Origin of the sequence: Streptomyces sp. NPDC050564, assembly GCF_044457265.1 — a bacterium.
Taxonomy (GTDB): Bacteria; Actinomycetota; Actinomycetes; order Streptomycetales; family Streptomycetaceae; genus Streptomyces.
On sequence record NZ_JBITGS010000007.1, the window covers coordinates 56169 to 283332 of the forward strand.

A 227164-nucleotide genomic window follows, 5' to 3' on the forward strand; every position below is an offset into this window, starting at 1 on the left:
CCCGCTTCGCCTCTAGTTGTGCTCGGCCATGGCGATGACCCTCGCCCGGTGGGGGGGCCCCCCCCCCCCCCGCGGGGGGGGGGGGCGGCCCGCCTCATCCGTTGGTCAGGACTGGTGGCGCTTCTTGCGGAGGGCCGCGAGATTGTCATAACCGATCTTCGCGTGCTTCAGCGACTGCCCCAGGTCGGTGGCGCTCGGAGCGTTGTCCTGCTCGACCATCGGGTTGTGGTAGTTCCGCGCGCCGACGCGTGAGAAGAACGTGGTGTAGTCGATGACACCGGTGCCGAACGGCACCATGTCGTACCCCATGCCGTTCGTGGTGTTGACGGTGCCGTCCTTGGCGTGGAAGAGCGGGTAGCGCTTGTTGTGGCGGACGACGAGCCCCGCGGGATCGAAGACGTTCTCCTGCGTGGAGCCGTCGTGGGCCGTGTACGTATGGAACTTGTACTGGGCCACGTGCGCCCAGAAGATGTCCATCTCCAGCCAGACCACCTTCGGGTCGGTGATCGTGAGGAAGTACTCCAGCTTGCGGATGCCGGAGCTGCGGGTGGGATGGCCCTGCGCGTCCAGCGGACCGCCGTCGAGCAGGAAGCCGTACGCCGCGTCGTGGTTGTGGGTGTACAGCTTGATGCCCTCACGGCGGGCGATCTCGCCGAGTGCGTTCCACTTGTCCGCGGCCACGTCCCAGTCGGCGCGGTAGGCGCTGCCGGTGGGGTCGCCACCGGTGCCCATGTGCGCCATGCCGAGGATGTTGGCGATCTCCAGGTGCTTCTTGAAGGTGTCCAGGTCGGCCGTCGTGAAGGGCCAGGACGGCGGTATGAAGCCGTGGTTGCCCTGGGCCCGCAGCCCGTACTCGTCGAGCCAGGAGCGCAGCAGCTTGGCACCCTCCACGGACTCCAGGTTCGCTCCGCCCGGGGCGTTGGCGTGCTGCCCGTATCCGGCGAACTCCACCTGGCGGTAGCCGAATCGCGAGAGCTGCTGGAAGACCTCGCGGAAACCGGAGGGCAGATCGGTGGCGAGCGGGTCGCGGCCCGTCGCGTCCCGGACGGTGTAGAGGATGATGCCGCGCTTGTCCGCGGGGACGAGAACGTCGCCGCCGTAGTCGTAGCCTCTGCCCTGGTCCTGGGCCAGGGCCGGTGAGGCGCCGAGGACGGGGGCGGCGATCGCGGCGGTCGCGGCGGCGGTGCAGGTGCTGAGGAAGCGGCGACGGCTGACGCCGAGAGTGCGACGCAGGGCGTCGCCGGTTACGGATTCGTCGTTGAACGCGGTCACGGTTTCTCTCTTTCGGATCGGTGTTCAGCGGTGGCGGGTGCCGGGAGGTCTGCTGCTCGTGCCCGGGTCGGAGGCCTGCCGAGCGCTCGCCGGACGCGTTGTCAGTGGCGTGTGTTTCACTTTCTGTAGTCGCTCGTCACGGCTTGTCAGACCTCGTCAGGTGAGGCCGGCCAGGTCGAGCAGCAGGGATTTCACTTCGGTGGCCGCGACGCGGCCGGTGACTGCGCGGGGGGTGGAGCAGATGATGAGCGGACCTTCGTCGTCGCTCAGGGGGAGGCGGCCGTGGCTGCCGCGAATAGGTGAGGGGTCCAGGGGCACGACCGCCATGCGGTAGCGCATGCCGAGCTTCTTGCGGGCCAGAGCCGTGGCCGCCTTCACCTTGACGTAGGGGTCGAGGGGATCCATGAAGAGTTCGACCGGGTCGTAGCCGGGTTTGCGGTGGATCTCGACGAGCTGCGCGAAGTCGGGCGCGTGGGCGTCGTCGAGCCAGTAGTAGTACGTGAACCAGGCGTCCGGCTCCGCGACGGCGACGAGTTCGCCGGAGCGCGGATGGTCGAGGTGATGGATCTTCTTGCCCTCGTCGTCGAGGAGTTGCTCGATGCCGGGCAGGTCGGCGAGCGCCGCCTTCGTGGTCTCCAGGTCCTCGGGCCGTCGCACATAGACATGGGCGATCTGGTGGTCGGCGACCGCGAAGGCACGGGAGGCCATCGGATCGAGGTACTCCATGCCGTCCTGCGTGTGCACTTCGAGGAGTCCGGCGCGGCGCAGGGCGCGGTTGATGTCGACGGGGCGGTCCGCGCGCGTGATGCCGTACTCGGACAGCGCGACGACGGTACGGCCTTCGGCCCTGGCGTCGTCGAGGAGCGGAGCCATGGCCGTGTCGAGGTCCGCGGCCGCCTGGAGGGAGCGCGGGTCGTCGGGGCCGAAGCGCTGCAGGTCGTAGTCGAGGTGAGGGAGGTAGCAGAGGGTCAGGTCCGGCCGGCGGGTGCGGTTGATGTGGCGGGTCGCGTCGATGATCCAGCGGCTGGAGACGAGGTCGGCACCGGGACCCCAGAAGTGGAAGAGGGGGAACGTGCCCAATTCCTCGGTGAGTTCGTCGTGCAGGGCCGGGGGCCGGGTGTAGCAGTCGGGTTCCTTGCGGCCGTCGGCGTAGTAGACGGGACGGGGAGTGACGGTGATGTCGGTGTCGGCGCCCATGGCGTACCACCAGCAGATATTGGCGACCGTGTAGCCGGGGTGCGCGCGCCGCGCGGCGTCCCACAGCTTGTCTCCGGACACCAGGCCGTTGTGCTGACGCCACAGGAGTACGTCGCCGAGCTCGCGGAAGTACCAGCCGTTGCCGACGATGCCGTGCTCGGCGGGGTGGGTGCCGGTGAGGAAGGTGGACTGGGCCGCGCAGGTGACGGCGGGCAGGACGGTGCCGAGCGGCGCACGGGAGCCGGACTGGCCGAGGGCCTTGAGGTGCGGCATGTGGTCGAGGAGACGGGGGGTGAGGCCTACGACGTCCAGGACGAGGAGAGGGGTGGGACGGGGTTGCTCGGCGGCGTGCTCGGGCTGGGCTGTCGGGGCCGATGGCTGGTTCACGGCAGCTCCTTGAGGCCGAGGTCGGTCAACAGGTCCCGGGCGAGCGTGAGTTCGGCGGCGATGCCGTCGGCGAGCTGGGCGCGGGCGCGGGGGCGCAGCTCTGGCGGGAGGGCCTGCCAGGTGTAGGTCTCGACCTCCAGGTGGCGGGTGAGCGGGTGCGGGCCGCCGACGAGGTGGGCGAGCGCGGCCCGGAGTACGGGGAGTGTGGAAGTGAGGGGCGCGGCGGGGGCCGCGTGCAGCGGGACGTGGAAGTGGGCGCGCCATGGGGAGGCGTCGGGCAGGGCGTCCCCCGCCAGGGCTTCGCCGAGATCGTCGGTGCCACGCAGGCCGGCGGATGTCCGGTTGCGGGTCTGGTGCAGGAAGCGGGGTTCGTCGAAGGCGGCGAGGGCGGTGCGGACTTCGGGGAGATGGGGGTGTTCGGCGTGCAGGGCGGCTGAGAGCTGCGATTTGACGACGGGGACGCGGGCCTGCGCGAGCGCGTCCAGGGCGTGGTGCGGGTCTTCGAAGGAGGTGGCGAGGTGGCAGGTGTCGACACAGATGCCGATGCGGTCGTGGCCGATCGCGGTGAGCGGGGCGAGGGCGTCGGTGGTGGTCTCGACAATGCAGCCGGGTTCCGGCTCGATGCCGACGCGGATGGAGCGGCCGGTGAGTTCGTGCAGGGCGTCCAGGCGTTCGGCCAGCGTGCTCAGTGCGGTGTGGGCGGTCGCCGCCCGCTCGCCGTCGTACGCCGTGCGCCAGGCGAGGGGCAGTGTGGAGATGCTGCCCTCGGTGACGTCGTCGGGAAGGAGCTGGGCGAGGACGCGCGCCAGGGAGGTCGTGTGGGCGAGCCGCTCCGGGTCTGCCCAGTCCGGCTTGTAGACGCGGTACTTGACCTCTTCGGCGCCGAAGCCTTCGTACGGGAAGCCGTTGAGGGTGACCACCTCGAGGCCACGGCGGTCGAGTTCGGTGCGCAGGCCGCGCAGCGCGGACGGGTCGCCGACCAGGGTGCGAGCGGCGTCCTTGGCGAGCCACAGTCCGATGCCGAGGCGGTCTCGTCCCAGGCGTCGGCGGACGGGTTCGCAGTGGTCGCGGAGCTGGGCGAGGACGCCGTCGAGAGTCTCGGCCGGGTGGACGTTGGTGCAATAGGCGAGGTGGACGGTGGAGCCGTCGGGGTGGCGGAAACGCATGGCTCACTCCCCGCCGCGGAGGATGGTGTTGCCTTCGTGGGTCGCGTCGGTGCCGGTCACGTCGAGAGACAGCCGTCCGCTGAGCCCGTAGAAGGCCACGGGGTTGCGCCACAGCACCCGGTCGACCTCGTCGTCGGTGAACCCAGCCTTCAGCAGGGCCTCTCCCACCAGACGGGTCTTGAGAGGATCGCTTCTCCCCCAGTCCGCGGCCGAGTTGACGAGCACCTGCTCCGGCCCGTACTCCCGCAGGACCGCGACCATCCGCTCCTCGTCCATCTTGGTGTCCGGATAGACGGAGAAGCCCAGCCAGCAGCCGCTGTCCTTGGCCTCCTTGACGGTGGTCTCGTTGAGGTGGTCGACGAGGACCCGCTCCGGGGACAGTGCGGACTCACGGACGGCGTCCAGTGTGCGGCGCAGGCCGGCCAGTTTGTCGCGGTGCGGGGTGTGGACGAGCGCGGGCAGCCCGTGATCGGCGGCGAGCTGCAGCTGGGCGGCGAGCGCGATGTCCTCGGCGGGGGTCATCGAGTCGAAGCCGATCTCGCCCACGGCCACGACCTGGTCCTTGACGAGATAGCGGGGCAACTCGTCGAGGACCGGGACGCAGCGGGGGTCGTTCGCTTCCTTGGGATTCAGGGCGAGCGTGCAGTGATGGGCGATGCCGTACTGGGCGGCGCGGAAGGGTTCCCAGCCGAGAAGCGAGTCGAAGTAGTCGAGGAAGGAGGCGGGTGAGGTGCGGGGCTGGCCGAGCCAGAAGGAGGGCTCGACGACGGCGCGGACGCCCGCGGCGTGCATGGCCTCGTAGTCGTCGGTGGTCCGTGACGTCATATGGATGTGGGGGTCGAAGATGCGCATCAGGACTCCTTGCCGGAGGTGCCGGACGTGCCGGGGGCGCCGGGGCTTCGGGACGTGCCGGGGCGGCCGGACGTGCCGGGGCGGCCGGACGTGCCGGTGGGGGTGGCCGTGGCCTCGGTCAGGGCCAGGACGCGGTACAGGTCCTCGGGTACGGGACGGCCCGCGGCGGCGCGTTCGTCGGCGTAGTCGCCGAGCATGCGGGCGAGCTCGGCGTCGGCGTGGGCGCGCCCGGGCAGCTCGGCCACCTCGTCGACGGGGACGCCGGTGAAAAGGCACTTCAGGACGGCGTGGCGCCAGTTGTGGGGGTCCAGGTGCAGGGCCGCGTACGGGCCGACGGCGGCTGCGACGAGTCGGGTGTCGTTGGTGCGCAGGGCGTCCTCGACGAGAGGCAGCGCGTCGGGTCCTGGCACGAGGTGCGGCAGGGCGTGCAGGACGGCTCGCCGTTCGGCGGCGGTGCCCTGGCGGTAGACGCGGGCGAGGGCTTCCTGATCGGCGCGGGCGGCGTGCAGGAGGAGTACGCGGGCGGCGTCGGCGTACTCGGGCCCGCACCGGCGCCCGGCCTCGGCGATCCGCAACTCCCAGACGGAGATGGGGCCGTGGGTGCCCGGGTGGGCCGCCGCCTCGTCGAGGGCCTGGTCGAGCCAGGCGCGAGCCGCTCCGCCGAGATGGGTGTTCAGGCGGGCACGCAGCGCGGCGAGGCCGGGCTGGGCGCGATGGCCGGCCTGGCGTCGGGTGCCATGGACGTCGTGGCTGCCCTGGCTGTGCTGGGCTCGGTGCGGGTCGTTCACGGGGTTCTCCCTTCGGGGCCCTCGGGGATCGCCCGGGCCGCGCGGTGGAGGAACGGAAGGGACTGTGCGGCGAAGTGGGGGCCCGCATGGGAGTGGCGGGGCAGTTCGACGACGGTCAGGGCCTGGTAGCCGGTGGTGGCCAGGGCTTCGAGTACGGGCGGGAAGTCGATCTCCCCGTCCCCGAACGGGAGGTGCTCATGGATGCCGCGACGCATGTCCTCGATCTGGACGTGACGCAGCCATGGGGCGGCGGCGCGTACGCAATCGGCGGGAGGCAGGGGTTCGAGGCACTGGCAGTGGCCGATGTCGAGGGTGAGTCCGAGGGCGGCCGGGTCGCCGAGTGTTCGGCGCAGGCGGTGGAAGTCGGCGAGGGTGGCGAGGAGGTGGCCGGGTTCGGGCTCGACGGCGAGGGGGACGCCGGCGCGGGTGGCGGCGTCCAGCACGGGGCCGAGTGCCTCGGCCAGCCGCTTCCACGCGGTGTCCTCGTCCGTGCCGACCGGGGTGACTCCGCTGAAGCAGTGCACGGCGTGGGCGCCGAGGTCGGCGGCGACCTGGACGGCCCGGAGGAGCAGGCCGACGCGGCGCGCGCGGTCGTCCGGGGCGGGGTCGAGGAGCGAAGGGCCGTGTTTGCGCCGTGGGTCGAGGACATAGCGGGCACCGGTCTCGACCGTGACACCCAGACCGAGCGCCGCCAGCCTGCCGGCCACCTTCCCGGTGCGGGCTGCCAGGTCCGGGGCGAGCGGATCCAGGTGCATGTGGTCGAGGGTCAGACCTACGCCGTCGTAGCCGAGGTCGGCGAGGAGTGCGAGGGTGTCGTCGAGTCGGAGGTCGGTGAGGCCGTTGGTGCCATAGCCGAAGCGGAGGGGCCCGGGGGCTGTGGCGGGGCGCGTGTGGGCGGCTGTGCGTGGGCTCGGAATCATGTGACGCTCACCTTCCTCGCGAACGTGCGGGCGGCTGGGGCTAGCGCGGCGGTCAGCAAGGCGGTGACGGGGGCGCCCGCGCGGGCGGCGAGGGTGGCCTGGAGCGGGATCATGGCGCGGATACCGCCGCCGACGGCTCGTTGGGTGAGCGGGGGTGAGGGGTTCAGGGCGGCGTGGAAGAGCGGGTGGGCGGAGGTCGCCGCGTAAGCGAGGGTGAGGGCTGCGCGCAGCGTGTCCGACACGGGGTCCCGGAAGGGGCCGGGGGCAGGAGCGGCGCCGCGTGCTGGGCCGAGTCTCACGCCGGAGCCCACGCCCGCCTTGCCGGTACCGGTGCCCACGCCCATGCCCGTCGAGGTGTCAACACGCCCTGTTTGCATGGCTGTTGGGACGTCGGCAGCGCACCGGCCCGTGTCTGCCCGACCGTTCGCCAGCCCCCAGGCCAGCGCACCCGTCGTGGCCAGCGCGGCCAGCGGTGCCACTGGCGAACCGCCCTGCGTCTCGCCGCGGGACACCGTCGTCACCGCGAGGGTGTGGACGGCCAGGGTGAGGGCAGAGGGGAGGGCGCAGCGGGCGGGGCGAGAACCGACCATCGCGCGGCGGGTCACGTCCCGGCCCGGGGCGGCCCGTCCGGTGGCCGCCAGGCGCAGGTGCCGGTCCCGGCTGTGAGCGGTATCAGCGGTCGCCGCGGCGCCGAGGAGTACGTCCAGGCCGCGCGCAGTGGCCATCGCGACAGATCCGGCGGGGGTTCGTTTGAGCGTGAGGTCGTACGCCCAGACGGTGGCCGCAAGGGGCGCGGCGACCGCGAGGGAGGAACGGCCCGCGCGGGCCGCCAGGGCGAGGCCCGCCGCGGTCAGGGCTCCGGCCGCAGCGAGTGCCGAAGCCGGGCGTATGCGGCCGGAGGGCAGCGGACGATGCGGGCGTTCCACGGCGTCCTCGGCTCGGTCGGCCCAGTCGTTCAGTGCCATGCCCGCCTCGTACAGGCAGAGGGAGGAACCGATGGCGAGCAGCGTGCGGGAGTTCGGGCGGGCGCCTACGGCGGCGGCCCCCGCGAGAGCGTCTCCGGGGACGGTGAACAGGGCGGGCAGCCGCAGAAGCTCAGCCCAGGCCCAGGCTTTCGCCCGCGCCCTCGGGCCCAACCTGGCCGACGCGCTCACCCTGACCGACCCGGCCGACCCAGTCGCCCCGGGCACCCCGGCCGACGCGCTCGCCCCAGCCAACCTGGCCGACCCACTCGCCCCGGCCGACGCGCTCGCCCCGGCCACCCCGACCAGCGCGCTCCCCTTGGCCAACCCGGCCACCTCGCTCGCCACAGTCGACACAGCCGACGAGACCCCCGCAACCGCCCCAGTCCTCCACAACCTCACCGGCCCTCCCCAACAAGTCCCCGAAGGCGTCCCGCGAACCCCGCCAGTGCCGCGTACTGCTCGCCCAGGGCCGAGGGGCCCTCCCCCATCGGGTCCTTGAAGTAGAAGCCGAGTTCGCTCAGCGGGCCGGTGAGGCCGGTCTCGTGGGCGCGGGTCGCCAGGCGGGCGAGGTCGAGGACGAGTGGGGCCGCGAGTGCGGAGTCGCAGCCCTGCCAGGTGGTCTGGAGAATCATGCGCGTGCCGAGGAAGCCGTCGAAGGCGATGTGATCCCAGGCGGTCTTCCAGTCGCCCAGGGAAGGTACGTCGTCGATGTGGGTCTCGCCCTCGGGGGCCGCGCCCAGGGTGTCCGCGAGTACGCGCTCCTTGCCGGCGTTCTTCGCCGCGGCGGCTGCCGGGTCGGCGAGGGCGGCTCCGTCGCCGCCGCCCAGGAGATTGGTGCCGGACCAGGCACGAACCGTCAGCGCGCGCTGGGCGAACATCGGACCGAGCACCGACCGGAGCAGTGTCTGGCCGGTCTTGCCGTCGCGCCCCGCGTAGGGCAGCCCGCTGGACTCGGCCAAGGTCGCAAGGGCCGGGTGGTGCAGGCCCGTGGAGGGGGTGAAGTTCACGTACGGACAGCCCGCCCGCAGCGCCGCTGCCGCGTACAGCGAGCTGGGAGGAAGCACGGTCCCGGCGGGAGCCGGCTCCGTGGAGGCCACGTTCACCACCACCGCCCGGGTCAGGCCACAGCGGCGTACGAAGTCCCGTATGTCCGTGGCGAAGGCGTCCACGAGGTCGGCCTGGTCGCGGGTGTCGCCGGGGACGGGCCCACCCGGGCGGATCTCCCGGTCGGCTGCTTCCAGTTCGGCCGCGATCGCCGAGGGGAGGCCGTGCGGGAGCACGCCAGCGGCGACCAGGGCCTCCGCCCGCTTCGGGAGCGGACATCCCACCGTGTCGTGGCCGCCGAAGACGAGGGACGACAGCGCGGGCAGGTCGCAGTCGGCGAAGAGATCGGTCTCGGTGACCATGCCTGTGGGGACGTGCAGCCCGGCGGTGACGGCCGCGCAGCCCGCGATGACGGTGGTGGCGACGGAGCCGCGTGCTCCGATCAACCACACCCCCACCCGGGAATCGGAAAGGGACGCGGACATGGGCAGCCTCCTTGTCGTACGTCAGTCAGGAGATTCATCAGCCGGGAGTTGCACCAGCCGGGAGATTCGTCTCCCGGGAGGGGCGAGACGGCGGGCGGGGGTACGGCGCCTCCCGCCCGCCGCCGCTCAGTCGCCCGGCGAAGCCCGGTACGCCATGGGCTTCGAGGGCAGTTCCTTGATCCGCACGTCGCGGAAGGACACCTCGTCGTCGGCTCCGTGGTTCTGGATGCCGACGTGCCCGTCGCGCAGGCTCCGTGCCGGATCGGTGTTGGTGAAATCGTTGATCTTCACGCCGTTGAGCCAGACGCGGAGCCGTTCGCCCTCCACGCGGATCTCGTACGTGTTCCACTCCCCCGGCGGGTTCAGCGCCCGGTCGCGCTTGTCGATGTCGGCGGACTGGAAGCTGTACACGGCCCCCGTGGTGCGATCGGGGGTGTCGGTCGCGTCGATCTGGATCTCGTAGCCGTTGTTCACGGCCGACCAGGGGTCGTCGGAGGCCGGGAAGCCCACGAAGACACCGGAGTTGTCGTCCCCGGCCACCTTCCAGTCCAGCTTCAGCGAGTACGAGCCGAAGCCCGCGGCGGAACCGGAGTCCGCAGCGGAGCCGGAGCCCGAGCCGGCGTACCAGAGCATCCCCAGACCGCCGTTCGACGTCAGCGTGCCGTCGTCCGACAGCGAGAACGAACCCGGTCCCGCCTGTTTCCACGCAGCCAGCGACTCGGCCGTGCCGTCGAAGAGCGGCCGGTAGCCGTTCTCCGGGCGGCAGTCGGCCTGTGCGTCACCGATGGCGTACCGGATGCCGCCCAACAGGTGCTTGCGGAAGGCCGGTTCGGCGTAGGACTCCTTGGTGTGGCCGCCCCCGGTGTAGAAGGCGCGGCCGCCCCGGTACTCCTGGCACCAGGCGATCGGATGGTCGCCGCTCATCGTGCCGCCGGTGTAAGACGACTCGTCGAGCGAGGCCAGGACGTGGGCCCGGTCTCGTGGATTGGAGCGGTAGTTGTACCACTCGTCCGTGCGGTCCCAGGCCTTCGGCAGCTCCGAGGTCGCCGGGTGCGCCCGGTCCTCGACGTCGACCGTCGCGGGCTGGATCGCGGGGTGCGACTGGAAGTACGCGCCCGCGAGACCGCCGTAGAAGGCCCAGTCGTACTCGGTGTCGGCGGCCGCGTGGATGCCCACATAGCCGCCGCCCCGCTTGATGTACCGCTCGAAGGCGGTCTGTTGGGTGTCGTCGAGGACGTCACCGGTGGTGGAAAGGAACACCACGGCGTCGTAGCGGGCGAGGTTCTTCGGGGTGAAAGCGCCCGCGTCCTCGGTGGCGTCGACCGCGAAACCGCCGGTCGCCCCCAACTCACGTACGGCCGCGATCCCTTCCGGGATCGAGTCGTGCCGGAAGCCGGCGGTCTTGGAGAAGACCAGGACCCGGCTCTCGTCGGCTCCCTTGGAGGCCGCCGGTCCCGACACACAGCCGATGAGCAGAGCGGCCGCGGCGCCCACCGTCAGCATCTGCGCTGATGTGCGCATGCCCGTCACACCTCCCGTCAGCTCGTGGTGAAGGTGAAGTCGTCCACGTCGTAGAGCGCGCCTGTTCCGCTCCCCTTGAAGACGAGGTAGAGCGTGGTCGTGCCGCGCGGCGCACCGGAGAGATCCGCGCTCACGTCCTGGAAGGTGTCCCAGCCCCCGGTCACCGGCACGGTCGCGGTGCCCAGCAGCCGGCCGGTCGAGGAGCCCGCGCGGACCTCGAGGGTGCCGCCCGATCCGGCGGACGCGATGCGCGCCGTGATCTTCGTGGCATTGCTCAGGACGTACGGCTCGAACGAGATCCAGTCGCCGTTGTTGATGTCGCCGACCGTCTTGCCGCCGTGCGCGGTGGCCTTCGTCTGGACCGTGATGCCCGAGGCGTTGCCGTAGTGCTCGGCCTGGCGGTGCCTGGGCTGGGCGACGTGCTGGTCGTGGCTGGTCAGCGCGGCCTGGCCGCCGCCACCGCCGTCGGTGTACTCGGCGTCGAAGACTCCGAAGATGTTCGCGTCCTCGTCATGACCGCTGCCCGCCCCGGTGTTGATGGTGCCTGAGCAGCCGTTGGCGGAGGTCAGCAGGTGGCCGTGGCTGTCGTGGCCGAGGATGAAGTTGACCTTCACCTTGGAGCAGTCGATCGTCGGGTCCTCCGGGTCGGTCACCTTCACCTTGAAGGGCACGGTGTCCCCGAAGCTGAACAGCTGGCCGTCCCCCGGAAGTTCGAGCGTCACCTTCGGGGCGGTGTTGCCGACCACGACCTGCACGCTCGCGCTGCCGGTGCGCCCGCTCGCGTCCTTGGCCGTCACGGTCGCCGTGTACGTGCCGTTCTTCTTGTACTTGTACGTCGGGTTCGCCGCTGTCGACTTGCCGCCGTCGCCGAAGTCCCAGCTGTAGGTGAGGGCGTCACCGTCGGCGTCGGAGGAGCCGACGGAGGAGAAGCGGACCCTGAGCGGAGCCTGTCCCGAGGTGTGGTCGGCCGCGGCCTGGGCGACGGGGGAATGGCCGTCGGTGGCGTTCTCGATGCGGTAGAGGCCCGAGTTCTCGTCGCCGCCGAACCAGGCGGTGCCGTAGTCGAGGACGTACAGCGCTCCGTCCGGTCCGAACGCCATGTCCATCACCTGGGTGCCCGTCCACGGGACGGAGTTGATGGACTGGACGGTGCCGCTGCCGTCCGACACGATCCGCTTGATCCAGCGGCGGCCGAACTCTCCGGCGAAGAAGTTCCCGTCGTACGCCTGCGGGAACTTCACCGGCGAGTCGAGGGAGGCGTCGTAGTGGTAGACCGGGCCGCCCATCGGGGACTCGGAGCCGTTGCCGAACTCCGGGACGGACGCCCCGTCGTACGGGATCCAGGCGGGCTGGGCCGGCGGCAGGTCGGTGAGACCGGTGTTGTGGGGCGAGTTGTTCTTGGGCGCGTTGCAGTCGAAGCTCGCGCCGGAGGCCTTCGTGGCGAAGTCGTAGTCCACGTAGGCGTCGTTCTTGCCCGTGCAGTACGGCCAGCCGAAGTTGCCGGCGCCGGTCACGCGGGCGAACTCGACCTGGCCGCCGGGGCCGCGTGCCGGGTCGGCCGCGCCCGCGTCCGGGCCGTAGTCACCGACGTAGACGATGCCCGTGGCCTTGTCGACGCTGAAGCGGAACGGGTTGCGGAAGCCCATCGCGTAGATCTCGGGGCGGGTCTTGTCCGTGCCGGGCGGGAAGAGGTTGCCGTCGGGTATGGAGTACGAGCCGTCGGCGTTCACCTTGATGCGCAGGATCTTGCCACGCAGGTCATTGGTGTTGCCGGCCGAACGCTGGGCGTCGAAGGCCGGGTTGCGGTCGGCGCGCTCGTCGATGGGGGTGAAGCCGTCCGACTGGAAGGGGTTGGAGTCGTCCCCGGTGGAGAGGTAGAGGTTCCCCGCCGCGTCAAAGTCGATGTCGCCGCCGACGTGGCAGCAGATGCCGCGCGAGGTCTGTACGTCGAGGATCTTCTTCTCGCTGGCGTTGTCCAGCGTGCCGTCGGCCTTGAGAACGAACCGCGAGAGGCGGTTGACGCCGTCGAAGGGCGCGAAGTCGGCGGCGGTGCCGGTCTCCGGGGCGTCGCCCGCCGGGGTGTTCAGGGGCGGCGCGTAGTAGAGGTAGATGTAGCGGTTGGTGCTGAAGTCGGGGTCGATGCCTACGCCTTGCAGGCCTTCCTCGTCGTGCGAGTACACGTCGAGCTTGCCCGCGATCCTGGTGTTGCCCGCCGCATCGGTGAGGCGGAGTTCGCCGTCGCGTGAGGTGTGCAGAACCGAGCGGTCGGGAAGCACGGCGAGCGACATGGGCTCGCCGACCTCGGGCTCGCCCTTGGCGAGAGTGACTTGCTGGAAGTCCTCTGCCGCAACCGCGCTCTTCGGCTCGGCGACGGCTGCGCCGGCCTGAGGTGCGGTGAGGGTGAGGGAAGCGGCCGCGAGCAGCGCGCCGCTCAGCAGGGCGAGTGCCCCGCGCAGTCTTGGACGTCTCGAGTGGCTGGTGTTCTTCCTGTTGCTGGCGTTCGGGTGCACGAAATGCCTCCATGAAGGGGCTGGTCGTACTGGGCGGGTGCGATACGCCGGGGTGCGCCGTCACCCCGGAAGCGATGAACTCTCCGACGGGGCCTAGTCGTTGCCGCCGAATGCCGCGTCGAACGATGCCGACGGCGGCTCGAAGTCGTATGTCTTGAGGCGGGTCAGGGCCTCGGGTGCGCCCTGCAACCGGTCCATGCCGGCGTCCTCCCACTCGACCGAGATGGGGCCCGCGTAGTCGATGGACCGCAGCATGCGGAAGACGTCTTCCCAGGGGACGTCGCCGTGGCCCGCGGAGACGAAGTCCCAGCCGCGACGCGGATCGCCCCAGGGCAGGTGCGAGCCGAGGCGGCCGTTGCGTCCGTCGAGCCGCTTGCGGGCTTCCTTGCAGTCCACGTGGTAGATCCGGTCACGGAAGTCGTAGAGGAAGCCGACCGGGTCGAGGTCCTGCCACACGAAGTGCGACGGGTCGAAGTTGAGGCCGAAGGCCTGGCGGTGGCCGACTGCCGCCAGCGCCTTGTGCGTGGTCCAGTAGTCGTACGCGATCTCGCTGGGGTGGACCTCGTGCGCGAACCGCACGCCCTGCGCGTCGAAGACGTCCAGGATCGGGTTCCAGCGCGTCGCGAAGTCCTCGTAGCCGCGCTCGATCATCGACTCGGAGGCGGGCGGGAACATCGCGACCAGGTGCCAGATCGCCGAGCCGGTGAAACCGATGACGGTGTCGACGCCGAAGGCCGCCGCCGCGCGGGCGGTGTCGGCGATCTCTGCGGCGGCCCGCTGCCGTACGCCCTCGGGCTCGCCGTCTCCCCAGATCCGGGCCGGCAGGATGGCCTGGTGGCGCTCGTCGATGATGGCGTCGCAGACGGCCTGGCCGACGAGGTGGTTGGAGATCGCCCAGCACTTGAGGCCGTACTTGTCGAGGAGCGCGTGCCTGGAGTCGATGTACGCCGGGTCGGCGAGCGCCTTGTCGACCTCGAAGTGGTCGCCCCAGCAGGCGAGTTCGAGTCCGTCGTAGCCGAAGTCGCGGGCGAGGCGGCAGACCTCTTCGAGGGGCAGGTCGGCCCACTGGCCGGTGAAGAGCGTGAAGTTGCGCGGCATTCCCATGGCCTCCTCAGACCGCGATGGGTGTGTAGACGGAGTTCTTCTCGGCGCTCTCCTCCACCGCCGCCAGCACGCGCTGCACCTGCAGCCCGTCGGCGAAGGACGGCACCGGCGGGCGGGCGGCCGCGATGGCGTGCACGAGGTCGCGGGCCTGGTGCACGAACGTGTGCTCGTAGCCGAGGCCGTGGCCCGGCGGCCACCAGGCGTCCAGGTAGGGGTGGTCGGGCTCGGTGACGAGGATGCGTCGGAAACCCGCGTGCGCGCCGGGCTCGGTGTGGTCGTGGTACGAGAGCTCGTTCAGCCGTTCCAGGTCGAAGGCCAACGAGCCGCGCTCGCCGTTGAGTTCGATGCGCAGGGAGTTCTTGCGCCCGGTCGCGAAGCGGGAGGCCTCGAAGGAGGCGAGGGCGCCGGAGGCGAAGCGGGCGCTGAAGAGCGCCGCGTCGTCGACGGTGACGACGCCCGAGCCAGGGCGGGAGCCGGAAGCAGAACCGGAGTCCGAGCCGGAGCCGGCGTCCGTGCCGCCCGTCTCCGACACGGCGGACAGCCCGCTCGACGCACCACCGGGCAGCGGCCGCTCCCGTACGAACGTCTCGGTGAGCGCCGAGACCCCGACGAGCGGCTCCCCCGCCAGATACTGCGCGAGGTCGACGATGTGCGCGCCGAGGTCGCCGAGCGCGCCCGATCCCGCGAATTCCTTGCGCAGGCGCCAGGTCAGCGGGAACTGCGGGTCGACCAGCCAGTCCTGAAGGTACGTCACTCGGACGTGCCGCAGGGTGCCCAGGCGCCCCTCGGCGACCATCCGCCGGGCGAGCGACGTGGCGGGCACCCGCCTGTAGTTGAATCCGACCATGGCCAACTGGCCGCGTGCGAAGGCCTCTTCGGCCGCTGTCGCCATCGCGACGGCCTCCTCGACCGTGTTCGCGAGGGGCTTCTCGCACAGCACGTGCTTGCCCGCGGCCAGGGCGGCGACGGCGATCTGCGCGTGACTGTCGCCGGGGGTGCAGATGTCGACGAGGTCGACGTCGTCGCGGGCGATCAGGGCGCGCCAGTCGGTCTCGGCCGCCGCCCAGCCGTGCCGGTCCGCCATCGCTCGCACGGCCTGTCCGTCACGGCCGCAGACGGCGGCGAGGACCGGACGGCGCGGCAGGTCGAAGACGTGGCCCACGGTGCGCCAGCCCTGTGAGTGGGCGGCGCCCATGAAGGCGTAACCGACCATGCCCACGCCCAATGGCGGCTTCTCGGCCTCGTCGCCCTGGTGCGGCTGTCCCATGCGGATGTCCTCCTCGTCGTCGTGGCGCGGTGGGGGGTGGGGCCTGACCCCGGGTGACCTGGTCCGATGGAAGCTGGTCCGCCGGACAGGCCCCTGGGGCAGGGCGCATCACTTGAAGCCGGTGGCCATGTACTGCTGGACGTTGTCCTTGTCGACGACGGCCGAGTAGAGGGTGAGCGACGCCGGGATCTCGAACTCGGCGAGGCCGCCGATGCCCTTGCCCTGGCCGAGCGCGCGGGCGAGGTCGATCGCCGAGGCGGCCATGGTCGGCGGGTACAGGACGGTGGCCTTCAGGACGCTGTTGTCCGCGTCGATGGCCTGGAAGGCGGAGAGCGCGCCGGCGCCGCCGACCATCAGGAAGTCGTCGCGTCCGGCCTGCTTGATGGCGCGCAGGGCGCCCACGCCCTGGTCGTCGTCGTGGTTCCACAGTGCGTCGAACTTCGACTGGGCCTGCAGGAGTTGGGCCATCTTGGCCTGGCCGGACTCGACGGTGAACTCGGCGGCCTGCCGGGCGACCTTCTTGACGTTCGGATAGTTCTTCAGGGCTGCGTCGAAGCCCTGGGTGCGCTGCTTGGTGAGCTCCAGGTTGTCGAGCCCGGCGAGTTCGATGACGCGGGCGTTCTTCTTGTCCTTGAGCTTCTCGCCGATGTAGTGGCCGGCGCTGAGGCCCATGCCGTAGTTGTCCCCGCCGATCCAACAGCGGTACGCCTGCGGCGAGTTGAAGATCCGGTCCAGGTTGACCACGGGGATTCCCGCCCGCATCGCCTTGAGCCCGACCTGGGTGAGCGCCGCGCCGTCGGCGGGCAGGACGACGAGGACGTCGACCTTCTTGTTGATCAGCGTCTCGATCTGGCCGATCTGCGCGGCCGTGTCGTTGGAGCCCTCGGTGATCTCCAGGGTGACGTCCGAGTACTTCTTGGCCCGGCTCTTGGCGTTGTCGTTGATCGCGTTGAGCCAGCCGTGGTCGGCCTGTGGGCCGGCGAAGCCGATGGTGACGTGCTTGCCGGGCTTGTCGTCGGCGGCCGGCCGGCTGTTCGCGGCCGTCTTCTCGTCCTTGGTGTCATTGCTGGTGCAGCCGACGAGGAGGGCACCGGCCGAGACGGCGGCGGTCCCGAAGAGCAGTCCTCTGCGGCTCGTGAGGCTCGTGGGTTCTGGCATGGCGGTGGACCCTTCCCGTGTCAGGTCGTGCTTGCTGTGCGCCGCTGGACCAGGACCGCGGCGACGATGATCGCGCCCTTGGCGATCTGCTGGACGTCGCTCTGGAGGTTGTTCAGCGCGAAGATGTTGGTGATCGTCGTGAAGATCAGGACACCGAGCACCGAGCCGGTGATGGTGCCGCGCCCCCCGCTGAGCAGGGTGCCGCCGATGATCGCGGCCGCGATGGCGTCGAGTTCGTACAGGTTGCCGTTGGTGTTCTGACCCGAGCCGGACAGGATGATCAGCAGGAAGGCGGCGATGCCGCAGCACAGTCCGGAGAGCAGGTAGAGGTACAGCCGCTGGCGTCGTACGTCGATGCCGGCGAGCCGTGCCGCTTCCGCGTTGCCGCCGACGGCGACCGTGCGCCGCCCGAAGGTGGTGCGGTTGAGGATCAGCCAGCCGATGACCGTGACGACGGCGAAGACGAGTACCAGGGGCGGTATGCCGAGCACGTACGAGTCGCGCTCGCCGAGTTTCAGGATCCCGTCGATGGTGACGATCTGCGTCTTGCCGTCCGTGATCTGGAGGGCCAGGCCGCGGGCCGAGGCGAGCATGGCGAGCGTCGCGATGAAGGGGACCATCCCGCCGTACGCGATGAGCAGTCCGTTGACCAGGCCGCAGCCCACGCCGACGAGCACCGCGGTGAACAGGACGCCCGCGAAGCCGTACTCCTGTGTGGCGACGGTGGTCGCCCACACCGAGGAGAGCGCGACGATCGCGCCGACCGACAGATCGATGCCGCCGGAGGTGATGACGAAGGTCATGCCGACGGTGACGACGCCGATCACCGAGGCCTGGGTGAGGACGAGTTGGAGGTTGCGGGTGTCGAGGAACTCGTCGGGCTTGGTGATGCCGCCGATGACGATCAGGGCGACGAGCACGCCGAGGAGCGAGAGGGTGCGGACGTCTGCGCGGGCCGCGAGCGTCCGCCACGGGGCGTGTTCCTTGAACGGTGACACTTTCGGGGTGTCACCCCTGGGCGGAGATACGTGCTGCGTCACGACGCCGGGCTCCCTTCACTGGCCACCGGGCTTCCTTCACCGGCCGCGGCGCTTCGTTCACCGGCCACGGGGCTTCCTTCCATGACGAGGTCGAGTACGCGGTGTTCGTCGAGCTCCTGGGCGGGTGCCGTGTGGACGACGCGCCCCTCGCGGAGCACCAGGACGCGGTCGGCGAGCCCGAGCACCTCGGGCACTTCGCTGGAGACCAGCAGTACGGCGAGGCCTTCGTCGGCGAGCCGCCGGATGACCGCGTACAACTCGGCGCGGGCGCCGACGTCGACCCCGCGGGTCGGTTCGTCGAGGAGCAGGACTCGGCAGCCGCGCAGCAGCCAGCGCGCCAGGACGGCCTTCTGCTGGTTGCCGCCGGACAGCGTCCGGACGGGCACCGACGGGTTGTCGGGGCGCAGGGACAGCTCGCGGGTCGCCGCCCGCGCCGCACCGCGTTCGGCACGCCGGTCGATCCAGCCCCCGTGCGCGAAGCGGGACATGGAGGACACCGACACATTGCGGGTGACGGACTCCAGCATCAGCAGGGCCTGCGCCTTGCGCTCCTCCGGGGCGAGGCCGAGTCCGGCACGGACGGCGGCGCCTACGCTGCCGGGGCGCAACGCCCGTCCGTCGACGCTGACTCGACCCTCCGTCGGCTTCCGCGCGCCGTAGATCGTCTCCAGGATCTCGGAGCGCCCAGAACCGACGAGCCCCGCCAGGCCGACGATCTCGCCGGGGCGCAGGTCGAGGTCGAGTGGCGCGAACTCCCCCACACGGGCCAGACCCTGGACCTTGAGCACGGGCTCACCGAGTGGCCGTGACCGGGGCCGGTCCGGAAAGACGTACTCGACATTGCGCCCCGTCATCAGGGCCACGACCTCACGCGTCGGCGTGGACTTCGCGGGCAGTCCGCCCGCCACCGCGCGCCCGTCCTTGAGCACGGTGACCCGGTCGCCGATGCGGCGGATCTCCTCGAGGCGGTGCGAGATGTAGACGACGGCGACGCCGTCCGCGGTCAGATCGCCCACGATGCGGAAAAGATTGTCGACCTCGTCGGGGTCGAGGGCCGCGGACGGCTCGTCCATGACGATCAGGCGTACGTCGTGGGAGAGCGCCCGGGCCATCGAGACGATCTGCTGCTGGGCCGCGGACAGCTCCCCGACGAGCCGCGCCGGATCGATCTCCGGATGCCCAAGTCGCTTGAGCAGAACAGCAGTTGATGACCGGGCCGCCCTCCCCCGTACGACGAAACCGGCGGCCGTGGGTTCATGTCCGAGATGGACGTTCTCGGCCACCGACAGGCCCTCCACCAAGTCGAGTTCCTGGTAGATGGTGGCGATACCGAGGCGCATGGCGGCGATCGGCGACCTGAGGGTGACTTGTTCGCCACGCCAGCCGATGGTGCCCTCGTCGGGCTGGTGGGCGCCGGCCAGGACCTTGATGAGCGTGGACTTTCCGGCGCCGTTCTGGCCGAGCAGGCAGTGCACTTCGCCGGCCTGGACGTCGAGGTCGACGCCGTCGAGGGCCCGGACTCCGGGGAACGACTTGGTGATGCCGGACATGGTGAGCAGCGGTGGTTCTGGTGCCATGACGGTTCCCCTTGGCAGGCATGCGGGCCGGTTGCAGGGCAGGGCGCTTACACGAGCAAGCGTGTTCAGGGCGTGGCAGAGCAGGGCGCTGTGCCGGTGATCTACGGATGACGTGGTTACGCGGGTGAGAACAGGTGGTCGCTGATCAGCCGGGCCCCGCCGATCACGCCGGCGGTCGGGCCCAACTCCCCGAGAACGATGGGCAGGTTGCCGGTCGCCAGAGGCAGCGACTGGCGGTAGACCTGGGTGCGGATGGCGGCGAGCAGCGTGTGGCCGAGGCCGGTGACACCGCCGCCGATCACCACCAGGCCGGGGTTGAAGAACGACACGAGTCCGGCGATGACCTGACCCGTCCGGTTGCCGCCCTCGCGGATCAGATCGAGCGCGGTGGCATCGCCCGCGGCGGCCGCGGCGGCGACGTCGACGGCGCTCAGCGCGCCGTTCGTCTCCAAACGCGTGGCGAGTTCCGCCGAGCGGCCCTGCTGGGCCGCCTCCGTGGCGTCGCGCGCCAGTGCGGCGCCACTGAAGTGGGCCTCCAGGCAGCCCCTGTTGCCACAGGCGCACGGACGCCCGTCGGGCACGGCCTGGATGTGCCCGATGTCGCCCGCGCTGCCCGTCGTACCGCGGTGGACCTCACCGCCGACGACGATGCCGCAACCGATACCCGTGCCGATCTTGACGCAGAGGAAGTCGCCCACGGAGCGTGCGACGCCCGCGTGCTGCTCCCCCATGGCCATCAGGTTCACGTCGTTGTCGACCATGACCGGACAGCCGAGTTCCTGGCTGAGCGCCTCACGGACCGGGAAGCCGTCCCAGCCGGGCATGATCGGCGGGGCGACCGGGACGCCCTCGGGAAAGCGGACGGGTCCCGGTACGCCGATTCCGGCGCCGTCGAACCCTTCCGCGAGCCCCGAAGCCCTCAACTTGGCCGCCATGGCGAGGACTTGCTCGAAGACGGCGACCGGGCCCTCGCGTACGTCCATGGGCTGGTTGATGTGCCCCAGGACTTCCAGTTCCGCGTTGGTCACGGCCACGTCGATCGAGGTGGCACCGATGTCGACGCCGAGGAAGCGCAGGGCCGGTGCGAGCCGGATGTTGTGGGAGCGGCGGCCGCCACGGGATGCGGCGAGTCCGTCGGCCACCACGAGCCCGGTGTCCAGCAGCCGGTCCACCTCGACGGCCAGCTTCGACCGCGAGAGGTCGATCTGATCGCCCAACTGGGCCCGGGAGTTGGGGCCGCCGTCACGCAACAGGCGCAGCAGCCGGGCCTGGTGCGCGTTCGCGGGTCGTGCCGTCATACGTCTCACGAGCCCCTCCCCGCCTCAATCGGCCTGCGTCCGTCAAGTTCCGGCCACTTCACCGGACTTGCTTTCGAGGGGAACGTAGCAGCGGCTGCCCGGAGTGGGAAGAAGTAGCGCGCGAATTGCCGCCAACTTTCTCCACTCACAGGACAAAGGGAGGTCCGCACACCGCGGGGGAGGTCACCTGCATACGATCTGCGCAGCGATCGGTTTCGGGGGGAACTCATGAGCACGGCAGAGGACGAGGCAAGACGCACGACCGCGGAAGAGGCGGGACGCACGACCGTGGACGCAACAGGGAACCCGGCAGCGGGAGAGGCAGCACGCACGACCACGGAAGAGGCGGGACGCAGGGTCAGCACCCTGGAGCTCTTCTTCGACCTGGTCTTCGTCTTCACGCTCACCCAGCTCACCGTGTTGCTCGCCGCCGACCTGTCCTTCGCGACGGCGGCACGCGTCGCGCTGATCTTCGTGGTGCTGTTCTGGATGTACGGCGCCTACGCGTATCTCACCAACCAGGTGCCGCCCGACCGGCCTTCGCGGCGGCTCCTCCTGATGCTGGGCATGGGCGCGTTCCTGGTGTGCGCCCTCGCCATCCCGCGCGCCTTCGACGACGGCGGAGTTGTCTTCGGCCTCGGCTTCCTGGCCGTCGTGCTCGTGCACAGCGCCCTCTACACCCGTAGCCACGGCCGCGATGTGATCTGGTACGCGGTGCCGAACTCCCTGGCCGCGCTGTCGGTCACGGCGGCGGGGCTGTTCGACGGACTCGCCGCCGACGGACTGTGGCTGCTCGCGCTGGTGCTGCAGTTCGTGACGCCCTTCCTGGCGGAGCACGGTCCGCGGCGCCGGGACGGGCGTGAAGCCGCCTTTCTGCGCTCGCAGTTGGGCGGTCTCGACCCAGCGCACTTCGTGGAGCGACACGGGCTGCTGCTGATCGTCGCGTTCGGCGAGTCGGTCATCGCGATCGGTATCGGCATCGGTGATCTGCCGCTGACGGCGGACCTGTTCGGCGGGGCCTTCCTCGCGCTCGCGCTGGCGATCGCCCTGTGGTGGACGTACTTCGTGCGTGACGAGCACGGTGCGGAGACCGTGTTCGCGGCGACCCCGCCGGACCGACGCTGGCGCCTGGCGATGAACGCGTACTACTACGCCTTCCTGCCCATGCTGCTCGGCATCGCCTGTCTCGCGGCGGGCGTGAAGAAGACCCTCGGACATCTCACCGAGCAGCTGCACACCGGCCCCGCCCTCGCGCTCGCCGGCGGGGTCGCCCTCTTCCTCGCCGGTGACGTGGCGTTCCGCGCCGTGCTGCGGCTGTTCCCGGTGAGCTTCCGCGCGGCCGCGGTGCCCGTCACCCTGGCCACCGCGCTGCTCGGCATCCACCTGTCGGCGGTCGCCGAACTCCTCGCGCTGGTAGGTGTGTTGGTGGCGATGCTGGGGGCGGAGGCGCGATGGTCACCGTGCCGGGCCGGCGCGGAGGCTCCGGAGAGCCCCGATTCCCGGGCGACCCTCGCCTGATCCGCTACTTCTCCCGCTCGTGGTACATCTTCCGCGTGTGTTCCGTGTGGGCGCGCATGACCGCCGTGGCGCGCTGCTCGTCACGGTCCGCGATCGCCGCGATCAGTTCACGGTGCTCGATCCAGGACTGGTGACCGCGCTGCCGGGCGACCGGTGTGTAGTACCAGCGGACCCGTCGGTCGACCTGCGCGGCCAGCTCGGCGAGCACCGTGTTGCCCGCGAGCTCCATGACCTTGGCGTGGAGCCGGGCGTTCATCGCGACCGCGCCGTCCACGTCGTCGGCGGCCACCGCACGCTCGCCCTCCTCGCAGAGCGCCTCCAGCGCGGTGATGGCTTCGGTACCCGCGTTGGCGGCGGCGAGCCGGGCGGCCTCGGCCTCCAGGAGCGTGCGGACCGTCAGGAGCTGGTCCGCCTCCTCTTCGGTCGGCTCGTGCACGAACGCGCCCTGGGCGGGCCGCAGATCGACCCAGCCCTCGGTGCTGAGTCGCTGCAGTGCCTCGCGCACGGGCTGCCGGGACACCCCGAGGTGCCCGGCGAGTTCGCTCTCGACGAGGTGCTGGCCCGGCTGGAGGGCGCGGGTGGTGATGAGTTCGAGCAGCGCCTCGTAGACGCGGTCGCGCAGCGGACCGGGCCGTTCGAGCTTGGGCACGGCACCCTGCGGCAGTCCTGTCGTCGACAACATGGCGGTCCCTCCTGGGCAGCGCCGTCGCTGCAATATGAAAGCCAATTATGAATTGTCTTTCGCCTACAGTCTACGGCGCACAAACGCCGGCAGGCACAGGAGTTGGGCTCGTCACACCAGGGCGGGCAAAGGGGCCTGCGAGCGGGCGTCCCAGGACGCTCGCCAGGGAGCGTACGAGCAGATCACGGGCAGCGGACCACCTGTCCCGCGTACGACAGATTCCCGCCGAAGCCGAAGAGCAGGACGGGGTCGCCCGTGGAGATCTCCCCGCGCTCGACGAGCTTGGAGAGGGCCAGCGGGATGCTCGCGGCGGAGGTGTTCCCGGAGTCGGTGACGTCCCGCGCGACGACGGCGTTGACCGCGCCGATCTTCACGGCGAGGGGCTCGATGATGCGCAGGTTGGCCTGGTGCAGGACGACCGCGGCGAGGTCCTCGGGGGCGAGTCCGGCGCGCTCGCAGGCCTTGCGGGCGATGGGCGGGAGCTGGGTGGTGGCCCAGCGGTAGACGCTCTGCCCCTCCTGGGCGAACCGCGCGGGCGTGCCCTCGATCCGTACGGCGTGCCCCATCTCGGGCACCGAGCCCCACAGCACGGGCCCGATCCCCGGCTCGCCGGAGGCTTCGACCACCGCGGCCCCGGCCCCGTCGCCGACGAGCACACAGGTCGTACGGTCGCTCCAGTCCGTCACGTCGGACATCTTGTCGGCGCCGATGACCAGCGCCCGGCTCGCGGCACCGGCCCGCACGGCGTGGTCGGCGGTGGCCAGGGCGTGCGTGAAGCCCGCGCAGACGACGTTGACGTCCATGGCGGCCGGCGACGGGATCCCGAGGCGGGCGGCGACCCGCGCGGCCATGTTCGGGGAGCGGTCGACGGCCGTGGACGTGGCGACCAGCACGAGGTCGATGTCGCCCGGGGTCAGGCCCGCCGCCGCGAGCGCCTTGGCGGCGGCGTGCGCGGCCAGCTCGTCGACCGGCTCGTCGGGCCCCGCGATGTGGCGCGTGCGGATGCCCACCCGGCTCCTGATCCACTCGTCGCTGGTGTCGACCAGGCCCGCCAGGTCCTCGTTGGTGAGTACCTTGGCGGGCTGGTAATGGCCGACGGCGGCGATCCGTGAGCCGTTCATGAGTGGTCCCCCTCGTTGCCTTGGGTAGCGGGATCCACCAGTCTGATCAGTGACTCACGGGTACGACGGCAGGTGATGCCACAGGAATGGGACGCCAGGCTTGTCGGCTTCTGTCAGACCCTCGGACGCCCGAACACCTCCAGCACACTTGCCCGGGCCTCAGCCCGTGAACAGTTGCTTGGCCTTGAGTACCAGCTCGTACAGGCCGTAGCAGAGAGGCACGCCCACCCACAGCCAGGCGAACGCGATCAGACCCCGCCTACTGGGCGGACTGCTCTCGCTGGACATCATCGACGGCCTCCCTCGGTGCGGGAATGTGGTGCCGGACATGGACGGGTCGTACCAGCTCGTTGGCGACGAAGCCGACCGCGAGCAGGCCGATCATGATCAGGAAGGAGAGGCCGTAGAGGGAGGAGCCGTGCTTGCCCGCCGACTCCTGGTGGTCGGCGATCCAGTTGACGATCAGCGGACCGAGGACGCCGGCCGTGGACCAGGCGGTGAGCAGTCGGCCGTGGATCGCTCCGACCTGGTAACTGCCGAAGAGGTCCTTCAGGTACGCGGGAATCGTCGCGAATCCGCCACCGTAGAACGAGAGGATCACCAGCGCGCAGATGATGAACAGAGGCTTCGAGGAATCGCCGAACCAGGCGATGAGCGCGTACATCAGGGCGCCCACCCCGAGATAGACCCGGTAGATGTTCTTGCGCCCGATCAGGTCGGACGTCGACGACCAGCCGATCCGACCCGCCATGTTGGCCGCCGACAGCAGCGCGACGAATCCGGCGGCCGCGGAGACGGACACCGGTGTGGAGGTGTCCGCGAAGAAGTCCGTGATCATCGGCGCGGCCTTCTCCAGGATGCCGATGCCCGCGGTCACGTTCATGCAGAGCACGACCCACAGGCACCAGAACTGCGGGGTGCGCACGGCGTTCCGGGCGGAGACCTGCACACCGTCGAGCGCGCTCGGCGCGGACGCGACCGGCTTCTCGCCGCGCGGCACCCGCACCAGCAGGACGCCGAGCGACATGAAGACGGCGTACGTCAGGCCGTGCACGAGGAAGGCGAGCGCGATGCCGGAGGAGTCGGAACCGAACGACTTCAGCATCTGCGTGGACCACGGCGAGGCGATCAGCGCACCGCCGCCGAAGCCCATGATCGCGATGCCGGTGGCCATGCCGGGCCTGTCCGGGAACCACTTGATCAGAGTGGAGACGGGTGAGATGTAGCCGATGCCGAGGCCGATCCCGCCGACGAAGCCGTAGCCGAGGACGATCAGCCAGTACTGCTCGGTGGCGGCGCCGAGGGCGGCGATCAGGAAGCCGGAGGAGAAGCAGACGAGGGCGACGGTCATCGCCCAGCGCGGTCCGTTTCGCTCGACGAGCGTGCCGCCGAACGCGGCCGACAGACCGAGCATGACGATACCGAGCTGGAAGGGCAGCGCGCTCTGGGTTCCGCTGAGGCCGAGCGCGGATTCGAGCGGTGGCTTGAAGACACTCCAGGCGTAGGCCTGGCCGATGGAGAGGTGGACCGACAGAGCGGCCGGCGGGACGAGCCAGCGGCTCCAGCCGGGCGGTGCGACAGGGGGACTCATGATCCCGGACGATAGGAAGCGGTTGCCCGATGGGGAACCCGCGCGACCGAAACTGGTCGACCGTATGCGATGAGCGGTACCCCTGGCGCGACGAACGGTCGGCGGAGCCCGGCGAACGGTCTCCTGAACATCGCGCGAAAGACCCCCGAGTGCGACGCAACCCTTGCTGGAAGCTATTCCATCCTGTAGACAATATTTCGTCGACAGAGTTCGACAGTTCCTCGGTACCCTCGACCGAACGGAGCGCCACACAGTGAAAGTCGCCGTTCTCGGCGCCGGTGCGATCGGCGCCTACGTCGGCGCCGCGCTGCACCGCGCAGGCGCCGATGTGCACCTCGTCGCCCGTGGACCGCATCTGGCGGCCATGAGGCAGCACGGAGTCAGAGTCCTCAGCCCGCGCGGAGACTTCACCGCGCGCGCCCACGCCACCGACGACCCGGCCCGGATCGGTCCGGTCGACTACGTCTTCCTGGGCCTGAAGGCCAACTCGTACGCGGCGTGCGGGCCGCTGATCGAGCCACTGCTGCACGACACCACGGCGGTCATCGCCGCCCAGAACGGCATCCCCTGGTGGTACTTCCACCGGCACGGCGGCCCGCACGACGGCCACCGCATCGAGAGCGTGGATCCGGACGGCGCGGTCAGTGCGGTGCTCGCGCCCGAACGGGCCATCGGATGCGTGGTCTATGCCGCGACCGAGCTGGAAGGACCGGGCGTCGTACGCCATCTCGAAGGCACCCGGTTCTCCATCGGCGAGCCCGACCGCTCCCTGTCCGCGCGCTGTCAGGCGTTCAGCGAGGCCATGCAGGCGGGCGGGCTCAAGTGTCCGGTCGAGCAGGACCTGCGCAACGACATCTGGCTCAAACTGCTCGGCAATATCTCCTTCAACCCGATCAGCGCGCTGGCCCGCGCGACGATGCGGCAGATGTGCCTGCACGGCGGCACGCGCAAGGTCATCGAGATCATGATGACCGAGACGCTCGCGGTCGCCGAGGCCCTCGGCTGCAAGGTGGGCGTCTCCATCGAGCGGCGCCTGGCCGGCGCCGAGCGCGTCGGCGACCACCGCACCTCCACGCTCCAGGACCTGGAGCGCGGCAAACCGCTCGAACTCGACGTGCTGCTCGCGGCCGTCGTGGAGCTGGCGGAGATCACCGAGGTCCCGGTGCCGACGCTCCGAACCGTCCACGCCATCTCGGATCTGCTCGCGCTGCGGACCGCGGCATGAGCGGACACACTCCGCAGGCCTACGCCCGGCTCACACAGCCCCTGGTACGGGACTCCCGCGACGAGCCCTTCCGGCAGACCGACCGGGACGAGGCGCCGACCCGTGTCGCCCAGGGGCTGAGCCGGGCGCGCGGAGCCTTCGGAATGTTCCCCCGCGCGCATGCGACGAGTGAAATGTCCTACGTGGCAGGGAAGTTCGCGCGTGCCGCCATGGGCAAGCACCACGTGGACTTCCCCAGCCGGCTCGTGCTGAACGCCGGCACCGAGATCCCGATGGCCCACGCGATCGGCCGGGAGATCGTCCGAGCGGGCCTCGCCGACCTCGCCTCCATCGGTCGAACTGCCCGATCGTGGGGACGGCGGAGTTCCGGGCATCGGCAATCCGGATCGAGAAGTTGCCCGTCGCGGCGGTGCGGAGCTGAGGACGGACATGGACCCGCGCCCTTGCCGCGGAGTGGGCTGCGACCTCACCCCGCACGTGCAGGACAATGAGATCGTGAAGGTCACCTCGCCGCACGACGACCCGGTGACCGACGGCAACCTCCGCATCAAGGGCCGATTCGGCCACCAGCACGTACAGAACCGGGGCTGATCAGGACATGGGACGAGTCACGGAACGACGCAAGGTGATTCGCATCCGGGACGGGGCCGTGAGCACCCGCCCGGACACGCTCGTCGCCGAGGAACCACTGGAAATCCGCCTCAACGGCAAACCCCTCGCCATCACCATGCGCACACCGGGCGACGACTTCGCGCTCGCCGCGGGCTTCCTGGTCAGCGAAGGGGTACTGGGCGAGGTCGACGAGCTGCAGAACATCGTGTACTGCGCGGGCGCCACCGTGGACGGCTCCAACACGTACAACGTCGTCGACGTGCGGACGGCGCCCGGCGTAGTCATCCCCGACATCACGCTCGAACGCAACGTGTACACCTCGTCCTCCTGCGGCCTGTGCGGCAAAGCGAGCCTGGACGCGGTCCGTACGACGGCCCGCTGGACGATCGACGACACGGCGGGCGACACCACTCCCCCGGTGCGGCTCGAACCCGAGCTGCTCGCCGGCCTCCCCGACCGGCTGCGGGCGGCTCAGCGGGTCTTCGACCGGACCGGGGGCCTGCACGCGGCGGCACTGTTCACGGAGGAGGGCGAGCTCCTCGACATACGGGAGGACGTGGGCCGGCACAACGCGGTCGACAAGCTGGTCGGCCGAGCCCTGCAGAACGGCACGCTCCCCCTCTCCCGAACGGTCCTGCTCGTCTCCGGGCGGGCCTCCTTCGAGCTGGCGCAGAAGGCGGTCATGGCGGGCATTCCGATGCTCGCGGCGGTCTCGGCCCCGTCGTCCCTGGCGGTCGACCTGGCCGCGGAGACAGGCCTCACCCTGGTCGGCTTCCTGCGCGGGGCCTCCATGAACGTGTACGCGGGCGAGCACCGCATCGCCCTGCGGGCCGCGGCCACCCAGGGCTGACCGGCTCCCCGCGACACGGCGGCGGGGTCCCGAACGGCGGGGAGCGCCCCCTGCGTCGACGGGGCCCCGCCTCGGCCCCACCCCGGCCCTGCCGCGCGAGGGCCAGGCCCCCTCATCCCGCCGGTGGCTCCGTGCCGGAGATCCGCTTCAACAAGCCCATGAACTGATCCCGCTCGGCCGCCGAGAGCGGCGCCAGCAGGGTGTCGTTCGCCCGGCGGGCCGCGGTTTCGCAGCGCTCCAGCAGGCGTGCGCCCTCCTCGGTGAGGGACACCGCGTTCTTGCGGCGGTCCTTCGGATCCGGCTCGCGGACGACCAGACCCGCGGACTGAAGGTCGTTGAGAATCCCGACCAGGTCCTTGGGGTCGAGCTGGATGGAACGGCCGAGCTCGGCCTGGGCGACGGGACCGAGATCGGAGACGGCGGAGAGCACCACGTGGTGCCACATCTTCACGCCCTCGGCAGCCAGGGCCTCGGCCACGAGCGCGCGGCCACGGGCGGCGGCCCTGCCGAGCAGCCAGCTGGGCAGTGCACGGATCGCGGACAGGAGGGCGGTCATGCCGTCAGGGTAGCGAACAACCGTTGGACTTCCCAACGATTCGTCGGATATCATTGGGACTCCCAACGACTTCGATCGTCTTGGATCGTCTTCGACTGCATTCGACTGTGGAGGTGCCATGCGTCGCGTTCGCTACGAGCACACGGGTGGTCCGCTGTTCCTGGAGGACGTTCCCGTGCCCACCGCAGGGCCCGGCGAGCTGCTCGTCCGCACCGAGGCGATCGGCGTGACCCTCCCTGTCGTACGGAAAGTCACCGAGGCGGCCGAGCCGATCCCGCTCGGCGGCGAGGTCGCCGGGGAGGTCGTCGCCGTCGGTGCGGGCGTCACCCGTTTCCGGGCGGGCGACCGCGTCACCGGGCTCTGCTTCGGGCACGGGTACGCCGACTACGCGCCCCTGCTCGAAGCCATGGCCACGCCCGTTCCCGAGAGCGCGAGCGCCGTCGATGCGGTCGCCCTCGTCCGCAGCGGTCTGATCGCGCTCGGCGTCCTGGAAGCGGCGCGCCCCGCACCCGGCGAGTCCGTGCTCGTCACGGCGGCGGCCGGCGGTGTCGGGCACCTCGCCGTCCAGCTCGCCCGTCTGCGGGGCGCGTCGCGTGTCATGGGCGCCGTGTCCGCTTCCGGGAAGAAGGAGTTCGTACGGAGTCTCGGCGCCGACGCGGTGATCACGTACGACACCGCCGACTGGGGCACCCCCGTCGACTACGCCCTCGACGCGGTCGGCGGCGACCTGCTCACCCCGGCCATCGCCGCGCTCGCTGCGGGCGGGCGGCTGGTCGCGTACAGCTCGGGCGGTGGGAGCATCCAGGCGTACGACCTGCTCGTGGGCGCCAAGTCGGTGATCGGCTTCCAGATGGCGCGGATCGCGCGCGGGGAGCCGGAGTTGTACGAGCGGTGGCGACTGGAGCTGTGGCGGCTGTTCAGGGACGGCACGCTGAATCCCGTCGTGCACGGGGAGTTCGCGCTGGAGGACGCCGCGAAGGCGCACGAGGTGATCGAGTCGCGGAGCAACCTCGGCAAAGTGGTGCTGCGGACCTGACCGATGGACGGCTCGGTGGTGCCGCACCCTGACCGACGAACAGCTCGGTGGCGCGGCACCCCTGACCGACCAACAGCACGACGGCACCGCGGCTGACCGACCAACGGCACGGGTGGTACTGCGGCTGCCCGACCAACGGCACGAAAGCGCCACGGCCGACCGACCAACGGCACGGTGATACTGCGCCGATTGCCGATTGCCGATGGTCGGCAAGGTCGGGCAGCAGTCATGACACTCCGTCACCACCCGACCGGGGTACCGCACACCGTCCGCACATCCCCGCGCCCCCGGGCTCGTTACTCCTGGCGAGTTCCATCGGGCCACGTCCGCGCGGCCCATCGTCCAGGTAGGAGGCAGTTACTTGGATGCCGGCACCACCCTGCTCGATCTCCCGGATCTCCCGGAACTCCCGGCACGAAGGGCGAGCGGGGCGCGGGCGGCAAGACGGGTGCCACCGGGGAGCGCGGGCCGCGGGGCGAGCCGGGTGATCCGGGACCGTCCGGCGCGCCCGGCGCCTCGGGAGCGCCGGGTGCAGACGGCTCCCCTGGCCCGACAGGGCCACCCGGTCCCCAGGGTGAGCAGGGCTACCAGGGCCAACCGGGGTCCTCCGGCATGTCGGGCGTGAAGGGCGACAGGGGAGACCAGGGAGATCCCGGTCCGGCCGGCCCCAAGGGCGACCCCGGGTCCAGCTGCCCGGACGGCTATGCGCTCCAGACGCCCGTGAACGACCCCGACGCCCTGGTCTGCCGCAGGAGTGGAGCGGGCCCGGCGCCAACTCCCCAGCCGACGGCCGTACTTCCACTGCTGCCGGCCCCGCGGCGCCGAAGGGATCCGACATGAACACGACCGGTGCACGCTTCTTGTGGGGTGCCTGAGAGCCCAAGTAGCGTCTGCGACGCGAACGTTGGACGTGGGATGTCCAGAGTATCCGGATTGCCCAGCCGCATGAAGGGCAGGTCGCACCATGCCGTCAAGCCTCCGCGCACATCTGAGACTCACTCCTCAACGACGTCTCAGATCCACCCTCACCGCCGCTCTCACCACCGCTCTCACCATCGCCGCGCTGCTCGCGCTGCCGAGCCCGGCGGGAGCCGAACAGGCCTTAGCCAAGGGCGAGTTCGATCAGCAGGTGCTCTTCAAGGCCGCCCAGGATCCCGGCTACGCCTGCTTCCGCATTCCGGCCGTCGTGAAGACGACCGAGGGCACACTGCTGGCGTTCGCCGAGGGGCGCGTCCTCAACTGCGGGGACGCGGCCGACATCGACATCGTGGTCAAGCGCTCCACCGACGGCGGCCGTACCTGGGGCCCCCTCCAGGTCGTCAACGACGGCGGTGGCGACACGCACGGCAACCCCGCGCCCATCGTGGACCGCGAGACCGGCCGGATCCTGCTGGCCGAGACGTACAACACGGGCCGCACGGACAGCGCGAGTTGCTCCGTGCCCTGCGACCGCACCCCGCACCTGCAGTACAGCGACGACGACGGCCTCACCTGGTCGCAGCCGCGCGACCTGAGCGACGAGATCCTCCCGACCACCTGGAATTCCTGGTACGCCACCGGGCCCGTGCACGGCATCCAGCTGACCCGGGGCCGCCACGCGGGACGGCTCGTGTTCGGCGTCAACACCGAGACGTGGAACGGCAGTCGGGTCACCGCCAACAACGCCGCGCTGATCACCAGTGACGACGGCGGCGACCACTGGGACATCGGCGCGACCGACTCCTGGCCGATCGCCGACGACGGCACCTTCCGCCAGAAACCGTCCGAGATGGCGCTCACCGAACGCACCGACGGCTCCGTCCTCGTCAGCGGGCGCGAGCAGGACGGCACCGACCTCGGCCACCGCACGCAGGCCGTCAGCCGCGACGGGGGCGACAGCTTCGTGACCCCCTTCCGCGACCTCCCCGACCTCTACGCGCCGCAGGTCCAGGGCTCCACCCTGCGCCTCGGCGACCGGATCCTGCTGTCCTGCCCCGGCGACCCGGACCGCCGCCGGACGATGATGATCCGCTCCTCGTACGACGGCGGGCGCACGTGGGACAGCGTGGACCGCGGCACAGTCGTCACCACCGATTGGTCCGGGTACTCGGACATGGTCCGCGTCGACGGCGACACGGTGGGTCTGATGTACGAGGGCGGCGCGGTCGACGCGCGCGACGAGATCCGCTTCGCCCGGTTCACCGAGGACTGGCTCAAGCCACGCCGTGGCCCGGACCCGACGACGGCCGACCTCGCTCCGGGCACCAAGCGGGCAGCGGTCCTCGGCGGCGCCCAGGAGACCGACGGCGTGTTCGGCGGCGCGCTCGCCTTCGACGGCACCGACGACGCCGTGCGACTGCCGTATCAGGACCGACTGCCGCTCGGGACGAAGGACTTCACGGCCTCCCTGTGGTTCCGCTACACCGCCACCACCGGTGAGCAGCCGCTTCTGTGGATGGGCGGGATCGGGACGACGCAACCGCAGGTGTGGCTGCGCGGCGAGCCCGCCTCCAACCGGATCACCGGGCTGATCACCACGAGGAACGGCGCGTCGGCCCCGGCAACGGCGTCCGTGCGCACCACGAGCGCGTACAACGACGGCCAGTGGCACCATCTGGCGCTGCGCCGGGATGGGGGCACCTCCCGCTCGAGCGGAGCCGAGAGTGGGGGAGGACAGCTCACGCTGTTCATCGACGGTACGACGGTCAGCACCGCCGACGTGCCCGGATCGGTCAGCCGCAACTCGCCGTTCGGGGTGCACATCGGCCAACGGATGGACAGCCGGGCGTTCTTCACCGGCGCGATCGACGACGTACGGGTCTACGACCGGGCGTTGAGCGACGACGAGCTGGCGGCGGCGCCCGAGCAGACCTCGCAGAAGGTGACCCGGGACACCGTCCTGTGGCTGCCCATGGACCATGCGAGCGCAGACCACTAACGTCCCGTCCGTGCCCGACGACGCACGAGCACGACGGCAGAACGGGACCGGGCTGGGCATCCTGCTGGCCCTGGTCTGCGCGGCCGTGCTGCTCACCGCCCTCCCGGATCACGACCGGGAGGGCGGCGGCGCGTGCACGGCTCGTACGGTCAGGTCCTGGACCGCGAACGCGAAGTTCACCGGCGAGTTCGCCCGGTACGGCGACGACGCCGGCCGCACCGACGACTGGACCGGAGGCGACGGCACCCACTCGGTGCGGCTGCCGGACGGGCGGGTGCTGTGGCTGTTCTCGGACACCTATCTGGGCTTGGTGCACGGGCCGCCGAATCCGGTCGGAGAGTCGTACGCCTGGCGGGACACGAGCGCGCCCCTCGTGCGCAACTCGGCGGTCGTGATGTCGCGCGACGGCCGACTGCGGACGACACTTCCCGCCCCCGTGTTCCCGGACCCGGGGCCGCAGCAGTGGCGCTGGCCGGTGGCGGCCCGCGTCGAGCCCCGCTCCCCCGACTCCTCGGAGAACGTCGTACGCGTCCTGCTGTGGACCCGTACCACGGGCCAGGCCCCGTGGATCTACGGCGTGCCCACCTCGACCGAGGTCGCCACGCTCTCGCTGCCGGACCTGCGTCTCGAAGGCATCACCACGGTCCTGGACCAGCGTTCCGTCCCGGACGCCTCCCAACGGGTGTTGTTCGGTACTTCCACGCTGGATGCGGGCGACTGGACGTACGTCTTCGGCGGCGACGACGGGCAGGCCGCCTCGCGCCCCGCCTCGAAGGCTTACGTCGCCCGGGTGCCGCGCGGCAGGCTGGCCGAGCCGGGGGCCTGGGAGTACTGGGACGGCTCGGGGTGGACGGTGCGGGCGCGTCCGGCGCCGGTGCTCGGGGACGGGCAGCGCACGGGGGTGGGCAGCGCGTTCACGGTGGTGCGCGACGGCGGCACGTACGTGCTGTTCACGATGGCGACCGGCACCGCGGGCCTGACGACGATCACCTCGTACTGGGCGTGCTCGCCGACCGGCCCCTGGCACGGGCCCACCCGCAGCTTCAGCCCGTCCCTGCCCCGAGGTGACGTGGCGGCGTACAACCCGCAGGCGCACCCGGAGCTGAGCGACGGGGACCGGATCGTGCTCAGCTACGACGTCAACTGGCTGGACGCGACGGGCGCCGCCGCGCAGGCGAACCTCAGTCGGAACGTGTCCCTGTACCGACCGAGATTCGTGACTCTGCGGCTGAGGGAACCGGGGTCGTAGCCGTCTCGGCGGCCTCGGGGTCGCGGGCACGGCGCCGGGCGATCACCGCGCACACCATGAGCTGCATCTGGTGGAAGAGCATCAGCGGCAGCACGGCGAGCGAGGCGTGCGCGCCGAACAGCACGCTGGCCATGGGAAGTCCGGAGGCGAGGGACTTCTTCGACCCGGCGAACTGGATCGCGATCCGGTCCGCCCGGTTGAAGCGCAGGGCCTTCGCGCCGTACCAGGTGAGCGCGAGCATCAAGGAGAGCAGCGCGGCCTCGACGATCAGGAGTCCGCCCAGCCTGACGGGGCTCACCTGGTGCCAGATGCCCTGCACCATGCCCTCGCTGAACGCGGTGTAGACGACGAGCAGTATGGAGCCGCGGTCGACGTATCCGAGGACCTTCTTGTGCCGCGTGACGAATCCGCCGATCCAGCGGCGCAGCACCTGCCCGGCGACGAAGGGCACCAGCAGCTGCAGCACGATCTTGACGAGTGCGTCCGTGGAGAAGCCGCCGCCGCTGTTGCCCAGCAGGGACGCCGCGAGCAGCGGGGTGATCACGATGCCCGCGAGCGAGGAGAAGGAGCCCGCGCAGATCGCGGCGGGCACGTTGCCCCGCGCTATCGAGGTGAACGCGATCGACGACTGGATGGTCGACGGGACGAGCGTGAGGAAGAGGAGGCCGGTGTACAGGTTGTGCGTCAGGAAGACCGGCTCAAGGCCGCGAGCCGCGAGGCCCAGCAGCGGGAAGATCACAAAGGTGCAGGCCAGGACCGTGCCGTGGAGCCGCCAGTGCCTGAGCCCCTCGACCGCCTCACGGGTGGACAGGCGCGCCCCGTAGAGGAAGAACAGGAAGGCGATCGCGGCCGTGGACGCGCCCGAGGCGACGTCGGCGCCCGTACCCCGCGCCGGGAAGAGGGCAGCGAGGCCCACCGTCCCGAGCAACAGCACGATGTACGGGTCGATCGGCATCCAACTCGGCCACTGCAGGCGTTTCAACGGTGCTCCACTGCTCGGTTCTGTGTGTCGTTGTACCAGGTCGGGTCGTGCCCTCTCCATCGTCCTCCTCCGACCCGCAATCGGGAATCCGTCATACCGCACTGACTGTCATTGCGATTCGCGATAACGTGATCCCATGTACGACCCGTCCCAGCTGCGTACCTTCCTCGCGGTGGCCCAAACTCTGAGCTTCACCCAGGCCGCACGGCGCCTCGGGCTGCGGCAGTCCACGGTCAGCCAGCACGTACGCCGTCTCGAGGACACCGCCGGGCGGCAGCTGTTCGCCCGGGACACGCACTCCGTGGAACTCACGGAGGACGGCGAGGCCATGCTCGGCTTCGCGCGCCGGATCCTGGAGGTACAGGAGCAGGCGACGGCCTTCTTCACCGGGACGCGGCTGCGTGGCCGGCTGCGGTTCGGCGCGTCCGAGGACTTCGTCCTCACCCGGCTGCCGGAGATCCTGGAGGGCTTCCGGTACGACCATCCCGAGGTGGACCTGGAGCTGACGGTCGAGCTGTCCGGCACGCTCCACGAGCAGCTCGCGGCGGGCCGGCTCGACCTGGTGCTGGCGAAACGGCGGCCCGAGGATCCGCGCGGCGAGCTCGTCTGGCACGACCGCCTGGTGTGGATCGGTGCGGAACGGCTGCGCCTGGACCCCGACCGGCCGGTCCCCCTGATCGTCTACCCGTCCCCGGGCATCACCCGCGCCCTGGCCATGGAAGCCCTGGAACGCCAGGGCCGCCCGTGGCGCATCGCCTGCACCAGCGGCAGCCTCAACGGCCTCATCGCGGCCGCCCGCGCGGGCCTGGGCGTGATGGCCCACTCCCGCGGACTCCTCCCGCCGGGGCTGGTCCGCGTACCGGAGCGGGCGGGGCTGCCGGAACTCGGCGAGGTCGACTTCGTCCTGGTGCACGGACGGCGCCGGACGTCCGCGCAGGAGGCGGCGGACGCGCTGGCGGCGGCGATCCTGAGCGGCGGGGTCCGGTTGCACCCGGGACCGACGGGACCGCGAAGCTGAGGCGCTTCCCTCGGCATCGGACACCGTGCCGTCCCGCTCCGCCTCAGCACGCCCCCCACAAGGGAGGTCCTGATGCCTCGACCCCCACAACGGGGGTCCTGATGCCTCGACGCCGGGCGACGGGGCAACGCCCGGTGCGGTGAGAGGAAGAAGGAAGCAAAAGGGCAGGATGGGGTCATGAGCGAGATCCGCACCCCCCGTCTTCTCCTGCGCCGCTGGCTGGATGACGACCTCGTCCCCCTGTCCGAGATCCACGCCGACCCGGCGGTGATGCAGTGGATCGGTGACGGCAGCCCGCGCTCCCTGGAAGAGACCGCCGAGGACATCGAGGCGTGGGAGGAGGAGTGGGACGAGGAGGGCTTCGGTATCTTCGCCGTCGAGCTCCTCGGATCCGGAGAGCTGGCCGGAGCGGTGGGCCTGTACGTTCCCGGCTCCCCGCCCGAGGTCGCCGGCCAGGTGGCGATCGCCTGGCGGCTGGGGCGGGTGTTCTGGGGGCAGGGTTACGCGTCGGAAGCGGCGCAGGCCACGCTCGAGTTCGCTCTCCAGGACCGTGGTCTCGACCGGGTCGTCGCCGTATGCCGGACGAGCGACACCGCGTCCGCGAACGTCCTGGGCAAACTCGGTATGCGGGCGGAGAGCACGGCGCAGGACCCGCAGACCGGGCACGATCTGCGGGTGTACGGGATCGATCTCACGGAGTTCCAGGCCTAGGGTTCTCCCGCACGTTCCGTCGGCGCCCTGCGCGAGCGCGGCAGCGCGCCGGACGGCAGGGCCTGCGCGAGGCCGCCTAGCGAGTCGGCCTCGTGTACGTGAGCTGCTTGACCCGGCGCAGGAAGGGCGTCGTCTCGACGTGCTGCACGCCTTCGAGGCGGCCGAGTCCCTCGCTCAGGTAGGCGTAGAGGCCCGCCGTGTCGCGTGCGACGGCGGTCACGACGATGTTGGAGGATCCCGCTGTCGCGGAGGCGAAGGCGACCTCGTCGTGGGTGGCGAGGGCCTGTCCGACGGAGTGGAGCGCGGCCGGGGCGGCCGTGACCCACAGGCAACCGGCGAGCGGGTAGCCGAGGATCTCGGAGTGGTACTCGACGTCGATGTACACGGCCCCTGAGGCGATCAGCCCGGCCAGCCGGCGTTTGACGGCGGACTCGGAGCGGCCGGTGACCCGTTGGAGCTCGGGATAGGTGGCGCGTCCGTCCCGTTCGAGGGCGATGACCAGCGGCTCGTCCTCGGGGTCGATCCGGGCGGGGCCAGTGCTGTCGGGCGCCTCGGGGCGCAGCGCGGCGAGCTGATCGTCCGTCAGTACGGTGAACTTGCCGAGCCATCCTTGGGGCCCGCCGAAGAAACGGTGCAGCAGCTGGTGAGCGCGGATCTCCATGACGCTCGGGGTGCGCGGGAGCTTGCCGAGCAGCAGGTCGTCGTGTTCACCGGGGCTGCGGGGGCGCGTCATGCACAGCACCTCGGTACCGCCCGAGGCGAGCCCGATCCACGCGGTGTCGGGGCGCTTGGCCAGCCCCTCCGCGATGGCCTCGGCGCTGTCGGGCGCGCAGCGCAGCCGCAGCATCCATTGGTCCTGGCCGAGCCGCTGGGCGTCGCGGACGGCGACGACGCGCAGCCCGCCCTCGGCGCACAGCCTGCGGTAGCGCCGCGCGATCGTCTGGTCGGAGACGCCCAGCACCGCCGCGATCCGGCTGAAGGGCGCGCGGCCGTCCAGCTCCAGCGCCGCCAGCAACTGCAGATCGAGCTCGTCGAAGGTGTGGGATTTCATCTTCACGGGGCCTGCCCTTGTCGGATTCCGTCGATCAGGCGTCGGTATCCGCCGCGATCATCCGGCGCGACCTCATCGTACGGAGGCATACGCATCCGTGGCACAAGGAGTTGAGGACATGCGTACATGGGGGCCGCTCACGGCGGTGTGCCTGGGCACGTTCATGTTGTTGCTGGACGTCACGATCGGGGTCGTCGCGCTGCCGGACATGGCGCGGGCACTGCACGCGTCGCTGAGTGATCTGCAGTGGGTGATCGACGGGTACGCGCTCGCGCTCGCCGCGCTGCTGCTGGGAGTTGGGGCCGCGGCCGACATCCTCGGCCGGCGCCGGGTGCATGTGGCGGGCGTCGTGCTGTTCGCGGTGGCGTCGCTGCTGTGCGGGCTGGCGTCCGGGCCCGGGATGCTGGTCGCGGCGCGCGGACTGCAGGGCGTGGGCGCGGCGGCGATGTTCGCGACGACGCTTCCCCTGCTCGGCTCGGTCTACCAGGCGCGGCAGCGATCGGTGGCGCTCGGGGTGTGGGGCGCCGTCAGCGGCAGTGCGGCCGCGGTCGGACCGGTTCTCGGCGGGCTGCTCACCGAGGGGCCCGGCTGGCGATGGATCTTCTTCGTGAACCTGCCGGTGAGCGTGGCGTCGGTGTGGCTCACGCTGAAGGTGGTCCCCGAGTCGCGCGGTCCGCGCGGCATGCGCATCGACTGGGCGGGCACGGCGGCGTTCGCGTGCTTCGCGGGGGCGACCACGTACGGGGTGGTGCGGGCCGGGTCCGACGGCTGGACGTCGGCGGTCACGACGGGCGCGTTCGCGCTCGCGGCACTCTCGCTGGTCGGGTTCGTCCTCGTCGAGCGCCGGGTGGCCCATCCGCTGCTCGATCTGTCGCTCCTGCGCAAGCCCGCGTTCGTGGGCGTGATGGTGGGCGCGCTCGCCTTCAACGGGGCGGCGTTCGGTGTCATCCCGTATCTGTCGATCTGGATGCAGACGGTGCTGGACATGAGCCCGGTGCGCGGTGGGCTCACACTGCTGCCGATGACGGGCGCCTCGGTGGTGATCGCGATCCTGGCCGGGAAGCTGCTGCACGGGGTTCCGGCGCGGCTGACGATGGGCGGCGGGCTGCTGCTGATCGGCTCGGGAGTGTTCTGCCAGGCCGTGCTGGACGCGGCCGTGAGCTGGACGGCGCTGGTGCCGGGCCTGGTGCTGGTGGGGATCGGCACCGGGTTCGTCTCCCCCGCGATCGCGGGGGCCGCGCTCGCCGCGGTGCCGCCGGAGCGGGCGGGTATGGCGGGCGGCGCGGTCAACACGGTCCGTCAGCTCGGCTACGCGCTCGGGGTCGCCGTCTTCGGCACGGTGCTGACCTCCCGCATGCAGGACACGCTGTCGCACGACGCGGCGCACACGCTGGCGGGCGGCGGCGCCGGGGCGCTGCGGGGCACGCTGTCCGAGCACACGCTGCGGGCCGCCTTCGCCTCGGGGCTCAACACAGCGTCGGTGGTGGCGGGTGTGACGGGAGTGACCGCCGGCGCGCTGGTACTGATGCTGGCGCGGACACCGCGTCCTGCGGCGAGCGCGGCCGTGGCACCGGCCGAGACGGTGACGGCGTCTCGGCGGTGACGCCGCGAGGGTGCCGAGCCGGTCCCGGGCCGACCGGGACCGGCTCGGCACCCTTTGCGCAGGGACTCCCGGGGCGACACGGACCCCGGAATCGGATGCTCCACGTCCGGTATCCGGGGGGCCGCGCACCGTCATCGGGTCGTACAGATTCCGTGGAGATTACGGGCCGGAAACCTACGGAACCGTAAGCGATTCTGTCCGGCCCTTCCCCTTGTGCGGGCATTTCCCCGACTGACCAGTGCATACCCCGCGGCCCCCGACGGCTCGACCCCCCTCCCGCCCGACGTCCCGGTGGGGTAGCTTTCACGGCGCTGTGCGGAGCGCCACTAGGAGCGGGATTGCGCGAGTTCACCAACCCTCCGTTGGCGTCGGCGCCGCCGGTGGGCGGCCTGGCCGACGTCGTCTTCGACCATGCCCTCGAAGACCCGCTGCACATCGCTCTCGGCCGCAAGGACGAGCAGGGGCAGTGGCGCGACGTGACGTCCGCCGAGTTCCGCGACGAGGTGCTCGCCCTTGCCAAGGGCCTGCTCGCCCAGGGGATCCGCTTCGGGGACCGGGTCGCCATCATGTGCCGTACGCGCTACGAGTGGACGCTCTTCGACTTCGCCCTGTGGACGATCGGCGCCCAGGTCGTGCCCATCTACCCCACCTCCTCCGCCGAACAGGTCTTCTGGATGCTGTACGACGCCGAGGTGTCGGCCGTCATGGTGGAGCACGAGGACCACGCGATGACCATCGCCACGGTCGTCGACCGGCTGCCGCAGCTGCACCAGCTGTGGCAGCTCGACGTGGGCGCCGTGCAGGAGCTGTACGAGGCCGGCGCGCACATCGACGACGAGGTGGTCCACCGGCACCGGCGCGCCGTCACGCCCGAGTCGACCGCGACGATCATCTACACCTCCGGCACCACCGGTCGCCCCAAGGGATGCGTGATCTCCCACGCCAACTTCATGTTCGAGGCGGACACCGTCATCGAACGCTGGGAGCCCGTCTTCCACTCCAAGCGGGGCGACGAGGCGGCCACGCTGCTGTTCCTGCCGCTCGCGCATGTCTTCGGGCGGATGGTGCAGGTCGCCGCCTTCCGCGGGAAGGTCAAGTTCGGGCATCAGCCGCAGCTGAACGCGGCGGCGCTGCTGCCCGACCTCGCCGCGTTCCAGCCGACCTTCTTCCTGGCGGTGCCGTACATCTTCGAGAAGGTCTTCAACGCGGCCCGTCGCAAGGCCGAGAAGGACGGCAAGTCGGGCCCCTTCGAGAAGGCCGTCGAGGTCGCCGTGCGCTACGCGGACGCCGTCGAGTCGAAGGCCTGGGGCATCGGGCCCGGCCCTTCCGCGAGCCTGCGCATGCAGCACCAGTTCTTCGACAAGGTCGTCTACTCCAAGGTGCGCGCCGCGATGGGCGGCCGGGTCAAGCACGCGATGTCGGGCGGCTCGGCGATGGACCGGCGGCTCGGACTGTTCTTCGCGGGCGCCGGCGTCTCCATCTACGAGGGATACGGGCTCACCGAGTCCACGGCGGCCGCGACCGCCAACCCGCCCGAGCGCACCCGGTTCGGCACCGTCGGCCAGGCGATCCCCGGCACGACCGTGCACATCGCGGACGACGGCGAGATCTGGCTGCACGGCGGCAACGTCTTCCAGGGCTACCTCAACAACCAGAAGGCCACCGACGCCGCCCTGCACGACGGCTGGCTCGCCACGGGTGACCTCGGTTCCCTCGACGAGGACGGCTATCTCACCATCACCGGGCGCAAGAAGGAGATCCTGGTGACGTCCGGCGGCAAGAGCGTCTCGCCGGGGATCCTGGAGGAGCGGGTGCGCGATCATCCGCTGGTCGCCCAGTGCATCCTCGTCGGCAACGACCGGCCGTACATCGCGGCACTCGTCACCCTCGACTCCGAAGCCGTCGAACACTGGCTCCAGATGCGCGGCAAGCCGCAGCTGTCCCCCGCCCAGCTGGTGCGCGACCCCGACCTGGAGACCGAGGTACGGCGCGCGGTGGTCGCCGCGAATACGCTGGTCTCGCAGGCCGAGTCGATCCGTACGTTCCGGATACTGGCCCACCAGTTCACCGAGGAGCACGGACTGCTGACGCCTTCGCTGAAGCTGAAGCGGAAGGCGATCGAGAAGGCGTACTCGACAGAGGTCGAGGCCTTGTACCAGGCCTGAGATACCTGACGGCTCATCACTTACCGACGCGTCAGATATTGACGGGTCGTCAGATTCAACCGAGACTTTCGGTCACCCGACGGAGGGGGACCGACGTGTCGCGACCGATCCGCACCATCACCGCAGCCGTGGCCGCGCTGCTGCTCGCCACGACCGCCTGCAACTCGGCCGCCGATGGGGGGAGTTCGGACAAGGCGGGAAGCTCCGTACGCGGAGTGACCGACCATTCCATCAAGGTCGGCGGCATCGTCTCGATGACGACCGCCACGGGCTACTCCAAGAAGGACACCGACCTCGGCGCGAAGGCCCGCTTCGACCGGGCGAACGCGGAGGGCGGGGTCAACGGCCGGAAGATCGACTACCTCGGCGCCGAGGACGACGGACAGGACCCGGCCAAGAACCTCGCGGCGGCACGCAAACTCGTCCAGCAGGACAAGGTGTTCGCGATCGCGCCGATGAGTTCGACGACCTTCTCGGGAGCGGACTTCCTCCAGCAGCAGAAGGTACCGACCTTCGGCTGGGGCACCCTGCCCTCCTTCTGCGGGCCGACGTACATCTATGGCTTCGGCGGCTGCATGGTGCCGATGCCCGGCGGCACCATCTCGCAGACCTGGCCGGAGGGGCTCAAGCAGGTGACGGGCGGCTCGCAGGGCAAGTCCGTGGCGATCCTGGCCAATGACAGCGACGCCGGCACCTTCGCCATCCGCACCTACAAGCAGAGTTTCGCCTCGGCCGGCTACCAGGTGACCTTCGCCAAGTCGTCCGTACCCGCGGGCGCCGTGCCGAGCGACTGGTCGGCGTACACCAAGGAGATCCTGCGCAGCGAGGGCGGCAAGGCCCCCGACGCCGTCATCTCGGTGATGCAAACTCCGTACAACATCGGCCTGTTCACGGCGCTCAGGCGTTCCGGATACGACGGCGTGCTCACCGACCCCACCGACTACGACCCTTCGCTGCTCTCCAAGAGCGCGACGAAGAAGGCACTCGACGGGGTGCACATCCTGCTGTCGTTCCAGCCGTTCGAGCAGGACAGCGCGGCGATGCGGCAGTTCAAGGAGGACATCAGGAAGGCTGCGGGCAAGGACGCCCCACTGAACATGCACATGATGACGGGGTACATGTCGGCCGACCTCTTCCTCGCCATCGCCGAGAAAGCGGGCAAGAACCTGACGGTGGCGTCCTTCCAGAAGGCGGCGGGCGCCTTCTCCGACACGGGCACGATGGTCGGCGACCGCGCCGAGCCCAGGGGTCGCAAGGAGTCGTTCGGCTGCGGAGCTCTCGTCCAGCTCAAGGGCGGGAAGTACGTCGTCTCGGCACCCTTCAAGTGCTACTCGCCCATTCCCTTCAAGTAGCTGCTGACGAAGGGGACTTGGGATGTCGGACCTGTTGGGGTTCGTGCTGAGCGGACTGGTCTCCGGCGCGCTGTACGCCCTGCTCGCGACCGGGCTCGTGCTGTCCTACTCGGCCTCGGGACTGTTCAACTTCGCCCACGGCGCCACCGCTTATCTGTGCGCGCTCGCCTTCTACGAGCTGCACTCCGGCCTCGGCTGGCCCGCCGTGCCGACGGCCGTGCTGCTGGTGGGGGTGGTGGCGCCCGCGCTGGGCTGGGGCCTGGACCGGCTGATGTTCCGCAAGCTGGCGCGGGTCGGCGAGACGGCCCAGATCGTCGCCACCATTGGGCTGTTGGTGGCGCTACCCGCACTGGGGCTGTGGATCGTCGAGCTCCTCGAGGACGCGGGCGTGTCCGTCAAACCCGCCGAGAACCAGTTCGGGCTACCGGGGGTCGGGCCGAGCCCGGCGAAGTCGTGGCAGCTGATGGACGGTGTCGGCGTCGACTCCGACCAGTTGATCACCTGGGTGGCGACCGCCGTGGTCGCCATCGGGCTGTGGGTGCTGATGCGGCACACGCCCCTCGGGCTCAAACTCCGGGCGGCGGTGGACAACCGCTCGCTCGTGGAGCTGCGCGGAATGAGCGCGGACCGGCTGTCGTCGATCGCCTGGATGCTGTCGTCGGCGCTCGCCGGGCTCGCGGGTGTCCTCGCCACTCCTCTCCTCGGCCTGTCCGCCCACGACTTCACGCTCTTCCTCTTCGTCTCGGCGACGGCCGCGGTCCTCGGCCGCTTCGCGTCCATTCCGCTGGCCTTCGCCGGCGGCCTGGGGCTCGGGGTGCTGCAGAACCTGATCGCCGGGTATGCGACGTTCGCCGAGCGGATCACCGGTTTCCGTACGGCCGTTCCGTTCCTGATTCTCTTCGCCGGGCTGCTGGTGCTGACGCGGCGGCAGCGGACGGCCGGCACGGCGGCCGTCGACGCGCCGCCGGTCGACTACTTGGCGGGCCGGTCGTGGGTACGGCGCTGGGGCCCCTGGACGGCCGCCGGGCTGCTGCTCGCCCTCGCCTTCTACACGGTCACGACCCCCTTCTGGAGCGGCATTCTCGCCCAAGGGCTCGCCCTCTCCCTGGTGTTCGTCTCGTTCACGGTGGTGACGGGGCTCGGCGCGATGGTGTCGCTGGCACAGGCGACGTTCGTGACCGGCGCGGCCCTGGTGGCGGGGCTGCTCATGAGTCATGGCTGGCCGTTCGTGGCGGCCACGGCGGTCGGGACCTGCGCGGCCGCCGTGCTTGGCGCCCTGGTGGCGCTCCCGGCGCTGCGGCTCGGCGGGCGTTCGCTCGCCCTCGCGACCCTCGCGCTGGCCTTTCTCGCCGACCAGGTCCTGTTCCAGACGGGCCGGCTGAGGAACGGCGACACGGGCTGGGCGATCCCGCGCCCCGTCTTCGGACCGGTGGACCTGGGCGACGACCGCGCGATGGGCGTGGCGATGATCGTGCTCGTCGCGCTGGTCGTCGCGGCGCTCAGCGCGCTGCGGGACTCGCCGTCCGGGCGCGCGATGCTCGCGGTCCGCTCGGCTCCGGCGGCGGCGATGGCCTCGGGCGTGTCGGTGATCCGCACCAAGCTCATGCTGTTCACACTGTCGGCGGGACTCGCGGGCTTCGGCGGCGTGATGTACGCGTCGTACAGCACCCGCATCACCGCGACCGACTTCACCGCGATGACCGGGCTGATCTGGCTCGCGGTCGTCGTGGCGGCCGGAGTGCGCCGCCCCCAGTTCGCCGTGGCCGCGGGCCTCGTCTACGCCGTCGTACCGCATCTGCTGTCGGACTACGTCACCCGGTCCGTCCATCTGCCGGTGATCCTGTTCGGCCTGGCGGGGCTGGCACTGGCCAATGACCCGGACGGCTACGCGGCGGCGGTCTCCACCCGTCTGCACCGCAGGCGCGCGACGACCCAACCACCCGCGACGGTCGCGGCGCCCTCGGCGTCGTCCTCCGAAGCCGCCCTCGAACTCCGCGCCGTCCACGCCGGATACGACGACGCCGCCGTCCTGCGCGGCGTCGACCTCGCCGTCCGCCCCGGCGAGATCCTGGCCCTCCTCGGCCCGAACGGCGCCGGCAAGTCCACCACCTGCCGCGTCGCCGCCGGCCTCCTGGCCCCGCTCACCGGCCGGGTGTACGTCGCCGGGCGCGATGCCTCGCGCGAGCGGGCCGTCGGACGGTCACGGGCGGGGATCGTGCTGGCGCCCGAGGGACGCGGGATCTTCCCGTCCCTCACCATCGAGGAGAACCTCGCCCTGCATCTGCCCGCGAGGGACGAACGCGACGCCGTGTACGCGCGCTTCCCCGGCCTCGCGGCGCGCCGCGGCGTCCTCGCCGGCTCGCTGTCCGGCGGCGAACAGCAGATGCTCGCGCTGGCGCCGCTGCTTCAGCGCCCGCCGAAGGTGCTCATCGCGGACGAACCCTCGCTCGGCCTCGCCCCGCGCGTGGTCGACGAGGTGTTCCGGCTGCTGACCGAGCTCAAGGAGGCAGGGACCGCGCTGCTGCTCGTCGAGGAGAAGGCCGCCGAAGTCCTCGGGGTCGCGGACACGGTCGCATATCTCGCTCAAGGGCGGGTGACCTGGTGCGGTCCACGCGCCGAGGTGGAGGCGGACCGGCTGACGGAGGCGTACCTGGGGATCGCGGCCTCGCCCCGGGGGACGCCCCGGTCATCGGCCAAGGGGGTGCCCCAGTCATGAACGCACCCGTGCTCGAAGCCGTCGGCATCGGCGTCCGCTTCGGCGGCGTCCACGCTCTCGGCGGAGTGGACCTCGCGCTGCGCGCCGGCGAGGTGTGCGGACTCATCGGCCCCAACGGCGCCGGAAAGACCACCCTCTTCGATGCCCTGTCGGGCATCCGCCGCCCCGACGAGGGCCGCGTTCTCCTCGGCGGGACCGACATCACGCGCCGCTCCCCCGTCTGGCGCGCCCGCCACGGTATGCGCCGCACCTTCCAGCGGCAGCAGCTGTTCGGCCAGCTCACCGTGGCCGACAACCTGGTGGTGGCCCAGGAGTGGCGGGGCGGCGGGGGCGGCCTCGCGGCGGATCTGCTGGCGGCGCCCACTCGGCGTCCGTACGAGAGGGAGCGCAGACAACGGGCGGACGCAGTGCTCAGGAGCTGCGGCCTGGCGGAGCTCGGGGGCGGCTACGCGGGAGCCCTGCCCGTCGGCCGGGCCCGGATGGTCGAACTGGCGCGCGCGGTCGCGGACCCGCCCAGGGTGCTGTTGCTGGACGAGCCCGCGAGTGGGATGACAGATGATGAGATCCGACATCTGCTGTCTGTCATCCGTCACCTGTCCGTCGAAGAGGGTTGCGCCGTCCTGCTCGTCGAACACAACGTCGCCTTCGTCATGGAACTCTGCGCCCGCGTCGTCGTTCTCGACCTCGGCCGCGTCCTCGCCGAGGGCACGCCCGCCGAGGTGCACGTCGACCCGAAGGTCAGGGACGCGTACCTCGGCGCCGCGCACGCTGACTAGTCGATGCTCACCCGGAAGATCTTGTCCGAGCCGTCCGCCGCACCTCCGTTGTTGTCGCAGTTGGTGGTCGAGAGCCAGAGCTGGTCGGCGCCGGGAACCTTGGTGACCGTGCGCAGACGACCGTACGTACCCACGTAGTAGGCGGTCGCCGTGCCGACGTTCTCCGTGTCGCCGTTGAGCGGGATGCGCCACAGGCGCTCACCGCGCAGAGACGCCATGTAGATGACATTGCGGACGATGGCGATGCCGCTGGGTGAGGCCTCGGAGACGTTCCAGGTCTTCTTGGGGTTGGTCATCCCGGAGACGCTGCATGTGCCCTCGCAGGTCGGCCAGCCGTAGTTGGCGCCCGGCTTGATGAGGTTCAGCTCGTCCTTGGAGCTGTCCCCGAACTCGGCCTCCCACAGCCGTCCGTTGCGGTCGAAGGCCAGACCCTGCGGGTTGCGGTGACCATAGCTGTAGACGTAGTTGCCGAACGGGTTGCCAGGGGCCGCCTTGCCGTCCGTCGTCATGCGCAGGATCTTGCCGTTGAGGGAGTTCTTGTCCTGCGCGAGGGCGGGCGTCTGCGCCTCACCGGTCGAGACGTACAGATAGCCGTCGGGGCCGAAGGCGAGCCGCCCGCCGTTGTGGTAGCGGTTCTTCTTGATGCCCTGGAGCAGGATCGTGTAACCGGACAATGAGCTGCCGTTGTACGTCATACGGACGACCCTGTTGCCCTCGGACGCCGTGTGCATGAAGTAGACGTAGTGGTTGGTCTCCCACTTCGGATCGACCGCCACGCCCAGCAGGCCGCCCTCGCCGTTCGTCGTCACCGCGTTGGGCACCGTCCCGACCTGCGTCTTCGTGCCGTCCTTCGCGACCTTCCAGACGCGGAAGTCGTCCCGCTCGGTGACCAGGGCGGTCTGGCCGTCGGGCATCCAGTACGTGCCCCACGGGATCGTCCAGCCGCTGGAAACCGTCCCGATCGACGACGGGACACCGCCGTCCGTGGCGCAGGCCTTCGTCGTGAAGGTGACCGTGTTGCTCTGCGGGGAGACGTTGCCCGCCGCGTCGCGCGCCACCACGTTCAGGGTGTACGGGCTGTTGCAGGCAAGCCCGGTGAGCGTGGTCGACGTGCCGGTGACGCTCTTGTACACGGTCGTGTCACTGCGCACGTCGTACCCGACGACGGCCTTGTCGTCCGTCGAGGCGCCCCAGCTCAGGTCGACGCCGTTGGCGGTGACGTCCGACGAGGTGAGGGTGCCGGGCCTGGTCGGCGGGGTGGTGTCGGAGCTCGGCGGGGTGGTGCAGTCCACGACCGGGCTGGCCTGCGAGGCGTTGCCGGCCGCGTCCCGGGCGATGACCGTCAGGTTGTAGGTGGTGCGGGGGCTCAGCCCGGTGAGCGCCTTCGAGGTCGCGTCGCCCGGCGCCTCGGCGAGCTTGTTGCCGTGTTCGTAGATGTCGTACGCCGTCACCCCGACGTTGTCCGTCGAGGCGCCCCAGGCGAGGGTGAGGCCGTCCTCCGTGACCGCCGAGCAACTCGGCTGACCGGGGCGGCTCGGCGCCTGGGTGTCGGCCGCCGCTCCGATGCTGATCCGGTCGAGGTTGGGGCCGCCGTTGGGCGTGGTGGCGGTCGCGCGGATCTTGTTGGAGCCCGCGTTCAGCGAGACGTTGACACTCTTGCTCGCCCAGGTGTCCCAGTTGGTGGTGGCCGGGAAGGAGACGCCGGTGGCGACCACCGTCCCGTTGACGGAGATGTTCATCGGCCGGTCGGTGGCGGTGCCGTTGGCGTACCGCAGGGCCAGCGACGACGTGCCCGACGATGCCGCGCTCACCGTGAACTCCACGTATGAGCCGGTGGTGTTGGTGTAGTCGACGAAGCCCGTGCCCGTATAGCCGGTGTGGTTGGAGGCGACCGTGCCCTGCGAGATCATGGCGTCCTCGGCCTGGTAGTCGGTGGCCGCGTGGGCCGCCGAACCGGTCAGTCCGACCAGCGGCACGGCCAGGGCCAGGGAAAGGCACCAGGGAAGTGCTCTTGTGAGTTTCATGGTTGATCCCCTCAGCCCGTGTACTGGGCGAAGACCTTGAGATAGTCGTACGGCTGCTGCGAGACGCCGCTGCAGGAGTCCCCGTCGGAACCGGAACCGCAGGCCCGGTCACGGTTCACGGACCAGTACGTGAGGCGCGCGATGTGGTGCTGCTGCGCATAGGCAAGCATGGTCTTGAAGTCGGACACCCGGACACGTTCACCGGAGTCGTCGGTCTTGCCGTTCATCGACGACAGCCCGATGTGCGCGTACGTCGCCGCGTCGCTGTAGCCGTACGCCGACTTCACCCGCGCCTTGAGGCCCTCCATGGCCTGCGTGGTCAGCGTGCCCATGTTCGTGGTGCCGCCGCCGAAGTCGAACGGCATGATGCACCAGATGTCGTTCGCCAGACCTGAGTTGGCGCCCCGCTTGATCATGTCGACACCGGTGGCGTCGGGGCCGCTGGTCGTCGTACCGAAGGTGATGATGGTCTTGAGACCGGCGTTGTGGGCCTTCACCGTCTTCAGCGCGTCGATCACGCGCTGTCTGACCGTCGCGCTGTTCCACTCGGTGTTCTCGATGTCGATGTCGATGACCTTGAGGCCGTAGGCGTTGATCACCTTCTGGTACGCGCCCGCGAGCGCCGAGGCGCTGGAACACTTCTCGCCGAGTTTGGCGCCGCTCCAGCCGCCGATGGAGACGATGACGTCACCGCCGGCCGCCCTGATCGCCTTGATCTTCGCCTGGTCGTTTCCGCCGGTCAGCGGGCGCGAGCCGTCCCACTTCGGGTTGCAGGACCCATCGGAGAGGATGAAGGCGAGCGTGAACCACTTGACGCCGGTCGCCGACATCACGGTGGTGGGGTTCTGCGGGTTGCCCCAGCCGAAGTACTCGTAGGGGGCGACGGCCATCCCGGGAGCCGCAGCAGAAACGTTCACCGGATTGACCGAGTTCACAGCCATCGCGCCGTTGCCCGAATCCACAGCTTTCGTGGCGCTCACCGGCTTCACAGCTTGCGTGGCGCTCACCGGCTTCACACGGATCAGCCGTGTTTCCCCGGGTCGCAGCGTCGCGCTGTAGGAGTTCGCGATCACGCCCTTGTGGGAGCCCGACCACAGGTCCGTGACGTCGCCGGAGCCCGTGAAACCTACCTGCGACCAGTTCACACTGACCGTGGTGTTGCCGGACGTACCGGTGTTGAACAGCGCCACGACATGGTCGCCGCTGTTTTCCTCCTTGCTCCAGACCTGTTTGACACCACTGTTCACCACCCGTTTCGCGGCGACGCCGTCCTGGTCGACGCCGATGAGCCGGTCATTCGTCAGCATCGCCTTGTCGACGGAGTCGACGTGCGTGAGGTCGGTGCCGAGCAGCAGCGGCGCGGCCGCCATCGCCCACAGGGTGAAGTGGGAGCGACGTTGATCGGCGGTGAGTCCTGCCTGGTCGCCGTTGCCGATCTCCAGTGAGTCGAGGTCGTTCCAGCCGCCTGGGCCGGCGTACGGCTGCCAGTTCGCCGCCGAGGTGAAGCGGGCGGAGACGTGCGACCAGTCGGTCAGCGGATAACCGCTGCCGTTCGGGCCCGAACCGCAGTAGCACTCGACATCGCCCTGAGTGCGCCAACTGTTCGCCAGCGAGCGCCAGGTGGAGGCGTTCGCGATCGGGAGGTTGTTGGAAAGCGCGAAGTTGATCGGCCGGCCGGTGGCCCGCAGCGCCTTGTCCCAGGCCTGGACGTCGGGGACGTCGGCGCTGCCCACCCCGTCGATCTTCAGGTAGTCGACTCCCCAGGAGGCGAACTGCTTCGCCCACGAGTTCACGAACTCCTGAGCGCCCGGCTTCCCGTAGTCGATGTAGTACATGTTCTTGCAGTTGTAGTTCTTCTCGGTCTTCGACGTGTCCGCGATATCGGCCGCGTGATACGAAGTCCCCTCGATCGGTGTGTTCTTGGTGACCGCGTTCTTGGCTATACCCGGTGTCACATAGAAGCCGAACTTCAGTCCCTTGGAGTGGATGTAGTCGGCCAGTGCCTTGATTCCGGAGGGGAATTTGGCCGTGTCGACGGTCCAGCGGCCATAGGAGTCGACAACGAATCCGTTCGCGTCGCACTTCTGCCAGAAATCGTCGAGGTTGACGTACACGAAGCCGTGGTTCTCCAGTCCGCTCGCAACCAGGGCGTCGGCCTGCGCCTTGATCTTCGCCTCGGTGGGCCGGCGGCGGACGAAGCTCCAGCTGCTCCAGCCCATCGCGGGGCGGACGGACTGACCGTTGTCCGAATAGGGCCCGACCGCCGCCCGCGCCGCCGATGCGTCTGAGGAGCCGGCCGTGGCCGCCGGTGTGGCGTACGACGTCCCGATCCATGCCTCGTCGATCCGCAACCGCTTGTAGCGGGTCGAATCGGTGGACGCGGCCCAGGTGGAGTCGACTTCGAGACGTACGTAGCGGGCATTGGCCGCCGTCAGGTCGATCCCCTGGATTCCGCGACGACTTGGCAGTTGCCCGGTCTTCACGGCACTTCCCCAGCTGGAGCCGTCATTGCTGAGGAACACCTTGTACGCCTTGATCCGCGCCGACTGTTCGGTGTCGGAGCGCGCGTAGGCGACGGAGTCCTCACGTTGGTTCAGGCCGATGTACTGGACCTTCTTCGCCGAGCCGAGGTCGAAGGTGAGGTCGACCGGCAGGGTCTTGTTGTTGTCCCAATACGTGAGGTAGTTGCCGTCACCTGCCGCCGAACCCTCATGCCCGCTCACCGAGGAGCCGGCGCTGACCGTGACCCCGGAGAGGATGCCCTGCCGCCCCGCGGTCGTGACCTTGAAGACGGTGTCGTACGGGTCCCAGTTGCCGAGGCCGCTCAGCGTGAGCACTCCGCCGGACTGCGACCACGAGATCGCCGCTCCCGTTCGGAGATTGGTGACGGACGCGATCCGGTAGCCGTTGTCGCGGATACGCAGCGTGCTGGTGGACGGCGGCGTCAGCACGTGCACGTATTGGAGATCGGGGTCGCTCCTGCTGATTGTCGTGACGCCGTGGGAACCGTCGTTCCAGAAGCCGGGCTTCAGGCCGCCGTACATGTAGCCGCCGCCCTCGGTGCCGTGCAGGGACTGCCAGATGGAGTCGAGGTAGGCGTCGGCGAAGTTGTTGAAGGCGGCCTGGTTGCTCGGAAACCTGCCGTTGACCTGAGCGGTCTCGGCCATCAACGCCTTCACGGACGATCCCGTGTTGGTGATCAGCCGGCCGAGCGTGAGCATCTTGTCGACGGAGGGGTTCGAGCCGTCGTACCACCATGCTCCGCTCGACGGCAGCTTGAAGTCGGCCTCGGTCAGCCGGGGTTGGGCCGTGTAGACAGCCTGGGGGTAGTCGTACGCCGGCGTCATCCCCGTCTTCTGCTCATTGCTGATCATGTCCATGATCGGCGTATCTTCGTTGTTGTTGCTCAGCGTGTAGTTCGGGCGCTTCTGCTGGATCTGCGCATATAGGTTGTGGCTCTCCCAGTACGCGTTGTCGTTGTCGATCCAGAAGCCGCCGAGGTCGGGATAGCGGTCCATGACCTCGAAGAAGTTGTCGTACGAGAAGCGGCCGAAACCATCGCGGGTGGTGAGGTCGACATTCGTTCCCTTGTAGGCCGAGTACGCGGCCGAGTCGAGCCATTCGTGGCCGCCCTCGTTGTGCCACTGGGGGTCGTCGGTCATGTAGAGGATGACCTTGAGGCCCTTGGCCTTGGCCGCGGTGATCAGTTCGCCGAGGAAGTCGCGGTGGGTGGAGCAGCTGCCGGGGATCTTCGACGGCCAGGGGCGGGCGTAGCCGAGCCTGCTGTGGAAGGTGGCGAGGACAAGGTACTGGGTGTGCAGCTTCTGGGCCTCCTTCACCCAGTAGGCGGGGGTCCAGCCGCCGCTGGTGACGTCGTTCTCCCAGGCGGTGCAGCTGGTGTGGGCGGGGGCGGTGCGTTCACCCCAGTGCAGAAAGAGGCCGCCGACGGAGCCGCGGAGGAATGCCTGGCGGGGGTTCTCCAGGTCGAGCGGTTTCGCGGCCGCGCTCCTGGCGACCGCGCTCTTCGCAGCCGCGGGCTTCACGGCCACGCTCTCCCCATCCGCGCTCACAGCCACGGTCTTCGCGGCCGCGCTCTTCACAACCCCGGCCTTCGCGGCCGCGGTCTTGACTGCCGTACCGCAGCTCTCGCTCGACCCGGCACCGGAGACGCGCAGGGCCCCACCCGACGTGTTGTGACTGTCCGTCAGGCAGTACCCCGTGACGCTCTGGAACCCCACGTCGTGCGGCGAGTTGCTCCCGCGCTGTGCCGTGAAGTGGTTGAACCTGATTCCGTCGGCCGAGTTGGCGATGACGGCAGGACGTCCGTCGTTCGCCGCGAACTTCACCGAGCTGTTCGTGAAGGTCACGTCGTCCGCGTTGTGGAGGTACCAGCCGTACGCGGGGCGCGTGCCGATGGCCTTCGGGTTGTAGTCGTTCGGGTCGTTGCTCGGCACGGCGGTGGACATGGTCCCATTGCCGCCGGGCACGGTGATGTCGACGTCGGTGAAGGTGACTCCGTTGATCCGGTGGCCGCTCTCGCCCCACAGGGTCGGGCTGAAGGACGGACTCGACCCGGTCGCCTTGATGTTGTCGTAGGTGATGTCGCTGATGGAGCCGATGCCCGGACTGTTCCCGCAGCGCTTCCGGGTGCCGATCTTCTGCATGATCGGTGAGTGGACGTTCGTCATCGTGATGTCGCGGTAGTGGACGTCCGAGATCTTCGCGCCGTCCATCGAGACCATGCCGAGCCCGGATTTGTTGGAGCCCTCGATGCGGATCTTCGTGAACTGGTAGTCGGAGAAGTCGCCACAGGTCTCGGAGCCGAACATCAGCGCGTTGCAGCACACCGCCGACAGATAGGAATCGCTCACCCGCACATGGCCGTTGGGTAGCTTGGCGCCGAGCGCGTAGTCGCTCTTGAAGACGAGCGCGTCGTCGTTGGCCTTGATGTTGGCGTTCGTGACGGTCACATTCGTCGTGCTGATGACGTTCCAGCCGTCGCGGTCGCTCGCGGTGTCGATGGTCAGGTGGTCGGAAGTGACGTTCGTGCAGCCGTTGATGAGGGCCGCGAAGTGGCCGCCGCGGCGCAGGGTGAGACCGTCGCCGATGCGCAGGCCGTTGCAGCGGGTCAGGGACAGGATCTTGTCGGCCTCGCCGGACTTGGGGTTGCCGGTGATGAGGTTGCCGAGGCCGTCGATGACGCCCCCGCCCACGAAGCCGATGTCGGTGAGCCGGTCGCCGTAGATCATCGCGTTGTGGAAGTGGCTGTGCCCGTAGTCCTGGTAGGCGTCGTTGGGGTTGTCCTCGGGTGGGTCGTACGTGTCCGCGCTGGAGCCCTGGATCGTCGCGCCCGTGTCGACCTGGAGCGTGACCTCGCTCTTCATGTGGATGGTGTTCTTCGACTTGTACTTGCCCGCGGGGAAGCGGACCGTGCCGCCGCCCGCGGAATTGGCCGCCGTGATGGCCTTGTTGATGGCGGGGGTGTCATTGGTGGAGCCGTCGCCCTTGGCTCCGTAGTCGCGTACGTCGAAGACGCCGGCCCGGGTCGTCGGTGCGGCCGCGAGGGCCTGTGGGTGTGTCAGGCCGAGAACCACGGCGAAGGCGAAGAAGAGCGTCGTCACCCAGTGTGTGCGTGTCATGTGACGGCTCCTCACACCAGTTGGTAGCCGCGGAGGTTGGTCAGCAGCAGGTAGCAGTCCTGCAGGGACCCCGATGTGTCGCCGAGGGAGCGGTAGATGCCCCACTTGGGCCGCACCCGGTCGGCGAGGAAGGTGTCGACGCCCGTCTTCGACTTGTCGATGACCGTGGTCGAACCGTTCTTGAGGATCCAGCGGACCGAGCCCGCCGAGCCGTTGCCGACCTTGATCTGGAAGTCGACGTCGATCCATTTGTTGTGCAGCGGCTCCAGGGCCGTACGGCCGACGAGAATGTCGTCGATCGCCAACTTCAGCTCGATGGTCTGCACGCCGTTCACCCGCCGCAGGGACTGCACGACGATCGGCGAGGTGCCGTTACCGGGCTGCTTCATCTGCATGATGTGGGTGAAGGTGGTCGTCGCCTTCAGCGAGCTCGGAATGTACATCGAGTACGTGACCCGCCAGGTCTGGCCCTCGGTCCACTTCAGATAGTTGCTGCCGCTGCCGTTGCGCAGTCCGGTGACCTCCTGGCGCTGCCGGTCGGTCGACGTGTCCCGGTCGACCTTGTGCATGGTGAAGTGCCAGTTGTCGCCGGTCGCGTAGATGTGTGGCTGTCCGGCCGGGTGCGAGTCGGCGCGGTCGTCCTCGACGGTCTCGAACGCGCCGAGTCCGTTGCCGCTGGCCGAGGGGGCCCATTTCTGCTGCCAGGAGGCGGCGTGCGCCGCTGTCGCGCTCGACAGGCCGACCGCGCCGCCGAGTGCGGCGCCGAGCAACCCTCTTCTAGACGTGCTCATGACATTACTCACCTCGCAACTGTTCGTTCATGATCAGAAAGGCGCCGAGTCCGTGGAAGTCGTTCGTGGCCCGAGTGCGGGCGACGTAGTACGCGTAGTCGCCGACGTTGGTGCCGATCGAGATGTCGGTGAGACGGGTGCGACCATCGGAGCTGGTCGAGATCTTGGCCAGGACGCCTTGGTAACCGCGCTGGGCGACCATGGCGTAGTGCGCGTCGAGGTAGCCCTGTTGGACACCGCGCGAGAGGGCGTAGGTGAACATGCTGGAGCAGGAGGTCTCGGTCCAGTTGTCGCTCCTGCCGCCCTTGTCGATCACCTGGTACCAGCGCCCGGTCGCCGGGTCCTGGTACTTCTCCAGGCCGACCGCCAACTTCCTGAGGATGCTGACGAGGTGATCCCGTCGGGGATGGTTGACGGGGATCGCGTCGAGCACGTTGACGATCGCCATCGAGTACCAGCCGACCGCACGGCACCAGTGCTCGGGCGCGAGCCCCGTCTGCGGATCGGCCCAGCTCGCGGTCTTCGACTCGTCGTAGGCGTGCTTCAGCAGACCGCTCGGGACCTGGAGATGGCTGCCGTAGACATACAGCTGCTGGGCCGCCTCGTCGTTCGTGTACGTCGCGTCCCCGAACTCCTTGCCGTACTCGACGAGGAAGGGGTTCACCATGTAGACGCCGTCGGCCCAGAGTTGATGGGCACGGCTGCTGGTGTCGGCGTGCCAGAAGCCGCCGTCGGCGGTGCGCGGGTACGTGGCGAGACGGTCGCGGATCTTCCTCGCCGCCTTGCGGTAGCGGTCCTGACCCGTCTCGTGGTGCAGGATGGTCAGCAGTCGGCCTGCCTGCATGCTGTCGAGGCTGTTGAAGCTCTGGTCGATCGTCCCGTCGCTCTTCACGAAGCGGTCGACGTAGCTCTTGATGTACGAGAGATAGCGGGCGTCGTGCGTGCGCCGATAGGTGAGGTACTGGCCGTAGAGGTAGAGACCGACCGGGTACGACCAGCCGCCGATCGTGCTGGGCGAGTAGCGCGCCATGGTCGAGTCGATCAGGGCGACCGACCAGTCGGGCGCGGCGACCGGGGACCGGTCCGGGGCGGCGATCTGCTGAGGTCCGGCAATGGCGGCCTGGGGCGCGGTCGCGGATACCGTCATCAGGCCCGTGGTGGCGAGCGCGCCCGCAAGCAACGCCGCTCGCAGTCGTCGTCTCATGATCCTCCCTCTCGGTAGGCATAGGCAGAGGTCGTACGCGGGCTGTCGTCGACGAGCGTGCGTACGAGGTGGTGGTCGGGGGCGTGGCGGCAGGCCGGGTCGGTGCGCGTGGCATCACCGGTGAGCGCGTGCGCCTGGCAGCGACAGCCGCCGAAGTCGGTGGTGCGCAGGGCGCAGGTGCGGCAGGGGTCCCGCATCCAGCCCTCGCCGCGGTAGGCGTTGAAGGCCTTCGACTCGCGCCAGATCCAGTCGAGCGGGTGATCCCGCACGCTCGGCGGGTCGAGGTCGGGGAGGCTCGCCGCCGCCGGGCACGGAAGTACGGTGCCGTCCGGAGCGACGGTGAGGGAGACAGCTCCCCAGCCGCCCATGCACGGTTTCGCGGTGCCGTCGACGTAGTCGGGAGCGACCCAGATCAACTCCAGGGCGCCGACGAGTTGTTCACGGCGGCTGGTCACGGTGGAGTGGGCCCGTGCGACCTGGTCGCGGGTCGGCAACAGGGCCGCGCGGTTGCGTAACGCCCAGCCGTAGAACTGGGTATTGGCGAGCTCGATCCGCTCGGCGCCCCAGTCGAGGCCGAGACTGATCAGATCGTCGAGGGCATCGATGTTGGCGCGGTGGAGCACGACATTGAGGCCGAGCGGAAGTCCGGCCGCCCGCACCAGGCGCGCGGCTCGTTCCTTGGCGGCGAACGAGCGGGAGCCCGCGATGAGTTCGGCGGCAGCGGGGTCCGTGTGCTGCACGGAGAGCTGGACGCAGCGAAGGCCGGCGTCCCGCAGTTCCGCGAGCCGCCGCTCGTGCAGGCCCACGCCGCTGGTGACGAGCTGGGTGTAGAGCCCAGCGGTGTCGGCCGCCTCGACGACCTGGGTGAGGTCCCGTCGCAGCAGCGGTTCGCCGCCGGAGAGGTGGGTCTGGACGACGCCCAGGTCGGCGGCCTGGCGCAGTACGTCGGCCCATTGCCCGGTGCTCAGCTCTCTTGACCGACTGATCAGTTCGACGGGGTTGGAACAATACGCGCAGCGCAGCGGACAGCCGTGGGTGAGTTCGGCAAGCAGGGCCCAGGGGGGAGCCACGGTCACTGGAGCCAGCCCTCCTTTCGCAACGCCGTAAGGAATGCGGGGACGTCGTCGGCGACCGGCGCGCCCGGGAACCGTTCGCCCAGCACGGCGACGATCTCGGGCACCGCACGACTGCCGTCGCACAGTCGGACGATGCCGGCCGCGGTGCCACGCAGGACGACCACTCGCTCCGGTAGGAGCAGCAAGTCGGTTGCCCTGACACAGTCATGACGGAGCATCACGGACCGGGAGAGCGCGGGACGCCAGGTCATGACCCGCTCACGGGGTCGCGCGGCACGTCGGCTCCGCCTCCCTCCCCCACGCGGTCGCCCTGGCCCACCCGGCCGTCCCGAACCTCCCCGCCTTGGTCCACCGCGTCCAGCAAGGCCCACAGCACCTCGCACTTGAACGCCAGCGCGGCCACCGCCCGTTCCTGCTGTTCCCTGGTGCGGGCCCAGGTCTGGACGAGTGCGAGGGCCTCCTCGCTGTCCCGGCCGCCCTGGCCGATACGGGCCCGGAAGTAGGCGAGCCCGTCGGCGTCGATCCATGGATAGTGCCGCTCGAAGGCGGCGATCCGCTTGCGCATCAGCCCGGGTGCCGACAGCTCGGTGAGCGAGGCGGCGACCGCGTCCAGTGCCGGTCGTCGGCGGCAGAAGGTGACGTAGCCCTCGACCGCGAACCGCACGCCGGGCAGCACCCGGGACGCGTCCCACAGTGTCGGGCGGTCGAGGCCGGCCGCCTCGCCGAGCCGCAGCCAGCGTTCGATGCCGCCCTCGCCGTCGGGCGTTCCGTCGTGGTCCTGGATCCTGCGCAGCCAGGCACGGCGCAGCGCGGGCTCGTCGAACTTGGCAATGATCAGGGCGTCCTTGACGGGGATGTGGCGCTGGTAGTGGAAGCGGTTGGCGATCCAGCGGCGCAGCTCAACGGGCGTCAACTCGCCCTGGTGCATACGGATGTTGAAGGGGTGCCGGTCGTGGTAGCGCTCCTCGGCGACGGTGCGCAGCCGCTCGGTGAACTCGATGGTTCGCCAAGGGGCCGCGGCACCGTCGTCGCGCACGGTTGTCGCGGTCATGGTGCGACCACCGGTGCTCTAGCGCTCGCCGAGGGCGTACGCGGTGACCTCCAGGGCGGTCTCGACGACGAGATACCCGGGGGCCTCCCAAACCCTTTCCTCCGATGTTTCCCGAGTGCTCGATTCCGTGCGGGAGATCTCGGAAGCCTGCTGTTCGTTCATGTGTGCATACCCGCTTTCCTGATGGGTGGGGGGTGTGGAGCCCAGACAGGTGTGGTGGGGCCTAGACAGGCACTAGCGTTCACATGCATGCACTGAGTTCACGAGAGCGTTCAGTGACGTGTACAGAGTTGCGGGGTGACGGGACCCGGTCAATGGTCCGGACCGAGAAGGTCGGATCCATTTCCGGCCAACCTCCGTTCGGGCCAACGACGGACGCGTCCGCCCCCACCATGAATCCACGAGGAATCCACCGGTCAGGAATGCATTACGACCCGTGATCGTTGACCATGGGAGTACCACCCGACGACTGAAGGATCGAGAGCTCGTGAGCAAGGTCCCCCCGATCACCCTGAACAACGGCGTCGAGATGCCGCAGCTGGGCTTCGGTGTCTGGCAGGTGCCGGACGACGAGGCGGACCGGGCGGTCACCACCGCGCTGGAGGCCGGCTACCGCAGCATCGACACCGCTGCGATCTACGGCAACGAAGAGGGCACCGGCAAGGCCATCACCGCCTCCGGCATCGCCCGCCAGGATCTCTTCGTCACCACCAAGCTCTGGAACAGCGACCAGGGGTACGACGCGACGCTGCGCGCCTTCGACGCGTCCCTGGAGAAGCTCGGGCTGGAGTACATCGACCTGTATCTGATCCACTGGCCGCTGCCGTCACGGGGCAAGTACATCGACACCTACAAGGCCTTCGAGAAGCTCTACGCGGACGGCCGCGCCAAGGCCATCGGCGTCTCCAACTTCCTTCCGGAGCACCTGGAGAAGCTGATCGACGCGACGTCCGTCATCCCGGCCGTCAACCAGATCGAACTGCACCCGCACCTCCAGCAGGACGCGGCGCGCGCGTACCACGCGGAGCAGGGCATTGCGACCGAGGACTGGTCGCCGCTCGGCTCGGGCAGGGGCCTCCTGGAGGTCCCGGCGATCGTCGCCATCGCCCAGAAGCACGGCCGCACGCCGGCGCAGATCGTGCTGCGCTGGCACCTCCAGCTGGGGAACATCGTGATCCCCAAGTCCGTGACTCCGTCCCGGATCAAGGAGAACATCGACGTCTTCGACTTCTCGCTGGACGCCGAGGACATCGCGGCGATCACCGCGCTGAACGAGGACCGTCGCCTGGGCCCGGACCCGGCGACCTTCGAGATGGGCTGAGGCCCGCAGCCATATGACGGTCCGCCCCGCCGCGAGGTCTCTCGCGGCGGGGCGGACTGTCGTACGGGAGCCGGACCGTCGTCGGCCGGCTCCCATACGGAAGGCGATTCCCCGAACGACCCGTCGTCGGCAGGCCTGCAATGGATCACGATCCGGCGAACGACCCGTCGTCGGCAGACCTCTACACGGAACACGATCCGGCGAACGACCCGCCATCCGCCGACCCGCCATCCACGGTCCCTGCGCGGGAGGCGTCAACCGTCCCGTACGTCCGAGAAGACGATCTCGAACTCCTCCAGTCCGGTCACGGTCACGTGCGCCTTGGCCGCGCCCTCGTGCCGGGCCGCCGACTGGGGGCCGCGGGAGGCGACCAGGGAGTCCCGGTCGACGAACAGGACGCCGACCAGGCCGCGCCCTCGCTCCCGGTCGATGAGCAGTGATGTCCTGGCCAGCCCCGGGAAGCTCTCGAGCCTGGGCACCACCGTCGCCCGGAAGGTGTCGGCAAGAAGATCCGCGTCCGCGGGCTCGAACTCCAGCCTGCTGAGCCGCAGTCCACCTCCCGCCTGTGGCTGGCGAACCGAATGAAAGACCGCCGCCTCGTAGTTGTCGACCGCCAGCGTCGCCGCGAACGGCTCCAGGAGCCCCGCGCGCCGCTCACGCAGCACCGCGTCGCTGTTCTGCCTGGCCTCCTCGGACTCCCACCAGCTCAGGACGAGGAGTTTGCCGAGCTTCCGGTCCACGAAGATGCCGGATCCGCGATACCCCGGGCGATCCTCGAGGAGGTCCCGGCCTCGCGTGTTCAAGGACTTGATGGCCGTATCGATCGTCACGGGATCGCCGGTCGCGTACACAGTCCGAACGAACATGACGCCTCGCCTCCCAGAAGCCGGGCTATTACCCGGAATGTTCGATATAGCCAGTCTTCTCCCGCAAGGGGATGGTCGCAATCGACTCGGAACACCGGAGTTCACACCAGGGGCTTGACGAGGTCATGCAACGGGGTCCACGTTGTACGGCACCCAGTAAGGAAAGTTTCCTAACAGAAGGGTCCCCCACAGTGCGCACTCGAACACTGACCCTCGCCGCGGCTTCTGGCGCCGCGCTCCTCGCCACCGCAGTACTCCCGACCAGCGCCTCTGGCACCGCCAACCCCCGTTCCGCGCAGGAGGGTTCGGTCAGCGCGGCCGACCTGCTCGCCAAGGTGACGTCCTGTTCGCAGATATCGAACGGTAAGTACAAGACCGACGACGAGACGTCGGCCACCGTCCCGGTCTGCGGCAAGAACGGCGCCGTGTTCTGGAAGGCCGACATGGACGTCGACTGCGACGGCCAGGTCACCAGCAAGTGCAACGGCAACACCGACCCCTGGTTCCAGGACGACACCGCCTTCCACCAGTCCGACGGCAAGCCGCTGCGCGCCGACTCGCTGCCGTACGTCGTGGTGCCGAGCGCCAGCAGCATCTGGAAGTACACGAGCTCCGGCATCAAGGGCGGCGGCGTGGTCGCGGTCATCTACAACAACAAGGTCGAGTACGCGGTGGTCGGTGACACCGGGCCCACGAAGATCATCGGCGAGGCCTCGTACGCCACCGCGAAGTCGCTGGGCATCGACCCCGACCCGGAGACGGGTGGGACCGACTCCGGCGTGACGTACATCCTGTTCAAGAACTCTCAGGCATCGCCGATCCAGAGTCACAGTGCGGCGGTGTCGCTGGGTGACTCACTGGCGAAGAAGTTTCTGCAGAACAACTGAGCATTCGCTGAATGCCGTGGGGGAACTGCGCGCCGTCCGTGGCCGGTCGCGCAGTTCCCCGCACCTCTTACGGGACACCCGTCAGACGGGCTGGCCCATCGGGCGTACGACGACGGTGTTCACGTCGACGCCTTCCGGCTGCCCGATCGCCCAGACGATCGACTCGGCGAGCTGGTCGGCCGTGAGCAGATGGCCCGGCGGCAGACTGCCGTAGCTGTCCCAGAACGGTGTCTCCACACGTCCGGGAGAGATCAGGGTCACGCCGACCCCGAACTCGGTGACCTGACGGCGGGTGTTCTCGGCGAGGCCTGTCACGGCCCATTTCGTCGCCCCGTAGAAGTTGCCGGGGGTGTGGATGTGGCCCGCGACGCTGCCGACCAGCACGATCCGGCCGTGAGTCTCCTTCAGGGCGTCGATGGAGGCCCTGACCAGGAGGGCGGGACCCAGGACATTGGTCAGCACCATCTCGGACCAGCCCGCCGGGTCGCCCTCCGCGACCGTGTCGTGCGTGGCGAAGCCGGCGTTGGCGACGACGGTGTCGAGCCGGCCGAACGCCTTGACCGTCGCCTCGACAGCCGCCTGCACCTGGTCGTACTCGGCCGCGTTCCCGACGACCGTCAACAGCCCCTCGGGGCGGCCGAGTTCCTCGGCGAAGGCGTGCAGCCGCTTCTCACCCCGCCCGGTGACGGTGACCCGGTGCCCCGCGTCGAGAAGACGTCGCGCGACCGCTGCGCCGATACCGCTTCCGCCACCCGTGATGAGTGCGACGGGCGAGTCCGACATGGTTACCCCCATACCTTTCCGGTGAAGACTTGGAGTCCATCACTTGGAGCACTCTCGAAGTCAAGCCCGGAGAACTCGACGTGCGGGAGCCTCAACACGCGTGCCGATAGGGCACGTCGGGCAGATACCGGCTCCACTCGGCACGCGTCGCCCCGCCGTCCGCCCGTGCGCACACCTCGGCTGCCGCCCGGACCGGCGTCAACCGCACGGAACGTAGAGGCATATGAGCTGTGGCGATGCGCAACTCCCGCCCGCCCGGAGTGAATCCGACCGCGAGAATGGGCCCGCCACCGGCCGGCAGGCTCGCCCCCGGCAACCGCGGTGACGCCGTCTCCCACACCCGGACCGAACCGTCGGCCCGGCTCGCGGCCAACAGCGAGCCGTCGGCCGAGAAGGCCAGGGCAGGGCGCCCGACGGTGGAATCGGCGGTCGCCAGGACGGCGATCCGGTGCCGCCCGCCCGCGTCCCACAGGGTGAGGCGCCCCTGGACGTCGGCGGCGGCCGAGAAGCGTCCGTCCGGACTGAAGGCCGCGATGGGCAGGAGATCCTCACCCTCGAATCCCTGTCTGCGCCCGCCCGTCGCGACGTCGATCAGGACTCCTTCGACGGTCACGACCGTACGTCCGGTCGCGTCGATCGCACTGGGGGAATCGGTCCGGGTACCGACGGTTCGGGAGCCGGGGTGCGGGCCCCGTCGTACGACGCGGATCCCCTTCCGGGTGCCGACGGCCGTGTGCACCGTCCCGTCGACGGCGACGGCCCGCACCGCGTAGCGCTCCGCGGGTTCGGCCGGATTCCCGGCCGCGTCGAACGCGGCTTCGGTCTGCGCCTTCTTCCGCCACGCCGGACCGATGAGCCCGCGCAGGGAAAGCGTACGTTTACGACATGGCCCGGCGCAGCCTGCCCGACCTGTGGTCGACGCTCGCCGGTGTCGACGCCGTGCACGGCCTGTACTACCTGTTCATGTACGCCCTGTTCGAGGTCTCCGGCGGGCTGGACCCTCTCCTGGTGCTGCGGCTCCCCTCGGTCCTCGCCACGGTCGCGGCGACCGGGACGGTGGCCCTCCTCGGGCGCCGGCTGGCCGGGCCCCGCGCCGGACTCCTGGCGGGGACCGTCTTCGCGGTGCTGCCGCAGGTCCAGCGGTACGGGCAGGAGGGCCGTTCGTACGCGCTCGTCTGCGCTCTGGTCGTGTGGGCGACGTATCTGCTGGTGCGAGCCGTGGAGAGCCGGGGCGGCGCCCGGGCCTGGGCCGCGTACGGCGCGGTGCTGCTGGCGGCCTGACTGCTGCACGAGTTCGCCGTACTGGCACTGGCCGCGCACGCGCCGGCCGTGCCGCGCGGCGCTCGCCACGGCTGGGCCCGGGCGGCGGTGACGGTTCTCGTCGCGATGGCACCCCTCGGTGCGCTGAGCCTGCGTCAGTCGGACCAGGTGTCCTGGATCGGGGGCCCTGGTACGGGTGCCTACGCGGGCTTCGCCGGGCTGGCCGTGCTGGGGGCGGCCTGCGCCCGGGTACTCGGGTTCGGCACCAGCACCGCTCCCCGGCCTCGGCTCCCGGCCCTCGGGCTCGGCCTCCTCGTCCTGCCCGCCCTTCTGCTCCTGCTGGTCTCGCTGGTCAAACCCCTGTACGTGGACCGTTACGTGCTCTACGGCCAGACCGGAACGGCTCTCCTCGTCGGCGCCGCGCTGGACCGGTTCGTGCGGGCCGCCGGACGGACCCGCACCGCGGCGCTGTGCGGGGCGGGAGCCGTGCTCCTCGCGCTGCTCCCCGTCACGTTGCAGCTGTGCGCGCCCGAGAGCCGTACCGTCGATGTCACCGCCGTGGCCCGGGCCGTCGCGCAGGCCGGTGCCCGGGGCGGCGGGGTGGTCTATATGCCGGCGCGGCGCCGCGTGTGGTCACTGCCCGATCCCGGCTCGGTGCGCGGATTGCGCGACCTGGCCCTGGAGCGCGGGCCCGTCGCCTCGCACACCTTGTACGGCACGGCGGTTCCGGCGCCCGTCATCCGCGCACGTCTGCTCGCCACACCCCGCGTCGTCGCCGTGCGCGATCCCGCGGGGCAACCACTCGACCGGACACCACAGGAGATCGTCAAACGGCGGGTCCTGGCGGAGTACTTCGAGCAGTGCGACACCCGGCGGGTTCAGGGGGCGCGGGTCACCGTGTACGCGCACCCGGGCGAGTGCTGACCGGCAGCGGGCTACTCCGGCTTCACCCCGAGGTACACGGTGTGCGCCGTCAGCAGGAACACATCCGGACGGTGGTGCACGCTCGCCTTGTCGTCCGGGTCGAGGAGCCGGTCAAGGGTGGCGAGGTCGTTCGCGTCGAGGCCCTCGGCCAGGCCTTCCCGGCGGTGGGTGAGGGTGCTGACGACGAAGGCGCGGGCCTCGTCCGACAGCGGAGCGGGGAAGTCGAGAAGGAAGGTACGGGTCGCCGTGTGGCGCAGGCCCACGGCGGTCAGCAGGGCGGGCCAGTCCTCCGTCTCGGCCACCGCTCCGGGCAGCTCGGCCCGCATCCGGGTGAACCACTCGTCGTGGACCGCGTCGATACGGGACTGCAGACCGGGGCGGCCGATGCCGATGTCGCGCGGCAGGAAGCGCGTGGGCAGACCACCCTCCAGGAGGGCGAGGGTGCCGCCGGGCGCGAGACCGCGCACGAACCCGGAGAGCGCGGCGCGCTGGTCGCCGACGTGGTGCAGCGACCTGCTGGCCCACAGCAGGTCCGCCGGGTACTCCAAGTCGCCGAGGCCATCAGCGAGTTCGGCCTCCACCGTGCTGAAGCGGTCGGCGACGCCGAGCCGGTCCGCACGGGCGCGGGCCCGTTCCAGGAGGAGTTCCGCGCCGTCCACGGCGACGACCCGCGCCTGCGGGAAGGTGTTTGCGAGGAGACAGGAGATCACACCGGGTCCGCTGCCCGCGTCCACGATCAGCTCGGGCTCCGGCCGCCGCTCGCGGAGCCAGGCCGCCGCCTCGGCATACAGCGGGGTGAACAGTTCGGCTTCCTGCTCCAGCAGGGGCAGCCACTCGGTGAAGTCGATCTGTGTGTGGTCGTGGTGGTGGTGTGCCATGGTTCCGAGCCTCTCGTCCGGGATGCCGACAGCGTGCGCCGTCACTCCCGGAAACGGCCACTCCTGTTGCTCAAACAGCAAAACGGACGGGCTGAAAATGAGCGCGCGGAAAATCGGATGCGCCCAGGAGAGCGGGTCCCCGAGCATGGCCCCATGGACGACGAGATGGTGGAGCGTTTCCTCGAGGACGGTTTCGTGAGGATCGAGGGCGCCTTCCCGCCGCGCGTCGCCGAGGACTGCGCGCGGCTGCTGTGGAAGGAGACGGGGTACGACCCGCACGCCCCGGCGACCTGGGCCGAACCGGTGCGCTGGGTCTCCGGCATGGCCCAGGGCCCGTTCGCCGCGGCGGCCAACTCCGCTGTCCTGCATGAGGCGTTCGACCTGCTGCTGGGCGAGGGCCGCTGGGAGCCGCGCTACTCGCTGGGCAGCTTTCCGCTGCGCTTCCCGCACGAGGAGGAACCGGACGACGCCGGCTGGCACATCGAGGGCAGTTATCTGCCCGAGGGCGAGAGCTGGTACTTCACGAACCTCAGGTCCAAGGGGCGGGCCCTTCTGATGCTCTTCCTCTTCAGCGAGGTGGGCCCCCGGGACGCCCCCACCCGGATCCGCGTCGGCTCGCACCTGGACGTGCCGCCTCTGCTGGAGCCGTACGGTGAAGAAGGGGTTTCGGGCCTCGACATCGCCCCGAAGCTGGTCGAGGCCTCGGCGCACCGCCCGCTCGCGTACGCCACCGGCCGCCCCGGCGACGTATTTCTGTGCCACCCCTTCCTGGTGCACGCGGCGCAGCCGCACCACGGCGCCCGACCGCGTTTCATGGCGCAGCCGCCGCTGTACCCGGCGGTGCCCTTCGAGCTGGACCGGCCCGACGGCGACTACTCGGCGGTGGAGTTCGCGATCCGCCGGGGGCTGGCCCGGGAGGCCTGACCCCGACGGATCGCCTCAGGCCGCTACAGCGGCGGGTACGCGTTCGTCATGAGCTGCTGGAACTGGGCGGAGAACCAGTGCCCGGACAGCGGAGCGTTCGGCAGGGCACCCGACAGGTTGTTGCCGTTACGGGCGTTGCCCGTGTACGTCGGGTCGCACATCCGGTCGAAGCCCTTGCCCTCGTCGTTCGGAATGGCCGAGCTGGAGCCGTCGGACTCGCCCGGGGGCTTCATCCACACATAGGCGTCGATGCCGGCCGCCGGGGCCGCCTGCGGACGCTCGCCGAGACCGGCGCCGGACTGGTTGCACCAGTTGCCGATGTGGATGCGGCGGTCGTAGCGCCCGCCGTCGACGTACGTGTCCACGCTGGTCGTCGCGCCGGGACCGGTGGGCCGCGCGGTGCCGCCCCAGCCGTTCCTGGAGGTGTCGATCAGCATGCCGATGCCGGAGTTGAAGCCGACCGAGACAAGCTGGTTGCGGAAGGCCTGCGCGTAGGACAGCTCGTCGACATAGCGGTTCCAGTCGACCCACTTGGACTGGCGCACGGAGGTACCGTTCACCGTGTCGTTGATGGTGAAGTTGTTCTCCTTCAGGGCGCTGTAGTTCGCCGTGTTGGTGATGAACCCGTGCACGTCGTCGACCGTCGCGCCCTCGCTCGTCGCGGCCTGCTTGAACAGGGTGGCCGAGGGAGCGAAGTTGTCGTCCCAACCCAGCCAGCCGTGGTGACCGGCGTCGATGTAGTTGTAGACGTTGGGGATTGCGCCGAGCTTGGCCAGGGCGTAACCGACGCCCTTCACGTAGTTGCCGTTGGCGAGCATGGTGTCGCACGCGGGCGTGGCGGTGGCGCGGCTGCCGGTGTTGGTGACGAGGTTCGGCAGCGAGTCGATCTCGATGGTCGTGACGATGCGGAGCGAGGCGTACTTGCTGTCCGAGAGGATCGCCGCGATCGGGTCGATGAACTGCGTCTTGTACTTGTCGATCTCCGTCGGACCGAGCTCGCCGTTGGAGGCGAGGGCCGCGCAGTCCCGTCCGGGAAGGTCATAGACCACGAGCTGGACGACCTCCTCGCCGCTGCCCTTCTGCGCGAGCGCCGCGTCGAGATGGGCGCGCAGGCCCATGCCGCCGTTCACGCCGTTGATCGCGGCGATCCGGTCGAGCCAGACACCGGTGGGCTGGTTGGAGATCCGGCTGCCCCCGGTCTCGGCCGCGGCCTTCGCCGACCACTCGGGGTTCACATAGACCTTGGCACCGGCGTACGGGTTGTCGACCTTCCCCGACGGGTCCGGATCCGGGTCCGGATCGGTTCCTCCGCCGTCATCGACGTTGCAGGTCACCCCGTCGAGTGTGAACGTGGTCGGCAGCGCGTTGGTCCCGCTGTACGAGGCGTTGAAGCCGAAGCTGACCGAACCGTCGGTCGCCAGCGAGCCGTTGTAGGTCTCGTTGGCGGCGGTGACGGCCGTTCCGCTCTGGGTGATCTTGGCGTTCCAGCCGCTGGTCACCTTCTGGTTTCCGGCGTATGACCACTTCACCGCCCAACTGCTCTTGGCGGCACCGTTGTTGGTGACCGCGACGGCGGCGGTGAAGCCGGTGTCCCACTGGTTCTGCACCTTGTAGTCGACGGTGCAGGGGACGGCGGCCGCGACGACGTCCGCGGGGACGGCCGCGGCGGCCGTGCCCGTGCCGCCGGCGATCATCAAGAGCGTTGCGAGTAACGCTGTTCTGGTACGGCTCATGAGTGCGGGTTTCCCATCGGTTGAGGACGGTCGAGGACTTTCGGTGGGGGACTAGCCGTTGAGGGCACGCAGGTGATCGCGCAGCCCGATGCCGTACGACGTGGGAGTTCCGTCGTAATCGGAGATCAGGGAGGGGCCGGAGGAGCAGTCCCAGGTGTTCCAGGTCCAGCCGAGGTAGGAGAGCCCCCGGCCGTCGAACCACTTCATGACGGTGTCGACGAAGGAGTGGGAGCAGGTGTTCTCGCCGATCTCCCCCGCCACGAGCGGGACTTGGGCGGCCACCGGGGCGAGCGTCGAGTTCCAGCAGCTCTCACTGGCACAGGTGTTGAAGTTGTAGACGTGGTACGCGGCGACGAGATTGCCCGTCGGATCACTGGGCTTGTACGTCAGCCACTGGCTCAGGTCGTTGGAATAGGCGAGCCCGCCGGCCAGGATCAGGTTCTTGGCGCCGGTGCCGCGCACCGCGTCGACAAGGTCCTGCATTCCGGCGACCTCGTAGGAGATGCCGGGGCAGTTCCCGCCGTCCCGCCAGCAGGTCCACGCCTGGGTGGTCGTGGAGGTCGCGCGGTCCGGGTAGGGCTCGTTGAACAGGTCGAACGCGACGGCCGGGTCGTCCTTGAAGGTGCTCGCGACCGAGGCCCAGAAGGACGGGGCGTACTGGGCGTCCGGCATCGGCTTCTGACAGCTGGCGTGCACGTCGGAGCAGCCCGAGGAGTTGCCGGTGTACTGGCCGTAGGACCAGTGCAGTTCGACGAGCGGTGTCATGCCGTGCGCCTCGACCTTGGCGACCAAGTCCTTGACGGCGGCGATGTAGTGGGCGCCTGCGTACTGGGCGTCGATGTTCGACAGGCCCAGCCAGCACTCCTCGTTCAGCGGAATGCGGACCGTGTTGGCCTTCCAGTCGGCGATCGCCTTGACCGACGCGTCGTCGACCGGACCGTCGAAGATTCCACGGCCCTGGATACACATGAACTCGCCGCCGGAGCGGTTGACGCCCAGCAGTCGGCGGGCGCCGCCGCCGGCGTCCACGAGCTTGTTCCCCAAGACGTGCAGCGCCGGTGCCGTGCCGTCCGGGGGAGGCTCGGTCGGCGTCGGCGTCGGCGTCGGTTCGGAATCCACGTTGCACGTGGTCCCGTTGAGCTTGAACGCCGTCGGTACGGCGTTGCTCCCCGACCATGAGGCGAGGAAGCCGGCGCTGACACTTGCCCCCGAACCCAACGAGCCGTTCCAGCTCTCGTTGGACGCGGTGACCGTCGTCCCGGACTGGGACCACTTGGCGTTCCAGCCCTGGTTGATCTTCTGGCCGTTGGCGAAGCCGAAGCCGATGCTCCAACTGCTCACCGTGGCCGCGTTGTTGGTGATTTTCACGGCGCCCTGGAAGCCGGTGTCCCACTGACCGGTGACGGAGTACTCCACCGTGCACGCGGGTGTGGCTCCTGAAGCCGTGACGACCGGCGCGATCGCGGTGCCCACGAGGGCGACCGCGGCGCCGACCACTAAAAGACTCAAACGCGGGGGGTGTCGCATGAGCGACTCCTTGCAGCTCGGGCGCGTCGTGACGGACGCGTCGACTGATGGAATCGCTCCCACTGGTGCGGATGAAGCTAGCGCCAAGTGTCGGCAAAGGACAGAGGTGTTGCACTGTTGATCAATCGAATCATTTCGACTCTTCAAGCACCTTGACCCCTCACACCCCTCTCTCCAATATGGGAGCGCTCCCACTGGTTCAAGGCTTGTTGCTCCTCCCCCCATTCTCCGAGCCGCAAGGAGGAACCAGCACATGCACCCCAGAAGGAGACGCCGCACCGCGCGGCGGTTGTGGACTGCTGTCGTGGCGGCCCTCGCGCTCCCCCTCGCGACACTGGCGACCGGTACAACTCCCGCACAGGCGGCCACGGTTCAGTGCAGCGTGGACTACAAGACCAATGACTGGGGCTCCGGCTTCACCGCGGATCTGACGATCAGCAACCGCGGTACGGACGCCATCAACGGCTGGACACTGACGTACGACTACACGGGCAACCAGGCCCTCACCAACGGCTGGAACGGCACCTGGTCCCAGTCCGGCAAGACGGTCACCGCGAAGAACGCCTCCTGGAACGGGACGATCGCCGCTGGGGCCGCCGTCTCCACCGGGGCGCAGTTCACCTACAGCGGTACCAACGCCGCACCCGCCTCCTTCGCGATCAACGGCACGACCTGCGCGGGCGCGCACCAGCCGCCGGTCACCGTGCTGACGAGCCCGACCGCGGGCGCCGTCTACACCCAGGGCGACCCGATCCCGCTGGCTGCCACCGCCGCGGCCGCCGACAGCGCGACGATCAGCAAGGTCGAGTTCTACGACGACACGACGCTGCTGGGCACGGACACCAGCTCTCCCTACACGCTGTCGGCCTCCGAGTTGACCGTGGGCAGTCATTCACTGGTCGCCAAGGCGTACGACAGTCTCGGCGCGTCGGCGGATTCCACCCCGGTCGGCATCACCGTCGTCTCGGGTCCCGCCGTGGTGGCCTCGCCGAGCCAACTCGGCGTTCAGCAGGGCAAGTCGGGCACCTTCGACGTGAAGCTGTCGACGCAGCCGAGCGCGAACGTGACGGTGTCCACCGCTCGCACGGACGGCAACACCGGCCTGTCCGTCACCGGCGGCTCCTCGCTCACCTTCACCCCGTCCAACTGGAACACGGCCCAGACCGTGACCATCACCGCCGACGCCTCCGGCTCGGGAGCCGCGACCTTCACGGCCTCCGCGACCGGCCACACCAAGGCCAAGGTCACCGTGACGGAACTGGCCGCCTCGAAGGCGTACGACGCCCGTTTCCTGGACCTGTACGGCAAGATCACCAACCCGGCGAACGGCTACTTCTCCCCCGAAGGCATCCCCTACCACTCGGTGGAGACGCTGATCGTCGAGGCGCCGGACCAAGGTCATGAGACCACGTCGGAGGCGTACAGCTATCTGATCTGGCTGCAGGCGATGTACGGGAAGGTCACCGGCGACTGGTCCAAATTCAACGCCGCGTGGACGACCATGGAGACGTACATGATCCCCACGCACGCCGACCAGCCCACGAACTCCTTCTACAACGCCTCGAAGCCGGCGACCTACGCACCCGAGCTGGACACCCCGGGCGAGTACCCGGCCAAGCTCGACACCGGCGTCTCGGTCGGCTCGGACCCGATCGCGGGCGAGCTGAAGAGCGCGTACGGCACGGACGACGTCTACGGCATGCACTGGCTGCAGGACGTCGACAACGTCTACGGCTACGGCGACGAGCCCGGCAAGTGCGAGGCCGGACCGACCGCGACCGGCCCCTCGTACATCAACACCTTCCAGCGCGGCGTGCAGGAGTCGGTGTGGGAGACGGTGCCGCAGCCGACCTGTGACGCCTTCAAGTACGGCGGCACGAGCGGGTACTTGGACCTGTTCACCGGGGACTCCTCGTACGCCAAGCAGTGGAAGTACACCGACGCTCCCGACGCCGACGCGCGCGCGGTGCAGGCCGCGTACTGGGCCGATGTCTGGGCCAAGGCGCAGGGCAAGGGAAGCGATGTGTCCGCGACGGTCGGCAAGGCCGCGAAGATGGGCGACTATCTGCGCTACGCCATGTACGACAAGTACTTCAAGAAGATCGGCAACTGTGTCGGTCCGTCGACCTGCGCGGCCGGCACCGGCAAGGACGCCTCGCACTACCTTCTGTCCTGGTACTACGCATGGGGCGGCGCCACCGACACCAGCGCGGGCTGGGCCTGGCGCATCGGATCCAGCCATGTGCACGGCGGCTACCAGAACCCGCTGGCAGCGTACGCACTCAGCTCCTACGCGGACCTGAAGCCCAAGTCTTCGACAGGGGCGGCCGATTGGGGCACATCTCTCACCCGGCAGCTGGAGTTCTGCCGCTGGCTCCAGTCGAACGAGGGCGCCATTGCCGGCGGTGCGACCAACAGCTGGGCGGGCCGCTACGCGACGCCGCCCACCGGGACGCCGACGTTCTACGGCATGTACTACGACCAGCAGCCGGTGTACCACGACCCGCCGTCCAACCAGTGGTTCGGCTTCCAGGCCTGGTCCATGGAGCGGGTCGCCGAGTACTACCAGCAGACCGGGAACGCGAGCGCGAAGGCGATCCTCGACAAGTGGGTCTCCTGGGCGCTGTCCAAGACCACGATCAACCCGGACGGCACCTACCAGATCCCCTCCACTCTCCAGTGGTCGGGCGCGCCCGACGCCTGGAACGCGTCGAGTCCCGGCGCCAACAGCGGACTTCACGTCACCGTCGCCGACTACACCGACGACGTGGGCGTGGCGGCCGCCTACGCCAAGACCCTGTCGTACTACGCCGCGAAGTCCGGCAACACCCAGGCGAAGACGACGGCGAAGGCGCTGCTCGACGGCATGTGGAGCAATGACCAGGACAGCCTGGGCATCGCCGTCCCGGAGACCCGCGCCGACTACAACCGCTTCGACGACACCGTGTATGTGCCGAGCGGCTGGAGCGGCAAGATGCCGAGCGGCGACTCGATCAACTCCTCCTCGACCTTCACCTCGCTCCGGTCCTTCTACAAGAACGACCCGGCCTGGTCGAAGATCGAGAACTATCTGGCGGGCGGGGCCGCGCCCTCCTTCACGTACCACCGGTTCTGGGCCCAGGCGGACATAGCCCTCGCCATGGGCTCGTACGCGGAGCTCCTCGAATAAGTCCCCGCTATGGCTTCGCGTACCAGGCCCTGTCGCCTCCGTGCGGCAGGGCTCGGGCCGGGCGGTCCTCACCCGCACTGAGGGCCGTCCGGCCGTCGCGCCCCCCTCTTCAAGAGAGGACCCCCACCGTGCGAAGAACCCGCATCCTCACAGCCGTGCTCGCGCTCGCGGCCGGTTTACTGGCCGGCACCCCGCCCGCAGTGGCCGCCAAAGCCCCCACGGCGACCACGCTCACCGCGGACACGTACACCTGGAAGAACGCCCGGGTCGACGGCGGCGGCTTCGTCCCCGGGATCATCTTCAACCGCTCGAGCCGGTGATCGGGGACGAGTTGACCTTCGTACCGGCTCGGTAGACGTTGAACGACACGTCGTTCGGATCGGTGCCGAGCCAGCGCCAGCTGACGAGGTTGCCGCTGTCGGCGTGGACGCTGACGACACCCCGGTCGAGGGCTCGTTGGTGGCCTGGGCCGATCCGGTGCCGAGTGCGGTGAGCCCGGCGGCGAAGAGGGCCGCCGCGGCGGCCATCGCGGATCCGATCGCGCGTCTGCGGTGCTGCCTGTGCGGGTGCTGCACGGTGAGTACCTCCTGAGGGGACAGACTGCTTCTGTTCCCTCAGCTGCCACTGCGAGCAGGGGAGTTGCCGCTCTTGGGCAAGCGCTCTCTATCCCGCGTATGTGCGCGCCAGCGCGGTCACCGTCCGAGCGATCCGCTCCCGCAGCTCCGCCGGTTCGAGCACCTCGATGTCCGTACCGAGGCGGAGGAAGTCGTGGTGGGCGTGGTCCACGGACTCGATGGGTACGGTGGCGCGCGTCCAACCGTCCTCGCCGGTACGGCCGTTGGCCGCCACCGCCTCCGCAGCCGGGCTGCTCAGCCGGATTCCCGGGGCCAGTCGGACGACCGCCTCCGCACGGTGCAGTCGCTCATGGAAGTTCCTCTGGTACGCGGACCAGTACCCGGCGAGATCGAAGTCCCCCGGGCGGCCGAACTCCTCCTCGGACGAGGCGAGTTCGAGGATCTGGTCCACGCGGAACGTCCGCGGACCCGGCCCCGCCACGACGTACCAGCGGCCCGCCTTCAGGACGAGGCCGTACGGCTCCAGGCGGCGCTCCACATCGGTGGGCTCGCGCCAGCGGCGGTAGCGGATGTGCAGGACACGGCTGTTCCAGACGGCGTCGGCGACGGCGGGGAGGTACGGGGTCTCTTCGGCGTCCGCGTACCAGCCGGGCGCGTCCAGGTGGAAGCGGCCGCTGATCCGGTCTGCGTGCGCGCGCAGCTCGCGCGGGAGGGCGGCGCGCACCTTCAGCTGGGCCGCGGCAAGGACCGAGCCGAGGCCGAGCTCGGCGGCGGGTCCGGGGACGCCCGCGAGGAAGAGGGCCTCGGCCTCGTCGGTGGTGAGGCCGGTGAGGCGGGTGCGGTAACCGTCGAGGAGCTGGTAACCGCCCGCGTGGCCGGCGTCGCCGTACAGCGGGACGCCGGCCGCGCCCAGCGCCTCGACGTCCCGGTAGACCGTGCGCACCGAGACGTCGAGCTCCTCGGCGAGCTGGGCGGCGGTCATCCGGCCGCGGGTCTGGAGGAGCAGGAGGATCGAGACGAGCCGCGCTGATTTCACCGCTCCAGAATCCCAGACTTCACTGACAGAAGGTGTCAGTGAAGCGGGCCTAGCTTCCTCGCATGGCCTTCTCGGAAAAACTGCTGACCGCGCCGCCGCCCATCGAGGTGGCGGGACGGCGGATCAAGCGCTACCACGTCACCGCCGATCCGGCGGGCATCGCGCCCGAGGTGGAGCAGGCGGCGTACGCGATGCTCCCGAAGCTGCTTCCGGAGCCGGACGGCACGCCGCCCGCGACCTTCGTCGTCCTGCACCGGGGCGGCGACGACGGCGCGTATCTCAACGCGTACAGCTGGGTGTGGGACAACGTCCTGCACTTCCGGGGCGCGTCGGCGGGCCAGCCGGTGCTGGGCTGCCCGGACCGGGACCCCACGCACTTCATCACGCCCGACCTGCCGTGGATCGGCTGCGTCTGGGAGCTGCCGCCGATTCTGCACGAACGCGACGCCTGGGCGCGGCACATGCTGGCGCCCGACGTCCCCGACCTCGACGCCTACCTCGCGGACTCGCTTCCCGAGGGCACTACGGGAGACCGCTCATGAGCACCGCGCACGACTTCGACTTCTTCCACGGCGAGTGGGCCGTCCTCAACCGGCGCCGCACCGACTTCCTCGACACCGACAGCGACTGGGAGGAGTTCCCGGCCACCAACCGCTGCTGGAGCCTGTTCGACGGGGCCGCGAACGTCGACGAGATGGACGTGCCGAGTCAGGGCTGGAAGGGGCTCACCCTGCGGCTCTTCGACACCGCCGCGCGGGAGTGGTCCCTGAACTGGTCCTCCAGCCGCGGCGGTAAGCTGTTCCCTCCGGTGATCGGTCGATTCACCGATGGCAGGGGCGAGTTCTACGGGGACGACACGCACGACGGGAAGGACGTGCGGGTGCGGTTCCTGTGGTCGGGGATCTCGCAGACCACGGCGCGCTGGGAGCAGGCGTTCTCCGTGGACGGGGAGAGGACGTGGGTGACCAACTGGGTCATGGAGTTCACACGGCGGGGAGCTGTTTGAGCACGGACGCCCTCGGAAACCGGCGGCGTGAGGGCCCGCCCGACCGCGGGCCGGGTCAGGCCTTCCGGAACGCCCGCAGGGTGAACTCGGGGTCCGGGCGCGGTGAGTCCGGATCCGGGAGCGCCTCGATGCGCTCGGCGAGAGTGGTGCCGCCGTCCGCGTAGATCTCGCCGTTCCGGACGTAGCGGGCCAGGCGGCGCGGGATCCGTCCCTGGCCGTGGCCCCGGAACCGGGCCGTACCGTTCGGCTGCAGGCCATGTTCGGCGGCGTACGCCGTGACGAGCCAGGCCTCGTCCGTAGCGCGCTCCTCGCGGTAGGGCGCGGCAAGTGCGTCCATGTCGCTGCCAACGTGGTGGGCGGCGGCCTTGTCGACGGTGGTGACGAGAACGCCGCCGGGGCGCAGGACGCGGGCGGCCTCGGCGACGACGGGCGCCGCGTCGTCCAGCAGATGCAGCAGCCAGACGATGGATACGGCGTCGAACGAGCCGTCTCCGAAGGGGAGTTGACGGGAGTCGGCGAGGACTACGGCACCCGGGAGGCGCGCGGCCGCCAGCCGCGCCATGCCGTGCGCGGCGTCCGCGCCCGTCACCCTCAGCCCCGGCCGTCCTGCGGCGAGGCGGCGCGTCACGATCCCGGTGCCGCACGCGACGTCGAGCAGGCTGCGCGCGGCCTCCGGGACGAGGCCGAGCACGGCGTCGGCGGCCGCGGCGGCTCGGGGCTCACCGCCCCGCGTCGCGTCGTACGCGTCCGCTTCCTTGTCGTAGTCCAGCACGTGGGTCAGTTTGCCCCGTGCCCCGGGGCGAGGTCCTCCACCCTGCGGGCGAGATCGAAGTCGAGTTCGGTGACGGCGCCGCCGACGCTGTGCGTGTTCACCGCGAGGGAGACGGTGTTGTAGCCGAGCGTGAGGTCGGAGTGGTGGTTCAGCTCCTCCTGCACCTGGGCGATGTGCACGACCATCGCGGTCGCCGCGAAGTGTGAGCCGAGCCGGTAGGAACGGGCGAGCCGGTCGCCGTCCACCGACCAGCCCGGCAGCTCCGCCAGCCGCTCCTCGATCTCCTTCTGCGACAACGGTTCGACGGCCATGACCTCGCTCCTTTCGTCCGACGGGGGGTGCGGGTGAGGCTGTGCCTCAGCGTGCCACAGTCCCTTGCCGTCGGCTGGATCGGCGTGCGGTTTTCGCCCCCTCCACCCCTACCCGTCCCGTGCCTGGGGGCTGCACCCCCAGAACCCCCTAAAAGATTGCGCAGTTCCCCGCGCCCCTAAGAGGCCCCTACCAGGTGGGCCTCAGCGCCGTACGCACTCCGTCGCGAAGTCGTCCGCCAGGGCGGCGATCTGCGCGCGCCCCTCGATCCGCTCCAGCCACTCCTGAGGGAGGCTGTGGTCGCCGTACCGGGCGCCGAGGAGGTTGCCGCAGATGGACCCGGTGGAGTCGCTGTCGCCGGAATGGTTGACGGAGAGCAGGAGGGCGTCGGTGACCTTGTCGCCGACGAGGGCGCAATAGACGCCGATGGCCAGGGCCTCCTCGGCGATCCAGCCGGCGCCGAGGGACTCGACCTTCTCCGCACCGGGCGCGCCGAGCGCCGCCAGGTCGAGGGCGCGGTTCAGGGCGAGCGTCGTCTCCTCGTGCCCGGGATGGCGGGCGAGCAGCCGCAGCGTGCGCAGGACGGCACCTTCCAGGGAGTCCCCCGCGACAAGATGGCCGACGATCGCGGCCAGCGTCCCGGCGGCGTAGTAGCCCGTGGGGTGACCATGGGTGATCTGGGCGCACCGCGCGGCCAGCTCGAACGCGTGCCGGACCGGGGTGCGCACCATGAGCCCGAACGGCGCCGAGCGCATCACCGTGCCGCATCCCTTGGACTCCGCATTGACGGGCCCTGGCGGACCGAGCTCAGCCCACGGGTCGGGGATGTGCTGCTGCGCGAGCCCGGACAGACACGCGTTGCCCGGGGCGCGGCGCGCGTACAGCCAGGCCTGCGCGGCGAGCCCGCCGGTCGCCGTCGCGTCGGGTTCGGCCTTGTGCTGTGTCTCCAGCCACCGCTCGTACGCCTGCCGGACCAGTGCGGTCGACGCACCGCCGATCCCTTTGAGCCGGGTCCGCGCGTGAGCCTGCTGGAGCCCTTCCACGGTGAAGAGCGTCATCTGTGTGTCGTCGCTGACCCGGCCCACGATCCCGTCGCCGTCGGGGACGAGCCCGGTCACGCCCGCGGGCCCGTACGCGGCGCGGATCCGCTCCAGCGAGGCGAACTCGATGGCATAGCCGAGGGCGTCCCCGACCGCCCCGCCCAGCAGACAGCCCCGCACCCGCGCGCGGTAGACCGCCTCGGCCTCCCAGGACAGATTCCCCGACTCGTTCACGCGCGACTCCTCGATTACGGTCCTTGTTATGACCATTGTCCCGTCCGAAGCCGCGACGCCCCCAAGTGCCCCCACCGACAAGGGCATCGGCCCACTCCTGCGCAGCTGGCGCGAGCAGCGGCGAGTGAGTCAGCTGGAGCTGGCGCTGCGGGCCGGTTCGTCGGCACGGCACATCAGCTTCATCGAGACGGGCCGGTCCCGGCCCAGCGAGGAGATGGTGCTGCGGCTCGCCGAGCATCTCGACATTCCTGTCCGGGATCGCAACGCGCTCCTGCTCGCGGCCGGCTATGCGCCGCACTACCCGGAGACCCCGCTCGACGACCCGTCGATGGACGCCCTGCGCGAGGGCATGGAGCGGCTGATCCAGGGCTACGAGCCGTATCCGGCGCTGGTGGTCGACGCCACGTACAACGTCCTCGCCGCGAACCGGGGGATCATCATGCTTCTGGAGGGCGTACCGGAGTCCCTGCTCACGCCTCCGCTGAACGCCATGCGTCTCACCCTCCACCCGGAGGGTCTGGCGCCGCGCATCCGCAACCTGCGCGCTTGGCGCGACCATCTGCTCGCACAGATGGACCGCCAGATCGCCCTGCGCCGTTCGCAGCCGCTGCGCGCCCTGTACGAGGAAGTGGCGGCGTATCCGGTCCCGGACCCGGCGGAGGAGGACGAACCGATCGATCCCGTCCCCTACTTCGCGCTCCCGATGCAGATCGAGCACGACGGCCGGGTCCTGTCGTTCATCTCGTCCATCTCGACCTTCAACACGCCGATGGACGTGACGGTCGCAGAGCTGGCCATCGAGACGTTCCTCCCGGCGGACCCGGCGACGGCCAAGTACCTTCAGTCACAGATTTCCTGACGAGCAGTCAACTCAAGCACGGTCCAGGCCCCGGGCCGGAGTGCGCCGGCCCGGGAACCGGTACGTCCACCATGCCGCGCAGGTGGGGCAAGCGTCGATTACGTCCGGGGTAATGGCGGCTCGGCGGATCCTGTGAGCGTTCTGGGGGCACATGACACATTGCTCGGGTACTTCGGCGCGCACGACGTCCGTTTCTCGGTACCGCAGCGGCGTTTCGCCCTACGGCGTCCACGCCATGGTGGGCAACGTGTGGGACTGGCTCGCAACGTCCACCACGCCCGGTCGCCGCGAGCTTCGGGGCAGTGCCTTCACGAGCCCACCGTTCCGGCGAGTACCCGCCATCGCGAATAGCGCAGACGAGACGATGAAGGACGATGACACCGGGTTCCGTTGCGTGGCAACGCCCGAGCAGATGTCTCCACGAAAGTGGTGGCTATGCAAGACATCTACCTCGGATTTGAAACACCGTCAACACTTTCCCCGCGCCTAGTGTCTCGTGATCCTGATTGCGTTACTTCAAGTTGTTTGCGACGAGCTTCTTGATGTTGGTCTGGACGAGGCGGACCTTCGCCAGGATCTCGTCGGCGGTCGCGGTCCAAGTGAAGGGCCTGGCCTCGGAGTTCCAGGTGTCGATGTAGTTGCGGATCTGCGTGATCAGGACGTTGACGCTGGCGAAGGTGCCGTGGCGGATCGACTGCCGGGTCAGGATTCCGAACCAGGTCTCGATCTGATTGATCCAGGAAGACCCGACGGGGGTGAAGTGGAAGTGGACGTGGGAGTTCTTGGACAGCCATGCCTTCACGTCCGGTGTGGTGTGGGTGGAGAGGTTGTCCAGGACTACGTGGATCTCCTTCCCCGCATGCGGCTTCACTGCCTTCTTCAGAAAGGCCAGGAAGTTCTTTCCGTTCCGGCTCGGCTTGCACTCGCCGATGACTTCGCCGGTGCCGACGTTGAGGGCGGCGAACAGGTTCGTGGTGCCGTGCCGCACGTAGTCGTGGGTGCGCTTCTCGGTGGCCGCGAAGGCGACCGGCAGGACCGGCTGGGTTCGGTCCAGCGCCTGGATCTGTGTCTTCTCGTCGATCGAGAGCACGACCGCGCCACCGGGTGGGGCGAGGTAGAGGCCGACCACGTCGGCGACTTTCTCCGCGAACGCGGGGTCCTTGGAAATCTTGAAGGTGCCGTTACGGTGCGGCTTGAGCTCTTCCTCGCGCCAGAGCCGCGCGATGTAGTGCCAGGACACGGTGATGTTCTCGGTCCGCTTCAGGTAATTCGCCAGCTCGCGTGCCGACCAGTGCGAAAGCCCGGTGCAGGCCGGCGGCGTCATACGCGTCAGAGCAATCACCCGTGCCCGAACCCGCGCCGGTACCTGTTCCCGGGCCCCACCGGGACGATCGCCTTCCAGCCCGGCCAGCCCGCGCTGGGAATAACGGGTCTTCCAGCGGTCTACGGTCGGCAGCGACACCCCGAGCAACTCGGCAATGTCCTTGCGTCGCCGCCCCTCGCCCGACCACAGCACGATCCGGGCCCGCGTGGCCAAGTCCGCAGGCACATCCGGGCTACTCGCCAACTCCTGTAACTCGGCGGCCTGTTCCACGGAAAGCTCCATGCCAGGCACAACGAGACACTCAAGATCACGTAACGCTGACGGGATCACGAGATAGTAGCGGGTGCGTGTCGATGACGCGAACTCACCTCGAACCGGCGCAGAATACGGATGTCTCATGTTTGCCTAATCTGCAGAGGAGGCAGTAACCCCCAATGTCCGGTACTATCGTGCTCCTTCGCGAGCTACGCTGGTCATTCAGAGCTCGCGCTTTCAAGGTGAAGATTGATGGGGTCGTCATCGGTAAGATCGGCACCGGCTCCAAGGTGGAATATATTGTCACTCCCGGAATGCACGAAGTGCAATTGTTGGTTGACTGGTACCGTAGCCCGGCGTTGTCGGTCGAAGTGGGCAGCGATAATCCGTGTACGTTGATCGCCCGCCCCGGCGCCTTCCTCGACGCCTTCATCCGACCCCACAGGTACCTAAGCTTGACGGAATCAGGCTGAGCACGAGAAGAGCACTTCCGTGCGGCACTAGAGTTCAACGATTCCCTCGCCCCAGCCAGTTACGCCCGCTCCCTGGCAGCCGAAAACGCACCAGGAGCACGCATCGCCGAAGTGCTGGCGCGAGCATACGGCATTGGCACAACATCAGAGGACATCTAAGAGTTGCAACGGATCCTGGAAGCTGCGAGTTAGCGGCAGCACGTTACTGGATAGTCGTGTAACGCAATCAGGATCACGAGACACTAGGGTGTGGAGTTCGCCGCTGGGAAGGATCGCCGATCGGGTTCCGGCGGCGCCTTCTGCCACCATTCAAACGAATTGCAATGAGTTGCGACTCCGGAGTAATGCCAACCCCACTCAGGAGTCTATGGTCAGTCTCTGTCCCGTTTTTCGCAGCCCAGAACGATCCCATATCCCTGAGCTTTTTGTCGCTTTGCGTATCCAGGAGAACCCAATCTCGCCCATATCGAAATGGCGGAACGAATTCCATGAGATATTCCCATAGGGAATTGAGAAAGTAGCTCACCGTCTGCGTGCTGAAGACTGTGCACTGGAACAGGTCGTCGGGAATTTGAGTAATTGCGCTCACGTCGACGGTCAGGGTGCGCTCGGCCAGAACCCTTCTGGCATTGTCAAGTGTATCCTCCAACACGTTGGAAGAATCCGAGGGATTATCCAGCGCTGGCGGAAGGACGGTGCGCAGCATGTCGGTGACGACCGCCTGGATGATGTCGGGATCCGGGGTTGATCGGCGACGCATGCCATCCACGTAGGTGCCAATCGATACGTGTTCTGGGAAGTCTCCCGGTGCGTAGAGCACCTCGGGTCGCTGCCACAGGATGAGGAAGAACACCGTGGATACCAATACGGGGAACACGACGGCGAACAGGGCAAGCAGCCCTTGGACCCAGCCGCTTGATTGGGCAGCTGCAATGCCTACGGTGGTCTCGGAGAGTCCCAGAAAGAGCGCGATGATCCAGAGGGGGTTGAGGACTCTCGGTGGATGGCCCGGCGGAGGCACTTCGCTTCCCATGGCACCAGAGTGGCACTGAGAGAGCGTCGTTGGGAGCGAAACGGGCTCGCCCGGCGGTGGTGTGGTCACTGGTGCCGCATCAAGCAACGTTCGCCCTGGTGTGACGGGCGATGGCATAGTGCCGGCGGGTCGGCCAGGGGCCTTGCCTTGCGACGATGCTCAGTCTGGTGTTGCTTCGCTCTCAAGGCTCTCGAAGTCGCTGGCGGAGGTGAGGCCCTCGACGAAGGATCGGAAGTCCGGGGCGAGGGCCAACTCCGAATCGAAGTCGGCGTCGAACCAGGTGACCGATGGTTCTCCGTGTCGGCCGCAGGCCCGGTAGTCGAGCCCGATCCAGCAGGGTCCGTCACCCGAGACCTGCACGACCGTAGCGGGGAGCCCCCATTCTTCGGCCAGGTATGGACTGTCGAGCAGGGAGACGATTCGCTCGCGGTGGCCGATGCCCATCACACTGTCGAAGGGGACATAATCGGCGCTCCACGAGGTCGGCTGGTTGGTGGGGAAGGCATCCCAACTGTCCGCGACCTGGCCTCCGTTCTGACTGCGCAGCATGTCGAGCAGAGAGCCGGGCAGCGTGATGTCCAGCAGCCGCTCGGCCTCCAGAATCGCCTGGTCGGTCAGGGGTGGTTGCACGCCGTAGTCACTACTGGTGTCCCACAGGGAGCGCCGGAGATCGTCAAGACTTGCCATGCCCGGCATCGTAGGATCCGCGGTCCCGAAGTCCGAAGGCTCAGGACGTGGCAGTTGCGTGCCACGTCCTGCGGGGAACCACGGGGAACACTGGGGGAACCAGTCAACGGCCCACCAGACGCCAATGCCGCTCCGGCACAGGTCAGCCCGACAACGAGCCCTAAATCACCTCAGCTTCCCAAGCTAAGAGCGCAAGTTCCGTTGTGGCTGACCCGTTGGACGCTTCCCGCCGGCCCGCGTGTGGTCGGAGTGCTCATGGCGATTCAGTACCAGAAGGCCTTGACCACCGCATTGCCCGCTGAGACGGAGCGGGAGTAGAAGGCACGCAGGTCGGTGTGGTGTGTGAGGAACCAGCCCTTGACCTCGGCTTCGTCGAAGGCGGAGAAGGGGGGAAGGACCTTCGGCCGGGCAGCCTCCCAGAGGTCGTCGAAGGAGGCCGCAGCCAGGAAGTTCGCTGCCTCGCGGACCTCGGTGGGGCGGGCTATGACGAACGGCGGCTGGCTGTTGGCGGCGTGGTAGACAGGGGTGCCGCCGAAGACGGGGAGCTCCCAGTCGTGGGCGCCTTGTGGCGAATACGCTGCCGCGTAGACCTCATTGAGCGCGTGGAAGTGGTGGGGCACAACTTCGGCGATGCCGGCCCGGCGTTCGGCTTGGAAACGGTCGAGGGCGTCCCCCATGACCTCCTCCAGCCAAGTCCACTCCTCTCGGATCTCGGACTCAGACATGGCACGCAGCTGCATCTTGACGCTCATGCCGCGCATTCTGGCGGAGGCCACCCGCAGGTCGCCTGAGGAGCCGTACCGAGCAACAGTGTGGCCGGGGCTGCCAAGGCCCCGGTGACCCCGCCGATCAGACCCTCGGCGGTCGTGTGGGAGCGGACCTTGATCCTTCTCTGAGCCCATGCCTCGTTCGGCGTCGAGCTGGGCGAGTTGGTCCTACTCGTCGTGCGAGGCTGACTTCGTGTCCTAAGCCCGGGCGGCACCTCAAGCAGCCGTTGAGGTGCCGCCCGAGCCAGTAGGCCGCATGGAAGGGCTAGAGCCGATCCGGGATGTCGCCGAACTTGTGCGGGTGCTTGGCGCGGTCCACGGCCTGTGCGCACGCTTCGGCGAACGCGATGGCGACAGCTTCCTTGTCGGTGCCGCGGACTTGTGCCTCGACCTCCTGGCCAGGGCGGCGGGTGGTGTGCCGGCGCACGGGCAGGTCCGTGTAGAGGTCGGTCTCGAACTCCCAGGCCGAGACGGACCATCTTTCATCGCGGCCGACCTTGAGCCGGTCGCCGCCGGGCAGGAAGACGGCATGAGCGTGGTGTACGAGTCAGCGATCGGGCATGCGATCGCGGACCGCGCGCAGGCCGCCGGGACCCTCACGCTCCCACCTTCGCCGTTCCCACTCCTCAGCGTCGGCCTGGCGGCCGGGACGATCCGTGCGCCACTGGCGGCCGCGCCGGGAACAACCGGTCCGGCCGGCACGGTTGCATCGACCGAGGGACCGGCGCCGCACGGGCGGGGAACACGGGTACCACAAGGTCGTTCGCCCTACCAGGATTCGGGCCCCAACATCGCGGTACGCCCGCCGCGCACTCGGACCAAGACGTATTTCTGCAGGAGGACTGTTCATGACTGACCGGCCTTTGACGCTCATGGCAGTACACGCCCACCCCGACGACGAGGCCACCGGAACCGGAGGGGTGCTCGCGCGGTACGCGGCGGAAGGCATCCGCACGGTTCTCGTGACGTGTACCGACGGCGGTTGCGGTGACGGACCGGGGGGTGTCAAGCCGGGTGATCCCGGGCACGATCCGGCGGCGGTCGCCTTGATGCGCCGTCAAGAACTTGAGGCGAGCTGTGACGTCCTGAAGGTCAGCGATCTGGAGATGCTGGACTATGCCGACTCCGGGATGACGGGCTGGCCGAGCAACGACGCCCCCGGATCCTTCTGGCAGACCCCCGTGCAGGAAGGCGCGGCCCGACTCGCGGAGCTCATGCGGCACTACCGGCCTGATGTGGTCGTCACCTACGACGAGAACGGCTTCTACGGCCACCCCGACCACATCCAGGCCCACCGCATCACGATGGCGGCGCTGGAGATGACCGGGCTAGCACCGAAGGTGTACTGGACCACGGTGCCCCGCTCGGGGATGCAGCGGTTCGGCGAGATCATGCGCGAGTTCCATGAGGACATGCCGGAGCCGGACCCTGCCGAGGCCGCCACGCTGGCCGAGATCGGCCTTCCCGACGACGAGATCACCACGTGGGTGGACACCACCGCGTTCAGCGGTCAGAAGTTCGACGCGCTGGCCGCGCACGCCAGTCAGGGCGAGAACATCTTCTTCCTCAAGATGGGCAAGGAGAGGTTCGGCGAGTTGATGGGCATGGAGACCTTCGTACGTGTCCAGGACGCCACCGGCGCGGCCCTACCCGAGAACGATCTCTTCGCCGGACTGCGCTGATCCGCCCGTCCGACCGGCCGGGAAAGCGCATCGACCGCACGGCGCGCGCGTGCGGGTCACACACCCGGAGGTTTGTCCACGCGAGTTCCGCTCCGGCAGCCCGCGTCCAGGCCATCGCCGGCGGCGTCGACGCGTGCCCGCACTTCCGACCTGACACCGCGCTCGTCCCCAAACCATCTGACAACCGCACATGTAGGAGACCTGCGGGCTGCTGACTCGGAAGGTGAGCGACAGCCCAGGTCACGTGCCCGGCGGTCTGCTCCGATCAAGGCAGACCGCCGAGGAAGCGACACGAAGCTGAGACTCCGATGTCCGACCCGCCGTGAGGCAACGGAAGAAGAAGCAGGTCACGAGGGCGGTCTCCGACACCAACCGCGAGACCCTACAGACGTGGACGGCATCCACCCGCCCTGCCCCATCGACCCGGTTTCACCGCTCGGGTCGCCGCCCGAAGTCCTGGCAAGTCTCGGCAAGTTCCTGGCTTGAGGGCTCAGTCGCGTCGGCCGCCTACGGGCCGAGTTGTACGACCGCCGCTGGACCCTACTCTGTGTGCTCCTGCAACGACGCCATCCCGACGAGGACTCGACGCTGGAAGCCAATTGCCGATCAGGTACCGAGAAGCACTACCGGCACCTCCGAGCCGACGGCGCGCCGATAGCGTGCCCTTAAGGCCGGTAAACCACGGTCAACAGTGGTGTGATCATGCCCTCCCGGGCGGCAATCCAGAGCACATAAGGCCAGTTCAGAAGGTATCTGGCCCCCCAAGCGCCGTCGCTTCCCAGCTGAGCGTGGGGGGGTGTACACCTTCGGGCGCGGATATCCCTATATGTCAAAGGGTGAATGAAAACCAGCATGAGTGATCGATGAGCTAGATCGAAGGTGGTTCGTTCGGCGCCCGGTATCGGTCCAGCATAGTGGCACGTTCGTGATAGCGGACACGTACGAAGCGCGTCACCATTTTCCACATGTCGCGTTCCTCGGACAGTTGTTGCGGCAGAGCAAGTCCGAATGCAGCGGCGAGCGGTACTCTGCCGAGGTTCACGAGTGCTCGCACGGCGGAGTCCCACTCATCGGTCGCGGTCACAGCTGACCTATACCACAGAGGGATCACTGCAATGAGCACCACTGCTGTGACCGAAAGGCTTAGGCGGTGAGGCGACCCGATGAACTGCGCAGCGATGGCTGTTGCAGCGACTGCGGAATGACCCCAGAACATGGCAACAAAGAAGTCGACACTGGCTCGGGCCACATCAACCTGTCGGCGGAGCGGTTCTGGCGCGGCCGCAGTGAGTTCGCTCCAGAGAACTTGTGAGTCAAGTTGAAAGCGGTCGTGGCCGTATACTTCGAATCGTCGGATCGCGTTTCCCAGCCGCGTAGGAGCGATCTGCTCGGAATCGACTGGGTATCTATTCAGTCTCTCGATAAGCAAGCCTCTTTTGATGATGGAAGATGGGCCCACCAGGGTGGTTGTCGAGATGGCAAGCAGCCTGCGTAGATCTGCCAGTTCAAGAGGCATGAGAGGCGCGTTCTCATTTTTGTGTTGCAGTCGATAGAGGAGCACCTTGTCTTTGAGGTTGTCTCGCAGGATGATTTGTCGACGAGCCCGCCATGCTGCCAAACCCCTGGGCCATAACAAGTATCCCTCGATGATCCGGTAGAGGGGGTTCTGCAGCGCATTGAGTACCCAGCCAAAGAGCACTGCAGAAACAAGCAGCATCACGGGTCCGCGGGCCGAGATCGTGTCCGCGAAGTTAGCCAGGTATGAAATGCCTCGAAGGCTCGGAAGCACCGTCAGCGCGAAAATAGCCAGATTGACAGCTGTAGGCAGGATCCAGCCCGTCAATAGCGTCCAAAATCCGCCAAAGACGCCTTTAGCGATGTCTCCCATTCAGCCTCAAGACTCCTCGGGCCACTCGTCGTCGTCTGGATCGGAGAGCGGGCCGGGAGGCTTGTGCCCACGCGGATTAAGCTGCACAAAATCACCGTTTAGCAACGCACCGATGGCGTGGGCGAGGGCCTCTCCTCCTTGCTGCACCACGGTTCCAGAGACCAGTGCCGGCAGCGCCTGGACGATGGCACGGAGCTGCCCCGCCTCCGCGTCTGGGCCAATCAGCCCAGATTCGAGGCCCTCCACCATGATCCGCAGCAGGTCAGCGTTCGGCAGTACCGCAAAGTAACGGTCTACGTCTAACCGGAAAGAGGCAAGTAGGCTGCGCACTACCTCGACATCGACGCCGCCTTGCACTGGCACCGACTGATACACATGCGAGATGTTCTGCCCAACAGCGTTCTGGAGTGGGGTTGTGTTGGTATCACTGATACTGACCCCCGGCTCGCGCTCCGGGTCTGATTCGGGGCGACGTCGGCCCATAGCCATCACATACCTCCCTGGAACGTGCTGCCCTGAGCTATGCCGCTGCCGCGACTGCTGATGCCCGTCTTGCCGGTAAGCGGCGATTCCCCCGTAGACAACGGTCCTGTGGCATCTAACGCTTGCACATAGCTAGCGCGGCGCCCAGACCAGCGAAGTAGTCCGCATCAGGTCGGAAGATCCAGTCGTTGCTCACCTCCACCTGGTGTCAGCGGCTTCGGCGATCGCGACTTGTCGCCCAAGAGGCTGGCGACTCCTGTCCCGTCGGCCGTCTCAGTTTCCGTCTCAGTCATCCCCGTTCATGGGCGTTCAGGGGGGACGCGTGCCGCGTGCGACCTACGGGCCGACCGCCCATGAACCCAGGTGAACGCCCCTGCATGAAGCCCCGCACGTTGGCCTGGCCGTGACCGCCATGGTGGCGGCCGTCGCGCAGCCCGGATCGAGACCGAACGGCACGAGTGGGCCGACGCCTACGCGCCCACTCCCGGGGGGAGGCATAGAGGGAGCCAAGCTCAGGGTCCGGGCATGGAGACACCTGGACTGAAGTGGATACTGTCGCCCCCGCTGTCCGGCAGATCCCATCCGAGAAGCAGCGCCCCCAGACGGCGCGCAACCAGCGTGTCCTTACGTCTGGGGCAATGGCGGCTCGGCGGATCCTGTGAGGGTTCTGGGGGGACATGACACACTGCTCGGGTACTTCGGCGCGTGGGGAGGCGTGGCGTGAGTGAGCGGCGGGCTGCGCCCACCGTGGGGCAGGTGGTGCTGGGGCGGCGGCTGCAGGAGTTGCGGGAGGCCGCGGGGCTCAAGCGGGAGGAGGCGGCCCGTGTGCTGCGGGTCGCGCCGGCGACCGTGCGGCGGATGGAGATGGCGGAGGTCGCCCTCAAGATCCCTTACGTACAGGTGCTGTTGACGACGTACGGCGTGGCCGACGAAGAGCTGGACGCCTTCGTCGCGCTGGCCGAGGAGGCGAACCAGCCGGGGTGGTGGCAGCGGTTCCACGATGTGCTGCCGGACTGGTTCAGCATGCACGTCAGCCTGGAGGGCGCGGCCTGGATGATCCGCTCGTACGAGCCGCACTTCGTGCCCGGGCTGCTGCAGACCGAGGACTACGCGCGGGCCGTACTGGAGGCCGGGACGGTCGGGCAGACCGGTCCCGAGGCCATCGAGCGGCATGTGGCGCTGCGCATGAACCGGCAGCAGCTGCTGACGCGGGAGAACCCGCCGCACCTCTGGGTGATCATGGACGAGACGGCGCTGCTCCGGCCCGTGAGCATCCACGCCTCGGTCATGCGCGACCAGATCGACCGGCTCCTCCAGGCGATGGAGAGCGATCACATCACGCTCCAGGTCGCGGAGTACGCGAAGGGCCCGCACCCGGGCACGTACACCTCCTTCGCGCTGTTCCGCTTCGCGGAGCCGGAGCTGCCGGACATGGTCTACAGCGAGTACGTGACCGGTGCCCTCTACCTCGACTCGCGCGCGGAGGTGGCCACGCACCTGGAGGTCCTCGACCACATGTCCGCCCACGCGGCCTCCGCCCAGCGCACCAAGAACATCCTCCGGGCGTTCCGCGAGAACTTCTGAGATGCCACCCGGACGAGACGCCATCCGAACCCATCGCGCACCTTGAGGAGCATCGGTATGACCGGCAGTGAATCCGCGCCCACCCGTATCGACACCAGTCGGCCCCATCCCGCCCGCGTCTACGACTGGTGGCTGGGCGGCAAGGACAACTACCCGGTGGACGAGGAGCTGGCCCGCAAGATCCTCGCCGCGGACGGCACCGCGGTGCGCGGGGCGCGCGCCAACCGCCGGTTCATGCACCGGGCGACCCGCGCCGCCGCCCGGTCCGGGATACGCCAGTTCCTGGACATCGGCACGGGCATCCCCACCCAGCCCAACCTGCACCAGGTGGCCCAGCAGGTCGCGCCGGAGTCCAAGGTCGTGTACGCGGACAACGACCCGATCGTCCTGCGGCACGCGGAGGCCCTGCTGCACGGCTCCGCCGAGGGCACCACCGACTATGTGCACGCCGACGTCCGCGATCCTGAGACGATCCTGCGCCTGGCCGGCGAGTTCCTGGACCTCGCCCAGCCGGTCGCGCTGTCGCTGGTCGCGCTCACCCACTACCTGGGCGACGCGGCCGACGGCGACGACGTGTACGGCCTGCTCAAGGGGTACGTCGACGCGCTCGCCCCCGGCAGCCGGCTGGTGCTGTCCCAGGTCACCTCCGACATCAGCCCCGAGGGCGTCGAGAAGGCCGCGGAACTCTTCCGCCAGAGCGGCACGCCCTTCTTCCCGCGCTCTCACGCCGAGTTCTCGCGGTTCTTCGACGGCTTGGAGCTTCAGGAGCCCGGCGTGGTCGCGGTCTCCGAGTGGCAGCCCGAGCCGGAGGACGTGGCCGCACAGGCGGAGGGCCTCGTCCCGGTGTACGCGGGGGTCGCGATCAAGGCCTGACCGTAGGCACGGGCCCTGCCCCGTACGCGCGCGTCCTGACCCGTAGACGCAAGCCCTGCCCCGCACCCGCGCGACCTGACCCGTACGGGTGCCGTGAACAGGTGCGCTCCCGCACTCGCCCCTAGGTTCGACACAACGGGGCGAGTGAGGGAGCGCACGTGACCGACACGCAGATACCGCCCACGGAACCGGGCGCCGCTCTGCTGCGCGCAGGGAAGTTCTTCCGGTCCGGCACGGTTGCACCCGACCTGCACAGCGTTCGGCTGACCGGCGGCCGTGAAGCGGACTCCTTCTACCGGGACCGCTGGAGCCACGACAAGGTCGTGAACTCCACGCACGGCGTGAACTGCACCGGCTCCTGCCGCTGGAAGGTGTACGTCAAGGACGGCATCATCACCTGGGAGACCCAGGAGACGGACTATCCGTCGGTGGGCCCCGACCGCCCCGAGTACGAGCCGCGCGGCTGTCCCCGGGGCGCCGCCTTCTCCTGGTACACGTACTCGCCGACCCGCGTGCGCTACCCGTACATCCGTGGCGTCCTGCTGGAGATGTACCGGGAGGCGAAAGGCCGACTGCGGGACCCCGTGCTGGCCTGGGCGGACATCCAGGCCGACGCCGAGCGCCGCCGCCGCTACCAGCGGGCCCGCGGCAAGGGCGGCCTGGTGCGCGCCAGCTGGGACGAGGCGGTCGAGCTGGTCGCCGCCGCGCACGTGCACACCATCAAGACCTTCGGCCCCGACCGCATCGCCGGGTTCTCCCCCATTCCCGCGATGTCGATGGTGTCGCACGCCGCCGGCGCCCGTTTCATGAGTCTCATCGGCGCGCCGATGCTGTCCTTCTACGACTGGTACGCCGACCTCCCCGTCGCCTCCCCGCAGGTCTTCGGCGACCAGACCGACGTGCCGGAGTCGGGCGACTGGTGGGACGCCGCGTATCTGATGATGTGGGGCTCGAACGTCCCGGTGACCCGCACCCCGGACGCGCACTGGATGGCCGAGGCCCGCTATCGCGGCCAGAAGGTCGTGGTCGTCGCCCCCGACTACGCGGACAACGCCAAGTTCGCCGACGAGTGGCTGCACCCGCACCCCGGCACGGACGGCGCGCTCGCCCTCGCGATGGGGCATGTGATCCTGAAGGAGTTCTTCGTCGACCGCGAGACGCCCTTCTTCGCCGACTACGTACGGAAGTTCACCGACCTGCCGTTCCTGGTCACCCTGACAGAGAAGGACGGCGCCTACGTCCCCGCGAAGTTCCTGCGCGCCACCGATCTCGGCCAGACCGGCGAGGGCGCCGCCTGGAAGACGGTGGTCCTGGACTCCGTGAGCGGACGGGCCGTCGTGCCTAACGGTTCGCTCGGCTTCCGCTGGACCGAGTCCGGCAAGGGCAGGTGGAACCTCGAACTGGGCGCCATCGACCCGCGGTTGAGCCTGTACGGCCATGAGGCCGCCGGCGGTGTCGAGGTGCTCCTGCCACGTTTCGACACCGAGGGCGGCGAGCACGGCCAGGGGCGCGGCGAGGTCGTACACCGCGGTGTTCCGACGACTCAGCTCGGCGGGCCCGGCGGTCCGCTCGTCACCACGGTCTTCGATCTGCTGCTCGCCCAGTACGGGGTGTGGCGCGAGGGGCTGCCGGGCAGCTGGCCCTCCGCGTACGAGGACGCCGAGGCGCCGGGGACGCCCGCCTGGCAGGAGGCGCACACCTCCGTTCCGACGGCCAAGTGCGTCAAGATCGCCCGGGAGTTCGCGCGGACGGCGGAGAAGTCGCGGGGCCGCTGCATGATCCTGATGGGCGCCGGGACCAACCACTGGTTCCACTCCGAGACCATCTACCGGGCCTTCCTCGCGCTGCTCCAGCTCACCGGCTGTCAGGGGCGCAACGGCGGGGGCTGGGCGCACTACGTCGGCCAGGAGAAGTGCCGTCCGATCACCGGCTGGGCCACGCTCGCGGGCGCCGCCGACTGGAGCAGGCCGCCGCGGCAGATGATCGGCACCGCGTACTGGTTCCTGCACACCGACCAGTGGCGCTACGACACGTTCGCGGCCGATGTGCTCGCCTCACCGCTCGGCGAGGGCCGCTTCGCGGGCATGACGGGCGCGGACTGCCTCGCGCTGTCCGCGCGTTCGGGGTGGATGCCGTCGTACCCGACGTTCGACCGCAATCCGCTGGAGCTGGGTGAGGTCTTCGGCGATCCGGTGGCGAAGGTCGTGGCCGAACTCCGGGCGGGCACCTTGAAGTTCGCCTGCGAGGACCCGGACGCGCCGGAGAACTGGCCGCGGGTGCTGACCCTGTGGCGCGCGAACCTGCTCGGCTCCTCGGCCAAGGGCGCCGAGTACTTCACCAGGCATCTGTTGGGCACCCACTCGTCGCTGCGGGCCGAGGAGGCGGAGCCCGCTGTCCGGCCGAGGGATGTGACCTGGCGGGAGGAGGCCCCCGAGGGCAAGCTCGATCTGCTCCTGTCCCTGGACTTCCGGCAGACCTCGTCGACCCTCCTGTCCGACGTCGTCCTGCCCGCCGCGACCTGGTACGAGAAGCACGACCTGTCGAGCACGGACATGCATCCCTACGTCCACTCCTTCTCCCCGGCGGTGAACCCTCCGTGGCAGGCGCGCACCGACTTCGACACGTTCAAGGCGCTGGCCGAGCGGCTGAGCGAACTCGCCGTCGACCACCTCGGCGTGCGCAAGGACGTCGTCGCCACCGCGCTCCAGCACGACACTCCCGGCGAGACCGCCCAGCCCGGCGGGGTCGTACGGGACTGGAAGCGGGGTGAGTGCGATCCGGTGCCCGGGAAGACGCTGCCGAACCTGACGGTGGTGGAGCGCGACTACACGGCGATCGGGGCGAAGTTCGCGGCGCTCGGGCCGCTGGTGGAGAAACTGGGCCTGCCCGCCAAGGGAATCGCGCTCAGGCCGGACGAGGAGGTCGAGCACCTAAGGGAGCTGAACGGTGTCGTGCGCGGCGGACCCGCCGACGGGCGCCCGGCGCTCGACACCGCCGTGAAGGCCGCGAACACGATCCTCGCGCTGTCCGGGACGACCAATGGACGGCTGGCCACACAGGGCTTCCACACGCTGGAGGCCCGCACCGGCCAGGAGATGGCGCACCTGGCCGCCGAGCACGAGGGCAAGCGGGTCACCTACGCGGACACGCAGGCCGCGCCGGTCCCGGTGATCACCTCGCCGGAGTGGTCGGGCAGTGAATCGGGCGGCCGTCGCTACACGGCCTTCACCCTCAACACCGAGCACCTCAAGCCCTGGCACACCCTCACCGGACGCCAGCACTTCTTCCTCGACCACGACTGGATCCACGAACTGGGTGAGGCGCTGCCCGTCTACCGACCGCCCCTGGACATGAACCGGCTCTTCGGGGAGCCACGGCTCGGCCCGGACGGACAACGGGAAGTGACGGTCCGTTACCTCACACCGCACAACAAGTGGTCCATCCACTCCGAGTACCAGGACAACCTGTTCATGCTCTCGCTCTCCCGTGGCGGGCAGAACATCTGGATGTCGCCGCAGGACGCGGACGCGATCGGAGTGCGGGACAACGACTGGATCGAGGCCGTCAACCGCAACGGCGTGGTCGTCGCGCGGGCCGTCGTCTCGCACCGGATGCCCGAGGGCACGGTCTACATGCACCACGCCCAGGAGCGCACGGTGAACGTCCCGAAGACGGAGACCACCGGCATGCGCGGCGGCATCCACAACTCGCTGACCCGGCTGATCCTCAAGCCGACTCATCTCATCGGTGGCTACGCCCAGTTGTCGTGGGCCTTCAACTACCTGGGCCCGACGGGCAACCAGCGCGACGAGGTGACGGTCATCCGCCGCCGCACTCAGGAGGTCGAGTACTGATGCGCCCGATGGCCCAGATCGCCATGGTCATGAACCTCGACAAGTGCATTGGCTGTCACACCTGTTCGGTCACCTGCAAGCAGGCATGGACCAACCGGGACGGCATGGAGTACGTCTGGTTCAACAATGTCGAGACCCGTCCCGGGCAGGGCTATCCGCGCCGCTACGAGGACCAGGAGAAGTGGCGCGGCGGCTGGGAGCTCAACAAGCGAGGTGCGCTGAAGCTGAAGGCCGGCGGACGGTTCAGAAAGCTCGCCGGCATCTTCTCCAACCCCGAGCTCCCGGAGATCAAGGACTACTACGAGCCCTGGACGTACGACTACAAGAACCTCACCGATGCCCCGCTGGGCGACGACTTCCCGGTCGCGCGGCCCGTCTCGCAGCTCACCGGCAAGCCGATGAAGATCGAGTGGTCCTCGAACTGGGACGACAGCCTGGCGGGCGCTCCGGAACACGGCAACCAGGACCCCATGGTCCAACGGGTGCGCCAACAGGCCTCCGAGAAGGTGAAGTTCGCCTTCGAACAGACCTTCATGTTCTATCTGCCGCGCATCTGTGAGCACTGTCTGAACCCGTCGTGCGTGGCGTCGTGTCCGTCCGGCGCGATGTACAAGCGGGCCGAGGACGGCATCGTCCTGGTCGACCAGGACCGCTGCCGGGGCTGGCGGATGTGTGTGACCGGATGCCCGTACAAGAAGGTGTACTTCAACCACCGCACCGGCAAGGCCGAGAAGTGCACGCTCTGCTATCCCCGCGTCGAGGTCGGCCTCCCGACCGTCTGCTCCGAGACGTGCGTGGGACGGCTGCGCTATCTCGGGGTGATCCTGTACGACGCCGACAAGGTGACCGCGGCCGCGTCCACGCCCAGTGAACAGGACTTGTACGAAGCCCAGTTGGGCATCTTCCTCGACCCCGAGGACCCCGGGGTGCAGCGCGCCGCCGAGGAGGCCGGGATCCCGTACGACTGGATGGAGGCGGCCCGCCGCTCCCCCGTGCACGCGCTGGTCGGCAAGTACCGGGTGGCGCTGCCGCTGCATCCGGAGTACCGCACGATGCCGATGGTCTGGTACATCCCGCCGCTGTCCCCCGTGGTCGACGCGCTGACCGGGACCGGGCACGACGGCGAGGACCTGGACAACCTCTTCGGCGCGATCGACACGCTCCGCATCCCGCTCGAATATCTGGCGGAGATCTTCACCGCCGGCGACGTCGGGCCGGTCCGCGCCTCGCTCGGCAGGCTCGCCGCCATGCGCTCCCACATGCGGGCCATCAACCTCGGTGAGCAGCCCGACGCGTCGATCGCCTCGTCCGTCGGCATGGAGGGCGCGGAGATCGAGGAGATGTACCGGCTGCTGGCGATCGCCAAGTACGAGGACCGGTACGTCATTCCCACGGCCGCCGTCGGGGACGCCAGGCGTCTGGAGGAGTCGGCGCTGCCCGACGGATGCAGCCTCGACTACGAGGGCGGGCCGGGCATGGGCGGCGACGGCCCGTTCGGCCAGGACTCGGGCCGCAAACGGCTTCCGCTGGTGTCGGTGGAGAGCTTCCACGCCCTGCGCAAGCGGCAGACGGCGGACCGGGAGGACACATGAGAGACCATGCCGTGCTGTATCAGGCCGCCGCGTACTGTCTCTCGTATCCGGACGAGGAGTTCCACGAGCGGTTGCCGCTGCTGCGTCGAGCCGCCCCGGAACTCGGGGAGTTCCTCGCTCACGCGGCCGCACAGCCCCCTCGGGATCTCGCCGCCCACTATGTCCAGGTCTTCGACTTCAAGAACCGGCACAGCCTCTATCTGAGCTGGTGGCGCGACGGCGACACCCGGCGGCGCGGGATGTCGCTGGTGCGCTTCAAGGAGGTGTACCGGGAGCACGGGCTGGAGTTCTCCGGCGAGGAGTTGCCCGACTTCCTGCCCGTGGTGCTGGAGTTCGCGGCGCGAACGGGCCATCGGGGACTCCTCGACGAGTACCGCGGCGGCCTGGAGTTGCTGCGGATCGCGCTCACCGACTTCGGCACGCCGTACGCGAGCGTCCTCGAAGCGGTGTGCGCGACGCTGCCGGGCCCGTCCCCGAAGGACCGCGCCGAGGCGCTGGCGCTGGCCCGTTCCGGTCCTCCCCGCGAAGAGGTCGGGCTCGAACCCTTCGGCGCCATCGGCCTCGAACCCCTTGCCGTCATCGGAGAACGCTCATGACGACCTTCCTGTGGGGCGCCCTGCCGTACATCGCCTTCGCGCTGCTGATCGCGGGGCTCGTCTGGCGCCACCGCTACGACAAGTTCGGCTGGACCACGCGCTCGTCGCAGGTGTACGAGTCGAAGCTGCTGAACATCGCCTCGCCCGCGTTCCACTACGGCATCCTGTTCGTGCTCGTCGGCCATCTGATCGGCCTGTTCGTCCCCGAGTCCTGGACCGAGTCGCTCGGGATCGGCGAGCACACGTACCACCTGTTCTCGCTGTACGGCGGCACGGCGGCCGGAGTCCTCACCGTGCTCGGCATCCTGCTGCTGATCTACCGCAGACGGACGAACTCGCCGGTGTTCCGCGCGACGACCGTCAACGACAAGCTGATGTACGTCGTGCTGCTCGGCGCGATCGTGCTGGGCATGACCGCCAAGCTGATACACGCGTCCGGCGACGGCTACAACTACCGGCAGACGATCGCGCCCTGGGCCCGCAGCCTGTTCACGCTCCGGCCCAGGACGGAGCTGATGCACGGCGTGCCGGTGCTGTACCAGGTGCACGCGGTGATCGGGATGGCGCTGATCGCGCTCGTTCCGTATAGCCGCCTCGTCCATATGTTCAGCGCACCGGTGCAGTACCTGTTCCGCCCGTACGTCGTGTACCGCAGCCGCGACCCGAGGCAGCTCGGACCGCGGCCTGCACGGCGTGGCTGGGAGAAGACGGACGTCTGACGACCTCGTGCGCGGTTGGCCGTTCACGAGGCCGTCAGGGCTGTCGTCACCTTCCCGCCCTCCGGGCGGACGACGGGAGGCTGACGGCAGGCCCTAAGCCGCGCCGCCCTTCGACTCCCGGTCCTCGTCGACGATCTCGGCGTCGACCACGCCCTCCTCCTCGGCCGGGGCGTGCTCGGTGGCCGGCTCGTCCTGGGGTGTCTGCTGGGCCTGCGAGTACATCGCCTGGCCCATCTTCTGGCTGACGGTGGCCAGCTTCTCGATGGCGGTGCGCAAGGCGGCCGTGTCGGTGGAAGAGTCCTCGAGGAGTTGTTTCAGGTCGGCTGCCGCCGCCTCGACCTCCGTCCTGGTGTCGGGCGGGATGCGCTCGGCGTTGTCGCGGATGAACTTCTCGGTCTGGTAGACGAGCTGCTCGCCCTGGTTGCGCGTCTCCGCTGCCTCGCGGCGCTTCTGGTCCTCCTCGGCGTACTGCTCGGCCTCGCGCATCATCCGGTCGATGTCGTCCTTGGGGAGCGCGGAGCCGCCGGTGACGGTCATCTTCTGTTCGCGCCCGGTGGCGAGGTCCTTCGCCGAGACATGCATGATCCCGTTGGCGTCGATGTCGAAGGCGACCTCGATCTGCGGCACCCCGCGCGGCGCGGGCGGCAGCCCCGTGAGGTCGAAGACGCCGAGCTTCTTGTTGTACGCGGCGATCTCGCGCTCGCCCTGGTAGACCTGGATGCCGACCGACGGCTGGTTGTCCGCGGCCGTGGTGAAGATCTCCGAACGCCGGGTCGGGATCGTGGTGTTGCGCTCGATGAGCTTGGTCATGATGCCGCCCTTGGTCTCGATGCCGAGGGACAGCGGGGTGACGTCGAGCAGGAGGACGTCCTTGACGTCGCCACGGATGACACCCGCCTGGAGAGCGGCACCGACCGCCACGACCTCGTCCGGGTTGACGCCCTTGTGCGGATCCTTGCCGGTGAGTTCCTTCACGAGGTCGGTCACGGCGGGCATGCGGGTGGAGCCGCCCACCAGGATGACGTGGTCCACCACGGACAGCTTGACGCCCGCGTCCTTGACCGCCTGGTGGAAGGGGGTCTTGCAGCGGTCGAGCAGGTCGGCGGTCAGCTCCTGGAACTGGGCGCGTGTCAGCTTCTCGTCGAGGTGCAGCGGACCTTCGGAGGTGGCGGTGATGTAGGGCAGGTTGATGGTCGTCTCGGAGGAGCTGGACAGCTCGATCTTGGCCTTCTCGGCGCCCTCGCGCAGCCGTTGCAGTGCCATCTTGTCGTGGCCGAGCTCGATGCCGTACGACGCCTTGAAGCGCTGGGCGAGGTGCTCGACGATCCGCTGGTCCCAGTCGTCGCCGCCGAGCCGGGTGTCGCCGTTGGTGGCCTTGACCTCGATGACTCCGTCGCCGATCTCCAGGAGCGAGACGTCGAAGGTGCCACCGCCCAGGTCGAAGACGAGGACGGTCTGCTCCTCGCCGCGGTCGAGCCCGTAGGCGAGGGCGGCGGCCGTCGGCTCGTTGATGATCCGCAGGACTTTGAGGCCCGCGATCTCGCCGGCCTCCTTGGTGGCCTGGCGCTGGGCGTCGTCGAAGTAGGCGGGGACGGTGATCACGGCGTCCGTGACGTCCTCGCCGAGGTAGGCCTCCGCGTCCCGCTTCAGCTTCTGCAGCACACGCGCGGACAGCTCCTGCGCACGGTAGCGGGTGCCGTCGATGTCACCCTTCTCCGGGAAACGCCAGCTCGCGTCACCCATGTGGCGCTTCACGGAGCGCGCGGTGCGCTCCACGTTGGTCACCGCCTGCCGCTTGGCGACCTCGCCGACGAGCACCTCGCTGTTCTTGGCGAAGGCCACCACGGAGGGCGTGGTGCGCGCGCCCTCGGCGTTGGCGACGACGGTGGGGTCGCCGCCCTCCAGGACGGCCACCACCGAGTTCGTCGTACCGAGATCGATCCCGACCGCACGTGTCATGTCCGTCCCCTTCCGCCAGGGCTCTGCCCGATCTCCAGCACAAAACTTGAGCGCCTGGTTGTCAATGGGGCGAGTACCCCGGGCGGGCCCGAACACGACGGCGCCGCGGCCCCGGGCTGGGCCGCGGCGCCGTATTGCCCGCGGGCGTCAGGCCAGCTTGGCCGACAGCGTGATCGTCGTGCCGGTCAGCGCCTGGCTGACCGGGCAGTTCTTCTTGGCGTCCTCGGCCGCCGCAACGAAGCCGTCGTTGTCGAGGCCGGGCACCGATCCCTCGACGGTGAGGTGGATGCCGGTGATGCCCTCACCGGGCTGGAAGGTGACGTCGGCGTTGGTGACGAGCTTGGTGGGCGGGGTGCCGGCGCCCGCGAGGGCGTGCGACAGCGCCATGGAGAAGCAGCTGGAGTGGGCGGCGGCGATCAGCTCCTCCGGGCTGGTCTTGCCGTTCGCGTCCTGGGCCCGCGACGCCCACGTCACCGGCTGCTGGCCGATGCCGGAGGAGTCGAAGGTGACGACGCCGCTGCCCTCGAGCAGGTTGCCTTCCCACACGGTGTGTGCGGTGCGCGTGGTTGCCACGATGATTCCCTTCGATGAGGTCCCGTTTTCGGGTCCGTGCCCACCATCCGATCACACCCGCGCCCGGCGCACCCGGAAGACAGCTCACCGCGCCCGGAAGACACGTCGCCGCACCGGCGAGACGCGGCGCCACACCCGCGGGACGGGTCACCGCACCCGGAAGACCGGTCCACGCGCGGTGAACGGGAGCCGCGCGTTCTGCGGTATCAGGTACGCGTGCTCGCGTCGCACCCGCAGGACATCGCAGTAACCGTCCGTGATCACCAGGACGGGCGCGCCCGGCGGGAAATCGTCGGCGCGGTGCAGCAGGTCGATACCGGGCTGCAGCACCGTGCCGCCGCGCCCGTGCACCCGGACGCGGCCGGCGATCTCGGTGACCGGCAGGTAGCCCGCGTCGTGCGGGGCGGCGTCGCAGAAGACGACCCGGGCCGCCGGTACGTCGCGGGCCTCGGCGTACGAGGCGATGGCGCCCAGCGCCTTGCCGATCAGGGTGCGGTCCATGGAGCCGGAGGTGTCGAGGACGACTCCGAAGGTGCAGCGGGCGATCTCCTCGGGCGGGAAGTAGCGGCCCGCGCGCGGGATGTCGGGGGTCGCCGCCTGGCGACGCGCCGGACGCGCGTATGTCCGTACGGGCTCGGGGCGGGGCACGAACTCGTCGAACCAGCGGGCGAGTCGGGCGTCCCACGGCAGCGGCGGATGGCTGAGTGCGCGGATCTCCTCCACCAGCCCGCCCGGCAGATAGCCGCGCTCCTGCTGCTGGTGCAGGTCGAGGCCGTGGCCGAGGCCACGGCGGTAGAACTCGTCGAGGTCGACGTAGTCGCGCGGTGAACCGAGCGGGCCGCCGAGGATGTCGCCCGCGCCCTTGCCGCGCAGCGTGGCCAGTCGGCGCATCCGGCGCAGGTCGCCGGCGATCCGGTCGTACACCTCCTCTGCCGAGAGGTCCTTCAACTCCGGCTCGTACAGCAGGCCTTCGGGCATCGTGCCGATCTGCATCTCGCACAGCCAGCCGTTGATGACGTAGTCGGCGGCGACGTTGAAGAGATAGGGGTCGCGGGTGCCGCAGCGGTCGCCGTGGCGCAGGGCGGCGTGCAGCATCTCGTGGGCGAGGACGAACCGCCATTCCTCGTCGCCGAACCGGCGCAGGGGGTTGATGTAGATCTCCGCCGCCTCCGTGTCGACCGCCGCGACGGAAATGCCGTGGGCGTGGGCGAGTTCGGCGTCGGCGACGAGGGTGATGCCGGCCGCGATGCCGCCCAGGAGGGGGTAGGAGGAGATGAACCAGCTCAGCGCCTTCTCCCAGGGCTGCAGCCGGGTGGGGCCGCCGCGCATGGAGGCACGGCGGCCGCCCGCCATGTCCATCGCGGTGGCCATGGTGCGGGTCAGCGCGTGCGCGAAGGCGATCTGCCAGTCGGGCGGGGTGCCGCCGATCCAGGTGTTCCAGGGCACCAGGACCTGGTCCGGCTCGGGTCCCGCCGTACCGCAGCTGTCGTACGCGGGCGGGATGCCGTCACGGCGCCAGCGCGCGGCGAGCTGCTCCTCGTCGCCGTCGGGGTACGACGCCGGCAGGTCCTCGGGGGTCAGGCCGATGGGGAAGCCGAGCAGGAAGCGGTCGACCACCACGCAGCGGGCGGCGACGTCGAAGCGGTCGGGCTGCTCGCGCTCGCCGGCCGCGGCCGGGACGTGGCCGAAGCCCAGATGGATGATGGCGTGCGCGATGGCCCAGGCCCAGGCCGCGGGTTCGGCCCGGCGGGTGGGGTGTACGTGCAGCGTGCCGTCGGAGTCGACGCGCACGAGACCGTCCCGGGGTGCCATGACGCACTCCTCCTGACGGCACGTACTGAACCCGATGGCGGCGAGCGCGCGGTTGGCCCGCACCAGCCGCATCCCTTCCGCGAACGCCTCGGCGGCCGGGTCCGGCTTCGGGACGTCCGGCTTGCGGGGCCGGCTCACCGCCGGGCCTCGACGAGACGCGGCATGTCCCGGGCCGCCTCCACCAGGAACCACGCCGGAAGTACGGGATTGCCGTCGGCGTCGGAGGCGATGACGCTCTGGGCGACCTCGACGGAGATCTCGGCGAGCTGGACGAGCAGGGACTTGGCGCGGTAGGCGGTCTGCCGGGCGTTCGCCGAGAGGTGCTCCTTGCTTGCGGGCAGTTCCTTCATGAGGCGGCCGCGGAACGACTCGGCGAGGTAGTAGAGCAGGTCGCGGTCCTCCAGCCGGTTCGGCCAGCGGGCGTCGCCCTTGATGATGGCCTCGATGCCGAACTGGCTGCGCACGATCTTGACATAGCCGCAGAAGGCGACGGCGTGCGCCGGCGTGAGCGTGCCGTGCGCGATCACCTTGAGGGTCGGCTCGTCGAGGGTCGGTCCGAAGGAGCGCAGCGCGTCCGAGAGCATGTGCCAGGAGCGGGGCGTGGAGAACGGTTCCTCGGTCTTCGGCGGCTTGGACCACAGGTGGTCGGGCCGGTCGGTGAGGTGATCCAGCACCCACGGGTGGATGTCGTTGGCGGCGGCCCAGGCGAGCCAGTCCTTCGGGGACGCCTCGAGGTGGACGTGGGTGAGGCGGTTGACCAGCGCCGAGGCGATCGGGCGCGCAAGCGCGTTGTCGGTCGCGCGGTTGCCCGCGCCGATCACGATGGAGCCCTTCGGCAGTTCGTAGTTGCCGATACGGCGGTCGAGGATCAGCGAGTAGAAGGCCTTCTGCACATCGGGCGTCGCCGCGTTCAGCTCGTCCAGGAACAGGCAGTACGGCTCGTCGCGGGCGATCGCCTCGGGGGGACAGAAGACGGAGCGGCCTTCGCGGATCTGCGGGACGCCGATGAGGTCCTCGGGGGCGAGCTGGGTACCGAGCAGGCTCACGCATTCCAGACCCAGCGACTCGGCGAACTCCCGTACCAGAGAGGACTTTCCGATGCCGGGAGCGCCCCAGATGAAGACCGGCCGCACGGTCGCGAGACCCAGCAGCAGTTCCGGAATCCGGGCGGGAGTGACGGTGACGGCTGCCTGCACGCAGCGGCTCCTTGAGGGTGTTCGAGTGGGGCCCGCAGGTGCGCGGTGTCCGATACGAACAGTGTGGGCACCGGCGTCCGTTCGCCGCAGCCCATTTTCCGGCGCACCGGACTCCCTCCGTACCACCGGAGCGGCTGTCCACGAGCGACCGGTGGGGCGCCGTGCCATGCCCGGGGCACGGCCGCGATGGCCGGTATGCGCGCTGGGCAAACCCCCGCGCCGGTGACATTTTGAGGCCTCCTCGCCCCTCTGGGACCGAGCGCGGCGAGGTGGACCATCAGGGGGTTTGACCATGCGCATGATCTACGCGGACCGTGGTCCGTCACCACTCGATTCCGGAAAGCCCGGCGCGGCCGACCGTGACTCGACGTTCGGCTGGTGGGGTGCGTTCAGCATCCAGAAGTTCGTGAACCAGAACCCGCTCTCGCACACGCACGAGGACGCCACGGGGTGGCTCGCCTATCTCCAGCAGTTCTACGACCGGAACTTCTGGTTCGCCGACGGCGGCGTGCAGGTGTGGGCGTACGAGGAGACGTACGACAACTGGCAGGACCGCTACGGCGTGGACGCCGTGGTCGCCGTCTACCACTCCGGGCACGGCGGCATGGACGGCAACGGCGTGTTCTTCGCGCCGCTCGGCGCGGTGTGGGACAGCCGCAGTGACGCGATCTCGAACCGGATGGGGTTCGGCAACGAGAAGGCGAACTACGTCTTCTGGTCCACCTGCAACTCGCTGCGTGTCCTCGACGGGCACTCCCCCGTGCGCACCTGGGCGGGCCCCAACCTCGGCTCCCGGATGATCTTCGGCTTCGAGACGACGAGCATCGACAGCCCGGACTACGGCAAGAAGTTCTGGGAGAAGTGGCGGGCCGGACAGACGTACTGCGACGCCTGGCTGAACGCGTCCTGGGACATCTACCACGGGCAGGCGCCCTCGGTCTGCGCGACCGGGCCGACCCAGGCGGAGGCGACCAACCGCCTCAACTCCGAGCGGACGTTCTTCCGCGAGCACGTCTCCGACGCCTGGTACGCGTGGCGCTGGTACTACGCCCGCAGCAGCCTGCGTGAGGCGGCGACCGCCGTACCGGCGCAGACCGTTCAGCTGGTGCCGCGCGACCCGAGTGCGGAACTCACGAAGCTCGGGCAGGCGGCGAGCTTCCCGGCCGCCGCGCTCCAGGAGGTCCAGGTCGAGCGGCAGGGTGTGCTGAGCGCCAACTCCGGCGACCGGTACGTTGCCACGGCGCCGCTCGCCGCGCGCTGGGTCAAGCTCGCCGAGGCCAACCACCGCAACACCACCCAGCTGGACACCGGTCGAGCCGTGGAGTTGGCCCGGGCCTTCGCCGAACAGCACGCGGACGGCGTCGAGTTGATCGTCGACGGCGTGCACGACCTGTGGCAGAACTCCGGCACGAAGGACGGCTCGCAGCTTGGTGAACCCGTCTCGGTGCAGACACATGTGACCTTCCGTCAGGCCTTCGACGGCGTGCCCGTCATCACACCCGGGCGCGGCGAGATCCGCGTGGCACTCGACAACGACGGCACGGTCGTGCAGGCGCACCTGTCGACGCGGGAGGCGGCGGGTTCGACCCGGACGCCGAGTTCGATGGTCGCACCGCCGTCCGGGCAGGGGATGCGCGCCGCGACGGCACCGCTCCCGCGCGACCCGGCCGAGTCGCTGGCCGCGGCCCAGCTGAGGCTGGTCCAGCACCTCGCCGTGGTGGGCTCCGACGAGCAGCGCTCCGCCGCCGAGATCCACGAGCAGCTGGAGATCCGGGACGTGCCGGGCACCATGCAGGTCGGCTACGAGATCGAAGGCAACGAAGCGTTCCCGGCCGCCCGCAAGCTGATCGAGATCGGGCAGCAGGACAGCATGTACAAGACGCAGCGCTGGGTGGTCGCTCCATTGGCCCGCTGAGCCGGCAGGCAGCGATGCACAGGACATAGGACTGCTGAGTCGGCGGGCAGAGGTGTACAGGACTGCTGAGCCGACAGGCAGCAGTACACAGGCCCACCGAGTGGGCGGGCCGAAGCGCTCAGGCCGCCGAACCGACAGGCAGCAGTACACAGGCCCACCGAGTGGGCGGGCCGAAGCGCTCAGGGCCGCCGAGCCGGCAGGCAGCGGTGTTCAGGCTGCCGAGTCGGCAGGCGGAGGCAGTCGGGCGGCACGCTCGTTCGAGCGTGCCGCCAGTGGCACCTGGGGGCCGTCGCACTCGCGCAGCCACCGCCGCAGTATGCGGTGCACGTGCTCCGCACCGACGAGTTCGCCCTCGTCCTCGACCGGTGCGGACAGCGCCACCGGGGAGAGCAGGAAGGGCCGTGCCTGGGCCCCGCCGAGTCCGCCGTGCGAGCCGATCTGCTCCTCGAAGGCCAGGACTTCGCCCTCTCCGGGTTCGTACCAGGAGTTCACCATGATGTCGGCGACGTGCGGGAACGAATGCGTGCGCCGTATCGCGTCGGCGGCGCCGGGCCCGAAGTCGGCGAGCGGACCCGGACGTGCGTCGTCGAGCTCGTCCACCGGCACCTCCGCACCGTTCGCGCCGAGCACGAGACCGCCGTGCTCCTCGCTGCGGACCAGCACGAAGCCGACGCCGGGGTGGTTGGCGAGCGTGGACAGCAGCGCGGGATGGCGCCGGTCGATCTCCTCCCGGCTCATCCGGTGCGGCACGTCGGGGAAGGAGACCAGGCCGAGGTTGCCGGAGGCCAGCACGATGGGCTCGGAGCGGCGCCGCGAGGGACGGTGCCGCTCGCCGCCCTCCTCGACCGGCCTGCGCAGCGCGGCCCGCACGGCGGCCCGGGCCTCGGCACCGCTGTGCGTGCGCTGCGCCTTGCGCGGCACGGGCAGCCCGCAGCCCGCGCGGACCAGATTGCCGAGGGTGAGGCCGTAGCGGGTCAGGAAGGTCTCACCGGGGCTCTGGCCGTGGTCGGACAGCAGCACGATCCGGTACGGCCGCGGCGCGTGCTCGGCGACCTTCGCGATCAGCGCGAGCGAGCGGTCGAGCCGCTCCAGGACCTTCTCGGCGTCCCGGCTGTGCGGCCCGGAGTGGTGCGCCACTTCGTCGTACGCCACCAGGTCCGCGTAGATCGCGTTGCGCCCGACGAGCATGTCGCCGATCACCGCGGCGACGACGACATCCCGCTCGACGACGGTGGCGAAGGCTCGGACGAAAGGGTACAGCCCACCGCGCTTGACGCGCGGGCGCCGCTTCTTCAGCCGGGCCCCCGTGGACTGGCCCATCTCTCGAAAGACCTCGGCGACGAGGGACATGGCGGTGCGGACGGCGTTGGCGGGGTCGCTGAAGTAGGCGAAATAGCCAGCCCTGGAGCGGTTCTCCTTGCCCCTGCGCGCCGCGATGGACAGTACGAGGGCCAACTCGTCGGCACCGCCGCTGAAGAGGTTGCCCCGGCTGGCGCCGTCCACGGTGAGCAGCCCCCCGTCGCCGGTGTACCCGATCGCGCGGCGCTGGAGTTCGGCGGCGCTGCTGGGCCGATTGCAGACCATGACCTCGCCGCTGTCCTTCTCGTACCACCGGAAGGCCGGGATGTCGTGGTTGCTGCCGTGCAGGATGCCGAGTTGGCTGGCGCCGGTCTGGCTGGACCAGTCGGTGCGCCAGGGGGTGAGCCGGTGGGTGGGCCGCCTGCCGCCGAGCCACTCCGCGACGGTCGGCATGAGCCCCTTGCCGATGGCACTCTCCAGGACGTCGTGGCCCACGCCGTCGAGCTGGATGAACACGGCGCCGGGGGTCGAGGGCCCGGCCCGTCCTGCGGCGCGCCTGCGGCGCCGGTCGGCGAGCCGGTACAGCCTGCGCCGGTACGCGTCGTCGTCCCGCACGGCCAGGGCACCACCCGTGGCCGAGGCGACGGCGGACATCACCGCCGCGACGACCACGGCCGTCTCGGGGGCGACCTCACCCTGCCCGGAGGGGCTGATCCGCAGGGCGATCAGCAGCAGGGACCCGTTGAGGAAGAAGACGAGCAGTCCGAGCACGAGGGCGGGCACCAGCAGCAACGCCCTGACCAGCAGGGGCCACACGAGCGAGGACAGCAGACCGAAGACGCCCGCGCCGGCCGCCGCGGTGACGGCGATCTGCGTGGCGCTGTCCCCGCTGTCCGACTGCAACTGGAAGTCCGGCAGCGCCCCGGCCAGGACGAGCATCGTGACCGTGGACACGGCCCACACCGTGATGCTGCGCCACACTCCGCTGAGGACCCGTCGCCATCGTCCTCCACCCACGCCCAGTCCACCTCACGTCCCGGCCCGCCCGGTCGACCAAGCCTGCTCCCACCCTGTCACAACGGCCGGGTGGGGCCGGATGTCCCCGGACGGAGGGGTCAGCGGCCGTCGTACCCCGCCGTCGGCATCGACAGACGGCGGTGGACCCGCGCCTTCATCTGGGCGTCGTACGCCGGTTCCGCACAGCCGACCGTCTCGACCCGTACGCCGCGACGCCTGCACTCGGCGGTGAACTCGTCGACCGAGGCGAGGGCGCGCTCCAGCACACGCCGGCTCGGCGCGACGAACAGATCGACGAGGCCCGCCTCGACGTCCGCCCACAGAGTGCGGTGGTCGGGGCGTAGACCACGCACGAGGAGCTCCCTCGTGACCACGTAGCCGTGCTCGGCGGCCCAGCGGGCGCACATCGCGTGCTGGCTGCGGGAGTCGACGAGGAAGGGGTCCGCGTCCAGCTCCTCCAGGGGCGTCAGGCTCGCGATCGCCGTGACGCGAAGCGACGCGGAGCCGCCCCGTTCGAGCGAGCGCTCAAGGGCGTGCGTGCCGGAGGCACCGCGCGCGTCTCCCATGGCGTCCCCCTCACCTCCGGGTTTCGCCGCCGACCCTACTCCTGCCCGTAGGCTCGGGGGGAGTCGCGCGAAGGAGGCAAAGAGGTGCCGGTGGAGATCACCTGGTGGGGACACGCCACCTGCACGCTTCAGGACGCCGGAACACGCGTGCTCACCGACCCGCTCTTCGCGCGCCGACTCGCACACCTTCGGCGCAGGCGCGGGGCGCCGCCCCCGCACCGGGCAGCGGTCGCCGACGTGGCACTCGTGTCCCATCTGCACGCCGACCATCTGCACCTGCCCTCGCTGGCGAAGCTCGCGCCCGGTACGTGGCTGCTGGTGCCGAAGGGCGCGCCGCGGGCGGTGCCCGGACTGCGCAGGCTGGACCGTCTCCGGATCGTCGAGGTGGCGCCCGGCGACCGTACCCAGGTCGGTGACCTGGTCGTACGCACCGTCTCGGCACGTCACGACGGACGGCGACTGCCCGTCGGGCCGCACCGCTCCCCCGCCGTCGGGTACGTGGTCGAAGGGGAGGCGCGCACGTACTTCGCAGGCGATACCGGGCTGTTCGCGTCGATGGCCGAGGAGGTCGGGCCGGTCGACGTGGCGCTGCTGCCGGTGGGCGGATGGGGGCCGTACCTCGGGGAGGGCCACCTCGACGCGGGGCGCGCCGCGGAGGCACTCGCCCAGTTGATGCCGCTGAGCGCCGTGCCGGTGCACTACGGCACGTACTGGCCGATCGGGATGGACGCCGTGCGCCCCCATGAATTCCACGCGCCGGGCGAGGAGTTCGTACGCCTCGCCGCCGAGCGCGCGCCCCAGGTCACGGTGCACCGCCTCGAACATGGCGAGAGCGTACGTCCGGAGGTCGCGCGGTGACGTTCCTGTCGGAACCCCCCGCACACATAGCGGCACCCGGTGAGGGCACGCGGCCGGAGGTCACCCCGTGTTCTTCCTGACCGCGGCCGCCACGACCCCGGCGCCGGAGTCCACGCAGCAGGCGATCGGTTATCCCTCGCTGTTTCTGCTGGTGTTGATCGGCGCGCTGGTGCCGGTGGTGCCGACGGGTGCGCTGGTGAGTTCGGCGGCTGTGGTCGCCTTTCATCAGACGGCGCCGTTCGCGCTGCTGATGGTCTTCGCCGTGGCGGCGCTCGCGGCGTTCCTCGGCGATGTCGCGCTGTACTGGCTCGGTCAGCGCGGTATGCGGTCCAAGAACGGCTCGCGCTGGCTGGAGAACCTCCGCGATCGCGCCCCCGAGGACCGGCTCGCCCAGGCACAGGAGAAGCTGAGCTACCACGGCATCGCGGTGCTCGTCCTCTCCCGTCTGGTCCCGGCCGGCCGCATTCCGGTCATGCTCGCCTGTCTCATGGCGAAGATGCCCCTGCGCACCTTCGCGCGCGGCGACGTCCCCGCCTGCCTCGCCTGGGTGGTGACGTACCAGCTGATCGGCATCCTCGGCGGGTCCCTCTTCAGCGAGCCGTGGGAGGGGGTGGTCGCCGCGGTGGCGCTCACGCTGGCGATCAGCGTGGCCCCGAGCGTGTGGCGGAGAGTGCGGAGGCCGGCCGCGTAGCCCACGGCCGGGGATTTCGCCCCCTCCGCCCCTACCCGTCCCGTACCTGGGGGCCGCGTCCCCAGACCCCCTCAAAGATTGCGCAGTTCCCCGCGCCCCTTTTAGGGCGCGGGGAACCCTCAGGCCAGCACCCGCGACGCCCCCACCGGCAGGTCCCACAGCGCCTCGCGGGCCAGCCCAGCCTTCTCCCAGGCCGCCCGTACGCGCGTCAGCGGTTCCAGGACGGGCTCGGCGGAGAGGACGAAGCTGCCCCAGTGCATGGGCGCCATCCGCTCGGCGCCGAGGTCGAGAGTCGCCCGCACCGCCTCCTCCGGGTCGCAGTGGACGTCGCTGAGCCACCACCGGGGGTCGTACGCACCGATCGGCAACAAGGCCAGGTCGATGCCCGGGTAGCGCCGGCCGATGCGGGCGAACCAGTGTCCGTACCCCGTGTCGCCCGCGAAGTACACGCGCTGCTTGTCGGGCGCGGTGAGGACCCAGCCGCCCCACAGCGTGCGACAGGTGTCGGTCAGGCTGCGCTTGGACCAGTGGTGGGCGGGGACGAAGTCGAAGCGGACGCCGCGCAGTTCGGCCGCCTCCCACCAGTCCAGCTCGGTGACCTGGGTGAACCGGCGGCGCCTGAACCACCGGCCGAGGCCGGCCGGTGCGAACACCGGTGTGTCGCGCGGAAGCCGGCGCAGAGTCGGCGCGTCCAGGTGGTCGTAGTGGTTGTGGCTGATGACGACCGCGTCGACGCGCGGCAACGCGCTCCAGGCCACACCGACCGGCGTGATCCGGGCCGGGGTACCGAGGATCTTGCGGGACCAGACCGGGTCGGTGAGAACGGTGAGCCCACCGATCCGGATCACCCAACTCGCGTGCCCCGCCCAGGAGACGGCAACCGTACGCGCGTCGACCCGGGGTAGTGGCCCCGGGGCGAAGGGCAGCCGCGGAATGTCGGCGAGCCCCTCGGCCCCCGGCCGCAACGCTCCCTCACGGGCGAACCGGGCGAAGGCCCGCAGCCCGGGCAGCGGTGCGGTCAGCCGGTCCACGAAGGACCGCGGCCAGACACGCCGCTCGCCGAGCGGACGGGGCTCGGCGAGGGGACCGACAGGAACGAGAGGACCGACAGGGACAAGAGGGACGGCGGGAGAGACGTGCCCGGCCGCCGCCGCGGCCGAAGAGGACGCCGGATCGTCGGCGTCCTGCGTGGTCGTAGTCGTGCTCGTGGTCGACTCGGACTGCTGCGTCATCGAGGAGGCTCCCATCGCTGAGCGTCGTCGCGGAGATCGTCGAAGGCCGACCCCAACAGGGTCAACGCGCGTTGCACATGCGGCAGTTCCAACGGCGAGGGTGACGTGAGGCATTCCGCCCGCTCCTCGTCCGTGGCGCCGAGCAGCGGCCCGGTGCCCAGGCGCACCCTCAGCGACGCGAGGTCGTCGCCGAACCGGTGGCCGCCCGGCGCGGGCATGCCGAGCCGGGCGGTCAGGAAGTCCTCCAGATCCTGGGCGTCGCCCACGCCGTGCGCGCCGAGCGCGGAGCGCAGCGGGCCGAGGTCCACGTACAGGTGTCTGCCGGCCTGCGGGGGCCGCGAGACGGCGCCCGCACCGACCACCGCGTGGTGCGCGGCGGCGGCCACGCGCGCGTGCAGGTGGACGGCGGCGGTGAGCCGTTCCGTGATCGCGGCGGGCTCGTCGAGCGCATACGCGGCCGCCGCGGCGACCGGTTCGGCAACCCGTGCGCCGAGCACGGTGAGCACGTCGAGGACACGGGCGCGCAGCCCGATCCCGGACTCGGTGGCCGGGAAGCGTGCGACGGCGGCCGGCCAGCCCTCCGGCAGGAAGGCGCCCGCGAGGTCCGAGAGGACGGTGACCTCGTCGGGGAGCATCTCGGCGGGGCTGAGCAGCACCGTGTCGTGCGCCTGGTGCAGCGTGTCGCGCCAGGTCTCGTCGCTGACGATGTGCAACCCCTCGCCCAGCGCGGCCTCCACGGTCTCGTGGACGACCTCGGGCGGCGCGACGGTCGCGGTGGGGTCGTCGGCCACGGAGAGCACGAGCAGCCGCGGTTCGCCGCCCTCGGCCCGGACTCTGCGGACGGTTTCCAGGAGGGCGTACGGATCCGGAAGGCCCCCGCACTCCGCGGGCGTCGCGACATGGAACACGGATCTGCCCAACAGCCGTACCTGCGGCGCCCACCAGGCGGCGCACGGGCGGGGCACGAGGACGTCGCCGCCGAGCGCCCCGGTCAGCGCGAGGAGCAGCGCGGGGGCACCGGGTGCGGCGGCCACCCGGTCGTGTGCGGCAGGCAGTCCGCGTCGGCTCCAGTAGGCACAGGCCGCGTCGAGGAGCGCGGGTCCGCCGCCGGAGGGCTCGGCGTGGGCGCGGTCCGCGGCGGCGGCCAGCACGGAGCGGAGTTCCGGCAGCACGGGCAGGCCCTGATCGGGAAGCGGCGGACCGTAACGGACGGGGCCGTGCCCTTCCGGATGCGTCCGCCGCATACGTTCCTCCGCGCAGTCCGTGGTGCCGTGCCGTGTCGCCGGTGCAACGGCCCCCATCGCCGCTGCCGTGCCCCTCTCCGGTGCTCCTGGCTCCGTACGGTCTTGAGGTGTTCCTTGTCCCTTCGTACAGCCTCTCTTACGGTGCCGCTCGCACCCTCGGCCTCTCCGTACCCAGGGTGGGGCCACCCCATGGGCGGCGGTCCTGTTGTGCCGTCACAGCCTCAGTCGTCGGCGGGACCTGTCCTTGCGGCGCAGTCGGTGGACGGCCGCGCCCAGCGCGCCCGCGATCAGGATGCTCCCGGCGACCAGCGCCGGGACGGAGTCGGTGAAGGCGCCGCCCTCCCCGGCCTGCACCCCGCCCTCAATGGTCGGTGGGCGCTGCCCGCTACCGCTTTCGGGCGGGCGCTCCACGGCGTCGCTGTCCGGAGGGCTCTGACCGGAATCGCTGTCCGGAGGACTCTGACCGGCGTCGCTGTCCGGAGGACTCTGATCGGTGTCGCTGTCCGGGAGGCGCCCTGCGGTGTCGCCTTCGGGCAGGCGCTGCCCTGTGCCGCTGTCCGACGGGGGCTCCACGGTGCCGCTGTCCGGTGTGCGTGCCACAGTGCCGCTGTCCGGTGTGCGTGCCACAGTGCCGCTGTCCGGCGTGCGTGCCACAGTGCCGTTGTCCGGCGTGCGTGCCACGGTGCCGCTGTCCGGAAGACTCTGACCGGCAGCACTGTCCGGAAGACTCTGACCGGCAGCACTGTCCGGAAGACTCTGACCGGCGTCGCTTTCCAGTGGGCCCTCTACGGCGTTGTCTGCCGGGAGGCTCTGCGCGGTACCGCTCGCCGCGGTGTTGCCACGGGCCACGGTGTACGAGGCCTTCCACTTCTGCTGCCGGCCGCCCGTGGCCCCGGGGCACGCGCCGTCGACGCCCCACTCCAACGCCGCGCCCACCGTGCCGGGACCGCCGTCGACGTCGCCCCCCTGCGGGACACGGGCCGTGCCCCGATAGGCGGCGGCGCCCGCCGCGCTCTGCCCGGCGCTCTCCACCCGGCGCAGCTGAACCTTGCCCTCCTCGAAGCCCTCCGAGGTGGCGTCGATGAAGTCGGGCGGGGATCCCTCGATTCCGTCGCAGGTGACGGAGACGGTGACGGTGCCACCGGGTTCGACGGACCCCGGGCTGACCTCCGCGGCCGGATCCGCGGACGCGGCCGACGCGGCGGCGCCAAGGGCGGCACCGGCCAGGGCGGTGGCGGACAGGGCACGGGCGGTACGGCGCATGGGATGGGCTCCTTCGGCCGGGCGGCTTTCCCGGGGGGCACGGCCGTCGTGCCCCCCGTGGCCCATCACAGCCCGCCCGGCGGCGCGGCGCGCGCGGCCGGGCACCATTCGCGGGACACGGACGCCCGAGCGGGTGACCCCAGGGGTAAGAAGACCGCCGCCTGCCACGGACCCGAGGCAGGTCGCCCGCCCGGGCCCGTGGTCCGCCTCCCACGACCTGTCAGTCGGAGAGGGGGACGAGCTGCTTCTCCAGTCCCCGGCCGCGTTTGTCCACGACGGCCGAGGCGACGTCGGACAGTTTGCGGTTGGTGCCCTGCGAGATGCGGCGCAGTACCCCGAAGGCCGTGTCCGCGTCGCAGCCGAGCACATGCATGACGATGCCGCACGCCTGGTCGACGACCGGCCGGGTGCGCAGCGCGGTACCCAGCTGGTCGAGCTCGGTGAGCGCGGCGCGGTAGGAGCGGTCGCGGAGCAGACAGGTCGCGGCGAGGTCGCCCAGTGCGCGGGCGGGACCGCGCGGGGCGTCCTCCAGGGCGCCGGGCCGGAAGCTGTAGAGGCTGAGGGTGATGGTCAGCCCGGAGCGCCGGAAGGGGATGGTGACGCTGGAGCGCACGCCCGCGTCGAGGGCCATGGCGCGGTACTCCGGCCAGCGCTCCTCGCGCAGCAGGTCAGCCGAGTCGACGGGCTCACCGCGCTCCAGGGCGGCCGGGATCGGCCCGTCGCCGGAGCGGAGCTGCACCGAGACGAGTCCGGCGAGGTCGGGGTGGGTCACCGCGGCGGGCCGCTCGGCGCCGCCTTCGCACACCATGCTGCTGGCACCGCAGCAGTCGGTGGTGCAGCGTACGGCCTGCTCGGCGAGTTCCGAGAGCCTCCTTCCTGGAAGGGCGGACTCGGGCGATTCCGTTCCCAGATGGTCGAGTTGATCGGTGTCCGGCATGGTTCACTCCTCCTCTCGTCGTCTCCGCGACGCCTTCCCCCCTCACCTGCGTGAAAAACAAGTTCGTCGGGTTCGGCTCCCGCCGCCCGCGGAATACGCCGCTCGGGTTACGTTCATCGCATGGCGCAGACGGACGAATTCGGTGAAGACCTTGCGGATTTCGTACGCCGTGTTGCGGAGTTGAAGGCGTCGCGGTCCATGCCGCCCGACGACCTCCCGACGGTCCTCGACGCGGCGATCTTCGAACTCGACCATGTGGCCGACCAGTTGTGGCCGTGGTTCCAGCGCCTGTCCTCGGACAGCCCGTCCGGGGCGGCCGCGGTGGACCGTCAGGAACAGCAACTTCTCAAGGCGCTCTTCCAGCGGGTGCCGGTGCCCGTCGCGCTGGTGGACCGCGAGACGGTGGTGCGCAGACTGAACTTCGCGGCGACCGCCTTCACCGGAGTGAGGGCGGGCTATGCGACCGGCCGGCCGCTGACCGGGTTCCTCGCCCACGCCGACCGTGCCGCGTTCCGCTCGCAGGCGGCGGCGGTGGCACGCGGCGAGGGCGACCGCGGTCTCACCGTTCACCTCCAGCAGCAGCCGTCGGTACCGGTGCGCGCGACGCTGACCGCTCTGCGGCCCAGCGGGGAACCCCGCACCGCCGTCCTCGTCGTTCTGCAGCCCGGCGATTTCCAGGGGCCGTCGGAGGGGAACGTGCCGGGCCCTGCGATGCCGAACCTCTCCGAGACCACCCGGCACGCCGCGCTGATGGACCTGGTGGACGCGATGACCACTGCGCTGCTGAGCGCGCCCGGCGAGGACCGGTCCGCGGTGCTCGCACGGGCGGCCGGGGTACTGCACGGGCGGTTCGCGGACTGGGTGGTGGCCGACGCCGGAGCCGCGCGACTGTCCCGTACGACCGTCCTGGGACCGCCGGAGCGCGCCGAGGAGGTGGCGGCCGTGGCCGGGCAGGATCCCGCCGCGTGCCCCCTCGTCGTCGAGGCGGCACGCGGCGGTTCCACGACCCTTCAGGTGCGCCCCGAGGACCCGGACGCCTTCGGGTGCGACACCTCGGGCGCCCCCGTCCTCGTACGCGCGAATGTGACGTCGCTGCTGTGCGTGCCACTGACCACTGAATCCGGGCCCGTACGGGGGGTGTTGACGCTGTTCCGCGGCGGCGCACGGCTGGCGTTCTCGATGGCCGAGGCGCAGGCGATGGACATGATGTCCCGTCATATCGCGCTGGCCATGGCGCGGTTGAACTGAACCGCGGGCCGGGCGCTACGCCACGTCGCGCATCACTTGGTCGCGCAGCCGGTTGCAGCAGCGGCTGATCAGCCGGGAGACGTGCATCTGGGAGATACCGAGCTCGTCGGCGATGCTGCTCTGCGTCATGTCGCCGAAGAACCGCATGTAGAGGATGACGCGTTCCCGCTCGGGCAGAGCCTGCAGGCGGGGCTTGACGGCCTCGCGGTCGATCACGGTGTCGAGGGCCGGGTCGGGCGAGCCGAGGGCGTCGCTGAGCGAGTAGCCGTCCTCGCTGCCCGGGAGTTCGGCGTCCAGGGAGAGCGCGGTGAAGCTCTCCAGGGCCTCCAGGCCGGTCAGCACGTCCTCCTCGCTCATCCGGGCGCGCTCGGCGATCTCGGCGACGGTGGGCCTGCGGCCCGGGATGGTCTGCGACAGGTCCTGGCTGGCGAACCGCACCCGGTTGCGCAGGTCCTGGACGCGACGCGGCACGTGCAGGGTCCACATGTGGTCGCGGAAGTGGCGCTTGATCTCACCGGTGATGGTCGGCACGGCGTAGCTCTCGAAGGCGTTGCCGAGCTCGGGGTCGTAGCGGTCGACGGCCTTGACCAGGCCGAGCGCCGCGACCTGGCGCAGATCCTCGTAACTCTCGCCGCGGCTGCGGAACCGCCCCGCGAGCCGTTCGGCCATCGGCAGCCAGGCCTCGACGATCTCCTCACGGAGCGTGTCGCGCTGCTGGCCCGGGGGAAGCGTGGCGAGCTTGCGGAATGCCTCCGCGGTATCGGGGGCGTCGTCGTGCGGATGATGCTTCGCGCTCGCTTGAGTTCGCATGGTGCGTCGCAACTCCCTTGGGTGTGCCTTGAGTTGGGCAGTCACCGTGGGAATACGCGGATGTGCCGGACAGACACATCCGTGGCGACGGTCGCCGCTCCCACGGACGTGCCTCCTGTCCGAAGCACTGGGAGTGCGTCTGCCCCGAGTCATGCGGAGCAAACACACACGGCTACCGAAGTGGGGCGGTTGGTGACAGCTGAGGGACGTGTCGACTCCCGGTCCACGGGTACGCGATCACCACCCCCGAACATCTGGAGGGAGTCATGCAGCGAGGCAGCGACCGGCTGAGCGTCCACCGGGACGAAGAGATGAAGCACGAACTACGAGAGCTGCTCAGGTCGGGGCACCCCACCCGGACCGAGGAGTGGCACGATCCGGAGCCGACCGCCGACGACGACCCGGAGATCGCGGGTGGACCCGTGGCACCGGGCCGTGCGACCGCCTCCGTCGAGACGGTGCGGCTCGAACTGGCGCGGCTGCTGGGCCGTACGCCGTTCCCCGCGGGGCCCCGCGAGCTGACCGGCCTGCTGCGGGACAAGCACGCGCCGGACGTACTGGTCGAGGCGCTGGAGCGACTGCCGCACAAGGCGCGCTACACCACGGCACACGAGCTGGCCGAAGCGGTCGTGCGCGTCGGCTGACCGGAAGGGAAAGGCATGAGTGCCCGGCTCGGGGGTACTGCGGCCGTCGTCCCGCCGACGTACCCGCACCCCCGCAGCCGGGGAACGCAGGAAGGCCCAACAGCCATGGCAGATTTCGTCAGGGAAGTCATGACGCCGGGAGTCGTCGCGGTCAGCCCGGACGCCTCGCTCGTCGAGGCCGCGCAACTGATGCGGGCCCAGGACATCGGCGATGTCCTGGTGGCCGACCACGAGCTGATCGGGGTCCTCACCGACCGTGACATCGCATTGCGCGCCGTAGCCGACGGCGCCGATCCGCTGACCGTGAGCGCCCAGGCCGTGTGCACCCCCCATCCGGTGGTGATCGGCCCGGACGACGCCGTGTCCACCGCGATCGGGCTGATGCGCGCGCACGCCGTACGCCGGCTGCCGGTCGTCGAGGACGGTCGGCCGGTGGGCATGGTGAGCCTCGGCGACCTCGCGGTGGCGCAGGACCCGGGCTCGGCACTCGCCGACATCAGCCGCGCCGCGCCGGAGCGGCGGCCCGGCACACCGCGCCCACCTCTCTGACGGCCGGGACAGGAGATGGAGCAACCATGCGTATCGCGTTTCTGATGGCGCCGGAGGGCGTCGAGCAGATCGAACTCACCGATCCCCGGCAGGCGGTGCGGGACGCGGGCGGTGAGCCCGTCCTCGTGTCCACCGGGCCCGGGCGGATCCAGGCGTTCCGCCATCTCGACAAGGCGGACACGTTCCCTGTGGACGAGGTCGTCGCCGACGTGTCGGCCCAGTCCTTCGACGGGCTCGTCCTGCCGGGCGGCGTGGCCAATCCCGACGCCCTGCGGCTGGACGAGCGGGCCGTGTCCTTCGTACGCGACTTCTTCGAGCAGGGCCGTCCGGTCGCCGCGATCTGCCACGCCCCCTGGACGCTCGTCGAGGCCGACGTGGTCCGGGGCCGTGTGCTCACGTCCTGGCCGAGCCTGCGCACGGACATCCGCAACGCGGGCGGCACCTGGGTCGACGAGCGCGTGCACGTCTGTCAGCAGGGGCCCAACACATTGATCACCAGCCGTAAGCCGGCCGATCTCAAGGCGTTCCGCGAGGCGCTCCTGGAGGCGTTCACACGTCAGGCGGCGTGACACGTGGCCATGCGTGCTATGCGTGCCCGGGGCCGCCCGGTCGCGCAATGCCGGGGGGAGCGACCGGGCCCGGCCGAGGAGTCCGACCCGGCAGGGTAGGTGCCCGGCCGGAGCCCGCCGGGGTCCGTCGTGGCCGCGCCCGCGGATGGAGCGGGCCCCGGTCCTGCGCGGCGAACCCCAGGTGGCCGGAGCCCCAGCGGTGGGCGACCTCGCTGACGCCCGACTCGTCCGGGCGCGGCCGGGCGCGGTTCCTCGTGGACCCGGGCCAGCCGCACTTCGCGCAGATGCGCCATCGGGGACAGACCCACGTAGTGGCGGAACGCTTCCTGGAGCCGACGCACCCCGACGCGTGCCCCGGCGGCGAGTCCGGCGGCGGTGAAGGGGTGTTCGGGGCACTCGTGGATGGCGTCGAGGGCCCGCCTGACGGGGGCGGACCGCAACGGGTGTGCGGGTCGGTCGAGTTCGTCCCAGTGGCCGTGCCCCGACGCTCGGCATCAACGCGTGCACCGGCACGTCGTGGAGCGGCGCGGCGACGAGGGGACGCTCCAGCAGGTCCGCCGCCTCGGGCCCGGCCTCGGCGAACGCCCGCACGAACCGCACCCGGCTGCACCCGAAGCGCCGACGGTGTCGAGGTCGGGCGCGAAGGGCCGGTGCCTTGGTGGGCGCCGAGTTCGCTGCGGATGCGCACATCGGCACCGCAGTTGAGGACACCGAGGGTCACCGATCCGCAGCGTACGAGGTCCAAGTGCGCGTCGAACCGGTCGTATCGCCCAGCACATCCATGAAGTTGGCGCAGAACTGCTCGCCGATCATCCGGCGCGCCCGGTCGACGTCGGTCCTCCGGAAGGAAGCCGTCCCGCGCCCCTCTGACTCTCCGCTAGGGCACACGCCCCAGCAGACACAGCAGCTCGGTCTGGGCATCGGCGCCGGGCGGCGGCTCCACCGGCGCGGCGAAGAGCCCGGTCTTCGCCAGGTCGGCGGCGTACGGGGTGACCTCGCGCACCGCGAACTCCAGGAGGTCCTCCGGCAGCCGCTCGTCGGCGCCGATCGCCCGGGACAGGTCCCAGCTGTGCACGGCCAGGTCGGTCACCATCTGAGCGCAGTAGAAGGCGGCCGTGGTGTCGCCGAACGAGAGGTGGACGGTGTGGTCGAGTGCGCCTGGTGCGGCGAAGGCGTCCCGGGAGGCGCGGGCGGACGTCTCCCAGGCCGTGGCCGGATCGGAGCCCAGCACATCGCCGTCGAAGACGTCGCCGACCGCCTCGACGGTGGCGCCGTCCCGGACCATCGGGGGCACCCACAGCTGTTCGGAGACCAGATGGTTGACGAGATCCCGCACCGCCCAGTCGGCGCAGGGCGTGAGGGCGTCCCACTGGTCGTCCCGGACCGTGTGAACGCGGTCGCCGAACAGGTCGAGGGCCTCCGCGTGCCGGGTGAGCAGTGGGTTAGTGCCCGTCATGCCGGCGGCGCTCCGGCACATCCCCGCTCCCGGGCACCATCACGCGTGCGGCCTGCGGTGACGGGACGGCGAGGGTGGCGGCGCAGGTACTCGCCCTCGAGCTGGGCCATGCGCTCGTTGTGCGTCCGCAGCGCGTCGTTCGAACCGTGCAGCAGTGTGTCGTGGCGCGTGCGGTGGATGTTCTCCAGCTCTTTCATGAGCTGCTGGTCGTCCAGCCGGCCCGGGTCGACTCCGGTCATGGTGGTACCCCGCTCGTCGTGTCCTCGGTGCGTTCCGCGTACCCGCCCGGCAAGCAGTTGCCCCGAGCGGCGTCCGGGAGGCAGCCATGGAACTCACCTGTCTCCCTCCACTCTACGAACATCCGGGGTCCCGGGCCTCCGTATGTGCGTGCTCGGGCTCGAAGTGGCCGCGCGGCACGCCGTCGGGCGCCCTCGGGGCGAACCTTGGCCGACCCGGCACTAGCGCGCCCGTTCCACCCTGCGCTCGTCCCACACCGGCTCCTGGGTCTCGCGGACCCGGCCGTCGGAGCCGAAGACCAGGTAGCGGTCGAACGAGCGCGCGAACCAGCGGTCGTGAGTGACCGCGAGCACGGTGCCCTCGTACGCCTCCAGGCCCTCCTGGAGCGCCTCCGCCGACTCAAGGTCGAGGTTGTCGGTCGGCTCGTCGAGGAGCAGGGCCGTGGAACCCTCCAGCTCCAGCAGGAGGATCTGGAAGCGGGCCTGCTGGCCGCCGGAGAGCTTCTCGAAGCGCTGCTCGGCCTGCGCGGTCAGCTCGTAGCGGCGCAGCCGGGACATGGCGGCACCGCGGTCCTGGGCGTGCTCGGTCCACAGGATGTCGAGCAGGGGCCGTCCCTCCAGCTCGGGGTGGGCGTGTGTCTGCGCAAAGTGCCCCGGGACGACCCGGGCACCGAGCTTCCACTCCCCTGTGTGCGCCACGTCGCCACCGGCGAGCAGGCGCAGGAAGTGCGACTTGCCGGAGCCGTTGGAGCCGAGCACGGCGACCCGTTCGCCGTAGAAGATCTCCAGATCGAACGGTTTCATCAGGCCGGTGAGCTCAAGTTCCTTGCAGGTGACGGCCCTGACGCCGGTCCGTCCGCCGTGCAGCCGCATCCTGATGTCCTGCTCGCGCGGGGGCTCCGGAGGCGGTCCGGCCTCCTCGAACTTCCGCAGCCGGGTCTGCGCGGCCTGGTAACGGGACGCCAACTCATGGCTGATGGAAGCCGCCTGACGCAGATTCAGCACCAGCTTCTTCAGCTGAGCGTGCTTCTCGTCCCAGCGCCTGCGCAGTTCCTCGAACCGCGCGAACCGCTCCCGCCGCGCCTCGTGATAGGTCTCGAATCCACCGCCGTGCACCCAGGCGTCCGCACCGGTCGGACTGGGCTCGACGCTGACGATCTTCTCGGCGGCGCGAGCCAGCAGCTCCCGGTCGTGCGACACGAAGAGAACGGTCTTACGGGTCTCCTTGAGCCGCTCCTCCAGCCAGCGCTTGCCGGGCACGTCGAGATAGTTGTCCGGCTCGTCGAGCAGCAGCACCTCGTCGGTGCCGCGCAGCAGGGCCTCAAGCACGAGCCGCTTCTGCTCGCCCCCGGACAGCGTCCGCACCAGCCGCCACTGCGCCTTCTCGTACGGCACGCCCAGCGCGGCCATCGTGCAGATGTCCCAGAGCGTCTCGGACTCGTACCCCCGCACCTCGGCCCAGTCGGACAGCGCCTGCGCGTACCGCATCTGCGCGGCCTCGTCGTCCACGGTCATGATCGCGTGCTCGGCGGCGTCCACGGCCTTGGCCGCCTCGCGGATCCTCGGTGGCGCCACGGACGCGAGCAGCTCCCGTACGGTCGTCTCGTCCCGTACGGACCCCACGAACTGCCGCATCACGCCCAGACCGCCCCCCACGGTGACGGTCCCCCCGTGCGGCTTCAGCTCCCCCGAGATCAGCCGCAGCAACGTCGTCTTCCCGGCCCCGTTCGGCCCCACGAGGGCCACCACGGACCCTTCCCCCACCCGAAACGACACGTCGCCGAGCAGCGCCCTCCCGTCGGGAAGGTAGTACTCCAGATGCGCGGCTTCGAGATGTCCCATGAGGCGGCATTCTCCGGGGACGCGGGGGCAATGGGCAAACGCGTATTCGGTGCCTCGCCGCCAACGGTTCCTCGCCCCCTCCGCCCCTGCCCGTCCCGCCCCTGGGGGACGGGCCCCCAGACCCCCGCTAAAAGATCGCGCAGTTCCCCGCGGCCCTTTTCAGGGGCGCGGGGAACTGCGCGACAAGCCCAAGGTCGGGACGGGCAGGGGCGGAGGGGGCGAGGAAACGCTCGTTCCGGGTACCCGCGCCGCCATGACCCCAGACGTTGACCTCACCGTCCGCCCCCCGGGGCCTCAAGTCCTCAGGGACCGCCTGCTCGCCGCGGACTGCCGGCTCTTCGAGACGGCAGCGGCCCGGCACTGGCCAGGCTGCGACCGCCTCCTCCCGAGGCTGAGCCGCAGCGCCAACCACGGCGCCCTCTGGCTCGCCACAGCCACGGCACTCGCGGCCGGCCGCACCCCCAGGTCCCGCCGAGCCGCCGCCCGCGGCCTCGCTTCCCTCGCCCTCGCCTCCGCCACCATCAACACCCTCGGCAAGCGCTCGGTCCGCCGCCCCCGCCCGACTCTGGAGCCCGTCCCGCTGATCCGGCAGCTCAAGCGCCAGCCGATCACCACGTCGTTCCCGTCGGGCCACGCCGCCTCCGCCGCGGCCTTCGCGACGGGTGTTGCGCTGGAGTCCCGCGGCTGGGGCGTGGCGATCGCACCGCTCGCCGCCGCGGTCGCCCTCTCCCGCGTCTACACCGGCGTCCACTTCCCGAGCGACGTCCTCGCCGGCGCCGCCCTGGGCGTGGGCGCCGCCTACTCCGTACGCGGCCTGGTCCCGACCCGCGACCAGCTCCCGTCACCCGGCCGCCCCCGCGTGAACGCGCCCGCCCTCCCGGAGGGCGAGGGCCTGGTGATGGTGGCGAACACGGGCGCCGGCACCCCGGACCGGGTGAACGCGCTGCGTGACGCCCTGCCGCACGCGGAGATCGTGGAGTGCGAACCGTCCGACATCCAGCACGAGTTGGAGAAGGCCGCGTCCCGCGCTCGGGTCCTCGGCGTGTGCGGCGGCGACGGCACGGTGAACACCGCCGCCGCGGTGGCCCTGCGTCACGGCCTCCCCCTGGCCGTCCTCCCGGGCGGTACCCTCAACCACTTCGCCCACGACCTCGGCGTGGAGGGCGAACGCGACCTGATCCGCGCCCTCCAGCACGGTGACATGGTGCGCGTGGATGTGGGTCGGTTCTCGTCGGGCGCCACCGAGGGCATCTTCCTCAACACCTGCAGCCTGGGCGTCTATCCGGAACTGGTGAGGGAGCGGGAGCGCTGGTCGCCGCGGATCGGCGGCTGGCCGGCCGGAGTGCTCGGCGCCCTGCGCGTCCTGCGCGCCGACCACCATCCGCTGCGCGCCGAAGTGGACGGCCGCACGCACCCGTTGTGGCTGCTGTTCGCCGGCAACGGGACGTATCACCGCCTGGGTCTCGCTCCGGCCCGCCGCTTCGACCTCTCGGACGGACGGCTGGACGTGCGGGTCGTGCACGGTGGCCGCCGCCCCGCCGTTCGCCTGCTGGCGGCCGCCTTCGCCGGCCCGCTCACCCGTTCACCCGCCCACGCCGCCGTACGAGTGCGCCGTCTGCACCTGGACGGTGTCGCCCCCGGCACCCTCCTCGCGTACGACGGTGAAGTCACCGAGGTGGAGGGTGAGGTGACGATCCGGAAGATGCCCGAGGCGCTCACCGTCTACCGCCCCCTGCCCCTTCGCTGAACGGTCCGCTCGGCAGTCGATTCAGTCGGATATGGCCAATTGGAGAGTCCATATAGCAAGACACAGGTCTCACTATGCGACATGCGCGCGTACGGTGACGCGTAACCGACGAGAAGACGCGAAGGGGAACGGTCATGTCGAAGTCGCAGGAGACCGCCGTCTACACGCACGGCCACCACGAGTCCGTGCTGCGTTCGCACACCTGGCGCACCGCCGCCAACTCGGCGGCGTACCTGCTCGACTCGCTGAAGCCCCACATGAAGATCCTGGACATCGGCTGCGGCCCGGGAACCATCACCGCCGACCTGGCGGAACTGGTTCCCGACGGCCATGTCACGGGCGTCGACCACGCGCCGGCGATCCTGGACCGGGCCCGGGCCGTGGCAGCCGAACGCGGCCTGGACAACGTCGGGTTCGCGGTCGCGGACATCCACGCGCTGGACTATCCGGACGACACCTTCTGTGTGGTCCACGCCCACCAGGTACTGCAGCACGTGGGCGACCCGGTGCAGGCGCTGCGCGAGATGTACCGGGTGACCAAGCCGGGTGGGTTCATCGCGGTCCGCGATTCGGACTACTCGGCGATGACCTGGTACCCGCAGTCACAGGGCATGGACGACTGGCTGGACCTGTATCTGCGGGTGGCCCGCGCCAACGGCGGCGAGCCCGACGCGGGCCGACGCCTCAAATCGTGGGCGCTGGCAGCCGGCATCCGGGACATCACGGCCACGTCGAGCACCTGGACCTTCGCCACCGAGGACGAACGGGAATGGTGGAGCGGCCTGTGGGCGGACCGCACGCTGGCCTCGGCGTACGCGGAACGCGCCACGGAGGGTGGCCACACGACCACGGAACAGCTGCGGGCCGTGTCGGACGCCTGGCGGGAGTGGGGGCGGCAGGAGGACAGCTGGTTCTCCGTACTGCACGGAGAAATTCTCTGCCGAAAGGAAGTCTGATTCGGCCACTTCGGGAAACCCGGTCAGCAGGAGGTTCACATTATGGTTCCCATCCTGCTCGTACTGCTTCTGGTGCTGATTCTCTTCGGCGCGGGTTTCGCAGTGAAACTTCTGTGGTGGATAGCGCTGGTGGTTCTCGTCCTATGGCTTCTCGGATTCCTGATGCGCGGCACGAGCGCCTCGGGGGGCAGGGGTCGCTGGTACCGGTGGTGAATGCGTTCCCTGCGGAGTAACGCCCCGAGCGGCCCGAGGTCTGGCTTTCAGGCCTCGGGCCGCTTTTCATGTTCTTCGTCTTTGCAGTCGATTCTTGTAGACACCGTTTCTCTTTGCGGCCGGTGTTCGCGGACGCTCTTTGCGGACAGCGTTCGTGGACGCTCTTTGCGGACAGCGTTCGTGGACGGGATTTGCGGACGGGGTTTGCGGACGGGGTTTGCGGACGGCATCGCTTCGAGGCTTCGAGAATGAATGGCCGTCACGACCTTTTGGGCCTGGCCTGGACGCGACAGCGGTCAGGGCACGATGGCCGTCTCCACCAGCAGTCGCGCCGCCGCCGCGATCGACTCCGCATCGATGCCCGCGGCGTGCAGTTGCTCGGCGGGTGTGGCCGAACCCGGCATCGTCCGCACGGCGAGGCGCACCAGACGCGGCACCGGACGGCCGTCGAGGAAGGCGTCGAGGACCGCGTCGCCGATGCCGCCCTCCTCGCGATGGTCCTCCACGGTGATGAGGCACCGCGTGTCCTCGGCTGCCTCGCGCAGGGTGGTGCGGTCGACGGGCTTGACCGAGTAGAGGTCGACGACCCTCACCCGGATGCCCTCGCGCTCGAGCGCCTCGGCGGCGGCCAGGGCCTGGTGGACGGTGACACCCGCCGCGACCAGGGTCAGCCGGTCCTCGCCGGAGGCCCGCAGCACCTTGCTGCCGCCGACCGGGAACTCCTCGGTGGGGCTGTAGATGACGGGAGTGTCTCCGCGCGAGGTGCGTAGATAGCGGATGCCCTCCAGGCCCGCCATCGTGCCGACGAGCTTCGCGGTCTGGTTGGCGTCGCACGGGTACAGCACGGTCGAGCCGTGCACCGCGCGGAACATCGCCAGGTCCTCCAGGCCCATCTGCGAGGGCCCGTCCTGGCCGATGGAGACACCCGCGTGCGAGCCGACGAGGTTGATCCCGGAGCCGCTGACTGCGGCCATGCGGACGAAGTCGTACGCACGGCTGAGGAAGGCCGCGAAGGTCGAGGCGTACGGCACCCAGCCGCGCGCGGCCATGCCGACCGCGGACGCGACCAGCTGCTGCTCGGCGATGTAGCACTCGAAGAAGCGGTCGGGGTGCTCCTTGGCGAAGAACTCGGCACGCGTCGAGTCGCTCACCTCGCCGTCCAGGGCGACGATGTCGCCGCGGGCGGTGCCGAGCGCGGCGAGCGCCTGTCCGTAGGCGTCACGGGTGGCGGCCTTGTCGCCGAGCTCGTAGCGGGGCAGGTCGAGATGGCCGGACCGTACGGCGTGCAGCATCCTCGCGGCGGGCGGCGAGGGGACCTCCACCCGGCGGTCGTGCACGCCGCCGAGTTCCGCGATCGCCTCGTCGGCGTCCGGCAGTGGCTTGCCGTGCAGGCCCTCGCGGTCCTGGACCGAAGCGACGCCCTTGCCCTTGAGCGTGCGGGCGATGATCGCGGTCGGCTGTCCGGCGGTGGACTCGGCCTCGGCGTACGCGCGGTCGATGGCGTCGACGTCGTGCCCGTCGATCTCGACGGTGTGCCAGCCGAAGGCCTGGAACCGGCGGGCGTACGCGTCCAGGTCGTGCCCGTGCCGGGTCGGCCCGCGCTGGCCGAGGCGATTGACGTCGACGATCGTGATGAGGTTGTCGAGGTGCTCGTATCCGGCGTGCTCGGCGGCCTCCCAGATGGAGCCCTCGGCAAGTTCGCTGTCGCCACACAGGACCCAGACCCGGTATCCCGTACGGTCCAGGCGCTTCCCGGCCAGCGCGATGCCGACCCCGACGGGCAGTCCCTGTCCGAGTGAGCCGGTGGCCGTCTCGACCCATGGCAGCCGCTGCGGCGTCGGATGCCCTTCGAGCCGGCTGCCCAGCTTGCGGAAGGTGAGCAGCTCGGTCTCGCTGATGGCCCCGGCCGCCTTGTACGCGGCGTACAACAGCGGGGAGGCATGCCCCTTGGAGAGCACGAAGCGGTCGTTGCCGGGGTGGTGGGGGCGTTCGAAGTCGTAGCGCAGATGGCGGGCCATCAGAACCGCCATCAGATCCGCGGCGGACATGGAGGACGTGGGGTGCCCGGAGCCGGCGGCGGCGGAGGCGCGCACGCTGTCCACACGCAACTGTTGGGCGAGATCGATGAGTTGACGGGTGTTCATGACGACTCTCCTTCCGGTCGGCTCTCGGGCTTCCCGGGCACGCCGGGCACCCTCGCCAGCTCCGGCGAGGCAGTGTCCAGCGGCACCGACCACGAGCGGACCAGACCCAACTGCACGGCCTGGCGCGGCAGTACGGCCTCCAGCAGCCAGTCGGCCGCGACGCGGATACGGTTTCCGGGCATCGCGGCGAGGTGGTAGCCACGGGTGACGGCTCCGGCGAGCGGACCCGGCAGCGGGACGCCGAGCGGGTTGGCGGCGGCCTTCGCGCCGCCGAGGTCGACGGTGAAGCCCAGGTCCCGGTGGCGATACGCGCGACGGCCGCCGATGCCGAGCGAGGCGGCCACATTGCGGCCCGCGACCTTCCCGTGCCGCCAGGCGTGCTGAGCGGTCATCGGCGTGTACTCGCCCGGCTTCTCCAGATCGGGTACGGCGGCCGCGTCCCCGCACGCGAACACCTCTGGCTGGCCAGGCACTTGAAGATACGGATCAACGAGCAGCCGCCCCCGCTCAAGGGTCCGACCGAGCCCGTCGACCAGCGGATCGGGCCGGACCCCGACACACCACACCAGCGTCCTCGTATCGACGAACTCCCCGTCGCTGAGCCGGACCCCGCTGGGCGTGGCCTCCTGGACCGAGGTCCCCGTGCGCACGTCGACGCCGCGCTGCCGCAGCACCCGGTCGGCGGTGCGCGAGAGCCGCTCGTCCAGCTCGGGCAGCACGCGCGGCGCGATGTCGAGCAGCAGCCAGCGCGGCCGCATCCCCTCGCGCAGCGGCTGTTTCCGTATCAGCGCATCGGTGAACAACTGCCCCTGCGCCGCGACCTCCGTCCCCGTGTATCCGGCACCGACCACCACGAAGGTGCACCGCGAGGCGCAGCGCTTGGGGTCGTCGGACGCGGCGGCCAGCTCCACCTGCCGGGTCACGTGATCCCGTAGATACAGCGCCTCGGGCAGCCCCCGGAAGCCGTGGGCGTACTCGGCGACACCCGGCACCGGCAACAGCTTGTTGACGCTGCCGACGGCGAGCACGAGTCGGTCGTACGTCAGCGTGCCCCCGTCGCCCTCCGGATCCGTGTAGTGCACGGTGCGCGCGTCGAGGTCGACGCCGTCGGCCTCACCCAGCACCAGCCGTACGTGGGGCAGCGTGCCCGAGAGCGAGACGGTGACACGGCGTGGCTCCAGGACCCCGGCGGCGACCTGGGGCAGCAGGGGAAGATACAGAAAGTAGTCGGTCGGATTCAGAAGGGTGATGTCGGCCTTGTGCCGGGTCAGCCGCGACAGAGTGCGGGCCGTCCGATACCCGGCGAAACCGGCACCGACGATCAGAATGCGGGGTCGACTCACGTTTTCGCCTCCGGCGGTGTCGCTCGTACGAGGCTTTCCGCGTCCCCCTGGCCAGGGCACCCAAACGCCGGGGCACGGGACGTTTCGGGACACGCTTCCCGGTTACCCGACCGATGGCAACACGTCGAGCCGCGCCCGTGCGACACCCTGTCGCCGGGTCGCCCGGTTGCCGGGTGACCCGGTTGCCGGGTCGCCGGGTCGGCCCGCTGGTCGCACGGTCGCTCGGTCTGTTGATCTCTCGGTCCAGACGGTGTCTCCTCTCCCGATCGTCTGGGCCGAGCTCTCTGTCCGCGCGAAACGATCTCCTCCGGTGTCGGACCCAACTAGGCTCCTGCGCATGGAGATTCTGGGAGCCACGCTGCGTATCTGCGTCGACGACCTGGAGGCCTCGGTCCCCTTCTACGAAAGACTCGCGGGCGGAAGCGCCCTCCGCTTCGAGCGCGGCGGCGTCTCGGTCGCCGCGATCGGCTGCTTCCTCCTGATGAGCGGGCCCGAGGCCGAGCTGGACGTCCTGCGCAAGGTCGCCGCGACCATCGCCGTCAAGGACGTCGACGAGGCCCACCGGGTCCTCAGTGACTCGGGCGCCCGCATCCTGGCGGGGCCGGTCGCGACGCCGGTGGGCCGCAACCTGATCGCGATGCATCCGGACGGGACGGTGTACGAGTACGTGGACCGCCGGGCGACCGAGTAGGTTTTTCGCCCCCTCCGCCCCTACCCGTCCCGTGCCTGGGGGCTGCCGCCCCCAGACCCCCCGCCCAAAGACTGCGCAGTTCCCCGCGCCCCTAAAAGCGGGCGCGGGGAACTGCGTGGCATGCAGGGGGTAGGGCAGAGGTGGCGAAGAGACCCACGGTCAGTCGACCGGCGGCCTCATCCGGAACTCGTACCGCCCCGGAAGCGGCTCATCCGTCAGCCGGGCCCACAGCTCGGAGATCACCTCGGCCCCCTCCCGAAGATCCGCAACGTCGAACCCCGCGTCGAAGACCTCCCGAGCCGCCCCCACCTCCCCCTGCGCCAGCAACAACTGCGCCTCGATCAACCGGAACCGCCCACGCGAGCGGGTAGCGGGCCGAAGCCGTTCCCAGACGGCTCGCGCATCCGCCACCCGCCGCACCGCGAGCAGGGCTCCCATCGCCTCACGCCCCAGTGCCGCCGTGGCCGCGGTCCAGACCTCGCCGTTGTCCCGCCGCTCCCGGCACAGATCGTCGAACGCCTCGGCGTACCGATCGGCGGCCCGCTCCCGGTTGCCTGCTTCCTGGTCGGCTACGGCGAGACAGCGCAGCAACGGCCAGAGGGACGGGGCGAGTTCCAGTGCTCGTTCCCAACTTCGCACCGCCTGTGCCAGATCGCCCGCGTGCCACTGGGCAACGCCGAGGTGGTATTCGGCGAGCGGCGCGGCGGGCGCGGTCTCGAGCATGTCGCGCCAGTGCGAGGCGACCAGGGTCTCGCCGGGTGGACCGACCCGTCGCGGCTCGGGGAACGCGCCGGACCGCAGCAGCTCCAGCCACGGGGCCTGCGCGTCACCCAGCGTGGACTCGTCGAAGGGCGTACCCGGCAACTTGTAGGCGGCCCGGCGCACTTCGAGCGCTCCCCAGCCGGATCCGACCGCGAGCACCTCGCCGGGCTCGGCGTCGGCGTGCGGCAACCAGGCGTCGTACGCGGCGTCGACGTCACCCCGGGGAAGGGAGGCTTCGAGCCGGGTCTCGGCCTCCGCCCGCGCCGCCTCCCAGTCCGCCCCGTGCACCGCCTCCGCGTCCACGGCCAACGGTCCGTACGCCTCCAGCCAGGACACATCGCTCTCCGCGTCGAGCCGCACATGTTCGAGCTGGGTGCGGGCGAGCCCGGCCTGGATCTCGCAGTATCCGCCGGTCCCCGGCTCGGTGAGCCACTCCTGCCAGCGCCGCCCGCCCGGACCGGAGCCCCAGACGAACAGCTTGCGCCCGCGCAGTACGTCGGTGGACGTCTGCACAAGCCCGTCGCCGGCGTCGTCGAGCGCGGCGATCCAGCGTCGCCGCCCGTCGGGAACCTCGTAGAAGTAGTCGGCGGGGAAGGTGCTGTTCAGCGGATACGTCCGGTCGACCTCCTCGAACTCCGGTACCGGCACCCGCCGCAACCGCCGCTCGTATCCGAAGTGCCATGCCTCGTCGGCCGGCGCCAGCACCCTGCGCTCCTCGGGAACCGCGATGTTGGACCACCAGTACACGGGCGCGGGCTTCTCGTGCGGGTTGCGGATGCGGACGCCGACGTACAGGAAGTCGGAGCCGTCCGGCAACCACAGGTCGACCTGGAAGGGGAGGTCGCGCAGCCGCTCCCATTCCCACAGCCGGAGCATCTCGCCACCGTCGGGGGCGGGGACGCGTGCGGCGTGGATGGGCGAGCAGGACAAGGTGGTGTGGCCCGTCGCGCCGATGTTCCACTCGATGCCGCCGGAGAACCAGGCTCCGTTGAGGGCGAAGCAGGCGGGCTGCAACACCGGGTTGCGGTAGAGGAGTTCGCGCTGCGACGGCTTGTGGAAGAGCGAGCCGACGCGGCCCCCGTAGCCGGGCAGCACGGTGGCCCGCAGCCGGTCGTTCTCGATCACGATCGTGTCGATCTCGCGCGCCGCCCGCTGTCTTTCGTACCCGTCCCGGATGCGCTCGGGCAGGACACTGCGCAGCGGCTCGTAGCCGATCTGGCGGGCCATGTCGCGCGGCAGGCCGTCCTTGTCCCGTTCGTCGATACGGTGCATCTCGTCGAGCGGCCGGAGCGGCGGCAACGGGTTGCTCGGACCCAACTCGGCGGCGGGAATCGTCAGTACGTCACGTCGGATCGTCGTCACGATGACCATGGAACATGGTCATCGAGGAGCTGACCAGGGTCTCCGCTCGTCAGGATCCGGTCAGGATTCCGCAAAGACGGCGACGACGAGGTCCGCGAGCAGCTCCCCCGCCGTGCCCTCAGGGTCGAGATCGCGGTCGTAGATGTCTGACGTTGAGGCCGACGCAGTGCGGGGACGTCAGCAATGGGCGCAGCAGTGCGAGGAGTTCGTCGGGAAGCAGTCGGTCGGGGTCCGGGCTGTCCACGGCCGGCATGACACTCGGACGGTTCCGGGCGCGGGCGGGCGCAGGCCCGGGTTGGACGGCGCGTCGAGCGCGACGATGTTCCGCATGGAGCTCATCCTCACCCGTGAAGAGCTCAGCGGGAAGAGACCATCTCCGCAGTGATCGCCCACCGCTCGTGGTCCCGCCAGGCCCCGTCGATGTAGATGAAGTCCGGCGAGAAGCCCTCCAGTCGGAAGCCGCAGCGCCGGGCGAGCGCGATGGAGGCGGCGTTCTGCGGCTGCGCGTTGATTTCGAGCCGATGCAGCCCCATCTTTCCGAAGGCGTACCGCACCACGAGCCCGAGCCCCTCGGCCATCAGCCCGCGCCCCGCCGCGTGCGCGAAGGCGCCGTACCCGAGCGCCCCGCACAGGAAGCCGCCCTCGACAATGTTGTTGATGTTGATGAACCCGGCGATGCCGCCTCCATCCCGTTCGCAGACGAGGAACCCGGCCTTCGTCGGATCCTCGATGAGCCGCCGCGCGTATGCGGCATAGGCGTCGGCGCTGCCGGGCGGAAAGAGCCACGGCTGGTGCAGACCCTTGCTCTCCCGGGCCCGGGCGGTGAACTCCGCACCGTCCTCGTACGTGAAGTGGCGTATGCCCACACGAGGGCCTTCGGCGAGATAGTGGACGTTGTCAGGCATCCCGTCACCCTACGCGAGCGCGCGTTCAGCCTCGGCGCTTCACGGCGTACGCCCCGCACAGGCCGCCGATCACCCCGGTACCTGGAAGTGCCCTCCACCGGGGCATGGTCACCTCCGGAGTGAACGACCGGATCTTGGTACCGCGGGTGTTCTCAAAGACGAAGATCAGGGCGAGCAGGGTCAGCGTGGCGACACCGACCCTGCCAGGTGCGAGCTGCCGCCACTGCTCGTCCCGCCGCTCGGGCCGGCACTCTCGGTGGTCTTCGGGCTCATGCGCCCAGCATGAGTCGCGAGGTGCCGGCCCGCGCGGTGACAGGTTCCTCCGGGTGATCCCGGGCCGATCCCCGGCGGCGAGGCGTTCAGTCCCCGACGACCGGCAGCCGCAGTACCCCGGTGTCGCCGGGCGCGCTGGTGACCGTCACCGGTTTGACCCCCTTGTTCCCGAAGTACGCGTCGTCACTGGCGGCGACGACGAACTGGAGGCGATGCCCCGCCTCGTACCGGTGCACGATCCCCGGCAGCGTGACGGTGAACCTCTTCGTCACGTCCGGCACCCGCACCGGCGCGACCAGCCGGTGCACCAGCGTCTTCGTGCCGTCGGGCGCCACGTCGTACAGCTTGGCGAAGAGGACCAGCTTGTCGGCGGCATTGCCGGAGTTCTGCACACGCTCGGTCTTCGGCGACACCACCTTCAGCGTGGCCCTGGGCGCTCCGACCACCTCGACAGTCCGCGTCAGGGGCTCGCTCGTCCAGCCGAGGTAGGTGCCCGCGGTGTCGTACGGCGCCGGGTCTGGCAGCCCGACGATCCCGGCGAGGGAGCTCTCGGAGTGGCTCGTCGGCACCAGCCAGTTGCGGTACTCCCGGCTGCCGCGCGCGACCTTCTTGCGGTTGTCCACCAGCTTGCCGTCACCGGAGAGGTACAGATTCTGGCTGAGCGCGGGCACCCGCGAGGCCGTGGCGTACGTGTTGTTCGGGTCGGCGATCCAGTCGCGGTAGTACGCGAAGGCCGGCCCCGTGTCGACGCCCTTGCGGTGCTGGAGATAGCGGTCGAACCAGGCCAGGATCCGCCTGCCGACATAGCTCGTCTCCAAGTTGCCCTGAGCCAGGTAGAGTTCACCGGTCGCCGGGTCGGTGAGCCCGCCGCTGTGACCCCACGACTGCCAGATCAGCTTCGTCGGGGTGCCCTGCGCCTTGAGCGTGTTGTACGTCGCTGTCGCCTCGTTGAGATTGAAGAGGCTGTCGGCCTGCCCCTGGACCAGGAGAGTCGGCGCCTGCACGTGGCGCAGGTACGAGACGGGCGACACGCTGCGGGCGTATCGAAGCAGCGGTCCGGTCCTGGCGGCCGGGTAGCTCCCCGAGTTCAGGGTCCGCACCGTGTCGCAGGCGTCGGTCACGAAGTGCAGGCAGGCGAGGGAGTTGATCCGGGAGGGGTCGAGGTTCGGCTCGGTCAGCGGCTGGCTCTCACCGATCAGGTAGAAGCCGTTGGCCCACTGCCATTTGAAGGCGCCGGGCACGTCGGCCGCGCCCAGCGCGTTGTTCAGGTCCAGCGAGTACGCCAGGTCGTTCCAGGTGATCAGCGGGACCAGCGCGTCCACGCGGTGGTCCACGGCAGCCGTGGCCATCTGGACGGCGCCCCCGTACGAGCCGCCGATCATGCCGACGCGCGGATCACCCTCGCCGTTCCGGGTGACGTAGTCGGCCTTGGTGCCGTCGTCGGCAGTCCGCGCGCCCGCCAGGAAGTCGACGAGCCGGGACGCGGCCACGCCGTCGATGCGCGGATCGTCGAGGGAGATCAGACAACCCGACCGGCCGAAGCCGAGCCCCGAGTAGACGAGCCCCACATAGCCACGTGCCGCGAACGCCTTGCCGATCGCGTCTGTCGAACCGTCCGACTTGCTGCCGCCGAAGCCGTTGGTGGCGAGCACGGCGGGCGCCGTGTGCTCGCGGTCCACGCCCGTGGGCCGGTACAGATCGGCGTCGATCGTGCAGGTGCGGCCACCGGCCTCGACCGTGAACTTCAGGGCGGTGACGGTGTATTGGCCCGTGGCCGAGGCGGACGAGGTGAGCGCGAGCGGGGCGGTGAGCGCGGCACCGAGGGCCAGGGCGAGCGAGGCACGGGATCGGGATCGGGATCTGGGCACACGCGAGCGACGGGACACGTAGACCTCCACACTGAGGACAACCCGACTACCGGCCGGTACTTACCGGTCGGTAGTCATGCTGTGACACGTGTCAGACGAGGTCAATCACCGCGCCGCGTCTTTCTTGACGGAGATTCAGTGAAGGGCCTACTGGACGAGCGCGGGCTCGTCCAGCGTCAACGTCCCTGCGTCCGCGTCGAGTTCGGCCCGGAGCCCGAACGGAATCGTGAGCGCGCCCTCGCAGTGCCCGAACCCGAAGTGCTCGACGACCGGCACACCGAGCCCGCCGAGCCGGTCGGCGAAGACCGCGCGCAGCCCCTCGTACGGACCGCAGTCCACCCATGAACCGAGTGCGATCCCGGCGACGCCGTCGAGCCATCCGGCCCGCAGGAGCTGGGTCAGGATCCGGTCCAGCCGGTAGGCCTCCTCGCCGATGTCCTCGATCAGGAGCAGCCCTCCCCGGGCCGAGGCACGGGCGTGCGGTGTGCCCAGATCGGCGGCGAGCAGGCTCACACAGCCGCCGAGGGTCACGCCCCGGGCTCGTCCCGGCACCAGCGCGGTGCCCTCGCCCGACGCGATGGTCCGCACCGACTCCGGCTCGAAGAGCGTCGCCCTCAGATGCTGCTGCGCCCGCGCGTTCTTGAGGAAGTCGACGGCCGCCACCATCGGTCCGTGCAGGGTCGTGAGGCCCACACGTGCCGCGAACGCCTCGTGCAGCGCCGTGATGTCGCTGTACCCGACGAACACCTTGGGCCCCGCGGCCCGTATGGCGTCCCAGTCGAGGAGGTCGACCATCCGCTGCGCGCCGTACCCGCCACGGGCGCACAGCACCGCGGCGACGTCCGGGTCGCACCACGCGGCCTGGAAGTCCGCGGCCCGGTCCGCGTCCGTGCTCGCCAGGTAGTCGAACTCGGCGTGCCGGTCCAGGACATGGGGTGCCACCACCGCTTCGAGATCCCAGCCCCGCAGGACGTCGAGACCGGCTTGGAGCCGCTCCTCGGGCACGGGTCCACTGGGCGCCACGACGGCGACGCGGGCCCCTGCGGCGAGCCGCGCGGGTCGGGTCAGAGGGGTCGGTGAGGTCACTCGATGTGCTCCAGATCCTGCTCGAAGTCCCGATCGAAATTCTGGCCCGCCTGCCGGCCGAACAGACTCACTTGGCCAGCTCCAAGGTGGGGATGCCTGCCGGGTTCAGCCCGAAGACCTGTGCGTACAGCGAGAGTTCGGACTCCAGCACCCGCACCATCGTCTCCGCACGCCGGAAGCCGTGCCCTTCCCCCTCGAAGGCGATGTAGGCGTGTGGAACGCGTCGCCCCTCTTCCTCCAGCCTGGCCAGGAACCGCTCGCACTGCACGGGCGGGCAGATGGCGTCGTCGAGACCCTGGAGCAGCAGGAAGGGCGCGGTGATCCGGTCGGCGTGCTCGGAGGGCGAGCGCTCCACATACCGGCCGGGCACTTCGGCGATCGGCCCGACCAGCGACTCCAGATACTGCGACTCGAAGTCGTGGGTCTCCCCCGACCCCCATCCGACGAGGTCGAGGATCGGATAGAGGATCGTGCCGCAGGCGTACACATCGGTGCTCGTCAGGGACGCGGCGGTCGTCCAGCCGCCCGCGCTGCCCCCGCGGATGGCGAGCCGCCCGCGGTCGGCGGTGCCCTCCTCGGCGAGCGTGAGCGCGACGGCCGCGCAGTCCTCGACGTCGACGACGCCCCACTGCTCGCGCAGCCGGTTGCGGTACTCCCGCCCGTGTCCTGTCGATCCACCGTAGTTGACCTCGGCGACGCCGATCCCGCGCGAGGTGAAGTAGGCGATCTCCAGGTCGAGGACGAGGGGCGACCGGCCGGTGGGACCGCCGTGTGCCCAGACGACGTACGGGGGCAGTTCGTCGTCGGGGGCCACATGGTCGGGGTGGTGCGGTGGGTAGATGTGCGCGTGGATCTCGCGCCCCGCGGGTCCGGTGAAGGTGCGGATCTGCGGTTCCGGGTAGTGCGCGGGGTCCACCGGGTCGTCGTGCGCGGCGCCGATCACCCGGGCCCGCCCGGTGCGGGCGTCCAGTTCGACGACCTCGTAGGCGCTGCGGGGGCTGGCGCCGACGCCCACGATTCTGCTGCCGTGCGCGGCGAGCGTCGGGGCGAACTCGGTCCAGGGTCCCGCCGCGTCGACGACCTCGCCGGTCTCCGGGTCCAGCACCCCGAGCGCCGTGGCGCCGCGTCCGTGCACGACGGCGATCAGCCCGCTCTCCATCGGTGCGAACCAGCGGTACCCGATCCGCCACAGCGAGCCGCCGAACTCCTCCTCACGCGGGCAGAGGGCCGCTCCCTCGCCGTCCCGGCCGAGCCGGTACAGGTTCCACCAGCCGGTGCGGTCGCTGACGTACAGCAGCGATCCGTCGGGTGCCCACTCAACCTGGACGACGGACTCCTCCGCGCCGCCGGCCACACACCGCGCGGCGCGCAGCGTCCCGTCGGCGGCGACGTCCGCGAGAACCACCTCCGTCCCGTCCCACGGCATCCGAGGATGGTCCCAGGCGAGCCAGGCCGCCTGCCGCCCATCGGGCGAGAGCCGGGGGCCGGTGACGAAACGGTGCCGCCCGTCGGTCAGCTCCCGCACGGCGTCCAGGTCCTGTGCGGCGGACCCGTCCAGGGGCACCGCGGCGATGACCCTCCGTACGTCCGTCGGCCCGTCCCCGGTGAACTCCTCCAGGACGCACCACACTTCACCGCGCTCCATCCGCAACTGCGGGTCCACCCAGCGCAGTCCGTCGCCCACGGGCGACACGGGTGTCAACGGCAGTGGCTCGCTACCGGCCTCGTACAGATACAGCCGCTGATCGGCGAAGTTGACGAAGACGACCAGCGGACCCTCGGGGCGCATGACCGCGGCCCAGGGGTGACCGCCGTACTCGATGACGCGGCTACGTACGTTCCAGGGGGCCGGCAGCACCGACTCCTCCGTGCCGTCGGCCCTGCGCCGTACGAGCGTGCGCCGTCCGCCTTCCGTCGGCCGCGGTTCGGTCCACCACACCTCCTCGCCCACGAAACCCACGAACTCGGCGTGCCCGTCGTGCGCGGCGGCGAGCGTCGCGTCGATCGGCGAAGGCCACGAACCGTACGCCAGGCTCTGCATCCCGTCCCCCTAGGCCGTGCGCAGAAAGCGGTCGAGAACGCGGACGCCGAAGTGGAGGGCCTCGACCGGCACACGCTCGTCGACGCCGTGGAAGAGCGCCTGGTAGTCGAAGCCCTCCGGGAGCTTCAGCGGCGCGAAGCCGTATCCGGTGACGCCGAGGCGCGAGAACTGCTTGGCGTCCGTGCCGCCCGACATGCAGTACGGCACCACATGGCCCTCGGGCGCGAACTCCTCGACTGCCGCACGCATCTTCGCGTACGTCACCGAATCCACCGGCGCCTGGAGGGCCACCTCACGATGGTGGAACTCCCACTCCACGTCCGGCCCGGTGAGCCTGTCGAGGGTGGTGCGGAACTCGTCCTCGCCGCCGAACAGGTACCTGCCGTCCACGTACGCGATGGCCTCCCCCGGGATGACGTTGATCTTGTAACCCGCGCTCAGCATGGTCGGGTTGGAGCTGTTGCGCACCGTCGCCTCGACGAGCGAGGCGGCGGGGCCGAGCTTCTCCAGGAGGCCGTCCACATCGTCGAGGTCACCGTCGATGCCGTAGAGAGCGGCGAGTTCGGTCAGTGCCGCGCGCACGGTCGGGGTGAGCCGCAGCGGCCACTCGTACGCCCCGATCCGTGTGATCGCGGCGGCGAGCCGCGTCACCGCATTGCTCCGGTTCACCTTGGAGCCGTGCCCCGCCCGCCCGTGTGCGGTGAGCTTGAGCCAGCCGGTACCGCGCTCGCCGGCCGCGATCGGATACAACTGCCTGCCGCCGCCGTCGTGGAAGGTGAAGGCCCCCGACTCGCTGACGCCCTCCGTGCAGCCCTCGAAGAGTCCGGGGTGCTGATCGGCGAGGAACCCCGAGCCGTCCTCGGCGCTCGCCTCCTCGTCCGCGGTGAACGCGATGACGATGTCGCGGCGAGGCCGTACCCCATCGCGCGCCCACGCGCGGACGACGGACAGGATCATCGCGTCCATGTTCTTCATGTCGACCGCGCCGCGCCCCCAGACGACACCGTCGCGGATCTCCCCGGAGAACGGGTGCACGCTCCAGTCCTGCGCCTGCGCGGGCACGACATCCAGATGGCCGTGGACGAGCAGGGCCTCGGCGGACGGATCGGTGCCCTCGATACGGGCGACGACGTTCGTACGCCCCTTCGTGCGCTCCAGGAGTGTGGGTTCCAGGCCCGCTTCGGAGAGCCGCGCGGCGGCGTACTCGGCGGCCGGGCGCTCCCGGCAGTCCCCACCGCCCCGGTTGGTCGTGTCGATACGGATGAGGTCGGACGTGAACCGGACGACTTCGTCGAGAGCCAGTGCGTCAGCCATATTGCTCCTCCACCGCGGCCGAGACGATCGTGGTGACCGCCTTGAAGGTGCGAATCCCCTCGTACATGGTGTCGCTGGTGTACACCACCTTCCGCTCCCCGATGCGCTCGACGCCGGGCACGACGGTGGCGGCCATCGACAAGTGCTCGGCGTCGAACTCCAGGGCGACGGTGAACGGGCCGCCGACGACGGGCTCATGACGCACCGCCAGGGAGGCGGCCTCCTTGGCGGCGGCCCTGATGTCGGCGGCGGTCCTGGACGGCGTACGGCACACCGCCGCGTAGCGCGACACATGGTCCTTGACGGCGACCTTCAGCGCCTCGGGCGCGTATCCCAGCGCGTCCTCACAGGCAACGTCGTCGCCGGTGACGAGCACGATCGGTACCCCGTACTCGGCGACGACGTGCGCGTTGAGCAGTCCCTCGCTGGCCCGTATGTCGTTCACCCACACGCCGGTGATGGAGTTCGCCAGATAGGTGTGCGCGAGGACGCCCTCCATGCCGGCGCCCGCGTGGTAGCCGACGAACGCGATGCCGTCCACGTCGTCGTGCTGCACGCCCTCCACCATGGACAGCGACTTGTGCCGCCCGGTGAGCATCTCCGCTCGCTCGTCCAGTCGCTCAAGGAGCAGGTTCCGCATGGTCCAGTGGGCTTCGTTGATCAGCACCTCATCGGCGCCCCCATCGAAGAAGCCGAGCGCGGCGGCGTTGACGTCCGAGGTGAACATCGAGCGGCACCGCTCCCACTGCGCAGTCCCCGGCAGCACGTCGGCCGGCCAGGTCACACCCGTGGCGCCTTCCATGTCGGCGCTGATGAGGATCTTCATGCCCGAAACCGTACGCGCTTCGGCCCGGGCCCGGCAGAGCCTGTGGACAACTCTCACCGGCCCAGACCACTGGCATCACCCGGTACGCCCCGCCACCAGCCACTTCGACGGAAGTTCGATACGCGAGCCGTCGGCTGTGTACTCGGTCGTGACGAGGGGGAGTTCGCCGCTCGCGACGACCGTGAGGCCCGCGGCACGGAGGTACTCGGGGACCGCGGCGTCCGCGACCTCTCCGGGGGCGATGCCGTGCCGGAAGACCGGAGCGAGCTTGGGCGGCGGCCCGTCGGTGCTCTGCGCCAGGCCCCTCAGCACGAGTCCGGCGGCCTCGGCGAGTTCCACGAGGAAGATCCTGCCGCGCTCCCCCACCAGCGTCGCCAGGCCGTCCACCAACGGCTGCCGGTCGTCCGGCTCGGCCTGGTGGAGCACACCGCGCATATAGACATTGGCGTCGCCGAGCTCGGCGTGCAGCGTCTCCGCCTCGGTCTTCTCGGCCGCGTCCAGCAGCCGGTACCCGGCCTGGCCCGCCGGGTCGGCGAGGCGGGCGTGGTCGAGTGCCGCGGCCGACAGGTCGGCGCCGACGACGTGGGGAAAGCGGTCGGCCAGGAAGCGGGTCTGGGTGCCATTGCCGCAGCCGAGGTCCACGACGGGCAGATCACGGGCCGTCAAGTGCGGCTCGAAGAGGGGGAGATGGACGCCGATCGTCAGTGCGGGTTCGGCGTCCCAGAAGACCGCCCCCTGTTCACCGGGGGCCTCCCGCCAAAAACCCTCCCAGGCTTCTCGGTACCGACTCGTCACACTCATGCCCGCTCCCCAGATTGACCTCAGCCCGCCGGGACCTGGCGGGCCAGAACGGTCTATCGCGCCCGGCGCGTAGCGACAAGCGGATGGCGCATTCCTTCACGGCCCATTCGATACCCGTGCCCCTTCGCACGCCGCCCGCGCCCCCTCCCTCTCGGGCATCGCGCGAGGGTGTCAGCGCCGCGGCAGCGTCAGTTCGAACCACACGGTCTTGCCCGCGCCGGTCCGGCTGGTCCCCCATTCGCGGGCCAGCGTGCTGACGACGCGCAGGCCGCGACCGAACTCGTCGCCGGGCCCGGCGCTGAGCAGCGTCGGCAGCGTGTGATCGTCGTCGTCCACCTCGCACAGCAAGGTGTCGCCCCGGACGAGCCGCAGCCCGATCCGGCGGCTGTGCGCGTGCCGTACGGCATTGGTGACGAGCTCGCTGACCATCAGCTCGGCGCTGTCGGCGAGGGCGGTCAGGCCCCACACGTGCAGCTGCTCGCGGACCATCGCGCGTGACCTGGCCACTTCGAGGGGGTCGAGGGCGAGCCGCCACTCGGCGACGTCCTCCGGCTCGATGCCGTTGAGCCGGGCCATCAGCAGGGCGACGTCGTCCTTGCGTCCACCACGGGTGTTCAACGCGCGGATGATGGTGTCGCAGGCGTCGTCCATGGACGCGGCCGGGTGGGCGGCGGACTCGCAGAGCGTGGCGAGGCCGACGCCGATGTCCTCGCCGCGCACCTCGACCAGTCCGTCGGTGCACATCACCAGCCGGTCGCCGGGCGACACGCGCACGCGTACCGCTTCGAAGGGGACTCCGCCGACTCCGATGGGCGCCCCCGTCGGCAGGTCGAGCAGCTCGCTGTATCCGTCGGCGGCGTGGACCAGGACGGGCGGGATGTGGCCCGCGTTGGCGATGTGCAGCTCGCCGACGATGGGGTCGTAGACGGCGTACAGGCAGGTCGCGAGGTAGTTGTCGCCGAGCCGCTGGGCGAGGTCGTCGAGGTTGCGCAGCAGTTGGGCGGGCGGCAGGTCGAGTGCGGCCATGGTCTGGACAGCGGTACGCAACTGCCCCATCATCGCTGCCGAGTTCAGGCCGTGGCCCATGACGTCGCCGACGACCAGGGCGGTGCGTGAGCCGGGCAGCTTCACCGAGTCGAACCAGTCGCCGCCGACCCGCCCGAGGAGCGTGCCGGGCAGGTATCGGGTCGCGATGTCGCACCCGGACATGCGAGGTGCTATGTGCGGCAGCATGCTGTCCTGGAGGGTCTCGGCGACGCTCTCCTGGTACGTGTACATGCGCGCGTTGTCGAGTACGAGGCCTGCCCGGGCGGCGAGTTCCGCGCCGGTGACCCGGTCCATGTCATTGAACTCGACCCGCTCGGGGTGGCGCAGCAGGATCATGAACCCGAGCACCACGTTGCGGGCCTTCAGAGGCACGACCAGCATGGAGCGGTTGGTGATGAGCGGCCTGATGTCGCGCTTCTCGAACTGCGAGGCGATCATGTGCCCCATCTGCTCGCTGATGCGTGGCACGAGGACGGGCTCACCGGTGGTCATGCACTGGAAGAACGGTGTGTGTGCCGGGAAGGGCATGGCCTCGCCGACCGGTACGACGTCGTCCCAGCGGCCCGGCTCGTCCGTGTGCTCCAGAGCGACCCGGTGCCACATGGTGGTCGTGTCGGGCACCCCCTCGTGGAAGCCCTCACCGGCGACGACCTGTTCCCGCAGGTACGTGCCCGCCACATCGGTGAAGCGCGGCACGACGGCGCGGCTGACCTCCAGGATGGTCTGTGCCAGGTCCAGGGAGGTGCCGATACGTCCGCTGACCTCGTTGAGGAACTCCAGACGCTCGCGCACGGCGACGTATTCGAGGTCCTCGCCCTCGTCCCGGACGCCCTGGGGCACGGGCTCGCCGGAGGCGGCAGCCCTGGCCACCCGCTCGCGACGCGCCTTGCGCTCGGCCCGCCGGGGCACGCCCCAGTCGGGGGTGACGGGCACCCGGTCGTTCTGACTGAACTCAAGGACGGGATAGCCGAGTTCGAGAACCTGCGCGACGATCCGGGCGCTCTCACCCACGCTCATGCTGGGCAGGATCTCGGGCAGTCTGCGGGCCAGCTCCTCGGCACCGGGAAAGTCGGTGTGCAGCGCGAAGCCGGGTGCCAGGCGCTCGACGGCCGCTTCGTCGGCATCGGAGCCCTCGTGGCACATCGCGCCCGCGTCGGCGGCGAGCACCAGCAGGCGCTCCCGTCCCGGGCCCACCAGCGGGTACGCCCACCACAGGACGTCGACCCGATCACTGCCGACCGCGGTGAGCCGGGCGCGCCCGGCGGCCGGGTAGGAGAGCCGCCCGTCGAGGGAGGACTCCAGGTCGGGGCCGAGTCCGTCGTACGCCGCGTACGCCCCGTAGGGCGCTGTGTCCCCGTCCTCGGGGAGCGCGCCGGAGACGGGGAGCAGGTCGACGGCGGAGCGGCCCACCGCGTCCTCCTTGGGGGCGCCGAACAGGCGCCTGGCGCCGGTGCTCCAGTGCGACACCAGACCGTCGCGGTCCACGACGACCACGGCCAGGGGGATGCGTCCGACGGCGGCGTGCTCCGCCACGTCGTTCCCAGCTCCGCGGCCGGGAGCTGTACCCACTTCGGTGCCCCGAGCTGTATCGCTCTCCATGGCCCAGGCCCTTCCTCCCCACGGCTCCGCAAGATCTGTGCCGCCTCCACTACCGTACGGCGGCGGCCCGTCGCCATGTGTGGCAACACGGGAATTGACCTCTCCAGGGGCGGCTCCGGCGCACGGCGGCCGCACAACACCCCATCTGTCTAGTCTTCGTGACCCAATTGCAAGTCCCGTTCCGTCCTGCCGCCCCCGGCGACCTGAAGCACAGTGGCCACGGGCGGATAGCCCGCCGCGATGACGGTGTACTCACCGGAGGACAGGTCGACGAACCGGAACGTTCCGTCTGCGCCGGTGGTCAGCGTATCCACCACGTTTCCCGCGGCGTCCAGGAGTGTCACGCGCGCGTCCTCGACAGGACGTCCGCCGCCCGCCCGCACAGTGCCGCGCAGTACGGCGCCCCCGGCCAGTTCGACGTCCTGGCGGGTCTCGCGCGCGGCCTGGACGGTGACGGGGAGCGCGGCCGGGCGGAACGCGGGCGCGCTGGCGGCGAGGGTGTACTCGCCGGCCACCAACTCCGTGATCACATAGCCGCCTTCGCGCCCGCTGCGCGTGGTGGCCACCACCTCACCGTGCACATTGGTGAGCGTGACAGTGGCGTCGCGAACCGGGGTGCCGTCGGCGGTCAGCACGCTTCCGGCGAGGCGTCCCGCGCCGCCGAGGACGACGTCCAGCTCCACGGGGCGTTCACCGACCGTCACCGAGACGGCCTGCGGCTGGTGGCCGCCCGCCGCGGCGATCAGGACGTACGACCCCGAGCCGGGCGTGGAGAGCGCGTATCGCCCGTCCTCGCCGCTGGCGCCTCGCCCGATCTGCTGTCCCGCGACGTCGATGAGGGTGAGCGCGGCTCGTGGCACGACGGTGCCGTCGGGGTGCTGCACCGTGCCGCAGACGGGAACTCCGGCCGCGTAGCCCGAACGGGCCTGCGGAATCTGGGCGTTCACCCGGGCGGACTCCGGGTCGGCGGTGGGGGTGTGGTGGGACACCAGAGGTTTCTCCTTGAGGAAGAAGGCGATGAGCAGGCCCAGGACGAGCACGGGCACGAGGTAGAGGAAGATCCGCGGCATGGCGTCCGCGTAGGCCCCGATGTAGTCGTCGCGCAGGGCGGCGGGCATCGCGTGGACGAGCTGTGGTGTGAGGGACTCGGAGTCCGGAAGACCGGCCCCCGCGCGCGGGGGGAGACGATCGGCGAGCGCGTCGGTGAGCCGATGGGCGAACAGGGTGCCGAAGATGGCGGCTCCGACGCTGCCGCCGATCTGCCGGAAGTAGTTGTTGGCGCTGGTCGCGGTGCCGAGGTCGGCCGGTCGTACGGAGTTCTGCACGGCGAGGATCAGGACCGGCATCACCATGCCGATGCCCGTGCCCAGCACCGCCATCCAGATGCTGTAGTGCAGCCGGGGGGTGTCCGCTTCGAGGCGCGACAACAGCCACATGCCGAGGGCGGAGAGGGCGCTGCCGAGGACCGGATAGACCTTGTAGCGGCCGGTGCGGCTGATGAGCTGCCCGGAGATCACGGAGGCGCCGACGATGCCGCCCATCATGGGGAGCATCAGCAATCCGGACTCGGTGGCGCTGGCCCCGTCGACCATCTGCAGGAAGGTCGGCAGGTAGCTGGCGGCCCCGAAGAGGGCGACGCCGATGACCAGGCCTACCAGAGCGGTGGTGTTGAAGACGCCGTCCTTGAACAGCCGTAGCGGGATGAGGGGTTCGGCCGCGAAGTGCTCGGCGACGAAGAAGAGGACGGTCGCGGCGAGCGCGCCCGCCCCGAGCCCCAGGATGACCCGCGAGCCCCACGGATACTCGGTGCCGCCCCAACTGGTCAGCAGCACCAGACACGTTGACGCGGCGGCGAGGAGCAGTACCCCGAGCAGGTCGAGGCGGCCCCTGGCGCTGGGCTTCGGCAGCTTCAGTACGACGGTGACGACGGCCAGCGTGACCAGGCCGAAGGGCACGTTGATGTAGAAACACCACCTCCAGGAGAGGTGGTCCGTGAAGTAGCCGCCCAGGAGCGGCCCGGCAACCGAGGCGAGGCCGAAGGCGGCGCCGATCAGGCCCATGAAGCGCCCGCGTTGGCGCGGCGGCACGATGTCCGCGATGATCGCCTGCACACCGATCATGAGGCCGCCCGCTCCGACGCCCTGGACGGCACGGAAGGCGATCAACTCGTCCATGGTGCGCGACCATCCGGCGAGCGCCGAGCCGACGACGAAGACGGCGATCGCGAACTGGAAGACACCCTTGCGGCCGAAGAGATCACCGAACTTGCCGTAGACCGGGAGTCCGACGGTGGAGGTGAGCAAGTAGGCGGTGATCGCCCAGGACATCTTGTCCAGACCGTGCAGCTCCCCGACGATCTTCGGGAGCGCCGTGGCCACGATCATCTGGTCCAGCGCGGCGAGCAGCAGGGCGAGCATGAGCCCGAAGAAGACCAACCGCACCTGGCGTGGGCCGAGTTGGACGGGCTCGACCGCCGCCTCAGTGGAGTCCTGCGGGGGCGCGGCAGCCGGTTGGTCCTTCACCAGAGTGATCCCGCCCACGTACCGCTCCCCTCGTCGCGCCCACTGCACAATTCCCGCTTATCGCGACAACTGCGAGTAAGCGCGACGAGTTACGGCGTACCGTCGCGTGACGGGGGGATCCACTCGAAACGGTGAGGCGCCAACGGGCCCTGCGCGGTTACCCCTTGGCGAGCGGACCGCGTGGAACTACTTCTCCACCTCGGTGGCGAGCTTGGCGAGCACCGCGTCGTAGATCCGGGCGAGGCCCTTGGGCGCGAAGGTCTTCTCGAAGAAGCCGCCGATGCCGCCCGCGCCGTTCCAGACGGTGGTGATCACGACGCGCGACCTGCCCTCGCCGGCCGGGGTGACCCGCCAGGTGGTGACCATCGAGGAGTTGCGGTCCTTCTCGACGAGCTCGCCGTCGGTGGGCTCGCTCACCTCGAGCAGGCAGTCGCGGACGCGCTTGCTGGTGGCCTGGAGCTTCCAGTGGACGAGGGTGCCCTCGCCGTCGCCGCCCTCGCGCACCTCGTACTCGCTGAAGTGCTCGGGCAGCAGCTTCGCGCGCGTGCCGCTGTAGTCGGCCAGGGCGTCGAACACCGCCTCCGCGTCCGCCGCGATGACCCGCTCCGTCGTGGCCTCGACCTGCGCCATGGCACTTCCTCCAGCAATTGGTTCCTCGGGGGTGTGCCGCCAGCCAACCACCAGGCGACCCGGCCGCCCAAATCGGGGCCCCCGAGCGGCATGGACCGGCCACCGGGAGCCCCTCACGGGTGTCACGGAAAAGGAGGTCGCACGATCAAGGGAACATGTGTTCTATTCTGTGCCGCAGTGCTATCGAGGAGGCGTCATGCGCTGGGAGAACCTCACAGTGGACCCCGCCGGGGACCCCGCCCGGGACGCCGCGCTGTTCGGCGCGGAAGCGGTGACCACCCGCACCTTCGACACTCCGGAGTTCCGCGGGATCACCTTCCACGAGATCCGGGCGCGCTCGATCGTGAACCGGGTGCCGGGAGCTTCCCGCATGCCCTTCGAGTGGACGGTCAACCCTTATCGGGGGTGCACGCACGCGTGCGTGTACTGCTTCGCGCGCAAGACGCACAGCTATCTGGACCTCGACACGGGACTCGACTTCGACTCCCAGATCGTGGTGAAGGTCAACGCGCCCGACCTGCTGCGCCGCCAGCTCGCCTCACGCCGCTGGCAGGGCGAGCACATCGCGATGGGCACCAATGTCGACTGCTACCAGCGCGCGGAGGGCCGCTACCGCCTGATGCCCGGCATCATCTCCGCGCTGCGCGACCACGCGAACCCCTTCTCGATCCTCACGAAGGGCACTCTGATCCTGCGCGACCTCGACCTCCTGAAGCAGGCGTCCGAGGCCACCGACGTCGGCATCTCCGTCTCCGTGGGCTTCACCGACCCCGACCTGTGGCGCACCGTCGAGCCGGGCACACCGGCCCCGGAGCGCCGGCTGGACGTCGTCCGTACCCTGACGGACCACGGCATCGGCTGCGGTGTCCTGATGGCCCCGGTGATCCCCTTCCTGGGCGACCACCCGGCCCAGTTGCGCGCCACGGTACGGGCGATCGCGGCCTCCGGCGCCACCTCGGTGACCCCGCTCGTGCTGCACCTGCGGCCGGGCGCCCGCGAGTGGTTCATGGCCTGGCTGGAGCGCCATCACCCGTATCTCGTACGGCGTTACGAGCGGCTGTACGCGGAGGGCGCTTACGCCCCGAAGTGGTACCAGCGGCGGATCACCCGTCAGGTCCACGAGCTGGCAGAGGAGTACGGCATCGGCCCCACGCGCGCAGGGATGCCCCGCAGGATCACCACCCCCGCCGAGCCGCCCGCGCCCGCGGAGCCGACTCAGCTCACGCTGCTCTGAAGCGCCTCCGAGGCATCTCTGACGGCATCCGAGCGCATCCCGCGACTCAATCGGGTCAAGTCTCCTCAGAACGAGTTCCTCCGGCCTCCCTTCCCGGGACGATGCGGCGAGGGCCGTGGCCTGCACGGCTCAAAATCCTCCGTCCTGGGGAGGCTTTATGAAGAAACGCGCAGCTGCTCTGTGCGGAGCAGCCGCCGTGATGGCCGGGATGATCACGTCGATCCCCGCCGACGCGAGCGCCGGCTCCGCGACCGCGCCGCGCACCACCCAGACCACAAAGCTCACCTGGAAGAAGTGCGGCACCAGCGACTATCCGAGGCTCGAGTGCGCGTCCCTGCCGGTGCCGCTGGACCACTCGAACCCGCACAGCCGGCTGATCGCCCTCGCCCTGTCCCGCGTCCCGCACACCGCGGAGACGTACCAGGGGCCGCTGCTGGTCAACCCTGGCGGACCCGGCGGCAGCGGTCTCACACTGGCCGGATTCGTGGCGTCGTCGCTGCCGAAGCAGGTGGCCGCGCAGTACGACGTCATCGGCTTCGACCCACGCGGCGTCGGCGCCAGCAAGCCGGCCCTGGACTGCAAGCCCGGGCAGTTCAACCCGGCCCGCCCCGACACCGTCCCCAGCACGCCGGCCGTGGAGAAGGCCAACCTCGATCGCGCCAAGGCCTTCGCCCAGGCCTGCGGCACCAAGTACGCGAGCCTGCTGCCGTACATCGACACGGTGAGCGCGGTCCGGGACATGGATTCGATCCGGAGCGCGCTGGGCGCAGAGAAGATCAACTACTTCGGGTACTCGTACGGCACCTACCTGGGCGCCATGTACGCGAAGCTCTACCCGAACCGCGTACGCCGACTGGTCCTGGACTCCATCGTCGACCCCACCGGCGTCTGGTACGACAACAACATCCAACAGGACTACGCCTTCGACGACCGCCACCAGGCGTTCCTGGCCTGGGTCGCCAAGCACAACGCCACGTACCGGCTCGGCACCGACCCGGCGGAGGTCGAGGCGAAGTGGTATGCGATGCGCGCGGCGCTCGCCAAGAAGCCCGCGCAGAAGAAGGTGGGCGCCTCCGAACTGGAGGACACCTTCATCCCCGGCGCCTACTACGACGGCTACTGGCCCCACCTCGCCGAGGCGTTCGCGGCGTATGTGAACGACAAGGACTCGGACCCGCTGATCAAGGCGTACGGCAATTTCGGCGCCGCCGATGCCTCGGGCGACAACGGATACAGCGTCTACACCGCGGTGCAGTGCCGTGACACGTCCTGGCCGCGCGACTGGAACCAGTGGCGCAACGACAACTGGGCGGTGTACGACAAGGCGCCCTTCATGGTCTGGAGCAACGCCTGGTACAACGCGCCGTGCGCCTTCTGGCCGACGAGCTCGCTCCAGCCGATGGACATCTCCAACAAGGCCCTGCCCCCGACGCTGCTCTTCCAGGCCACGAACGACGCGGCCACCCCGTACGAGGGCGGTGTCACCGTCCACCACCTGTTGCGCGGCTCCAGCCTGGTGGTCGAGCAGGGCGGCGGGAACCACGGCATCACGTTGAGCGGAAACGCCTGCCTGGACAAGTACCTGGCGACGTATCTGACGAACGGCAAGGTGCCGCACAGCGGCGGCGAGATCGACGCGATGTGCGAGAAACTGCCCGACCCGAAGCCGCTGACCACCACCAAGGCGGCTTCGACCACCTCGCGCGGCTCGGCGCTGCACGGGCTGCTCGGCTTCCGAGGCTGAACCCCCGCCGAGCAGTGCCCCGTCGGGGGCGTTGTCAGACCCATGGTCCACCATGGACGCATGAGTGAGTTGACGCGCATCTCCGCCCCCGACGGGGTCGCCCCCGCCGCCGCGTACACCCACGTCGTGATGGGTACCGGCCGCTTCGTGGCGGTCTCGGGCCAGCTCGCCCTCGACGAGGACGGCAAGCTCGTCGGCGAGGGCGACCCGGCCGCCCAGGCCCGTCAGGTCTTCGAGAATCTGCGCCGGTGTCTCGCCGCCGCCGGAGCCACGTTCGACGACGTCGTCAAACTCACCTTCTTCGTCACGGACATGGCCCACATGCCCGCGATCCGCGCGGCCCGGGACGCGCACATACCCGCCGACCGGCTCCCGGCCGCTTCCGCCGTCCAGGTCGCCGGGCTGGTCCGCCCCGAGTTCCTCATGGAGATCGAGGCGTACGCGGTGGTGGCCGAGTGAGCGGGCTCCTGGTCCGCGAGATGACCCTCGCCGACTGCGACCGCGTTGCCGAGATCCGTATCCGAGGCTGGCAGATCGCGTACAAGGGCCTGATACCGCAGCCGTACCTCGACGCGCTCAGCGTGGAGAGGGACGCGGCACGGCGGCGCGCGTACTTCGAGCTGGGCGGCGGCGAGGTCGTGAACCTGGTCGCTGAGCGGCACGGCGAGGTAGTCGGCTGGGCCTGCCACGGACCGTACCGGGACGATGAAGTCCGTGCGGGCGACGTCGAGTTGTACGCGATCTACGTGCATCCCGATCGCGTCGGCGAGGGGGTGGGGCGCGCGCTGCTGCGGGAGTCGGCCGATCGCTGCGCGGCGGCCGGGCACGCGCGGATGCTGCTGTGGGTGCTCAAGGAGAACACTCCGGCCCGCCGCTTCTACGAACGCGCCGGCTTCGCCACCGACGGCGCCGAGGAGCCTTTCGACGTGGACGGGGTCGCCGTGCCCGAGGTGCGGTACGTGCGTGTGCTGGCCGACGCCGCAGTGGACTGACCGCCTGCGCGGTCACCTCGGGGGCGTCCAGCCGCACCTGGGTCTTGGGGCGCGCGCGCCCACGCCGTCTCCTCGGGTCGGACATAGGCCTGCCTGCGTCGTCTCCCCCGGGGAGGCGTCCAGCCGCACCTTCGTCTTGAGACAGGCGCGCGCCCACGCCGTCCCCTCGGGACAGGCGTCGGCCTACACCCCGTCCCTCGGCAGCCGCGCCAGCGCATGCACGGCCGCCTCCGCGAGTGCCGGGTGTGCCAGCGCCTCGTTCAGGACAAGTCTCGCGCGCGGGTCCCCTAGCGCACCCAGGCCCTCCACGCACGCGAGCGCGACCCTGCGGTACGGGTCGTGCGGGCGCAGCCTGCGCCCCAGGGTGGTGATCAGCGCGGGCACGGCCTCGGGAGCGCGCAGCTCGACCAGGAGCCGTATCGGGTGGAGTGCATAGGCCACGCGCAGCTCGTTCGTGGCGAGCGCGGCCGCCGCGCGGGCGGTGCGGGAGTCGCCGAGGCGGGCCAGGGCGTACGCGGCGGACGCGCAGCGCTGCGGGTCGCGGTGGTTGAGCAGCAGAACGAGCGCCTCGAAGGCCCGCCGGTCCCCGGCGACCCCGAGCCGGAAGGCGACCAGCTCCCGGGCCCACAACGGCTGCCCCGGAGCGCTCAGCTCCGCCGCCAGCCCGTCGAGGTCATCGGTCGCCAGCAGACGGTCGTACTCCGTCGAGGCTCCGGCCTCGGCCCGTACACGCTCCGTGAGTGATCGCAACGCTTCGTCCATGCGCCGAGCCTAGAGAAGCCTGTGAGGCGCGGGGACGTACATCACAAAGTCGGGGGCTGGCGTGCTCGTTACTGGCGGGTTAAGCTCAGACGAGCGAGTTACCCACTCGCGTCGTACTTGCGGTGGCCTGGTGACGCAGCCGCCGTGAGAGCAGTCGGTTCGGTACTTCAGGTACCTGTGTACGACACGGCTCCGGGACAGGGCCGGTCGGTCAGCACCGTTCCGCGCGGCGTCTGTTCGTCGACGCCCTCGGACGGCATCGGGCGTGTGCGCTCGTCAGCCCGGCAACACCCGCAACCTCCGCACTGTGTGCGCCTGTTGGCGTACCCACGTGCGCTCCTCAGTCGTCACCCTCTCCCTGGAGTCCCGCGATGGCCACTCCCCTGTCCGACACCCCTCTGTCCCCGCTCAAGACCGTCGCCGTCGTCGGCCTCGGCACCATGGGCACCGGCATCGCCGAGGTCCTCGCCCGGGCCGGCCGCGAGGTCATCGGCATCGACATCAGCGAAGCCGCCACCACCCAGGCCGTCACGGCGCTCGAAGCGTCCACCGCCCGCGGTGTGCAGCGCGGGCGCTGCACCGAGCAGGAGCGTGCCGACGTCCTCTCCCGCTTCCGCACGTTCACCGATCTCTCGGCCGCGGCCGACGCCGACCTGGTCATCGAGGTGACCCCGGAGTCGTACGACATCAAGCAGCAGGTCTTCCGCGCGCTCGACGACATCGTGCGCCCGGAGACGATCCTGGCGACAGGCACCAACGCGCTGTCCGTGACGCGCCTCGCCGCCGACTCGGCCCACCCCGAGCGCGTTCTCGGTCTGCACTTCTTCAACCCGGCGCCCGCGATGAAGCTGGTCGAGGTCGTCTCGTCGGTGCTCACCGCGCCGAGCGCGGTGGCCGCGGTCACCGATCTCGCCGTCGAGCTCGGCAAGGAGCCCGTCGCGGTCGGCGACCGGCCCGGATTCGTCGCCGACGGGCTGCTGTTCGGCTATCTCAACCAGGCCGCCGCGATGTACGAGGCGAAGTACGCCTCCCGCGAGGACATCGACGCCGCGATGAAGCTGGGCTGCGGACTCCCGATGGGCCCGCTGGCGCTGCTCGACCTGATCGGCGTGGACACCGCGCGGACCGTCCTGGAGGCCATGTACGCCGAGTCGCACGACCGGCTGCACGCCCCCGCCCCCATCCTCAAGCAGCTCAGCGAGGCGGGCCTGACCGGCCGCAAGTCGGGGCGCGGCTTCTACTCGTACGAGGCACCTGGCAGCACCACTGTCGTGCGGGACGCCCTGACGCCGCTGGAGGGGGCCGCTCTGGCCCCGGGCCGCACGGTGCGCTCCGTCGGCGTGGCGGGCTCCGGCACGATGGCGTCTGGTATCGCCGAGGTCTTCGCGAAGGCCGGGTACGAGGTCGTTCTCGCCGCCCGCAGCGAGGAGAAGGCACAGGCCGCCAAGGCCCGTATCGGCAAGTCGCTTTCGCGCTCTGTCGACAAGGGCCGGATGACGGCCGAGGCGGCGGCGCAGACCCTGGAGCGGATCACCCCGGCGGGCTCGTACGACGCCTTCGCCGAGGTCGATCTGGCGCTGGAGGCGGTCGCGGAGGACCTGGAGATCAAGCAGCAGCTGTTCGCCACGTTCGACAAGGTCTGCAAGCCCGGCGCGATCCTCGCCACCACCACCTCCTCGCTGCCCGTCGTCGCCTGCGCCCGCGCCACCTCGCGCCCGCAGGACGTGATCGGCATGCACTTCTTCAACCCGGCCCCGGCGATGAAGCTCGTCGAGGTCGTGCGGACCGTGCTGACCGCCGACGACGTGCACGCCACCGTGCGCGAGGTCTGCGCCAAGATCCGCAAGCACCCGGTCGACTGCGGCGACCGCGCCGGTTTCATCGTGAACGCACTGCTGTTCCCGTACCTGAACAACGCGATCAAGATGGTGCAGGAGCACTATGCGTCCCTGGACGACATCGACGCGGCGATGAAGCTGGGCGGCGGGTACCCGATGGGCCCGTTCGAGCTCCTGGACGTGGTCGGGCTGGACGTCTCCCTGGCCATCGAGAAGGTTCTGCACCGCGAGTTCCGCGACCCGGGTCTGGCCCCGGCGCCGCTCCTGGAGCATCTGGTGGCCGCGGGCTGCCTCGGCCGCAAGACGGGCCGCGGCTTCCGCGAATATGCCCGGCGCTGAGCGACCGGGCGACTGGTTCGCAGACAGCGCCGACTGGGGCGGACTGCTCGACCCGACCGGAACCCCCCCGCCCGTCGAGGGCGGGGGGATTCCCGGACATGCGCGCTCTCCTGCGCACATGCAGTACGTTCGGGTCATGCCCCAGCCCGCCAAGTCCTCACGTACACCAGCCACGCCCGACGCACCGGAGAGTGCCGCAGGCAGTCGCGCGGCCGCACAACGGCTCAAGATGCGCCGAGAGCTGGCGGCCGCGGCCATGGAGCTGTTCGCGACCAAGGGGTACGAGGCGACCACGGTCGATGAGATCGCAGCCCAGGCCGGGGTGGCCCGCCGCACGTTCTTCCGCCACTTCCGCTCCAAGGAAGAGGCGATCTTTCCCGACCACGACGACACCTTGATCCGGGCGGAGGCGGTGCTCAACGCGGCGCCCGCGCACGAGCACCCGCTCGACACCGTGTGCCGTGGCATCAAGGAAGTCATGAAGATGTACGCGGCCCGGCCCGAGATCTCCGTCTCGCGCTACAAGCTGACGCGCGAGGTGCCGACCCTGCGGGAGGCCGAGATCGCCTCGGTGGCCCGCTACGAACGGCTCTTCACCCGCTATCTCCTGGGTCACTTCGACGAGCACGCGCACGACGACGACGCCAACGACGATCCGCTGCTCGCCGAGGTCGCCGCGTCGGCCGTGGTGACGGCGCACAACCATGTCCTACGGCGCTGGCTGCGGGCCGGCGGCCAGGGGGACGTCGAGGCCCAGTTGGACCACGCCTTCGCCATCGTCCGCAAGACGTTCGGCACCGGAATCGGTGCCGGGCGCGAGCCCGCGCCTCGGCCGGCGCCGGCATCCTCTTTCACGGAGGGAGACGTGCTGGTGACCGTGGCCCGGGTCGATGCCCCGCTGGATCAGGTGATGCGCACCATCGAGCAGGCGCTCAAGGAACGGTCGTAACTTCCCTCACAGAACGGCGGCTCTGGCCGCTTGTCTCCATCGCCGGACGGGCTCGATTTGAGCGCGTCCGGCGTTTTTGCACCCCGAATTCGATCGATCATCGCGCACTCTGATCGATCATCGCTCACGTGTTGCGTAAAGATTTCACCTGAGCGCAACTTCTGGCACTCCGTGCCTTGCGGGGTGACACGGCGTGCCATACGTTGAAGGTGTCCGGGCGGCCGGCGTGCAGAGACCTTTCGTACGCCGGCTGTCCCCGCAAACCACTGGTCTGCGCGCCCGGACGCCTGCGTCACAGGCAACCTCCTGCGCCACAAAGCGCTGCCACAGCACCACCTCCGCCGAACCGACGGCACACCCCTCACCCCCAGCAGCAGCACCGACGTAACCCTCAGCGTCTTCCCTCGGACGCTCATCGCCGGAGGCAACACCGTGAAGGAAATCCTGGACGCGATTCAGTCGCAGACTGCCACGTCTGCCGACTTCGCCGCTCTTCCGCTCCCCGAGTCGTACCGCGCGATCACCGTGCACAAGGACGAGACGGAGATGTTCGCCGGGCTCACCACCCGCGACAAGGACCCCCGCAAGTCGATCCACCTGGACGACGTGCCGGTGCCGGAGCTCGGCCCGGGCGAGGCCCTGGTGGCCGTGATGGCCTCCTCCGTCAACTACAACTCGGTCTGGACCTCGATCTTCGAGCCGATGGCCACCTTCGGGTTCCTGGAGCGCTACGGCCGGCTGAGCGAGCTGACCAAGCGCCATGACCTGCCGTACCACATCATCGGCTCCGACCTCGCGGGCGTCGTCCTGCGCACCGGCCCGGGCGTCAACGCCTGGCAGCCCGGTGACGAGGTCGTCGCGCACTGTCTGTCCGTCGAGCTGGAGTCCTCCGACGGCCACAACGACACGATGCTCGACCCCGAGCAGCGCATCTGGGGCTTCGAGACGAACTTCGGCGGTCTCGCCGAGATCGCGCTCGTCAAGTCCAACCAGCTGATGCCGAAGCCCGACCACCTGTCGTGGGAAGAGGCTGCCGCCCCGGGCCTGGTGAACTCCACCGCCTACCGCCAGCTGGTGTCGCGGAACGGCGCCGGCATGAAGCAGGGCGACAACGTGCTCATCTGGGGCGCGAGCGGTGGACTCGGCTCGTACGCCACGCAGTTCGCGCTCGCCGGTGGCGCCAACCCGATCTGTGTAGTGAGCAGCGAGCAGAAGGCGGACATCTGCCGGGCGATGGGCGCCGAGGCGATCATCGACCGCAACGCCGAGGGCTACAAGTTCTGGAAGGACGAGCACACCCAGGACCCGAAGGAGTGGAAGCGCTTCGGCAAGCGCATCCGCGAGCTGACCGACGGCGAGGACGTCGACATCGTCTTCGAGCACCCCGGGCGCGAGACCTTCGGCGCGAGTGTGTACGTGACCCGCAAGGGCGGCACCATCGTCACCTGCGCCTCGACCTCGGGCTACAACCACGAGTACGACAACCGCTACCTGTGGATGTCGCTGAAGCGGATCGTCGGCTCGCACTTCGCGAACTACCGTGAGGCCTGGGAGGCCAACCGGCTCGTCGCCAAGGGCAAGATCCACCCGACGCTCTCCAAGGTCTACTCCCTGGAGGAGACCGGGCAGGCCGCGTACGACGTGCACCGCAACCTCCACCAGGGCAAGGTCGGCGTGCTCACGCTGGCGCCCCGCGAGGGCCTGGGTGTGCGCGACGAAGAGAAGCGCGCCCAGCACATCGACGCCATCAACCGCTTCCGGAACGTCTGAGGTCCCCCAGATGACAGAGCGCCAGAAGGACCGGCCGTGGCTCATGCGGACCTACGCCGGTCACTCCACCGCCGAGGCGTCCAACGAGTTGTACCGGCGCAACCTCGCCAAGGGCCAGACCGGTCTGTCGGTCGCGTTCGACCTGCCGACGCAGACCGGCTACGACCCCGACCACATCCTCGCCCGCGGCGAGGTCGGCCGGGTCGGGGTGCCGGTCTCACACCTCGGTGACATGCGCCGGCTGTTCCAGGACATACCCCTGGAGCAGATGAACACCTCGATGACCATCAACGCCACCGCCATGTGGCTGCTGGCGCTCTATCAGGTCGTCGCCGAGGAGCAGGGTGCGGACATCACCAAGCTCCAGGGAACGACCCAGAACGACATCGTGAAGGAGTACCTGTCGAGGGGGACGCATGTCTTCCCGCCGGGTCCCTCGCTCCGTCTGACGACGGACATGATCACGTACACGGTGAACCACATCCCGAAGTGGAACCCCATCAACATCTGCAGCTATCACCTGCAGGAGGCGGGAGCCACCCCGGTCCAGGAGATCGCGTACGCGATGTCCACCGCGATCGCCGTCCTGGACGCGGTGTTCGCCTCCGGCCAGATCGCCGAGGACCGCAAGGGCGACGTCGTCGCACGCATCTCCTTCTTCGTGAACGCGGGCGTCCGCTTCATCGAGGAGATGTGCAAGATGCGGGCGTTCGGGCGGATCTGGGACAAGATCACGCGCGAGCGGTACGGCATCGAGGACGCCAAGCAGCGGCGCTTCAGGTACGGCGTCCAGGTCAACTCCCTCGGTCTGACCGAGGCGCAGCCGGAGAACAACGTCCAGCGGATCGTGCTCGAGATGCTGGCCGTGACGCTCTCGAAGGACGCACGCGCGCGTGCCGTCCAGCTGCCCGCCTGGAACGAGGCGCTGGGCCTGCCCCGGCCCTGGGACCAGCAGTGGTCGCTGCGCATCCAGCAGGTGCTCGCGCACGAGAGCGACCTGCTGGAGTACGAGGACATCTTCGAGGGCTCGCACGTGATCGAGGCCAAGGTGTCGGCTCTCGTCGAGGAGTCGCTGGCCGAGATCGAGCGGATCCAGGAGATGGGCGGCGCGATGGCCGCCGTCGAGTCGGGCTACCTGAAGTCGCAGCTCGTCTCCTCGCATGCCGAGCGCCGCGGCCGCATCGAGTCCGGTCAGGAGAAGATCGTCGGCGTCAACATCTTCGAGTCGACCGAGCCGAACCCGCTGACGGCCGACCTCGACGCGGCGATCCAGACGGTCGACCCTGCGGTCGAGGCCCGGGTGATCTCCGCGCTCCAGCACTGGCGCGACACGCGGTACCAGCCGCCCTTCAACCACCCGCGCCCGTGCAAGGCGCTGGAGCGGCTGAAGGAGGCCGCCAAGGGCACCGACAACCTCATGGAGGCCACCCTGGAGTGCGCCCGCGCCGGCGTCACGACCGGTGAGTGGTCCGGTGCGCTGCGCGAGGTGTTCGGCGAGTTCCGCGCCCCCACCGGTGTCTCGTCCGCGCCCGTCGCGGTCACCGCCGAGGAGGGCACCGCGCTCGCACTGGTCCGCCGCAAGGTGGAGCTGACGGCGAAGGACCTCGGCGTCGGCAAGCTCCGCTTCCTGGTCGGCAAGCCGGGCCTGGACGGGCACTCCAACGGCGCCGAGCAGATCGCCGTGCGGGCCCGCGACGCCGGGTTCGAGGTGGTCTACCAGGGCATCCGGCTGACGCCCGAGCAGATTGTGGACGCCGCGGTCGCCGAGGACGTGCACGGTGTCGGTCTGTCCATCCTGTCCGGTTCGCACGCCCAGTTGGTGCCGGACGTGCTGGAGAGGCTGCGCGCGGCCGGCGCGGCCGACATTCCGGTGATCGCGGGCGGGATCATCCCGAACGCCGACGCCGAACAGCTGCGGGCCGCGGGAGTGGCCGCGGTCTTCACCCCGAAGGACTTCGACATCACCGGAATCATCGGCCGTATCGTCGACGAGATCCGCAAAGCGAACAAGCTCGACCCCCTGGAGGTCCCCGCATGACCACGCCCGTCAACCGTCTGCGTCCGCGTCGCTCCTGCCTCGCGGTGCCGGGAAGCAACCCCCGCTTCCTGGAGAAGGCCCAGGGCCTCCCCGCGGACCAGGTCTTCCTCGACCTGGAGGACGCGTGTGCCCCACTGGCCAAGCCCGGGGCCCGGCACACCATCGTCAAGTTCCTCAACGAGGGCGACTGGACCGGCAAGACGAGGGTCGTGCGCGTCAACGACTGGACGACCGAGTGGACGTACCGCGATGTCGTGACCGTGGTCGAGGGTGCGGGCCAGAACCTCGACTGCATCATGCTGCCGAAGGTTCAGGACGCCCAGCAGGTCGTGGCGCTGGACCTGCTGCTGACCCAGATCGAGAAGACGATGGGCTTCGAGGTCGGCAAGATCGGTATTGAGGCGCAGATCGAGAACGCCCAGGGTCTGAACAACGTCAACGAGATCGCCACGGCTTCCCAGCGTGTCGAGACGATCATCTTCGGCCCGGCCGACTTCATGGCGTCGATCAACATGAAGTCGCTGGTCGTGGGCGAGCAGCCGCCCGGCTACCCGGCGGACGCCTACCACTACATCCTGATGAAGATCCTGATGGCCGCCCGCGCCAACAACCTCCAGGCGATCGACGGCCCCTACCTGCAGATCCGCAACATCGACGGCTACCGCGAGGTCGCCCAGCGCGCCGCGGCGCTCGGCTTCGACGGCAAGTGGGTGCTCCACCCGGGCCAGGTCGAGGCGTCCAACGAGATCTTCTCGCCCTCCCAGGAGGACTTCGACCACGCCGAGCTGATCCTGGACGCGTACGACTACTACACGTCCGAGGCGGGCGGCAAGAAGGGCTCCGCGATGCTCGGCGACGAGATGATCGACGAGGCCAGCCGCAAGATGGCGCTCGTCATCTCGGGCAAGGGCCGGGCCGCCGGCATGCAGCGCACTTCCAAGTTCGAAGCCCCGGAGGCCTGAGCACCATGCAGTTCGGACGCACCTACGAGGAGTTCGAGGTCGGCGCGGTCTACAAGCACTGGCCCGGAAAAACGGTCACCGAGTACGACGACCACCTCTTCTGTCTCCTGACGATGAACCACCACCCGCTCCACATGGACACGAACTATGCGGAGAACACGACGGACTTCGGCAAGAACGTCGTCGTAGGGAACTACATCTACTCGCTGCTGCTCGGCATGTCCGTGCCGGACGTGTCGGGCAAGGCGATCGCCAACCTGGAGATCGAGTCGCTGCGGCACGTGGCGCCGACCTTCCACGGCGACACGATCTACGGCGAGACGACGGTCCTCGACAAGACGCCCTCGAAGTCGAAGAACGACCGCGGCATCGTCTACGTCGAGACCAAGGGCTACAAGCAGGACGGCACGCTGGTCTGCGTGTTCCGCCGCAAGGTGATGGTCCCCACCGAGACGTACATCAAGGAGCGCGGCGGCGAACAGCCCGGCCGCCCGGAGCTGAAGCAGCAGGAGAAGTAGCCATGGCGCGACTCGCCCAGACCGCCGGTCTGACCGACATCCAGCAGGAGATCCTCTCCACCGTCCGCGACTTCGTGGACAAGGAGATCATCCCGGTCGCCACCGAGCTGGAGCACCGCGACGAGTACCCGCAGCAGATCGTCGACGGCCTCAAGGAGCTGGGCCTCTTCGGGCTGATGATCCCCGAGGAGTACGGGGGCCTGGGCGAGTCGCTCCTCACCTACGCGCTGTGCGTGGAGGAGATCGCCCGCGGCTGGATGTCGGTGTCCGGCATCATCAACACGCACTTCATCGTGGCGTACATGCTCAAGCAGCACGGCACGCAGGAGCAGAAGGACTACTTCCTGCCGCGCATGGCGCTCGGCGAGGTGCGTGGGGCCTTCTCGATGTCGGAGCCGGCTCTTGGCTCGGACGTGTCGGCGATCACGTCGAAGGCGGTCAAGGACGGCGACGAGTACGTCCTGAACGGTCAGAAGATGTGGCTGACGAACGGCGGCTCTTCGACCCTGGTGGCCGTTCTCGTCCGAAGTGACGAAGGACACCCCGAGGGCACCGCGCCCCACAAGTCGATGACGACCTTCCTGGTCGAGAAGGAGCCCGGCTTCGGAGAGGTCCGCCCCGGCCTCACCATCCCCGGGAAGATCGACAAGATGGGTTACAAGGGTGTCGACACCACCGAGCTCATCATGGACGGACTGCGCATTCCGGCCAATCGTGTGCTCGGCGGGACCACCGGGCGAGGGTTTTACCAAATGATGGACGGAGTGGAGGTCGGCCGCGTCAATGTGGCGGCACGTGGCTGCGGCGTCGCACAGCGTGCGTTCGAGCTGGGTGTCTCCTATGCCCAGCAGCGTCACACTTTCGGCAAGCCGATCGCCCAGCACCAGGCCATCCAGTTCAAGCTGGCCGAGATGGCTACCAAGGTCGAGGCCGCCCATGCCATGATGGTGAACGCGGCACGCAAAAAGGACTCTGGGGAACGAAACGACCTCGAAGCAGGGATGGCGAAGTACCTCGCCTCCGAGTACTGCAAGGAGGTCGTGGAGGATGCTTTCCGGATCCACGGCGGCTACGGCTTCTCCAAGGAGTACGAGATCGAGCGCCTCTACCGTGAGGCTCCGATGCTGTTGATCGGTGAAGGTACCGCCGAAATCCAGAAAATGATCATCGGGCGCAGGTTGCTCGAAGAGTATCGACTCCAGGGTTAGATGTCCGGGTTCGGGGTGTTTTCTTCGAGAAGAAGATCACACCCCGTCAACACTCTTCGGCCTCCGACTCGGCTTCCTGGCTTGCCCAGTTGTGGCCCGCGACCGGTACGATCCCGGAAAGCCGCCGTCCCCCGTTACAGCGCGGCATCATCCGCTACGAAGGTCATCCATGCCCCACAGCCAAACCTCTGCACCACGCGGCCGGGTCCGCCTCGCGCGCGGAGCATCGCCGTGGCTTCTCCCGACCGTTGCCACCGCAGCACTCAGCCTGGCCCGGGCGCGCCGCTCCGGCGCCGCCAAGGCCGTGGCCGTACCCGCCACCGCGCTCGCGGCGGGCATGCTGTGGTTCTTCCGCGACCCCGAGCGCGAGATCGCCCAGGGCCGGGTCATCTCGCCCGCCGACGGTGTGGTGCAGAGCATCATGCCGTGGAAGGACGGACGCACCCGCGTCGCGATCTTCATGAGCCCGCTCAACGTCCACGTCAACCGCGCGCCGCTCTCCGGCACGGTGACCTCGGTCGAGCACATCCCCGGTGGGTTCGTTCCGGCGTTCAACAAGGAGAGCGAGAACAACGAGCGTGTCGTCTGGCACTTCGACACCGAGCTCGGCGACATTGAGATGATCCAGATCGCCGGCGCGGTCGCCCGTCGTATCGTTCCGTACATCCCCCAGGGCACCAAGGTCGAGCAGGGCGACCGGATCGGTCTGATCCGCTTCGGCTCGCGTGTCGACATCTACCTCCCCGAGGGTGTCGAGGTCGATGTGGAGGTCGGTCAGAAGACCGTGGCTGGGGTGACTCGAATTGACCGTGATTGATCCTGAGACCCAGGCCGGCTGGGTGCCGGAGGCCGACGAGGTGGACGACGAGGAGGAGATGCCCCTCTCGCTCCGCCTCTCAATAGCGGACACCCTCACCCTCGGCAACGCCACGTGCGGCTTCATGGCGGTGTACTTCACCACCACCGGCATCCTGATCCCACACCTCACCGGCAGCCAGGAGACGGGCATGGCGCGGCACAGCGCCGCCACGGCCGTCATCCTGATGCTCTGCGCGGCGGTCTTCGACCTGTTCGACGGCCTGGTCGCCCGCAAGCTGCGCTCCTCCCCCATGGGCGCGGAACTGGACAACCTGTCCGACCTGATCAGCTTCGGTCTCGCACCGGCGTACTTCGTGCTGGTCTACGGCATGGTCGCGGACGACGCGCATCAGCGGGTGGCGGCGGTCGGGGCGATCGTGGTCCTGCTCGCGGTCGTACTCCGCCTGGCGCGGTTCTCCTGCGTCACGGTGAAGGACGGCACGTTCCAGGGCATGCCATCGCCGTTCGGTGCGCTGACCGTGGTCTCCATCGTCCTGCTGGAGCTTCCGTTCGTCGCCACGCTCATGGCGATCACCGGTACCGCGTGGCTGATGGTGAGCCGGGTCGAGTACCCGAAGCCGCGAGGGCGCCTCGCGGTGGCGATGCTCTCCTGGATCGTGCTCAGCATGGGTCTGCTGGCGGCGTGGGCCTTCGACGCGCCGAGTGGCCAGCTGCTCCTTCAGACGGGCTGTGCGCTGCAGCTCGTCATGGGTGCGGTGATTCCCCTCTTCGCCACCGCCCGCAGGGTGAACAACTTCCGGGACAATCGCCGGGAGGCGCGAGCGGCGCAGCTGCCGTAGCGCGTTCGTTGGACGTGATCAAAGGGCCCCGAACCTGACGGTTCGGGGCCCTTTGCCTATGGATGCTCTGTCGGCTGCGGGTGGGTGGGGGTTGTTCGCGCAGTTCCCCGCGCCCCTGAAAAGGGGCGCGGGGAACTGCTCAGTCTTTTGGGGGCCCGGGGGCAGAGCCCCCAGGTACGGGACGGGCAGGGGCGGGGGCGAAGAAAACCCGCTCAGACCGTCAGGAAGTCGCGCGCGACGTTCTCCGCCACCCGCTCCAGGATCGGCCCGGCGTCGGCGATGCACTTCGCGACGTCGGGCTCGACGTCGGTGAGAGGGTAGGCGCGGCGGATACCCGCCTTGCCGAGGGCCTCGGGGCGCAGGGCGAGCCGCCCGCAGACCGCGACGACCTCCTTGCCCGCCGCGCGGGCGGCGGCGGCGACACCGGCGGGTGCCTTGCCATGGAGGGTCTGCTCGTCGAGAGACCCCTCGCCGGTGATCACCAACGTGGCACGGTCCAGCGCGGGCGCGAACCCGAGGACATCGAGCATGACCTCGATACCGGGGCGGAACCGGGCGCCGAGCACGAGGGCCCCGTACCCGATGCCTCCCGCGGCGCCCGCACCCGGCGCTGCCGCGTACTCGGCGGCCTTGGCACCGATCGCCTTCTCCAGGATGGTGGCGAAGTGGGCGAGGGCGGAGTCCAGGGTCGCCACGTCCTCGGGACTGGCGCCCTTCTGGGGGCCGTACACGGCCGGGGCGCCCTTGGGACCCGTCAGCGGGTTGTCCACGTCGCTTGCGAGGACGAAGTCGATCGAGGACAGCCGGGAGTCCAGGTCGGACAGATCGGCGGTCACGACGTCACGCAGCGCGGCACCACCGGGCGCCACCGGCTCCCCGTCCGCGTCCAGGAAGCGCGCGCCGAGCGCGGACAGCATGCCGGCTCCGCCGTCCGTCGTGGCGCTGCCGCCGACGCCGAACACGATCGTGCGCGCACCGGCGTCCAGCGCGGCGCGCAGCAGCTCCCCGGACCCGTACGTCGAGGACGTCAGCGGCGCGAAGACCCCGGCGGGCAGCCGCTGCAGCCCGCTCGCCTCGGCCATCTCCACGACCGCGGTGTCCCCGCGCAGCGCGTACGCGGCCGTGAGCTCCTCGCCCAGCGGCCCGGCGACCCGCACCTCACACCGCTCGAATCCGGCCGCTACCGCCGCGTCGACGGTGCCGTCGCCGCCGTCGGCCACGGGCAGCGCCTCGACCTCGACGCGCGGCGCGACCCGGCGCAGTCCGGCCGTCACCCGCTCCGCGACCTGCACGGCCGTCAGCGATCCCTTGAACTTGTCCGCGGCGATGAGCACACGCGGGGTCCGATCCACAGCAGCGTCCGCCACCTTGCATTCCCCTTGCTTTCCGGGCCTTGCTCACGTCAAGGCAGTCGCGCCGCTGCGACCTTAACCGGAGGAAGCCCCCGCCGTCATGCCCCGCCCAGCTCGCGGAATCACCCGGCCCCCGGAAGTGCCGAGCTCTCGGAATCACCCGGCCTCCGGAAGCACCCGGCTCGCCCAATGCCGCGCGTACCCGCCCGGAATTGGGTAAACCGGAGCTATGACCCCTGTGGGCACTGAGCTCGCCGACCGCATCCTCGGGGGCTGGCTGGGCCGGATCGCGGGCAACATGCTCGGCAAGCCGGTCGAGCAGGGCGACCACTGGACGCGGGACCGGATCGACCGTTATCTGCGGCAGGCCGCGGCCCTGCCGCTCACCGACTACCTCCCCGAACCCTCCGGCGACAGCGCTCAGAACGACGAGTTCGAGCTGCGGCCCGAGTGGCGCCAGTGCGTCCGGGGCCGCATCCACGGCAGCTGCCGTGACGACGACGTCGACTACGCGATCCTCGGCCTCGACCTCCTGGAGACGCACGGTTTCTCCTTCAGCACCGAGCAGGTCGGCGACCTGTGGCTGCTGCGGCTGCCGTATCTGCAGACGTTCACGGCCGAGCGGGCGGCGTACCGCAACCTCGCCAACGGGCTGAAACCGCCACTGACGGCGACGTACGACAATCCCTACCAGGAGTGGATCGGCGCGCTCATCCGCGCCGACGTCTACGGCTGGACCTCCCCGGGGCTGCCGCGCCGCGCGGCCTCCCTGGCCCGCCGGGACGCCGTCCTCTCGCACACCGGCAACGGCGTGTACGGAGCGATGTGGGCGGCCGCGCTGATCTCGGCGGCGTTCACCGCTCCCACCGTGCGGCACGCCCTGGACACGGCGCTGACCGTCATCCCCGCGAGCAGCCGTCTCGCACGCACGGTGCATCGCGTGCTCACACTTCACGAGACCCGGATGACCTGGGAGGACACGCTCAGCACGGTGGCCGAGGAGACCGCGGGCCTCGGCTGGATCCACACCATCCCGAACGCCGCGGTCCTCACGGCGGGGCTCCTGTACGGCGACGGCGACTTCACCCGCACCATCACGTTGACCGTCCGCGGCGGCCTGGACACCGACTCGAACGGCGCGACCGCGGGCTCGGTCGCGGGCGTCCTATGCGGCGCATCGGCAGTCCCCTCGCAGTGGAAGGATCCCCTGGAGGACACCGTCCGCAGTGCGGTGTTCGGCTTCGACGGGGTGCGGATCAGCGAGCTGGCCTCGCGCACGGTCGCGCTGGTCGGGGCCGAGGCCTAGCCCACCCGTACCGGCGGCCCGGTCTTGAACGCCTCGGCCCTCACACCCATCGCCCGCAGCAGCAGCCGGTCGCGCACACCGTCCGGGAGGAAGCGCAGCAGGGCGAGCGCTCGCCCGTCGCGTCCGGTGGTGTAGAGCGTGTCGGGCCGGCGGGCGGTCAGGGCTCGTACGACGGCGTTGACGGCCGGGGCGACCGGCCCCAGCGGCTGGCGGGCCGCAGCGGTCCGTACGGCGTCCAGGACGCCCGCGTACCGGTGCAGGGTCTCGGGCGAGCCGGCCCAGCCCATGCCGGCGCTCGCCTTGTCCGCCGTGGTGAAGATGGCGGTGTCCATGGCTCCCGGCTCGACCAGGGAGACCTTGACGCCTTGGTGGCGCAGTTCCATCCGCAGGGCCTGGGTGAGCGCCGACAGGGCGGCCTTGGAGGCGGCGATCGGGCCGAAGAAGGGCGGTGTGACGCGGGCGGACACGGCACCGAGGTTCACGATCCGGCCGCCGGCCGCGCGCAGTGCGGGCAGGAAGGCGCGGATCACCGCCGCCTGTCCGATCACATTGATCTCGAACTGGCGGCGCCAGGCCTCGGCCGGCACCAGTTCGACGGGGCCCTGCCCCATGATGCCCGCGCTGTTCACCAGGGCGTCGAGACGGGGCCCCACGATGTCCGCGGCCGCCGCGACGGACTCCTCGTCGGTCACGTCGAGGAGGACGGGGGTCAGGCCGGCGCCGCGCAGCGCTTCCGTGTCCGTAGGTTTGCGGTGCGCGGCGTAGACGATCCAGCCGTCGCCGCTCAGCCTGCGTGCGAGTGCGCCACCCACACCGCCGGTGGCGCCGGTGATCAGAACGGTTCGGGGAGGGGTCAGCTCAGCCACAAGGGCCGCCTTTCACAAGGGGGTTCGCTTTCCCTTCCACCCTCCGTCAGGCCGCATCCGCGTTGAAGAGTGCAGAATTTACTGGTGGCAGCGACACCAGGATCAGCACCCGGCACCGGCGACCAGGCTCGCGAGGCGCTCGCCCCGGTGCCGGACGATCACGGCCGCAAGGCCCTCGCCGCGTTCCTGCGCTCCCGCCGCGAGCGCGCCGACCCCGCGGGGACCGGGCTGCCACCGGGTGGCCGCCGCCGTACCCCCGGGCTGCGCCGCGAGGAGGTCTCGCTGCTCTCCGGCGTGAGCCTGACCTGGTACACCTGGCTCGAACAGGGCCGGGACATCCATGTCTCCCCGCAGATCCTGCTCGCCCTGGCCCGCGCCCTGCGACTCGACGAGGTGGAGCGGGCCCACCTCTTCCGGCTCGCGGGCCTTCCGGCGCCCGAGCCCGCCGAACGCTCCCTGGAGGTCCCTGACGCCGTCCGCGCCTTCCTGGACAAGCTGATGCCCAACCCCGCGTTCGTCATCGACCGCTGCTTCGACATCCTCGCCTGGAACCCGGCGCAGGAGCGCATCCTCGGCCCGGCCCTGCTGGACCGCCCGCGCCGCGAACTCAACAGCGCCTGGATGCTGTTCCGCGTCCCGGAGATCCGCGCGCTGATGCCGGAGTGGGAGCGGGAAGCCCGCTGGATGGCCGGACTGCTGCGCCAGCAGGCGGCGTACGAACTCGACAACCCGCGCTTGCCCGAACTGATCGCCGAACTCATCGACACCAGCCCGTACTTCGCCGAGTCCTGGGAGACCCATGACGTCGTGGAGTTCCGCTCCTCCGTACGCCGCTACCGGCACCCGGAGGTCGGCGAACTCGAAGTCACTTACGTACGCCTGGCGGTGGAGGAAGCACCCCGGCTCAGCCTGATCTGCCACTTCGCCGAGCCGGGCAGCACGTCCGAGGAACGGCTGCGCAAGCTCACGACCCTTGGCGAATGACACGTCTCGCTACCCTTCGTGGGTGACCACTCCTGATTTCGCCACGTACATCGCGGGCCTGCCCCGCGTGCTCGCCGGAGCCGCCGCCCTCTTCCGCGACACCGGTGGGCGGGTGCTGCTCGTCGAGCCGAACTATCGCGAGGGCTGGGCCCTTCCGGGCGGCACCGTCGAGTCGGACGACGGGGAGACACCGCGACAGGGCGCGCGCCGCGAGACGGCCGAGGAGATCGGCCTCGACGTCGAACTCGGCCGGCTCCTCGCGGTCGACTGGGTGCACGGTACGGCGCGGCCGCCGCTGGTGGCCTACCTGTACGACGGCGGGGTCCTCGGCGAGGACGACTTCAAGTCGATCCGCCTCCAGGAGGAGGAGCTCCTGTCCTGGCGGCTGGTGCCGCGCGAGGAGCTGGGCGAATATCTGCCGGGCGCCCTGGGCAGGCGCGTTCTCGCCGGGCTCGACGTGCTGGCGGAGGGCACGGGGACGGCGGAACTGGAGAACGGCCATCGGGTGGGCTAGGCAGGGGTCGTCAGGTCGCGTCGAGCGGTCGACGCGGCGTCGGCCCCCTCGGGCGGCGGACGCGCGATCGTAGGACACGGCCTGGTACCCGACGTCTTCCGCCCGGCGCATCAGCCCCGTCCAGGCATGCCACCGGCTCGCCCCGATTCGTCAACTCACCTACCTTCAAGGGGCATTGAACGGCACAATGCCTCTGTGCCGCACTACGACTACATGGAGTTCACCCTCGACGACGGGGCTCACGTGAGGCTCGAACTCGCTGCCGCGGGAGAGGAGTCGGCCGGCCCGGCGGCGGAAGCCGATCTCCCGGGCGGCATCTCCGGTGTGGTGCCGGTCGGCCGTGGCGCGCGTGTCGCGTCGCTGGCCACGGACGGCCTGCGCAGCGTGCTGAGTCCCCTGGGGCCCGTACTGCAGCAGGTGCACGACTCCATACGCGGAATGACCGACCCGCCTCACGAGATCTCCGTCGACTTCGGCATCCAGATCGGACAGGACCTCAAGATCGGCATCGTCGGCGCCAACGGCCAGGCCAGCATGACCATTTCGGCGACCTGGCAACTTCCCCGCCGGACCGAGCCGTGACGACCTGGTTCAAGTCGCCGGACAGCCCCTCGTCCGCGGATGCCCGCGGTGCGCTGGTGCGCGTCCTGTCCACGGATCGCGGCCGTACCGCGGGCGCGGGCGTCTACCTCGCCGGCCGCAGGCTGCTGACCTGTGCCCATGTCATCAATGCTGCGCTCGGGCTGCGCAGCCTCAGCCCGCACCACCCGGGGAAGGTCACACTCGACGTGTCCTTCCCGGTGCTGTCCGCCTCGGACCTGCACCCGGCTCGGCTGGTGGCCTGGGTACCGCCGCGCTCTCCGCAGTACGGCGCGGTCCCCGACGGTTCCCTGGAGTGGGACGGCGATCTGGCCGTCCTCGAGCTGAACGAGGAACCGCCGCCGCCCGTGAGCCCGGTGCGCTGGCTGGAGATGGAGCGCGGCCAGCAGGTCCGGGCCTGGTACGGGGGCGGGCAGCCGTTCTCGTACGCCGACGCCCGGGTGGGGGCGTACGACGGCCGGATCTGTTATCTCGACGGGCAGTTGTCGGGCGCCGCCGTCGACGAGGGCTACAGCGGCGGGCCCCTGTGGTCGGTGACCGACCAGGCGGCCGTCGGGCTGGTCATGGGCCGAATCACCGCGCCCGAGGGGGCCCTGTCGGCGCAGCACACTGTGCGGCGGAGCTGGGGGCTCGGCTGGCAGTCGGTGCTTCGGGAGCTGGCGCGGGTGGGTGCGGCACCCGAAGGACACATGAACGGCTCGCGGGAGCGATCCGTCGACACGCTCGCCGAGGCCGAGTCGGTGCGCGACATGATGGTCGGCCCGCTGCACGGTCTGCTCGGCGATCCTCGGGCGCGCGCCGACCACGCCACCGTGCTCGCCGCCCAGCTCGGCCTGCGGGCGCCGGCCGACGGGAGCGCACCGACCGTGGAGGAGCTGGCGCATCTGCTCAGCGGCGCCGAGCGGGCGCTGCCCACGCTCGCCGAGTCGCTCGCGCCCAAGGTGACGGACGACGCGCGCGGCCGGGCCGAACTCGACCGGCTGCTGGCCCTGGGCCGGCTCACGGAAGCCGCTCGTCTGCTGTCGGTGGCCGAACACCGAGCGTTGGTCGGCAAGTTGGAGCATCTCACCGAGCACGATCCGGGCCTGCTGTGCCGCGCCGCCACCGCCGCGCTGCCCTACGTCGACCTGCCGCGCTCGCTGCAGGCGGCCCGGCTCATGCCCTCCGCCGTGCCCGCGGTCGTACGCGAGCTGGAGAGCTGGTACGGGGACGGGTCGCCGGTCCCCGACGAGACGCCCCGCCTGCCGGCTCTGCTACGGGTCGTCGAGTACGTGGCCGCCGAGACGTCCGGCGAACTGGCCCGGCAGGCACTGCGGGAGTGGAGCAGCCGGGTCGCCACCCGCCTCGGCATTCATTCGTCGGCGTTGCAGGAGCGGCGGGGCGACGCGGACCGCTGGTCCCGGCGGACAGCGCCACCCGGCGTCCGGGTGCTGGTGGAGCTGGACCGGTACTCCAAGGATCCGCTCGACCACTACCGGTGCTCGGTGTGGCGGCTGCGCCCCGACGGCACACCCGCGCGCGCCGCCACGGACTCCGAGCGGCCGCGTACCGGCCGGGAGATCGCCCGGCTGATCCGGGAGGTGGCCGGTGGCGCGGAGGGTGCCGGTGGCGGAGTCGCACTGGTCGCCGTGTCCGTGCCGCCGGACAACCTGGAGCTCGCGCTGGACGAGTGGGACGGTGCCGGCACCGACGAGTACATCCCCGCGCCGCTCGGCGAGGACTTCCACCTCGTGCTGCGGTGCCCGAAGATCCGGCGGCGCTCGCGCACCGGCCACACGGACCTCGAGCGGCGATGGAACTCGCGTCACCAGAGCGACATTCTTCTCGCGGACCACAGGATCGGTGGCAGAGCGGGACTGATCGGGCTGCTCAAGACAACCCATCGGGACACCGCCCGCGTCCTTGTGCAGGGGAGCACCGAGCACCGCGGTGAGCTGCTGCCCGTGTGCCTGGTGATGGGGGTTCCGGTGGTGCTGTGGGACCGGGCCGCCCCCGGTCCGGACGATGGTGCCCTGCTCGACGCACTGGCCCCGCGTGGCCCTGTCGACGAACTCCCGGAGCGCGTACGGCACTTCAGGGTCCATGCCTACGCGAACCGGGCGGTGTCCGCTCGTCCCGCCCTGGTGTGGGAGGACATCGGACTGCCGTTGCCGGACGAACTCCAGCTCGCCGACCCCTCGGAAGGAACGGAGCGCACAGGATGACGCAGCAGACCGACGGGTGGCGGCTGTTCCGCGGTGACCGCGTTGCCCGGCAGGTGGAGTTCCCCGAGGCGCCGCCCTGGCGGCAGTTCGGCGACGGGGCGGGCAGCCGCACGCGGCACCGCCCGTATCTGATCGGGCGCACGGAGGCCGATGTGGTGAGCGCCGCCCTGCATCTGCGCCGTCCGCTGCTGGTCACCGGGCACCCCGGCACCGGCAAGTCCTCGTTGGCACACGCCATCGCCCACGAGCTGTCCCTCGGCCCGGTCCTCCAATGGCCCGTCAACAGCCGTTCCGTCCTCAAGGACGCGCTGTACGGGTACGACGCGATCGGCAGGCTGCGCGAGACACATCTGCGCCAGGAGCGTGGGGAGGCCGAGCCGGACATCGGTACCTATGTCCGGCTCGGCCCGCTGGGCACCGCCTTGGTGCCACGGGACCGGCCGCGGCTGCTGCTCGTGGACGAGCTGGACAAGGGCGACGTCGACCTGCCGAACGATCTGCTGACCGTGTTCGAGGAAGGCGAGTTCGAGATCCCGGAGCTGTCCCGGTTGCCGGAGACCCAGTCCGAGGTGCCGGTGCTGACCCATGGTTCGGGCGGCGAGCGGGTCACGGTGACCCGCGGGGTGGTGCGGTGCCGGGAGTTCCCCGTCGTGGTAATCACCAGCAACGGCGAACGGGACTTCCCACCCGCCTTCATGCGCCGCTGCGTACGGCTCGATCTGCCCGACCCGGACGAGGCCCGGCTGCGGGACATTGTCGCCGCGCACCTCGGTGAGGGAGCGCTGGCCGACGTGGACGACCTGCTGCACGCCTTCCTCAACCGCAGGGCACCCGGTGAGCTCGCCACGGATCAGCTGCTTAACGCCGTGTTCCTGCGCAAGGGCGGAGTCGATCTGGACGCCGAAGGTCTGCTGGACGCCGTACTGCACCGCCTTGGCGGGATGGTCTAGCGTGCCGGGGGGCGGCTGGAAACCGGGCAGTTCCGGTCCGGAGGACGACGGGGACGGTGGCCACGGCGGGCCGGGCGACGGAGGCAGCCCGAGCCACCCGGGCGACCCGCATGCCTGGAGCGACAGCCTGTCCGACGACCCCCGCCCGGGGACTCCGGGCGGACAAAGGGGTCGCGGCGAGCCGTCGGTCCTCCCTCCGCTCAGCGGGCTCGGTCGGCTGGCCGGGCACGAGCTGTCGATCCATGAGCTGCTCGACACCCTGTGGCTGGCGACCCGGCTTCCCCCGGGGGCCGACGCGCCGCTCTCGAACGCGCTGGCCGCGGATTCCGCGGCCCCGTCGGGCGCGGGCGCTGCGGATACCTCGCGCCCCGCGAACGGCCCCGCCCCGGCGGAGCGGGGCTCCCCGGCGCCCGCGGCGCCGGCCCAGCCGCCGCCGCCCGCCCAGCTCCTGGGCGCGCTGCACGCGGCCGCGGCGGCGCGGAGCGCGCCCGAGTTCGCCGACCTCGCCGCGCCGGTGCCGCGCGGCGCGCCCGGCGAGGGGGCGCTGCCCGTCCGGGTTCCTGAGGAGAAGGCGCTCGGGTCGGACGAACTCCGCCTCAGCCGTTCGCTGCGCCTGCTGAAGCAGCCCCAACCGGGCCCATTGAAGCGGGAGTTCGACGAGGAGGCGACGGCGGCCGCTATGGCCGAGACAGGACTGCCCGATGTGGTGACCCGCCCGGCCCGGCAGCGCTGGCTCGATCTCACCCTGCTGATCGACGACGGCATCTCCATGCTGCTGTGGCGGCGGCTCGCGATGGAGTTGCGAGCGCTCCTGGAACGCCTGGGCGCGTTTCGTGACATCCGTGTGCACGGTCTGGACACCAGATCGGCGGGGGCCCCGCTACTGCGCTCCCGCCCCTTCGATCCGCACTCCCCATTGCTCTCCCCCGCATCGGTCGTCGATCCCTCGGGCGGCACGCTGGTGCTGGTGATCAGCGATGGCGTCGGCGCCTGCTGCCGGGACGGTCGGCTGCACGCGGCGCTGGATCGCTGGGCGCACCAGGGACCGACGGCGATCATGCACGCGCTGCCCTCCCACATGTGGGACGGGTCGGGCATCCGCTCGGAGCCGTGGCTGGTGACGACCCGGCGGCGGGGCGCGGCGAACGATACCTGGGAGGTGGCGGACCCACTGCTGCCGCCGGGACTCGGTGACGAGTTCCCCGGAGTCCCGGTACCCGTGCTCGAACCGTATCCCCCCGCGGTCGCCGCGTGGGCGCGGCTCGTGGCCTCGCCGGGCGGCAGCGCGGAACTGCCGCTGCTGGCCCCCTTGCAGGCCAAGGCACCGCGGCACGGTGCCGACACCCGGGGCGGCGGCGCGGCGGACGCCGTGCTCAGATTCCGGGACGCCGCGTCGCCCCAGGCCTACCGGCTGGCCGCCCATCTCGCCGCCGTGTCCCCGCTCACGGTGCCCGTGATGCGGCTGGTCCAGGCCGCCGTGCCGTGGCGGGCCGACACCGCGCACCTGGCCGAAGTGTTCCTGGGCGGCCTGATGCGCCAGGTCGATCCGGTCGACGAGCGGATGCCGGCTCAGCACCGCAGGTTCGGCTTCCCCAGCGACGCCCAGGAGATCCTGCTCGACACCGCGTCCCCGATCGATCTGCTGCGCACCACCCGGGCCGTCACCGAGCGGCTGCGTACCCTGGTGGGCCGCTCTCCCGACTTCCCCGCCTGGCTCGCCCATCCTTCCGGCACCGGTGAACTGCTGCCCGGAACCCGGCCGTTCGCATGGCTGGAGGACCGTCTCCTCACCCACCTCGGCGCAAAGCCGATGGCCCCCGCGCCGCCGCAGACCACCGAGTACGAGCCGGTGCGGCTGCCGTCGGGCCTGGAGACGGCCCCGTCCTGGCTGCCACTGCGGCTCCAGGACCTGCATTCCCTGGGCCCCTACACCCTGCTGCAACGCGACGGAACGGGCGGCAAACCCACCGCGTACATCGGGGAGGACGAGGACGGGCAACGGGTTCTGCTGCGCGTGTCCTACTCCTTCGCCTCTCCTGTGGCACGGGAGCTGCTCGATGTGGAGCGGCGCGCGCTGCGCCGAATGGACGGGATGTACGCGCCCGCCGTGGTCCGCAGTGACCTGGACGGCCCCACTCCGTGGCTCGCCCTGCGCCTGGACACGCTGAGCAGCGGTCTGCCCGCGCCGACACTCCGTGCCGTGCTCGAGACGGCCGGGGTACAGCCCGGTACCCCGCTGTTCACATGGCTGGGCTGGAATCTGGCGCGGGCGCTGACCCGCTGCCACCACAAGGGCATCGTGCACGGTGCCCTGACCCCGGGCACCGTGCTGGTCACCGAGTCGACGCTGCACCTCATCGGCTGGACGTCGGCACGCATCGACGGCGCGTGGAGCGCGTCCACGCCGTCCACGCCCGCCGGCTCCCCCTATCGCGCCCCCGAGGTGACGTACTGGGGGGAGTCCCGGATCGCGGCGGGTGACGTGTACTCCCTTGGCTGCATCCTGCTGCAGGCCGCGACCGGCCGGGCGTGGCCCTGGTACGAGGGCGAGGCGCTGAGGCGGAGCCCGGAGCTCGCGGAACTCGACGAGTCGATCACCGAGCTGTTGCTGCGCTGCGTCGAGCCTGAGCCGGCGGGGCGGCCGACCGCCCGTGAGGTGGCGGACGCCTTCGGGGAGCTGCTGCCGAACGGCGTGGAGTGGGAGGACGTCGAGCGGGACGCGGACGCCTCCGATGACGCCGTCGCGCCCGAACCGGAGGTCGCGGAGTACGAGGAGGACCACCGCGAGCAGTGGATCGAGACCATCCGGGCGCCCCTGCCGCACCCCTTGCGCATCGCGCTCGTGGGAGTCAAGGACGGCGTCGGCTGCACCACGACAACCATGGTGCTCGGTGCCGTACTGGCCGATCAGCGCCAGGAGCGGGTGCTCGCCATCGACGCCGACCGGCACACGGGCAGCCAGGTCCGGATCGGCAACCGCGTGTTCCGCAACACTCTGGCCAGCCTGTCCGACCTGGCCGAGTCACTGCACGACGTACGCCACTTCGAGGATCTCCAGCTCTTCCTGTCGCCCCACCGCTCGGGGCTCCATGTGCTCGCCAACGACTCCGTGTCCCGCACGTCGGCCGTCGGCCAGTACACGGACTACGATTTCCGCCGGGTGGCACGCACGACCCAGACGTATTTCGACCTGACCTTGGTCGACTCGGACAAGTTCACACCGGCGGTACTCAAGGAGGCCGACCGTGTGGTCATCGTCTCGCGTGCGGATCCCGCGGGGGTGACACAAGCGCAGCAGGCCATGGACCGCCTGGTGACCCTCAACATGCCCGACAAGGTGCGCGAGGCGGTCGTCGTCCTCAACCACAGCCGCCCTGCGGCCGGCTGGACACTCGACTCCGTCAGCATCATGGGCCTGAGCTCACGCTGCCGCGGCGTCGTGAACGTGCCGCGCGACGGCCATCTCACCATGGGCAGCACGGTCGAACTGTCCTGGCTGACTCCCGACGCCTACAAGGCGTATCTGCGCCTTGCCTCCCTGCTGTTGGGACCACGCTCGATGTTCCCCTGACTCCCCGCGCATTTTCGTTCGCCGTCCCGCCCCCGCGCGACCTACCCTCGGCACCATGACCAAGCCGCTCGTCGCCATCCTCAGCGGGGCCGGGATCTCCACGGACTCCGGCATCCCGGACTACCGCGGTCCCAACGGGCTGTGGCGGAAGGATCCCGAGGCCGAGAAGCTCGTCACGTACGAGTACTACATGGGGGATCCGGAGATCCGGCGGCGGTCGTGGCAGATGCGGCGGAAGAACCGGACGCTGAAGGCGGAGCCGAACGCGGCGCATCGGGCGGTGGCCGAGCTGGAGCGGTCCGGGGTTCCGGTGCGGGTGATCACACAGAACGTGGACGGGCTGCACCAGCTCGCCGGGATGCCGGCGCGGAAGGTGCTGGAACTGCACGGGACCGTGCGGAGCGTCATCTGCACGAAGTGCCACGCCAGGCAGCCGATGGAGGACGCGCTCGCGCGGGTCGAGGCCGGCGAGGTGGACCCGCCGTGCCTGGAGTGCGGCGGGATCCTCAAGTCGGCGACGGTGATGTTCGGCGAGCGGCTCGACCCGGTGGTGCTCGGTGAGGCGGTCGCCATCACCAAGGCCTGCCAGGTGTTCATCGCCGTCGGGAGCAGTCTGCAGGTACAGCCCGCCGCCGGGCTCGCCGGCGTCGCCGCTGATCACGGGGCGCGGCTGATCATCGTCAACGCCGAGCCGACGCCGTACGACGAGCGGGCCGACGAGGTCGTACGGGAGCCGATCGGCACCGCCCTGCCCGAACTCCTGCGCAAGCTGAGCGCCTAGGGACTGTCCGGCGGGTCAGGTCGAAGGAAGCCGAAGGAAGGCGACGGCTCCTGATGCGCGTCTTCGGCGTGATCCGCCGGGCAGGCCCTGGCAGGCGGAACGGACCGGCCGGCACTAGAAGAGGGCCGCTCCGCTCTCGAAGTCCAGCAGCCGCTTCTTTCGGTCCAGGCCGCCGCCGTATCCCGTGAGGCTGCCGTTCGCGCCGACGACGCGGTGGCAGGGCACGATGATGCCGATCGGGTTCTTGCCGTTGGCGAGACCGACCGCGCGGGAGGCGCCCGGGTTGCCGAGTGCCTCGGCCAGTTCGCCGTACGAACGGATCTCGCCGTACGGGATCTTCCGGAGCTGTTCCCAGACGCCGCGCTGGAAGGTCGTGCCGGCCAGGCGCAGTTCGAGTGTGAATTCCTTCAACTCGCCTGCGAAATAGGCCCGTAGCTGGTCGTTCGCCTCGTTGAAGAGCGTGTCGTCGCGTTCGCCGAAGGTCTCCTCGGGCGGGCGGTGGCGCTGGCCGACCATGTAGAGGCCGCACAGGACGCCGTCGTCGGCGACGAGTGTCAGAGGGCCGTAGGGGCTGTCGATGACCGTGTGCTGTTTCACTGGATGTCCTTGAACGAGCTCATACGGGAAGGAAGTTGATGGGGTGGCTGTCGGTCGCCCACAGGTACTGGACCGCGTACGCGCGCCAGGGGCGCCAGGCCGCGGCGCGTGCCGTGAGGGCGGCCGGAGTGGACGGGAGACCCAACTCCTGGGCCGCGCGCCGGATTCCGAGGTCGGTGGCGAGGAAGGCGTCGGGGTCGCCCAGGGCGCGCATGGCGATGACGTCGACCGTCCAGGGGCCGAAGCCTGGGAGCGCCAGCAGCCTGACGCGTGCCTCCGCCCAGTCGCTCTCCACCCCCAAGTGAAGTGTTCCATCGGCCAGTTGACGTACCAGCGTGGTGAACGTGGCGCGGCGGGTACGCGGCATCGCGAGAGACTCGGGGTCGAGTGCGGCGAGCGCCGCGGCCGAGGGGAAGAGGTGGGTGAGGCCGCCCTCCGGATCGTCGACCGGTTCGCCGTGCGCGGTGACCAGGCGGGCCGCGTGGGTGCGTGCGGCGGCCGTGGAGACCTGCTGGCCCAGCACGGCTCGTGCGGCGAACTCGGCCTCGTCGACCGTGCGCGGCACCCGGCGGCCGGGGGCCTTGTCGATGAGTGGGGCGAGCAGCGGGTCGGTGCGCAGCTGGTCGTCGACCGCGACGGGGTCGGCGTCCAGGTCGAGCATGCGGCGGCAGCGGCTGATGGCGACGGGCAGGTCGCGCAGGTCACTGAGGGTGAGGCGGCAAGCGATGTGGTCCGGTTGCGGCGTCAGGGCGACGATCCCGTGCCCGTACGGAAGCCGCAGGGTCCGTCGGTACGCCCCGTCGCGCCACTCCTCGACGCCGGGTACGGCGGTCGCCGCCAGGTGGCCGAAGAGGTTGTCGGGGTTGAGCGGGGCACGGAAGGGGAGCCGGAGGCTCAGCACGCCGGGCGTGGCCCCCGCCCGCTTCTTGGGCAGGCGGGCACGCAGCTCGCTCGGCGACAGTGCGAAGACCTCGCGCACGGTGTCGTTGAAGGTCCGGATGGAGGAGAACCCGGCCGCGAAGGCGATCTCCGCCATCGGCAGCGGGGTGGTCTCGATGAGCAGCCGCGCGGTCTGGGCGCGCTGGGCCCGGGCGAGCGCCAGCGGTCCCGCGCCCAGCTCGGCCAGGAGCTGGCGTTCGACCTGGCGGGTGCTGTATCCGAGCCGGATGGCCAGGCCGGGGACACCCTCGCGGTCCACGACCCCGTCGCTGATCAGCCGCATCGCCCGGGCCACCAGGTCGGCGCGCTGGTTCCACTCGGGCGAGCCGGGGCTGGTGTCCGGGCGGCATCGCTTGCAGGCCCGGAAACCGGCCTGCTGGCAGGCTGCCGCGCTCGGATAGAAGGTCATGTTCTCCGGCTTCGGCGGCACGACCGGGCAGCTGGGCCGACAGTAGATCCGTGTGGTCAGCACCGCCGTGAAGAACCATCCGTCGAAGCGCGCGTCCTTGGCCTGGACGGCGCGCACGCAGCGCTCGGTGTCCATGTGCATCCCATTCCGCATGCCTCAAGCATCGGGCACGCACGGGGGCAGGGCTGGCGAGAATACGACATGTACCTCGCCGGGCCTGCGGTCGGCCGCCCGTCCGTCTTCTTTCCCTTGTGAGGCTCGGCCTGCGGCCGGCCCACGTCCGCCATCCACCCCGCGAGGCAGCGTTGAGATATATGAAAACTTATTCATACATCCACATCAGGTGGATACCATCCCGACATGGGTCATGGACTCGTCACCACCGTGCGGGACGCCACCGAGCGCGTACGTCTGGACGCGGCCAACGTCGCCAAGGTGGCCACCACGCTCCAGGCGCTGTCGACCCCGTCCCGCCTGTTGATCCTCGCGCGGCTGCGCCAAGGTCCGCTCCCGGCAACGGAGTTGGCCGCCGCGGTCGGCATGGAGCAGTCCGCTTGCTCGCACCAGCTGCGTCTGCTGCGCAACCTGGGACTGGTCGTCGGCGAGCGCAGCGGCCGCTCGGTCGTGTACGCGCTGCACGACCACCATGTCGCCGAACTCCTCGACCAGGCGGTCTACCACGTGGAGCATCTGCGGTTCGGCCTCAGCGCCAAGGCCGAGTGAGGTGAAAGCGGTGCCCGCGCGACAGATGTGGCCGCTGTACGCCGCCGGGTTCACCACCGCGTTCGGAGCGCACGGCATCGCGGCGAACCTGGGCGGGCACTCGGCGGACCGGGTCACCTCGCTGCTCGTCCTGGGCGGGCTGCTTGCTCTCTATGACGGGGCCGAGGTGCTGCTCAAGCCGGTGTTCGGCACGATCGCCGACCGGATCGGCGCCCGGCCCGTGCTGCTCGGCGGGCTCGTCGCCTTCGCCGCCGCGTCCGCGCTGTACGTCGTGGTGGACAGCCCCGGCCTGCTGTGGGCCGCCCGGCTCGGTCAGGGTGCGGCGGCCTCGGCATTCTCGCCCGCGGCCTCCGCACTGGTGGCCCGGCTCAATCCGGCCGCCAAGCACGGGCGGGCGTACGGGAGTTACGGCTTCTACAAGTCCATCGGCTACACGCTGGGACCGCTGTTGGGCGGTGTGCTCGTGTGGGCGGGCGGACTGCGGCTGCTGTTCGCAGTGCTCACGGGGCTGGGCGCGGTGGTCGCCGTATGGGCTCTGCTCGGCGTGCCGCACGCGCCGCCGCTGCCGCGTGCCCGGCAGACCGTGCTCGACCTGGCGCGCCGCCTGGCCGACCCCGCCTTCCTCGCCCCGACGGCGGCGCTCGCGGGCGCGACCGCCGCACTCTCCGTCGGGGTGGGCTTCCTGCCGGTCTCCGGCGCGGGCGCCGGCCTCGGCACCGTGGCGACCGGCGCCGCCGTGTCCGTCCTCGCGGCTTGCGCAGCCCTCGTCCAGCCGCGCGCCGGGCGGGCGTTGGACGCGGGCCGGCTGACCGCCCGTACAGGCGTCGGCGCCGGGCTGCTGACCGCCGCCGCGGGGCTCGCCTGTGCGACGATCCCCGGGCTGACGGGCGTGCTGCTCGCGGCGGCCCTGATCGGTGTCGGCACCGGTCTGATCACCCCGCTGGCCTTCGCCGCCCTGGCGTCGGGCACACCTCGCGAACGGCTCGGACAGACGATGGGAGCCGCCGAGTTGGGGCGTGAACTGGGGGACGCGGGCGGGCCGTTGCTCGTCGCGGGCGTTGCCACGGCGGCGACACTTCCGTACGGGTACGCGGTGCTCGCCGTGCTGCTGGCGGTCGGGCCGGTCGTGGGGGTGCTGCTGGGGGGCGGTGCGGGGGGTCGGCGACGGGAGCGGGTCTAGGAGGGCGGCGACGGGAGCCGGTCTAGGGGGGCGGCGTCGGGAGCGGGTCTTGGTGTACCGGTCACGCACGTTGTCGACACTCGCCGGCTCGCTCATGACGAAGACCTCCGGTGTGGTGGAGGTGTCGAGTCTCCTCGCACGGAGGTCTTCGAGCATTGCCCATCGACCCCGGGTGGCACCGTGCCCCCTGCACGCCTTCAGGTGGCTCACCCTCGCCTCGAGGCGGCTCGCCCCGCCGACCGCCGGAGGCGTCAGCGGGGCTCTTCGCCCTGTGCGACCTCCACCTCGTGGTGGAAGGCGAGCACGCCGGCCGCGGAGGCGCCGGCCGAGAGGGCCGCGCAGATTGCGAGGAGGAGGGCGATCCAGGAGGCGGCGCGGGGGTGGCTCGGGGGCGCGGCGAGGAGGGCGGCGACGCGCTGGGGGACGGGCCCGGTGGTGGCCGCGGGGGCGAAGTCCGGGCGGGTGGATCGGGACGCCCGGGTGGCCAGGGCGGCGCGGGCGATGGCGCGGGCGATCAGACGACGGTCCCCCAGCGCGACGGCGGCGGCCTCGTCGGCGGCGCGCTCGGCGGCGAGCGCGATGGCCGCGCGGACCGGGCGCAGACCGGGGTGGCAGTGCGCCGCGAGTTCGGCCGCGACGAGGAAGCGGTGGTGGCCGCCCGCGTTGTGGGCCCGCTCGTGGGCGAAGAGCGCCTCGCGTTCGTCGGGGCCGAGGCTGCGGAGCATCGCGGTGGTGACGACGATGCGGTGCGGTCGGCCCGGCAGGGCGTACGCGTCCGGGTGCGGCGACTCGATGACGCACAGGTCGCCCGCGGCGGGCCGGCGGTCGGCCTGGGTGCGGGCGGTGCGGAAGGCGCGGAGCTGGCGCAGGGCGGAGCGTCCGAGGGTCCAGGCGCCGACGGTCAAAGCGCCGGTGGCGGCGGCCGCGGTGGGCAGAACGACCAGGTCGGACGCGGTGCGCAGGGGGTGGATGAGGTCACCGAGGCCGGCGAACACCGGCAGCTTGAGCACGCCGGTCAGAAGCAACGCGCCGAGCGCGGCCACGGAGGCCCCGGCGAGCACCACGACCGCGAGGGTCAGGGCCCACAGCGCGGTCACGGGTACGAGACGGTCGAGGCAGCGGCGGGCCAGCACCGGCACCGCGAAGGGCACCAGCAGCGGGATCAGCAGCAGCGCCGTCATTCCTCACCCGATTCCAGCAGATCGCGCAGGAGACGCTCGTCGTCGGGGCTGAGCTGGGCGACGAACCGGGCCAGGGCCGTCTCGCGGTCGTGGTCCCGGTCGAGTTCGCTGTGCATGCGCCGGGCGGTGAGACCGTGCGGGTCCTGGACGGGGAAGTACGCATAGCCCCGGCCCTGCCGCTCGCGGCCGACGATGCCCTTCTCGTGCAGTCGGGACAAGATCGTCGTCACGGTCGTACGCGCCAGTCCGGAGTCCAGCTCCAGCTGTACACGCCCGGGCGTCAGCGGTGCCCCGGCAGCCCACAGTGCGGCCATCACACTGGCTTCGAGCTCGCCCGCCGGTCGGCGTTCGTCCTTCGCGCTGGTCATGGGAACGATCCTCACCCCGCCATCGTCTACAGTTCAGTAGACCGTCTACAGGATTGTAGTCACTCGGGTGCGTCTCGACCGTACCCGCCCATCCAGTATGAGAGGGACCGCGACAATGACCGCTCCTTTGTTCACAGCGTCACAGCTCGCCGTGAATATTCTCAGCGCGCAGTCCCTGCTCGCCGCCTTCGGTGTACTGGGGGTGGGCGTGGTGATGTTCGCGGAGACCGGACTGCTGATCGGCTTCTTCCTGCCCGGTGACTCACTGCTGTTCACGGCGGGTCTGTTGTGCACCGGGTCGGGTCACGGCGGTCTGAAGTTGTCGCTGGCCCCGCTCCTGGTCGCCGCCGCCGTGGGCGCGCTGGCCGGCGCGCAGACCGGTTACCTGATCGGGCGGAAGGCCGGCGGCGCCCTGCTCGCCCGCAGCGGCTCGCCCCGGCTGCTCGCGGGCGCCCAGCGCGCCGAAGAGTTGCTGGAGCGCTACGGACACGCGAAGGCCATCGTGCTGGCCCGCTTCGTGCCCGTGGTGCGTACGGTGCTGAATCCCATGGCGGGCGCCCTGCACGTACCCGTGCGGACCTTCACCCTCTGGCAGGTGATCGGCGGCCTCGTCTGGAGCCTGGGCCTGACCCTCGGCGGGTACGCACTGGGCTCGTCCATTCCGAACGTGGACCGGTATCTGCTCCCGATGATCGCCCTGATCGTCGTCGTGTCCCTGATCCCGCTCGCCGCCGAGCTGTACCGCTCCCGCCGGGCGACCGCCGCGGAGAAGGGGGCTCAGGGATGATCCTGGCCTTCGACGGCTCCTCGATCGACGGCTCCGCCTACACGTATGTGGTGGACCTCGCCCAGGACTCCCCCTCGTGGCTGGACAGCCTGGTCTCCACCTGGGCGGCGTACGGGCTCGGGCTGTTCGCCGTTCTCATGCTCCTGGGCTGGTGGCAGGCGCGGCGGGTGAGCGCCCGGGCCGCGCTGATGGCACTTGCCGCGCCGGTGATCGTGGTCGTGGCGTACGCGGTGAACTCGGTGTTCAAGCTGTTGGTGCGCGAGGACCGACCCTGTCAGAGCCTTCATGTGAAGACGCTGGAGGCGTGTCCGGCCCCCGGCGACTGGTCGTTCCCGAGCAATCACGCGGTGATCGCCGCCGCGGCCGCGGTGGCCCTGCTCTTCGTCTCCCGCCGCCTCGGCACCGTCGCGGTGGTGGCCGCCTGCATGCTCGCCGCGTCCCGTGTCTGGGTGGGCGTGCACTACCCGCACGACGTCGTGGCCGGAGTCCTCGTCGGCACGCTGCTCGCGATGCTGCCGGCGGCGGGCCTGCACCGTGTCCCCGAGACGCTGGCTCACCGGCTCACCGGCTCGCGGCTGAGGCCTCTGCTGATAGCACCGCAACTCGCAGAGGCGACGCCGTACGAGACCGAGTGAAGGAGAGGTATGCGGCACCGAATCCTGGTCGTCGAGGACGATCACGCCCTGCGTGATGTCCTGCTGCGCGGCCTTCGGGACGAGGGCTTCGACACCGTGCCCGCGCAGGACGGTGCGACCGCGCTGCGGCTGGCCGGGGACGACGTCGACGCGGCCGTGCTGGACGTCGGGCTGCCCGACGCGGACGGACGGGACGTGTGTCAGGCGATCCGGGCCAACGGCTTCCTCTCCCCCGTCATTTTCCTGACGGCCCATCATCACCTCACGGACCGGCTGGCCGGCTTCTCGGCCGGGGGCGACGACTATCTGCCCAAGCCCTTTCATCTGACGGAGCTGGCCGCCCGGCTGCGGGCGGCCCTGAGGCGCACCGGCTCGGTTCCGGCCGCGACCGCCGGCGACCTGGTCCTCGACCCGGTGGGGCACAGCCTCACCGTCCGGGGCACCCGAGTCGGCCTGACTCCCACGGAGTTCCGCCTGCTGGCGGCGCTGATGGCGGCGTCCGGGGACATCGTGCGCCGGCGGGAGCTGATCAGGGCGGGCTGGCCCGAGGGCGCCCAGGTCAGTGACAACACGCTCGACCAGTATCTGACCCGGCTGCGCCGCAAGCTCCGGGACAGCGACAGCGAGCTGACCGTCACGACCGCGCGCGGTATCGGGCACCGCCTGTCATGAGGGCGTCCATCTCCCGAAGCGCATCCGTCTCCCCGAGCGTGTTCGTCTCCCCGAGCGTGTTCGTCTCCCGGTCGTGGCCGCACTCCCCCTGGCGGCTGTGCTCCCGATGGTGGCCGCGTACGCTGCGCGGCCGGCTCTCGCTGGTCGCGCTGACCACCGCCACGCTGCTGATGGTGATCCTCACCGTCGCGTTCAACGCCGTCGTGCAGCGCCACCTCCAGCACCAGGCGGACGACGAACTGCGCACACGGGCCGCCGCCGTCGCCGCGACCGTCGACACCAGCGGATCCCGGGTGCGCGTCCTGGAGACGCCGGGCGAGGAGTTGCTCGACACGAACGTATGGATCTACGCGGGCGACCGGCTCCTCGAAAAGCCTGCTTCTGCCACCGCCTCCGGCCCGCTGACCCGCGCCGCCGACCGGGTCGCATCGCGGAGCGGCGGACAGTGCGTCACCGCCGACAGCCACGGCCCCGTCCGGCTGTGCTCACGACCGGTGCCCGGCGACAAGGGTGCCGCGACCGTCGTCACGGCCCTGGACCTGTCGCCCTACCGCAGCTCGGCCGACGCCCTGCTCCTCGCCTCGATCGCGCTCGACGCCGTCATGCTCGCCTGCACGTACGCGCTGACGCGCCTGGCGGTGGGACGCGCGCTGCGGCCCGTACGCACCATGACCGAGCACGCCACGCAGTGGAGCGCCATAACCTCCGCGGAACGCTTCGGGAGCGTGGCCCGGCCCGCCGAACTGGCCCAGCTGGGCGGGTCGTTGGACGCGCTCCTGGACCGCATCCGCGCGCTGCTGCGCCATGAGCAGCAGCTCACCCGGGAGCTGTCGCACGAGCTGCGCAATCCGCTCGCCCGGATCGTCGCCGAGCTCGACTGGTGGCAGGCCCGTCCCCGTTCCGCCGCCGACACCCGGAGCACGCACGAGGCCATCGCCGACGCCGCCCGGTCCATGCGCACGATCTGCGACACCCTCCTCGACGACGCGCGCGACGGCGCGGCCACCGCGCCCGGCACCACCGATGTACTGCCCGTGCTGCGGCGGCTCGCGGATCGCGCCGCCGCGACCGAGAAGGTGGAGGTCGTCGTCACGGGACGGGACGACGAGCTGTCGGCCGGGGTGCCGGACGCTTTCCTGGAGCGCATCGTCAGTCCCCTGCTCGACAACGCGCTGCGGCACGCGCGGGCGCGGGTCGAGGTCAGGGCCTGCGCGCGGCCCGGCGGCGTGCGCGTCGAGGTCACGGACGACGGACCCGGCGTACCCGCGTCGTTCGCACCGCAGCTCTTCCAGCCGGGACGCCGCGCCGATCCGGGGGACGGACACGGCGGAGCGGGCCTGGGGCTGCCGCTCTCGCGACGCCTGGCCCGCTCCGCCGGCGGCGAGGTGCAGCACGACGAGCGGCACACCTCGGGCGCGAGGTTCGTGGTCAGTCTCCCTGCGGGGTGAGCCGCTCGGCGTCGGCGACGTCCCGGCGCGTCACCGCGAGATACACGACCAGACCGAGGATGACCGCGAGGAACAGCACGCTGGTGACCACGGTGCCGAAGCCCAGGCCGCCGTCGCCGGTCGGCTGCGAGAGGTAGTCGCCGATCGAGGCGCCCAGCGGACGGGTGAGGATGTACGCGATCCAGAAGCTCAGTACGGCGTTCAGACCGAGCGCGAAGTGCGCGACGGCGACCGCGGCGATGGCGAGGCCGAACAGGACGGCGGAGACCCAGTAGCCGAGGGCCATGCGCTCGGCCACCAGGTCACCGGCCGCGGTGCCCAGTGCGAAGGTGAACAGCACGGCCAGCCAGTAGTAGGCCTCGCGGGACAGGGTGTCGATGCTGTGGATGGACAGGGTGCGCTCGCGGCGGTACCAGACGAAGAAGACGACGGCGAGGGCGACGGCGAACACGGCGGTGCTGGTCTCCAGCGGCACGCCCAGGTTGTCGGTGAGGTTGTCGCTGATCAGGGTGCCGACGACGCTGATCAGGGCCACGGCGAGCCAGTAGACGCCTGCCTTGTAGGCCTTCGTGCGGAACTGGACGACGAGGACCACCGCCAGCAGCGCGCTCATCAGCAGCGACACACCGGTCAGGCCCATGCCCAGCTTCTCGTTCAAGAGGTCCGCGGCGGTCTCGCCGACCGTCGTGCACAGCACCTTGATGATCCAGAAGTACGCGGTGACTTCGGCAACCTTGTTCCAGCGCAGGCGGCGGCCGGGGGCGGCCTCGGTCCGGCCGTATGCAACGGACGTCTCGGAAGTCTCAGATGTCATGGGACCGGACCCTGCCAGCGGATATCTGAATACATCCTGACTACCCGACCGGCCCTGGCTGCGGTCCTGGCCACCCGCCCGGTCCTGGCCCCCGGCCCTGGCCCGGTCCTGGACCCCGATCTTGGCTACCCGACCGGCTCCTCCTGGCGGACCGGGAAACGAGGGTGAACGTCGTTGGGTCGCCGCTCGCCAGGAACGGCCTGCCGCCGAGCGAGCCGCCAGATCGCGGGAGAGGGCGAGACCGATGCCCGTAACACCGCCGACCGGGTGCAGCCCAGCGACGCGGCGGCCGCAGCAAAGGGTTCCCTGTTCGGCCACGGCGTGGAAGACGCAGCGCGGTGAGCGACACATCCGTGAAGTCCATGACATTCACGCATACCGACCGTGCCGAACTTTCGTTGGACTCATGGATGCCGCGTTTCTAGCGTGGCAGGCATGAACGCTTCACGCATCGCGCTCGTCACGGGCGCCAACCAAGGACTCGGCCGAGCCCTCGTCGAGGGACTGGCGGCCCGTATGGACCCGGACGACCTGGTCCTGCTCACCGGCCGCAGCCACCAGCGCGTGGCGGACGCCGCCCGCGAGGTCACCCAACTGCCCGGTACTCGCGCCCACGTCGAGGGCCGGGTCCTTGACGTCACAGACACTGATGCCATCGCTCACCTCGCCGAGGACCTCCGGGCCTGCTACGGAGGGGTTGACGTCGTCATCTCCAACGCGATCGCCCGCCTGCTGCCGGAGGAGTCACAGGCCGAGCGGGCCGACGAGTTCATCGACGTCTCGAACACCGCCACTCACGCGGTCCTGCGCTCCTTCGGTCCTGCCCTACGCCCGGGCGGCCGACTGCTCGTCGTGGCCAGCAGCCTGGGCACCCTCGGCCACCTCACCCCACGGCTGCACCAATTGTTCGACGGCGCGAGCCTCGACCAGGTCGAGTACGCCATCGAGTCCTGGCGCAGCGCCATCCACAACAAGACCGCGGAAGAGGCGGGCTGGCCTCGCTGGCTGAATGTGCCCTCGAAGGTCGCTCAGGTCGCCGCCGTCCGCGCGGTCGCCGCCGAACGCCGCGAATACGACCTCGCCACCGGCACTCTGGTCGCGGCCGTGTGCCCCGGCATGGTCGACACCGCCACCTCGCGCCCCTGGTTCAGCGACTTCAGCCAGGCGCAGTCGCCGGCCCAGGCCGCCGAAGCCGTGCTCGACCTGATCTCCGCTGAGCACGTCGATCCCGCCCTCTACGGCGAGCTTGTCCGCTTCGGCAAGGCCCTGCCCTGGCACGACGGCACACCTCCGGTGGAACAGGACCGAATGCTCCGGCCCTGAACGCCGTCACGCACGCTTCAGCACACAGCGAGGAGGTCACTCATGAGTGCCGTCACCACCCCGTTCGGTTTCGCCCGCACGGCCGCCGACGTCACGCAAGGGATCGACCTCACCGGCCGCCGCGTGACGGTCACGGGCGCCTCGTCCGGCCTCGGAGCAGAGCCGGCCCGCGCCCTGTCCGGCACCGGCGCCGAGGTCACCCCGGCCGTCCGGGACCTGGCGGCGGACGGATCACCACGCGCCGGGACACGGCTACCGCCTCGAACTCACGTGAGCCGTACGGCGGTTCACAGCACCCGGCGGCGCACCAGCACCCCCAGCGCGACCAGCCCCGGAAGCAGCGGCAGCCATACCGTCAGCAGCCGGTAGCCGAGGACCGCCGATGCCGCCGCGCTGCCCGGTGCTCCGGCGAGGGTGAGAGCGAGGGCGAGTGCGGCGTCCAGGGAGCCGAGGCCGCCGGGGGTGGGCAGCAGGACGGCGGCACTGCTCGCGGCGAGGTACGCCAGTGCCACCTGAGCCGGAGGGAGCGGCAGGTCGATGGCCTGCGTGACGGCGATGACCACGGCGGCGTGCAGCGCGGCGAAGGCGAGCGAGCCGCACCACAACGCGGCCGCCCGCGCGGGGACGTCGTGCACGGCGCGGATGTCTGTCAGCACGGCTCGGAGTGCGCGCCGCAGCGGCCCCGACACCAGGACCACGGCGGTGGCGACCACCGCGACGGCCACCGCCCATGCCGCCACGGAGAAGTGCGGGAAGCGGAGGGCGCCGGGGCAGGCCGGCGCGAGCGCGGCGATCAGGCAGCCTCTGATTACGGTCCCCGCGGTGGCCTTGACCGCGAGCGCGGTGGCCGACCGGGTGACGGGCAGCCCGCACCGGGTCAGGAAGCGCAGGTTGACGGCGCCCGCCCCCAGACCGGCGGGCAGGACGTGGTTGGCGGCGGAGGCCGCGAACTGCACCGCTACCAGGCGCCGGGCGGGCAGCGGCCGGGCCACCGCCCCCTGCTGGGCGAGGGCCGAACACACCCAGGTCGCCAGGGTGGCGACGGTCGCCACGAGCAGCCAGCCGCGGTCGGCGGCGCGGAGCCGGCCGGCTCCGGTCTCGATCACCGGCCAGTGGCTCCGGGCGAGATACCCCGCGCACACCACCACGACGAGGGTGACTCCGGCGTGCCAGGAGACGCGTCTACCGACGGACATCGGCCTCCTGGTGGACGCCGGCCCCTCGACGGTTGTCGAAGGGGCACCGGGCGGGACTGTCATACCGCTCCGCCTCCCGCCCCTGGTGCGATATAGACACGCAGGTCACCGGCAGGGTGCGGGGCCCAGTCGCGGGCGTACGCGGGCGGCCGTCCTCCCGGGGTGGTGAGCACGCCGACCGGCTCGTGCCGTCCGGACCGCACGATCTCCGTCTCGGTGGTGTTGGCGTTGTGGCCACTGGTCGCGACGGAGGCGCAGCCGGCGTAGTAGGCGATGGGGACGGCCTCGTGCCCGGTCAGCTTGCAGGGCGGCCGTACGCCGAGCCGGTGCAGCTCCGCCGCCGTGGCCGCCCAGGCCCGGTGGGAGGCGGTGGTGCGCTGCACGGTGGCTTGCAGGACCGCGAACTGGACCGCCAGGTGCCCGGCGAGGCCGAGCGCCACCAAGGTCACGGCCACCGGGCGCCAGGCTCGGCTCGGAGCGGTGACCAGGTGGACGAGGGCGTCGGCGACGGGGATCGCGAGGAGCGCATAGACGGGGAGCAGAAAGCGCGGGGCGGCGTATCCGATCATGAACAGATACGGGATGCCCGCCGTCGTGGCGCAGGCCAGGAGCAGCAGCGTGCGCGCGGTGCGCCGGGCCTTGACGGCGACGACCAGACCGAGGACGGCGAGCAGCGGCAGCACGAACCACCAGACCATCACCGCCGGGTTCGGCATCGACCCGGTGCACGGGCGGCACAGGGCGCGTCCGCCCAGGCTGCGCAGCTGGTCGCCGACGGCGAAGTTCCAGCCCAGGCCGCCCTGGATGCGGGAGGCGTCCGCGAGCCGTTGGTCCAGGCCGCCGTAAGCGACGTAGGCCTCGACGACCCACTCGCCCGCTCCGGCCACCAGACCCGCGACGAGCGCGACCAGCACCCGGGGGCGGCGCCATCGCCCGACGGCCACGCCGAGGACGAGGAGCGGCAGGGTCACCCAGACCGCGTCAGTGGGCCGCATCCACGCCATCAGCGCGGCGCTCAGGCCCACCCCCCACAGTGCCGCCCGGTCGGAGCGGTCCGCCCGGGCGCGCAGGAAGCAGCCGACGCAGGCCAAAGCGCCGATCGCGACCCAGTAGTTGGGCATGGCCTGCGGACCGTAGAACAGGGTCACCCAGAGCGTCGCGAACAGGGCGCCCGCCGAAGCCAGCACCCGAACCGGGAACAGCCCTCGCCAGACGCGCAGCGCCAGGTACAGACCGAGTCCGGACAGCAGGGCGAGGTAGATGCGCAGCAGCGTCGTGGACGACGACCAGGAGGCGATCGGCGCCACGAGCAGCGGGACTCCGCGGGCGCGCGGTGCGCTGAAGAACGCGGCGGGAACGTGCGGGCTGACCTGGCTGACATACACGGCCTCGTCCCAGCCGAGGCCCATTCCGGGGCGCACAAGGATGAGTTGGGCCAGGGTGAAGGCGGCGGCCACCAGTGCCGGCCACCGCGCGTCGCCGGTGCGTCTCGATGCGCGGGCAGTCGAGGACGGGCCGTGGCGCCTGGCGCCGACGAGCGGGACGTTCGAGGTCTTGGCCATCGTCCACCCTTCACCCCTACAAGCTGTAGGGTTGCTTCACCCTACAAGACGTAGGGTGAAGAGCGGAGTCTCAGGAAACAACGCGGAGTCTCGGGAAACAACAGAGAGTCGGGAAAACATGGACAAGTTACCGTGCACCGGACATGGTTGCAGTCCAACAGTGACATCCGGAGTCCGGCCCCCGTGGTCGCGCCCCTACGCGCTGTAAGGTGACGGGCATGGCTGGCACAGGCGCCCACGGCAGAGCGGAACGGCGCAGCGCCGGCGAGTTGGAGAGCGAAGTCCTCGCCGCCCTGTGGGCCACCGACGACGCCCTGACGCCCGCCGAGATCCATGCCGAGATCGGCGGCGGTCTCGCCTACAACACCGTGCACACCATCCTCAAGCGCCTGTACGACAAAGGCCTGGTACTCCGTGACGTGGACGGCCGGCGCGGCGCGTACCGGCCCGCCAAGAACGCGGCCGAGCTGACCGCCGAGGCCATGCACGAGGCCCTCGACCGCGGCCCCGACCCGATCGCGGCCCTCCAGCAGTTCGTCACCGGGCTGAGCCCCCGGGAGGAAGAGGCACTACGCGACCTCCTCGGGGGGAACCCGTCATGAGGATCGACGTCTACGTTCCGCTCGTTCTGTCGCTGCTGCTCCCAGCGGTCGCGCCGCAGGTGGGCAGGCGAGTGTCGCCGGCGCTGGCGGCCCGCGTCCTCACCGTCGCTGCCGCACTGGCCGCGGCCGCCTCCACCTGGGCACTGTTCCTGCTCGCCGCCACGCTGATCGACAGGGCACCGTCAGTGGCCGCGGAGGCCAGCGAGGACGGTCGGTCGCTGCCCGAGCCGGTCCCGGAGGCCATTGCCGTCGTGGCGGTCGCCGTGCTCGGCGTGATCGCCTTCCGGCTCTGCCATGCCGTACGAGCGCACTACACGACCCGCCGGGTCCTGCTTCGGCTGTGCGAAGGGCACCCGCCCGACAGTGAACTCATCGTCGCCGCATCCTCGACCCCGCACGCCTTCGCGATCCCCGGTACGCCGGGCCGGATCCTGGTCACGGCCGCCATGCTCGGCGCGCTGGAGCCCGCGGAGCGGCGGGTCCTGCTGGCCCACGAACGCGCTCATCTCGTCCACCGGCACTCGGCGCTGGCAACCGCCGTCGCGCTGGCGGCCGCGGCCAACCCGCTGCTCGTGCCCGTGCGCACCACCGTCACATTCCTGCTGGAGCGCTGGGCCGACGAGGTGGCCGCGGGCAGCGTCGGCGACCGTCGCACCACCGCGCTCGCCCTGGCACGCGCCGCCCTCGTCTCCCAGCGCGCCCGCACGGGATGCGCCCTGCACTTCTCCGAGCACGCCGTCACCCGCCGGATCGCGGCGCTGCAGACGGCTCCGCCGCCCGACCTGTGGCCCATCGGGGCGGCCGTCCTCGCACTGGGCGCGCTGCCCGCGTTCGGTGCGGTCGACGCGACCGGTGACCTGCTGCGACTGCTGGCCGAGACAGTGCCCGGCTGGTAGGCACGGGCCGTGGGCTCGGTCAACGGGCAATGCATGTGCAGTAAAGCCTCGGTCGGCAGTTCACCAGCCGCGGTAGCCACCCAGCCGGCTACGACCGTCGCTCCTTGAGGTGGGCGTAGCCCATGAGGCCGACGAGGATCGCGAGGAGCACGCCGGAGGAGCCCACGGTCCCGAGGTCGAGGCCGCCCTTGGCGACCGGCTTGGTCAGGAAGTCGCCCGCGGTGGCCCCGAGCGGGCGGGTGAGCACGAAGGCGAACCAGAACAGCAGGACATTCGGCACGACCGGCACGCGCGTCAGCGCGAGGAGTCCCGCGAGCACCCCGCCCACGAGCAGCGCGCCGCCCGCGTAGCCGAGTCCGGAGCTGTCGGACAGGAAGTCACCCATGGACGTGCCGAGCGTGTTCGACACGAGGATCGCCGACCAGAAGAGGGCCTCGCCCCGGAAGGTCACGATGTCGCGGATGACGAACGTCTGCCCGGTCAGCTTCCAGACCGCGAAGATGGCGATCAGCAGCGAGATCAGGATCGCGGCACCCGCGGGGTAGCCGAGCCCGAGGCCCTGCGGACCCCAGCCGAGCGAGGTGGCGCCGCCGGAGAGGTACTTGGCGCTGGCGTCCCGGTTCATGAAGTCGGACATCGTGGTGCCGGCCATGCTGGTCGACAGGATCACGGTCCAGTAGAAGAACGGGTTGTACCGCCGCGACCTGAGCTGCACGACCAGAGTGAGCACGAAAATCAGGAACAGCAGGATGGTGGTGAGGAAGTAGCCGAGCTTGAGGGTCTGGGCAAAGAGGTCACCCGCCGTCTCGCCGAGAGTCGTCGCGGCGATCTTCATGACCCAGAAGGCCAGGGTCACCTCGGGCAGCTTCTTCATCGCATACGTGCCGGGATCGGCGACGTGCGGATCGGTGACACTCGGATCCGTCACGAGTTCCGACTTGTCCATTTGTTCAGTTCTCCCGTGGGGGGTAACGGTGCGCACGCTGAGAGGCGTGATCATCAACGTGGCAGCCGCTTCCTGAACGCATCCTGAACGCGTGGGATCAGCCCTTGGCCAACGCCCGACCGGTCTGGTACGCGGGTAATAGTCGACCGGTCGTACACTCGCACCATGGGACGGACCAGCGACGCCAGGGAGAAGATCCTCAGCGCCGCGCAATCGCTCATCGAGCTGCGCGGCTACTCGGCCTTGGGGGTGGCCGAGATCTGCAAGGCGGCCGGTGTGCCCAAGGGCAGCTTCTACTACTTCTTCGAATCCAAGGAATCGCTCGCCCTTGCTGTGCTCGACGAGCACTGGGCCGACCAGAAGCGCACCTGGACACGCATCCTGAGCAGCGACGAGGAACCACTGCGCCGCCTGTTCCGGCTGTTCCAGGAGACGGAGGCCGACCAGCACGCAGGCCAGCAGAGCTGCGGCACGGTCTCGGGCTGCCTGTTCGGGAACCTCACCCTGGAGATGAGCAACCAGACCGAGGCGATCCGCACACGGCTGCAGGAGATCTTCGACGCGCAGGTCGAGATGGTCGAGGCGGTCGTAGCCGAGGCTCTCGAGCGCGATGAGGTGACCACGCCCGACACCCGGCAAGCCGCACGGGCGGTGGTCGCCCAACTGGAGGGCCAGGTGCTGTTCGCCAAGCTCTACAACAACACCCAGCAGCTCAGCCCTCTGTGGGTGAACTGCCTGGCCCTGCTCGGTGCTCGCGCGCCACGCGCGGCCGTGGCCGACGCCTGACCGATCGCCCCCAAGGGACGGCCTCCCCCGCCGGCAACTGCGCCACTCCTCCCGTCCTCGCGGCAAGCTCCCGGCCCGGTACAGCCGCGCCGACATGGACTGGGAGGCTGCGCCTACCAGGTGGGAGGAAGCCGGTCCCGTCCTGGTCCCGATGAGCTTTGACTTTTGTCGGGAGAGCCGTCTACCTTCAAATAGTCGACCGGTCACCTAGTAGCCGATCGAGAAACCCCGCCTCATCTCGAAAAAGGTCATCATGAGCTCTCAGGACCAGAAGGTCGCAGTCATCACCGGCGCTTCGCAGGGCATCGGCGCCGCCCTCGTCGACGCCTATCGCAAGCTCGGCTACGCAGTCGTCGCCACCTCGCGCGGGATCGCCCCCTCCAACGACGAGGGCATCCTGACCGTCCAGGGAGACATCGCCGACCCCGCCACCGCCGAACGCGTCATCGCCGCCGGCGTCGAGCGGTTCGGCCGTATCGACACCCTGGTCAACAATGCGGGCATCTTCGTCGCCAAGCCCTTCACCGACTACACCCAGGACGACTACGCCACGGTGACCGGTGTGAACCTCGCGGGCTTCTTCCGCATCACTCAGCTGGCCATCGAGCACATGCTCGCCCAGGGCGGCGGCCATATCGTCAACGTCACCACCAGCCTGGTCGACAACGCCGATTCCAACGTCCCCTCCGTGCTTGCGTCGTTGACCAAGGGCGGCCTGCAGTCCGCCACCAAGTCCCTCGCCATCGAGTACGCGAAGCGCGGCATCCGCAGCAACGCGGTCTCACCGGGCACCATCAAGACCCCCATGCACTCCGAGGACACGCATGAGGCTCTCGCCGCCCTGCATCCGGTCGGCCGGATGGGTGAGCCGAGCGACATCGTCGACGCGGTGATCTACCTCGAGAACGCCCCGTTCGTCACCGGCGAGATCCTCCACGTCGACGGTGGCATGAGCGCCGGTCACTGACCCGCACGGCATCGCTCGTGAGGCGCGGCCACAAGGCCGCGCCTCCGATTCCACCGACAGGAGAATCCTGATGAACAGCACGACAGACAGCGAAGCGATCCTGCGGGGCGTCCTCGACCAGTGGAAGGCCGGCGTCGACCGGCACGAGCCGCAGCAGGTCGCCTCCCGGTTCACCGAGGACGCGATCTTCCAGGGACTGCACCCCTACAGCGTCGGAAGGCCCGGCATCGCCGCCTACTACGACTCCCAGCCCCTCGGGATGACGGCCGAGTACCGGATTCTCGAGACCCGACGCCCCGCCGACGACCTCGTCCTGGGCTACCTGGGCGTCGAGTTCTCGTTCACCGACCGGCCCACCCTCAGCGTCAAGCTCGGCGTACTGGTGAAACGCCTGGAGGAAGGCTGGTACATCAGCCACTACCAGGTCTCCAAGCTCGACTGACTCTCCCCGCTCAGCCGACCTGTGCGGCAAACGCCTCGTACGCCGGCTCGTCGAAGAGGACGAATCTGACCTCCTCGACCGCCGTCCCGGCGGCCCGCACCGTCTCCACCGCAATACGAGCGGCGTCGTCCATCGGCCACCCGTAGATACCGGCGGAGACGGCGGGAAACGCGACCGTACGAGCGCCGAGCTCGTCGGCCACCCGCAGCGATTCCCGGTAGCAGGAGGCCAGCAGCTCCGACCGGTCCTCTCCCTGGGCATATCGGGGGCCGACGGTGTGGATGACCCAGCGCGCGTCCAGCTCGCCCGCGGTGGTGGCGACCGCCTGTCCGGTGGACAGGCCCTTGCCGTAGTGGCCGGCACGGAGTTTGCGGCACTCGGCGAGGATGGCGGGGCCGCCACGACGGTGGATGGCTCCATCGACGCCTCCGCCGCCGAGCAGCGAGGAGTTCGCCGCGTTGACGATGGCGTCCGCGGACTGCCGGGTGATGTCGCCCTGGACCAGCGTGATCGTGGTCATGACTGCCTCAGCCTCCTCCAGACGGCCTTCGCCGCGTTGTGCCCCGACATGCCGTGCACGCCGGGCCCCGGCGGGGTGGCCGCCGAGCAGAGGAAGACGGCCGGATGCGGGGTGCTGTACGGGAACAGGGACAGTTTGGGGCGCAGCAGGAGCTGGAGCCCGGAGGCGGCGCCGCAGGCGATGTCTCCGCCCACGTAGTTGGCGTTGCGGGAGGCGAGCTCGGGCGGGCCGGCGGTCGCGCGCGCCAGTACGCGGTCGCGGAAGCCCGGCGCGAACCGCTCCAGCTGCCGCTCCATGGCGTCCGTGAGGTCCCCGGTCCAGCCGTTCGGAACATGCCCGTACGCCCAGAAGACTTGCTTGCCGTCGGGTGCTCTGGAGGGGTCCACGACGCTGGGCTGCACGGTGATCAGGAAGGGCGCGTCGGGGGCCCGGCCCTCGCGGGAGGCCGCCCGCAGCGCGGTACTGATCTCCGCCCTGCTCGCCCCGATCTGCACGGTCCCGGCGGTGCGCGCCTCCTTGGCCGTCCAGGGCACGGGCCCGTCCAGCGCGTAGTCGATCTTGAAGACGCTCGCCCCGTACCGGTAGCGCTCGTAGTACCGCCCGAAGCCCGCGATCCGGGCCAGGGCGGCGGGCGAGGTGTCGAAGACATACGCGCGCGCGGGGGGCAGGTCGTCCAGGCGCTTGACCTCGTAGTCGGTGTGGACGGTGCCGCCGAGGTCCTTGAGGTACGCGGTGAGCGCGTCGGAGACGGACTGGGAGCCGCCGCGCGCGACGGGCCAGCCACGCGCATGCGCGGCCAGCGCGAAGACCAGGCCGACGGCGCTGGTGGCGATGCCGTCGAGCGGAGCGATCACGTGCGCCACGAGCCCGGCGAACAGGGCCTTGGCCCGCTCGTCACGGAAGCGGCGGGTCAGCCATGTCGACGGCGGCAGTCCGGCCAGGCCGAAGCGGGCCAGGGTGACCGGGTCGCGGGGCAGCGCGGTCAGCGGCAGCGACATGAAGTCGTGCACCAGCGTGTCCCACCTCGGCAGGAACGGCGCGACGAGCCTGCGGTACGTGCCGGCGTCACGCGGTCCGAACGAGGCGGCGGTCTCGGCCACCGACCGCGAGAGCACCGCAGCCGTACCGTCGAGGAACGGGTGCGCCATGGGCAGCTCGGCGTGCAGCCACTGCAGCCCGTACCGCTCCAGGGGCATCGCCTTGAACGCGGGCGAATTTATGCCCAGCGGGTGTGCCGCCGAACACGGATCGTGCCGGAAACCGGGCAGCGTCAGCTCCTCGGTGCGCGCTCCCCCGCCCACGGTGTCCCGCGCCTCGAACACGGCCACGGAGAAGCCCCGGCGGGCCAGCTCCACGGCAGCCGTCAGTCCGTTCGGCCCCGCACCCACTACGACCGCATCGAGCATCGACGGCACCTTCGGACTCCTTTGTCAGCCGACGGCCACTGAGGATCAGGATATGCCGGAGGACTGACAGCCTTGGCGGCGCGGGTGGTTGAGGGCGAAGGCCTCGCCGGGGCGCGATCCCTCCCCCACCTCGGAACGGGCGCGTGATCTCTTGATCAGGCCCGGCCCGCCATTCGATCAGGCTCCGGCCGCCAGCAGTGCCGCCACCCGGCGAGCCGTGGCCTCGTCGCGGGCCGCCGTGAACGGCAGTGTATTGCCCCCTGTCACGCGGAACGGCTCGCCCGTGAGGGTCAGGTGGGCGCCGCCCGCCTCCTCGACCAGCAGCAGGCCCGCAGCGTGGTCCCAGGCGGCTTCCCAGGAGAAGGCCGTGGCATCCAACTCGCCGCGGGCGATGGCCAGATACTCCAGCCCTGCCGAGCCGCACGGGCGCGGGACGACTCCCTCGACGTACAGCCCGAGGAGCGCGCGCTTCTGCTCGTCCGTGGTGTAGTCGGGGTGGGACGTGGCGATGTCCAGGTCGCGGCCCGGCTCGGGCGAGCCGGAGCGCAGCGGTACACCGTCGAGTACGGCGCCCCGGCCCCGTATCGCCGTGGCGAACTCGCCCCGCGCGGGAGCGTACGTCCAGGAGGCGAGCACGACGCCGTCCAGCGCCAGCGCGACCAGCGTGCAGAAGCCGGAATCGCCGTGCACGAACTGGCGCGTCCCGTCGACGGGGTCGACGATCCAGACCGGCGCCGTGCCGCGTACGGCGTCATATGTCGCCGGGTTGGCGTGCACCGCTTCCTCGCCGACCACGACCGAGCCGGGCAGCAGCTTGGTGAGGGCCTCGGTGAGGTACTGCTCGGCCTTGCGGTCGGCGTCCGTCACCAGGTCGTGCGGGCCGGACTTCTGGTCTATCTCGTGCGCGGCGAGCTGCCTGAAACGGGGCATGATCTCGGCGGCGGCCGCCTCGCGGACTGCTTCTTCGACGTCGGACGTGCGGTGGGCGAGAAACTCGTCGATGGTTTCGATGTCTTCGATCATGGCTCCATGACAACACGCGCCACTGACAATCCCCGCCCGCCCGGTGTACTCCGGGTGGAATCGCCATGAATACCGGGGATCGGAGATCGGCAATGCCGGTTCCTGGGATCAGCGATGCCAGGGGGTCATCGGCGACGCCGACGAGTCGGAGATCAGCGTCCGACCGCGTACCCCTGCATCCCGCGCGGATTCGCCGCCGCCGACAACACGCCCGTCCGCGGGTCCCGGGCGACCGCGCACAGCCGGCCCTCGGACCAGGCGTCGGCGACCAGGACGTCGTGGCCGCGGCGGCGCAGCTCCTCGACGACCCCCGCGTCCATGCGGGACTCGACGGTGAGGCTGCCGGGGCGCATACCGCGGGGGTAGAAGGAACCGGGGAAACTGTCGTTGTGCCAGTTCGGGGCGTCGATCGCGCCCTGGAGGTCGAGGCTGCCGCGCACCTCGGAGCGCAGTGCCACGGACAGGAAGAAGTGCGTCTGCCACTGGTCCTGCTGGTCGCCGCCCGGGGTGCCGAACGCCATGACCGGCACGCCGTCGCGCAGCGCCAGCGAGGGGGTCAGCGTGGTGCGCGGGCGGCGTCCCGGCGTCAGAGAGTTGGGCAGTCCCTCATCCAGCCAGGCCATCTGGAGTCGGGTGCCGAGCGGGAAGCCCAGCTCGGGCACGACCGGGTTGGACTGCAGCCAGCCGCCGCTCGGGGTGGCGGCGACCATGTTGCCCCAGCGGTCGACGACGTCGAGGTGGCAGGTGTCACCCCGGGTGCCGCCGTCCGGCGCCACGTCGGGTTCCGGGGTCGTCCGGGCCACGGTCGGTTCACCGGCGCCCGGGACCGCCAGGGCGTCGAAGCCCGGCTCCCCGGCGGCCACCACGCGCGCGTGCCCGCTCATCCGCGGAGTGCGCCCTCCGGGGCTGCCGGGGCGCAGCTCGTACGACGCCTTGTCGCCGACGAGCGCACGGCGGGCGGCGTTGTACGGCTCCGAGAGCAGCTCGTCGAGCGGCACCTCGGAGGCGTCCCCGTACCAGGCCTCCCGATCGGCCATGGCGAGCTTGCAGCCCTCGACGAGGAGGTGGACGTAGTCGGCGGAGCCGTAGCGCGGCAGCTCGGGCGGGAGCAGCGCCAGCTGCTGCAGGAGGACCGGGCCCTGGCTCCAGGGGCCCGCCTTGCACAGGGTCCAGCCCCGCCAGTCGTACGTCGCCGGGGCCTCGTAGGTCGCGGACCAGGCCGCCAGGTCGGCGGCCGTCAGGGTGCCGGCGTGGCGCTCGCCGCTGGTGTCCATGGTGGGCCGCTCGGCCTGCCGCACCAGGGCCTCGGCGATGAAGCCCGAGCGCCAGACCCTCCGGGCGGCCTCGATCTGCGCCACGCGGTCCGTCTCTTCAGAGACCTCGGCGAGAAGCCGTCGCCAGGTCGCCGCGAGGGAGGGGTTGCGGAAGAGCTCGCCGGGGCGCGGTGCCTCGCCGCCCGGCAGATACGCCTCCGCCGACGAGGTCCACTCCGTCTCGAACAGCTCGCGCACGGTCTCGACCGTCTGGCCGAGGCGCTCCACGGGCGCGTGTCCCTCCTCGGCGTACCCGATGGCGTACCTGAGGACGTCGGCGAGCGACTTGGTTCCGTGGTCGCGCAGCAGGAGCATCCAGGCGTCGAACGCACCCGGCACGGCGGCTGCGAGCGGCCCTGTGCCGGGTACGAGATCCAAACCGAGTCCCCTGTAGTGGGCGATCGTCGCTCCCGCGGGCGCGACGCCCTGTCCGCACAGGACCCGCACCTCGCCGCCCGCCGGAGCAAGGATGATCGGGACCTCGCCCGCGGGTCCGTTGAGGTGGGGCTCGACGACGTGCAGAACGAATCCCGCGGCGACGGCGGCGTCATACGCGTTGCCGCCGTCCTCCAGGACTGCCATCGCCGACTGGGAGGCGAGCCAGTGCGTGGAGGACACCATGCCGAAGGTGCCCTGGAGCGTGGGTCGGGTCGTGAACATGCCTGCCACCTCGCTGTGCGGAGCGATCAACCTCGGGCCCGACTATGGCACTTGCGCTCACGGGAGTGCAGAGCGGCAGCCCAGCACCACGCGGACCCGGCCCGGAAGGACCGGAATGATCGGAATCATTCACCAGGGATGGGCGTTGGTCCTCGTGGAACGGAACGGAGGCGGATCGGTGCACGGTGAGTACAAGATCCCCGGCGGCAAGCTCGTCGTGGTGGATCTGGAGGTGGAGCGCGGAGTGCTGTGCCACGCGCGCGTGGCGGGCGATTTCTTCCTCGAACCGGACGAAGCGCTGGACGCCGTCAATCACGCGCTGAACGGCGCCCCGGCCGACACCGACGCGACGGGCCTGGCCGCCCGCATCGACGCCGCACTGCCCGAGGCCACGGTCATGTACGGGCTGACCTCGGAGGGCATCGGGATCGCGGTGCGCCGGGCGCTCGCGCACGCCACCGACTGGACGGACTACGACTGGCAGCTGATCCACGAAGGCCCGCAGTCCCCGGCGTTGCACATGGCTCTGGACGAGGTGCTGACCGCCGAGGTCGCCGCGGGCCGGCGCCCGCCGACGCTGCGCGTGTGGGAGTGGGCCGCCCCGTCCGTGATCATCGGCAGCTTCCAGTCGTTGCGCAACGAGGTCGACCCGGAGGGCGCCGCGCGCCACGGCATAGAGGTCGTGCGCCGGATCTCCGGCGGCGGCGCGATGTTCGTGGAGCCGGGCAACACCATCACATACTCGCTCTCCGTGCCCGAGGCGCTCGTCCAGGGACTGTCCTTCCAGGACAGCTACGCGTATCTCGACGACTGGGTGCTGGGCGCCCTCGGCGACATGGGGATCAAGGCCTGGTACCAGCCGCTGAACGACATCGCCACGGACCAGGGCAAGATCGCGGGCGCCGCCCAGAAGCGTGTGGTCGGGCCCGGCGCCGGCCCCGGCGCCGTGCTGCACCACGTGACCATGTCGTACGACATCGACGCCGACAAGATGCTCGAAGTGCTGCGCATCGGCCGGGAAAAGCTCTCCGACAAGGGCACGAAGAGCGCGAAGAAGCGGGTGGATCCGCTGCGTCGGCAGACGGGGCTCGCACGTGAGGCGGTCATCGAGCGGATGATCGACTCCTTCCGCGGGCGGTACGGGCTGACGGACGGCAAGGTGACACCGGAAGAGCTGGGCCGGGCGGAGGAGTTGGCGCGGTCGAAGTTCGGCGCTCCGGAGTGGACGGCGCGGGTGCCGTAACTCGCGGCCGACGGGTGTGCCCTGAGGGGCTCATGAGGGAAGTGTCCAGGCCGTCGTCCCGAGCGTGTTCTCCGGACCGATGTCGAGGGGCTCCTGAGGACGTATGTTCACAGTGTCGCGCCCCTTGTCCGGGGCGACGCGGAGGTACGTGCCGTCCTCGGCTGCCATCCGCCAGTACAGGACCGCGTGCGCGGTCCCGCCCGGGGCGAGCTTGAACGGTTCGGGTCGGGGGCTGTCCGGCGCCATGGGCACCTGGTCCGTCCCCTCGACGGTGTGTACGCCGGTGAGCGGGGCGCCCGTCTCGTCGAGGACACGGACAGAGGGATAGCCGTTCACGATGCGGCTCGTCTTGCCGCAGTTGATCAGGGTGAGCGTCATGCCGCGCAGTCCCATGGCCGCGTCGACGCGTCCGGCGTCGATGCGCACGCCGGACGACGGGCAGCCGCGCGCCTGTTGGACGGGAACGGTCGGTGACGGCTCGGGGGTCGCGGAGGCGGACGCGGGCGGCGGGGCGGCCCGGGCCTGCGTCGGGGTGGGCTTGCGTTCGGGGTTGCGTTCGCGGTCCAGTTCGGCGGAGAGTCCGCAACCGCTCGTGGCCAGCGCCAACAGGCAGGCGAGAGCAGCGGGGCGGGTCCACTTGAGCCGTATCGCGATCACGCGCCGATGATGGCACGGGTCCCGGCGGAAGCCGTCACTTTGTATGCCCGCGGGCCGTCACCAGACCCGACTCGTAGGCGAACACCACCAGTTGGGCCCGGTCGCGAGCACCCAGCTTCGTCATCGCCCTGCTGATATGGGTCTTGGCCGTGAAGGGGCTGATGACCATGTGCACGGCGATCTCCTCATTGGTGAGGCCGCGTGCGGCAAGTGCCGTGACCTCGCGTTCGCGGCGCGTGAGGTGCTCCAGGCCACGCGCGGTCGTCCGGTCCGGCGGCCGCGCGACGAACTCGCCGATCAGGGTACGCGTCACGGACGGAGACAGCAGCGCCTCGCCTTGGGCGACGACCTCGATGGCCTGCAGCAGGTCGGCGGGCTCGGTGTCCTTGAGCAGAAAGCCGCTGGCACCGGCGCGCAGCGCCTCGAAGACGTACTCGTCCAGGCCGTAGTTGGTGAGGATGACGACGCGCACGCCGGACAGTTCGGGGTCGGCGGCTATACGGCGGGTCGCCTCGATGCCCGTCATCACGGGCATCTGTACGTCCACGAGGGCGACGTCGGGCACCTCGGCCCGCACGAGGGCCAGCCCCTGTTCACCGTCGGCGGCCTCGCCCACCACCTCGATGCCTTCCTCGGCGTCGAGCAGGGCGCGGAAACCGGCCCGCATGAGGGCCTGGTCGTCGACGAGCGCGACCCTGATCACGACACGTCCTCCGGTATGCCCAGCGGCAGTTCGGCCCTTACCGAGAAGCCGCCCTCCGCGCGCGGTCCCGCCTGCAGGGTGCCACCGAGGGCCGTGACCCGTTCGCGCATACCGGTGAGACCGATGCCGGGTCTGAGCTGCCGGGCCGGCCTGGCGACACCGTCGTCGTCCACTCGGATCGTCAACTCGCAGGGTGCGTAGTCGAGTTCGACGGTGACCTTTGCGGGACCCGCGTGCCGGGCGGCGTTCGTCAGGGCCTCCTGGACGATGCGGTACGCGGCACGGTCCACGGTTGCCGTGAGCGCGCGTTCCTCGCCGGTCACTCTCAGATCCACGGCGAGGCCGGCGGCGCGGGCACGTTCCACGAGCAGCGCAGGGGTGCCGGTCGGCTCGTCGGTGCGCAGCACGTCCAGCGTGGCGCGCAGTTCGCGCATCGCCTCGCCGCCCGCCTCCTGGATGGCGAGCAGCGCGGGCGGCACGTCCTCGCCACGCTTGCGGGCGAGGTGGACGGCGACGCCCGCCTGGAGCTTGACGATCGAGATGCTGTGCGTGAGCGAGTCGTGCAACTCCCGTGCGATCCTGAGCCGTTCCTCGCCCGCACGTCTCAGTGCCGCTTCCTCGCGGGTGCGTTCCGCCTCCAGCGCGCGCTGTTCCGTCTGGCGCAGGTACGCCTGCCAGTTGCGGTCGGCGAGGCCTGTCACCAGGGCGCACAGGAACCAGCCCGTGAGCAGCGTGGTTCGCTCCACGATCTCTTGCGTCGCGGGTCCCGTAGCCGCGAATCCGGCCAGGAACACGGCACTTGCGAGCGCCGCCACGGCTCGGTGGCCCGCTCGTGCCGCCGTGTACACGGCGGCCAGCACGGGGAGGGCGGACAGCGAGCCGGGGTGGGCGTGGACGACGTATGCCGTCGTGGTGGCCGTGGTGATGGCCAGTACGACGCGGGGCGCTCCGCGGTAGGCCGCGAGGGTGAGGGAACCGAGGGTGATCAGGGCGTAGTCGACGAGGGTCGTGCCGTCATGGAAGGCGGCTGCGGTCACGACAAGGCCACCGATCACAACCGCGAGGGTCGCGTCGGTCAGGCGCCTGCGGGTGGCCTGGTCCAGCTGCATGTTCGGCACCATATGCGGCTGGGCCGACAGCCGCGTCAGACCTGTGGATGGCTGCCGGGGTACTCCCGGCGCAGTAGGTCGGGCTGCGCGCGAGCCCAGTGGGGGTAGCCGGTATTGCCTTCGGGTGTACGACGTCTCGGGTGCCTCCCCTGGGCCAGGGTTGCCATGGCACCCGGCGCTGCCGACGGCGCCCCACCCTCCCCCAAGCTCTCGGCCCTGCTCGAGCAAGGGGGTACCCCCATCGACCTGCGGAACGACTGCCCGCAGCGGTGAGCGATCACGGTCGGCGGCCAACCGTCGCGGCCGGCGCTCAGCCACCAACCAACCACCGCCGCCGCCTCGATCGCCGGCCGACAGGCCGCAACCCGCACCCCACAGCCCTGAACAACCACCGACAGCCTCCCGGAGGCAACTCATGCCCAACCCCTTCCGCCACACCACCCCTCCCCCACCCAAATCCGCCACCGGCGTCACCGCAGCCGTCTACGCCCAACTCGCCGAAGACTTCGGGATCGAGCGGGCGGTCACCTTCGTCGTGCTCTCCTCCGCGCCCGACATCATGGCCGCCGCCTGGGCATTGATGCGCGAGTCCCTCATCGCGGGCGACGGGGACAGGACCGGCAAGGAGCTCGCGGCGCTGGGGACCTCCCAAGCCAATCGGTGTCCGTTCTGTGTGGACGCGCACACGATGTTGCTGCACGCCACCGGGGACCACTCTCTCGCCGAAGCCATGGTGCGCGGTGAGACCCCCGCCGACGAGCGGCACGCGCGCCTGCTGGCGTGGGGCAGGGCGAGCCGGATTCCTGGGGCGGTCGAGTTGACGCCGTACCCCTTCCCCGGTGCCCACGCTCCCACCTACATCGGCACTGTCCTCTCCTTCCACTTCATCAACCGGATCGTGTCGGCCCTGCTGACCGAGAACCTGCTGCCGGGCAACGTCCAGCGGTTCCGGGCCGTCCGGAGTCTCGGGGGACGGTCCCTCGCCAGGACGGTGCGCCGACGTCCCCCCACCGGGGCGGGCTTGGCACTCCTCGACGACCCGGGTCCCGGCCCGGACTGGGCACACGGAACCACCGTCGGCCCGGCCTACGCCGCACTGCGCGACGCCGCCACGGCCGGGGCGGGGCTCCTGGACGAGGACGACCGGAACCTCGTACGGGAAGCGCTCCAGGCGTGGGACGGCACGCATCCGCCGCTCGCTTGGGACGAGCTCCCGGACCGTTCCCGCCCCGGCGCGCGTCTCGCGCTGCTGGCCGCCCTCGCCCCGTACCGCATCACGGACGAAGATGTGACGGCTTGGCGCAAACCTATCCATACCGACCACTGCCTTGTACGCCTCGTGGCGTACGGCGCGTTCGCCGCCGTCGACCGCATCGAGAGCACGCTTCCCGTCCACACCGCGAAGGAGACCTCATGACCCGGATCGCCAACTCCGTTCAGGCACAGGCCTGGAACGGCCCCGTCGGCACCCACTGGGCCGCCCACCGCGAGCGCTACGACACGATGCTGTCGGGCGTGAACGACGCGCTGTTCGCGGGCGCGGCCATCGCGGCGGGCGATCGCGTCCTCGACGTCGGCTGCGGCGCCGGAGCGACGACCCGGATCGCCGCCCGGCTGGCCGCGAGCGGACATGCCGTGGGGGTCGACATCTCGGAGCCCCTGCTCGACAGGGCACGGGCGATCAGCGCCACCGAGGGCGTCACGAACGTCGCGTACGAGCTTGCCGACGCACAGATCCACCCCTTCCCGCCCGCCGGCTACGACGTGGTCATCAGCCGCGGCGGCGTGATGTTCTTCGCGGACCACGCGGCCGCCTTCCGGAATCTGGCAGGGGCGTTGCGGCCGGGAGGGCGGCTCGCGTTCGTGTGTCCGCGGCCCGCCGGGCCGGATGTCGAGGAGTCGCGGGCCCTCAGCCTGTTCGGCGAACTGCTGGAGGGGCCGGACGCCGACACCGTCGCCGCGCAGGTCGCGATGGCGTCGCTGTCCGACCCGGCCCGGATCCGTGAGGTCCTGCGCGGGTACGACGACGTGACCGTGACCCCCGTCGAGACGGAGACCGTGTGGGGGCGCGACGCCTCGGACGCCGTCGACTTCATCCTCTCCCGCACACCGGGGCGTACGGTCGCCGCAGACACGCGTGCGGCTCTGGAGGGCACCCTGCGCCCGTACGAGACGGATCGCGGCGTCCGCCTCCGGGCGGCGGTATGGCTGGTGACGGCGAGGGCGACCGCTCGGGATGCCGCGCGGCGACCCACGCCCCGTCAACAGTGAGCCATTGTCACCACACAGGCACGGAGCGAGTTCGCACTTCCGCCCCACAGGGACTCATGTGACACTGGCGTCCCGTCCGCAGTGCGGACTCCCTCCGCACCGTCCCCCACGAGAAGTGCGCCTTGCGTTCTCTTCCTCTGCCGCTCGCTCTCACCGCGCGCCTGCTGCCGGTCGCCGTGCTCGCCTCGGCCGGCTGGGCTCTGACGTCCGGTCCGCTCGCCGCGACCCCCACCGCCGAGCACAAACCGACGCCGAAGACGACCGATACGGCATCCGCACCCTCGACGTCCGCGGCCACCAAGACGTACACCGCATCGCCCGCGCCCTGCGAGGGCGTCACGGAGACGACGGTCAAGTCCCTGGTCCCTGGCGCCAAGACGGCCGGGCAGGAGATCGCTTCGACCGACAAGTCGGTGCGCCGCACCTGCTCCTGGAACGCGTTGAAGGGGTTCGACTACCGCTGGCTCGACGTCTCGTACGAGATCAAGGAGACGGACGAAGCAGCACAGAAGTCCTACGAGGGGCGCGTGGCGGACAAGAGCGGCGGCGGGGCGGTCCCCGGGCTCGGCGACACCGCATACTCCGTCGTGAACCTCACCACCGAGGACAAGCAGCAGACGCGTGAGGGAGTGGTGCTGGCCCGCGTGTCCAACGCGCTGGTCGTCATCACGTACAACGGCAGTGACTTCGAGACGAAGAAGGCGCCGAGTACGGACGAGATCAACAAGGGCGCCATCAAAGCCGCCAAGGACGCGGTGGCAGTATTGGAGAAGAGCGGGCAATAGTCCGGAGGAGCCGGAACAGGATCTGAAGACCGGGACAGGCCTCGAAGAACCGGCACAAGCCCGGCAGAACGCGGTAGAGCCGACCCGGACAATGCGGTCGGCCCTACCCAGGGGCACCTAAGTCGGGCACGTCAGACAGTGACCTTCTCCTTGCCTCGCAGCAGCATCAGCACCACGTACAGAACCATCGACGTTCCGAGTCCGACCGCCCACCCGTAGTCGGCCAGCGACTCCAGCGCCGGGATGGGCCGGCCGTCGATCAGCGGATGGAAGTCGGCGCCGCCGATGGCCAGGACGCCGCCGGTGGCGAAGGCGACTACGGCCCGCCAGTTCCAGCCTCCGTCGTACCAGTAGCGGCCGCCCGTGCGGTACAGGTCGGCGAGGTCCAGCTTGGTGCGGCGCAGGATCCAGTAGTCGGCGATGAGGATGCCCGCGACCGTGCCGAGCAGACCGCCGACCAGACCGAGCCAGGTGAAGATGTAGCCCTGCGGGTCGGAGTACAGCTTCCAGGGGAAGATCAGCACGCCGAGGACGCAAGTGGCGAGAGCACCGGTGCGGAAATTGATCTTCCGTGGCGCGATGTTGGAGAAGTCGAACGCCGGCGAGACCAGGTTGGCCGCGATGTTCACGGACAGGGTCGCGACCAGCACGGTGACCAGGGCGAACAGGATGCCGGCGACGTTGTCCGTCTTGGCCGCCAGCTGGACCGGGTCCCAGACCGCCTTGCCGTACACGGCCTGCGAACCCGAGGTGACCATGACCGACAGGAAGGCGAAGAGCGTCATCGTGGTCGGCAGACCGAGCGCCTGACCCCAGGTCTGCGCCTTCTGGCTCTTGCCGTACCGAGTGAAGTCCGGGATGTTCAGCGACAGCGTGGACCAGAAGCCGATCATGCCCATGAGCGAGGGCCAGAACAGCTTCCAGAAGTCGCCGCCCCAGCCCAGCTTGGAGGGCTGGTCGAGCAGCGGGCCGAAGCCGCCCGCCTTGCTGCTCATCCACCACAGCATCACGCCGGCGCCGATGAGCACGAAGGGCGCCGCCCAGTTCTCGAAGCGGCGGATCGTCTCCATGCCCCGGTAGATGATGGCGACCTGGAGCACCCAGAAGATCGCGAACGACAGCCACATGGTCCAGGCGTAGCCCCCGACCTCGGCGGCGTTCTTCCAGCCGTCGCCGAAGAGCTTCCCGGCGAGGAAGTAGATCGCCTCGCCGCCGATCCAGGTCTGGATGCCGAACCAGCCGCAGGCCACCAACGCCCGTACGACAGCGGGCAGGTTCGCGCCGCGGACGCCGAAGGAGGCGCGCGCGAAGACCGGGAAGGGTATGCCGTACTTGGGCCCGGCGTGCCCGGTGAGCAGCATCGGGACGAGCACGATCAGGTTGGCCAGTGCGATGGTGAAGACGGCCTGCTTCCAGTCCATGCCGACGGCTATCAGACCGGAGGCCAGCGTCCAGGAAGCGGTGTTGTGGGCCATGCCGACCCACAGCGCCGAGAAGTTGTACGTGGTCCAGGTGCGCCTCTCGACCGGGACCGGCAGCAGGTCCTCATTGGCGTAGGGGCCGGTCGGCGCCGGGGCGTCGGGCGCGATTTCCACCCGGCCGTCGGGGAGCGTGACTTGAGCGGCGGGCGGGCTGTCCGGAGGGACGGTCTCGGTCATGGGCAGGCCAATCAGATGAGGAGTGGGACGGGAAAGGCCGTGCGGGTGACGCCGTGGGGGGTGTGCGGGTGCGGCCGATCCCCTTCCCGGGACGGCGGGAAGGGGACGATTCGGGGAGGGAGCGGGTGCCGCGGTAGGGCTGTCGTACGCGGTCAGCCGTTGATCGCCGGGATGACCTTCGCCCCGTACGCGTCGATGGTGGCCTCCTGCGCGTCGTGCATGTCGTAGACCGCGAACTGGTCGACGCCGAGCTCACGCAGTGCGTTGAGCTTCTCGATGTGCTTCTCGGCCGGGCCGATGAGGCAGAACCGGTCGACGATCTCGTCGGGCACGAAGGCGGTGTCGGGGTTGTCGGCGCGCCCGTGGTGGGAGTAGTCGTAGCCCTCGCGGGCCTTGATGTAGTCGGTGAGCTCGTCGGGTACGGCGGCCGAGTGCTCGCCGTACTTGGCGACGAGGTCGGCGACGTGGTTGCCGACCATGCCGCCGAACCAGCGGCACTGCTCGCGCGCGTGGGCGAGCGCCTCCGGCGAGTCGTCCGCGGTGATGTACGCGGGCGCGGCGACGCAGATCTTGACGTCGGAGGGGTCACGCCCGGCCTCGGCGGCAGCGTTCTTCACCGCCTTGACCATGTACTCGGTCAGATACAGATCCGCGAGCTGCAGGATGAAGCCGTCTGCTTCCTCACCGGTCATTTTCAGCGCCTTCGGACCGTACGCGGCCATCCAGACCGGGAGTTGGGCGCCGGGCCGGACCCAGGGGAACTTGACGACGGTGCCGCCGAGGTCGGCCTCGTCGCCCCGGCCCAGCGCCCGGATCACCTTCATCGCCTCGCTGATCCGGGCGAGGGTGTTGGGCTTGCGGCCGGCGACGCGCATGGCCGAGTCGCCGCGGCCGATGCCGCACACCGTGCGGTTGCCGTACATGTCGTTGAGCGTCGCGAAGGTGGAGGCGGTGACCTCCCAGGTGCGGGTGCCCGGGTTGGTGACCATCGGCCCCACCGTCAACTTCTCTGTGTTCGCAAGGATCTGACTGTAGATCACAAAGGGTTCCTGCCACAGCACGGCGGAGTCGAAGGTCCAGCCGTAGGTGAAGCCGTTGCCCTCGGCCCGCTTCATCAGGTCGATGACGCGGGAGGCAGGGGGGTCGGTCTGCAGCACGAGTCCGAAGTCCATGGCGCCACTCCTAGTCGCTCAGAGAAGGTACTGACAGGTGGAGCGGGGGGTGTAGACGCCGTGGCCCGCGCGTCCGGTGAACTCCCGCTCGGTGATGACCAGTTCGCCGCGCGACAGCACGGACTCGACACGGCCGGTGACGCGCTTGCCCTCGTACGCCGAGTAGTCGACGTTCATGTGGTGCGTCTCGACCGACATGACCTGTTCCGCGTGCGGGTCGTAGATGACGACGTCGGCGTCGGCGCCCGGCGCGATGGTGCCCTTCTTCGGGTACAGACCGAACATTCGGGCCGGGGTGGCGCAGGCGATCTCGATCCAGCGGCGGCGCGAGATGTGCCCGTCGACGACGGCCTGATGGAGCAGGTCCATGCGGTTCTCGACGCCAGGAAGGCCGTTGGGGATCTTCGAGAAGTCCCCGCGGCCGAGTTCCTTCTGGCCGACGAAGCAGAACGGGCAGTGGTCGGTGGAGACGACCTGGAGGTCGTTGGTACGCAGGCCGCGCCACAGGGCGGCCTGGTGCTCCTTGGGCCGAAGGGGCGTACTGCACACGTACTTCGATCCCTCGAAGTCCGGTTCCGCGAGATTGTCGGTGGACAGGAACAGATACTGCGGGCAGGTCTCGCCGAAGACGTTCAGGCCCTCGTCGCGCGCCCGTGCCAGCTCGGCGACCGCCTCCTGCGCCGAGACGTGCACGACGTACAGCGGGGCGCCCGCGACCTGAGCGAGCTTGATGGCGCGGTGGGTGGCCTCGGCTTCGAGCAGCGCCTTGCGGACCTCCCCGTGATAGCGGGGATCGGTCTCTCCACGGGCGAGCGCCTGCTCGACCAGCACGTCGATCGCGATGCCGTTCTCGGCGTGCATCATGATCAGACCGCCGTTCTCGGCGGAGCGCTGCATGGCGCGCAGGATCTGGCCGTCGTCGCTGTAGAAGACGCCGGGGTAGGCCATGAACTGCTTGAAGGAGGTGACGCCCTCCTCGACCAGCAGGTCCATCTCCTTGAGCGTCTCCTGGTTCACGTCGGAGACGATCATGTGGAAGGCGTAGTCGATGGCGCACTTGCCGTCGGCCTTGGCATTCCAGGCGTCGAGGCCCTCGCGCAGCGAGTGGCCGACGCTCTGCACCGCGAAGTCGACGATGGTGGTGGTGCCGCCCCAGGCCGCGGCCCGGGTGCCCGTCTCGAAGGTGTCGGAGGCGAAGGTGCCGCCGAACGGCAGTTCCATATGAGTGTGGGCGTCGACGCCGCCCGGGATGACGTACTTGCCGGTGGCGTCGATGGCCCGCTCGGCCGTCCACGACTCGGCTGCCGGGGTGCCGGTCGCGGCGAGAGCCACGATCCGACCGTCCTCGATCAGGACGTCGGCGTGGATCTCGTCGGACGCGGTGATGACGAGGCCACCACGGATGACGGTACGGCTCATGCTCCCTCTCCTTCCGGTCGTGCGTGCACTGAGGGAATCCCGCTCCTGTTGAAAACTGAGGTCAACGCTGTTTCTTTACAAGGAAGACGGTGCCGCGGGCCCGGTCCCCGTGACCGGGCCCGTGGACGGCGCGGGACGACGGTCAGGGAGCGGTCAGCGGCTCGTACGCGTCGGGACGGCGGTCCCGGTAGAACTGCCAGCGGTCGCGCACCTCTCGCAGCTTGGCCATGTCGAGATCGCGGACGACGAGCTCGGTCTCCTTGTCGCCGGCCACCTCCCCGACGAACTGGGCTTCCGGGTCGACGAAGTACGACGTCCCGTAGAAGTCGTTGGAGCCGAGCTCCTCCACGCCCACCCGGTTGATCGCGCCCACGAAGTACTCGTTGGCGACGGCCGCCGCCGGCTGCTCCAGCTGCCAGAGGTAGGCGGACAGACCGCGCGAGGTGGCCGACGGGTTGAAGACGATCTCGGCACCCGCGAGACCCAGCGCACGCCAGCCCTCCGGGAAGTGGCGGTCGTAGCAGATGTAGACGCCGATCTTCCCGGCAGCGGTGTCGAAGACCGGCCAGTCGGCGTTGCCCGGACGGAAGTAGAACTTCTCCCAGAAGCCCTCGACCTGCGGGATGTGATGCTTGCGGTACTTGCCGAGGTACGAGCCGTCCGCGTCGATCACGGCAGCCGTGTTGTAGAGGACGCCGGGCTGCTCCTCCTCGTACATCGGCAGGATCAGGACGATGCCCAACTCCCTGGCGAGCGCCTGGAATCGCTGGACGATCGGGCCTTCGGGGATCTGCTCGGCGTACTCGTAGAACGCCTTGTCCTGGACCTGGCAGAAGTAGGGCCCGTAGAACAGCTCCTGGAAGCACAGGACCTGGGCGCCCTGCGCGGCCGCGTCGCGGGCCGCCTGCTCGTGGACCTGGATCATCGATTCCTTGTCGCCGGTCCATGCGGTCTGGAAGACGGCGGCGCGGATCACTCTGCTCATCGGGACCTCCGGTCGCTCGGTGTGCTGGGGCGGGCGCCGGAAGTGGCCCGGCAGACGGCACTTCCGGTGCCCGCCCCAGGAGCCTAGAAAGGCCGGAGGGTGGCTTTGAGTTGCACGGTGTCACGTCTGCGGACGCGTGGCGTTCCACGGTGTCACCCCTGCGTCGACCCATGTTTCACCACCGCTTTCCCGCGTCGTCCCACGTTTCATCTCTGTTGCGCGTCGTGTGCGAGCAGCGCGATGTGCACGGATGCCGCCTGCTCGAAGTCGTCGAGGTCGACGCCGAGACGGGCCTCTATGACCTCCAGACGCCGGTACAGGGCGGGCCTGCTGACATGGTGGAGTTGCGCGGTGCGCGACTTGTTGCGGCCGGTGGCGAGATATGTCCGCAGTACGGGAAGCAGCTCCGCCTCGGCGTCGGCACCGCACAACAGACCGTCCAACTCCCTCTCGGCGAAGGACTGGACGTGCGGATCGTCCCGCAACAGCCGCACCAGACCGCGCAGATGCACGTCCCGCAGGCGTATGAGCACCGGCTGATCCTGGTCCGCGGGTGCGTCGGCGGCAGCCTCGGCGACGTGCAGGGCCTCGCGCAGGCCGCCGGGGACGTCCTCCCAGACGGTACGGGGAGAGGCCGCGGCCACCGCCGTACGGGCGCCGGTCTCATGGCGCAGCCGCACCGCGAAGTGCGTGGCCAGCGCCTCGGCGTCCTGGTCGCGGGCGAGGCTGAGCAGCACGGCGGTAGCCCCGTCGGCCAGCTCGGCGACGAGTCCGGGCAGCCCCAACACACGTAGGACACGATTCAGTTGGGCCGGGTCGCCGTCGCGCACCACCAGCGGCACGAATGCCCGCCGGTTGACGGGCAGCCCGGCCGCGCGCGCCCTCGGCAGCAGCTGCCGGGCCGGTACGACACCGCTCACCAGGTCGGTCAGCAGGCTCTGCGCGGACTCCTCCTCCCAGGTGTGCACGGAGCCGCCGAGCATCCGGTGCAGGACCAGGGACTCGGCGGCCCGGTCGGCGAGCAGCCGCCCGGTCGCGCCGTCGCCGCGGTAACCGCACAGCACGATGCGGCCCCAGCGCTCGCCGCGCCCGCCCAGCTCGGCGCGGATCCAGCCGTCGCCCTCGCTGCCGCCCGCCTGCCGGGCGATGCGCTCCCAGTCGCGCAGCACGTCGTCGACGGCGGACCGCTCCCCCGCCGTGGCGAGGACCCGGTGGGCGAGGTTGGTGACGACGACGGGACAGGCGGCGTGCCCGGCGATCTCGTCGAGCATCCGCTGCAGCGGGGCGCCCGCGGTGATGAGTCCGGTGAGCGCGGTCCGTACCGCCTCGGACAGACTCACGGCCGCGAACTTGCTTCTGACCAGCCGGGATTGGACCTCCTCCGTCAACTCGGCGAAGGGGAAGGGCCGGTGGAGCACCACCATGGGCAGCCCGCAGCGCTCGGCCGCCCGGCGCATCACGTCCGGCGGCGCCGGAAAGGCGCGGCCGAGTCCGAGGACGACGGCCGCGGCCTCCGCGCGGTGCAGCGAGCGGATGTACTCGGCCTGAGCGTCGGGATCGCCGGCGAGCAACACCCCGGTGGTGAGCACCATTTCGCCGCCGCTGAGCATCACGCCCACATCGGCGGCCTCGGCGACGTGCACCCAGCGCACGGGCCGGTCGAGATGGCCCGCGCCGGCCACCACCTCGGGCTCTCCGGCGAGCACCCGGTCCAGGGTGAGGACCTGGCGTACCGACAGGGCGGGTTCCAGGGCGGTGGTCATGGCGACGTTCCCTTGCTCAGGTTCTCTTACCGGGTACACCTCAGCGCGCGCTCGAGAATCGCCGCGCCCTCCTCCGCCTCCGCCACGGTGAGGGACAGCGGCGGTGCGATGCGCAGCACGCTGGTGTTGTGACCGCCGCCCTTGCCGATCAACAGGCCTTCTTCGCGGGCCGCTTCCTGCACGGCCGTGGCACCCTCCGGGTTCGCCTCGTCGGTGCCGGGCTTGACCAGCTCGACGCCGATCATCAAGCCGCGCCCGCGCACCTCCCGGACGCCGTCCAGCTGCGCGGCGATCGCCCTCAGCCGCTCGATGAGCAGACCGCCGACGCGCCGGGCGTTGCCCTGCAGGTCGTGCTCGAGGAGGTAGGTGAGGTTCGCGAGCCCCGCCGCCATCGTGACCGGCGAGCCGCCGAAGGTGGAGATGGAGTTGGAGTCGAGACAGTTCATGATCTCGGCGCGGGCCACGACGCCGCCGATGGACATGCCGTTGCCGATCCCCTTGGCGAAGGTCAGCATGTCCGGCGGGCCCGCCGCGGCGTGCGCCTGCCAGCCCCAGAAGTGCTCGCCGGTGCGGCCCCAGCCGGTCTGCACCTCGTCGGCGATCCAGAGGATGCCGCGCTCGTCCAGGACCTCGCGGAAGGCCGCGTACAGGCCGTCGGGCGGCGTGGTGAAGCCGCCGACACCCTGGATGGGTTCGGCGATCAGGGCCGCGGGCGGACGGATGTGGCCGAGCAGGTCCTTCAGGTCGTCCACGCAGGCCGCGATGAAGTCGGCGTCGCCGAGACCGGCGTACGGGCCGCGGGTGCGGACGCCACCGTGGACGTACAGCGTCTGGAGCGGCGAGAGGGAGGTCGGCGACCAGCCCTTGTTGCCGGTGATGCCGACCGCGCTGAACGAGCGGCCGTGGTAGCTGTTGCGCATCGCCAGGATCTGGTTGCTCTGCCGGTAGGCGGTGGCGAGCAGCAGGGCCGTGTCGTTGGCCTCGGTGCCGGAGGTGGTGAAGAAGACGCGGGCGTCCGGGATGCCGGAGAGCTGGGCGATCCGCTCGGCGAGGTCGACCATCGGCCGGTTGAGGTAGAGCGTCGAGGAGTGGATGATCCGCCCGGCCTGCTCACTGACGGCCTTTGTCACCTCGGGCAGCGCGTGCGCGGTCATCGTCGTGAGGATGCCGCCGAAGAAGTCGAGGTACCTGTTGCCCTTGGCGTCCCAGACGTGCCGGCCCTCGCCATGGGTGATCTCGATCGGGTCCTCGTAGTAGAGGGCGAGCCAGTCGGGCAGGACGGCCTTGTGGCGTGCGTACAGGTCGGTCACGGCTGCACCAGCCCTTCGTAGGCGTCGGGTCGGCGGTCGCGGTAGAACGCCCACTGCTGCCGGACTTCCTCGATCAGGCCGAAGTCGAGGTCGCGGACGACGAGTTCCTCGGCCTTGTCACTCGCCGTCTCCCCCACGAACTGTCCGCGCGGGTCGACGAAGTAGGACGTCCCGTAGAAGTCGTTGTCTCCGTACTCCTCCTCGCCCACCCGGTTGATCGCCGCGATGAAGTACTCGTTGGCGACGGCCGCGGCGGGCTGCTCCAACTGCCAGAGGTAGGCGGACAGCCCGCGGGAGGTGGCGGACGGGTTGTAGACGAGCTGGGCGCCGTTCAGGCCGAGCTGTCGCCAGCCCTCCGGGAAGTGGCGGTCGTAGCAGATGTACACGCCGATCCTGCCGACCGCGGTGTCGAAGACGGGCCAGCCGAGGTTCCCCGGTTTGAAGTAGTACTTCTCCCAGAAGCCCTTCACCTGGGGGATGTGATGCTTGCGGTACTTGCCGAGGTACGTGCCGTCGGCGTCGATCACGGCCGCGGTGTTGAAGTAGAAGCCGGACTGCTCCACCTCGAAGACGGGCACGACGATGACCATGCCGGTCTCGCGGGCGAGTTCCCGCATCCGGGTGACGGTGGGCCCGTCGGGCACGGCCTCCGCCCAGCGGTAGTGCTCGGGCTCCTGGACCTGGCAGAAATAGGGAGCGTTGAAGACTTCCTGGAATCCGATGACCTTGGCGCCCTGCCGGGCCGCCTCGCGGGCGTGTTCCTCGTGCTTGGCGACCATGGATGCGGTGTCGCCTGTCCAGGTGGCCTGGACCAGAGCGGCACGTACGACGTTGCCCATGAGCTGCTCCTTCGACGAGACGTCAGAGAGCCTCTACGCACGTAGACAAAGGCTGTAGAGGCTCGAAAGTAAGCCCCCCGAAGAGCCTTGCCAAGACCATCGTCGTTAACCCGCTGAGTCGATCACGTTTCGCACTCCTGTGGGTGAGTGACGGATCCGGTCACGCGGTGAAGCCGGCGACCCGCAGAGCGTGGACGAGGTCCCAGTGGCGTTCGTCCGAGACGCCCTGGGCGGCCTCCAGGAGGAGCGGCACGAGCCGCTGCGGATCCGCTTCCGCGCTGCGGGCCGCTTCCTCCGGGGTGCGCACGCGGACGTACGCGTCGAGCAGTGCGTCGATCTCGCGTCGGCGACCCTCCTCGGCGAGGCTCAGTACGGCGGCCCCGATCTCCGGTGCGGGCCGGGCGACGCCCTGGCGCAGCATCTGCTGCCCGTCGGCCGTCCGGCCCGCCGCTTCGAGCGCGTCCGCGGCGGCGACCAGCCGGTCCGCGGGGAGCGACGCCGCCTCCCACAGCAGGGTGGCCCAGTCCGCGTCCAGGCCCGCGCGGTGCAGCTCCGCGGCGAGCAGCGGGAAGCGGGCGGCGGGCCAGTACGCGGCCTCGACGAGGACGGCGTGCGCCTCGCCGCTCCTGCCCTCGCTCCGCAGCCGTATCAGCGTCCCGACGGTCTCGGCGGTGGCCCGCCGCGCGCCGTCGTCCACCGGCTCCGTGCGCGGCTGCGCGGGCTCCTCGGCCGCTCCCGCGAAACGGGCGCCCCGGGGGGTACGGCCGCCCTGCGCGGCCGGGGCCGGGCTGCGCGGCGCCGCCTCGGGCACGACCATGGGGGCCGCCTCCGGCTCCATCATTCCGGCGAAGCGGGCGCTGCCTCGGGGGCGGCGCTTGGAGCGCTGCTTGGGGGTGACGGGGGTCGACTCCGGGGCCCGGGCCGGGGGCCGTTCGTGGTCACCCTGAGTGTCGGGGGCGTACCCGTCGCGACCTGCGGCCGCCGGACGGTCCGGCCACGCCGGGTCGGCGAAGGGGGAGCGCGCGGCGGGCCGCTCCGGCACCGCCGGGTCCGCGAACGCGGAGTGCGGGCCGGTCTGCTCGGGAATGGTCGAGCGATGGCGGGGTGACGACGGCCCCGGGGCGGCGCCTTCTCCGGCGCCCCGCCGAGCGCTCGGACGACCCACCGGGTGCCCCTCGTCCTCGGGCTCGCGTACCCGGAACACATCCCCGGCGGGCCCGGCCGTGAAGTCCAGTGCGCCCTGCCCGTGGGTGTGCTGGAGGCGGCGGTCGAGGTTCTCCATGCGGTGGTGGAGCTCGGTGCAGCGGGCTGTGGCGCGTTCGTGGTCGTCGTGGGCCCAGGCGAGGTCGAGCCGGATCGACTCGGCCTCCTCCTGGGAGCGGGCCGAGTGGAGCAGCCGGCCCAGCTCGGCCTGGCGCTCGGCGGCGTAGCGCTGTTCGCGGAGCATCACGTCGAGGCGGTCGCCGAGTGCGTCGCGGCCTCCGGGCCGGGCGTCGTACGCGGCGAGCGAGGCGTCGTGCAGGGCGCGGGCCCGCTCGGCCTCCTGTGCGGCGGCCCGGTCGCCGTAGTGCGCGGCGAGGTCCTGGAGGAGCGCCTCCACGACATCCCATGGCGGGACTTCCCAGCCATCCAGGCAGGCCCGCATGCCGTCGGGGTCGCGCTGCCAGAACACTCCGCACCAGCCGCCGCCCTGATCGAGCCGTTCCATCAGCCCGTTCAGATACCTTGCGAACTCCCTCACTTGACCCGGGAGTTGTTCTACAGCCATCACACGACTCCCCGCCCGACTGGAGTGCTTTGCTCCGGTAGAAAACACCAGCCGTGTTACGGGACGGCTACAGGGAGTTTTCGGACCGGACGCAGAGACCTCCGGGATGGATGACACCGGTGTGCGGCCCTCCAGGGACGCAGCTGTCAGGAGACCCTACTCGCCTCCCTTGCCCGATGGCGGGCGACCAGATCGCGTCTCACGCCACGTGCGCCAACGCGCATCGCACCACGAGGTCGTCCATCGACAGCCCGAGCACCCGCGCGAGCGCCGCCACCGTGAAGAAGGCCGGGGTGGGCGCCCGCCCGGTCTCGATCTTGCGCAGCGTCTCGGCGGAGATCCCGGCGACCGCCGCGATCTCCGCCATGCTGCGGTCACCGCGGGCGTCGCGCAGCAACCGGCCGAGCCGCTCGCCGCGTTCGCGCTCTTCGGGGGTCAGGGGGGTGCGTACCATGCCACCATTCTAATACCGGTATAGTAATTGGCATGGTGGAACTGAAGACGGACACATCGATCGACGAGATGTACGCGGCGGGCCAGGTCGTGGGCAGGGCGCTCACGGCCGTGCGGGAAACGGCCGACGTGGGCGTCTCACTCCTGGAGCTGGACGAGGTGGCGCACCAGGTCCTGCGGGACGCGGGAGCCGGCTCCCCCTTCCTCGGCTACCGCCCCTCCTTCGCGCCCACCCCCTTCCCCGCGGTCATCTGCGCCTCCGTGAACAACGCGATCGTGCATGGCATCCCGGACGGCTACCGGCTGCGCGACGGCGACCTGGTCTCCATCGACTTCGGCGCCGAACTGGGCGGCTGGGTGGGCGACTCGGCGATCAGCTTCATCGTCGGAAGGCCGCGCGCCGCCGACGTGCGCCTGATCGAGACCGCGGAACGGGCCCTCGCCGCCGGCATCGAGGCCGCCGTCGTCGGCAACCGCATCGGCGACATCGCGCACGCCATCGGCACGGTGTGCCGCGCGGCGGGGTACGGCATCCCGGACGGCTTCGGCGGCCACGGCGTGGGCCGCCACATGCACGAGGACCCGTCCGTCCCGAACGAGGGCCGCCCCGGCCGCGGCCTCCCCCTCCGCCACGGCATGGTCCTCGCCATCGAGCCCATGCTCATCGGCGGCGGCACCAACGGCTACCACGCGGCCCCCGACGGCTGGACCCTCCGCACGAACGACGGCTCCCGCGCGGCCCACACGGAGCACACAGTGGCGATCACCGAGGCGGGGCCACGCATCCTGACGGCGCGCTGACCGTCCCGATCGGCCGCCAAAAGGTGCTCTCATCCATGCCCGCAAGGATGGCGTACGGCACTGACAATCGAGCGGGCGGCGCTCTGAACTGCCAGAACGCTGCCCGCACGGAAACCGACGGTTACGACGCGGGCCGCACCACCATCGCGGAGCCGCCTCCGCGTCGCACCTTCTCCGCGGCTGCGAGCCACTTGCCGTTCGGGAGGCGTTGGATGCCGGTCGCCGCGCCGATTTCCGGGTTTTGGCGGAAGGCGTGGCCGATGGACTCCAGCTGGGCCTTCAGAGGGCTGTTCCACAGGGCCGGTTCGAGTTCGGTCGTGGTCTGGTTGCGCTGGCTGGCGCGCGGGGCGGCGATCGCGTCCACCAGGGGCAGCCCCCGGTCCAGGAACTCCGTCAGCGTCTGCAGCACGGTCGTGACGATGGTGGCGCCGCCCGGCGAGCCGAGCGCCACCACGGGCCGGTCGGCGCGGTCGAGCACGATCGTCGGCGAGATGGACGAGCGCGGCCGCTTGCCGGGGCCGGGCAGGTTCGGGTCGTGGACGTCCGGGCTCGCGGGCGCGAAGGAGAAGTCCGTCAGCTCGTTGTTGAGGATGAAGCCGCGGCCCGGGACCGTGATGCCGCTGCCGCCGGTCTGCTCGATGGTCAGCGTGTACGCGACGACGTTGCCCCACTTGTCGGCCACCGTCAGGTGCGTGGTGTTCTCGCCCTCGTACGTCGTCGGGGCGGCCGTTCCGGCGGTGGAACAGGCCGCCGGGTCGCTCGGGTCACCCGGCGCCAGCGGGCTCGTCAGCACCGCATCGTCCTTGATCAGGCATTCCCGCGAGTCCGCGTACTTCTGTGAGAGAAGTCCCTTCGTCGGTACGTCCTCGAAGGCCGGGTCGCCCACCCAACGGCCCCGGTCCGCGAACGCGATCCGGCTCGCCTCGATGTAGCGGTGCAGGTACTGCGCCTCGCTCGCCTTCGCAAGGTCGCTCCTCTCAAGGATGTTGAGCGCCTCGCCCACCGTGGTGCCGCCCGAGGAGGAGGGCGCGATCGAGTACACCTTCAGGCCCCGGTACGTGGTCCGGGTCGGCGCCTGCTGCTTCGCCTCATACTCCGCCAGGTCCTCCAGGGACAGCTTGCCCGGGCGGGCGTTGTAGCCCGAACCCGGATCCACCGGCGGCTTGTTCACGGTGTCGACGATCTCCTGGCCGAGGTCGCCGTCGTAGATCGCGTCGACACCCTCCTTGCCCAGCTCCTGGTACGTACGGGCCAGATCGGGATTCTTGAACGTCGAGCCGACGACCGGAAGCGCGCCGCCCGGCAGGAAGAGCTCGGCGGTGTCCGGGAAGTTCTTGAAGCGGGCCTGATTGGACTCGGTCTGCGAGCGGAAGGTCGCGTCGACCGTGAATCCGTCGCGGGCGATGCGCTCGGCGGGCTTCAGCACGCTGCCCAGCCGCTTGCTGCCCCACTCGTCGAGAGCCGTCTGCCAGGTGGCGGGCGTGCCCGGTGTGCCCACGCTCAGCCCGCTGGTGACGGCGTCCGCGAAGGCGAGCGGCTTGCCGTTCTCCAGGAACAACCCGGAGTCGGCCGTCAACGGGGCCGTCTCGCGGCCGTCGATCGTGTGCACCGTGCGGGACTTGGCGTCGTAGTAGACGAAGTAGCCGCCTCCGCCGATGCCGGACGAGTAGGGCTCGGTGACGCCGAGAGCCGCCGCTGTGGCGACCGCCGCGTCCACGGCGTTCCCGCCCTTCTTCAGGACCTCGATCCCGGCCGCGGAGGCGTCCGCGTCAACGCTCGCCACGGCGCCGCCGTAGCCCACGGCGACCGGAACCTTCTCAACCGAAGCGTCGGTGGAAGACGGTGGCGCCGCCGCGCCGACCGACACCACCGCGGCCGAAACCGCCAAGACCGCCAGATTCCGCGCAAGAGGGCGACGCATCCGTACCTCCAGTCAACAGCCGTCCGCGCAGCGTAACTTCACCGCCATGCCCGCGTCAGGACCCCCTCGAACACCGTTCCGCCTTGCCGCTAGCATGCGCGCCCATGACTGACGACGTGCGCAACATCGTCCTCGGCGTGCTGGCGGCCGGCATCAGTGCCGCGCTCGGCTGGCTCGCCCGTACGTATTTGTGGAGGCGCAAGCTCCGCCGCAAGCAGGCGTTCTTCGGGCTGCCGGACAACTCCGAGTCACTGCTCGTCGTCAACCGCGACGCCGGCAGCGCCGACCTCGCTGTGCACCGCTACGACGTGTTCGCACTCCTTGAACTCTCCGCACTCATCAAGGACTGCGGCGCGCACGCCGAGGTGATCACCCAGGACGCGGCCCGGCAGGGCTTCGGAGAGCGGACGGAGTTCTGCGTCGGCGGCCCGGGGTCGAACAGGCGCATGGCTGCCCATATGCACGCCATGCTGCCCGGCGTGCGCGTGAACACCGACGCGGAACCGGGCCCGGAGCGACTGGCGTTCCAGATCGGCAGCGAGCAGTACCGCATGGAGCCCGGCCTGACCGAGTACGTGCTGCTGGCACGGCTCACCGCCGGGCAACCCGGCCTGACTCGGCCCGTCTTCCTCTTCTGCGGCCAGCGCGCGATCACCAACCAGGCGGCGACCCGCTATCTCGCCCGCAACCACGAACGCCTCGCACGCAAGCACGGCGACAAGTCCTTCGTCCTGCTCCTGAAGGTCGTGAACTCCCAGGCGTACGGCCCCGACGTCGTCGAACTCGTCGCGGACGTCACGCGGGCCGCCCAGACCCCGCTGCCCACACCCGCGAACCCGCGCAATTCACACCGGGCGACCTCCTGAAGTCCTCTGCACATGTGATCCGGGAAACTGCGGACAGCCCACTGGAATGAACGGTTCGACTTGCGCACGGAATGAGTACTTCAGCGCGTCACGGCACACCATTCAACGTCTCTTCACTCACGAAATTAACACCTCAACAATCGTTACCCGCACGTAACTTACCGACGGGTTACTTCCGGTAAGCGGCCGAGGTTACCGTCGGGTCACTTTGCGCTGACACGAGTGAGGAGTGACCCGTGGGACACGGTCGCAACGCCCTGCGTACGTCCGCCGTCGGTGCCGTCTCCGCGACGCTGATCGCCACCGCCGGCCTCGGTATGGCCCCCGCCGCCCAAGCCTCCACCGGCGCGACGGGGCTTCGCTTCGTCGACATCTCCGGAGACGGCGGCACGGTCCTCAAGGCCAACGTCGTCACACCCGCGGGCGCCGATGGCACCCGCGACTACCCGCTCATCGTGCTGCCCACGAGCTGGGGCCTGCCTCAGGCCGAGTACCTCGTACAGGCCCAGAAGCTCGCGAACTCCGGCTATGTGGTGGTCAGTTACAACGTCCGGGGCTTCTGGCAGTCCGGCGGCGAGATAGAAGTGGCAGGCCCGCCGGACGTGGCCGACGCGTCCAAGGTGATCGACTGGGCGCTGGCGAACACCCCCTCCGACGCACAGAAGGTCGGCATGGCCGGGATGTCGTACGGCGCCGGCATCAGCCTGCTCGCCGCCGCGCACGACAAGCGGATCAAGGCGGTTGCCGCCCTCAGTGGCTGGGCCGACCTCATCGACTCGATCTACTCCGGCCGCACCCAGCACGCCCAGGCGGCCGCCCTGCTGGACGGTGCCGGAACGATCACCGGCCACCCCAGCGCCGAACTCCAGCAGATCTTCAAGGACTTCTTCGCCTCCGACCTCTCCAAGGAGCAGGAGATCATCGCCTGGGGGAAGAAACGTTCCCCTGAGACCTACATCGACCAGCTCAATGCCAACGGGGCGGCGGTCATGCTGGCCAACGGCTGGGGCGACACGATCTTCCCGCCGAACCAGTACGTGAAGTTCTACGAGGAGTTGACCGGTCCGAAGAGGCTGGAGTACCGGCCCGGCGACCACGCCACGGCCGAGGTGACCGGACTCTTCGGACTCCCCAACGACGTGTGGACGGACACCGGCCGCTGGTTCGACCACTACCTCAAGGGCGAGGACAACGGCATCAATCGCGAGCAGCCGGTCCAGCTCAAGTCCCGTTCCGCGGGCGGCTACGAGGGCTACCCGGACTGGAAGACCGTCGGCCCGACCACGAGGAAGATCGCCCTGTCCGGCACCCAGACCATCCACACGAACGTCGACTCGGGCGCGGACGGCGGGGTCATCTTCCTCTCCAGCATCCTCGACCAGCTCGCCCAGCTGCCCCCGATGGCGTCGATCCCGCTGCTGCCGCGCTACTGGGCGGCCGTGTGGCAGTCGGAGAAGTATCAGAGCGCCCAACAGGTGCGCGGCACCGTCAAGCTGCACACCACGGTCACCGGCACCAAGGAGAGCGGCACCCTCGTCGCCTACCTCTACGACGTGGGCCCGCTCGGCCTCGGCAAGCTGGTCAGCAACGCGCCGTACACCTTCCACGGGCAGACGCCCGGAAAGCCGTTCGGCCTCGACCTGGAGCTGTACTCCACGGCCTACGACGTCCCGGCAGGGCATCGACTCGCTCTGGTCGTCGACACGGTCGACCCGCTCTACATCGAGCACAACCCGTCCGGCGCGCAGCTGACCTTCTCCTCGCCGGAGCACGACCCCTCATATGTGTCGGTGCCCCTGCGCGAGCAGTGATCTCCGGCTGCCGCCGTCCGGGTCTGGCCCTGTGAGCTGCTGCTTTCCCCCTACAGTCGCGGGGCTGTGGGGGGACCCCCACCCGGCAGCAGCGTCCCTGGTTCGGCCGGTGCCACCTCCACGGCCTCGGTCTTGGGACTGCGCCGCTCCCACCGGGACACCCACTGGGCGAACCAGGAGAGCAGCATGCACATCCCGATGTAGATCGGTGAGATCACCATCACCACAGGGATGAACGGCAAATCGTAGTCGAGGTTGGACGCGATGAGCTTCCCGGCGTGGAGGAACTCCTCATAGGTGATCAAATAGCCGAGCGAGGTGTCCTTCAGGGCCACCACGAGCTGGCTGATGATGGCGGGCAGCATGGCCCGTGCGGCCTGGGGCACGAGGACGTACGACATGACCTGGGTCTTGCGCATGCCGAGCGCGAACGCGGCCTCCCCCTGGCCGCGTTCGACGGAGTTGACGCCCGAGCGGAAGACCTCGGCGAGCACCGAGCCGTTGTAGAACGTCAGCCCCGCGACCAGCGCGGGCAGCGGCTGCACCTTCAGCGCCACGAAGATGAAGAAGATCATCACCAGCACGGGCATGGCCCGGAAGAACTCGACGACCAGCGTGGAGATCCAGCGCACCGGACGGTGCTCGGAGAGCCGCCCCGTCGCGAGCACGGTGCCCAGCGCCAGCGAGAGCACCGCGGCGATCGCGAAGGCCTTGAGCGTGTTGCCCAGGCCGCGCAGCAGCAGCTCGTGGATGCCCTTGTACTCGAAGGGCATCCACTTCGTGTAGGTGAACTGCTCGGTGTCGAACAGGAGATACAGCATCCAGCCGATCAGGGCGAGGATCAGAACGGTGGACACGATCCCGTACATCCGGTGCCGCTGACGGGTCTTGGGACCCGGGACGTCGTAAAGGGCGGTGGACTCGATGGTGTTGGCGGTCATCGGGGTACTCCCCAGCGCTTTTCGAGGGCGTTGAAGACGGCGCTGATGGTGAGGGTGATGATCAGGTATCCGACGGCGATCCAGAAGAAGGTCCAGACGATGTTGTAACCGAGTTCGCTGAGTGTCTTGTAGGTGCCGAGCAGCTCGTTGACGCTGAACGCCCCGGCGATCGCCGAGTTCTTGGCGAGCGCGATGAGTGTGGAACCGACAGGTGGGATCACCGAGCGGAAGGCCTGCGGCAGGACGACCAGGGACAGCGTCTGATGGAAGTTCATACCGAGACTGCGGGCGGCCTCACCCTGCCCCTTGGGCACGGTGTTGATCCCGGAGCGCAGCGCCTCGCAGATGAAGGCCGAGGTGTAGCAGCCGAGCGCCAGGACCGCGAACACCTTGAAGGGCAGCACGAGCCCGAAGCGCGGCAGGCCGAGCAGCACCGCGAAGAACAGCAGGGTGAGCGGGGTGTTGCGCAGCACGGTCACCCACACCGTGCCGAAGGCCCGCAGGGAGCCGACCGGGGCGACCCGGAACGAGGCCATCACGAAGCCGAGTGCGAGGGCCAAGGCCGAGGCGTAGACGGTGAGTTCGACCGTGCCGAGGAATCCTTCGACGAAGATGGAGAAGTTGTCTGTCAGTACGTTCATGCGGCCGCTCGTCCCTTCAGCTCGCCGGGTAGCGGTCGATCGGGGGCGGGGTGGGCGCCGGCACGCCGGACAGGCCGAGCGTCGCCTCGTACGCCTTCTTCCAGTCGCCGTTCTTCTCGCGGGCCTCCAATGCGTCGTCGAGCGCGAACCGAAGCGCGTTGTCGCTGCGCGGTACACCGATGCCGTACGGCTCCTCGGAGAACGGCTTGCCGACGACCTTGAGTTCGTCGGGCACCTTGGCCGCGTAGCCGATCAGAATCGCGTCGTCGGTGGTGACGGCGTCGACCTGGTAGGTGAGCAGGTTGTCGACGCAGACCGAGTACGTGTCGTACGCGACCAGCGTCGCTTGCGGATAGTCGGTCTTGATGCGCTGGTACGGGGTCGAACCGGCCGCCGAGCAGACGCGTTTGCCGGCGAGGTCCTGGGGTCCGTGGATGTCGTTCTCGTCCTTGCGCACCAGCAGGGACTGACCCGCCATGTAGTAGGGGCCCGCAAAGCCGACCAGCCTCTTGCGAAGGTCGTTGATGGTGTAGGTGCCGACGTAGTAGTCGATCTGGCCGTTCCGCAGGGCGGTTTCGCGGTTGGCGGAGGCGATCGTCTTGAAGCGGATCGTCTTCGGGTCGAAACCGAAGGAGGCCGACATCATCTTGGCGATCTCGATGTCGAAGCCGGAGTAGGTGCCGGTCGCCGGGTCCCTCTCACCCAGGTACGGCTGGTCCTCCTTGGCGCCGACGGTGAGGTAGCCGCGCTTCTTGGCCCGCTTCCAGGTGGGCGACTGCGGGAGCTTAAATCCTTGGTCCACTTGATAGTTGGGCAGTTCTTCGACGGCGGGGCCCTTGACGGGCGGGCTGCCCTCCTTGCCGCAGGCGGCGACGGCGGCCGTGGCGATCAACGCCGTGAACGCCGCGACGGCACGGCACATACGTGTCGTACGGATCATGCGGTGCGCTCCCCCGCTCAGTGCCTGAGAATCTTGGAGAGAAAGTCCTTGGCGCGTTCGCTGCGCGGGTTGGTGAAGAACTCCTCGGGGGTGCGGTCCTCGACGATGCGACCGTCCGACATGAACACCACACGGTTGGCGGCGGAGCGCGCGAAGCCCATTTCGTGGGTGACCACGACCATGGTCATACCGTCGCGCGCGAGTTGCTGCATGACCTCCAGAACCTCGTTGATCATCTCGGGGTCGAGCGCCGAGGTCGGCTCGTCGAAGAGCAGCGCCTTGGGGTTCATGGCGAGGGCGCGGGCGATGGCCACGCGCTGCTGCTGTCCGCCGGAGAGCTGCGCCGGGTATTTCGGGGCCTGCGAGGCGAGGCCCACGCGGTCGAGCAATTCGAGGGAGCGCTTGTCGGCCTGCTCCTTCTTGCGGCCGCGGACCTTGATCTGGGCCAGTGAGACGTTCTGCAGGACCGTCTTGTGCGCGAAGAGGTTGAAGGACTGGAAGACCATGCCGACCTCGGCGCGAAGCTTGGCCAGGGCCTTGCCCTCGGCGGGGAGCGGCTGACCGTCGAGCTCGATCGCCCCCGACTCGATGGTCTCCAGACGATTGATCGTTCTGCACAGTGTCGACTTGCCCGACCCCGACGGGCCGATGATCACGACCACCTCCCCCTTGCCCACGGTGAGGTTGATGTCCTGCAGGACATGCAGCTCCCCGAAGTACTTGTTCACGTCGTGCAGCTCGATCAAAGGATCGACAGCCATGCCCAGCCCTACCCACTCTCAGCTGTGTCGCCGTCGCCGCAAACTATCCAGGCAAGAACGGACTTGGTCCGCGACACGCACTTTTCGGGCATTAGCCGTATTTACGACGATGGGGTCGCTGTCGAACTCATGAACTACCCCTCGGCGACCTCCGCGTAGAGCTGCGAGAGTTCGGGTACACCGCTGGACGCCCACGCATGACCGCCCGCGACCACATCGATCTCGCGACCCGAGGCCAGCCGCACCACGGGCTGGCCGTTGGGCCAGATCTCCCAGGCCGCACCGGGAACCGTACGCACCATCACCGTGCCGAGGTAGAGGCCGGCGTCATTGCCCAGCCAGGGCAGGCTCTCCTCGTCGTCGCGCCAGCGCGGGAGCAGTTGATCCAGGGCCTCCAACGAGGCCACGGAATCGTCGAGTTCGACTCCCGCCTGGTGCGCCTGGGAGCGCAGCAGCTCGCACTCCGAGAGCAGTTCGGCGATGCCCTCGGGATCGCTCTCACCGTCGGAGAACACCGCGACGCCGAAGGCGAGGCCGCGCTTCTTGCGCCAGTTGCCCAGGAAAGGGATGTTCATACACCCAGCGTGTCACCCACTCCGCAGGTCGCACCACAGGCGCGCGGAGTTGCCTGGTCACCGCAGGCCCGGTCAGCACGGGCCGCACCGCCGGAGCGTTCCCCTCCCGCACCGCCCGCCACTGTCGCCCGTACGGGCCGCCACTCCGGTCCGTACGGCGCACCTTGCCAACGGTATTCATCCTCCGTAGAGTTCATCACAGCATGAGTTCAACATTCGTTGACTTACATGTTCCGCCATCCCATGACCAGGAGAGGCAGGGCCCGTGCAGAAGATTCCCTTCCAGGTGAACGAGGGCGGGATCGTCGCTCTGCTGCCGAACGGCCATGTCGAGTTCCTCGCCGCATCCGCCCTGGAGTTGATCGAGCGTCACAACTCCGGGCGGGCGGTGACCGCCGCCGAGTTGATGCACCACGCGCTCGCCGACCCGCTGGTGGCGCTGGACCGGTTCCATCTGCCCGCCCCGGCCATCGCCTTCGTGGAGACCACGAACCTCTGCAACCTGCGCTGTCGGCACTGCTACGCGGACTCCGCGCTCAAGCGGCCCGATGAGATCTCCACGCCCCGAATCAAGCAACTCCTGGACGACTTCGCGGAGATGGGCGTGCTCCAAGTGTTTCTGACGGGCGGTGAGATCTTCTCGCACCGGGACGCGGTCGAAATCATCCAGCACGCCCGCAGCAAACCCTTCAGCACACAGATCTTCACCAACGGGCTGCTGGTCACCGAGGAGAAACTGGCCCGGATCCCGGCAGGGCAGTCGTTCTTCATCAGCTTCGACACCGCCGATCCCGAGCGCACGGTCCGCGGGCGGATGGACTTCCCCAAGCTCCAGCACGCGTTCGAGATGATGCGCAAGCACGGGCATGTGTTCCGCACCGCCATCTCCGTCCATCGCAACAACATCCAGGACGCCGAGGAGATCTTCGAGTGGTGCGCCGAGCGCGGGTATCCCCGACCCCAGTGGCTGGAGACGCACCCGGTGGGCCGGGCCCTGCTCCACCCCGACATGCTCCTGCGCCCCGAGGACGTCGACGAGGTGTTCGAGGTCTACCAACGGTGCATGGACCGGTACTCCACCGAGCCGGACCAGGAGCCTGTCGAGGCGCCCGCCGGTCCCGCCCGGCGCGCCGCCGACGAGATCCGCGGGGTCGACACCATCCAGTTCTGCCAGCGCCTGGAGCGAGCGGTGGGCCAGGAGAAGTGCGGCCGCTCGGTCGTCTACGTCAACAGCCGCGGCGATGTGTACCCGTGCAGCAACTGCATGTCGGGGCAGCTCTACAAGGCCGGCAACACCACCGAGAAGTCATTTGCCGAGATCTGGGAGCACGGCTTCGACGAGTTCCGTGACATCCGCTTCAGCGACCACTCGGTGTGCGGCTCGTGTCCGGTGGCCGCGGAGGACATCTGGTGCCAGTTCCGCTGTCCGCCGCTGGCCAAGAACATCACCGGTGACCCCAAGGGCTGCGGCGCCACCGAGTACCTCCAGGAGTTCACGCTGCGCTCCGGCCGCTACTGGCGCGCCCGCAAACAGCGCAATGTGCGCCTGACCCTGACTCCCCGTCAGTCGGACCCGGCCGACCCGTCAGCCCCCAACCGACTCCCGCTCCCGACGAAGTGAGCGGGTCCCTGTCCCACGGCGGCGCGACCGCTGCCGCCTCCACCGAAGGGAAGGCAACCATGCCCGAAGAGAAGAAGGTCATCCGCATTCACCTGGAGCCGGGGCAGGAGGGCGTGACCCTGAGCGCCGTCGGAGCCGCCTCGGCCACCGCGCCCGCCGAGACGCTGGTGGAGGCCACCAACATCACGGAGGCCACGGTCATCGAGGTCGAGATCTGACCGAACGCCTTTGCCGGCAGGTGACGAAGCGGTGTACCACTTCCCGGCCCGTTGAGGGGCGGGCCGGGAAGGCCCGCCGACGGCAAAGGCTCGCTCGACATCCGTTCTTCCCGATTCAGGAGACGAGGTCGCGATGAGCAAGACGGCTGCTTCGGCCGGCATCACAGCACTGCGCCCCGGCACGGACACCGCGCCGCGCCCCGGTACGGGACTCGCGCGGCTGCTCAGGGAGAACCCCGCGCTGCGGATCGGCCAGGACGAGTACAACATCAACGTGACGGCCAACTACGGGGACCAGCTGTCGATTTCGGACACCGCCGACGCGATGCGGAACCATCCGGGAGCCGGCCGGCCCGCCCATCTCTACTTCCATGTGCCGCTGTGCGCGTACATCTGTCACTTCTGCAACTACGTCAAGCGCAAGGTCGCGAACGGCCCCGAGGGCGAGGCCGCGCCTCGGATCTGGACGGATCTGCTGCTGGACGAGTCCGGCCGGCGGCTCGCCCACGCCCCCTGGCTGGCGCACGCCCCGATCGAGTCCGTCTATCTGGGCGGCGGCACGGCCTCGCTGCTCGGCACGGAGCAATTACGGCGACTGCTCGACCACATACGCGCCCACTACACCCTCGCCGACGACTGCGAGATATCCCTCGAGGGCAACCCGGACAACTTCCAACGGGATGAGCTCGCCGAGGCCTGCGGCATCGGCTTCAACCGCTTCAGCGTCGGTGTGCAGTCCCTGCAGAGCGAGGTCAACGCGTTCGCGGGTCGCGGCCACGACGCGGACATGTCGCTGCGGGCCATCGAGAAACTGCGGGCCACCGGGAAACCGTTCAACGTCGACATGATGTTCGGGCTGCCGCACCAGACGACCGGCAAGGTCGCCGACGACATCCGGCGCCTGATCGACCTCGACGTCCCCACCATCACCATCTACCGACTGCGCAACGCCGACCGGGCCAAGATGGGCATCGGCAACCGGGCGCTGTGGAACGTCGAGAGCGTCAAGACCCGGCTGCGCGAGGAGCACCTTTTCCCCTCGCTCGGCGAGACCTACGCGATGCGCGAGGCCATCGTGGAACTGCTGCTCGACGGCGGCTACCACCCGAGCCCGTGCGGCTGGTGGAACCGGCCCGGCGTCTACCCCGAGGGCAACATCCCCCGGGTCTCCCGGAACAAGTGGCAGCGGCACGATTCGATGATCGCGTACGGCCCCGGCGCGTACGGCTGGCTGACCGGCGGCGGGGACACCGTGGTGCAGACCCACAACATCGCCGACATCTCCGGGTACGCACGCCGCCTCAAGGAAGGCCCGGGGCTGCCGCTCGCCTCCGGACGGCGACTCACGGGCTATCAGGCGATCGGGATGGTG

At 70.1% G+C, this 227164-nt stretch carries 193 protein-coding genes and 6 pseudogenes (1 of these 199 running past the window's edge); 89 read left to right on the forward strand and 110 right to left on the reverse strand.

Annotated features, from left to right (window positions below; all coding sequences use genetic code 11):
- Window positions 1–105: 105 nt before the first annotated feature.
- The 16 genes from ACIBK0_RS13100 to ACIBK0_RS13175 all read right to left on the reverse strand — a co-directional run bounded on the left by ACIBK0_RS13100 (window position 106) and on the right by ACIBK0_RS13175 (window position 20551).
- The gene (locus ACIBK0_RS13100; protein ID WP_399078811.1) at window positions 106–1272 is read right to left on the reverse strand and encodes a sugar phosphate isomerase/epimerase family protein; all 1167 of its coding nucleotides are present in this window, start codon (window positions 1270–1272) and stop codon (window positions 106–108) included.
- Between the two features lie 156 nt (window positions 1273–1428).
- The gene (locus ACIBK0_RS13105) at window positions 1429–2856 is read right to left on the reverse strand and encodes a nucleotide pyrophosphatase/phosphodiesterase family protein (protein ID WP_399078814.1); all 1428 of its coding nucleotides are present in this window, start codon (window positions 2854–2856) and stop codon (window positions 1429–1431) included.
- Window positions 2853–4022, reverse strand: a complete 1170-nt coding sequence (gene eboE, locus ACIBK0_RS13110) for a metabolite traffic protein EboE (RefSeq protein ID WP_399078816.1) — start codon at window positions 4020–4022, stop codon at window positions 2853–2855. The genes ACIBK0_RS13105 and eboE overlap by 4 nt, the downstream gene beginning before the upstream one ends.
- A gap of 3 nt (window positions 4023–4025) precedes the next feature.
- Window positions 4026–4874: a TatD family hydrolase gene (locus tag ACIBK0_RS13115; RefSeq protein WP_399078818.1), complete on the reverse strand. Its 849-nt coding sequence runs from the start codon at window positions 4872–4874 to the stop codon at window positions 4026–4028.
- Window positions 4874–5662, reverse strand: coding sequence for an EboA domain-containing protein (locus ACIBK0_RS13120; protein ID WP_399078820.1), 789 nt, complete (start codon window positions 5660–5662; stop codon window positions 4874–4876). The genes ACIBK0_RS13115 and ACIBK0_RS13120 overlap by 1 nt, the downstream gene beginning before the upstream one ends.
- Window positions 5659–6582: a sugar phosphate isomerase/epimerase family protein gene (locus ACIBK0_RS13125; RefSeq protein ID WP_399078823.1), complete on the reverse strand. Its 924-nt coding sequence runs from the start codon at window positions 6580–6582 to the stop codon at window positions 5659–5661. Before ACIBK0_RS13125 ends, ACIBK0_RS13120 begins: the two co-directional genes overlap by 4 nt.
- Window positions 6579–7736, reverse strand: a complete 1158-nt coding sequence (locus ACIBK0_RS13130; protein ID WP_399078825.1) for an SCO3242 family prenyltransferase — start codon at window positions 7734–7736, stop codon at window positions 6579–6581. The genes ACIBK0_RS13125 and ACIBK0_RS13130 overlap by 4 nt, the downstream gene beginning before the upstream one ends.
- A 206-nt stretch (window positions 7737–7942) precedes the next feature.
- Window positions 7943–9076 (reverse strand): inositol-3-phosphate synthase, encoded by a 1134-nt coding sequence (locus ACIBK0_RS13135; RefSeq protein ID WP_399078827.1) that lies wholly within the window; start codon window positions 9074–9076, stop codon window positions 7943–7945.
- A 126-nt stretch (window positions 9077–9202) separates the two neighbouring features.
- On the reverse strand, window positions 9203–10597 hold the full coding sequence (locus tag ACIBK0_RS13140) for a ThuA domain-containing protein (protein ID WP_399078829.1): 1395 nt from the start codon (window positions 10595–10597) through the stop codon (window positions 9203–9205).
- 17 nt (window positions 10598–10614) lie between these two features.
- A complete protein-coding gene (locus ACIBK0_RS13145) occupies window positions 10615–13107 on the reverse strand; it encodes a PQQ-dependent sugar dehydrogenase (RefSeq protein ID WP_399078832.1) in 2493 nt (830 codons plus the stop codon).
- Between the two features lie 93 nt (window positions 13108–13200).
- Entirely contained in the window at window positions 13201–14205 is a 1005-nt protein-coding gene (locus ACIBK0_RS13150; protein WP_399078834.1) for a sugar phosphate isomerase/epimerase family protein, read from the reverse strand.
- Window positions 14206–14218: 13 nt separating this feature from the next.
- On the reverse strand, window positions 14219–15478 hold the full coding sequence (locus ACIBK0_RS13155; RefSeq protein WP_399078836.1) for a Gfo/Idh/MocA family protein: 1260 nt from the start codon (window positions 15476–15478) through the stop codon (window positions 14219–14221).
- Between the two features lie 108 nt (window positions 15479–15586).
- On the reverse strand, window positions 15587–16636 hold the full coding sequence (locus tag ACIBK0_RS13160) for a substrate-binding domain-containing protein (protein ID WP_399078838.1): 1050 nt from the start codon (window positions 16634–16636) through the stop codon (window positions 15587–15589).
- A gap of 20 nt (window positions 16637–16656) precedes the next feature.
- Window positions 16657–17676: an ABC transporter permease gene (locus ACIBK0_RS13165; RefSeq protein WP_399078840.1), complete on the reverse strand. Its 1020-nt coding sequence runs from the start codon at window positions 17674–17676 to the stop codon at window positions 16657–16659.
- On the reverse strand, window positions 17673–19253 hold the full coding sequence (locus ACIBK0_RS13170) for a sugar ABC transporter ATP-binding protein (protein ID WP_399078842.1): 1581 nt from the start codon (window positions 19251–19253) through the stop codon (window positions 17673–17675). The genes ACIBK0_RS13165 and ACIBK0_RS13170 overlap by 4 nt, the downstream gene beginning before the upstream one ends.
- 116 nt (window positions 19254–19369) lie before the next feature.
- Entirely contained in the window at window positions 19370–20551 is a 1182-nt protein-coding gene (locus ACIBK0_RS13175; protein ID WP_399079272.1) for an ROK family protein, read from the reverse strand.
- A gap of 228 nt (window positions 20552–20779) precedes the next feature.
- On the opposite strand from ACIBK0_RS13175, the gene ACIBK0_RS13180 reads away from it, so the two are divergent.
- Window positions 20780–22069 carry a low temperature requirement protein A gene (locus tag ACIBK0_RS13180; RefSeq protein WP_399078844.1) on the forward strand — a complete coding sequence of 430 codons (1290 nt, stop codon included), beginning with the start codon at window positions 20780–20782 and terminating at the stop codon, window positions 22067–22069.
- Between the two features lie 4 nt (window positions 22070–22073).
- Here ACIBK0_RS13180 and ACIBK0_RS13185 read toward each other — a convergent pair whose 3' ends face one another.
- From ACIBK0_RS13185 to ACIBK0_RS13200, 4 genes are all read right to left on the reverse strand, one after another.
- Entirely contained in the window at window positions 22074–22751 is a 678-nt protein-coding gene (locus ACIBK0_RS13185; protein ID WP_399078846.1) for a GntR family transcriptional regulator, read from the reverse strand.
- Window positions 22752–22933: 182 nt separating this feature from the next.
- Entirely contained in the window at window positions 22934–23872 is a 939-nt protein-coding gene (locus ACIBK0_RS13190) for a beta-ketoacyl-ACP synthase III (RefSeq protein ID WP_399078847.1), read from the reverse strand.
- A 159-nt stretch (window positions 23873–24031) separates the two neighbouring features.
- Complete coding sequence (locus ACIBK0_RS13195) at window positions 24032–24163, reverse strand: hypothetical protein (RefSeq protein ID WP_399078849.1); 132 nt, start codon at window positions 24161–24163, stop codon at window positions 24032–24034.
- The gene (locus ACIBK0_RS13200) at window positions 24132–25463 is read right to left on the reverse strand and encodes an OFA family MFS transporter (RefSeq protein ID WP_399078851.1); all 1332 of its coding nucleotides are present in this window, start codon (window positions 25461–25463) and stop codon (window positions 24132–24134) included. Before ACIBK0_RS13200 ends, ACIBK0_RS13195 begins: the two co-directional genes overlap by 32 nt.
- A 253-nt stretch (window positions 25464–25716) precedes the next feature.
- Between ACIBK0_RS13200 and ACIBK0_RS13205 the strand changes: the two genes are divergently transcribed.
- From ACIBK0_RS13205 to fdhD, 4 genes and pseudogenes are all read left to right on the forward strand, one after another.
- Entirely contained in the window at window positions 25717–26688 is a 972-nt protein-coding gene (locus ACIBK0_RS13205; RefSeq protein ID WP_399078853.1) for a 2-dehydropantoate 2-reductase, read from the forward strand.
- Window positions 26685–27026: pseudogene (locus ACIBK0_RS13210) on the forward strand (hypothetical protein); the annotation flags it as partial. The gene ACIBK0_RS13205 and the pseudogene ACIBK0_RS13210, both read left to right, overlap by 4 nt.
- A 112-nt stretch (window positions 27027–27138) precedes the next feature.
- Window positions 27139–27279, forward strand: a pseudogene (locus ACIBK0_RS13215) (Fe-S-binding domain-containing protein); the annotation flags it as partial.
- A gap of 7 nt (window positions 27280–27286) precedes the next feature.
- The gene (gene fdhD / locus ACIBK0_RS13220) at window positions 27287–28150 is read left to right on the forward strand and encodes a formate dehydrogenase accessory sulfurtransferase FdhD (protein WP_399078855.1); all 864 of its coding nucleotides are present in this window, start codon (window positions 27287–27289) and stop codon (window positions 28148–28150) included.
- A gap of 112 nt (window positions 28151–28262) precedes the next feature.
- On the opposite strand, the gene ACIBK0_RS13225 is transcribed toward fdhD, so the two are convergent.
- Window positions 28263–28706: a MarR family winged helix-turn-helix transcriptional regulator gene (locus ACIBK0_RS13225; RefSeq protein ID WP_399078857.1), complete on the reverse strand. Its 444-nt coding sequence runs from the start codon at window positions 28704–28706 to the stop codon at window positions 28263–28265.
- Between the two features lie 118 nt (window positions 28707–28824).
- On the opposite strand from ACIBK0_RS13225, the gene ACIBK0_RS13230 reads away from it, so the two are divergent.
- The 3 genes from ACIBK0_RS13230 to ACIBK0_RS13240 all read left to right on the forward strand — a co-directional run bounded on the left by ACIBK0_RS13230 (window position 28825) and on the right by ACIBK0_RS13240 (window position 33908).
- The gene (locus ACIBK0_RS13230) at window positions 28825–29742 is read left to right on the forward strand and encodes a zinc-binding alcohol dehydrogenase family protein (protein ID WP_399078859.1); all 918 of its coding nucleotides are present in this window, start codon (window positions 28825–28827) and stop codon (window positions 29740–29742) included.
- A 964-nt stretch (window positions 29743–30706) separates the two neighbouring features.
- Window positions 30707–32659 (forward strand): exo-alpha-sialidase, encoded by a 1953-nt coding sequence (locus ACIBK0_RS13235; protein WP_399078861.1) that lies wholly within the window; start codon window positions 30707–30709, stop codon window positions 32657–32659.
- Window positions 32660–32669: 10 nt separating this feature from the next.
- Window positions 32670–33908 (forward strand): DUF4185 domain-containing protein, encoded by a 1239-nt coding sequence (locus ACIBK0_RS13240; protein WP_399078863.1) that lies wholly within the window; start codon window positions 32670–32672, stop codon window positions 33906–33908.
- On the opposite strand, the gene ACIBK0_RS13245 is transcribed toward ACIBK0_RS13240, so the two are convergent.
- Window positions 33841–34890: a bile acid:sodium symporter family protein gene (locus ACIBK0_RS13245; protein ID WP_399078865.1), complete on the reverse strand. Its 1050-nt coding sequence runs from the start codon at window positions 34888–34890 to the stop codon at window positions 33841–33843. The genes ACIBK0_RS13240 and ACIBK0_RS13245 overlap by 68 nt on opposite strands.
- Before the next feature lie 136 nt (window positions 34891–35026).
- Between ACIBK0_RS13245 and ACIBK0_RS13250 the strand changes: the two genes are divergently transcribed.
- Both ACIBK0_RS13250 and ACIBK0_RS13255 read left to right on the forward strand, forming a co-directional pair.
- Window positions 35027–35908: a LysR substrate-binding domain-containing protein gene (locus ACIBK0_RS13250; RefSeq protein ID WP_399078867.1), complete on the forward strand. Its 882-nt coding sequence runs from the start codon at window positions 35027–35029 to the stop codon at window positions 35906–35908.
- Between the two features lie 177 nt (window positions 35909–36085).
- Complete coding sequence (locus tag ACIBK0_RS13255; protein WP_399078869.1) at window positions 36086–36619, forward strand: GNAT family N-acetyltransferase; 534 nt, start codon at window positions 36086–36088, stop codon at window positions 36617–36619.
- A 76-nt stretch (window positions 36620–36695) separates the two neighbouring features.
- Here ACIBK0_RS13255 and ACIBK0_RS13260 read toward each other — a convergent pair whose 3' ends face one another.
- Complete coding sequence (locus tag ACIBK0_RS13260) at window positions 36696–37670, reverse strand: Lrp/AsnC family transcriptional regulator (RefSeq protein ID WP_399079274.1); 975 nt, start codon at window positions 37668–37670, stop codon at window positions 36696–36698.
- A gap of 118 nt (window positions 37671–37788) precedes the next feature.
- On the opposite strand from ACIBK0_RS13260, the gene ACIBK0_RS13265 reads away from it, so the two are divergent.
- From ACIBK0_RS13265 to ACIBK0_RS13285, 5 genes are all read left to right on the forward strand, one after another.
- The gene (locus ACIBK0_RS13265; RefSeq protein ID WP_399078871.1) at window positions 37789–39273 is read left to right on the forward strand and encodes an MFS transporter; all 1485 of its coding nucleotides are present in this window, start codon (window positions 37789–37791) and stop codon (window positions 39271–39273) included.
- A gap of 338 nt (window positions 39274–39611) precedes the next feature.
- Window positions 39612–41438, forward strand: a complete 1827-nt coding sequence (locus ACIBK0_RS13270) for an AMP-dependent synthetase/ligase (protein WP_399078873.1) — start codon at window positions 39612–39614, stop codon at window positions 41436–41438.
- Between the two features lie 95 nt (window positions 41439–41533).
- Window positions 41534–42790 (forward strand): ABC transporter substrate-binding protein, encoded by a 1257-nt coding sequence (locus tag ACIBK0_RS13275; protein ID WP_399078875.1) that lies wholly within the window; start codon window positions 41534–41536, stop codon window positions 42788–42790.
- A 22-nt stretch (window positions 42791–42812) separates the two neighbouring features.
- Entirely contained in the window at window positions 42813–45506 is a 2694-nt protein-coding gene (locus ACIBK0_RS13280) for an ATP-binding cassette domain-containing protein (RefSeq protein WP_399078877.1), read from the forward strand.
- Window positions 45503–46282 carry an ABC transporter ATP-binding protein gene (locus tag ACIBK0_RS13285; RefSeq protein WP_399078879.1) on the forward strand — a complete coding sequence of 260 codons (780 nt, stop codon included), beginning with the start codon at window positions 45503–45505 and terminating at the stop codon, window positions 46280–46282. Before ACIBK0_RS13280 ends, ACIBK0_RS13285 begins: the two co-directional genes overlap by 4 nt.
- On the opposite strand, the gene ACIBK0_RS13290 is transcribed toward ACIBK0_RS13285, so the two are convergent.
- Genes ACIBK0_RS13290 through ACIBK0_RS13325 form a run of 8 tightly spaced genes read right to left on the reverse strand, consistent with a single transcriptional unit; the run spans window position 46279 to window position 58229 of the window.
- Window positions 46279–48306 (reverse strand): PQQ-dependent sugar dehydrogenase, encoded by a 2028-nt coding sequence (locus tag ACIBK0_RS13290; protein ID WP_399078881.1) that lies wholly within the window; start codon window positions 48304–48306, stop codon window positions 46279–46281. The genes ACIBK0_RS13285 and ACIBK0_RS13290 overlap by 4 nt on opposite strands.
- Before the next feature lie 11 nt (window positions 48307–48317).
- Window positions 48318–53945 (reverse strand): glycosyl hydrolase family 28 protein, encoded by a 5628-nt coding sequence (locus tag ACIBK0_RS13295; RefSeq protein ID WP_399078883.1) that lies wholly within the window; start codon window positions 53943–53945, stop codon window positions 48318–48320.
- 11 nt (window positions 53946–53956) lie between these two features.
- Complete coding sequence (locus tag ACIBK0_RS13300; protein ID WP_399078885.1) at window positions 53957–54736, reverse strand: Tat pathway signal sequence domain protein; 780 nt, start codon at window positions 54734–54736, stop codon at window positions 53957–53959.
- A 4-nt stretch (window positions 54737–54740) separates the two neighbouring features.
- The gene (locus ACIBK0_RS13305) at window positions 54741–55943 is read right to left on the reverse strand and encodes a glycoside hydrolase family 105 protein (protein ID WP_399079276.1); all 1203 of its coding nucleotides are present in this window, start codon (window positions 55941–55943) and stop codon (window positions 54741–54743) included.
- On the reverse strand, window positions 55937–57016 hold the full coding sequence (gene pqqE / locus ACIBK0_RS13310; protein ID WP_399078886.1) for a pyrroloquinoline quinone biosynthesis protein PqqE: 1080 nt from the start codon (window positions 57014–57016) through the stop codon (window positions 55937–55939). The genes ACIBK0_RS13305 and pqqE overlap by 7 nt, the downstream gene beginning before the upstream one ends.
- The gene (pqqD, locus tag ACIBK0_RS13315; protein ID WP_399078888.1) at window positions 57013–57267 is read right to left on the reverse strand and encodes a pyrroloquinoline quinone biosynthesis peptide chaperone PqqD; all 255 of its coding nucleotides are present in this window, start codon (window positions 57265–57267) and stop codon (window positions 57013–57015) included. The genes pqqE and pqqD overlap by 4 nt, the downstream gene beginning before the upstream one ends.
- On the reverse strand, window positions 57264–58067 hold the full coding sequence (gene pqqC, locus ACIBK0_RS13320) for a pyrroloquinoline-quinone synthase PqqC (protein ID WP_399078890.1): 804 nt from the start codon (window positions 58065–58067) through the stop codon (window positions 57264–57266). Before pqqC ends, pqqD begins: the two co-directional genes overlap by 4 nt.
- 18 nt (window positions 58068–58085) lie before the next feature.
- Window positions 58086–58229: a pyrroloquinoline quinone precursor peptide PqqA gene (locus ACIBK0_RS13325; RefSeq protein WP_399078892.1), complete on the reverse strand. Its 144-nt coding sequence runs from the start codon at window positions 58227–58229 to the stop codon at window positions 58086–58088.
- Between the two features lie 367 nt (window positions 58230–58596).
- Here ACIBK0_RS13325 and ACIBK0_RS13330 point away from each other — a divergent pair, with 367 nt between their 5' ends.
- A complete protein-coding gene (locus tag ACIBK0_RS13330) occupies window positions 58597–59388 on the forward strand; it encodes an aldo/keto reductase (protein ID WP_399079278.1) in 792 nt (263 codons plus the stop codon).
- Between the two features lie 254 nt (window positions 59389–59642).
- On the opposite strand, the gene ACIBK0_RS13335 is transcribed toward ACIBK0_RS13330, so the two are convergent.
- Window positions 59643–60254, reverse strand: a complete 612-nt coding sequence (locus ACIBK0_RS13335) for a hypothetical protein (protein WP_399078894.1) — start codon at window positions 60252–60254, stop codon at window positions 59643–59645.
- A 191-nt stretch (window positions 60255–60445) separates the two neighbouring features.
- Between ACIBK0_RS13335 and ACIBK0_RS13340 the strand changes: the two genes are divergently transcribed.
- Window positions 60446–61141 (forward strand): glycoside hydrolase family 75 protein, encoded by a 696-nt coding sequence (locus ACIBK0_RS13340; protein WP_399078896.1) that lies wholly within the window; start codon window positions 60446–60448, stop codon window positions 61139–61141.
- 81 nt (window positions 61142–61222) lie between these two features.
- Here ACIBK0_RS13340 and ACIBK0_RS13345 read toward each other — a convergent pair whose 3' ends face one another.
- Together ACIBK0_RS13345 and ACIBK0_RS13350 are read right to left on the reverse strand one after the other, a co-directional pair.
- The gene (locus ACIBK0_RS13345; RefSeq protein ID WP_399078898.1) at window positions 61223–61924 is read right to left on the reverse strand and encodes an SDR family oxidoreductase; all 702 of its coding nucleotides are present in this window, start codon (window positions 61922–61924) and stop codon (window positions 61223–61225) included.
- A 91-nt stretch (window positions 61925–62015) separates the two neighbouring features.
- On the reverse strand, window positions 62016–62690 hold the full coding sequence (locus ACIBK0_RS13350; RefSeq protein WP_399078900.1) for a WD40 repeat domain-containing protein: 675 nt from the start codon (window positions 62688–62690) through the stop codon (window positions 62016–62018).
- A 119-nt stretch (window positions 62691–62809) separates the two neighbouring features.
- Between ACIBK0_RS13350 and ACIBK0_RS13355 the strand changes: the two genes are divergently transcribed.
- Entirely contained in the window at window positions 62810–63205 is a 396-nt protein-coding gene (locus tag ACIBK0_RS13355) for a glycosyltransferase family 39 protein (protein ID WP_399078902.1), read from the forward strand.
- 48 nt (window positions 63206–63253) lie between these two features.
- Window positions 63254–64108, forward strand: coding sequence for a hypothetical protein (locus ACIBK0_RS13360; RefSeq protein WP_399078904.1), 855 nt, complete (start codon window positions 63254–63256; stop codon window positions 64106–64108).
- An 11-nt stretch (window positions 64109–64119) separates the two neighbouring features.
- Here ACIBK0_RS13360 and ACIBK0_RS13365 read toward each other — a convergent pair whose 3' ends face one another.
- Window positions 64120–64986, reverse strand: a complete 867-nt coding sequence (locus ACIBK0_RS13365) for a class I SAM-dependent methyltransferase (protein WP_399078906.1) — start codon at window positions 64984–64986, stop codon at window positions 64120–64122.
- A gap of 153 nt (window positions 64987–65139) precedes the next feature.
- On the opposite strand from ACIBK0_RS13365, the gene ACIBK0_RS13370 reads away from it, so the two are divergent.
- On the forward strand, window positions 65140–65910 hold the full coding sequence (locus ACIBK0_RS13370; protein WP_399078907.1) for a phytanoyl-CoA dioxygenase family protein: 771 nt from the start codon (window positions 65140–65142) through the stop codon (window positions 65908–65910).
- Between the two features lie 23 nt (window positions 65911–65933).
- On the opposite strand, the gene ACIBK0_RS13375 is transcribed toward ACIBK0_RS13370, so the two are convergent.
- The gene (locus tag ACIBK0_RS13375; RefSeq protein ID WP_399078909.1) at window positions 65934–67643 is read right to left on the reverse strand and encodes a glycoside hydrolase family 6 protein; all 1710 of its coding nucleotides are present in this window, start codon (window positions 67641–67643) and stop codon (window positions 65934–65936) included.
- A gap of 51 nt (window positions 67644–67694) precedes the next feature.
- Window positions 67695–69170 carry a cellulase family glycosylhydrolase gene (locus tag ACIBK0_RS13380; RefSeq protein ID WP_399078912.1) on the reverse strand — a complete coding sequence of 492 codons (1476 nt, stop codon included), beginning with the start codon at window positions 69168–69170 and terminating at the stop codon, window positions 67695–67697.
- Window positions 69171–69423: 253 nt separating this feature from the next.
- On the opposite strand from ACIBK0_RS13380, the gene ACIBK0_RS13385 reads away from it, so the two are divergent.
- Together ACIBK0_RS13385 and ACIBK0_RS13390 are read left to right on the forward strand one after the other, a co-directional pair.
- The gene (locus tag ACIBK0_RS13385; RefSeq protein WP_399078913.1) at window positions 69424–72339 is read left to right on the forward strand and encodes a glycoside hydrolase family 48 protein; all 2916 of its coding nucleotides are present in this window, start codon (window positions 69424–69426) and stop codon (window positions 72337–72339) included.
- A gap of 128 nt (window positions 72340–72467) precedes the next feature.
- Window positions 72468–72656, forward strand: a pseudogene (locus ACIBK0_RS13390) (hypothetical protein); the annotation flags it as partial.
- On the opposite strand, the pseudogene ACIBK0_RS13395 reads toward ACIBK0_RS13390, so the two are convergent.
- Together ACIBK0_RS13395 and ACIBK0_RS13400 are read right to left on the reverse strand one after the other, a co-directional pair.
- Window positions 72646–72914: pseudogene (locus ACIBK0_RS13395) on the reverse strand (rhamnogalacturonan lyase); the annotation flags it as partial. The pseudogenes ACIBK0_RS13390 and ACIBK0_RS13395 overlap by 11 nt on opposite strands.
- An 88-nt stretch (window positions 72915–73002) precedes the next feature.
- Window positions 73003–73950 carry a helix-turn-helix transcriptional regulator gene (locus tag ACIBK0_RS13400; protein WP_399078915.1) on the reverse strand — a complete coding sequence of 316 codons (948 nt, stop codon included), beginning with the start codon at window positions 73948–73950 and terminating at the stop codon, window positions 73003–73005.
- A gap of 62 nt (window positions 73951–74012) precedes the next feature.
- Between ACIBK0_RS13400 and ACIBK0_RS13405 the strand changes: the two genes are divergently transcribed.
- Together ACIBK0_RS13405 and ACIBK0_RS13410 are read left to right on the forward strand one after the other, a co-directional pair.
- Complete coding sequence (locus ACIBK0_RS13405) at window positions 74013–74492, forward strand: hypothetical protein (protein WP_399078917.1); 480 nt, start codon at window positions 74013–74015, stop codon at window positions 74490–74492.
- The gene (locus ACIBK0_RS13410) at window positions 74489–74956 is read left to right on the forward strand and encodes a hypothetical protein (protein ID WP_399078919.1); all 468 of its coding nucleotides are present in this window, start codon (window positions 74489–74491) and stop codon (window positions 74954–74956) included. Before ACIBK0_RS13405 ends, ACIBK0_RS13410 begins: the two co-directional genes overlap by 4 nt.
- A gap of 55 nt (window positions 74957–75011) precedes the next feature.
- On the opposite strand, the gene ACIBK0_RS13415 is transcribed toward ACIBK0_RS13410, so the two are convergent.
- From ACIBK0_RS13415 to ACIBK0_RS13425, 3 genes are all read right to left on the reverse strand, one after another.
- A complete protein-coding gene (locus ACIBK0_RS13415) occupies window positions 75012–75728 on the reverse strand; it encodes a methyltransferase domain-containing protein (protein WP_399078921.1) in 717 nt (238 codons plus the stop codon).
- Window positions 75729–75733: 5 nt separating this feature from the next.
- Complete coding sequence (locus ACIBK0_RS13420) at window positions 75734–76039, reverse strand: 4a-hydroxytetrahydrobiopterin dehydratase (RefSeq protein WP_399078924.1); 306 nt, start codon at window positions 76037–76039, stop codon at window positions 75734–75736.
- Window positions 76040–76240: 201 nt separating this feature from the next.
- Complete coding sequence (locus tag ACIBK0_RS13425; RefSeq protein WP_399078927.1) at window positions 76241–77311, reverse strand: ADP-ribosylglycohydrolase family protein; 1071 nt, start codon at window positions 77309–77311, stop codon at window positions 76241–76243.
- Between the two features lie 28 nt (window positions 77312–77339).
- Between ACIBK0_RS13425 and ACIBK0_RS13430 the strand changes: the two genes are divergently transcribed.
- Together ACIBK0_RS13430 and ACIBK0_RS13435 are read left to right on the forward strand one after the other, a co-directional pair.
- Entirely contained in the window at window positions 77340–78170 is an 831-nt protein-coding gene (locus tag ACIBK0_RS13430) for a helix-turn-helix domain-containing protein (RefSeq protein WP_399078930.1), read from the forward strand.
- 151 nt (window positions 78171–78321) lie between these two features.
- Window positions 78322–78660, forward strand: a complete 339-nt coding sequence (locus tag ACIBK0_RS13435; RefSeq protein WP_399078932.1) for an SUMF1/EgtB/PvdO family nonheme iron enzyme — start codon at window positions 78322–78324, stop codon at window positions 78658–78660.
- A 21-nt stretch (window positions 78661–78681) separates the two neighbouring features.
- Here ACIBK0_RS13435 and ACIBK0_RS13440 read toward each other — a convergent pair whose 3' ends face one another.
- The gene (locus ACIBK0_RS13440; protein ID WP_399078934.1) at window positions 78682–79764 is read right to left on the reverse strand and encodes an IS630 family transposase; all 1083 of its coding nucleotides are present in this window, start codon (window positions 79762–79764) and stop codon (window positions 78682–78684) included.
- 164 nt (window positions 79765–79928) lie between these two features.
- Here ACIBK0_RS13440 and ACIBK0_RS13445 point away from each other — a divergent pair, with 164 nt between their 5' ends.
- On the forward strand, window positions 79929–80222 hold the full coding sequence (locus ACIBK0_RS13445; protein ID WP_399078936.1) for a hypothetical protein: 294 nt from the start codon (window positions 79929–79931) through the stop codon (window positions 80220–80222).
- A gap of 232 nt (window positions 80223–80454) precedes the next feature.
- Here ACIBK0_RS13445 and ACIBK0_RS13450 read toward each other — a convergent pair whose 3' ends face one another.
- The 4 genes from ACIBK0_RS13450 to ACIBK0_RS13465 form a co-directional block, all read right to left on the reverse strand.
- Window positions 80455–81255 (reverse strand): hypothetical protein, encoded by an 801-nt coding sequence (locus ACIBK0_RS13450; RefSeq protein ID WP_399078938.1) that lies wholly within the window; start codon window positions 81253–81255, stop codon window positions 80455–80457.
- Window positions 81256–81414: 159 nt separating this feature from the next.
- Entirely contained in the window at window positions 81415–81942 is a 528-nt protein-coding gene (locus ACIBK0_RS13455) for an SMI1/KNR4 family protein (RefSeq protein ID WP_399078940.1), read from the reverse strand.
- Between the two features lie 263 nt (window positions 81943–82205).
- Window positions 82206–82694, reverse strand: coding sequence for a DUF1877 family protein (locus ACIBK0_RS13460; protein WP_399078942.1), 489 nt, complete (start codon window positions 82692–82694; stop codon window positions 82206–82208).
- Window positions 82695–82974: 280 nt separating this feature from the next.
- Entirely contained in the window at window positions 82975–83136 is a 162-nt protein-coding gene (locus ACIBK0_RS13465; RefSeq protein WP_399078944.1) for a hypothetical protein, read from the reverse strand.
- A 421-nt stretch (window positions 83137–83557) separates the two neighbouring features.
- Here ACIBK0_RS13465 and ACIBK0_RS13470 point away from each other — a divergent pair, with 421 nt between their 5' ends.
- The gene (locus ACIBK0_RS13470) at window positions 83558–84391 is read left to right on the forward strand and encodes a PIG-L family deacetylase (RefSeq protein WP_399078946.1); all 834 of its coding nucleotides are present in this window, start codon (window positions 83558–83560) and stop codon (window positions 84389–84391) included.
- A gap of 868 nt (window positions 84392–85259) precedes the next feature.
- Here ACIBK0_RS13470 and ACIBK0_RS13475 read toward each other — a convergent pair.
- Entirely contained in the window at window positions 85260–86279 is a 1020-nt protein-coding gene (locus tag ACIBK0_RS13475) for a hypothetical protein (RefSeq protein ID WP_399078948.1), read from the reverse strand.
- A gap of 6 nt (window positions 86280–86285) precedes the next feature.
- Window positions 86286–86768 carry a hypothetical protein gene (locus ACIBK0_RS13480; RefSeq protein WP_399078950.1) on the reverse strand — a complete coding sequence of 161 codons (483 nt, stop codon included), beginning with the start codon at window positions 86766–86768 and terminating at the stop codon, window positions 86286–86288.
- Window positions 86769–87482: 714 nt separating this feature from the next.
- Here ACIBK0_RS13480 and ACIBK0_RS13485 point away from each other — a divergent pair.
- The 6 genes from ACIBK0_RS13485 to narI all read left to right on the forward strand — a co-directional run bounded on the left by ACIBK0_RS13485 (window position 87483) and on the right by narI (window position 95980).
- Entirely contained in the window at window positions 87483–88346 is an 864-nt protein-coding gene (locus tag ACIBK0_RS13485) for a helix-turn-helix domain-containing protein (RefSeq protein ID WP_399078952.1), read from the forward strand.
- A gap of 57 nt (window positions 88347–88403) precedes the next feature.
- Complete coding sequence (locus ACIBK0_RS13490; protein WP_399078954.1) at window positions 88404–89219, forward strand: SAM-dependent methyltransferase; 816 nt, start codon at window positions 88404–88406, stop codon at window positions 89217–89219.
- A gap of 158 nt (window positions 89220–89377) precedes the next feature.
- On the forward strand, window positions 89378–93073 hold the full coding sequence (locus ACIBK0_RS13495) for a nitrate reductase subunit alpha (RefSeq protein ID WP_399078956.1): 3696 nt from the start codon (window positions 89378–89380) through the stop codon (window positions 93071–93073).
- Window positions 93073–94665, forward strand: coding sequence for a nitrate reductase subunit beta (gene narH, locus ACIBK0_RS13500; RefSeq protein ID WP_399078958.1), 1593 nt, complete (start codon window positions 93073–93075; stop codon window positions 94663–94665). The genes ACIBK0_RS13495 and narH overlap by 1 nt, the downstream gene beginning before the upstream one ends.
- Window positions 94662–95261 (forward strand): nitrate reductase molybdenum cofactor assembly chaperone, encoded by a 600-nt coding sequence (gene narJ / locus ACIBK0_RS13505; protein ID WP_399078960.1) that lies wholly within the window; start codon window positions 94662–94664, stop codon window positions 95259–95261. The genes narH and narJ overlap by 4 nt, the downstream gene beginning before the upstream one ends.
- On the forward strand, window positions 95258–95980 hold the full coding sequence (gene narI, locus ACIBK0_RS13510) for a respiratory nitrate reductase subunit gamma (protein WP_399078963.1): 723 nt from the start codon (window positions 95258–95260) through the stop codon (window positions 95978–95980). The genes narJ and narI overlap by 4 nt, the downstream gene beginning before the upstream one ends.
- 93 nt (window positions 95981–96073) lie before the next feature.
- On the opposite strand, the gene dnaK is transcribed toward narI, so the two are convergent.
- From dnaK to ACIBK0_RS13530, 4 genes are all read right to left on the reverse strand, one after another.
- Entirely contained in the window at window positions 96074–97939 is a 1866-nt protein-coding gene (gene dnaK, locus ACIBK0_RS13515) for a molecular chaperone DnaK (RefSeq protein ID WP_399078965.1), read from the reverse strand.
- 147 nt (window positions 97940–98086) lie between these two features.
- Entirely contained in the window at window positions 98087–98512 is a 426-nt protein-coding gene (locus ACIBK0_RS13520; RefSeq protein WP_399078967.1) for an OsmC family protein, read from the reverse strand.
- Between the two features lie 147 nt (window positions 98513–98659).
- Window positions 98660–100396: a hypothetical protein gene (locus ACIBK0_RS13525; protein WP_399079281.1), complete on the reverse strand. Its 1737-nt coding sequence runs from the start codon at window positions 100394–100396 to the stop codon at window positions 98660–98662.
- 62 nt (window positions 100397–100458) lie between these two features.
- Window positions 100459–101520: an ATP-binding protein gene (locus ACIBK0_RS13530; RefSeq protein ID WP_399078969.1), complete on the reverse strand. Its 1062-nt coding sequence runs from the start codon at window positions 101518–101520 to the stop codon at window positions 100459–100461.
- Window positions 101521–101812: 292 nt separating this feature from the next.
- Between ACIBK0_RS13530 and ACIBK0_RS13535 the strand changes: the two genes are divergently transcribed.
- The gene (locus tag ACIBK0_RS13535; protein ID WP_399078971.1) at window positions 101813–103435 is read left to right on the forward strand and encodes a DUF6345 domain-containing protein; all 1623 of its coding nucleotides are present in this window, start codon (window positions 101813–101815) and stop codon (window positions 103433–103435) included.
- A 210-nt stretch (window positions 103436–103645) separates the two neighbouring features.
- Here the strand turns inward: ACIBK0_RS13535 and ACIBK0_RS13540 are convergent, their stop codons facing one another.
- On the reverse strand, window positions 103646–105751 hold the full coding sequence (locus tag ACIBK0_RS13540; RefSeq protein WP_399078973.1) for an alkaline phosphatase family protein: 2106 nt from the start codon (window positions 105749–105751) through the stop codon (window positions 103646–103648).
- Between the two features lie 98 nt (window positions 105752–105849).
- Window positions 105850–106317 carry a hypothetical protein gene (locus tag ACIBK0_RS13545; protein ID WP_399078975.1) on the reverse strand — a complete coding sequence of 156 codons (468 nt, stop codon included), beginning with the start codon at window positions 106315–106317 and terminating at the stop codon, window positions 105850–105852.
- Between the two features lie 84 nt (window positions 106318–106401).
- Between ACIBK0_RS13545 and ACIBK0_RS13550 the strand changes: the two genes are divergently transcribed.
- Together ACIBK0_RS13550 and ACIBK0_RS13555 are read left to right on the forward strand one after the other, a co-directional pair.
- Window positions 106402–107175 carry an MBL fold metallo-hydrolase gene (locus ACIBK0_RS13550; protein ID WP_399078977.1) on the forward strand — a complete coding sequence of 258 codons (774 nt, stop codon included), beginning with the start codon at window positions 106402–106404 and terminating at the stop codon, window positions 107173–107175.
- A 67-nt stretch (window positions 107176–107242) separates the two neighbouring features.
- A complete protein-coding gene (locus ACIBK0_RS13555) occupies window positions 107243–107866 on the forward strand; it encodes a DedA family protein (RefSeq protein ID WP_399078979.1) in 624 nt (207 codons plus the stop codon).
- Window positions 107867–107985: 119 nt separating this feature from the next.
- Here ACIBK0_RS13555 and ACIBK0_RS13560 read toward each other — a convergent pair whose 3' ends face one another.
- The 4 genes from ACIBK0_RS13560 to ACIBK0_RS13575 form a co-directional block, all read right to left on the reverse strand.
- Window positions 107986–109098 (reverse strand): MBL fold metallo-hydrolase, encoded by a 1113-nt coding sequence (locus tag ACIBK0_RS13560; RefSeq protein WP_399078981.1) that lies wholly within the window; start codon window positions 109096–109098, stop codon window positions 107986–107988.
- Window positions 109095–110342: an aminotransferase class I/II-fold pyridoxal phosphate-dependent enzyme gene (locus ACIBK0_RS13565; protein WP_399078983.1), complete on the reverse strand. Its 1248-nt coding sequence runs from the start codon at window positions 110340–110342 to the stop codon at window positions 109095–109097. The genes ACIBK0_RS13560 and ACIBK0_RS13565 overlap by 4 nt, the downstream gene beginning before the upstream one ends.
- Window positions 110343–110555: 213 nt before the next feature.
- Entirely contained in the window at window positions 110556–111605 is a 1050-nt protein-coding gene (locus ACIBK0_RS13570) for a hypothetical protein (protein WP_399078985.1), read from the reverse strand.
- A gap of 220 nt (window positions 111606–111825) precedes the next feature.
- Window positions 111826–112542 (reverse strand): ANTAR domain-containing response regulator, encoded by a 717-nt coding sequence (locus ACIBK0_RS13575; RefSeq protein ID WP_399078987.1) that lies wholly within the window; start codon window positions 112540–112542, stop codon window positions 111826–111828.
- Window positions 112543–112662: 120 nt separating this feature from the next.
- Here ACIBK0_RS13575 and ACIBK0_RS13580 point away from each other — a divergent pair, with 120 nt between their 5' ends.
- Window positions 112663–113790: a PAS domain-containing protein gene (locus ACIBK0_RS13580; protein WP_399078989.1), complete on the forward strand. Its 1128-nt coding sequence runs from the start codon at window positions 112663–112665 to the stop codon at window positions 113788–113790.
- A 15-nt stretch (window positions 113791–113805) separates the two neighbouring features.
- Here the strand turns inward: ACIBK0_RS13580 and ACIBK0_RS13585 are convergent, their stop codons facing one another.
- Window positions 113806–114600: an RNA polymerase sigma factor SigF gene (locus tag ACIBK0_RS13585; protein ID WP_399078991.1), complete on the reverse strand. Its 795-nt coding sequence runs from the start codon at window positions 114598–114600 to the stop codon at window positions 113806–113808.
- Between the two features lie 266 nt (window positions 114601–114866).
- On the opposite strand from ACIBK0_RS13585, the gene ACIBK0_RS13590 reads away from it, so the two are divergent.
- The 3 genes from ACIBK0_RS13590 to ACIBK0_RS13600 all read left to right on the forward strand — a co-directional run bounded on the left by ACIBK0_RS13590 (window position 114867) and on the right by ACIBK0_RS13600 (window position 116362).
- Window positions 114867–115244 (forward strand): DUF2795 domain-containing protein, encoded by a 378-nt coding sequence (locus tag ACIBK0_RS13590; RefSeq protein ID WP_399078993.1) that lies wholly within the window; start codon window positions 114867–114869, stop codon window positions 115242–115244.
- A gap of 105 nt (window positions 115245–115349) precedes the next feature.
- Window positions 115350–115793, forward strand: a complete 444-nt coding sequence (locus tag ACIBK0_RS13595) for a CBS domain-containing protein (protein ID WP_399078996.1) — start codon at window positions 115350–115352, stop codon at window positions 115791–115793.
- 26 nt (window positions 115794–115819) lie between these two features.
- On the forward strand, window positions 115820–116362 hold the full coding sequence (locus ACIBK0_RS13600) for a type 1 glutamine amidotransferase domain-containing protein (protein ID WP_399078998.1): 543 nt from the start codon (window positions 115820–115822) through the stop codon (window positions 116360–116362).
- 877 nt (window positions 116363–117239) lie between these two features.
- On the opposite strand, the gene ACIBK0_RS13605 is transcribed toward ACIBK0_RS13600, so the two are convergent.
- The 3 genes from ACIBK0_RS13605 to ACIBK0_RS13615 form a co-directional block, all read right to left on the reverse strand.
- A complete protein-coding gene (locus ACIBK0_RS13605) occupies window positions 117240–117818 on the reverse strand; it encodes a TIGR03086 family metal-binding protein (RefSeq protein WP_399079000.1) in 579 nt (192 codons plus the stop codon).
- Window positions 117815–118057: a DUF6158 family protein gene (locus tag ACIBK0_RS13610; RefSeq protein ID WP_399079002.1), complete on the reverse strand. Its 243-nt coding sequence runs from the start codon at window positions 118055–118057 to the stop codon at window positions 117815–117817. Before ACIBK0_RS13610 ends, ACIBK0_RS13605 begins: the two co-directional genes overlap by 4 nt.
- A gap of 219 nt (window positions 118058–118276) precedes the next feature.
- Window positions 118277–119896: an ATP-binding cassette domain-containing protein gene (locus tag ACIBK0_RS13615; protein WP_399079004.1), complete on the reverse strand. Its 1620-nt coding sequence runs from the start codon at window positions 119894–119896 to the stop codon at window positions 118277–118279.
- 253 nt (window positions 119897–120149) lie between these two features.
- Here ACIBK0_RS13615 and ACIBK0_RS13620 point away from each other — a divergent pair, with 253 nt between their 5' ends.
- The 3 genes from ACIBK0_RS13620 to ACIBK0_RS13630 all read left to right on the forward strand — a co-directional run bounded on the left by ACIBK0_RS13620 (window position 120150) and on the right by ACIBK0_RS13630 (window position 122812).
- Window positions 120150–121643 (forward strand): bifunctional phosphatase PAP2/diacylglycerol kinase family protein, encoded by a 1494-nt coding sequence (locus ACIBK0_RS13620; RefSeq protein ID WP_399079006.1) that lies wholly within the window; start codon window positions 120150–120152, stop codon window positions 121641–121643.
- A gap of 134 nt (window positions 121644–121777) precedes the next feature.
- Window positions 121778–122599, forward strand: a complete 822-nt coding sequence (locus ACIBK0_RS13625) for a class I SAM-dependent methyltransferase (RefSeq protein ID WP_399079008.1) — start codon at window positions 121778–121780, stop codon at window positions 122597–122599.
- A 42-nt stretch (window positions 122600–122641) separates the two neighbouring features.
- A complete protein-coding gene (locus ACIBK0_RS13630) occupies window positions 122642–122812 on the forward strand; it encodes a hydrophobic protein (protein ID WP_189191051.1) in 171 nt (56 codons plus the stop codon).
- Between the two features lie 296 nt (window positions 122813–123108).
- On the opposite strand, the gene ACIBK0_RS13635 is transcribed toward ACIBK0_RS13630, so the two are convergent.
- Complete coding sequence (locus ACIBK0_RS13635; RefSeq protein ID WP_399079011.1) at window positions 123109–124956, reverse strand: transketolase; 1848 nt, start codon at window positions 124954–124956, stop codon at window positions 123109–123111.
- Complete coding sequence (locus tag ACIBK0_RS13640; protein ID WP_399079013.1) at window positions 124953–126299, reverse strand: NAD(P)/FAD-dependent oxidoreductase; 1347 nt, start codon at window positions 126297–126299, stop codon at window positions 124953–124955. The genes ACIBK0_RS13635 and ACIBK0_RS13640 overlap by 4 nt, the downstream gene beginning before the upstream one ends.
- Window positions 126300–126636: 337 nt before the next feature.
- On the opposite strand from ACIBK0_RS13640, the gene ACIBK0_RS13645 reads away from it, so the two are divergent.
- Window positions 126637–126990, forward strand: a complete 354-nt coding sequence (locus ACIBK0_RS13645) for a VOC family protein (protein WP_399079015.1) — start codon at window positions 126637–126639, stop codon at window positions 126988–126990.
- Window positions 126991–127149: 159 nt separating this feature from the next.
- Here the strand turns inward: ACIBK0_RS13645 and ACIBK0_RS13650 are convergent, their stop codons facing one another.
- The 12 genes and pseudogenes from ACIBK0_RS13650 to ACIBK0_RS13705 all read right to left on the reverse strand — a co-directional run bounded on the left by ACIBK0_RS13650 (window position 127150) and on the right by ACIBK0_RS13705 (window position 144026).
- Window positions 127150–129123: a DUF5107 domain-containing protein gene (locus tag ACIBK0_RS13650; RefSeq protein ID WP_399079017.1), complete on the reverse strand. Its 1974-nt coding sequence runs from the start codon at window positions 129121–129123 to the stop codon at window positions 127150–127152.
- A 51-nt stretch (window positions 129124–129174) separates the two neighbouring features.
- Window positions 129175–129376: pseudogene (locus ACIBK0_RS13655) on the reverse strand (arginase family protein); the annotation flags it as partial.
- Between the two features lie 94 nt (window positions 129377–129470).
- Complete coding sequence (locus ACIBK0_RS13660; protein ID WP_399079019.1) at window positions 129471–130019, reverse strand: GNAT family N-acetyltransferase; 549 nt, start codon at window positions 130017–130019, stop codon at window positions 129471–129473.
- 359 nt (window positions 130020–130378) lie between these two features.
- Window positions 130379–132160: a CocE/NonD family hydrolase gene (locus ACIBK0_RS13665; protein ID WP_399079021.1), complete on the reverse strand. Its 1782-nt coding sequence runs from the start codon at window positions 132158–132160 to the stop codon at window positions 130379–130381.
- A 147-nt stretch (window positions 132161–132307) separates the two neighbouring features.
- On the reverse strand, window positions 132308–133246 hold the full coding sequence (locus ACIBK0_RS13670; protein WP_399079023.1) for an LD-carboxypeptidase: 939 nt from the start codon (window positions 133244–133246) through the stop codon (window positions 132308–132310).
- 67 nt (window positions 133247–133313) lie between these two features.
- The gene (locus tag ACIBK0_RS13675; protein WP_399079025.1) at window positions 133314–135287 is read right to left on the reverse strand and encodes a prolyl oligopeptidase family serine peptidase; all 1974 of its coding nucleotides are present in this window, start codon (window positions 135285–135287) and stop codon (window positions 133314–133316) included.
- 9 nt (window positions 135288–135296) lie between these two features.
- On the reverse strand, window positions 135297–136601 hold the full coding sequence (locus tag ACIBK0_RS13680) for a M20/M25/M40 family metallo-hydrolase (protein WP_399079027.1): 1305 nt from the start codon (window positions 136599–136601) through the stop codon (window positions 135297–135299).
- The gene (locus ACIBK0_RS13685; protein ID WP_399079029.1) at window positions 136594–137427 is read right to left on the reverse strand and encodes a M55 family metallopeptidase; all 834 of its coding nucleotides are present in this window, start codon (window positions 137425–137427) and stop codon (window positions 136594–136596) included. Before ACIBK0_RS13685 ends, ACIBK0_RS13680 begins: the two co-directional genes overlap by 8 nt.
- A gap of 75 nt (window positions 137428–137502) precedes the next feature.
- The gene (locus ACIBK0_RS13690) at window positions 137503–138228 is read right to left on the reverse strand and encodes a class I SAM-dependent methyltransferase (RefSeq protein ID WP_399079031.1); all 726 of its coding nucleotides are present in this window, start codon (window positions 138226–138228) and stop codon (window positions 137503–137505) included.
- A 171-nt stretch (window positions 138229–138399) separates the two neighbouring features.
- Window positions 138400–140874, reverse strand: coding sequence for a SpoIIE family protein phosphatase (locus ACIBK0_RS13695; RefSeq protein WP_399079033.1), 2475 nt, complete (start codon window positions 140872–140874; stop codon window positions 138400–138402).
- 149 nt (window positions 140875–141023) lie between these two features.
- A complete protein-coding gene (locus ACIBK0_RS13700) occupies window positions 141024–143414 on the reverse strand; it encodes an MFS transporter (protein ID WP_399079035.1) in 2391 nt (796 codons plus the stop codon).
- Window positions 143415–143582: 168 nt separating this feature from the next.
- Entirely contained in the window at window positions 143583–144026 is a 444-nt protein-coding gene (locus ACIBK0_RS13705) for an SRPBCC family protein (protein ID WP_399079037.1), read from the reverse strand.
- A gap of 196 nt (window positions 144027–144222) precedes the next feature.
- Between ACIBK0_RS13705 and ACIBK0_RS13710 the strand changes: the two genes are divergently transcribed.
- The 4 genes from ACIBK0_RS13710 (at window position 144223) to ACIBK0_RS13725 (ending at window position 147996) form a co-directional block, all read left to right on the forward strand.
- On the forward strand, window positions 144223–145260 hold the full coding sequence (locus ACIBK0_RS13710) for an Rv2578c family radical SAM protein (protein WP_399079039.1): 1038 nt from the start codon (window positions 144223–144225) through the stop codon (window positions 145258–145260).
- Window positions 145261–145417: 157 nt separating this feature from the next.
- Window positions 145418–147004: an alpha/beta hydrolase gene (locus ACIBK0_RS13715; protein WP_399079041.1), complete on the forward strand. Its 1587-nt coding sequence runs from the start codon at window positions 145418–145420 to the stop codon at window positions 147002–147004.
- Window positions 147005–147064: 60 nt separating this feature from the next.
- Window positions 147065–147463, forward strand: coding sequence for a RidA family protein (locus ACIBK0_RS13720; protein WP_369250221.1), 399 nt, complete (start codon window positions 147065–147067; stop codon window positions 147461–147463).
- Window positions 147460–147996: a GNAT family N-acetyltransferase gene (locus tag ACIBK0_RS13725; protein ID WP_399079045.1), complete on the forward strand. Its 537-nt coding sequence runs from the start codon at window positions 147460–147462 to the stop codon at window positions 147994–147996. Before ACIBK0_RS13720 ends, ACIBK0_RS13725 begins: the two co-directional genes overlap by 4 nt.
- Window positions 147997–148179: 183 nt before the next feature.
- Here the strand turns inward: ACIBK0_RS13725 and ACIBK0_RS13730 are convergent, their stop codons facing one another.
- Window positions 148180–148758, reverse strand: coding sequence for an adenylosuccinate lyase (locus ACIBK0_RS13730; protein ID WP_399079047.1), 579 nt, complete (start codon window positions 148756–148758; stop codon window positions 148180–148182).
- A gap of 371 nt (window positions 148759–149129) precedes the next feature.
- On the opposite strand from ACIBK0_RS13730, the gene ACIBK0_RS13735 reads away from it, so the two are divergent.
- From ACIBK0_RS13735 to pssA, 9 genes are all read left to right on the forward strand, one after another.
- The gene (locus tag ACIBK0_RS13735; RefSeq protein WP_399079049.1) at window positions 149130–150935 is read left to right on the forward strand and encodes a 3-hydroxyacyl-CoA dehydrogenase family protein; all 1806 of its coding nucleotides are present in this window, start codon (window positions 149130–149132) and stop codon (window positions 150933–150935) included.
- A 136-nt stretch (window positions 150936–151071) separates the two neighbouring features.
- On the forward strand, window positions 151072–151884 hold the full coding sequence (locus ACIBK0_RS13740; protein WP_399079051.1) for a TetR family transcriptional regulator: 813 nt from the start codon (window positions 151072–151074) through the stop codon (window positions 151882–151884).
- Between the two features lie 432 nt (window positions 151885–152316).
- A complete protein-coding gene (ccrA, locus tag ACIBK0_RS13745) occupies window positions 152317–153654 on the forward strand; it encodes a crotonyl-CoA carboxylase/reductase (RefSeq protein WP_399079053.1) in 1338 nt (445 codons plus the stop codon).
- A 10-nt stretch (window positions 153655–153664) separates the two neighbouring features.
- The gene (locus ACIBK0_RS13750) at window positions 153665–155692 is read left to right on the forward strand and encodes a protein meaA (RefSeq protein WP_399079055.1); all 2028 of its coding nucleotides are present in this window, start codon (window positions 153665–153667) and stop codon (window positions 155690–155692) included.
- Window positions 155689–156654 (forward strand): CoA ester lyase, encoded by a 966-nt coding sequence (locus tag ACIBK0_RS13755; RefSeq protein ID WP_095937577.1) that lies wholly within the window; start codon window positions 155689–155691, stop codon window positions 156652–156654. The genes ACIBK0_RS13750 and ACIBK0_RS13755 overlap by 4 nt, the downstream gene beginning before the upstream one ends.
- Before the next feature lie 5 nt (window positions 156655–156659).
- Window positions 156660–157172, forward strand: coding sequence for a MaoC family dehydratase (locus ACIBK0_RS13760; RefSeq protein WP_399079058.1), 513 nt, complete (start codon window positions 156660–156662; stop codon window positions 157170–157172).
- Window positions 157173–157174: 2 nt separating this feature from the next.
- Window positions 157175–158380 (forward strand): acyl-CoA dehydrogenase family protein, encoded by a 1206-nt coding sequence (locus ACIBK0_RS13765; RefSeq protein ID WP_189191027.1) that lies wholly within the window; start codon window positions 157175–157177, stop codon window positions 158378–158380.
- Between the two features lie 169 nt (window positions 158381–158549).
- The gene (locus ACIBK0_RS13770) at window positions 158550–159197 is read left to right on the forward strand and encodes a phosphatidylserine decarboxylase (protein WP_399079061.1); all 648 of its coding nucleotides are present in this window, start codon (window positions 158550–158552) and stop codon (window positions 159195–159197) included.
- 22 nt (window positions 159198–159219) lie between these two features.
- Window positions 159220–160038, forward strand: coding sequence for a CDP-diacylglycerol--serine O-phosphatidyltransferase (pssA, locus tag ACIBK0_RS13775; RefSeq protein WP_399079284.1), 819 nt, complete (start codon window positions 159220–159222; stop codon window positions 160036–160038).
- Between the two features lie 212 nt (window positions 160039–160250).
- On the opposite strand, the gene ACIBK0_RS13780 is transcribed toward pssA, so the two are convergent.
- Window positions 160251–161390, reverse strand: coding sequence for a glycerate kinase (locus ACIBK0_RS13780; protein WP_399079063.1), 1140 nt, complete (start codon window positions 161388–161390; stop codon window positions 160251–160253).
- A gap of 229 nt (window positions 161391–161619) precedes the next feature.
- Between ACIBK0_RS13780 and ACIBK0_RS13785 the strand changes: the two genes are divergently transcribed.
- On the forward strand, window positions 161620–162696 hold the full coding sequence (locus ACIBK0_RS13785) for an ADP-ribosylglycohydrolase family protein (protein ID WP_399079065.1): 1077 nt from the start codon (window positions 161620–161622) through the stop codon (window positions 162694–162696).
- On the opposite strand, the gene ACIBK0_RS13790 is transcribed toward ACIBK0_RS13785, so the two are convergent.
- Complete coding sequence (locus ACIBK0_RS13790; protein WP_399079068.1) at window positions 162693–163562, reverse strand: SDR family NAD(P)-dependent oxidoreductase; 870 nt, start codon at window positions 163560–163562, stop codon at window positions 162693–162695. The two genes, ACIBK0_RS13785 and ACIBK0_RS13790, sit on opposite strands and share 4 nt — an antisense overlap.
- Before the next feature lie 84 nt (window positions 163563–163646).
- Between ACIBK0_RS13790 and ACIBK0_RS13795 the strand changes: the two genes are divergently transcribed.
- The 7 genes from ACIBK0_RS13795 (at window position 163647) to ACIBK0_RS13825 (ending at window position 173166) form a co-directional block, all read left to right on the forward strand.
- Window positions 163647–164546, forward strand: coding sequence for a helix-turn-helix transcriptional regulator (locus ACIBK0_RS13795; protein ID WP_399079070.1), 900 nt, complete (start codon window positions 163647–163649; stop codon window positions 164544–164546).
- 22 nt (window positions 164547–164568) lie between these two features.
- Window positions 164569–165060, forward strand: coding sequence for an NUDIX domain-containing protein (locus ACIBK0_RS13800; RefSeq protein WP_399079072.1), 492 nt, complete (start codon window positions 164569–164571; stop codon window positions 165058–165060).
- A gap of 195 nt (window positions 165061–165255) precedes the next feature.
- Window positions 165256–165642, forward strand: a complete 387-nt coding sequence (locus ACIBK0_RS13805) for a CU044_2847 family protein (RefSeq protein WP_399079074.1) — start codon at window positions 165256–165258, stop codon at window positions 165640–165642.
- Complete coding sequence (locus ACIBK0_RS13810) at window positions 165639–167864, forward strand: trypsin-like peptidase domain-containing protein (protein ID WP_399079076.1); 2226 nt, start codon at window positions 165639–165641, stop codon at window positions 167862–167864. Before ACIBK0_RS13805 ends, ACIBK0_RS13810 begins: the two co-directional genes overlap by 4 nt.
- On the forward strand, window positions 167861–168814 hold the full coding sequence (locus tag ACIBK0_RS13815; RefSeq protein WP_399079079.1) for an AAA family ATPase: 954 nt from the start codon (window positions 167861–167863) through the stop codon (window positions 168812–168814). The genes ACIBK0_RS13810 and ACIBK0_RS13815 overlap by 4 nt, the downstream gene beginning before the upstream one ends.
- The gene (locus tag ACIBK0_RS13820; RefSeq protein WP_399079081.1) at window positions 168798–172385 is read left to right on the forward strand and encodes an SAV_2336 N-terminal domain-related protein; all 3588 of its coding nucleotides are present in this window, start codon (window positions 168798–168800) and stop codon (window positions 172383–172385) included. Before ACIBK0_RS13815 ends, ACIBK0_RS13820 begins: the two co-directional genes overlap by 17 nt.
- Window positions 172386–172440: 55 nt before the next feature.
- Entirely contained in the window at window positions 172441–173166 is a 726-nt protein-coding gene (locus tag ACIBK0_RS13825) for an SIR2 family NAD-dependent protein deacylase (protein ID WP_399079083.1), read from the forward strand.
- Between the two features lie 114 nt (window positions 173167–173280).
- Here ACIBK0_RS13825 and ACIBK0_RS13830 read toward each other — a convergent pair whose 3' ends face one another.
- Entirely contained in the window at window positions 173281–173763 is a 483-nt protein-coding gene (locus tag ACIBK0_RS13830; RefSeq protein ID WP_399079086.1) for a methylated-DNA--[protein]-cysteine S-methyltransferase, read from the reverse strand.
- Window positions 173764–173782: 19 nt separating this feature from the next.
- On the reverse strand, window positions 173783–175264 hold the full coding sequence (locus ACIBK0_RS13835; protein ID WP_399079088.1) for an AlkA N-terminal domain-containing protein: 1482 nt from the start codon (window positions 175262–175264) through the stop codon (window positions 173783–173785).
- Window positions 175265–175471: 207 nt separating this feature from the next.
- Between ACIBK0_RS13835 and ACIBK0_RS13840 the strand changes: the two genes are divergently transcribed.
- Together ACIBK0_RS13840 and ACIBK0_RS13845 are read left to right on the forward strand one after the other, a co-directional pair.
- The gene (locus ACIBK0_RS13840; protein ID WP_399079090.1) at window positions 175472–175834 is read left to right on the forward strand and encodes an ArsR/SmtB family transcription factor; all 363 of its coding nucleotides are present in this window, start codon (window positions 175472–175474) and stop codon (window positions 175832–175834) included.
- Between the two features lie 25 nt (window positions 175835–175859).
- The gene (locus ACIBK0_RS13845) at window positions 175860–177014 is read left to right on the forward strand and encodes an MFS transporter (RefSeq protein ID WP_399079286.1); all 1155 of its coding nucleotides are present in this window, start codon (window positions 175860–175862) and stop codon (window positions 177012–177014) included.
- Window positions 177015–177265: 251 nt separating this feature from the next.
- Here the strand turns inward: ACIBK0_RS13845 and ACIBK0_RS13850 are convergent, their stop codons facing one another.
- Together ACIBK0_RS13850 and ACIBK0_RS13855 are read right to left on the reverse strand one after the other, a co-directional pair.
- The gene (locus tag ACIBK0_RS13850) at window positions 177266–178195 is read right to left on the reverse strand and encodes a M48 family metalloprotease (protein ID WP_399079093.1); all 930 of its coding nucleotides are present in this window, start codon (window positions 178193–178195) and stop codon (window positions 177266–177268) included.
- Window positions 178192–178563 (reverse strand): BlaI/MecI/CopY family transcriptional regulator, encoded by a 372-nt coding sequence (locus ACIBK0_RS13855; protein WP_399079095.1) that lies wholly within the window; start codon window positions 178561–178563, stop codon window positions 178192–178194. Before ACIBK0_RS13855 ends, ACIBK0_RS13850 begins: the two co-directional genes overlap by 4 nt.
- 97 nt (window positions 178564–178660) lie before the next feature.
- Between ACIBK0_RS13855 and ACIBK0_RS13860 the strand changes: the two genes are divergently transcribed.
- The 4 genes from ACIBK0_RS13860 to ACIBK0_RS13875 are packed head-to-tail and all read left to right on the forward strand — an operon-like array spanning window position 178661 to window position 182105.
- Complete coding sequence (locus ACIBK0_RS13860) at window positions 178661–179350, forward strand: DedA family protein (protein WP_399079097.1); 690 nt, start codon at window positions 178661–178663, stop codon at window positions 179348–179350.
- Window positions 179347–179985 (forward strand): phosphatase PAP2 family protein, encoded by a 639-nt coding sequence (locus tag ACIBK0_RS13865; protein WP_399079099.1) that lies wholly within the window; start codon window positions 179347–179349, stop codon window positions 179983–179985. The genes ACIBK0_RS13860 and ACIBK0_RS13865 overlap by 4 nt, the downstream gene beginning before the upstream one ends.
- A 9-nt stretch (window positions 179986–179994) precedes the next feature.
- On the forward strand, window positions 179995–180657 hold the full coding sequence (locus ACIBK0_RS13870; RefSeq protein WP_399079101.1) for a response regulator transcription factor: 663 nt from the start codon (window positions 179995–179997) through the stop codon (window positions 180655–180657).
- Complete coding sequence (locus tag ACIBK0_RS13875) at window positions 180654–182105, forward strand: sensor histidine kinase (protein WP_399079103.1); 1452 nt, start codon at window positions 180654–180656, stop codon at window positions 182103–182105. The genes ACIBK0_RS13870 and ACIBK0_RS13875 overlap by 4 nt, the downstream gene beginning before the upstream one ends.
- Here ACIBK0_RS13875 and ACIBK0_RS13880 read toward each other — a convergent pair.
- On the reverse strand, window positions 182086–182919 hold the full coding sequence (locus ACIBK0_RS13880) for a hypothetical protein (protein ID WP_399079105.1): 834 nt from the start codon (window positions 182917–182919) through the stop codon (window positions 182086–182088). The two genes, ACIBK0_RS13875 and ACIBK0_RS13880, sit on opposite strands and share 20 nt — an antisense overlap.
- A gap of 435 nt (window positions 182920–183354) precedes the next feature.
- On the opposite strand from ACIBK0_RS13880, the gene ACIBK0_RS13885 reads away from it, so the two are divergent.
- Window positions 183355–184242 (forward strand): SDR family NAD(P)-dependent oxidoreductase, encoded by an 888-nt coding sequence (locus ACIBK0_RS13885; protein WP_399079107.1) that lies wholly within the window; start codon window positions 183355–183357, stop codon window positions 184240–184242.
- Between the two features lie 42 nt (window positions 184243–184284).
- A pseudogene (locus tag ACIBK0_RS13890) lies at window positions 184285–184467 on the forward strand (oxidoreductase); the annotation flags it as partial.
- A gap of 62 nt (window positions 184468–184529) precedes the next feature.
- Here ACIBK0_RS13890 and ACIBK0_RS13895 read toward each other — a convergent pair.
- On the reverse strand, window positions 184530–185438 hold the full coding sequence (locus tag ACIBK0_RS13895; protein ID WP_399079109.1) for a YbhN family protein: 909 nt from the start codon (window positions 185436–185438) through the stop codon (window positions 184530–184532).
- Window positions 185439–185497: 59 nt separating this feature from the next.
- On the reverse strand, window positions 185498–187000 hold the full coding sequence (locus ACIBK0_RS13900; protein ID WP_399079111.1) for a hypothetical protein: 1503 nt from the start codon (window positions 186998–187000) through the stop codon (window positions 185498–185500).
- A gap of 218 nt (window positions 187001–187218) precedes the next feature.
- Here ACIBK0_RS13900 and ACIBK0_RS13905 point away from each other — a divergent pair, with 218 nt between their 5' ends.
- Window positions 187219–187602: a BlaI/MecI/CopY family transcriptional regulator gene (locus tag ACIBK0_RS13905; RefSeq protein ID WP_399079114.1), complete on the forward strand. Its 384-nt coding sequence runs from the start codon at window positions 187219–187221 to the stop codon at window positions 187600–187602.
- Window positions 187599–188498, forward strand: a complete 900-nt coding sequence (locus ACIBK0_RS13910) for a M48 family metalloprotease (RefSeq protein ID WP_399079116.1) — start codon at window positions 187599–187601, stop codon at window positions 188496–188498. The genes ACIBK0_RS13905 and ACIBK0_RS13910 overlap by 4 nt, the downstream gene beginning before the upstream one ends.
- 88 nt (window positions 188499–188586) lie before the next feature.
- Here the strand turns inward: ACIBK0_RS13910 and ACIBK0_RS13915 are convergent, their stop codons facing one another.
- Window positions 188587–189444, reverse strand: coding sequence for a hypothetical protein (locus tag ACIBK0_RS13915; RefSeq protein ID WP_399079118.1), 858 nt, complete (start codon window positions 189442–189444; stop codon window positions 188587–188589).
- A gap of 165 nt (window positions 189445–189609) precedes the next feature.
- Here ACIBK0_RS13915 and ACIBK0_RS13920 point away from each other — a divergent pair, with 165 nt between their 5' ends.
- From ACIBK0_RS13920 to ACIBK0_RS13930, 3 genes are all read left to right on the forward strand, one after another.
- Window positions 189610–190230: a TetR/AcrR family transcriptional regulator gene (locus ACIBK0_RS13920; protein WP_399079121.1), complete on the forward strand. Its 621-nt coding sequence runs from the start codon at window positions 189610–189612 to the stop codon at window positions 190228–190230.
- 253 nt (window positions 190231–190483) lie between these two features.
- A complete protein-coding gene (locus ACIBK0_RS13925) occupies window positions 190484–191197 on the forward strand; it encodes an SDR family NAD(P)-dependent oxidoreductase (RefSeq protein ID WP_399079123.1) in 714 nt (237 codons plus the stop codon).
- A 70-nt stretch (window positions 191198–191267) separates the two neighbouring features.
- Window positions 191268–191639, forward strand: coding sequence for a YybH family protein (locus tag ACIBK0_RS13930; protein WP_399079125.1), 372 nt, complete (start codon window positions 191268–191270; stop codon window positions 191637–191639).
- Window positions 191640–191649: 10 nt separating this feature from the next.
- On the opposite strand, the gene ACIBK0_RS13935 is transcribed toward ACIBK0_RS13930, so the two are convergent.
- From ACIBK0_RS13935 to ACIBK0_RS13950, 4 genes are all read right to left on the reverse strand, one after another.
- On the reverse strand, window positions 191650–192159 hold the full coding sequence (locus ACIBK0_RS13935; RefSeq protein WP_399079127.1) for an O-acetyl-ADP-ribose deacetylase: 510 nt from the start codon (window positions 192157–192159) through the stop codon (window positions 191650–191652).
- On the reverse strand, window positions 192156–193565 hold the full coding sequence (locus ACIBK0_RS13940; RefSeq protein WP_399079129.1) for a phytoene desaturase family protein: 1410 nt from the start codon (window positions 193563–193565) through the stop codon (window positions 192156–192158). The genes ACIBK0_RS13935 and ACIBK0_RS13940 overlap by 4 nt, the downstream gene beginning before the upstream one ends.
- Window positions 193566–193742: 177 nt before the next feature.
- Window positions 193743–194588, reverse strand: a complete 846-nt coding sequence (locus ACIBK0_RS13945) for an inositol monophosphatase family protein (protein WP_399079131.1) — start codon at window positions 194586–194588, stop codon at window positions 193743–193745.
- A 152-nt stretch (window positions 194589–194740) separates the two neighbouring features.
- Window positions 194741–196561: a gamma-glutamyltransferase family protein gene (locus tag ACIBK0_RS13950; RefSeq protein WP_399079133.1), complete on the reverse strand. Its 1821-nt coding sequence runs from the start codon at window positions 196559–196561 to the stop codon at window positions 194741–194743.
- A gap of 178 nt (window positions 196562–196739) precedes the next feature.
- On the opposite strand from ACIBK0_RS13950, the gene ACIBK0_RS13955 reads away from it, so the two are divergent.
- Window positions 196740–197804: a biotin/lipoate A/B protein ligase family protein gene (locus ACIBK0_RS13955; RefSeq protein ID WP_399079288.1), complete on the forward strand. Its 1065-nt coding sequence runs from the start codon at window positions 196740–196742 to the stop codon at window positions 197802–197804.
- A gap of 30 nt (window positions 197805–197834) precedes the next feature.
- Here ACIBK0_RS13955 and ACIBK0_RS13960 read toward each other — a convergent pair whose 3' ends face one another.
- From ACIBK0_RS13960 to ACIBK0_RS13970, 3 genes are read right to left on the reverse strand one after another with little or no spacing between them, the layout of a single operon-like run.
- Window positions 197835–198461, reverse strand: coding sequence for a DUF4232 domain-containing protein (locus tag ACIBK0_RS13960; RefSeq protein ID WP_399079135.1), 627 nt, complete (start codon window positions 198459–198461; stop codon window positions 197835–197837).
- A 34-nt stretch (window positions 198462–198495) separates the two neighbouring features.
- Window positions 198496–199164 carry a response regulator gene (locus ACIBK0_RS13965; protein WP_399079138.1) on the reverse strand — a complete coding sequence of 223 codons (669 nt, stop codon included), beginning with the start codon at window positions 199162–199164 and terminating at the stop codon, window positions 198496–198498.
- Window positions 199161–200273 carry a sensor histidine kinase gene (locus ACIBK0_RS13970; protein WP_399079140.1) on the reverse strand — a complete coding sequence of 371 codons (1113 nt, stop codon included), beginning with the start codon at window positions 200271–200273 and terminating at the stop codon, window positions 199161–199163. The genes ACIBK0_RS13965 and ACIBK0_RS13970 overlap by 4 nt, the downstream gene beginning before the upstream one ends.
- 415 nt (window positions 200274–200688) lie before the next feature.
- On the opposite strand from ACIBK0_RS13970, the gene ACIBK0_RS13975 reads away from it, so the two are divergent.
- From ACIBK0_RS13975 to ACIBK0_RS13985, 3 genes are all read left to right on the forward strand, one after another.
- The gene (locus tag ACIBK0_RS13975) at window positions 200689–201690 is read left to right on the forward strand and encodes a carboxymuconolactone decarboxylase family protein (RefSeq protein WP_399079142.1); all 1002 of its coding nucleotides are present in this window, start codon (window positions 200689–200691) and stop codon (window positions 201688–201690) included.
- Window positions 201687–202544: a class I SAM-dependent methyltransferase gene (locus tag ACIBK0_RS13980; RefSeq protein WP_399079144.1), complete on the forward strand. Its 858-nt coding sequence runs from the start codon at window positions 201687–201689 to the stop codon at window positions 202542–202544. The genes ACIBK0_RS13975 and ACIBK0_RS13980 overlap by 4 nt, the downstream gene beginning before the upstream one ends.
- 122 nt (window positions 202545–202666) lie before the next feature.
- Window positions 202667–203329 carry a hypothetical protein gene (locus ACIBK0_RS13985; RefSeq protein ID WP_399079146.1) on the forward strand — a complete coding sequence of 221 codons (663 nt, stop codon included), beginning with the start codon at window positions 202667–202669 and terminating at the stop codon, window positions 203327–203329.
- A 131-nt stretch (window positions 203330–203460) separates the two neighbouring features.
- On the opposite strand, the gene ACIBK0_RS13990 is transcribed toward ACIBK0_RS13985, so the two are convergent.
- From ACIBK0_RS13990 to ACIBK0_RS14030, 9 genes are all read right to left on the reverse strand, one after another.
- A complete protein-coding gene (locus ACIBK0_RS13990; protein WP_399079148.1) occupies window positions 203461–204987 on the reverse strand; it encodes an NCS1 family nucleobase:cation symporter-1 in 1527 nt (508 codons plus the stop codon).
- Window positions 204988–205139: 152 nt separating this feature from the next.
- Complete coding sequence (locus tag ACIBK0_RS13995; RefSeq protein WP_399079150.1) at window positions 205140–206159, reverse strand: TIGR03842 family LLM class F420-dependent oxidoreductase; 1020 nt, start codon at window positions 206157–206159, stop codon at window positions 205140–205142.
- Between the two features lie 18 nt (window positions 206160–206177).
- Complete coding sequence (hydA, locus tag ACIBK0_RS14000) at window positions 206178–207578, reverse strand: dihydropyrimidinase (protein ID WP_399079152.1); 1401 nt, start codon at window positions 207576–207578, stop codon at window positions 206178–206180.
- Window positions 207579–207720: 142 nt separating this feature from the next.
- On the reverse strand, window positions 207721–208563 hold the full coding sequence (locus ACIBK0_RS14005; protein ID WP_399079154.1) for a nitrilase-related carbon-nitrogen hydrolase: 843 nt from the start codon (window positions 208561–208563) through the stop codon (window positions 207721–207723).
- A 206-nt stretch (window positions 208564–208769) separates the two neighbouring features.
- The gene (locus tag ACIBK0_RS14010; protein WP_399079156.1) at window positions 208770–210326 is read right to left on the reverse strand and encodes a PucR family transcriptional regulator; all 1557 of its coding nucleotides are present in this window, start codon (window positions 210324–210326) and stop codon (window positions 208770–208772) included.
- Window positions 210327–210352: 26 nt separating this feature from the next.
- A complete protein-coding gene (locus ACIBK0_RS14015; RefSeq protein WP_399079159.1) occupies window positions 210353–211636 on the reverse strand; it encodes an aspartate aminotransferase family protein in 1284 nt (427 codons plus the stop codon).
- Window positions 211633–212475: a nitrilase-related carbon-nitrogen hydrolase gene (locus tag ACIBK0_RS14020; RefSeq protein WP_399079161.1), complete on the reverse strand. Its 843-nt coding sequence runs from the start codon at window positions 212473–212475 to the stop codon at window positions 211633–211635. The genes ACIBK0_RS14015 and ACIBK0_RS14020 overlap by 4 nt, the downstream gene beginning before the upstream one ends.
- A 160-nt stretch (window positions 212476–212635) precedes the next feature.
- A complete protein-coding gene (locus ACIBK0_RS14025; protein WP_399079164.1) occupies window positions 212636–214243 on the reverse strand; it encodes a hypothetical protein in 1608 nt (535 codons plus the stop codon).
- A 199-nt stretch (window positions 214244–214442) separates the two neighbouring features.
- Window positions 214443–214697 carry a helix-turn-helix domain-containing protein gene (locus ACIBK0_RS14030; protein ID WP_399079167.1) on the reverse strand — a complete coding sequence of 85 codons (255 nt, stop codon included), beginning with the start codon at window positions 214695–214697 and terminating at the stop codon, window positions 214443–214445.
- Window positions 214698–214729: 32 nt separating this feature from the next.
- On the opposite strand from ACIBK0_RS14030, the gene map reads away from it, so the two are divergent.
- Window positions 214730–215497: a type I methionyl aminopeptidase gene (gene map / locus ACIBK0_RS14035; protein WP_399079169.1), complete on the forward strand. Its 768-nt coding sequence runs from the start codon at window positions 214730–214732 to the stop codon at window positions 215495–215497.
- 121 nt (window positions 215498–215618) lie between these two features.
- On the opposite strand, the gene ggt is transcribed toward map, so the two are convergent.
- Entirely contained in the window at window positions 215619–217418 is a 1800-nt protein-coding gene (gene ggt, locus ACIBK0_RS14040; protein ID WP_399079172.1) for a gamma-glutamyltransferase, read from the reverse strand.
- 104 nt (window positions 217419–217522) lie between these two features.
- Here ggt and ACIBK0_RS14045 point away from each other — a divergent pair, with 104 nt between their 5' ends.
- Entirely contained in the window at window positions 217523–218284 is a 762-nt protein-coding gene (locus tag ACIBK0_RS14045) for a hypothetical protein (protein ID WP_399079174.1), read from the forward strand.
- A gap of 236 nt (window positions 218285–218520) precedes the next feature.
- Entirely contained in the window at window positions 218521–220095 is a 1575-nt protein-coding gene (locus ACIBK0_RS14050; RefSeq protein WP_399079176.1) for an alpha/beta fold hydrolase, read from the forward strand.
- Window positions 220096–220145: 50 nt separating this feature from the next.
- Here the strand turns inward: ACIBK0_RS14050 and ACIBK0_RS14055 are convergent, their stop codons facing one another.
- The 5 genes from ACIBK0_RS14055 to ACIBK0_RS14075 all read right to left on the reverse strand — a co-directional run bounded on the left by ACIBK0_RS14055 (window position 220146) and on the right by ACIBK0_RS14075 (window position 223953).
- On the reverse strand, window positions 220146–221036 hold the full coding sequence (locus ACIBK0_RS14055) for an amino acid ABC transporter permease (protein ID WP_399079178.1): 891 nt from the start codon (window positions 221034–221036) through the stop codon (window positions 220146–220148).
- Window positions 221033–221677: an amino acid ABC transporter permease gene (locus ACIBK0_RS14060; RefSeq protein WP_399079180.1), complete on the reverse strand. Its 645-nt coding sequence runs from the start codon at window positions 221675–221677 to the stop codon at window positions 221033–221035. Before ACIBK0_RS14060 ends, ACIBK0_RS14055 begins: the two co-directional genes overlap by 4 nt.
- Before the next feature lie 16 nt (window positions 221678–221693).
- The gene (locus ACIBK0_RS14065; RefSeq protein ID WP_399079290.1) at window positions 221694–222599 is read right to left on the reverse strand and encodes a glutamate ABC transporter substrate-binding protein; all 906 of its coding nucleotides are present in this window, start codon (window positions 222597–222599) and stop codon (window positions 221694–221696) included.
- Window positions 222600–222634: 35 nt separating this feature from the next.
- Window positions 222635–223378: an amino acid ABC transporter ATP-binding protein gene (locus ACIBK0_RS14070; protein ID WP_399079182.1), complete on the reverse strand. Its 744-nt coding sequence runs from the start codon at window positions 223376–223378 to the stop codon at window positions 222635–222637.
- Window positions 223379–223512: 134 nt separating this feature from the next.
- Window positions 223513–223953, reverse strand: a complete 441-nt coding sequence (locus ACIBK0_RS14075; RefSeq protein ID WP_399079184.1) for a DUF6278 family protein — start codon at window positions 223951–223953, stop codon at window positions 223513–223515.
- A gap of 265 nt (window positions 223954–224218) precedes the next feature.
- Here ACIBK0_RS14075 and ACIBK0_RS14080 point away from each other — a divergent pair, with 265 nt between their 5' ends.
- The 3 genes from ACIBK0_RS14080 to ACIBK0_RS14090 form a co-directional block, all read left to right on the forward strand.
- On the forward strand, window positions 224219–225574 hold the full coding sequence (locus tag ACIBK0_RS14080; RefSeq protein WP_399079187.1) for a radical SAM/SPASM domain-containing protein: 1356 nt from the start codon (window positions 224219–224221) through the stop codon (window positions 225572–225574).
- A 59-nt stretch (window positions 225575–225633) separates the two neighbouring features.
- Entirely contained in the window at window positions 225634–225792 is a 159-nt protein-coding gene (locus ACIBK0_RS14085; RefSeq protein WP_189192006.1) for a hypothetical protein, read from the forward strand.
- Window positions 225793–225925: 133 nt separating this feature from the next.
- Window positions 225926–227164, forward strand: partial view of a coproporphyrinogen-III oxidase family protein gene (locus ACIBK0_RS14090; protein ID WP_399079189.1) — the 5' portion only. The gene runs 258 nt beyond the window's last position; the window shows 1239 of its 1497 coding nt (coding positions 1–1239); the start codon lies at window positions 225926–225928; the stop codon falls past the right edge of the window.

Excerpts from the sequence above, each read along its gene's own strand:
- ACIBK0_RS13375 (WP_399078909.1), bottom strand. The coding sequence starts at position 67,643 with ATGAGCCGTACCAGAACAGCGTTACTCGCAACGCTCTTGATGATCGCC.
- ACIBK0_RS13690 (WP_399079031.1), bottom strand. The coding sequence starts at position 138,228 with ATGAGTGTGACGAGTCGGTACCGAGAAGCCTGGGAGGGTTTTTGGCGG.
- ACIBK0_RS13235 (WP_399078861.1), top strand. The coding sequence starts at position 30,707 with ATGCCGTCAAGCCTCCGCGCACATCTGAGACTCACTCCTCAACGACGT.
- ACIBK0_RS13855 (WP_399079095.1), bottom strand. The coding sequence starts at position 178,563 with ATGACCAGCGCGAAGGACGAACGCCGACCGGCGGGCGAGCTCGAAGCC.
- ACIBK0_RS13480 (WP_399078950.1), bottom strand. The coding sequence starts at position 86,768 with ATGGCTATGGGCCGACGTCGCCCCGAATCAGACCCGGAGCGCGAGCCG.
- ACIBK0_RS13950 (WP_399079133.1), bottom strand. The coding sequence starts at position 196,561 with ATGTTCACGACCCGACCCACGCTCCAGGGCACCTTCGGCATGGTGTCC.
- ACIBK0_RS14045 (WP_399079174.1), top strand. The coding sequence starts at position 217,523 with ATGACTGACGACGTGCGCAACATCGTCCTCGGCGTGCTGGCGGCCGGC.
- ACIBK0_RS13715 (WP_399079041.1), top strand. The coding sequence starts at position 145,418 with ATGAAGAAACGCGCAGCTGCTCTGTGCGGAGCAGCCGCCGTGATGGCC.
- ACIBK0_RS13535 (WP_399078971.1), top strand. The coding sequence starts at position 101,813 with ATGCGCATGATCTACGCGGACCGTGGTCCGTCACCACTCGATTCCGGA.
- ACIBK0_RS13250 (WP_399078867.1), top strand. The coding sequence starts at position 35,027 with ATGTACGACCCGTCCCAGCTGCGTACCTTCCTCGCGGTGGCCCAAACT.
- ACIBK0_RS13410 (WP_399078919.1), top strand. The coding sequence starts at position 74,489 with ATGAGCACCGCGCACGACTTCGACTTCTTCCACGGCGAGTGGGCCGTC.
- ACIBK0_RS13255 (WP_399078869.1), top strand. The coding sequence starts at position 36,086 with ATGAGCGAGATCCGCACCCCCCGTCTTCTCCTGCGCCGCTGGCTGGAT.
- ACIBK0_RS13610 (WP_399079002.1), bottom strand. The coding sequence starts at position 118,057 with ATGACCGGAGTCGACCCGGGCCGGCTGGACGACCAGCAGCTCATGAAA.
- ACIBK0_RS14085 (WP_189192006.1), top strand. The coding sequence starts at position 225,634 with ATGCCCGAAGAGAAGAAGGTCATCCGCATTCACCTGGAGCCGGGGCAG.
- ACIBK0_RS13265 (WP_399078871.1), top strand. The coding sequence starts at position 37,789 with ATGCGTACATGGGGGCCGCTCACGGCGGTGTGCCTGGGCACGTTCATG.
- ACIBK0_RS13695 (WP_399079033.1), bottom strand. The coding sequence starts at position 140,874 with ATGGAGAGCGATACAGCTCGGGGCACCGAAGTGGGTACAGCTCCCGGC.
- ACIBK0_RS13915 (WP_399079118.1), bottom strand. The coding sequence starts at position 189,444 with ATGGACAAGTCGGAACTCGTGACGGATCCGAGTGTCACCGATCCGCAC.
- ggt (WP_399079172.1), bottom strand. The coding sequence starts at position 217,418 with ATGCGTCGCCCTCTTGCGCGGAATCTGGCGGTCTTGGCGGTTTCGGCC.
- ACIBK0_RS13430 (WP_399078930.1), top strand. The coding sequence starts at position 77,340 with ATGACCATTGTCCCGTCCGAAGCCGCGACGCCCCCAAGTGCCCCCACC.
- ACIBK0_RS13290 (WP_399078881.1), bottom strand. The coding sequence starts at position 48,306 with ATGAAACTCACAAGAGCACTTCCCTGGTGCCTTTCCCTGGCCCTGGCC.
- ACIBK0_RS13760 (WP_399079058.1), top strand. The coding sequence starts at position 156,660 with ATGCAGTTCGGACGCACCTACGAGGAGTTCGAGGTCGGCGCGGTCTAC.
- ACIBK0_RS13230 (WP_399078859.1), top strand. The coding sequence starts at position 28,825 with ATGCGTCGCGTTCGCTACGAGCACACGGGTGGTCCGCTGTTCCTGGAG.
- ACIBK0_RS13595 (WP_399078996.1), top strand. The coding sequence starts at position 115,350 with ATGGCAGATTTCGTCAGGGAAGTCATGACGCCGGGAGTCGTCGCGGTC.
- ACIBK0_RS14070 (WP_399079182.1), bottom strand. The coding sequence starts at position 223,378 with ATGGCTGTCGATCCTTTGATCGAGCTGCACGACGTGAACAAGTACTTC.
- ACIBK0_RS13845 (WP_399079286.1), top strand. The coding sequence starts at position 175,860 with ATGTGGCCGCTGTACGCCGCCGGGTTCACCACCGCGTTCGGAGCGCAC.
- ACIBK0_RS13925 (WP_399079123.1), top strand. The coding sequence starts at position 190,484 with ATGAGCTCTCAGGACCAGAAGGTCGCAGTCATCACCGGCGCTTCGCAG.
- ACIBK0_RS13880 (WP_399079105.1), bottom strand. The coding sequence starts at position 182,919 with ATGACATCTGAGACTTCCGAGACGTCCGTTGCATACGGCCGGACCGAG.
- ACIBK0_RS13445 (WP_399078936.1), top strand. The coding sequence starts at position 79,929 with ATGTCCGGTACTATCGTGCTCCTTCGCGAGCTACGCTGGTCATTCAGA.
- ACIBK0_RS13585 (WP_399078991.1), bottom strand. The coding sequence starts at position 114,600 with ATGCGAACTCAAGCGAGCGCGAAGCATCATCCGCACGACGACGCCCCC.
- ACIBK0_RS13180 (WP_399078844.1), top strand. The coding sequence starts at position 20,780 with ATGAGCACGGCAGAGGACGAGGCAAGACGCACGACCGCGGAAGAGGCG.
- ACIBK0_RS13675 (WP_399079025.1), bottom strand. The coding sequence starts at position 135,287 with ATGCAGAGCCTGGCGTACGGTTCGTGGCCTTCGCCGATCGACGCGACG.
- ACIBK0_RS13195 (WP_399078849.1), bottom strand. The coding sequence starts at position 24,163 with ATGATGTCCAGCGAGAGCAGTCCGCCCAGTAGGCGGGGTCTGATCGCG.
- ACIBK0_RS13175 (WP_399079272.1), bottom strand. The coding sequence starts at position 20,551 with ATGACGGCACGACCCGCGAACGCGCACCAGGCCCGGCTGCTGCGCCTG.
- pqqC (WP_399078890.1), bottom strand. The coding sequence starts at position 58,067 with ATGACCGCGACAACCGTGCGCGACGACGGTGCCGCGGCCCCTTGGCGA.
- ACIBK0_RS13605 (WP_399079000.1), bottom strand. The coding sequence starts at position 117,818 with ATGACGGGCACTAACCCACTGCTCACCCGGCACGCGGAGGCCCTCGAC.
- ACIBK0_RS14065 (WP_399079290.1), bottom strand. The coding sequence starts at position 222,599 with ATGTGCCGTGCCGTCGCGGCGTTCACGGCGTTGATCGCCACGGCCGCC.
- ACIBK0_RS13260 (WP_399079274.1), bottom strand. The coding sequence starts at position 37,670 with ATGAAATCCCACACCTTCGACGAGCTCGATCTGCAGTTGCTGGCGGCG.
- ACIBK0_RS13910 (WP_399079116.1), top strand. The coding sequence starts at position 187,599 with ATGAGGATCGACGTCTACGTTCCGCTCGTTCTGTCGCTGCTGCTCCCA.
- ACIBK0_RS13970 (WP_399079140.1), bottom strand. The coding sequence starts at position 200,273 with ATGCAGCTGGACCAGGCCACCCGCAGGCGCCTGACCGACGCGACCCTC.
- ACIBK0_RS13280 (WP_399078877.1), top strand. The coding sequence starts at position 42,813 with ATGTCGGACCTGTTGGGGTTCGTGCTGAGCGGACTGGTCTCCGGCGCG.
- ACIBK0_RS13155 (WP_399078836.1), bottom strand. The coding sequence starts at position 15,478 with ATGGGACAGCCGCACCAGGGCGACGAGGCCGAGAAGCCGCCATTGGGC.
- ACIBK0_RS13590 (WP_399078993.1), top strand. The coding sequence starts at position 114,867 with ATGCAGCGAGGCAGCGACCGGCTGAGCGTCCACCGGGACGAAGAGATG.
- ACIBK0_RS13625 (WP_399079008.1), top strand. The coding sequence starts at position 121,778 with ATGTCGAAGTCGCAGGAGACCGCCGTCTACACGCACGGCCACCACGAG.
- narJ (WP_399078960.1), top strand. The coding sequence starts at position 94,662 with ATGAGAGACCATGCCGTGCTGTATCAGGCCGCCGCGTACTGTCTCTCG.
- ACIBK0_RS13835 (WP_399079088.1), bottom strand. The coding sequence starts at position 175,264 with ATGCGGAATGGGATGCACATGGACACCGAGCGCTGCGTGCGCGCCGTC.
- ACIBK0_RS14025 (WP_399079164.1), bottom strand. The coding sequence starts at position 214,243 with ATGGCTGTAGAACAACTCCCGGGTCAAGTGAGGGAGTTCGCAAGGTAT.
- ACIBK0_RS13185 (WP_399078846.1), bottom strand. The coding sequence starts at position 22,751 with ATGTTGTCGACGACAGGACTGCCGCAGGGTGCCGTGCCCAAGCTCGAA.
- ACIBK0_RS13705 (WP_399079037.1), bottom strand. The coding sequence starts at position 144,026 with ATGGCGCAGGTCGAGGCCACGACGGAGCGGGTCATCGCGGCGGACGCG.
- ACIBK0_RS13620 (WP_399079006.1), top strand. The coding sequence starts at position 120,150 with ATGACCCCAGACGTTGACCTCACCGTCCGCCCCCCGGGGCCTCAAGTC.
- ACIBK0_RS13815 (WP_399079079.1), top strand. The coding sequence starts at position 167,861 with ATGACGCAGCAGACCGACGGGTGGCGGCTGTTCCGCGGTGACCGCGTT.
- ACIBK0_RS13420 (WP_399078924.1), bottom strand. The coding sequence starts at position 76,039 with ATGGCCGTCGAACCGTTGTCGCAGAAGGAGATCGAGGAGCGGCTGGCG.
- ACIBK0_RS13935 (WP_399079127.1), bottom strand. The coding sequence starts at position 192,159 with ATGACCACGATCACGCTGGTCCAGGGCGACATCACCCGGCAGTCCGCG.
- ACIBK0_RS13545 (WP_399078975.1), bottom strand. The coding sequence starts at position 106,317 with ATGGGAGACGCGCGCGGTGCCTCCGGCACGCACGCCCTTGAGCGCTCG.
- ACIBK0_RS13920 (WP_399079121.1), top strand. The coding sequence starts at position 189,610 with ATGGGACGGACCAGCGACGCCAGGGAGAAGATCCTCAGCGCCGCGCAA.
- ACIBK0_RS13635 (WP_399079011.1), bottom strand. The coding sequence starts at position 124,956 with ATGAACACCCGTCAACTCATCGATCTCGCCCAACAGTTGCGTGTGGAC.
- ACIBK0_RS13770 (WP_399079061.1), top strand. The coding sequence starts at position 158,550 with ATGCCCCACAGCCAAACCTCTGCACCACGCGGCCGGGTCCGCCTCGCG.
- ACIBK0_RS13940 (WP_399079129.1), bottom strand. The coding sequence starts at position 193,565 with ATGCTCGATGCGGTCGTAGTGGGTGCGGGGCCGAACGGACTGACGGCT.
- ACIBK0_RS13125 (WP_399078823.1), bottom strand. The coding sequence starts at position 6,582 with ATGATTCCGAGCCCACGCACAGCCGCCCACACGCGCCCCGCCACAGCC.
- narI (WP_399078963.1), top strand. The coding sequence starts at position 95,258 with ATGACGACCTTCCTGTGGGGCGCCCTGCCGTACATCGCCTTCGCGCTG.
- ACIBK0_RS13370 (WP_399078907.1), top strand. The coding sequence starts at position 65,140 with ATGGACGACGAGATGGTGGAGCGTTTCCTCGAGGACGGTTTCGTGAGG.
- ACIBK0_RS13460 (WP_399078942.1), bottom strand. The coding sequence starts at position 82,694 with ATGAGCGTCAAGATGCAGCTGCGTGCCATGTCTGAGTCCGAGATCCGA.
- ACIBK0_RS13885 (WP_399079107.1), top strand. The coding sequence starts at position 183,355 with ATGAACGCTTCACGCATCGCGCTCGTCACGGGCGCCAACCAAGGACTC.
- ACIBK0_RS13825 (WP_399079083.1), top strand. The coding sequence starts at position 172,441 with ATGACCAAGCCGCTCGTCGCCATCCTCAGCGGGGCCGGGATCTCCACG.
- ACIBK0_RS13135 (WP_399078827.1), bottom strand. The coding sequence starts at position 9,076 with ATGTCCGCGTCCCTTTCCGATTCCCGGGTGGGGGTGTGGTTGATCGGA.
- ACIBK0_RS13685 (WP_399079029.1), bottom strand. The coding sequence starts at position 137,427 with ATGAAGATCCTCATCAGCGCCGACATGGAAGGCGCCACGGGTGTGACC.
- ACIBK0_RS14060 (WP_399079180.1), bottom strand. The coding sequence starts at position 221,677 with ATGAACGTACTGACAGACAACTTCTCCATCTTCGTCGAAGGATTCCTC.
- ACIBK0_RS13870 (WP_399079101.1), top strand. The coding sequence starts at position 179,995 with ATGCGGCACCGAATCCTGGTCGTCGAGGACGATCACGCCCTGCGTGAT.
- ACIBK0_RS13650 (WP_399079017.1), bottom strand. The coding sequence starts at position 129,123 with ATGGTCATCGTGACGACGATCCGACGTGACGTACTGACGATTCCCGCC.
- ACIBK0_RS13450 (WP_399078938.1), bottom strand. The coding sequence starts at position 81,255 with ATGGGAAGCGAAGTGCCTCCGCCGGGCCATCCACCGAGAGTCCTCAAC.
- ACIBK0_RS13645 (WP_399079015.1), top strand. The coding sequence starts at position 126,637 with ATGGAGATTCTGGGAGCCACGCTGCGTATCTGCGTCGACGACCTGGAG.
- ACIBK0_RS13355 (WP_399078902.1), top strand. The coding sequence starts at position 62,810 with ATGGCCCGGCGCAGCCTGCCCGACCTGTGGTCGACGCTCGCCGGTGTC.
- ACIBK0_RS14030 (WP_399079167.1), bottom strand. The coding sequence starts at position 214,697 with ATGGTACGCACCCCCCTGACCCCCGAAGAGCGCGAACGCGGCGAGCGG.
- ACIBK0_RS13990 (WP_399079148.1), bottom strand. The coding sequence starts at position 204,987 with ATGACCGAGACCGTCCCTCCGGACAGCCCGCCCGCCGCTCAAGTCACG.
- ACIBK0_RS13865 (WP_399079099.1), top strand. The coding sequence starts at position 179,347 with ATGATCCTGGCCTTCGACGGCTCCTCGATCGACGGCTCCGCCTACACG.
- ACIBK0_RS13525 (WP_399079281.1), bottom strand. The coding sequence starts at position 100,396 with ATGCGGCTGGTGCGGGCCAACCGCGCGCTCGCCGCCATCGGGTTCAGT.
- ACIBK0_RS13660 (WP_399079019.1), bottom strand. The coding sequence starts at position 130,019 with ATGCCTGACAACGTCCACTATCTCGCCGAAGGCCCTCGTGTGGGCATA.
- ACIBK0_RS13755 (WP_095937577.1), top strand. The coding sequence starts at position 155,689 with ATGACCACGCCCGTCAACCGTCTGCGTCCGCGTCGCTCCTGCCTCGCG.
- ACIBK0_RS14005 (WP_399079154.1), bottom strand. The coding sequence starts at position 208,563 with ATGAGCAGAGTGATCCGCGCCGCCGTCTTCCAGACCGCATGGACCGGC.
- ACIBK0_RS13140 (WP_399078829.1), bottom strand. The coding sequence starts at position 10,597 with ATGCGCACATCAGCGCAGATGCTGACGGTGGGCGCCGCGGCCGCTCTG.
- ACIBK0_RS13115 (WP_399078818.1), bottom strand. The coding sequence starts at position 4,874 with ATGCGCATCTTCGACCCCCACATCCATATGACGTCACGGACCACCGAC.
- ACIBK0_RS13295 (WP_399078883.1), bottom strand. The coding sequence starts at position 53,945 with ATGACACGCACACACTGGGTGACGACGCTCTTCTTCGCCTTCGCCGTG.
- ACIBK0_RS13325 (WP_399078892.1), bottom strand. The coding sequence starts at position 58,229 with ATGAACGAACAGCAGGCTTCCGAGATCTCCCGCACGGAATCGAGCACT.
- ACIBK0_RS13475 (WP_399078948.1), bottom strand. The coding sequence starts at position 86,279 with ATGGGAGACATCGCTAAAGGCGTCTTTGGCGGATTTTGGACGCTATTG.
- ACIBK0_RS13980 (WP_399079144.1), top strand. The coding sequence starts at position 201,687 with ATGACCCGGATCGCCAACTCCGTTCAGGCACAGGCCTGGAACGGCCCC.
- ACIBK0_RS13560 (WP_399078981.1), bottom strand. The coding sequence starts at position 109,098 with ATGACGCAGCAGTCCGAGTCGACCACGAGCACGACTACGACCACGCAG.
- ACIBK0_RS13345 (WP_399078898.1), bottom strand. The coding sequence starts at position 61,924 with ATGTCGGACTCGCCCGTCGCACTCATCACGGGTGGCGGAAGCGGTATC.
- ACIBK0_RS13490 (WP_399078954.1), top strand. The coding sequence starts at position 88,404 with ATGACCGGCAGTGAATCCGCGCCCACCCGTATCGACACCAGTCGGCCC.
- ACIBK0_RS13405 (WP_399078917.1), top strand. The coding sequence starts at position 74,013 with ATGGCCTTCTCGGAAAAACTGCTGACCGCGCCGCCGCCCATCGAGGTG.
- ACIBK0_RS13840 (WP_399079090.1), top strand. The coding sequence starts at position 175,472 with ATGGGTCATGGACTCGTCACCACCGTGCGGGACGCCACCGAGCGCGTA.
- ACIBK0_RS13365 (WP_399078906.1), bottom strand. The coding sequence starts at position 64,986 with ATGGCACACCACCACCACGACCACACACAGATCGACTTCACCGAGTGG.
- narH (WP_399078958.1), top strand. The coding sequence starts at position 93,073 with ATGCGCCCGATGGCCCAGATCGCCATGGTCATGAACCTCGACAAGTGC.
- ACIBK0_RS13455 (WP_399078940.1), bottom strand. The coding sequence starts at position 81,942 with ATGGCAAGTCTTGACGATCTCCGGCGCTCCCTGTGGGACACCAGTAGT.
- ACIBK0_RS13380 (WP_399078912.1), bottom strand. The coding sequence starts at position 69,170 with ATGCGACACCCCCCGCGTTTGAGTCTTTTAGTGGTCGGCGCCGCGGTC.
- ACIBK0_RS13730 (WP_399079047.1), bottom strand. The coding sequence starts at position 148,758 with ATGGACGAAGCGTTGCGATCACTCACGGAGCGTGTACGGGCCGAGGCC.
- ACIBK0_RS13995 (WP_399079150.1), bottom strand. The coding sequence starts at position 206,159 with ATGGACTTCGGACTCGTGCTGCAGACCGACCCCCCTGCCTCCCGCGTC.
- ACIBK0_RS13900 (WP_399079111.1), bottom strand. The coding sequence starts at position 187,000 with ATGGCCAAGACCTCGAACGTCCCGCTCGTCGGCGCCAGGCGCCACGGC.
- ACIBK0_RS13785 (WP_399079065.1), top strand. The coding sequence starts at position 161,620 with ATGACCCCTGTGGGCACTGAGCTCGCCGACCGCATCCTCGGGGGCTGG.
- ACIBK0_RS13740 (WP_399079051.1), top strand. The coding sequence starts at position 151,072 with ATGCCCCAGCCCGCCAAGTCCTCACGTACACCAGCCACGCCCGACGCA.
- ACIBK0_RS13765 (WP_189191027.1), top strand. The coding sequence starts at position 157,175 with ATGGCGCGACTCGCCCAGACCGCCGGTCTGACCGACATCCAGCAGGAG.
- ACIBK0_RS13860 (WP_399079097.1), top strand. The coding sequence starts at position 178,661 with ATGAGAGGGACCGCGACAATGACCGCTCCTTTGTTCACAGCGTCACAG.
- ACIBK0_RS13875 (WP_399079103.1), top strand. The coding sequence starts at position 180,654 with ATGAGGGCGTCCATCTCCCGAAGCGCATCCGTCTCCCCGAGCGTGTTC.
- ACIBK0_RS13200 (WP_399078851.1), bottom strand. The coding sequence starts at position 25,463 with ATGAGTCCCCCTGTCGCACCGCCCGGCTGGAGCCGCTGGCTCGTCCCG.
- ACIBK0_RS13930 (WP_399079125.1), top strand. The coding sequence starts at position 191,268 with ATGAACAGCACGACAGACAGCGAAGCGATCCTGCGGGGCGTCCTCGAC.
- ACIBK0_RS13160 (WP_399078838.1), bottom strand. The coding sequence starts at position 16,636 with ATGCCAGAACCCACGAGCCTCACGAGCCGCAGAGGACTGCTCTTCGGG.
- ACIBK0_RS13710 (WP_399079039.1), top strand. The coding sequence starts at position 144,223 with ATGCGCTGGGAGAACCTCACAGTGGACCCCGCCGGGGACCCCGCCCGG.
- ACIBK0_RS13565 (WP_399078983.1), bottom strand. The coding sequence starts at position 110,342 with ATGCGGCGGACGCATCCGGAAGGGCACGGCCCCGTCCGTTACGGTCCG.
- ACIBK0_RS13435 (WP_399078932.1), top strand. The coding sequence starts at position 78,322 with ATGACACATTGCTCGGGTACTTCGGCGCGCACGACGTCCGTTTCTCGG.
- hydA (WP_399079152.1), bottom strand. The coding sequence starts at position 207,578 with ATGAGCCGTACCGTCATCCGTGGTGGCCTCGTCATCACCGCGTCCGAC.
- ACIBK0_RS14010 (WP_399079156.1), bottom strand. The coding sequence starts at position 210,326 with ATGACCACCGCCCTGGAACCCGCCCTGTCGGTACGCCAGGTCCTCACC.
- dnaK (WP_399078965.1), bottom strand. The coding sequence starts at position 97,939 with ATGACACGTGCGGTCGGGATCGATCTCGGTACGACGAACTCGGTGGTG.
- ACIBK0_RS13975 (WP_399079142.1), top strand. The coding sequence starts at position 200,689 with ATGCCCAACCCCTTCCGCCACACCACCCCTCCCCCACCCAAATCCGCC.
- ACIBK0_RS13150 (WP_399078834.1), bottom strand. The coding sequence starts at position 14,205 with ATGCCGCGCAACTTCACGCTCTTCACCGGCCAGTGGGCCGACCTGCCC.
- ACIBK0_RS13190 (WP_399078847.1), bottom strand. The coding sequence starts at position 23,872 with ATGAACGGCTCACGGATCGCCGCCGTCGGCCATTACCAGCCCGCCAAG.
- map (WP_399079169.1), top strand. The coding sequence starts at position 214,730 with ATGGTGGAACTGAAGACGGACACATCGATCGACGAGATGTACGCGGCG.
- ACIBK0_RS13680 (WP_399079027.1), bottom strand. The coding sequence starts at position 136,601 with ATGGCTGACGCACTGGCTCTCGACGAAGTCGTCCGGTTCACGTCCGAC.
- ACIBK0_RS14055 (WP_399079178.1), bottom strand. The coding sequence starts at position 221,036 with ATGACCGCCAACACCATCGAGTCCACCGCCCTTTACGACGTCCCGGGT.
- ACIBK0_RS13720 (WP_369250221.1), top strand. The coding sequence starts at position 147,065 with ATGAGTGAGTTGACGCGCATCTCCGCCCCCGACGGGGTCGCCCCCGCC.
- ACIBK0_RS14075 (WP_399079184.1), bottom strand. The coding sequence starts at position 223,953 with ATGAACATCCCTTTCCTGGGCAACTGGCGCAAGAAGCGCGGCCTCGCC.
- ACIBK0_RS13470 (WP_399078946.1), top strand. The coding sequence starts at position 83,558 with ATGACTGACCGGCCTTTGACGCTCATGGCAGTACACGCCCACCCCGAC.
- ACIBK0_RS13330 (WP_399079278.1), top strand. The coding sequence starts at position 58,597 with ATGCCGCAGCTGGGCTTCGGTGTCTGGCAGGTGCCGGACGACGAGGCG.
- ACIBK0_RS13170 (WP_399078842.1), bottom strand. The coding sequence starts at position 19,253 with ATGGCACCAGAACCACCGCTGCTCACCATGTCCGGCATCACCAAGTCG.
- ACIBK0_RS13850 (WP_399079093.1), bottom strand. The coding sequence starts at position 178,195 with ATGACGGCGCTGCTGCTGATCCCGCTGCTGGTGCCCTTCGCGGTGCCG.
- ACIBK0_RS13615 (WP_399079004.1), bottom strand. The coding sequence starts at position 119,896 with ATGGGACATCTCGAAGCCGCGCATCTGGAGTACTACCTTCCCGACGGG.
- pqqD (WP_399078888.1), bottom strand. The coding sequence starts at position 57,267 with ATGACCTGGCGTCCCGCGCTCTCCCGGTCCGTGATGCTCCGTCATGAC.
- ACIBK0_RS13385 (WP_399078913.1), top strand. The coding sequence starts at position 69,424 with ATGCACCCCAGAAGGAGACGCCGCACCGCGCGGCGGTTGTGGACTGCT.
- ACIBK0_RS13300 (WP_399078885.1), bottom strand. The coding sequence starts at position 54,736 with ATGAGCACGTCTAGAAGAGGGTTGCTCGGCGCCGCACTCGGCGGCGCG.
- ACIBK0_RS13575 (WP_399078987.1), bottom strand. The coding sequence starts at position 112,542 with ATGCCGGACACCGATCAACTCGACCATCTGGGAACGGAATCGCCCGAG.
- ACIBK0_RS14020 (WP_399079161.1), bottom strand. The coding sequence starts at position 212,475 with ATGGGCAACGTCGTACGTGCCGCTCTGGTCCAGGCCACCTGGACAGGC.
- ACIBK0_RS13335 (WP_399078894.1), bottom strand. The coding sequence starts at position 60,254 with ATGTTCGTTCGGACTGTGTACGCGACCGGCGATCCCGTGACGATCGAT.
- eboE (WP_399078816.1), bottom strand. The coding sequence starts at position 4,022 with ATGCGTTTCCGCCACCCCGACGGCTCCACCGTCCACCTCGCCTATTGC.
- ACIBK0_RS13285 (WP_399078879.1), top strand. The coding sequence starts at position 45,503 with ATGAACGCACCCGTGCTCGAAGCCGTCGGCATCGGCGTCCGCTTCGGC.
- ACIBK0_RS13225 (WP_399078857.1), bottom strand. The coding sequence starts at position 28,706 with ATGACCGCCCTCCTGTCCGCGATCCGTGCACTGCCCAGCTGGCTGCTC.
- ACIBK0_RS13750 (WP_399079055.1), top strand. The coding sequence starts at position 153,665 with ATGACAGAGCGCCAGAAGGACCGGCCGTGGCTCATGCGGACCTACGCC.
- ACIBK0_RS13570 (WP_399078985.1), bottom strand. The coding sequence starts at position 111,605 with ATGCGCCGTACCGCCCGTGCCCTGTCCGCCACCGCCCTGGCCGGTGCC.
- fdhD (WP_399078855.1), top strand. The coding sequence starts at position 27,287 with ATGGGACGAGTCACGGAACGACGCAAGGTGATTCGCATCCGGGACGGG.
- ACIBK0_RS13630 (WP_189191051.1), top strand. The coding sequence starts at position 122,642 with ATGGTTCCCATCCTGCTCGTACTGCTTCTGGTGCTGATTCTCTTCGGC.
- ACIBK0_RS13580 (WP_399078989.1), top strand. The coding sequence starts at position 112,663 with ATGGCGCAGACGGACGAATTCGGTGAAGACCTTGCGGATTTCGTACGC.
- ACIBK0_RS13735 (WP_399079049.1), top strand. The coding sequence starts at position 149,130 with ATGGCCACTCCCCTGTCCGACACCCCTCTGTCCCCGCTCAAGACCGTC.
- ACIBK0_RS13600 (WP_399078998.1), top strand. The coding sequence starts at position 115,820 with ATGCGTATCGCGTTTCTGATGGCGCCGGAGGGCGTCGAGCAGATCGAA.
- ACIBK0_RS13905 (WP_399079114.1), top strand. The coding sequence starts at position 187,219 with ATGGCTGGCACAGGCGCCCACGGCAGAGCGGAACGGCGCAGCGCCGGC.
- ACIBK0_RS13895 (WP_399079109.1), bottom strand. The coding sequence starts at position 185,438 with ATGTCCGTCGGTAGACGCGTCTCCTGGCACGCCGGAGTCACCCTCGTC.
- ACIBK0_RS13945 (WP_399079131.1), bottom strand. The coding sequence starts at position 194,588 with ATGATCGAAGACATCGAAACCATCGACGAGTTTCTCGCCCACCGCACG.